The following is a 224,780-nucleotide window of genomic DNA, read 5'->3' as shown; positions in this document are numbered from 1 at the left end:
AGGCGCTGCGCGTTTTCGACGTCAGCGCGAGGATCATGATCGGCGCATCGGCGGCGTTGATCTTGCGGTACGTCGGGTTCGACCTGAGCGTCGCCGGCAAGTCGACCCGCGACGCCGCGATCGCCGCCTGGACGTCGCGCGCCGCGCCGTTGATGTCGCGGTCGAGGTTGAACTGGAGGGTGATCCGCGTCGATCCGGTGCCTGACTGGCTGGTCATCTCCGAAACGTCGGCGATCGTGCCCAGGCGGCGTTCGAGCGGGGTCGCGACCGACGACGCCATCGTCGCCGGCGACGCGCCCGACAGACTGGCGTTGATCGAGATCGTCGGGAAGTCGACCTGGGGCAGCGGCGACACCGGCAGGACGAAATACGCGGCGATTCCCGACAGCGCGATGCCAATCGTCAGCAGGATCGTCGCGATCGGACGCCTGACAAAAGGCGACGACAGGCTCATTCGGCGTAGACGGGGGCGGCGGGGACCTTGGCAGGCCTCGTCGTGATCCGGCTATGCGGTCCGCCCTTGCGCCGTCCGGTCGCGAGCCGGTCGAACGCGAGGTAGATCACCGGCGTCGTGAACAGGGTCAGCATCTGGCTGACGATCAGCCCGCCGAAGATCGCTTGGCCGAGCGGGCGCCGCAGCTCCGACCCTTCGCCCCAGCCGACCATCAGCGGAACGGCGGCGAACAGCGCGGCAAGCGTCGTCATCAGGATCGGGCGGAAGCGCAGCAGCGCCGCCTGGTGGATCGCATCGCGCGAACTCATGCCCCCCTCGCGCTCGGCGGACAGCGCGAAGTCGATCATCATGATCGCGTTCTTCTTGACGATTCCGATCAGCAGCACGATCCCGATGATGCCGATCACGCCGAGGTCGTTCCCGGTGACGATCAGCATCAGCAGCGCGCCGATCCCCGCCGACGGCAATGTCGACAGGATCGTCAGCGGATGAATGTAGCTCTCGTAGAGCACGCCGAGGACGATATAGACCGTCACCACCGCCGCGAGGATCAGCCACAGCTGGTTCGACAGCGACGAGCGGAATGCGTCCGCCGCGCCGAGGAAGGTCAGCGAGACCGATGCCGGCATGTTGATCGCCGTCGCCGCGGTCTGAACCGACTTGACCGCGGTCCCTAGGCTGACGCCCGGCGCAGGATCGAAGCCGATCGTCGACGCCGGGAACTGTGCGACGTGGGTGATCGCCAGCGGTACCTGCCGCGCGCCGATCCGCGCGATCGCGGCGAGCGGGACCGCCTTACCGGTCGACGACTGGAGCTGGAGCCGCCCGATCCCATCAACCCCGGTAAGCTCGCCGGGCATCGCCTCGAGGATGACGCGATACTGGTTCGACTGGGTGAAGATCGTCGAGATGATCCGCTGGCCGAACGCGTTGTACAGCGCGTCGTCGACCGCGCTCGCGGTGATGCCGAGCCGCGCGGCGGTGTCGCGGTCGATGTCGACATATGCCGACAGGCCCTCGCTCTGGACGTCGGACACGACCGCGCCGAGCTTCGGGCTCGTCCGCATCTGCTCGCTGAGCTTCTCCGACCACGTCGCGACGTCGGCGGTGGTCGCTCCGGTCAGGCTGACGCGATACTCGGTCGGCCCGGTCTCGGCGTCGATCGACAGGTCCTGCACCGGCTGGAACCACACCGTCGTCCCCGCGACGTGCGACGCGCGGTCGCGCAGCCGCGCGATGACGGTATCGAGGCTGCCGTCGCGGTCGCCCTTGTCGCGCAGGTTGATCAGCAGCCGCCCGCTGTTCTGCGTCGCGTTGGTCCCGTCGACGCCGAGATACGAACTGAGGCTGAGGACCGCCGGATCGGCGGCGAGCGCGCGCGCGACATTGTTCTGGAGGACGCCCGCGCGGTCGTAGGCGACGCTCTGCGACATCCGCACGACCGCCTGGACCTGCCCGGTATCCTGCACCGGAAACAGCCCCTTGGGGATGACGATGTAGAGGATCACCGTCAGGACCAGCGTGCCGACGAAGATCAGCAGCGTCAGCCCGCTGCGGTTGAGCACCCACGTCAGCGCGCCGTCGTAACGGTGGACGACGCGGTCGAACAACGCCTGCGTCCGCCGGGCGAAACCGCTGTCGCTCGAATGCGACTTGAGCAGCCGCGCCGACATCATCGGCACGAGGGTCAGCGCGACGATCGCCGAGATGACGATCGTCACCGCCAGAGCGACGGCGAACTCGCGGAACAGCCGCCCGACGACGTCGCCCATGAACAGCAGCGGGATCAGGACCGCGATGAGCGAGACGGTCAGCGAGATGATGGTGAAGCCGATCTCGGCGGCACCGCGAACCGCAGCGGCGAACGGCTTCATCCCCTCCTCGATGTGGCGGCTGATGTTCTCGATGACGACGATCGCATCGTCGACGACGAAACCGGTCGCGATCGTCAGCGACATCAGCGTCAGGTTGTTGAGTGAATAGCCGAGCAGGTACATCACCCCGCAGGTGCCGATCAGCGAGATCGGCATCGCGATCGAGGCGATGATCGTCGCCGGGATCGATCCGAGGAAGGCGAAGATCACCAGCACGACGAGCGCGACCGAGAACAGCAGTTCGAACTCGACGTCGCGGACCGACGAGCGGATGCCGGTGGTGCGGTCGGCGAGGGTTCGCACCTCGATGTCGGGTGGCATCCCGGCGCGCAGTTCGGGGAGGATGGCGTTGATCGCGTCGACGGTCTTGATGACGTTCGCGCCGGGCTGGCGGCGGACGTCGAGGATGATCGCCGGTTCGGTGCCGACGAACGCGCCGAGCTTGGAATTCTCGGCCCCGTCGATCACCGTCGCGACGTCGCGCAGCCGGATCGGCGCGCTGTTGCGGTAGGCGACGATCAGGTTGCGATACTCGTCGGCGGTCGACAACTGGTCGTTGGCGTCGATCGTGAACGCCTGTGCATTGCCGTCGAAACTGCCTTTCGCCCCGTTGGCATTGGCGGCGGCGATCGCGGTGCGCAGCGTGTCGAAGGCGATGCCGAACGATGCGAGCAGCTGCGTGTTCGCCTGGATGCGGACGGCGGGGCGCGCGCCGCCCGACAGGCTGACCTGGCCGACGCCCGCAACCTGCGAGATTTTCTGCGCAAGCTCCTGGTCGACAACGTTCTGCACCGCGGTCAGCGGGCGGGTCTTCGACGTCACCGCGAGCGTCAGGACCGGCGCGTCGGCGGGGTTGACCTTGGCATAGACCGGCGGCGCGGGGAGATCGGCGGGCAGCAGCGAGGTCGCCGCGTTGATCGCCGCCTGGACCTCCTGCTCGGCGACATCGAGCGGCAGGCCGAGATTGAACTGGAGCGTCTCGACCGAGGTGCCGCCCGAGCTGACCGACGACAGCCGCTTGAGCCCCTCCATCTGGCCGAACTGGCGTTCGAGCGGAGCGGTGACGGTCGCCGCCATGACTTCGGGCGACGCGCCGGGATAGCCGGTCGTCACCTGGATCGTCGGGAAGTCGACCTGCGGCAGCGCGGCGAGCGGGAGCAGCTTGAAGCCGACCCCGCCCGCCAAGACGATCGCGATCATCAGCAGCGCGGTCGCGACCGGGCGCGATATAAATGGCCGCGACGGGCTGGCGCGCCCGATGTCTTCGGCCGGGACCGCGACCGGCGGGGCTGCGTCAGCCATCGGGCTGGGCGGCGTGACGGTGGCGATGGCCGCCGCTGCTCGCTCCAGCGGCGTCGCCGCCTGCGGCACCCGGTCCGCCACGGCCGTGCGCGCCGGGCAGCATGACCGCGCCGCCGTCCTTGAGCTTGTCGGCACCTTCGGTCACGACGACCGTCCCGGCGGCGATGCCGCTGGTAATGCTGACATTGTCGCCCGACGTCGGGCCGAGCGTCACCGGGGTCAACTTCGCCTTCGATCCGGGACCGACGACAAAGACGAAGTTACCTTGCGGGCCGTTGCGCACCGCGGTCGCCGGGATCGTCACCGCGCCCTTGACCGTGTCGAGAAGCAACCGTGCATTGACGAACTGGTTGGGGAACAGCGCGCCGTCGGTATTGGTGAACCGCGCCTTCGCCCTGACCGTGCCGGTGGTCGTGTCGATCTGGTTGTCGAGCGTCGAGAACATCCCCTGCGCGACGACCGCGCCGCCGTCGCGGTCGAGCGCGGTGACGGGCAGCGAGGCACCGGCGCGGATTCGCGCCTGCACCGCCGGAACACGGTCCTGCGGCAACGTGAACAGCACGTCGATCGGTGAGATCTGGGTGATGACGACGATGCCAGCGGTGTCGCCGGGCGAGACATAATTGCCGACGTCGACCCCACGCAAACCGGCCCGGCCCGACACCGGAGCGTTGACGCTGGTGTAGCCGAGGTTGAGCTGCGCTGCGCCGACCGCGCCCTTGTCGGTGGTGACGGTGCCGGCATATTGGCGAACGAGCGCCGCCTGCGTGTCGACCGTCTGGCTCGCGATCGAATCCTGCTTGAGCAGCGTCTGATACCGGGTGAGGTCGACCTTCGCCGCCGACAGCAAGGCCTGGTCGCGCGCCAGCGTCCCCTTCGCCTGGTCGAGCAGCTGCTGGTACGGGCGCGGATCGACTTGCGCGAGAAGCTGGCCCTTCTTGACCATCTGGCCTTCGCGGAAGTTGACGGTGAATAGCCGCCCGGCAATCTGGGTTCGCATCGTCGCGGTCACCGGCGAGGTGACCGTGCCGAGCGCGTCGATCGTGATCGGGACGTCGGTGGTGATCGCCGTCGCCGTCCCGACAGTCACCATACCGCCGCCGCCGCCGCCACGCCCGCCACGCCGACCGCCGCTCGCGGCGCCCGACCCGGGCGCACCACTCGCGCCTGGCGGTCCGCTCGCCCCGCCCGACTTGGCGTTGCTCGCGAGATACCAGGCGACAAGGCAACCGAAGGCGATTGCGATGAGCACGACGATCGTGCTCAACCACCGCCGCCGTGGGCGTTCGACGATTACTTCCGGCTCGTACGGCCCGGGGTCGGCGTCACTCATCACTGCTCATCCATTGCGCGCCGCAGCAACGCCATACGGCAGCGCGGATGGCAATCCCCCGGAGATGGTTTACGCGCCCAGCCGCGCAGTCATGCGATGAGCTTGTCGATCGTGATCGGGAGTTCGCGAATACGCTGGCCGGTCGCATGATAGACCGCGTTGGCCACCGCCGCATTCGTGCCGACGTTGCCAAGCTCGCCAAGCCCCTTCGCACCCATCGGCACCTGATCGTCGACCTCTGGGACGAGGATGACCTCGACCGAGCGGATGTCGGCGTTCACCGGGATCAGATACTCGGCGATATTGTCGTTGACGTAGCGAGCGCGCTTCTCGTCGATCTCGGTCGCCTCGTGAAGCGCCGACGACACGCCCCAGATCAAGCCGCCCATCAACTGCGAGCGCGCGGTCCGAGGGTTCATGATGCGCCCGCCGGCAAACGCGCCGGTGATGCGCGGAACGCGGATTTCCTTCGTCCGCGAATGAATGTGGACCTCGACGAATTCGGCACCGTACGCATATGCGAGGATCGGTGTCGGCGAGTCGCTGCCGCCCGCCATGTGACCTTCGTACAATTTGGCAACGCCGCCGCTCGTCTTCGGCGGGGCCCATTCGGCGTACTCCTCGACGACGCCGGTGTTCATTTTCTTGAACGCTGCTGCCAGCGCATCGCCCGTCGGCAGGCGGTTGCCGAACTTGGCGATGACCTTGTCGCACGCCGCCTTGACCGCCGACCCGGCGCTCGCGGTTGTCATCGATCCGCCCGCGACCGGTCCGGGGGGCAGGCGCGAGTCGCCCATCTCGACATTCACCTGCGACAGCGGGATGTCGAACGCCTCGGCGACGACCTGACCCATGATCGTCGTCGCGCCGGTACCGACGTCGTGCGCCGCGATCTGGACGCGGGCGTGACCGTCGGGTGACAGACGGACGCGCGCGGTCGCGGGCATCGTGTTCGCCGGATAGCAGGTCGACGCACAGCCATAACCGACGAGCCAGTCACCATTGCGCATCGACCCGACCTTGGGGTTGCGCTTCGACCAGCCGAATGCCTCGCTCGCGGCGTCGAAGCACTCGACGAGGTGGCGCGAGGTAAATCTGTCGCCGCTGACCGGGCTCTTCATCGTGTCGTTGATCTGGCGGAACTCGACGGGGTCGATCCCACATTTCTCCGCCATCTCGTCGATCGCGCATTCGAGCGCGAACATGTACGGCACCTCCGGCGGTGAGCGCATGAACCCCGGGGTCGAGCGATCGGCGCGGACGATGTGCACCTTCGATGTGACGTTCGGGATCGCGTACATCTGCGTCGTCGCCTCGGTCCCGCCGACTTTATAGTCGTCGGTCCGGCTGGTCAGCTCCCACCCATCGTGGCTCAGCGCGGTGAGCTTTCCCGACTTGTCGGCCCCAAGCTTAATCGCGTGGCGGGTTTCGGCGCGGTAGGTCGACACGGTGAACCCCTGGGTTCGCGTCGCGACGAACTTGACCGGGCGGTGGATCGCCCGCGCCACGGCGGCGATGATCCCGGTGCGCGGGGTCATCATCCCCTTCGATCCGAAGGCACCGCCGACGAATGGCGCGATCACGGTTACCTTCGCGGGATCGACATCGAGCTGCTTCGCGACGCCGTTCTTGAGGCCCCAGACGAACTGGCTCGGCTCGTAGATCGTCAGCTCGTCGCCGTGCCAGACCGCGGTCGTGGTGAACAATTCAATCGGGTTGTGGTGCTGGGTCGGCGTCGTATAGCCCGCCTCGATCTTGACCTCGGCGCTGTCCCACGCCTTGTCGAAATCACCGGCCGTCTTGTCCTTCCAGCCCTTGGCGACCTTCGCCGCATCGACCGTCTCGGTGCCGCGGCTTTCGAGGCTCGCCGACGGGTCGCCCGGGGCGTAGTCGACGACGATGCGGTGCGCCGCGTCGCGGGCGACCTCATAGGTCTCGGCGACGACGACGCCGATGATCTGCCCGGCGAATTTGACCTCGGCCGAGCCGAGCGGATCGAAGCCCGTCGTGACGTAGCCGCCCTCGGCGAAGAACCCTGCGTCTTCACGCTTGGGCGCATTCTCGTGGGTGAAGATTTCGACCACCCCGGGCATCGCCTTGGCCGCCTTGAGGTCGAAACCGCGAATCTTGCCGTTCGCGATCGCACTCGTCACGAGATAGGCGAACGCCGGGTTCGACACCGGGAAATCCGATGCGTACTGCGTCGCGCCGGTGACCTTTTCGCGGCCTTCGATGCGCGCATCGGCCTTGCCCATGTTCTTGCCGGGGACCGGCACGGGAGCGGTGTAATCGGCCATCGTCAGAGCTCCATCGCCTGGGTGGTCAGCAGCGCCCGGACGAGCGTCGCCTTGCCGAGCGGCACCTTATAGGCATTGTGTTCATGGGTTTTGGCACCGGCGAACGCAGCGTCGGCAGCCTTGTGCGCAGCCGCTTCGTCGAGCGGCTTGCCTGCGAGCAAAGCCTCGGCTTCGGCGGCGCGCCAAGGGACCGTCGCGACACCGCCGAGCGCGATCCGCGCTGACCGCACCATCGTCCCGTCCATGTCGAGTGCGACTGCGACGCTCGCGAGTGCGAAGGCATAGCTCTCGCGGTCACGGACCTTGATGTACGCCGACCGCCGCGTCCACGGACCAGCAGGGACGACGTAAGCGGTAATCATCTCACCGGGGGCGAGGCTCGTCTCGATGTGCGGGGTCGACCCCGGCAGGCGGTGGAGATCGGCGAAGCGGATCGATCGCGCGCCACCGGCACCAAGCACCTCGACCGTTGCATCGAGCGCGATCAGCGCCTGCGCAAAATCGCCCGGATAGCTCGCGATGCAGTGCTCGCTGGTGCCGAGGACTGCGTGAAGCCGGTTGAACCCGTCGATCGCGGCGCAGCCCGACCCGGGGTTGCGCTTGTTGCACTGCTCATAGCTCGGGTCGCGAAAGTACGAACAGCGCGTCCGCTGGAGCGCGTTACCGCCGAGCCGTGCCATGTTGCGAAGCTGCTGACTCGCTGCCAATCCGAGCGACTGCGCGATCACCGGATAGTCGGTGACCACGGCATGATCCTCGGCGGCGTCGCTCATCCGGACCAGCGCCCCGAGGCGGAGTTCGGTCGCCGAAGCCTCGATATTTCCGTAGCGCGCGGTCGCCAGCGGGGTAATGTCGATGACCGCGTCGGGACGCATTACATCGAGCTTCATCAGGTCGAGAAGCGTCGTGCCGCCGCCCATCAACTGGACAGGGGCGCGGACGTGTGCGTCGGCGGGAACAGTCGCCTGGCGGACCGCTTCGGGGGCGTCGGTGGCCAGTGAATACATGAACGGACGCATCGGCTCAGCCCCTCTTCATCTGCGGAGCGGCCTGCTCGATCGCCGCGACGATATTGGGATAAGCGGCGCAGCGGCACAGGTTGCCCGACATTGCCTCGCGGATCATGTTGGCGTCCTTCGCGTGACCGTCGTGGACGATTGCGACCGCCGACATGATCTGGCCGGGGGTGCAATAGCCGCACTGGAATGCGTCATTGTCGACGAACGCCGTTTGCATCGGATGAAGCGTGCCGTCGGCGGCCGCCAGTCCCTCGATTGTCGTGACGTCGCGACCCTGCGCGGCGACCGCGAGCGTCAGGCACGACAGCGACGCGCGGCCGTCGAGGTGGACGGTGCACGCGCCGCACTGGCCCTGGTCGCAACCCTTCTTCGCGCCGGTCAGCCCGAGCCGCTCGCGCAGCGTGTCGAGCAAAGTCATCCGCGGGTCGACCGTCAGGCGATGATCGCCGCCATTGATCCGCAAGGTGATCGACACCCCGGTTTCGGCTTTTGCCGCCAATGCTTGGTCCATTTTCCGCCCTTCGATTTTAGCGCTCGCCGCGAGCGGCACCGCCGCCGCCAAGATCGTGCCGCTGGCGAGAAACGTACGGCGGTCGAAATCGCCGGTGCCGTTCGTCATGTTTTGATCTCGCGTGCGGGTTGAGCCCGTCAAACCACCGCGCCGCGAGAAGGTTTCAAGCCGCGGGCGCTGTCTCAGCGGCGGTTGCGTGGGTGTCATGAAGCCGGGTCAGATCGATATGGATCGTCCCGTCGTCGCGATTTTCCAGAATGTCGACGAATTCATGCTCATAGCGGATGTCGTCGCGCGAATACATGCGTGCGCCGAAGGTCTGGCTGCTGAGCAGCGTGTCGAGCCCGCTGACAGTGACCATCAGCCGCAGGGTTTGATCGGGGTCGTCGAGGATCGGCTTCAGCGGGCTGGAGTCGTCGATGACGTGGACCAGCGTCCACGCGATCGCCATCATCGCATTGCGATGGTTCATCAGCGGTAGGTCGACGAAGCGGCGGTAGATCTTTCCGTTCGGCAGGATGACTGTCTCAAGCACCTGGAATTGCGCCGTCGCACCGGCGATCGGTCGCGCACGCATTCCGGCGAGGCGGAGCATCGCCACCCGGCGGTCGCCGATCGTCGTGATGACAATCGGGTTGCTGAAGACGAGACTGTCGCGCGGCCGGGCGAAGCGAGCGAAGATCAGCCCGGTGATCGTCGCAGTCAGGAACATCCCGGTGAGAATCTCGACGACCGCGATGGCATGACCGAGATGGGTCGCCGGGGCCATCTCACCATAGCCCACCGTCGCCAGCGTCTCGACCGAAAAGTAAAACCCATCGGCGAGCGAGCCCGGGGCGGCATTGCTGATCGCGCCGGGCAGGCTGGCATAAAGCGCGCCGAAGCCAAGATTGACGAGGAGGAAGAAGCTCGCCGCGACCGCGATGAACGCCGGCCACGTCAGCTCCATCAGCTCGTAGTAAAAGTCGCCCGCGCCCCACGGCGCGCCGTGCCTGATTGCGACGTTCCCCCCAAGGCTGACCCGCTGCTGCCGGACAGGTCTGCGGGGGAGCGGCATGCGCGGATCGGCCGAAGATCGGAACCGGCGCTATGAGCGGCCGGTGTCCTTGACCTCGATGTCGGGGCGATCGTCGCCTTGCGCGGTTTCCTCATGCCAGCGGCCGTCGGCATCCTCGAAGCTGATAACCTCGGTCTCGCCGCTCAGGCCGTGCTCGGTCGCCGCTGCCTTGGCCGCCGCGGTCGCATCCTCGTGGGTGCGATAGGTTTCGGTGAAGACGTCGCCGACCTTGTAGGTCCAGCCGCCGTCGTGCTCGACGACCTCATAGGCGATGCGTGTCATGGTCATGGTCCTTCGTCGGGACGCCCGGGCGTTTGCCGAGAGCGCATGGGGGTATCATCGGCGTTCAGGCGATGTTCGGCAACTGTGCGCGTGGATGTGCGGCGTGCTGGCCGAGGACTTCATAGAGCAGGACGGCGGTCGCGACCGCGACGTTGAGACTGTCGGCCTTGCCCAGCATCGGCAGTTTGACGAGCGCATCGCATTGATTCGCATAGCTTTCCGGCAAACCCGCCTGCTCGTTGCCCATCAGCACGAAGGTCGGGGCAGGGTAGGTGACGCTCCGGTAATCGACCGCCCCGGTCAGCGCCGCCCCGGCGACGAAACCGCCCGGTTTGCTGCGTAACCAGTTGAAAAAGGTGGGTCCATCGGTGATCGTCAGGCTCTGGGTAAAGATCGCCCCCATCGACGCCCGCACCGCCTCGGTGCTGTACGGGTCGCATGATTCGTCGAGCAGGATGACGCCGCCCGCCCCGACGGCATCGCCGGTGCGCAGGATCGTGCCGAGGTTGCCGGGGTCCTTAAGCGACTGACAAACAATCCAGATTTTTGCTGTGGACCGGTCGAGACGGGCGAGTGGGGTCGGGTTCTGCCGGAATACCCCGACCACCGCCTGCGGATTATCCTTGCCAGTCAGCTTGCCGAGGATGTCGGCATTAGTCTCGATCGCCGACCCGCCGCCGCCCTCGGTCGCCGCGACGAGGCGTTCGACGAGCGGATGCCGCGCCGATTCCGCACCGAAAACAAGGACTTCGGGAACGATCCCGGCTTCGAGTGCCTCGGCGACGATCCGCAGTCCCTCGGCGAGGAAACGCCCATCGGCTCGGCGGAATTTCTTCTCGTGGAGCGACCGCAATCGCTTGAGGGTCGGGTTCGAAGGACTCGTCAGATGCTCGACCATGATGGCGCACCCCTACCATCGCGCGACGGAAACGCTAATATGCGCTCTGGAATCGTGGTGAAAGGCGTCGAATGGCAGGCGAAATCGGACATTTCGCGCTGATCCTTGCGCTCATGCTGGCACTGACCCAATCGGTCGTGCCGCTGATCGGCGCATCGCGGAACGACCCGGCGCTGATGGCGGTCGGACGCGCTTCGGCAACGTTGCAGGCATTGTTCGTGCTGGCGTCTTTCGCCGCACTCGCCTTCGCCTTCGTCCGTACCGATTTCTCGCTGCAAGTCGTTGCCGAACATACCCATTCGACCCAGCCGCTAATTTACCGCTTCGCGGGCACGTGGGGGAACCACGAGGGATCGATGCTGCTGTGGGTGCTGATCCTGAGCATCTTCGGCGCAGCGATCGCATTGTTCGGCGACAATCTGCGGACGACCTTCCAGGCGCGCGTTCTCGCGGTCCAGGGTATGATCGGGACCGCGTTCATCGTCTTCCTGTTGTTTACGTCGAACCCATTCGCGCGCCTGTCGCCCGCGCCGCTCGACGGGGCGGAACTCAACCCGCTGCTGCAGGACCCGGGTTTGGTCATTCATCCGCCGCTGCTCTACCTCGGCTATGTCGGCTTTTCGGTTGCCTTCGCCTTCGCCGTCGCCGCGCTGATCGAGGGCCGGGTCGACGCCGCTTGGGCGCGCTGGGTCCGGCCGTGGGTGCTTGCGGCGTGGACCTGCCTGACGTGCGGCATCGCGCTCGGCAGCTTCTGGGCGTATTACGAACTCGGCTGGGGCGGCTGGTGGTTCTGGGATCCGGTCGAGAACGCCTCGCTGATGCCGTGGCTGATGGGCACTGCGCTGCTCCATTCGGCGCTGGTGCTCGAACGCCGCGGGGCGCTGGTCAGCTGGACGATCCTGCTCGGCATCCTGACCTTCTCGCTGTCACTGATCGGCACCTTCCTCGTCCGCTCGGGCATCCTGACGTCGGTCCACTCGTTCGCGGTCGACCCGCGCCGCGGTATCTTCATTCTCGCGATCATCGTCGGCTCGACCGGCGCCGCGCTCGCGCTGTTCGCGTGGCGCGCTCCGGCAATGAAGTCGGGGGCGCTGTTCAGCAGCGTCAGCCGCGAGGCGGGGCTGACGCTCAACAACCTGTTCCTGATGGCAGCGACCGCGGTCGTCTTCCTCGGCACCTTTTACCCTGTCATCATGGAGGCGGTGTCGACCGACAAGATCTCGGTCGGCCCGCCGTATTACGCGCTGACCTTCGTGCCCATCATGGCGCCGCTGCTTGTCCTCGTCGTCTTCGGCCCTATGCTGACATGGAAGCGTGACGCACTTGCTGACGTCGTTCGGCGACTACGCGGGCCGCTGCTTGCGACGGTGATCGCGTTCGTCGTCGCGGTGGCGATATTCGGGCGCACCAATGTGCTCGCGGCGTTCGGCATGGCTCTCGCAGTGTGGCTGGTGATCGGGGCGTGTGCGGTACTGGTGCGCCGCTGGCGGCTGGGCGGCGGCTTCGTTCGTTCGGTGCGGACGACGCCGACCTCGACCTACGGCCTCGTCCTCGCGCATGCTGGCCTCGGCATTCTCGTTGCCGGAATTTCCGCGATGACCGCTTGGCAATCGTCGAAGATCCTCGTCATGCACCCTGGTCAGACGGTGACGATCGGGCGTGAGGCGGTGACGCTCGTGTCGATCCGCGAGGCGACCGGTCCGAACTATGAAACGCTGATCGCCAGCTTCGATTTCGCCCGCAACGGGGTCACCCGCCCGATGACATCGGAGCGGCGATTCTACCCCGTCAGCCGATCGCAGACGACCGAAGCGGGGATCGAGGGGCGTATCCTCGGCAATACCTATGTCGCGGTCGGCGAGCCCGACAAGACTGGCGGCATCGTCGTCCGGCTCTACGATCACCCGCTCGTCGGCTGGATCTGGAGCGGCGCGGTGCTGATGGCGCTCGGCGGCTGTGCCTCGCTCGCCGACCGCCGCTTCCGCCTCGGCGCGGCACGCGCGTCGGCGGGGTATGCCGGACGGCTGGTGGCGGCATGAAGCGGCTGTTGTTCGCGCTGCCGGTTGCGCTGTTCGTCGGGCTGATCGCCTTCTTCGGTTACGGTCTGACGCAGGACCCGTCGCACATCCCGTCGATCTTGATCGACAAGCCGTTGCCCAAGTTCGACCTGCCCGGCCTCGACGCGACCTCGCCGGGGTTCGGCACTGCGGTTTTCGGATCGCCGGTTGCGCGGGGCGAGCCGAAATTGCTCAACGTCTTCGCGTCGTGGTGCGCAGCGTGCCCGCAGGAGCATCCGATGCTTGGTCGGATCGCTGCGGAGGGGGTGCCGCTGTTCGGCCTCGACTGGAAGGACCAGCCCGACGCAGCGAAAGCGTGGCTCGCCCAGCTCGGCAATCCCTACGCCCGCATCGCCAGCGATCCGGGCGCGCGGACGGGAATCGACCTTGGCGTGACTGGCGTCCCCGAGACCTTCGTGGTCGATGGCCGCGGGCGCGTGCGCTACAAGCAGATCGGACCGATCACCGTCGACGACTGGGAAAAGACGCTCAAACCGATGCTTGTGCGGCTGCGAAACGAGGCATGAGGATTGCCGCCGCGCTGGTCGCGCTGCTGATCGCCGCACCAAGCCTCGCCGTAACGCCGTCGGAGCAGCTTAAGGACCCTGTCCTCGAGGCGCGGGCGCGGGCGATCAGCGCTGGCATCCGTTGTGTCGTTTGCCAGAACCAGTCGATCGACGACAGCGACGCGCCGCTCGCGCACGACCTCCGCGTCATCGTCCGCGAACGCCTTGTCGCGGGTGCGACCGACGCGCAGGCGGTGCAATATCTTGTCGACCGCTACGGCAGCTATGTCCTGCTTAAGCCGCCGCTCGAACCCGCGACAATCGCTCTGTGGTTCGCGCCGCTCGCGTTCGTCGTGCTCGGCGGCGCAGGCGTCGTATATTACGTCCGCCGCCGCGCGCCATCCGCGACGGTCGCTCCGCTCAGCGCCGCCGATGCCGCGGCCGCCGACGCCCTTCTCCGCCAAGATCGGATATAGATGACGCTCGTCCTGTGGGTGATTTTTTCCGCCATGGTCGCGCTCGCCGCTGCCGGTCTCGCGATCCCGCTGGTCCGGCGCTACGACGCTCAGGCGCGCGAAACTGACGCCGTCACCGCGGTGCTGCGCGACCAGCTCGACGAGGTCGGCACACAGGCGGCCTCGGGGCAGGTCGCGGCGGGTGAAGCCGACGCGCTGCGGATTGAGATCAAGCGCCGCCTGCTCGTCGAGCACCGCGCGCAGGCTCTCCCGGTGCGGATCATGGCGAACCCTGCAGCGGCACGCGCGGCAGCCGGGCTCGCGGTCGTCGTCGCGCTCGGCGCAACGGCGCTCTATGCGGTGATCGGCCGCCCCGATTTGACCGCTCCAGCCCCACCGCGCGTCATCGCCGGCGAGATCGCGCAGATCGACGCGCCCCAGGCTGGAGCCACTCCAGCGCCCGCGGCGGCACCCGATATCGTTCCGATGATCGCGCAGCTCGAAGCGCGGATGGCGAAGACCCCAACCGATCCCGAGGGTTGGCGGATGCTCGGCTGGGCGTACTTCCAGACCCAGCGCTTCGCCGATGCTGCGACGGCGTACGGGAAGGCGCTCAAGCTCAAGCCGCGCGGCGCCGGATACGCATCGGCGTACGGCGAGGCTCTGGTCAACGCGGCGAACAGCTTCGTCACCCCGGCGGCGGCGGCGGCGTTCACCGATGCTCGCACACTCGATGGTAGCGACGCCCGCGCGCGCTATTTTCTCGCGCTCGCGCGCGATCAGGGTGGTGACCACAAGGGCGCGATCGATGACTGGGTTCTGCTGCTCAACGAAGCGCCGCCCGGCGCGCCATGGGCTCCCGAACTCCGACGCTTCGTCGAAACCGCGGCGAGCGATGCGAAGATCGACTTGACCGGCCGCCTGAAGGGAACAGCGCCCATCGTCGCCGGGGCCGCGAATGCACGCGGTCCGAGCGCGGGCGATGTCGCGACCGTCGGCGCTCTTCCGCCTGCCGCGCAGCAGGCGTTCATCCGCGCCATGGTCGACAACCTTGCGGCGAAGCTCAAGGCCAATCCCAAGGATGCCGACGGCTGGATCCGGTTGATCCGGGCATATACCGTCATGGGCGACAAGGCCGCGGCGAAAACCGCCCTCCGTGACGGATCGGCGGCGCTCGTCGATCAGCCTGCGATGCGGGCGACGCTGACCGACGCCGCGACGGGAATGGGCGTGTCCTGAGGCGGGTCGGCGGCGAGATGCCCGGTCGCGGGCTCGCCGCGTCCGGCGCGCTCGCGGGCTGCCAGACCGAGGATCATGCCGAGCAGGAGGAATGCGAGCGAGAAGCTGTTTTCTTCCGACAGCACGAGCCGGACAACGATAAAAACGAGAATTGAGATCGCTGCGGGGCCGGCAAGGGCGAGTTCGCGATCGGTCGTCCGCAGGAAGACCCCGACGCCCTGATTGATCGCAGCGAACAGCAGCCCGAAAAATGCAACAAGACCGGTGATGCCGAGATCGAGGACGATCGTAAGCACGCCGCTGTCGATCGTCATGTAGCCGCCGGGATTGGTGAAGCCGAGGACGTTGCCGGCGTTGCCCAATCCATAGCCGATCGGGTTGTGCAGCACCCGCGGGACCGCCATCTCGCGCTGGATCCTACGCCCCTCGTTGCTCGCCGATTGGGCACCGCCCCCGAGAATGCGGGTCGTCAGCGAGTGGCTGCTCAGCACGATGCCGAGCAGCAGGACGACTGCGGCCGGTGCGCCGAAGAGCAGCGCGGGCCCAAGCATGCCGCTGTTCCCCCCCCGCCAAATCCGGTACGCCCACATCAGCGGGTAAGCGGCGAAGGTCACCATCGCGCCGACGAGACCCAGCCGTGACTGGGTGATCAGGATAGCGGCCATGATGAAAATCAATGCCAATACCAGCAGCGTCCGGCGCACGATGCCCGGGCTGGTCACGATCGAATGAACGACGAACGGGATCACCAGCGCCAGATATTCCGCCATCACCAGGCTTAGCGGGAACTGCCCATGCACACGATAAAGGCCGTCTGCGGTTCGCGCCTGGGCACCGAGCACAACGCTCATGATCCCCTCGTCAACGCGCATGAAGCTCGGGATATAATGCGCCCAAGGTGGATAGCCGAGGTGCAACTCGATGAAGCCGTCGACCGCAGTGAGCAAGGCGAGGATGACCAGCGTCTTCGACACCCAGCTGGCCCAGCCCTTGCGGCTGAACAACAGGCATCCCAGGAACAGGATGCCAGCAAGCGCGAACTGATTATCGACGAACATCTTCGCCGACATCACGAGAGTACGCGACATCGGTAACGTGACGATCTGCATCACCTCCCAAACCAGGAAGCTTACCCAGAACCACGTCGATGACCGGACCACACGACTGATATATTGGCGGAGGTCACTCGATGTCGCCAAACTATATGCCAGCAGGGCGGTCTGGACCAACAGCGCCATTCGTGTCGGCGTCAGCCACGGCAACCCGGGTAGCGAGACGGCAATATAAATTGGCCAGATGATGCTGAGCACGAAGTAGACCGGGAACACGCTCTCGAGCGCCGCCAACGGGAACGTCCTGCGGTCGGGCAACATCCACAAAGTAGCCAGCAGCATCACCACGATCGGCAGTGCCAGTATGAAGAGCATCTGCGGCGGCAGAATGACGATTGCGACGGCATAGCCAGCCGCGAGCAGAGTTTTGGCCAACAGGACCAGCGCGCGACGTCCGCGGCTCGCGTCGACCGAACAATTCGAATAAGACGCGAGGAAGGTGGGGGTTGTATTAGCCACTGGATCTTTCCGTCGCCGCCGTCATGCAGCGTTCGTGCGCGCTACCTACCGCGTGGACGTCCGACCGCAGCTGTCGATATCGACGTGACAAGCTAAGGACGTTCAAGCGATCAACCCGATATGTGTGATGGCCAGTCCCCGAGTATAGGCGGGGCGGCGGAAGTTGCAGCAGAAATCGCGTACCGACCTGCATCGCTCGATATCCCACGGTCCAAGGCGCAGACCAGACCCGACCAACGTCAAGACGCTGCTTTCGCCACAGGTGTTGCCCGTTCGGAAATAAGATCCGCGATCCGGGGTGCGAGCCAATGCGTCAGGACGGCGGCACCGCGCTGGTTGAGGTGCGCCACGTCGGAATAATATTCGTCGTGGTCCGACAGGAACGACGCATCGATGATCGGGCCGAACTGCTCGTAGAAGGCGCGTTCCTGAATGACATGCGGACCCGTATAATAAGGCAGGAACAGGAATGCGACGCGAATTCCGCGCCGCTTCGCCAGCGCGGCCATGCGCGCGACATATGTGCGTTCATTGCCGAACTCGACGTCGGCGAACCGCTCGCCGAGGATCGGCGGATGGACGCCAGCCTCGTACCGCCGCACTTGATCGACCAACGCAGCCTTCGTCAGCGCTTCCTCGTGATCGGGTTCGGTCGCGAGAACGAAACTCAGCGGCCGCCCCGGGTTCGTACCGGCATAGCGTGCAGGATCGAACTTTGCCGGTAGGTCGAAGACGCCGGGAAATGCCCGGGCGGCGAAGAGCTTGAGCTGCCGATACGGCAGGTACAGCAGGTTTGCCGGATAATCGACATTTGCCAGGAAGGCGGGGTCGACGACATCGGCGGCGGGAGCGACATATTTATAGGCAGGATGGCCGTAACGTCCCGGCTTCTCGATGACCCCGATCACGATCAGCGATGGCGCCTTGGCTTGAGAGCTTCCTGGAGGATGACCCAGTGAAGATCGCGGCCATTTTCCGCGAGCGAGAAATTGACCGTGTTGAGCTTGCGCCCAAGCGTGGCGAGATCGGACTGGAGCAGGCGCGAATCGACCGCGGCACCGGATCGTGAGTGCCCGACGACGACGACGTCGATCGGTGCCGGATCATAGTGAATTCGCTCGTAGATCCAGCGCGCGCGTTTCTGAATCGTGTTCTCGAGCGTGCTAAAGCGCTGGTAGGGGTTGTCGGGGAGCGCCGCGGCGGCGGCTCCGGCGAGTACAACGGTGGCGAGGATTGCGAGTCCGGTCCGGGTCCAGTCGAGACGTCGCACGGCCACGTCTCCCTTAGAAGTTGAAATACAGGAACACGGCGGCTCCGCGCTGGATGAACATGATGCCGGCGAACAGCACGACCCCGGCGAACACGATCCCGGCGGTGTTCGGCCGCCAGCGCCACATCAGCGGCGGATGATTGACGTCGCGCCACTGCCCGAAGTTCACCGCCGGGCGGTACGCCGCCATGATCTGCTGGGTGTTGGGGAAGACGGCGACGATGACGATCGCTGCGACGAGCATCACCGCGAGCACCGGCGGCAGTGCAGACTCGGCCAGGCCGGTACCCCAGCCGTCGAGCCCGAGCATTGCCCGGGAAATCGTCCAGGCGTCGCCGAGCGACGCGGCGCGGAACATGACGTTGGTGAAGCCAAGCGCGAACAGCGTCAGCGCATGATAGAAGATCATGTCCCAGCGACCGACGACAACCGGCGGCAGCTTCGCCTTGCGCCGCGTGCGGTTGGCCTGCTTGCGCCGCTCGCGCCAGATCTCGTTCACGAGAACGTAGATCGCGTGCATCAGGCCGAACATGATGAACGTCCACCCCGCGCCGTGCCACAATCCCGACAGCAGGAAAGTGAACAGTGTCGGCACAGCGACGCAAGCGCCGAACGCGCTCCAACCCGTCAGGCCGCGGGCTAGCGCCCAGCGGTTCATCGGCAGCGCGATCGGCTGGTAGACATAGGCCAGCAGGAAACGCTGCAGCGTCATGTGCCAGCGACGCCAGTAATCGATGATGCTGGCCGCGCGCAGCGGCGAGTGAAAGTTGAGCGGCAGCTTGACCCCGAACATCCGGCCCAGCCCGATCGCCATGTCGGAATAGCCCGAAAAATCGGTGTATAGCTGCAGCATGTAGGTGATCGCGGCGGTCCAGCCGCGGGTAAAGTCCCACGGCTGAGACTGGACGTCGGTGAACAGCGGGTTGGCGTAACTGGCGAGGCTGTCGGCAATGATAGTTTTCTTCGCCAGTCCGATTGCGAAGATGACGAGGCCGATGACGAGATTGCGCGTCAGCAGCCGGGTGAACTGGGACGTCCTCAGCTGCGGAATGATCTCCGAATAATGGACGATCGGCCCGGCGAGAAGCTGCGGGAAGAACGAGGCGAACAGGCCGAATTCGACCGGGCCGGTCCCCTTGACGACGCCGCGCGATGAATCGACGAGGTAGGCAATCTTCTGGAAGGTGAAGAACGAAATCGCCAGCGGCAGGATGATGTGGTGGAGGGTGAAATCCGACCCCGTCACCGCTGCAGCGTTCTCGACGACGAAATTGGCGTATTTGTAATAGCCGAGCAGGCCGAGGTCGACGACCAGGCCAAGCGTCAGCCACACCTTGACCGCGCGCGCCTGTTCGCGCGCTCGCGCTCGCTGGATCACCCCGCCGACGATGTAGTTGAAGACGATCGCAAACAGCAGGATGGGCAGGTCCTGCGGTCGCCACCATGCGTAGAAGATCAGGCTGGCCAGCGATAGCACGATTGCCGCCGCACCGCGGCCGAGCCAGCGTCCCGAGGCGTAGAATGCGATCAGCGCAAACGGCAAAAAGCCGAAAATGAAAACGAAGCTATTGAAGAGCATTCCGTGTCAGCCCACCCTGGCCGGATGCCGCCAGCTACGCTGGTCCGCGGAACCGTCCCCGATTTTGCGTGCGTAGCGGTCGCCTGGAGCGGCGGCAAGCAGCGGCGCCGCGGCGGCGGCGATCCGGTCGCTGGCGATCAGCGCGCCCTTGCGGTTGAGGTGAGAAAAGCTTTGGAAAAGGCTGGGGTCGCGCGACAGGTCGCCATAGTCCTCGACGGGCCCGAAGTGCGTGTAGAAACCCCGGCCCTCGATCACGGTCGAACCGCCGAACTCGGGCAGGAAGACGAACATCACCCGCGTCCCATGCGCCGCTGCCAGCCGCGCGATCGCGCCAAGGTAAACCGGATCGTCGGCGTCGGTAATCGGAGTCAGCAGGGGCGGGATGCGCGACGGTTTCTGGGTCGCGGCGAACGCACGCGCCTCGGCACGCAGATCATCGGCCGAATGGACGACGTCCATGTCGATCAGCTTGCCGTCGGCCATCACCTGACTGGTCGTGAAGTCGGTCGGCAATGACGCATAGCGTGCCGGGTCGAAGCGGGTGCGCAGTCCGAAAGTCTCGGGAAACAGCGACGCCGCGAACAGCCGAAGTTGGCGGAACGGCAGATAGGTAATGTCATAGAGCGAGTTGTGCAGGAAGGGCTGCGGCGGCCACGCGACCGCAGCGGCGGGTGCGATATATTTGAATCCCGGATGACCCCAGCGATGGGGGCTCTCATTGACGAGAATGATGAGCAATTTCGGGTGCTTGATTTTGAACAATTCGTCGGCGACCGCCCATTCGAGGTTTCGTCCATCCTCGATGACCGACATGTTGGCGACGGTCGCCGGCTGTCCGTGCGCCGCCAATTTCGCGGCAATCTGCGGCGCGCTTAGACCGATCTGCGAGCGCGATGAACCGATGATCGCGACGTCGACCGGGCGCGGGTCGAAATGGATGCGTTCGTATGACCACGCAGCGTTGGCGTAGAGGGTGTTTTCGACCTGTTGCCAGCGCTGATACGGGTTGTCGGGCAGTGCGGCCGCCGCGACGGCGGTCAACATCGCCGCTGCGAGGATGCCGAGAAGTTTCGCGGGCCAGTCGATCCGGATCACGGCTTCCTACGACCCATCGACGATACGCATCGGCAGTTCGGGGGCGGCATAATCGGCGAGGTCGAGCCGCCACACCGTCTCCTCGCCGTCTTCGCCGCTCACCTTGGCGAAGCCGAGCTTGCCAAAGTGACCGGCGACCATCTTGTTCTTGACCGACGGGATGTAGCGCCCGGTTAGTGCCAACGCTCCTCCATCGCGCGCGGCGGCGGCGATACGGGCGAGCACCGCCTCCTCCATCCGCCGCCCGAGGACGCGGCAACTCATCAGCCAGGTATCGATCTCCCACGTCGCGCGGTCGACGACGATGACCGAGATCATGCCGTTGTCGCCGAAGCGGTCGGTCAGGCGGACCTGCATCGTCAGCTTGGCGGGATCGGCTTCGAGCGCGGCGACCTGCGCCTCGGTATAGCGCCGGGTCGTCAGGTTAAACTGGTTCGACTTGTTGATGAGCTGCGCGATCCGCGCGCGGTTGACCGCGTCGAACGGGCGGATGTCGGCGACCATATCGAGCGACGCCAGATACCCCACCATGTCGCTGGTCCCTGCGAAGGCTGCGCGCTCGGCGTTGGCGCGATACTGGTCGGCGCGGTCGCGATCCTCCTGTGCGAAGGCGACCGCCTCGAAATAGCCGGCACCGAGCAGGATCCGCGGGTAAAGCGCCGGGTCGGCGGGGACCTCGGGGACCGCGACCAGCGGCAGCTCGCGGCGGACCTGTGCGCGTTCGACCGGGTTGTCGTCGAGAAAAACGAGGCTATCGAGGCCGATGTTGAGCGCCGACGCGATCGCGCGGAGGTTGGTTGCCTTGTCACCCCAGTTGGCGACGAACGAGGCAATATGCGCCTCCTTGAGCGGCATGTCGGGGTGGTCGCGAAACGGGATGCGCGCGACATCGTCGTCGTTCTTCGAGCATACGGCGAGGATGATTCCGCGCTGGCGCAGGCCGAGCGCCATCTGCTGGATCGCAAGGAACGCCTCGCCCTTCGCCGATCCCTGGCCGAGCGCGATGCCGTCGACGCCGTCGTCGCCGATGACGCCGCCCCACAACGTATTGTCGAGATCGAGGACGAGGCACTTGCGCGTCGTGCCGCGGACCGCCGCGATCGTCCGTGCGACGACATCGGCGTAAAGCGGGATCAGGTCGGGGTCGAACGGTAGCTTCGCCGAATGCCACTGCCCAGCGTCGTGCCAGCGGTCGAGCCCGACCCACGTCGCCACTCGGGCGATGTCGACCAGGACGATCCGCTTGTCGCGCGCCCAGTCCGCCAGCCGGGCATTGAGCGCAGCAACCTGTGCCGCGACCGACCCGGGCTCGACCGCATCGAAGCTGCCGAACAGCGGCTCGACCGGCGGCACGATCGTCGCGACCATGACCCCGCCCGCCGCTGATGCGGCAAGGCCGTCGACCATTGCGCCGACCATCGCCGCCGCCGCATCCACCGCCGCGCCGGGGTTTGCCTGCGCCCGGTCCAGCCCAAGCGTCCGGTAGTCGAGCGCGATCAGCGCGAGGTCGAGACCGGCGGTCCGCAGCGCGCTTTGCGGATCGATCGCGTCCTGCATCGCGCTGCCATAATCGCCGCCGACCACCGTGGCGATGACCCGGTGCCGTAGCGCACTCGCAGCAATCGCGGGTTCGATGAGTCCGAGGGTTCCTGAGCCGATCACCCCGAGCCGGACGCGCGCCAATGGACCCGGGGCCGCATCAGTCGCAACGTATGACGCGACAGCGCCTGCGAGCTGGCCGAGCTGGTTGAGATCGAGGCGGCCGAGCGCGAGCGCGTAGAGTTGCTCCTCGTCGCCTGTGCCCTCGGCAATCGCCGCACGGACCGCTTTCAGGCGGACACGAAAGTCCGTCGCGGGTTCGAGCCAGTCGAGATCGGCGAGCATTCACGTGGTTCCCTTGGTCTGTCAGGCGGGCAGTTTTGCCTGGATGACCCGGGCGAGATCCCCGATATTCTTGAGGTCGGCGATTTCCTCGTTGAGGAACTTAATCTTAAACAACCGTTCCAGTGTAATGATGAAGCGAATATGACTTAGGCTGTCCCACTCGTCGACATCATCAGCCGATGTTGCTTCGGTAATATCAAGTTCATCGACGTCGAAAACGTCGACCATCACATCGGCGATCTTTGCGACTATTTCCTCGACGGTCATCGACAACACTCTTGTTCATGGCACGCAAGCTGGTTACCGGGAGGTATGATCTACGCTGCACCGCAATATCAAGGCCGGGCCGGACACGCAACCGGCATGCCGTTGCGATGACGGCGCGTCAAATCTCGATCGGTCTGCTCTGGCACTCCGACCGCTCGGGCAACCTCGGCGTCGGCGCGCTGACCGTCGGCAACATCGCGATCGTCCGCGAGGTCGCCGCCGAACTCGATATCATACCCAATTTCGTCATCATGGGGTTCAACGACAATAATCGCCCGTACATCGAGGAGGCCGACATTCGATTCGCGCCGCTCGGCCTGTCCAGCGCCGCGAGGTTTGCCGGACAGGTAGGGAGCATGGATTGCATCCTCGACATCGGCGGCGGCGATAGCTTCACCGATATCTACCCGTTCAAGCGGTATGCCTGGATCGTCGCGTCCAAGTTGATTGCGATCGGCCGGAGGGTGCCGCTGGTCTTCGCGCCACAGACGATCGGCCCGTTCCTCGGCGAGGCCGCAGCCAAGCGTTCCCTTAACCAGCTGGCGCGCTGGTCGATGCGGCGTGCGCGCGCGGTGGTCGTGCGCGACATGCGATCGGCCGAGACGGTTCGCGCGCTCGTCCCGGGGCTCGACCCAGTATACGCCGTCGATGTCGCCTTCGCCCTGACGTGGACGGCGCCGCTGCCGTCGGTGGGGGCGCCGCGAATCGGGATCAACGTCTCGGGGCTGCTGTGGCACGGCGGCCATACGGGCAAGGGTGAGTTTAAGCTGGGCTACGACTATCGCGCGCTGATGACGGGGCTGATCGAGACGCTTGTCGCGCGCGGTGACGTGACCGTCGAACTCATCTGTCACGTCAACGGGGAGCCGGGTTCGAACGAGGACGATGGTGCCGTCGCCGACGCTCTCGCCGCGCAATATCCCTCCTTGATCCGGGTCCCCGACTTCGCCTCGCCATCGGCGGCGAAGAGCCACATCGCCGGGCTGGACGCACTCGTGGCGGCGCGGATGCATGCGTGCATCGCCGCATTTTCGAGCGGTGTACCGGTGGTTCCGGTGTCGTACAGCCGCAAATTCGAAGGGCTGTTCGGCTCGCTCGGCTACGACCGGCTGGTGCCCTTCACCGGCATGGGAACCGATGCCGCGCTCGCTTTCATCCTTGCCGCACTCGATCAGCGTGCGATATTGGCGACCGAGATAACGGCCGGATTGACCCGGGTCGAAGCGCGGCTCGACGCATATCGCGACGTACTGCGCACGTTGTTTCGCTCGCTTGGTAAGGGCTGAAGTGGATGCCGATCCTCGAAACGACCAATCTGTCGACTGACGTCGTCGCGCTCGACAAGGCGCAATGCATCACGGCAGGTGCGGCGCTACACGAGCGCTACGCCGCCGCCGACCCCTTTCCGCACATTGTCCTCGACGATTTTCTCGATGCCGACGTGCTTCGCCGCCTTGCCGCCGAATGGCCCGAGACCAGTCCCGACCGCACCTATTACGACCGGTCGCAGGAACGGCTGAAGTATGAATGGCAACCGCACGATGTGAAGACGCCGGGCCTGCGTGCGTTTCTTGCCGAGATGAACGCCGAGCCGATGGTCCGATTTATCGAGTCGCTGACCGGCATCAAGAAGCTGATCGCCGACCCCTATTATGTCGGCGCCGGACTCCACGAGACGAAGCGCGGCGGGCATCTCGGTGTCCATGCCGACTTCAACATCCACAAGGGAATGGACCTCCTGCGGCGGGTCAACCTGTTGATTTACCTCAACGACGACTGGCTGCCCGAATGGAATGGCGATCTCGAGCTGTGGTCGACCGACATGAAGGAGCGGCGGCTATCGGTGCCGCCCAAGCTCGGCCGTGCGGTCATTTTCAACACCGACCTCGATAGTTTTCACGGCGTTCCCGACGTCATTGCCTGTCCTCCCGAGCGGTCGCGGCGGTCGATCGCCCTGTATTATTACACGTCGCCCGTCGACGGGCTGGCCAATGTGCCGAAGCGAACGACGGTGTTTCGCCCGCGTCCGGGTACAGCCGACAAACCCGACCGCGAGGTCGCGCGCCGCCACTTCGTCAACGACTGGGTGCCCCCGGCGCTGTTGCGCGCGCTCAAGCGACATTAGCGGACGCCGCCGGAAGGCGTCCTCGCCACGCTAACGGCTCTCCGACCGCCCGCCTTCGATCCCGAGCAGCGCGAGCGGATGGTGCCCGGCCGCATTGTTCGTCCAGCCGGTCACCCGGCGCGCGACCAGCGTCCAGCGGACGGGTGCGAACAACGGGATGAACGGCGTGTGGGCAATCATCGCGACTTCGACCAGCCCCAGCGCTGCCGCCTGTGCCGTGGGGTCGGCGGTCGCCGCGGCACTCTCGACGATCGTGTCGGCAGCCGGGTTGCAGTAGCCTGCAGTCTTCGCGGCGCAGGTGTATGGCAGCAGGAACGCCAGCGGCGAATCGATGCCCGAGCGCTCGACCAGTGCCAGTTCATAATCGCCGCGCGCGATCGCCTGCGCGTGCAGTGTGTCGGGCCGGGTAACGGTTTGCGTCCTGACGCCGATCCGCGCCCAGTCGGCGGCAATTTCGGTCGCGACCATAGTGTGTTCGCGCGCATCGGGCAGGCTGATCGTCACGGTCAGCGGGGCGGTCGCCGAAAAACCCGCCGCCGCGAGCAACTGCCGTGCGAGGTCGAGGCGCGCGGCGGGGGCGCTGATCGCCCAGTCGGGCAACGCGGGCACGCGCTCGCTCGGCAGCGACGGGACGAGGCCGAGGACGGGGGGAAGCGCCACGCCGAACAGGCGACTGCCGAGGTCGTCGCGGTCGATGGCCATCGACAAGGCGCGGCGGACGCGGACGTCGGCGAGCGGCCCGTGCGTCGTATTGGCGAGATAGCCGTAGACCGCCCACGACGGCTCGACGTGAAGCGCATTCGACGCCGCCAGCAGCCGGGCGTCACCGAACCCGGCAAGGCCATGGCCGATAACGAGATCGGTGCGGTCGCGAGCAAAGCGGGCGATCGCCGTGCCCGGGTCCTCGGCTGGAGTCAGTGCGATTCCGGCGAGCGTCACTTTCGGATTCGGCACCGCCGCTGGGTTGCGGGCGAGCATGACCGGCACCTTGTCCGAATCGACAATGCGAAACGGGCCCAATGGCGGTGGCCGAACGCCTGGCCGCGTTACCGCGAACTCGGGTTCGGCAAGCAAGGCGAGTAGGTATGGCATCGCCCCGGCGAGGCGGACCTCGACAACGTTATCCACAGGCGCGCCGACGCCCAATGCGGACACTGGCTTAGCCCCCGACAACACCTCGGCGCCGTTCTCGAAACCGAGCAAAAGCGGCCGCAGTGCGTTGTGGCTTCCGGGCTGGGCGGCGCGGCGAAACGAGGCGACGACGTCGGTCGCGGTCACTGGCTTGCCGTCGGGCCATGCGCGCGGGCGCAGCCGGAAAATAACGCTGAGCCCGTTGTCGGCGATCCGCCAGCTCGATGCGAGACCGGGCACGACCTGACCCGCGCCGTCGAAGCTCGTCAGCCCGACTTGCGTCGCCGCGACGATTGCACGACGTGGCGCGCCGGTATCACTTGTCTCGTGGCCGACTATATCGGCGCGCAATGTCGCGCCGGGATCGCCATCCTTCGCGCCGCAACCGGCGAGAAGCAGTGCGAGGAAAACGATGCGCGGCGACATGGGCCTGCGTTAGCCGCTCGACCGGCGCGGCGCAAAGCCGGGTTTGCTCCAATGGCGGCTTTGCCCACGGCAATCATCGCTTGCTTGCACGCTCCGGCTCCGCGCCGCTAAGCGGGCAAGATGGTCATTCCCCCCGCCGCCGATGTCACCGCGCTGATCGGCAATACCCCGCTGGTCAAGCTGCGCGGACCATCGGCGCGAACCGGTTGCACGATCCTCGGCAAGGCCGAATTCATGAACCCCGGCGGGTCAATCAAGGATCGCGCTGCGCTCTATATCATCCGCGATGCAGAAGCGCGCGGAACGCTCGCGCCGGGCGGAACGATCGTCGAGGGGACCGCCGGCAATACCGGGATCGGGCTTGCGGTCGTCGGCAATGCGCTCGGCTACCGGACGATCATCGTCATGCCCGAGACGCAGAGCGCCGAAAAGCAGGCGACATTGCGCGCACTTGGGGCCGAGCTCGTCCTCGTTCCCGCCGCGCCGTATTCGAGCGCGTGCCATTATGTCCATCAGTCGCGGCGGATCGCCGAGGAGACGCCGGGCGCAGTTTGGGCAAACCAATTCGACAACATCGCCAACCGCTTGGCGCATATCAAGACGACGGCGCCCGAGATTTGGGCGCAAACCGGGGGCGCTGTCGACGGCTTCACCTGCGCGGTCGGCACCGGCGGCACGCTCGCCGGGGTCGCGCTCGGCCTGCGCGCGGTCGCTCCCGACATCGCCATCGCGCTGAGCGATCCCGAAGGCGCGGCGCTGTACGACTGGTTCGCCCACGGCGAATTGCGTTCGGAAGGTAGCTCGGTTGCGGAGGGCATCGGTCAGAGCCGGATCACCGCGAATCTCGAGGGGCTGACCGTCGACGCTCAGTTTCGCATCCCCGATCGCGAGGCCGTGCCGCTGCTCCACGAGCTGCTCGAGCACGAGGGTCTGTGTCTCGGATTGTCGTCGGGAATCAACGTCGCGGGGGCGATCCGGCTCGCCGAACATCTCGGTCCGGGCAAGACGATCGTCACCATCTTGTGCGATTCGGGGCTGCGCTATCTATCGACGATCTACAACCCGGCATGGTGTGCGGCGAAAGGCCTGACGCCGCCGCCGTGGCTCGTCGGCTCGACAAACGCATAAGTCGGGACTACACGTCCTTAACAAGACGACGATGCGGATCGCCCTGCGGTTCGCGTGTCCGGCGTGGCCGGGCAATTGTTTTGCCAGTGAGGGCCAGTGGACAGACATTCACGTACTGCCCGGACGACGCGATCGTGCACCGCGCAGCGGATCAATGCCGGGCTGACGGGACTCGCCGCGATTTTCCTGATCGTGGTGTCCGCGGCTGCGGGCATTCGGTCCTCGCGGCCTGCGTCGCCGGTCGATCCGAAGGCCGAGACGCTTGCCGTTCTTGGAGTCGCGCCGAGCTCGGGAACCGACGCGACTCTGCACAAGAGCGCTGCTCCGACGTCGCCGATTTTGCGGGCGCCGCCAAAGAGCTGACGGCTGACCGGTCCAGCCCGGCAACGGGGCGGCGGAAGATGAACCGCAAGTCGTTGTAGTTAAGAAATCGTATAACTTATTGCACAGACTTATCCACAGGTCTGATCGTCGGTTGACAGCGCCGAACAAAACGGGTCCAAAACAGAAGAGACGAAGAACAAGCTGTATTTTGGACGTCATTTCGGGATGTTTCCCACGATTTCCCATTGCTAGACCACGAAAGCCCATGTAGCGCTTGTCCACAGCAAGCATAGGGGTTTTCGCATTATCCGAACCGCCAGCGTATCGACCCCGGTCGATGGGCCCGGGAAGGTCTTGCCCTGAAGCTTGCAGGCTGTGGGCGGATCAAACGAGTGGTGGACGAATCGTTTCTCGGTAATGCTTTGAACGCAATCGACGCGAAGCAGCGCGTGTCGGTTCCGTCGAGCTTCCGTGACGTCATCGCCGCACGCTCCGAAACGCGAGCCGTCATCCTCGGTCCCGCCGAACGCGCCGATTGCCTCGTCGGCTATGACCAGGGTTATCCGGCCAAGGCACGCGCCGAACTCGAAGCCCGTTTCGCCGGCGATTACAGCGAAGCTCGCGACGACCGCTTTCGCGCAACCTTCGGTTCGGCCGAAAAATTCCCGATCGACGACACCGGGCGGATCATCCTGTCGGCAGCGATGAAGGACGCCGGGGAGATTGACCGGCTCGCCTTGTTCTGGGGCATGGGCGACTATTTCGAGGTCTGGAACCCGCAGCGTTTCATCGCGCGGCCCGGCCTCGACCCGCGCGTCGTTCGGATGGTCCGCCGCTTGCTCGATGCGCGGGGCGAGGCATGAGCCACGTTCCCGTCCTGCTCGACGAAGTCATGGCAGCGCTCGCGCTAACCGAAGGCGATGTCTACGTCGACGCGACTTTCGGGGCGGGCGGATATTCGCGCGCTGCACTCGACTGCGGTGTCGGGCATATCTGGGGGTTCGATCGCGACCGCACCGCGATCGCCGCCAACCCGCTCGAAGATCCGCGCCTCATCCTCATCGAGGGCCGGTTTTCGGCGATGGATACCGAACTTGCGGCGCGCGGCGTCGACGGCGTTGACGCGGTGGCGATGGACATCGGCGTATCGTCGATGATGCTCGACCAGCCCGAGCGCGGCTTTTCGTTCATGGCCGATGGGCCGCTCGATATGCGGATGGGCAGCGACGGGCCGACCGCCGCCGACTTCATCAACACTGCAGGCGAGGCCGAAATCGCCGACGTCCTATTCAAGCTCGGCGACGAGCCCAAGGCGCGCCGAATCGCGCGCGCGATTGTCAACGACCGCCCGTTCGAGCGGACGTCGCAGCTCGCCGGGCTCGTTCGCAGCGTTTGTGGCGCGTCGAAGACCGGCAAGGACCCCGCGACGCGGACGTTTCAGGCACTGCGGATGTACGTCAACGACGAGCTCGGCGAACTCGACGCCGGTCTGCGCGCGGCAGAGCGCCTGCTGCGCCCGGGCGGACGCCTTGCGGTAGTGAGTTTTCACAGCCTCGAGGACCGCGCGGTCAAGCTGTTCCTCCGCAACCGCTCGGGAAGCGCGCCGGCGGGATCGCGGCATCTGCCGATGGCCGACGCCGGTCCGGCCCCGACCTTCATGGCGCCGGCCAAGCCGGTCCGCCCGTCCGACGAAGAGAATAATCGCAACCCCCGGGCGCGGTCCGCGACGCTGCGCGCCGCCGTCCGCACCGCCGCCCCAGCATGGAGAGCCGCATGAAAACCAGCTTCAAATCCGCCGCGATGATCGCCGCCGCGCTCGCCTCGGCGATGGGCTGCTACACCGTCTCGCTCCGCGCCTCGACCGAGCGTGCCGGGATCGACGCCGCGCGCCAGCGGATCGCGCGCGATACCGCCGACATCCGCCTCCTCCAGGCCGAACTCCGCACGCGGGCGCGGCTCCCCGAGCTTCAGCGCTGGAACGAGCAGGTTCTCGCGCTTGCCCCGCCACGTGCTGAGCAGTTGCTCGGCAGTCCGGTCCTGCTCGCAAGCTATGCTGCGCCGCTCCCCTCGCACACGCCCGTTGAGGTGGCTGCGGTCGTCCGCGATGCGCCTGCGCCCGTCGCGCCGATCCGCCGCGTCGCGTTCACGGCGCCGCGCATCGCCAACGACCTCAGCGTCGACGCGCGGCTCGTTGCGGTCGCTGCGAGCCAGACCGCAACCTTCCAGAAAATCGCCCTGCGGTGATTATGGCGGCGCTGCCGCGGCGAACGCTCCCGCTAGCCGGTCAACGGCAAGCGGCGCTCGCCCGCGCGCGGACGCGGCTGATGACGTGCGTCCTGCTGTTTGTTGCGATCGCCGGAATCCTCGGCCTGCGCCTCGCCGACCTTGCGCTGCTCCACGAGCGCGACACCGGCGGGCGTGAAGCTTTTGCGGCACCGATCCCACCACGCGGCGACATCTTCGACCGCAACGGCATCGAGCTCGCGCGGACCTTCGACGCGGTCGCGGTTGCGGTCGCCCCGCGCAAGCTCATCGGTGATCCGCACGCGCTCGCGCAGTCGCTGGCGGCGATCCTGACCGACAAGACCCCGGGGCAAATCTACTTCGAGCTCACCCATCCGGGTGCATTCCGCTATATCGCGCGCCGTGTCCTGCCGGAGCAGGCGAAACGGATCAACGACCTTGGCGAACCCGCGATCACGCTCGAGCGCGAGCCCGAGCGGCTGTATCCCAATGCCGATCTCGCCGCGCATGTCATTGGCTACACCGATATCGACGGTCATGGTAAATACGGGATGGAGCGCGCGCTCGACACCCGCCTGACCGCGCCGGCGACACGCGGCAAGCCGGTCTTCCTCGCGCTCGACAGCCGCGTTCAGCAGGCGCTCGAGAACGAGCTCGGCGCGGCGATGGCCGAGTTCACCGCGCTCGGCGCTGCCGGAATCGTCATGGACGTCCACACCGGCGAGGTCATAGCCCTCGCGTCGCTGCCCGATTTCAACCCCAACGCAGCCGGGCACGCCAGCGACAATGCACGCTTTAACCGGGCGACGCTGGGAGTGTATGAGCTCGGCTCGACCTTCAAGACGATGACGATCGCGATGTCGCTCAACGATGGTTTCATCAAGTCGATGGACCAGAAGTACGATGCGACCGCACCGATCCACATCGGCCGCTTCACAATTCATGACGACCCCGACGGTCACGAACTGCGTCGTTGGGCATCGGTACCGGACATCTTCATCCATTCGTCGAACATCGGCACCGCGCACATGGCGGCGGAATTGGGCGCGACCCGGCAGCGTGCGTATCTCGACGCGCTCGGCTTTTTGTCGCCGGTCAGTGGTGAATTGATGGAGCGCGGGCACACGCTGTACCCGGCATCGAACAACTGGGGCGAGATCGCGACGATGACGGTCGGCTTCGGTCACGGCATCGCGGTGACCCCGCTGCATCTGGCGACGGCGTATGCCACGGTCGTCAACGGCGGCATCTTCCGCCCGGCGACGATGCTGAAGGTCGAACCCGGCCAGGCGGTACCGGGCAAGCGCATCTTCAAGGAAAGCACCTCCGACCAGATGCGGGCGCTGCTGCGGATGGTGGTCCTGTCGGGCACGGGGCGGAAGGCGAACGCCGCCGGTTACCGCGTCGGCGGCAAGACTGGAACCGCCGAAAAGCAACAGGGCGGGCACTACGAAAAGCACGTCAATATCTCGACCTTCGCCGCCGCCTTTCCGATGGATGCGCCGCGCTATGTCGTGATCGCGCTGCTCGACGCGCCGCACGGGACGAAGAAAACCGGGGGGTATTCGACCGCCGGACAGGTTTCGGCGCCGATCATCGAGAAGATCGTGACGCGGATCGGGCCGATGTTGGGGGTCGCGCCCGACATGACGCACGACATCGATGTCAACGGCATGCTCGGGCTGGCTGCCAGCGCGCCGGACAAGGAATAGCATGAACTTAGGCGACCTGGCCGAGGTCGATCAGGCGCATCGCGGGCAGCCGGTGACGGGCTTTGCGCTCGACCATCGCAAGGTCGCGCCGGGGACGGTGTTCGGCGCGTTTCCCGGCAGCACGGTCAACGGCGAGGACTATATCGCCGCCGCCATCGCCAATGGCGCGGTCGCCGTCGTCGCCCGTCGGGGAGCGCGGGTCGACGGGGTTCCGCATCTGTCGGCGGACAAACCGCGGCGGCTGTTCGCGGCGATGGCGGCGAAATTCTTCGCGCCATCTCCTGAGGTTACCGTCGCGGTCACCGGAACCAACGGCAAGACCTCGACGGTCGAGCTGACGCGGCAGTTGTGGCGGCTTGCCGGGCATCATGCCGCGAGCATCGGGACGCTCGGCGTCACCACCGCCGACGATCAGGTCTCGACCGGGCTGACGACCCCCGACGTCGTCACCTTCCTCGCCAATATGGGCGGATTGGCACGCGAGGGGCTGACGCATGTCGCGTTCGAGGCGTCGAGTCATGGGCTGGCGCAGTACCGCACCGAGGGGCTTCGGGTTGCCGCTGCCGCCTTCACCAACCTCAGCCGCGACCACCTCGATTACCACGGTGACATGGAGTCGTATTTCGCCGCGAAGCTCCGGTTGTTCAGCGAAGTCCTTGATCCCGCAGGCGTTCCCGTCGTGTGGTGCGAGGACGACATGACGTGGAGCAGCCGCGTTATCGCCGCCGCGCACAAGCGCGCACAAGTGCCGCACACAGTCGGCCCCGCTGGCGATACCATCCGGCTCGCCGGGCGCACGCCTTCGCGGCTCGGCCAGACGCTCGATCTCGTCGTCGACGGCAAGACTTACCGCGTCGAGCTGCCGCTGATCGGCGCGTATCAGGCGGCGAACGCGCTCGTCGCGGCGGGGCTGGTGATCGCCACCGGCGGCGACGTCGCGGGCACGCTCGCCAATCTTGCGCGGGTCCAGCCGGTGCGCGGACGCCTCGAACGCGCGGTGATCGCGAAGTCGGGCGCACCGGTCTACGTCGACTACGCCCACACCCCCGACGGCCTCCGCGCCGCGATCGAGGCGCTGCGCCCGCATGCCGATGGCCGTCTGCGGCTGGTGTTCGGCGCGGGCGGCGACCGCGATACCGGCAAGCGTCCGCTGATGGGCGCGGTCGCGGTCGACCTCGCCGACGACGTCATCGTCACCGACGACAATCCGCGAACCGAGGACCCGGCGGCGATCCGTGCGGCGATCATGGCTGCGGCCCCGGGAGCGACCGAGATTGGTGACCGTCGCGCCGCGATCGCCGCCGCGATCCGCGCGAGCGGGCCGGGCGACGTGGTGCTAATCGCAGGCAAGGGCCACGAGCAGGGCCAGATCGTCGGCGACCGCGTCCTGCCATTCGACGATGTCGTAGTCGCGCGCGAAGTCGCCGAGCAGATTGCGCACGAGGCTGCGGAGTGACCCCGTTGTGGACCTCCGACGCCATTGCGACCGCGACCGGCGGGCTCGCCTCGGGCGCGTTCGCCGTCGACGGCGTCACCTTCGACTCGCGTGAAGTCGGCCCGCGCGACCTGTTCGTCGCGCTTTCGGGTGAGGCGACCGACGGCCATCGCTTCGTCGATCAGGCGGTCCAGCGCGGTGCGAGCGGCTTCCTCGTCAGCGAGTCGATCGACGCCCCCAACGTCCAGGTCGTCGATACGATGGCCGGCCTCACCGCGCTCGCCGTCTCCGCCCGCGCGCGGACCAGTGCAAAGATCATCGGCGTCACCGGCAGCGTCGGCAAGACCGGGGTCAAGGAGGCGATCCGCCTCGCGCTGACCCGCGCCATGCCCGACCGCGTCCATGCCTCGGTCAAGTCGTACAACAATCACACCGGCGTGCCGCTCAGCCTCGCGCGGATGCCCGCCGACACCCGCGCCGGGGTGTTCGAGATGGGGATGAACCACGCCGGCGAACTCGCCGTGCTGACCCGCCTCGTCCGCCCGGATATCGCCGTCGTCACCGCGATCGCCAGCGCCCACCGCGAATTCTTCGCCAGCGAGGAGGCGATCGCCGATGCCAAAGGCGAGATCTTCGCCGGGCTCGAACCCGGCGGCGTCGCCATCGTCCCGTTCGATTCCCCCCACCGCGACCGGCTGATCGGCCATGCACAGGCCCATGCCGCGCGGATCGTCACCTTCGGGTTGGGGGAGGGGGCCGACGTCCGCGCCACCGCCTTCACGCACCACCCCGATTGCACGACCGCGACCGCGACGATCGGCGAGCATCGCCTGATGTTCCGGATCGGCATGGCCGGGGCGCATTGGCTGTCGAACGCGCTCGCGGTCCTTGCTGCGGTCGACGCGGCGGGGGGCGACCTCGCGCTCGCCGGTCTCGCGCTCGCCGAACTGACCGATTTGCCGGGGCGCGGCGCGCGCTTTGCGGTGCTGCGCGACGAGGGCACGGCGACGGTGATCGACGAAAGCTACAACGCCAACCCAGCGTCGATGGCGGCGGCGCTCGGCGTCCTCGGCGGGGTCAAGCCGGCGGGGCAGGGGCGGCGGATCGCGGTGCTCGGCGAGATGCGCGAACTCGGCGACGGGTCGGACGGCTTCCACGCCGGGCTCGCGGCGGCGGTCGAGGCGGCGGGAGTCGACCGCGCAATCCTCGTCGGCGACGCGATGGCGGCACTCGCCGACGCCCTGCCGCGCCGAATTACGACCACCCGCGCCGCCGACGCGACGGATGCCTTCGCGATCCTCGATAAGGCCCTTGCGGCAAACGACGTGGTGCTGATCAAGGGGTCGAACAGCGTCGGCCTCGGTTCACTCGTCGCGCGTTTGCGAAAGGCGGCGGCATGATCTTCATTCTGGCAAAGATGGCGGGGTTCGAGGGCGTCCTTAACCTGTTCCGCTACATCACCTTCCGCTCGGGCGCGGCGGTGATGACCGCGCTGATCATCGCGCTGTGGATCGGACCGCGCTTCATTCTGTGGCTCAAGGGCAAGCAGGGCAAAGGACAGCCGATCCGCAGTGACGGGCCCGCGTCGCACCTGCTGACCAAGAAAGGCACGCCGACGATGGGCGGGCTGATGATCCTGATCTCGATGACGGTGTCGACCGTATTGTGGATGGACGTCACCGACGGCTTCACCTGGGCGTGCCTGTTCGTCACGCTCGGCTTCGGCGCGATCGGCTTCATGGACGACTATGACAAGGTGGTGAAACGCTCGGCCAAGGGTGTGTCGGGGCGGATCCGGCTGCTTCTCGAATTCGTCATCGCCGGGGCCGCGGTCTGGTACATCGGCACCCGCGACGGCCACACATTGTATCTGCCGTTCCTCAAGGACGCCGGGCTATACCTCGGCTTCGGCTATATCGTCTTCGGCGCGTTCATCGTCGCCGGGTTCGGCAATGCGGTCAATCTGACCGACGGGCTCGACGGGCTGGCGACGATGCCGGTGATCATCGCCGCGCTGACCCTCGGGGTCATCGCCTATGTCGCGGGGAACATCCGCTTTTCCGATTATCTTGGCATCCACCATGTCCCCGGATCGGGCGAGCTCGCGGTGTTCGTCGGGGCGCTGATCGGCGCGTGCCTCGGCTTCCTGTGGTTCAACGCGCCTCCGGCGGCGGTCTTCATGGGCGACACCGGAAGCCTCGCATTGGGCGGCGCACTCGGCACGATCGCGGTCGTGACCAACCACGAGATCGTCTTGCTGCTGATCGGCGGGCTGTTCGTGCTCGAGACCGTCAGCGTCATCGTCCAGGTCGTCAGCTTTAAGACGACCGGCAAGCGCGTCTTCAAGATGGCCCCGCTGCACCACCACTACGAACAGCTCGGCTGGAGCGAGTCGACGGTGGTGATCCGCTTCTGGATCGTGTCGCTGATCCTCGCGCTCGCGGGCCTGTCGACGTTGAAACTGCGGTGATCACCTCCACCCTCTGGGCCGGGAAGACCTTCGGCGTCTTCGGCCTTGCGCGCACTGGCAAGTCGGTCATCGCCGCGCTTACCGCGAGCGGCGCAACCGCGCTCGCGTGGGACGACGGCGAGGCTGCGCGCGCGGCGTTCACCGGCGAACTGACCGACCTCCACTCTGCCGACCTGAGCAAGCTCGACGCGATGATCGTCTCCCCCGGCGTCCCCCACGACGCGCCGCTGTTCCGTCGCGCCGTCGCCGCACGCATCCCGGTCATCGGTGACATCGAGCTCTTCGCGCAGGCGCGCGCCGGACTGCCGGCCCACAAGGTCGTCGCCGTCACCGGGACCAACGGCAAGTCGACCACCGCCGCGCTGATCCACCACACGCTCGTCACGGCCGGCATACCCGCGCGCCTCGGCGGTAACATCGGCGTGCCGATCCTGTCGGAGGAGCCGCTGGCAGAGGACGGCGTCTACGTCCTCGAACTGTCGAGCTTCCAGCTCGACCTGACCTACAGCCTCGTCAGCGAGGTCGCGGTGCTGCTCAACATCACGCCCGACCACCTCGACCGCCACAAGACGATGGCGGCGTACGCGGCGGCGAAGGCGCGGCTGTTCGCGATGCAGATCCCCGCCGACTTCGCGATCGTCGGGCAGGACGACCGCCTGTCGCGCGATATCGGCGACGACGCCGTTGCGCGGGTCATTCCGATTTCGGCCGCCACGCGACTCGGCGAGGGCGTCAGCGTCACCGGCGGGCGGCTGGTCTTCGGCGGGGTCGACGAGGGCGCGCAGGCCGACTGGCCCGCGCTCGCCGGGCCGCATAACGCGCAGAATGCCGCAGCCGCAGTCGGCGCCGCGCTCGTCCTCGGCCTCGACCGTCCGACGATCGCGCGTGGCCTGGCCAGCTACCCCGGCCTGCCGCACCGGATGGAGCGCATCGCCGAAGTAGCGGGGGTCGCGTACGTCAACGACAGCAAGGCGACCAACCCGACGTCCGCCGCGCCGGCGTTGGCGGCGTTCGCGCATGTCCACTGGATCGCGGGCGGCCTCGCCAAGACCGACGAGCTCGACGCCTGCCTGCCGTTCCTCGGCCATGTCCGCGCGGCATATCTGATCGGGCAGGCCTCCCCGGTATTCGCGGACATCCTCGACGGCCGGGTGCCGGTGGTGATGGCGGAGACGCTCGACCGCGCAGTGGCGCTCGCCGCCGCAGCCGCCCGCCCCGGCGACACCGTCCTGCTGTCGCCCGCGTGCGCTTCGTACGACCAGTTCACCGATTATGCGGCGCGCGGTGCCGCCTTCCGCCAACTCGTGGAGGCCCTGTGAAGCATCTGTCGCGCAACGACCGCTCGACCCTCGGCCGCTGGTTCTGGACGATCGACAAGCCGCTGCTGACGCTGGTGCTGCTGTTGATCGGTCTCGGCGTGATCGCGGTCGCCGCCGCCTCGCCCGTCGCCGCGCGCCGCTATTCGGGGGGCAATTTCCACGTCGACGACCTGTTCTACCTCAAGCGTCAGATCATGTGGGTCCTCGCGGGTGTGCCTTTGATGCTCGCTGTCTCGATGCTGCCGATGACGTGGGCGAAGCGTGTCGCGATCGGCGGCACGATCGGCTTCCTGGTCATGCTGTTCGCCGTTCCCTTTGTCGGTAGCGAGGTCAACGGCGCGGTCCGCTGGATCAACCTCCCGGGGTTCCAGCTCCAGCCGTCCGAGTTCCTCAAGCCGCTGTTCATCGTCACCACCGCATGGCTGCTCGCGGCGCGCTTCGACGACCGGACACTGCCGACGATGCAATTGTCGTTCGGGCTGCTCGTCGTCATCTCGGCATTGCTGATCAAGCAGCCCGACTTTGGCCAGACGGCATTGTTCGCCGCGGTCTGGGCGGCGCAGGCGATCCTCGCCGGCATGAGCGTGATGGTCATCGGCGGCCTCGCGTGTTTCGCGGTTGCCGGGATGGGTGTCGCGTATCTGACGTCGACCCATGTCGCCGAACGGATCGACCATTTCGTCAAGGGGACCGGCGACACCTACCAGATCGACCGCGCGCTCGACTGTTTCAAGGCGGGCGGACTGTTCGGCGCGGGACCGGGCGAGGGGCAGATGAAGTTCCGCCTGCCCGAGGCGCAGACCGACTATATCTTCTCGGTGATAGGCGAGGAGTTCGGCGCGATCGCGTGCTTCATGCTCGCGGTGCTGTACCTCGCGATCGTCGTCCGCGTCCTCCTCCAGCTGCTCGACGAGGAGGAGCCGTTCGTCTTCCTCGCCGCCGCCGGCCTCGCGATCCAGTTCGGCCTGCAGGCGGCGATCAACATGGCGGTCAACCTCGCGCTGCTGCCGTCGAAGGGGATGACGTTGCCGTTCGTCAGCCACGGCGGGTCGTCGTTTCTCGCGCTGTCGATCGGCATGGGGCTGCTCCTCGCGCTGACCCGCCGCAATCCATACCTCAAGGCGTCGCCGTACGCGGCGGCGGCGCGGGCGGCATGACCCGCCACTACGTCGTCGCAGCGGGCGGGACCGGCGGCCACATGGTCCCGGCGCACGTCCTTGCGGGCGAGCTGATTGCGCGCGGCCACCGGGTCACGCTGATGACCGACGCGCGGGGTCTGCGCTTTCCCGGGCTGTTCGATGGCGTGGCGACGCGGATCGTCGAGTCGGCGGTGCTCGGCGGAAAGAACCCGCTCGGCTGGGTGCGAATGCTGGCGAAGGTTTGGCGCGGGCGGGGCGAGGCGAAGGCTTTTTTCCTTGCCGAGCACGTCGCCGCGGTCGTCGGCTTCGGCGGCTATCCGTCGCTGCCGCCGTTGCTTGCGGCGATCGGGCTCAAGCGCCCGGCGGTGCTCCACGAACAGAATGCGGTCCTCGGCCGGGTCAACCGGCTGCTTGCGGGGCCGGCGACGCGGATCGCGCTGAGCTTCGAACCGACGCAGCGGCTCGCGCCAAGGTACGGACCGAAGACCGTCTTCACCGGCCTCCCCGTCCGCGCCGACATCGCCGCGATCGGCGCCGCGCCGTATCCCTCCACCGACGGCGTCATCGAAATCTTCGTCACCGGCGGGAGCCAGGGCGCAACGATCCTGTCACGCGTCGTCCCCGCCGCGATCGGGCGGCTGCCGCACGATTTGCGTGCGCGGCTTCGCGTAACGCAGCAGTGCCGGCCCGAGGACATCGCCGCCGTCCGCGCGCTTTACGTCGATCAGGGGACGACCGCAGTGCTCGAAACCTATTTCGCCGATTTCGCCGCGCGGCTGGCGGCAGCGCATCTCGTCATCACCCGGTCGGGCGCATCGACGATGGCCGAACTCGCCGCCGCCGGTCGTCCCGCGATCCTCGTTCCCTTCGCCGCCGCGACCGACGACCATCAGTTTGCCAACGCCGCGACCTTCGTTGCGGCCGGAGCGGGGCCGATGCTGCGCGAGGCCGATTTCACCCCCGACGCCGTCGCCGCGGCGATTGTTTCGCTGCTGACGACTCCGGGGGCGTTGGCAAAGGCGGCACAAGCGGCCAAGAGCGTCGGTCATCCCGACGCCGGCGCAAAGCTCGCCGACCTCGCGACCAGCCTTGGAACACAGACATGACCGGCCCGCACCTATGACCGGAATCGCCCGCGAGATCGGCACGATCCACTTCATCGGCATCGGCGGCATCGGCATGTCGGGGATCGCTGAGGTGATGCACAATCTCGGCTACACCGTGCAGGGGTCCGACGTCGCCGAGGGCTATGTCATCGAGGGGCTGCGCGACCGCGGCATCCACGTGATGATCGGCCACGATGCAGCGAACCTCGGCGATGCCGCGGTCGTCGTCACGTCGACCGCGATCAAGCGCGCCAACCCTGAGGTCGAGGCGGCGATCGAGCGGCGCATCCCGATCGTCCGCCGCGCCGAAATGCTCGCCGAGCTGATGCGGTTGAAGTCGACCGTCGCGATCGCCGGCACCCACGGCAAGACGACGACGACGTCGATGATCGCGGCGCTGCTCGATGCGGGCGGCATGGACCCGACGGTGATCAACGGCGGGATCATCAACACCTACGGCTCTAACGCGCGGCTCGGCGCGGGCGAATGGATGGTCGTCGAGGCCGACGAATCCGACGGCAGTTTCTTGCGCCTCCACGGCACGATCGGCGTCGTCACCAACATCGATCCCGAACATCTCGACCACTACGGCAGCTTCGACCGGGTGCGCGACGCCTTCGTCGAGTTCATCGAACACGTCCCCTTTTATGGCGCGGGCATCCTGTGCCTCGACCATCCCGAGGTCCAGGCGATGCTGCCCAAGGTCCAGGACCGGCGGATCATCACCTACGGCTTTTCGGCGCAGGCAGATGTCCGCGGCGAGAACGTGACTCCGGTGCCGGGGGGCAACAGCTTTACCGCCGTCGTCCGCGACCGCGCGGGCAACGAGCGCCGGATCGAGCCGCTCCATTTGCCGATGCCGGGACGGCACAACGTCCAGAACGCGCTAGCCGCGGTCGCGGTCGCGGTCGAGCTCGGGATCAGCGACGCCGCGATCACGACGGGGTTCGCGCGCTTCGGCGGGGTCAAGCGGCGCTTCACCAAGGTCGGGGAAGTAGGCGGGGTCGCGATCATCGACGACTACGGCCACCACCCGGTCGAAATCCGTGCGGTGCTGTCGGCGGCGCGTGAAGGCGCGCAGGGTCGGGTCATCGCGGTCGTCCAGCCGCACCGCTTCACCCGGCTGCAATCGCTGATGACCGAGTTCCAGACCGCTTTCAACGACGCCGACATGGTCATCGTCGCGCCGGTCTATGCCGCGGGCGAAGCGCCGATCGAGGGGGTCGACGCCGATGCGCTCGCGGTCGGGTTGAAGCGCGCGGGGCACCGGTCGGTCGCGACGACGACGGGGGCGGCCGATCTGGCGGAGCAGCTTGCGGCGATCATTCAGCCGGGCGATATGGTGGTTTGTCTCGGCGCGGGGGACATCACGAAATGGGCGGCGGGGTTGGCCACGGCGATCACGCCTCTGCTTCCCTCCCCCCTCGAGGGGGAGGGACGGGTTGCGTCCTTCGCGCAACCGGGGAGAGAAGGCGGATGAGCGCGCTCGGCACTCACCCTCACCCTGGCGTGCAAAGGCACGCCTGTCCCTCTCCCTCAAGGGGAGAGGGATTTCGTGGGTCGATCGAGCCGCATGGCTCGCTTGCCGACTTCATCTGGTTCCGCACCGGCGGCCCGGCGGAGTGGCTTGTCCGCCCCGCCGACCTCGACGATCTGCGCGGCTATCTCGCTGACCTCCCGGACGACGTGCCGGTGATGGCGGTCGGGGTCGGATCGAACCTCATCGTCCGCGACGGCGGCGTTCACGGAGCGGTCGTCCGCTTGCCGAAGTCGTTCGCCGCCGTGACGATTGACGGCGACACAGTCCGCGCCGGAGCCGCAGCGATGGGGATCACCGTCGCCAGCGCCGCGCGCGACGCTGGCCTCGCGGGACTCGAATTTCTCCGGGGCATCCCCGGCACCGTCGGCGGCGCAGTGCGGATGAATGCCGGGGCTTATGGCCGCGACGTGTCCGACTGCCTGATCGAGGCGACCGTCGTCGCGCGCGACGGCTCGATCGCGACGGTCGCCGCGGCCGACCTCGGCTTCGATTATCGCCACTCCGCGCTCCCCGCCGACAGCATTGTCGTGAGCGCCACGTTCCGCACCACCTCCGGCGACCGCGCGGTGATCGCCGCCGAGATGGACCGCATCGCCGCCGAGCGCGAGGCGTCGCAGCCGCTGCGTTCGCGTACCGGCGGCTCGACCTTCCGCAATCCCGACGGCGACAAGGCGTGGCGGCTGATCGATGCCGCCGGGTGCCGCGGGCTCCGCCACGGCGGTGCGCAGGTCAGCGAGAAGCACACCAATTTCCTGATCAACACCGGCGACGCGACGAGCGCCGATATCGAAGCGCTCGGCGAGGAGGTTCGTACGCGCGTCCTCGCGCACAGCGGCGTCGACCTCCACTGGGAAATCGCCCGGGTCGGCCAATTCGTCGAGCAGCGGCCATGAAGGTCGCGGTCCTGATGGGCGGCTGGTCCGCCGAGCGCGAGGTGTCGCTGACCTCGGGAGGGGGCATCGCCGCCGCGCTCGAACGCCTCGGCCACGAGGTCGTCGGGATCGACATGGGCCGCGACGTCGCCGCGCGGCTGGCCGCTGCGGCTCCCGATGTCGTGTTCAACGCCCTCCACGGCACGCCGGGCGAGGATGGCAGCGTGCAGGGGATGCTCGACCTGATGGGGCTCAAATACACCCATTCGGGGTTGCGGACGTCGGCGATCGCGATCGACAAGGTGTTGACCAAGGCGGTACTCGTGCCGCTGGGCATCCCGATGCCGGGCGGGCGCGTCGTCACCTCGGCGAGCCTCCACGACCGCGACCCGCTGCCGCGCCCATACGTCCTCAAGCCGGTCAACGAAGGGTCGAGCGTCGGCGTCGCGATCGTCACCGACGCCTCGAACTACGGCAACCCGATCGCCCGCGACGTGCCGGGGCCGTGGCAGAGCTTCGACGAACTACTCGCCGAGCCATTCATCGCCGGGCGCGAACTTACGACGGCGGTCCTCGACGGTCCCGACGGCCCATGGGCGCTGGCGGTGACCGAGTTGACCACCGCGCAGGGCTTCTACGACTATGAGGCGAAGTACAGCGAGGGCCGTACCGTCCACCATTGCCCCGCCGATCTGCCCGACGACATCACCGCCGCCGCGCTCGATATCGCCGTCCGCGCCCACGTCGCGCTCGGCTGCCGGGGGGCGTCGCGGTCGGACTTCCGCTGGGATCCGGCGGCGGGCGTCGACGGGCTCTACCTGCTCGAGGTCAACACCCAGCCGGGCATGACCGCGCTCAGCCTCGTCCCCGAACAGGCGCGGTATCGCGGCATCGATTACGACGACCTCGTCGCGCGCATCCTTGCGAGCGCGGCATGACGACGGCGGTGATCAAGCGCCGTGCCCCCGCGCGCCGTCCGGTGGCGAAGAAGCGCGAGCCGGTGCCGATGGTCCGCGTGCCCGTCGCCGCCGGTCGGTTGTGGCGGCACGTCGCGGCGGGTTTCATCGCGCTCGCGCTGGTCGCCTCTGTGGTCGTCGCGATCCTGCTCCACGTCCCCGAGCGCGCGTGGCTGTCGACCGCGCAAGCCGCGAGCCGCGCCGGGTTCGAGGTCCGTCACGTCGAGGTCCACGGCGTCGCCAACGCCCCCCGCCTCGCGGTCGTCACCGCTGCGCTCGAAGGCCCGACCAACTCGATGCTGCTCGTCGATCTGTCCGCGGCACGCGCTCGTCTTCGGGCGCTGTCGTGGGTCGCCGATGCGAGCGTCGCGCGGCGGCTGCCCGATACGCTGATCGTCGATATCGTCGAGCGCCGCCCGGTCGCTCTTTGGCAGTATCACCACAAGCTCGCGGCGGTCGACCGCAGCGGCATCGCGCTGACCGGCGACCACCTCGACCGCTTCGCCACGCTGCCGCTGATCGTCGGCGCGGGGGCGAACGAGCATGTCGACGACCTGCTCGCCCTGCTCGGCGGCCAGCCGCGCCTCGCTGGGACGGTCGACGCCGCGACCTTCGTCGGCCAGCGGCGCTGGGACCTGCGCTTCAAGTCGGGCGAGACGCTCGCGCTCCCCGAGGGCGCGCTCGCACCCGCCGCGCTGGCGAAGTTCGACGCGCTCGACCGCAAGACCGGGATGCTCGGCAAGGGCTATGTCTGGTTCGATCTCCGCCAGCCTGGTCAGATGACGGTGCGCGTCGCGGCACCGGTCAAGCCCGACAAAAAGAAGACGCCGAATAAGCCGGTGACGATTTGAGCACCGCCAAACCGCAGCGCGGCGAACGCACCGTCACCGTCCTCGACGTCGGCACGTCGAAGGTCGCGGCGCTGATCGCTCTGATCGGCGCGAACGGCGCCGACCCGCGCGTCATCGGCGTCGGCCAGCGTGTCTGCCACGGCGTCCGCCGCGGGCTCGTCGCCGACATGGAGAAGACCGAGAGCGCGATCCGCGCCGCGGTCGACCAGGCCGAACGCAACGCCGGGGTCCAGGCCGAGGCGGTCTACGTCAACATGTCGGCGGGCGGGCTGCGCAGTGAGGTCGAGAACGTCGAGATCGATATCGGCGGCCACAAGATCTCCGCCGCCGACATGACGACGCTGCTTGCCGCCGGGCGCGCGCGGATCGACCCCGGCAGCCGCACCGTCCTCCACGCCCAGCCCGCATTGTATTCGATCGACGGGCTGACCGGAGTGCAAAGTCCGGTCGGGTTTCACGCCGACAGGCTCGGCATGGACATCCACATCGTCACCGCCGACACGCCGCCGATCCGCAACCTCGACCTCGCGGTCCGCAGCGCGCATCTCGGGGTGCGGACGATGGTCGCATCCCCCGCCGCATCGAGCCTCGCGGTCCTCGCCGCCGAAGAGCGCGAGCTGGGTGTCGCGCTTGTCGAGATCGGCGCAGGGGTGACCAACATCGCGGTCCACATGATGGGGCAGTTGGTCGGCGTCGCCTCGATCGCGATGGGCGCTGGCGACATCACCAACGACATCGCCTCGGCATTCGCGACGCGGCGCAGCCATGCCGAGCGGCTGAAGACGCTTCACGGCGCGGCGATCACCGCGCAAAAGGACAATCACGACATCATCGAGGTGCCGCCGATCAGCGACGACGACACCGCCGAGCCGCTCCGCGTGCCGAAGTCGCAGATCGTCGCGGTCGTCCGCCACCGGCTCGACCTGTTGTTCGGCGAGGTTGCGCTGCTGCTGCCGCAGATGGGGTTCACCGGCCCCCAGGCGCGGCAGGTCGTGCTCACCGGCGGCGGCGCGGAGATCAAGTCGATCGCCGATTTTGCGCAAGGCGTGCTCGGCAAGAACGTCCGTCTCGGCCGCCCGCGCGGGCTTACGGGGTTGCCCGATGCGCAGTCGGGGTGCGCGTTCGCGACGCTTGCGGGCCTCGCTTTGTTCGCTGCCGAAGACCTGCCCGACATGTGGAATGCCAAGCCGTCGACCGCGTCCGCCGCGAAGGGCGGGAAGCCGTCGGGGCGGCTCCAGCAAATGGTCGATAAATTACGTTCTAGCCTGTGAAGTACTTGGACCAGACTCACCGTCTGTAGTATGACAGTTGGAAGAGGAGACGAGATATGGTGGATTTCAAGCGTCCCGAGCTGACTGAGCTCAAGCCGCGGATTGCTGTCATCGGCGTCGGTGGAGCCGGCGGCAATGCCGTCACCAACATGATCGTCAGCGGCCTCCAGGGGGTCGACTTCGTCGTCGCCAATACCGACGCGCAGAGCCTTGCGGTCAGCGAGGCGGAGACGCGTATCCAGCTCGGGCTCAAGATCACCCAGGGCCTCGGTGCCGGGTCGCGTCCCGAGATCGGTCGCGCCGCTGCCGAGGAAACGATCGAGCAGATCGAAGCGGCGCTCGACGGCTGCCACATGTGCTTCATCACCGCCGGCATGGGCGGCGGCACCGGCACCGGCGCGGCCCCGGTCGTCGCCCGCGCGGCGCGCGAAAAGGGCATCCTGACCGTCGGCGTCGTCACCAAGCCGTTCGCCTTCGAGGGCTTGAAGCGGATGCGCTCGGCCGAGGAAGGCATCGTCGAGCTGCAGAAGCACGTCGACACGCTGATCATCATTCCGAACCAGAATTTGTTCCTCATCGCCAACGCCAACACGACCTTCAAGGACGCGTTCGCGATGGCCGACCAGGTCCTCCACCAGGGCGTCCGCGGCATCACCGACCTGATGATCATGCCCGGCCTGATCAACCTCGACTTCGCCGACATCCGCACCGTCATGTCCGAAATGGGCAAGGCGATGATGGGCACGGGCGAGGCATCGGGCGAGAATCGCGCGATCGAGGCGGCCGAAAAGGCGATTGCCAACCCGTTGCTTGACGAAGTCTCGATGCGCGGCGCGAAGGGCGTCATCATCAACATCACCGGCGGCGACGACCTCCGCCTGATGGAAGTCGACGAGGCGGCAACGCACATCCGTGAGATGGTCGACCCTGAGGCGAACATCATCGTCGGCTCGGCATTCAACCCCGACCTCAACGGCGTCATGCGGGTGTCGGTCGTCGCGACCGGGATCGACGTCGTCGCGCGGACCCCGGCGGTCAGCACGACGCGGACGATGCCCGCGTTCGGCGGCACCGCGTCGGCATTCCCGACTGCCGCCGCGCCGCGCACACCGGCCCCCGAGCCGACCGTCAGTGCGAGTGCTCACGCCGTCACCGAACCCGAACCCGAGCCGCTCGACCTCAGCCTCGATGACGTCGTCGACGAGCCCGCCGAGCCGATGATCCGCTTCACCCCCGCGCCGCCGCAGCCCGCCGCCCCGGTTGTTGCAGCGACCCCGGCCGCGCTGACGCCGATGCGCCCGCAGCCCGAGGTCGAGGAAAAGCCGCTGACCTTGTTCGAGAAGATGATGAACCTCAGCCGCAAGCCCGCCGCGCGCCCGGCCGTCACGACGCTCGCCCCCGATCCCGAGGGTGAGCCCGACCCCCAGCCGGAGGTTGCGATTCCATCGTTCTTCAAGAAGCAGGCGAACAACTAGGGCGGGGTGAGCGCTCGGTAGCCCGACGATCGTGCTCGTCGCTTGCTAGAGCAGCCGTCACGCACCTCACCGTCATCCCCGCGAAGGCGGGGACCCATCACCCCAACCGGTCGTGGTGATGGGTCCCCGCCTTCGCGGGGATGACGATCCAAGAACAGTGATACTTCGCTAAGCCGGAGTGCAGTGAGCTTCCTGCTGGTTCCACTGCGGAATCAGCCTGACCCGGCGTTTCGACCAATAGCTGATGTCCATCGACACCCGGACCGGCGCGCCTTTACGCATGTAGATCGCCTGGTCTCCCGTCCTGCCGTTCCCGGTCAGGCACCGCGACCATCCCGACGCTTCGAGTGCCTGGGTCAGCTTGAACACCGCGTTGTTGTCGCTGTCGTGCCACAAAGTCAGCTGGTCGAAGCCGCCTTCGCCGCTGCTCCCGGCGAGATCGACCGCGGCTTCATACGGACCGGCATCCCCGACCATGACGCCGTGCCGCCGGCAGCGGATATGAACCGTATCGAGATCGACGCAATCGTTGAAGCCCGCTCGCTTCGCGTCGATCATCGGGCCGCTGACCGGCAGGCCGTCGTAGGAGACCGATGGCGGAGGATTGCGCACCGGCTGGTGGCATCCTGCGAAGGCGAGGAACACCGCAACGGTGGCGAAACGCGCCAGCGCGTGGAGTAGGCCGCCGCCTGTCTGGTTGCGGGCAGTCACGGCGAAGAGACGGCGCCCAGTTCTGCTTGCCATATCCACCCTGAAGCTTGCGACGCGAATGCCCGGCGGGAGAGTACCGGCTACGCTTGCCGTTGACGATCCGAACGTCGCCCAGCCAAGTCAGCCGCCCAGCCCGCGCGGGTTTCGCTTGCCGCGATGCACCGGTCTGCGCCATCACGCAGGCAACCGCTTCGGGAGACTAGACATGGCTGGACCGCTCGCCGGGCTCCGCATCATCGAACTCGCCGGGATCGGTCCCGGGCCGTTTGCCGGGATGATGCTCGCCGACCACGGGGCGGAGGTGATCCGCGTCGATCGTCCCGGTGCGCGGATCGATGCGCGTGACCCATTGCTGCGGTCGAGGACGCTCGTCGGGGTCGACCTCAAGTCGCCCGAGGGGATCGCGGTCGTCCGCGATCTCGTCCGCACCGCCGACGGGCTGATCGAGGGATTCCGCCCCGGCGTCACCGAACGCCTCGGGCTTGGCCCCGACGCGCTGCTCGCCGACAACCCGAAGCTGGTCTACGGGCGGATGACCGGCTGGGGCCAGACCGGGCCATATGCGGCGGCGGCCGGGCACGATATCAACTACATCGCGCTGGCGGGGGCGCTCCACGCCTTCGGTCGCGCAGGCGAGAAGCCGACGCCGCCGATCAACATGGTCGGCGACTTTGGCGGCGGCGGGATGATGCTCGCGTTCGGGATGGTCAGTGCGTTGCTCCACGCCGCGAAGACCGGCGCGGGGCAGGTGATCGACGCGGCGATGACCGACGGCGCGGCGGTGTTGATGTCGATGATCTGGGGGTTCCGCGCCAACGGCATGTGGTCCGACGATCGCGGCACCAACCTGCTCGATACCGCCGCGCACTTCTACGACAGCTATGAAACGCGCGACGGCAAGTGGATCGCTATCGGGTCGATCGAGCCGCAATTCTATGTCGAACTTCGCCGCCTAACCGGGCTCGACGCCGATCCGGCGTTCGACGCGCAAATGGACCGCGCGAGCTGGGGGCCGCTCAAGGACAAGCTCACCGCGCTATTCCTGACGCGGACCCGCGACGACTGGTGCGAGATGATGGAGATGACCGACGTCTGCTTCGCGCCGGTGCTCAGCATGGCCGAAGCCCCGGCGCATCCGCACAACGCGGCGCGCGCCACCTTCGTCGAGGCGGGCGGGGTCGTCCAGCCCGCTCCGGCACCGCGCTATTCGATCAGCACGACCGCCGCCCCGGCGATGACGACCGCATTCAGCGGCGGCAACGTGCTGGCGGGACTCGGCTACGACGCCGCCCGGATCGCGGCGCTGACCGCGGCGGGGACGGTTCGTTGAGGTTCGACCGCCGCGCGCTGCTGGCGGGCGGCGCGGCGGCGATGCTCGCGGGCTTCGCCGGCTCCGCGAACGCCGATAGCGCCCCGACCCGGCTCCGCGTCGTCGACGACCGGGTCTTCGTCGACGCCGTGGTCAACGGCCGGCCGACCACCGCCTTGCTCGATTCGGGCGCCGAGATGACCGTGCTCGACCGCGCCTTCGCCGCCCGGCTCGGGATCAGCGGCGGATCGGCGGCGACCGTGCGCGGGACCGGCGCGGCAACGACCGAGGCGCGCCTCGTTCGCGGGGTCGAGGTCATCGTTGCCGGGTTGCGGCTGCGCTCGCCGACCGTCGCGGTGATCGACCTCGCCGACATCGCCCGGCGGGTGCACCTCGACCGGATCGACGTGCTCGTCGGGCGCGATCTATTCGATGCGGCGCGATTGGCGATCGACCTGCGTGCGGGGAGTGTGCGCGCGGGAGCATCGATCGTCCCGGCGGGGGTCCGGCTGCCGCTCGTGCCCCAGCGCGGGGTCGAAACCATCCCGATTTCGATCGAGGGTTCCCCCGCACAAGCCGATTTCGACCTCGGCAACGGCGGTAGCGTCCTGATCGGTGCGGGGTTCGCCAACCGCCACCGGATGCTCGCCGACGGCCAACCGCTCGCGACGATCCCGGGCGGCGGGATCGGCGGGGCAACCCTCCAGACGACGCTGTCACTGCGCACGCTCGATCTCGGCGGCCGCCGGTTCTACGACATTCCCGCCGCGATCGACACCAGCCCGACCGCCGCCGATGCCAATATCGGCGTGAGGCTTCTCAAGCGCTTCGGCATCGTCACCGACTTCGCCGCGCGCAGCGTCTGGCTCGATTTCCGCGGATGAAACCCTACGCTACCGATCCCGCCGCGTCGCGCGGGCGGCGCTTCGCCGAGGCCCCGTCGGCGACCCGCGACGCGTTCCAGCGCGACCGCGACCGCATCGTCCATTGCTCGGCATTCCGGCGGCTGCGCGACAAGACGCAGGTTTTCGTCGCTCCCGACGGCGACCATTTCCGCGTCCGCCTGACGCACAGCCTCGAAGTCGCGCAGATCGCCCGTGCCGTCGCCCGCGCGCTTGGATTGAACGAGGACCTGACCGAAGCCTGCGCGCTCGCCCACGATCTCGGCCACCCGCCGTTCGGCCACTCGGGCGAGGACGCGCTCGAAGCCGCGATGGCCCCGTTCGGCGGTTTCGATCACAATGCCCAGACGGTGCGGATCGTGACGCGGCTCGAGCAGCGCTATCCGGGGTTCGACGGGCTTAACCTGAGCTGGGAGACGATCGAGGGGCTTGCCAAGCACAACGGCCCGGTCGTGGCCCCAACATGGGCGCTGAGCGAGGCCGACACCGGGTTTCCGCTCGATCTCGCGACATGGCCAGGGCTCGAAGCGCAGGTCGCGGCGGCGGCGGACGACATCGCCTATGACAATCACGACCTCGACGACGGGTTGCGCGCCGGACTTTTCACGATCGACGACGTCGTCGCAGTGCCGTTCGTCGCCGACTGCTGGGCGGCGGTGACCGCGCGCTTCCCCGGAGTGGCGGCGCGGCGGCGACTCGTTCCCGAACTCGTCCGCGAGCAGATCGGGCGGATGGTCGACGACCTTCTCGCGACGAGCCGCGCGCGCATTGCCGCCGTCGCGCCCAGCTCGGTCGCCGATGTCCGCGCGGCCGGGCACGCACTGATCGGCTTTTCGGACGGCATGGCGGCCAGCGCTGGGGCGCTCAAACACTTTCTGCGCACGCGGATGTATACCCACCCCGAGGTCGCCCGCCTCCGCGACCCAGCGGTCGAGATCGTCGCCGGGTTGTTCGCCGCGTTCGATGCCGATCCCGACCGGCTGCCGCCGCGCTGGCAGGCGACGCTCCCCGCCGCCGAGCCCGAACGCGCGCGCCACGTCGGCGACTTCATTGCCGGGATGACCGATCGCTATGCGCTCAGGGAGTACGCGCGCGTGATCGGGCCGAGCCCGATGCCGGGTTACTGATCCGCGCCAAGCATCGGTTCGCCGACCATCGCGGGTGCGGCGGGTTCGCCAGCAAGCCAGCGGTAGGCACCCCCGGCGAGGAGCGCGCCGCCGATCGGGGCGAGCCAAAATAGCCAGAGCTGCTGGAGCGCGAGGCCGCCGACGAGCAATGCCGGGCCGGTGCTCCGCGCCGGATTGACGCTCGTGTTGGTCACCGGGATCGAGATCAAATGGATCAGCGTCAGCGCGAGGCCAATCGCGATCGGCGCGAACCCCGACGGCGACCGCGTGTCGGTTGCGCCGAGGATGACGATGAGAAAGCCGAACGTCAGCACGACCTCGATGATCAGCCCCGACATCAGCGTATAATGCCCCGGCGACTGGATGCCGTAGCCGTTGACCGCGAGGCTCGTCGGACCCATCACGAAGTCGGGACCGCCCTGCGCGATCGTCATCAGGACGAACGCGGCGACGATCGCCCCCGCGACCTGCGCGACGATGTACGGCAGGATGTCCTTCGCCGGGAAGCGCTTGCCCGCCCATAGCCCGATCGTGACCGCGGGGTTGAGATGGCAGCCCGAGATGTGGCCGATCGAGTACGCCATCGTCAGGACGGTCAGCCCGAACGCGAGGCTGACACCGGCGAGCCCGATGCCGACGCCGGGGAACGCAGCCGCCAGCACCGCGCTGCCGCACCCGCCGAAGACGAGCCAGAAGGTGCCGTAGCCTTCCGCAAACAGGCGTTTAGGCAATGCGATCATGGTCGTTTCCCCCTTGATGCGTTCTCGGCTGCGTCATCCCTAGCCAAGCCGGAAGCGCGCGCGGCAGCCGCCGTTGACCCAGATGCCGCCGCGGTCCCAGCCCCATGTCTGGCCCTGGACGCAATTGCCGGCGATAACCTCGATCTGCGGGCGGCGGAAGACGTCGGTGGCGCAGCGGCTCGGCTGGAACTGCCACGATTCGCAGACGATCATCCGCCCGCCGTTGCCGGGAATTGGCGCGGTGGGAAAGCCGCCACCGGGACCGGGGCCTCCGGGACGCCCGCCGACGACCGCAAAGATGCCGCGGCAGCCGTTGTTGACCCAGATGCCGCGCGGGGTGAAGCCCCACGTCTGGCCCTGCGTGCACATACCGCCGGTCTGCTGGAGCAGACGGACGCCGCCGCGCGTATCGGCCGGACATTCTTTCGGCTGGAATTGCCACGATTCGCAGGTGATCTGGCGCGCTTGGGGCGGGTAGCCCCCACCGCCGCCGCCGGGATAGCCGCCACCTGGGTAACCGCCGCCACCGGGACCGCCACCACCCGGGTAACCTCCGCCCGGATAGCCGCCGCCGCCGCCGTTCCCGCCGCCAGCGCGATTGACCGAGAAGACCGCGCGGCAGTTGCCGCTGACCCAGATGCTGTTCGCGTCCCAGCCCCATGTCCGCCCCTGGTCGCATGGCGGGTTGGTGACCTGCATCAGCTTGACGAACCCCGCACGGCCGATGTCGATCGGGCAGCGTGCCGGTTCGCGGAACGACGCGCACTCGATCTGCTGCCAGGCGCCGCCCTGCGCGATCGCGGGGGCCGACCAGGAACCTGCCCCGGCGATGATCATCGCGAGCATTAGAACCAGCCTAAACATTACCTAGCCCCCTCCGCGGCGGAATCCCCCTCCACCGACGGTGCGATACTAGCCAAGGCCGATCGTTCCGGCAACGGACTTTTCCCGGCACCGCCCGACCGGATCGAGCGTGACCCGCCGCCGATTCCCCGCTAGTCGTGGCGTTTGCCAACCGAACCCGCCGGAACCGCCTTGACCACCGTTTATCATCGCTATGCTGCTCACGTCGCCGACGCGCTCGCCGACCTCGTCCGCTCGGGCGACCTGCCGCCGGGGCTCGATACGCGCCACGTTACCGTCGAGAGCCCGCGCGATCCGACCCATGGCGACTTGGCGACGAACGCGGCGATGGTGCTGGCAAAGCCCGCGGGGATGAAGCCGCGCGAGATCGCGGTCGGCATCGCGCAATATCTCGTCGGGCTGCCCGACGTCGCGAGCGCCGAAGTCGCCGGGCCAGGCTTCCTCAACATCACCCTCAACCCGGGCGTGTGGCAGGCTGAACTCCGCACGATCCTCGCCGAGGGGGCCGACTATGGCCGCTCGACGATGGGCGGCGGCAAGCCGATCAACGTCGAATATGTCTCGGCGAACCCGACCGGGCCGATGCACATGGGGCATTGCCGGGGCGCGGTCGTCGGCGATGCGCTGGCGAGCCTGCTCGACTATGCCGGGTTCGCGGTGACGCGCGAATATTACATCAACGACGCCGGGGGGCAGGTCGATACCCTCGCCCGCTCGGCGCACCTGCGTTACCTCGAGGCGCTCGGCGGCGTCGTCACGATCCCCGAAGGGTACTACCCCGGCGACTATCTGATCCCGGTCGGGCAGGCGCTCGCCGCCGAGCTCGGCGATCATTATGCGCTGCTCCCCGAGAGCGAGTGGCTCGCGCTCTTCCGCAGCCGCACCGTTGCGATGATGATGGACCTGATCCGCGACGATCTTGCGCTGCTCGGCATCCACCACGACCGCTTCTTCTCCGAAGCCAGCCTTGGAGATGCAGTCGGGGCTGCACTTGCCGATCTCGATGCCAAGGGGCTGATCTACGAGGGCGTCCTCGAAGCGCCGAAGGGGGAAACAGCCGACGACTGGGAGCCGCGCCCGCAGACGCTGTTCCGCAGTTCGCAGTTCGGCGACGACAGTGATCGTGCGCTCAAAAAGTCCGACGGCAGCTGGACATATTTCGCGGGTGACGTCGCGTATCACTATGACAAATTGCGCCGCGGCTTCACCGGGCTCGTCGACATGTTCGGGGCTGACCACGGCGGCTACGTCAAGCGGATGACCGCGGCGGTCGCGGCGTTGTCAGACGGCGCGGTCGCGCTCGACGTCAAGCTCGTCCAGATGGTCCGGCTGTTTCGCGCCGGTGACCCGGTCAAGATGTCGAAGCGGTCGGGGTCGTTCGTCACCCTCGCCGATGTCGTCCACGAGGTCGGCAAGGATGTCGTGCGCTTCATCATGCTGACCAAGAAGTCCGACACCCAGCTCGATTTCGACTTCGCCAAGGTCGTCGAGCAGTCGCGTGAGAACCCGGTGTTCTACGTCCAGTACGCCCACGCCCGGATCTGCTCGCTCCAGCGGCGCGCGGCGGAGGCGGGGATGGTCTTGCCCGATGCCGACCTGACGCGGCTCGACGACGAGGAGCTCGGGCTGGTCAAATTCGCTGCGCAATGGCCGAAAATCGTCGAGGCGGCGGCGGCATCGAACGAGCCACACCGGATCGCGTTTTACCTCAACGACTTGGCGGCAGCTTTCCATTCGCTGTGGAATCGCGGCAACGACGACCCGTCGCGGCGTTTCCTGATCGAGGACGATGTCGCGCTGACGGCGGCGCGGCTTGCACTGGCGAAGGCGGCGGCGCAGGTCATTGCCAACGGGCTTGGGGTGATGGGCGTCGAGCCGGCGCGGGAAATGCACTGATGGCACGCGGCCAGCACGACCCCGACGACGATCTCGACGACGACGCCCCGTGGCTCGCCGAAGGGGTCCGCGAGACGCGCGGGTCGACGATGGTGCCGCGCGGACGGGTGATCGGCGGCGGTCTCGTCGCGATCGCGCTCATCGTCTTGATCGGGCTGGGGATTTATCTGATCTCGGCGCGTAAGCAGGACGGGTCGAGCGGGTTCAAGCGGGCCGAGGATGCACCGCTGATCGCCGCCGATCCCGGGCCGTACAAGCTCACCCCGACCGATCCCGGCGGGGCGTCGGTTGCCGGCATCACCGATTCGATCGCGGCGGCGGGGCGTGGCGATGATCCAGGGAGCGCGATCGATACGACCGCGACGCCCGAGGAGCCACTCGCCCGGCCCGGAACCGCGCCCGAGCCGCCGACCGATCTGCTGCCGCCCGCGGCCGCACCGGTGGCCGCACCGCCTGCCCCCGTTGCCGCTCCACCCGCCAAGGTCGTTGCAGCGCCGGTCAAGGTTGTCCCGGCCCCGATCGTGCCCCCGGCGAAGGTCGTCCCGGCCCCCGTCGTGCCCCCGGTGAAGATCGCCGCGGCTCCGGTTGTCCCCCCGGTTGCCGACAAGCCGAAGCCCAAGCCGGTCAAGCCCGCAGCCGCATTCGACCCGTCGAAACCGGTCGACCTGCTGGCGGAAACCACGCCGCCGAAGCCTGCGAAAGCGTCGGGCGGAAGCGCGTCGCTCCAGCTCGGTGCGTTCTCGTCGGCGGCCAAGGCCGATGCGGCGTGGACGGCCGCGGTCGGGCACGCCCCGGCGCTTGCTGCGTTGAGCAAGCGCGTCGAGCCGATCGACCGTGACGGCAAGACGCTCTACCGGCTTCGAGCCGGTGGCGTCGCGTCGAAGGCGGCGGCTTCCGACCTGTGCGCGAAGGTCAAGGCCGGCGGCGATGCCTGCCTCGTTGCGGAGTAAGCGATGACCCCGTTGTTCCTCGGCATGTCCGGTCCGGTGCTGACCGCCGACGAAATCACGTTGTTCCGGCAGTGCGACCCGGCGGGGTATATCCTGTTCGCGCGCAACTGCGTCGATCCCGACCAGATGCTCGCGCTGACCGATAGTCTGCGCAACCTCGCGCAGCGCGACTTGCCGATCCTGATCGATCAGGAAGGCGGACGCGTCGCGCGGATGAAGCCGCCGGTGTGGGCCGAATTTCCGCCAGCCGCGCGCTTCGGCGCATTGTACGATATCGCCCCGGTCACCGCGATCGAGGCGGCGCGGCTCAACGCGCTGGTGCTTGCACTGACGCTGCGCGATGCCGGGGTGACGGTCGACTGCCTGCCACTGCTCGACGTTCGCGCGCCGGGCGGCCACAACATCATCGGCGACCGCAGCTATGGCAGCGAGCCGATGCGCGTCGCCGCGCTCGGCAAGGCGACGCTCGACGGGCTGCGCGCCGGGGGCGTTATCGGCGTCGTCAAGCACATCCCCGGGCACGGCCGCGCGACGGTCGACAGTCACCTCGGCCTGCCGGTCGTGAGCGCGACCCGCGAGGAGCTCGCGGTCGACTTCGAGCCGTTCCGCACGCTGAACGCCGCGCCGATGGCGATGACCGCGCACATCGTCTACTCGGCGCTCGACCCCGAACATTGCGCAACGCTGTCGGCGAAAGTCATCGCCGAGACGATCCGCCGCGACATCGGCTTCGACGGGCTGCTGATGTCCGACGATCTCGGCATGAAGGCATTGGGCGGCAGCTTCGCCGACAAGACGATCGGGTGCCTCAAGGCGGGATGCGATATCGCTTTGCATTGCTCGGGGGCGTTCGACGAGATGGTCGAGGTCGTCGCCGCTGCTCCGGAAATCAGTCACGAGGCGACGACCCGGCTCGGCGCGGCGATGCTGTGGCCGATTCCGCCGCATGAGTTGTCGATTGCGGATTTGACCAGGCAGCGCGATGCGTTGCTGGCGTATGGCTGACGATTTCGACGCTTCGGTCCGCATCATCCCCGAGACGCTGACGCTCGCGCTCGACGGGTGGGAGGGGCCACTCGACGTCTTGCTTGCGCTCGCCCGCGCGCAGAAGGTCGACCTCAAGGCGATTTCGATCCTCGCGCTGGTCGACCAATATCTCGCGTTCATTGCCGAGGCGCGGACGATCCGGCTCGAGCTTGCCGCCGACTATCTCGTGATGGCGGCCTGGCTCGCGTATCTGAAGTCGTGCCTGCTGCTGCCGCCCGACCCCGAAGCCGATCCCGATCCGCATGAGCTCGCGCTGCGGCTCCAGTTCCGGCTGCAGCGGCTCGATGCGATGCGCGAGGCGGGGGCGCGACTCATGGCGCGCGACCGCGCCGGGCACGACACCTTCCGCCGTGCCGCGCCGGAGGGACTGCGGCTGGTCGCGAGCAATGCGGTCGACTGTACGCTGTTCGAGTTGCTCAGTGCGTACGGCACCATCGTTCGGCGGCGCGAGCGGCCCGGTTATAGCGTCGTCCGCCGCGACGTCCTCGCGCTCGACGAAGCGCTCGAACGGCTGGCGCGGCTGGTCGGGGCGGCGCGCGACTGGACCGATTTGGCCACGTATTTGCCCGCCGCTCCCGACGAGGCGTACCGCCGCTCGGCGCTTGCGAGCACGTTTCTGGCGGCGCTCGAACTGACGCGGCAGGGGCGGACGGATCTGGCGCAGTCCGATGCGTTCGCGCCGGTGCTCGTGCGCGCCAGATGACCGATCCCCAGCTCGTCCGCGAAGTCGAAGCGATCGTCTTCGCCGCCGAGCACCCCGTTACCCTCGCCGAAATCGCGCGCCATGTCTCCGAACCCGGCGATATCGCCGCGGCGCTCGCCGACCTCGCCGCGAGCTACGCGCCGCGCGGGATCGTCCTCGTCGAACGCGGCGGGCGGTGGCTGTTCCAGACCGCGCCCGACCTTGGCCACGTCCTCCGCCGGATCCGCGACGCCCCGCGCAAATTGTCACGTGCGGCGGTCGAGACGCTCGCGATCATCGCGTATCACGAGCCCGCAACCCGCGCCGAGATCGAGGATATCCGCGGCGTCGCGGTGTCGCCGGGGACGGTCGACGTGCTGATGGCGGCGGGGTGGGTCCGTCCTGCAGGCCGCCGCGAGTCGCCGGGACGCCCGCTCCAGTTCGCGACGACGCCCGGGTTTCTCGCCGATTTCGGCCTTTCCGACCGCCGCGACCTGCCTGGGGTGGCCGACCTGCGCGCAGCGGGGCTGCTCGACCGCGTGCCGCCCGGCGCTTCCACTGGCGAAATGGCCGACGCTGGCTTACATAGCGAGCGATAGGGTCGTGTCGCGGCCCGGATCGTGGCCCTGCGGGGGCTAAGGCGGAGTTTCAGATCATGGGTTCGTTCAGCCTCGTCCATTGGCTCATCGTCATCCTCGTCGTCATCCTGTTGTTCGGGCGCGGGCGGATTTCGGATTTGATGGGCGACATGGCCAAGGGCATCAACAGCTTCAAAAAGGGGCTGGCCGACGACGGCACCCCCCCGGCTTACCCGCCGCCGCCGCAGGGCTATGCGCCGCCGCCGGCCTACGCCCCGCCGCACATTGCGCCCCCTGCGCCTGTCGTTCCCCCCGCGCCGGTGCACGACGAGGTTCCGCGGAGCTAGGGCGTCTAGCGGACCGGTCCGATGTTCGGCATCGACTCCTCCGAATTTCTTCTGATTGCGATTGTCGCGCTCGTCGTGATCGGGCCGAAGGATTTGCCGCGCGTGATGCGGATGGTCGGCGGCTGGGTCGGGCGCGGGCGGGCGATGACACGCCACCTCCGCAGCGGCTTCGACACAATGATGCGTGAGGCCGAGCTCGAGGAAATGCAGAAGCAGTGGGCGCAGCAGAACGCCGATATCATGGCGGCGACGACGGTCGCCCCGGTCGCGCCGCATGTTTACGATGCGCCGGTGGTCGCGCCGCCTGCGGCACCGCCCGTGCCGAACATCTATGATATGCCGGTCGTGACGCACGCACCCGCCACCGGGATCGCAATGACCGGCCCGCGCCCGTCGCCCGCCGCGATCCTCGCCCATGCCGACGTCGCCGAACCCGTGATAGCCGCCGAGCCGCTTCCTGCCGTGCATAGCGAACCCGTACCCCCGACGGCAGCGCCATGAGCGAACTCGACGACAGCAAGGCTCCGCTGATGGAGCATCTGGTCGAGCTGCGGAAACGCCTGCTCGTCAGCCTCGTCGCGCTCGTCGTCGCGTTCGGTATCGCGTTCACTCAGTCGAAGGCGATTTTTGCATTTCTCGTCCAGCCGCTCGTCCGTGCCGAAGGGCCTGGAGCGCACACGCAGCTGATCTTCACCAAGCTTTACGAGGCGTTCTTCGTCCAGGTGAAGGTCGCGGCGTTCGCGGCGCTCGTCATCGCCTTCCCGATTATCGCCAACCAGATCTGGGCATTCGTCGCGCCCGGCCTCTACAAGAACGAGAAGCGCGCGTTCCTGCCGTTCCTGATCATGACTCCGGTATTGTTCACCGCCGGGGCAGCGCTCGCTTATTACGTCGTCGCCCCGATCTCGTTTAGATTCTTCCTCAAGTTCAACGATAACGGCGCGACAACCGGCTTCGCCCAGACCGCGCTGCCGGCGATGAACGATTATCTGTCGTTGATCATGCACTTCATGGCTGGGTTTGGCATCGCCTTCCTCCTGCCGGTGCTGCTGATGCTGCTCGAGCGCGCGGGGATCGTGACGCGCACCCAGCTCAAGGCTGGACGGCGCTACGCAATCGTAGGGGCGTTCGTCGTCGCCGCGGTGCTGGCTCCACCCGATGTCGTATCGCAATGCCTGCTCGCTGTGCCGCTGATCGCGCTCTACGAGGCGTCGATCATCGGGATTTGGTTCAGCGAGCGCAAGCGCGCCCGCGACGCTGCTGCACTGCCCGTTATCGTACCGTAGCGCAGCATCTCTGACATTCGTACAGAAAAGGCCCGCAACCGGGGGGATGGTTGCGGGCCTTTCTGAGTATTTGGGTCCGACCGCATTCGGGGGGGATGATGCGGCCGGACCCTTGGGAGGACAGCGGGAGCGGGGGGGCATATACCGCTGTCCAGTCTTCTAAACGGACATGCCCGTTCGGGGTTCCGCGCCCCGCGAAGTTTTTTTGCGGTGCATCAAAACGCGATCTTCGGGGCGATGGAACCAGCCGAAACGACCGCGCGTCTTCCGGTTACGCAACCATTGAAAAGGCCGGACGATGACCGACGATACGACAAAGTTCTGGGACATGATCGACGATCTCCGCGTCGCGATGCTGACGACCGAAACGGCGAACGGCCTCGAAAGCCGCCCGATGAGCGCGTATGTCGACAAGGATGCCGGCGACATCTGGTTCATCACCAAGATCGACAGCAACAAGACCGACGAGATTAAGGACGATGCCAAGGTCAACCTCGCCTTCGCAAATTCGTCGTCGAACAAGTACGTCTCGGTTACCGGCACCGCACGCGTCGTCCGCGACCCGGCGAAGCAGAAGGAATTGTGGAACCCGTTCGCCGAGGCTTGGCTGCCCGAGGGCCCCGAGGCGCCGACGACGGGCCTGATCCACGTCACCCCCGAGCACGCGACGATCTGGGATTCGCCGGGCAAGCTGGCGATGCTCGTCAAGGTCGCCAAGGCGAACTTGACGCAGACGCCGCCGAAGGACGACAAGGTCACGCACGTCACGTTGTAAAGCGTCTTCCATCCCGGCGAAGCTGGCCTTCGCCGGGATGACAGCATCGATTGCGGCGACTACACCGCCGGGATGCACGGCAAACGAATTCTCCTCATCGTCGGCGGCGGCATCGCCGCATTCAAGGCGATCGAACTCGTTCGGGCGCTGCGCCGCGAGGGGGCGTCGGTCAAGCCGGTCCTGACCGCGGGCGGAGCGCATTTCGTGACGCCGCTCAGCCTGTCCGCGCTTGCCGCCAGCCCGGTCCACAGCGATTTGTGGAGCCTCGATGAGGGCGGCGGCATGGGGCACATCGAACTCAGCCGCAGCGCCGACCTCATCGTCGTCTGCCCGGCGACCGCCGATCTGATGGCGAAAATGACCGCGGGGATCGCCGACGATCTCGCGACCACGCTGTTGCTCGCGACCGACACGCCGGTCATCGCCGTCCCTGCGATGAACGTCCGCATGTGGACGCACGCCGCAACGACGGCGAACGTCGCGACGTTGCGGGAACGCGGAGTGACGGTGATCGAGCCCGACGACGGTCCGATGGCGTGCGGCGAGTTCGGCCCGGGGCGACTGCCCGAGGTTTTCGCGATCGTCGCGGCGATCGCGCTTCACTTTGCGCCCAAGCCGTTAACCGGCAGGCACGTCGTCGTCACCGCCGGTCCGACGCATGAGCCGATCGACCCGGTCCGCTATCTCGCCAATCGCTCGTCGGGCAAGCAAGGGTTTGCGATCGCGGGCGCGCTGGCTGCACTCGGCGCGCGGGTGACGCTCGTCGCCGGGCCGGTCGTGCTTGTCACGCCCCCCGGCTGCACGCGGATCGACGTGGAGACCGCGCGGCAGATGGCGGTTGCGGTCGAGGCGGCGCTGCCCGCCGATGCCTCGATCCTCGTCGCCGCGGTCGCCGACTGGGGGGTGATCGCCTCGCCCGACAAGCTCAAGAAGGCGGAGGGGATGCCGCGCTTCGACATGGTCGAGAATCCCGATATCCTCGCCACGCTCGGCCACAGCCCCGACCGCCCGCGGCTCGTCGTCGGTTTCGCTGCTGAGACGAGCGAGACGGTGGCGAATGCCGTCGCCAAGCGCGTCGCCAAGGGGGCCGACTGGATCGTCGCCAACGATGTCTCGGGCGACGTAATGGGCGGCGACGCCAATACCGTCCACCTCGTCACCGCCGACGGCGTCGAGGACTGGCCGACGCTGGCCAAGGCCGAGGTCGCGCGGCGGCTCGCCGATCGCATCGCACAGGAATTCGCATGACCCCCGAGATCGTCATCGACGTCGAGATCATGCGCCACGCCGACGGCCTCGATTTGCCCGCATACGCAACCGAAGGGGCAGCGGGGATGGACGTCGTTGCCGCGCTCGACCGCGACCTGGTCCTTGCGCCGGGCGCGCGTACGGCGGTGCCGACCGGCCTCAAGCTCGCGATTCCCGACGGCTACGAGGTCCAGGTCCGCCCGCGGTCGGGGCTCGCGCTCAAGCACGGCCTGACGGTGGCGAACGCGCCGGGGACGATCGACAGCGACTATCGCGGCGAGTTGAAGGTGCTGCTCGCCAATCACGGCGATGCGGCGGTGACGATCACGCGCGGCATGCGGATCGCGCAGCTCGTCGTCGCGCCGGTCGTGCGGGGGCGCTGGGTCGCCGTCGACACCGTCGCCGAGGACACGGCGCGCGGGAGTGGCGGGTTCGGCTCGACGGGATCGTGAGCCTCACCGACGACCAGCTCGATCGCTACGCCCGCCACATCATCCTCAAGGAAATCGGCGGCAGCGGTCAGGCGAAACTCCTTGCCAGCAGCGTCGCGGTGGTCGGCGCGGGGGGACTCGGCTCGCCGTGCCTAATGTACCTCGCCGCCGCCGGGGTCGGGCGGCTGACGGTGATCGATGACGATACGGTCGCGCTGTCGAACCTCCAGCGGCAGGTCCTCCACGGCACCGCCGACGTGGACCGGGCGAAGACCGACAGTGCGCGCGACGGGCTGGCACGGATCAACCCCGACGCGGTGGTGACGCCGCAGCGCGTCCGGCTCGACGCGGGCAACGCCGCCGCGCTGCTCGGCGGGCACGATGTCGTTGCCGACGGATCGGACAGTTTTGCGACGCGGCTGACCGTCGCCGATGCCTGCCTCACCTTACGGATACCTCTCGTCTCGGCTGCGGTCGGGCCGTTCGACGGGCAGCTTTCGACGTTCCGGGGGTGGGAGGCTGGACTGCCGTGCTACCGCTGCTACGTCGGCAATGCCCCGGGGCGTGAAGACACGAGTTGCGCCGACCAGGGCGTCCTCGGCGCGCTGACCGGCGTGATGGGGGCGATGCAGGCGCTCGAAGTTATTCGCGAGATCACCGGCTTCGGCCCGACATTGGCGGGGCGGCTGTTGCTGTTCGACGCGCTGTCGATGCGGATGCGAACGTTAAATTTGGCGAAGGACCCGGCATGCCCGGCGTGCCACTAGCGATCGTCGTCAGCGAGGCCGGTCCGCGTCTTGCCACCGCGCTGACGCTCGCTGCCGCCGCCGCTGCCTTGGGGCGCGACGTGTCGATGCTGTTCGACGGGGCGAGCGTCGCCGTGCTTGCGCCGCCGGGGCCGTTGCTCGGCACCGCGCTCGAGCTCGGTGTGCGGATGACCGCGTGCCAGACCGGACTTGCCGACGCGGGGATCGACGCCGCGCGGCTGCCGTCAGGGGTGGCGACCGGAGGGATGATCGGCTTCCTCGCGGCGTTGGGCGACGCGCAACTGCTGCTGGTTTGACGCTCGAAGCCGGCGAAGCCTTTCGCAATCCGCTTGCCGCCACCCCAAACCGAGCCTACCCGCATAATACACCTCGATGGCCACAGCTTCGCCCCGCACCGCCGTTCGCCGACCCCCGCCCAAGCCCCCGCGCGGCGGGTTTTCGGCGTTCATGATCGGGCTGCTCAAATGGGGCGGCGCGATCATCCTCCTCGCGGTCATCGGCCTCGGCATTTCGGTCGCGATCGCAATGGGGTCGCTCCCCGGTTTCGACGAGCTCAAGCGGTCGCCGAACGGCCAGTCGGTCGAGATTCGCGGCGCCGACAACAGCGTGCTCGTCAGCCTCGGGCCGAGCTACGGTGAGTGGCTGCCGTTCGCGCGCATTCCCAAGACGATGACCGCGGCGATGATCGCGGTCGAGGACCGGCGCTTTTATTACCACCCCGGGGTCGATCCGATCGGCATGGCGCGGTCGCTGCGCAGCAATGCGACGCGCGGGACGCGGCAGGGGGCGTCGACGATCACCCAGCAGCTCGCGCGCAACGTCTTCCTGACGTCGAACCAGACGTATAGCCGCAAGATCCGCGAGGCGGTCATCGCGCTCGCGATCGAGCGCAAGTTCACCAAGGAAGCGATCCTCGAACTCTACCTCAACCGCGTCTATTTCGGCGGCGGCGCATACGGAATCGACGCCGCAAGCCGCAAGTTCTTCGGCCACCCTGCCGAAACGCTCAGCCTCGAGGAGGCGGCGATCATCGCCGGGCTGGTCAAGGCGCCGAGCCGCTATGCGCCGTCGGCCGACCCCGTCCGAGCGCGCGATCGCGCCAGCGTCGTCATCAAGACGATGGAAGACTCAGGGGCGATCACCCCCGCGCAGGCCGCAGCCGCCGACTTCGCGTCGCTGCGGTTCGCGCCGCAGGAGCGCCAGTCGGGGGTGCGGTATTTCACCGACTGGGTCCTCGCGCAGGTCGAGAATCTGACCGACGAGGCGGTCGAGCCGCTGTCGGTGTCGACGACGCTCGACCCCGCCGGGCAGCGCTATGCCGAAGCCGCGATCGCCGCCGAATCGCCCGCCGGGGCGCAGGGTGCGCTCGTGTCGATGGCGCGCGACGGCGCGGTCAAGGCGATGGTCGGCGGGCGCGATTATGTCGCCTCGAACTACAACCGCGCGGTCGCGGCACGGCGGCAGCCCGGGTCGTCATGGAAGCTGTTCGACTATCTCGCGGCGATTGAGGACGGGGTCGAGCCCGACGACACGATCGTCGACGGTCCTGTCACGATCGACGGCTGGTCGCCGCATAATTTCGGCAACAGTTACGCCGGGACTGTGACGGTCCGCCATGCTTTCGCCGAGTCGATCAACACCGTCGCGGTCAAGCTCGCGCAGCGCGTCGGCTTCGACACCGTCGCCGACGTCGCGCGCCGCTTCGGCATCACCACGCCGATCGACCGCCGCCCGGCGATGGCGCTCGGCGCGTCGGATGTCGAGCTGCTCGAATTGACCACAGCTTACGCCGGTGTCGCCAACCAGGGGGTCGAGACGCGACCGTATGCGATCACCCGGATCGCCACCGCGTCGGGTAAGGTGCTGTACACGCGCGAAGCGCCGAGCCCGCGCGTCCTCGTCGCGCCGTACGTCGCGGCGAAGATGACCGACCTTCTCAAGGCGGCGGTCGAGACCGGGACCGGGCGCAACGCGCAGATCGGGCGGCCGCTCGCGGGCAAGACGGGCACGACGAGCAGCTATAAGGATGGCTGGTTCATCGGCTTCACCAACGAACTCACCACCGGCGTATGGATGGGACGTGACGATGCCAAGCCGGTTGCGAGCCTGCAGGGCGGGCGCGCCCCGGCGCGGGCGTTTGCTGCGTACATGGCGCGCGCGGTCGGCGGCACCCCGCCGGCACCGTTGACCACCGACGTCGCCGCGCCCGACTTGGGTCTCGAACCCGACGACCAGGTCTATGGGCTGGTGCCCGACTCCGCCGCGCCGGGGGTCACGTCGGACAACAGCGGCGAGGTCGACGTCCAGCCGCGCCGCCGCGATCCGGCTCCGGGGGATGAGGACCAGCCGCGCCTCGACGACCGCTGGCTCAACGACACGCTCAACGCGCCCGCACCGCGGCAACAGCGGAGCCCGGATCCGTATTAGTGCTGTCCTACACCCGCCCGCCCGTGCGACGTTCGCGGATCAAGTCGCCACCGGGCGGCGTCGAACGTTCTTTCTCATCGTGAGGGCCGGCCCGTTACACTCTGGGCCGACCTGCGACTGGGAAGCAGGGAAGGTCAAAAAGCACCGTCGTTTGTGTGAACTTATTTTGAACTTAGCAGCGGATTTGCCCATTCCGCCCCGACCGTCGGGTCAGTTTCAGCCGCGATCCGTGCCGGGTTGACGCCGCCGCCGAGCCGCCGCCACGCCCAGATCGCCGCGCCGCGAACGACCGCTGCAGGATCGTCGAGCAGTATCCCCAGCGGGCCGAGCAACGCCGCGTCGCCGCTATTCCCCGCCGCGATGGCGACGTTACGGACGAAGCGGTCGCGCCCGATCCGCTTGACCGGCGACCCGGCGAACACGGCGCGGAAGCCCGCGTCGTCGAGCGCGAGCAGGTCGGCGATCGCCGGTCGGACGAGCTCGGCGCGCGGGGCGAAGGCGATGTCGTGCGCCGCGACCGCGAACTTATTCCACGGACAGACGCTCAGGCAGTCGTCGCAGCCATAGATACGGTTGCCGATCGCAGCCCGGAACTCGACCGGGATCGAGCCCTTGTGCTCGATCGTCAGGTATGAGATGCAGCGCCGCGCATCTAATTGATAAGGTTGGGGAAAAGCGTCGGTCGGGCATGCGCGCTGGCACGCATCGCAGCTGCCGCAACGGTCGCGGCCGGGCGGCGACGGGGTCAAGTCCAGCGTCGTATAGATCGCGCCGAGGAACAGCCACGACCCGTGGTCGCGTGATACGAGGTTGGTGTGCTTGCCCTGCCAACCGAGCCCGGCGGCCTCGGCGAGCGGCTTCTCCATCACCGGCGCGGTGTCGACGAAAACCTTGAGCGGGGCGGGGGCCTCCCGCGCGAGCCAGGCGCCGAGGGCCTTCAGCCGCCGCTTGACGCTGTCGTGATAGTCGCTGCCCATCGCATAGACCGAGATCGCGGCGTGTCCCGGTTCGTCCGCCAGCCGCAGCGGGTCGAGCGCGGGGGCATAGCTCGTGCCGAGCATGATGACCGAGCGGACTTCGGGCCAGAGGGCGGCGGGTGAGGCGCGGCGGTCGACGGTCTCGGCCATCCAGATCATGTCGCCGTGGCGGCCGTCGGCGAGCCAGTCGCGGAGGCGGGCTCCTGCGAGGGGGGCGGCGGCGGCGGGGGCGATGCCGATTGCGGCGAAGCCGTGGGTGAGCGCGGCGGCGGCGAGGCGGGCAGTAAAGTCGCCCTGCTTCCCCTGCCCTTCAGGGGAGGGGCGAGAGCCGTCGCGCTTGCGACGCCCCGGGGGTGGGGCCGTTACGAGCCGAGCGGCGTGCGGTGACTCCCCCACCCCCGGCCCCTCCCCCAAAGGGGAGGGGAGCAGGTCTGCGGGCAGCCCCTTACCAATCCAGCTTGTCATAATGTCCCGGCGGCGGCAGGCCCTCCATCCGCTCGCCGAGCAACGGACGAAACGTCGGGCGCGACTTGATCGCCGAATACCACTGCCGCGCCGCGTCGTGACCGTCCCAGTCGATCCCGCCGAGATAGTCAGCGACCGAGACCTGCGCCGCCGCGGCGATGTCGGCGAGGCCGAACGCCGGACCCGACAGCCAGCGGCGGTGGTCGAGGATGAAGTCGAGATAGTCGAGATGCGCTTCGGCTGCCCTTGCCGCCGCGCGGATGACCTTGGCGTCGGGGGCGGTGCGTTCGAAGACGCGCTTGAACATCCGCTCGCCGAGGAGGGGGACGACGACCTCGGCGTAGAACTTGCCCTCGAACCACGCGACCATCCGGCGCGTTTCGGCACGCTCGGCGGCACCCGATCCGAGCAAAGGCGATCGGTCGACGGTTTCCTCGAGATACTCACCGATCGCCCCCGAATCGGCGAGGACCAGCGCGCCGTCGCGCAGCACCGGGGTCTGCCCGGTGGGATTGAGCTCCATGAAGCCGTCGCGCCGCTCCCACGGCAGCTCGACGACGAGTTCGACCGCGACGCCCTTCTCGGCGCACTGGAAGCGGACCTTGCGCGAGAACGGACACAGCGCGAATTGATGGAGTTGCCACATAACCGTCTTACTAGCGTCGCCCGCGGCCGCGGGTCACGGTCTAAGTTCGATCCAGGCCGGAGCGTGGTCGCTCGACTTGTCGCCGGCCCGCGCATCGCGGTCGACTCCGGCGGCGGTGAGGCGGGGGGCGAGCGCCTCGCTGAGCAGCAGATGGTCGAGCCGCATCCCGGCATCGCGGGGGAAGGCGTTGCGGAAATAGTCCCAGAAGGTGAACATCGGCTCGTCGGGGTGGAGCGTCCGCAGTGCGTCGGTCCAGCCCTGCGCGACGAGCGCGGCGTAGGCGGCGCGCGCCTCGGGCTGGATCAGCGCGTTGCCCTTCAAAGCACCGGGGCGGTAGATGTCGAAGTCGGTCGGGACGACATTATAGTCACCCGCTAGGACCACCGGCAGGCCGCTGGCGAGAAGCCCGGCGGCGTGTGTGGCGAACGCGTCGAACCACGCCAGCTTGTAGTCGAACTTCGGCCCCGGCCACGGATTGCCGTTGGGCAAATAAAGTCCGCCGATCAGCACGCCGTCGACCGCCGCCTCGATGTAGCGGCTCTGGGCAGGATCGGGGTCGCCGGGGAAGCCGCGCCGGGTCACGACGGGGGTGCCGCCGCGCGCAAGAATGGCGACGCCGTTCCAGCTTTTCTGCCCGTGCCACACCGCGCCATAGCCTGCGGCCTCGAGCGCTGCAGCGGGAAAGCGCTCGTCGGGGGCCTTCAGCTCCTGCAGCGCGACCGCGTCGGGCTTGGCGCGGTCGAGCCAGTCGATCAGGTTCGCCAGCCGCCCGTTGATGCCGTTGACGTTGTACGTCGCGATCTTCACCGGCAGGGGCCGGGGACGAGTTCGTAGAGGTGGACGTACGCCACTCGAAGCACCGACGGGTTTGGCGTGTCGGTAATCGGATACCCCGAGCCGAGGGCGAGGTTGACCAGGGGATAGAGCGGCCGCTTGTGTTGCGGCGGGGTCGGGATCTCCCACACCGGCTGGCGGTCGAGATAGAAGGTCGTGACGTCGGGGGCGACGCGGACGCCGTAATTGTGGAAGGCGCTCGTCAGGCTGTCGGCCGGGACCTTGTTCCAATGGAGGCCGCCGGGGCCCTTATCACCGGGCCAGACGTGCCACCCGCTCTGGAAGCCACCGGTGTCGTGGCCGTAATATTCGATCGCGTCGAATTCGACCGACGGCGTCGTGTCGCCGTTGACGATGTGGGTGCCGAGCCAGAATGCCGGCCATGTGCCCGGCCCCGGCGGCAGCTTCATCCGCGCTTCGAAATAGCCGTAGCGAACCCCCGGACCGGCGCCGGTCGCGTCGCCTGCGGCGATCAACCCCGAGTTCCAGTGTCCGGCGGCGTCGCGGCGCGCGGTGATCGTCAGGCCCTCGGCATCGCGTCCAAACGGCCCGCCGACCCCCGGATCGGCAAATGCAGCATCGCCGAAGTCGCCGTTCCACGGGGTATGCGCCGTCCAGCGCGCGCCGTCAGCCAGCGTATGCGGCGCGATTGCCAGCGTCTTGAAGTCCTCCGTAAACACCGGCCGCAATGCACACATCGCGAGCGGCGTCATCGGCGCCTGTGCGCCGCAGGTCGACAGCAGGAGCGCGGCGATCGTCGCGCGGATCATCGGGCGGCCATGAGTTCGCGGCTTAGCTCGACATGGCGGCGGACATAGCCCTCGGCATCGAGCCCGGCGGCGACAAGATGCGCCTGCGCTCGCTGCGCCATCGCCGTCGCGGCGGCTGGATCGGCGGCGACCTCGCGCAATGCCGCGCGCAATGCCGCCGCATCGCCGACTGGGACGTAGCGAACAGCATCGTCGCCGAAGTAGCCGCGCAGTCCGCCGACGTCGGTCGCGACGACCGGCAGTCCGGCGAGCACCGCCTCCTCGACGACGGTGATCCCGCTGGCGTGGTGGTTGGCGGACAGCGGCACGCACATCATCGTCGCGCGCGCCATCGCCGCCGCGAGGTCGGCGTTGGTCTTTAGCTTGCCGATGACGACGTTCGGGGCATCGCGGGCGAGGGTCCGGTCGATCGTGCCTGAGAACACCTCGACTGCAATATCATCGCTCCCCCGCGCCGCCGCAACGAGCGTTGCCCAGTCGCGATGCCGGTCGTTGCCGAGCGCGATGACGCGGATCGGGCGGTTCTCGCGGACGGCGGGTTCGAGCGGGTGCTCGGCGGGGATACCGAAGGGGATCATCTCGGCGCGCTTGCCCGGGAACAGGCCGCGCGCGATTGCGAGGTTATCGTCCGACAGCGTCGTCAATACATCGACCCGCTGGATCAACCGCCGAAACAACGCGCGGCGGAGCGGGTCGAGCCGCGCCCAGCGGTCGTACAGCCAGACCGCTTGGCCGATCAGCTTCGGTCCCGGTGGCAGCACCCACGCGACCCCGAGGAATTGCGATTCGGTGTGCGTCCAGACGACGTCGGCCTGCGCCATCGCCGCACGGTGCCGCCACGCGTGGACGAGGTCGAAGCCGAGGACGACGCGCAGCGCGAGACGGACGAACTGCCCGAAGTAGGTCTCAGGACCCGAGCGCGAGAACGTGACATTGCAGCCCATCTGCACGGCGCGGCCATATCCGTATGGGGTATCGTCGTTGACTCCGACGAGCGACCCTGACGCCCGCGCCGCCCGCCACTGGTCGACGTCCTTGTCGCGCGCCAGATGGACGAAGACGTTAAGCCGCGCGGTCACCGCTGGCGTCTTTCGCCCGCGGCTTCGAACTGCACCGCACCGCGAAGCTGGACCCGGCGATTGGCGCGCATCGGCGACGCCGCCGCTGCGCGCGAGGCCAGCGCGGCACCAGCGAAGATAGCGAACAACGCGGTCGGGTCGGGCCCGGCGGCAACGAGCGACGCGACGAGCAGGAACGACATTGCCGCCCACATCGCGGCGGTGCCGATGCGCGCCCGCTCGTCGTCGAGGCCGGGCTCGTCGTCCCGGCGCGGACGCACGAGCCGCCACAGATACACCGCGAAGGCCACCGTCCCGACGACGCCGGTCGAGCCGAGGATGGCGGTCGCGATGCTCGACGAGCGGAAGCTGCCGGGCCCGATGCCGAGGCCGTCGGACGCGAGGAACACTGTCCACCCCTGCCGCGCCCAAAATGCGCGCTGGAGGCCCGACGATGATCCCTGCTTCTTCGTGACGACGGCGTCGAAGATGTGGACGAAGCTGTCGAGCAGACCGGGGTTGAATGAGGCCAGCAGCACGAGTCCCGCCACAGCGGCGAGGCCGACGACCGTTGCGGCGATCCACTTGCGGCCGCCGCCGCGACCCAATGCCAGCACCAGCCGGACGCCGCCGTATCCCGCAAGCCCGACATAGGCGCTCGACGATGTCGAGGCGATCAGGATGAGCAGCAACGCCAGCGCGATCGGCCCGGTCCGGCGCGGGCTGACTCTCAATGACCAGCACTCGAACATGAAGACGAACCAGACCAGCCCGAAGATGGCGAACGACGACGGCTCGGGCTGGATGCCGCTGATCCGCAGGAAGCCGCCGACCTCTTCGTCGAGCTGGGCGTAATGCGCGTTGCGGAAGAAGGTCAGGATTTCGCCGATGGCCCCGCCCTTGCCGACGACCGACATGATGCCGAACACGACATGCGCCCACGCGGTGTAGACTCCGGCGTCGACCAGCGCGCGCAGGCCGCGCGAGTCGCGACACGCGATATACCCGCCGACCGCGCACAACAGCGTGCCGACCATGTAGACCGCGGTGGTGATGTTCTGCGACGTGGGGGCGAGTTCGACCGTGGCGAACAACGTGCCGTTGCCCTGTCGCATTGGCGCAACTTCGATCACCCCGGCGAACAACCGCGGACCGACGAAAGCCATGACGAACCCGTAAAGCACGAAGACCGCGAGCGGCAGATTCTCGCGCAGCGAGTCACCGGCAAGATCGCTCTGGCCGCTGCCTGGCACGACGATCCGCAGGATGAGGAACAGCAAAGCGATATTGACCGGCGGAACCGACGACCCGCCGAGTGCCGGCAGGATGAATGCCGCCGATCCGCCGAACAACGATGACACGATGACGACGACGAACATCGCAACGACACTGGCGCGCAGGAATAAAGCGATGCCGACGGCGATCAGGATCACGCCGAAGATCGTCGGCACCATCGGAAGTTATCCAGCCAAAGCGGCGCGGATCCCCGCGTCGAAATGTTCGGGAGCGAAGCGGGCGGCGTCGGCAACCGCTGCGGCGGGGTCGAAGTGCGGCAGGAAACGCTCCATAGCCTGAACGCCCTCGATCAGGCTCGCGACCGTCTGCTCCTTGAAGAATAGCCCCGACCGTCCCTCGACGACGCTGTCGCGGGTACCGCCGCGTCCGTAGGCTAGGACCGGCCGGCCTGACGCCATCGCCTCGACCGGCACGATCCCGAAATCCTCCTCGGCGGTGAAGACCAAGGCGCGGCATTGGGCGTAGGCGGCACGGAGCGCAGTGAAGTCGAGCCGGTCGACGATCGTGATGTTCGGCTTGGCCCGGCGGCGCAGCTCCTTCTGGATATTGCCGTCGCCAACCATCAACAGGGGGAGCCCGAGTTCGTTGAACGCGTCGAGCGCGATGTCGGCGCGCTTGTACGGGGTCATCTGGCCGACCCACAGGTAGCGCGGCTCGACATCGTCGCGCGGGCGAAACAGGTCGACCTCGACCGGCGGGTGGACGACGCTCGACTCGCGGTGCCAGACACGGCTGATCCGCTTCTGGATGAAAGTCGAATTGGCGACGAAGGTGTCGACCCGCGCCGCCGAGATGACGTCCCAGTTGCGGACGCCGTGGAACAGCCACGGGATCGCCAGCTTCGACAGCCCCGACGTCGTCGATAGATAGTCGTGGTAGTGGTCCCACAGATACCGCATCGGCGAGTGGCAGTAACACAAGTGCATCGCATCAGGTGGGGCGATAACCCCCTTCGCCGGCCCGGATTCGCTGCTGATGACGAGGTCGTAGCCGCGCAGGTCGAGTTGTTCGAGCGCGAGCGGCATTAGCGGCAGGTACTTCTGGTAATGCTTTGCCGCTCCGGGGAGCCGGTTAATGAACGTCGTCTTCACCGGGCGTCCGCGAATGATCTCCGACATCTTGCCCGGGACATAGACGTGGGTGAAGATATCGGCGTCGGGGAACAGCTTGATCAGCCGCTCGATCACGCGCTCGCCGCCGCGCATCCCGACAAGCCAATAATGCACGATCGCGACGCGCGGCTTGGCCGGCAAAATATTAAGCCCCACGAACTGCCCCAAGCATCACCGGTAATATGTCTTATAGTGTTCGAAATACGCGGTTTGGTCGCTCGCACCGTATTTCGCCTGTCGCCGCATATCGATGTTGGTCAGGACGACGCCGGTCGTCTTGAGCGCCTTGATCGACAACAATCGCATCGCGGCGCGCACCGCATGGTCAGCGGTCGACCGCCAGCGCACTAGGAGCAAAGTCGCGTCGGCGAGCGCGACGATCGAGCGGGTCTCGGCGACGGGCAGCAGCGGCGCGGTGGCGATCACGACATAGCTGAAGCGGATCCGGAGCTGGGTGAACAGGTCCTCGACCCGGGTGCCGAAAACAAGCTGATCGCCGCGGTCGCTCGCGGCGTCCGCGAGGAGCAGGCCGAGCCCGGTCGCTTCGTCGAAGACGATCGCCTCGTCGAGCGAGGCCTTGCCCTCGAGAATGTCGACGATGTCGGTTCGGCGGCTCGAGAGACCGAAGGCGGTGGCGACCCCCTGTTCGCGGACGTCGCAGTCGACGAGGATCGTCGTCTCGCCCGACAGCGCCAGGCTGCGGGCAAAGCATGCCGCGGTCATCGCGATGCTCTCGCCTGGCAGCGACGACGTAACGGCAATAACGTGCGGCACCTCGCCGGCGGCCTGGCGCAGTGTCTCGCGCAGGCTGCGGAACACCTCGGCGAAACCTGACTTGGGGTCGTCGAAGATGAGGTCGACCGGCGACGTCGACCGCGGCATGACGCTCGCCGGCAGCGGGATGCCGCCGAGATACGCCAGCCCGAGCCGCCGCTCGACGTCCTCCGACGTCGTCAGCCCGGTAAACTGGAGTTCGGTCAGGATCGCGACGGCGATGCCGAGGCCCACACCCAGAACGGCGGCGACGATCAGGCTGAGAAGGACCTTCGGGCTGCTCGGCATCAGCGGCGGCTCGGCATTCGATAGCAGCCGCGCATCGGCGTGTTCGGTCCCGTCCTGTGCGACCGATTCCTTGTAGCGGTTAAGATAGCTCTCGTAGACCGCCTGCGATGCCTTGGCGCGGCGGTCGAGGTCGTTGAGTCCAGCGAGCGAACGATTGGTGTCGGCGAGCCCGCCGCGTGCCGTTGCGAGGCTGCCCGTCAACGAATCGAGACGTTGCTGCGAAACACTGACCCGCGCCTCGAGGTTCGAGATGATGCGTCCGATCTCGTTCTTAATCTGCCCCTGGACGTCGGCGAGTTCGCTACGGGTCTTGGCGACATCGGGATATTGCGCGCCGTAGCGATCGGTCAGGGTCGCGAGCCGCCCGCTGACTTCGGCCTCGCGCTCGCGCAACCGCCCGACTACGGTCGAATCAAGCGCCTCGCCGGCGTCGCCGCCGTTCGAACCGCCGCGAAGCTGGGCGCGGGCGGTGTTGAGCCGGGCGCGGTCTTCCACCGCCTGCGCGCGCGCGGTCGTCACCGCGAGATTGTACGACGAAATCTCCTGCTCGGTCAGCGACGAGCCCGATGTGCTGAGCAGGTTGTGCGCGATCCGGTAGCCCTGGACTCGCTCGGCGTCACTTTGTGCCTGACGCTGAAGACTATCGAGCCGCGATGATAGAAGCGTGATCGCCGAGCGGTTCTGGTCGGTCTTCCGGCGAAGCTGACCAGCGATATACTGCCGCGCGAATTCGTTGGCGATGCTGGCGGCGTCGGTCGCCGATGCCGCGTTATAGGTCACGTCGAGCGCAAATGTCTGGTCGGAGCGCGTCACCTTGAGGTTGGACTGGAGCGTGTCGACGATCGCGCGCTGGGTTTCGGCCGGTGACCTGACGCGCGGTGCGGCGCCGCCCAGCCCAACCGCCGTCCGCAGACCTGCAGCGATCCCGGGGGAGGCTTTGGTCTTGGGATTGAATGCGGGGTTGGCGTCGAGTTGCAGCGCCGCGGCGACGCTTTCGGTAAGCGCGCGCGATTTAAGCACTTCGACCTCGGTATCGGCCCGGTCGGCGTTGGGCAGCTCGGATCCGGCCTGTGCCGATGTCGGCGCGATCTGGTCGTCGCGGGTGTTGAGCACGATTTCGGCCGTTGCCGAATAGACGTACGGCTGGTGGGTCACGAACAGCGCTGCAGCAGCGACGACAGCGATGGTGACGCCGAACAGCAGGCCAAGGCGGCGGCGCAATGCGGCAATGAAATGACGGAAGTCGAGGCGGTCGGCGCTCGGCCGGTCCGACCGGCGACGGTCGGATACGGCAACGGCACCCTCGCGCCGTTCCGGGGTACGATAGGGCTCGAGCGCAGTCATCAGCGCTGCACCGTCAATTGGAGCAGCACGTCACTGCCGCGATACGGCCGCGCGCCGGCACCGCGGCTCGTCTGATCGCGGAAGTCGTACTGGACGCCGAGTTGAAGGGTGCGGTTGATCATATAGCGTATACCCGCACCAGCCGAGACCCGCCGGTCGCGGCGATCGGACCCGCGATACGCTTCGCGAAGATAGTCGGCGCGGAGATTGACCAAGAGATTGCGCAGCACTTCATAGTCGGCCTTCGCCCCCGCCCCGTCGGCAACGATTCCGGCGACATTGGCGATCGGACTCGGCTCGATCGACCGGTTGGCCGTTGCCGTAATTGCCAGCAGTGTCGTCGGATTCCACACGATCCGGGCGTCATAGTTCACTCCCTCGATCGTAGGAAATACGGCCGCGCGGTACGATTGCCGAAGATAACCTGCGGTAATCTGTCCGGTGGTAACGCTGGATACACCAAAACGGACCCCAGCGAGCGTTGTAAAACCATTCGAGTCGAGCGGTGCCAGGCCCGGTAAAGTATTTGTATACGATGAATCGTTAAAGCTCGCCGACGTTACTGCACTAATCGCCGGGGTTAGCGGAAAGCTAAGCTCGACGAGCGCAGTTGTAGCGCGGTGGTCGCGGTAGCGTTGCGAAAAAAATTGGTTACCAACCTGTGCATCGTTGTAGCGATAGTCGTCGAGGTCGAGTCGGCCCTTGGCCGTCACTGCGCCGGCCGTCGTCGTCAAAGAAATATGTCCCCCCGCGTCGTAGAAGATGATTGGACGGCTGCCCGCCACGACGTCGCCCGATGAGCCGCGAGTTTCGGCGCGGCGCCCGAACAAGGCATCGAGTTCGACCACCATATTATGGGTCACGTCGACGCGGGCGAGGGCATCGACGCCGTAGCGCTCGTTGTTTTCGCTATGGATGCGGGCAAATCGCTCGATCTCGGCGTCGCCGGTAAAGCGCAGGAAATTCTGGCTCCAGCCCGACTGGACCGTGATTTTCGGACCGATCTGGAGGAACCCGTCGCCGGTCCCCGTCGCCCGATCGAAGACATTGGTGTCGTAGATCGTGCCGACCGTCAGCGATGGGTAGATGCGGAAGCCGCCAGCCGGGATGCCGAGCGCATCGAGTTCAGGCCGCTCGCGCGCAAGGACGATGTTGTCGCGATCGACGCTGACGAATTCGGAGGAGACCGCCGCGGCGATCGGGCAGCACAGCAGAAAGGCTATCGCCCCAACCCGCCTGCCGCCTGCCACCGTGTGCCTCACTCCGCCCCCGTGCCGCGTATCCGCTTGTGACAAAGCCGATCGGCGCCACCCTGTCCACCGCGCCGGTTGGTTAGCGGGCGGCGGACCGCCTTCCCCGGCTTCGGGCAAGCGTCTAGGCTGCTTCGCGTGATTGGCGAAAACCTACCGGCCGAGCCGCCGATTTCTGCCCGTACCGGCAGCGGTGCCGCATGGCTGATCAGCTCACGCTTCGCCACGCGCGGGGTCGACCTCGCGACGCTCGCGATCCTCGCGCGGCTGCTCGATCCTGCGGCATTCGGTCTCGTCGCGATTGCGATGACGCTGCTCCTGATCGTCGAGGCGGTTTTCGAATTGCCGATCCTCCAGGCGCTGGTCCGGATCGAAATTCTTGAAAACGGCCATTTCGACACCGCCTTCACCCTCGGCGTCATTCGCGGCGGCGTCCTCGCGCTGGTGATGGCGCTGTGCGCATGGCCGTTCGCGCTGATCTACGGCGACCACCGCCTTGCGCCGCTGATCTGCGTCCTCGCGTTCGCGCCGGCTATGCGCGGGGTCATCAGTCCGCGCATGGCGATCTTCGCGCGGCAGATTAATTTCCGTCGCGACTTTGTCATCGAAATCGTCGGCAAGGTCGCTGCGTTGATCGCGGCAGCGACGGTCGCCTTCACCACCCACAGCTATTGGGCAATCGTCGCCGGGACCGTCGCGACGCCGACCATAACCGCGGCGGCATCGTTCGGCTTCGCACCGTACCGCCCGCGCCTGTCGCTCAGTCATTGGCCGGCGTTTCGCTCGTTTCTCGGCTGGAGCAGTGCGGCTCAGGTGCTCAGCGCGATCAGCTGGCAATGCGATCGCCTCCTGCTCGGCCATTTCACGACACCCGCCGGTCTCGGCCGCTACGCGCTGGCGAGCGATCTCGCGGCGTTTCCCGAAACCGCGCTCGTCGTCCCGGTCGGGCGGCCGCTGATGGCGGCGTTCGCGCTAATTCGGAACGACGATACCCGGCTGCGCCTCGCGTATCTTAAGGCGTCGAGGACGATCGTGCTGCTCGGGCTGCCGCTGTGCCTCGGGCTCAGTCTGCTCGCCGATCCCGTGGTCAGGCTGCTGCTCGGCGGTAAATGGCTGGCGGCGATCCCATTGTTGCGCTGGCTGGCGCTGGCGTCGGTACCGATGCTCGCGGTGGCGCCGTTCGCTGGTCTCGCGATGGCCGAGGGCCGGACCGAGATCCTGTTCAGGCAGAAAGTCATCGAGGCAGCCTTCAAGATACCGGCAATCGCACTGGCGGCGATGACCTTCGGCGTCGCGGGAGTCATCGCCGTCCGGATCGGCACGAGTGTCATGCTCGCCTTCGTGACGATGGCGCTCGTCCGGCGGATCAGCGGGGTCACCGTCGCGCGCCAGCTTACCGGCGTCGCGCGACCGTTCGCGAGCGGCGGCGCGATGGCGCTGACGCTGGCGTTGGTTACTCCGCGATTGGCGGCGATCCAGTCGCCGGTCCTGCTCGGTGCGGCGCTCGCAGCAACGGTTGCGCTCGGTGCGTTGGTCTATGCCGGGAGCGGGATTGTGCTGTGGCAGCTTGCCGGACGTCCCGATTGCCTCGAAGCGCAGATCATCGGTCGTCTTCGGCGGATGAGTCGGCGCCTTCGCCGCAAGGGACCGCACTTCCAGACGTAGACAGGGATGCAGCGAGCCGGCTGAAGTCCATGTAAAGCAAGCGTTAACGGCCATCGGTGCTTGGTTCAATTGACACGGGCCGCTATCCTCGCGCCCGCAACGGCAGGATAGTCTGGATACGATGTTCACCCGATCGATACTGTTCGCCGCCGTCGCGATGCTGATGCTGGGAGCGGCGGCGAATGTCGCGCCGCCGGTGGCCGCCCCGGTGCCGAGCATTGCCGCATACCACCTCGCGCCCGGGGACAAGTTGCGGATCACGGTCTTCGGCGAGGAACGTCTATCGGGCGAATACAGCCTGACGCCCGCGGGTAACGTCGCCTTCCCGTTGATCGGGCTCGTCCAGGCCGACGGCAAATCGGTCGAGGAGGTGCAGGCGCTGATCACCGCACGCCTCGCCGCGGGGTACGTCAACGACCCGCGGGTCAGCGCCGAGGTTATCACCTTCCGGCCGTATTACATTCTCGGCGAGGTCACTCGTCCCGGGGCGTTCCCCTTTGCAGTCGGGCTGACGCTCGACCAGGCGGTGGCGTCGGCGGGCGGGTTTACCTATCGCGCCAACCATCGGCGCGCCTTCCTGCGTCGCGCCGGTGATGCCAAGGAGCATATGGTCGATCTCCGGGCCGGCACGGTCGCGATCGCGCCCGGCGACACGATCCGGATCGGCGAACGCTACTTCTGATCGCTGCGACGAAAATAGGCGAGCGCGCCCCGGTGGAACGACGCGCTCGCCAGATAGCGCTGCCACGATGAGCTCCGCGTCACGCGCGCGACGGCGTATCGTACGCTGCCCGTCACCACCTTGGCCCAGGTCGCGAGCGGTGCGCGGGCGATCATCGGTCCGGTCGACGCGCCGCTGATTGCCCATGCCTCGCCCATCGAGCCGTAATATTCGCGGATGTATCCGGTTGTCTGGCGCTCGCTGACGACCTGGTGCTCGACCTCGGCGTCGGGCACCCACCAGCCGGTGTGCCCGGCAGCGAGGATCGAGACGAAGACTGCGGTTTCCTCGCCGCCACGCCGCCGTCCGGGCGCAACGCCGAGTTCGGGGTCGTACAAGAACTCCCGCTGCTCGACCGCGCGGACCGCCGCCGACGCACCGAACGGATAGCGTTCGCCTTCGATCGACAGCGGCACCGGGTTGGGTCCGAAGTCGCGCGTCGCGAGCAGATAATGGAGGTCGGCGGCGGCGTCGCGAAACCAGTTCGGCGTCGGTGGCAGCAGTGCCGGGGTGATCCGGCCGGCGAACAGCGCCGCCTCGGGGTGCGCGGTGAATGCGGCATGAAACGCGGCGAGCCAGCCGGGCACGACCCGCGTATCGTCGTCGGTCCAGACGATCAAGCGTCCGCGCGCGTGGCGGACCCCGGCGTTGCGCGCATTCGACAGACCGGCGTTCGGCTCCCAAACGCGCGTTATCGGCAGCCGGTCGGCGAAGCTGGCGATCGTCGCGGGGGTATCGTCGCTGCTGCCGTTGTCCACGACCAGGAGCTCCCACTCGAGATGTGGAGGAATGGTCATCGCCGCCATCGTCGTCAGAACATTTATCAACTCGCGCGATCGGTTCCGCGTGCAGATGATGACCGAACAATCCATCGACGATGCGTCCTCAAGAAAATCAGCCTCGGTTTCGAGTATTATCATTGCGGTTACGCTGTCAAAGCGTGGCTGGTGTCACCAAGTTCGACCGAGCCGAACATTGGTTAATACGATACGACCAGATGTTGTAGATTGAATTGGTGGCCGACCGGACTAAGATAAGGCCGATGAAAGCCGTAAGTGCGACGATGGCAAGTGCCGATCCTGTGCACCGCCGCGACGACCCTCGTGTCGCCGCCGCGCCGTCGATCTTCATTGTCGTCGCGACCAAGGGGCGGCCCGGCCCGACCGCGACATTGTGCCAGTTCCTTGCCCGGCAGACTGTGCCGATCGCCGCAGTCCACATCGTCGGCAGCGAGGCAGCGGACGTCGCGGGTCTCGCCGGCTGCGTCCCCGGCCTTGCGCTCGATATCGTCGTCGCCGGAGCGGCAGGCTGCTCGCTCCAGCGCAACGTCGCGCTCACGTCGCTGTTCGACCGCGCCGATGCGCCCGCCGATGACGACCTGATCGTTTTCTTCGACGACGATTTTCGCCCCGCCGACGACTGGCTCGAACGCGCGCTTGGCGTCATGGCGCGCTCGCCCGATGTCGTCGGACTGTCGGGGACCGTCCTCGGCGACGGCGTGTGCAGCGATGCGCTGAGCGAGCAGGACGCGGTCGACCTGATCGCCGGGCGGCTCCCCCCGGAGGCGCATTGGGCGTCGGGAACCAGCGAGCGCCCGATGGCCGCGCTATACGGCTGTAACATGGCGGTCCGCGCGCGGGCCCTGCGCACCGAACGCTTCGACGAAAACCTGCCCCTTTATTCGTGGCAGGAAGACATGGACCTTGCCGGGCGGATCGTTGCGCAGGGCCGCATCATCTACACGCCCGACTGTCGCGGCGTTCACCTCGGGTCGAAGTCAGGGCGCACCAGCGGGGTCCGCTTCGGCTATTCGCAGGTCGCCAACCCGATCTATCTGTGGCGCAAGGGCAGCGTTGGTCCGTTGCGTGCGCTGCGTTTCGCCGGGCGCGCGCTGCTCGGCAATTCGGTGCGAAGCCTCCGCGAACACCGGCTGTTCGATTATCGCGGCCGATTCTCGGGCAATCTGATCGCGCTTGCCGACCTCGTTCGAGGTCGAATGGACCCGCGCCGGATCCTCGACCTGTGAGTTTCGCGCCTGCCGTTTCACTGATCGTTTCGACGCTCGGTGATGGGGCCGATCTCGCGCGGCTGTTCGATAGCCTCGACGCGCAGACTTTCCGCGATTTCGATGTCGTCATCGTCGACCAGAACGCGCACGACGGCGCCGCCGCCGCAATCGCCGCCATCCCGCGCAGCTTTCCGGTCAACCGCATCCCGACCCCGGGGATGCGCGGCCTGTCGATCGGGCGCAACGTCGGCTGGCGCGCCGCGCACGGCCGCATCCTCCTCTTTCCCGACGATAATTGCTGGTATCCCAAGGACTTCCTTGAGCGTGGCGTCGCGATCATGGCGGCACGGGATGCAGCAATCTTAACCGGGCGCTCGGCCGACGAGGACGGCAAGACGATCCTTGGTGCGTTCGACGACGACGCAGTGCTGATCTCGCGCGCGTCGGTGTGGACGACGAGCATCGAGTGGGTGACTTTCGTCCGCCGCGACGTGCTCGAAGCGATCGGCGGCTACGATGCCGCGATCGGCGTCGGCGCGGCGACACCGTGGCAGGCGTGCGAAGGGCAGGACTTCCTGCTGCGTGCGATGGCGGCGGGCTTCGCCTGTTGGTACGATCCGGCTGTCTACGGCCACGACGTCACATGGGCCGAGCGGACGACTCCCGGGCAGATGCGCCGCAAGGCGCGCGCTTACGGTCGCGGCATGGGCTATGTCCTCGCGCTCCACCGGTTCGGGCTCGCGCAAAAGGCACGCTGGGTCGGACGATCGGCGCTCGGCGCGCTGGTGTACGCCGCGCGCCTCGACCGCGAGAAGGTCGGCTATTACCTCCAGACGATGCTCGGCCGGATCGAGGGCATCCGCGGCTACGCCAAGTCGAAGCCGCACTGATGTCCGGCGGCACGGCTGGCGTCGTCGTCAACGCGCGCTTTCGCGTCGGCCCGCAAACCGGGGTCCAGCGGGTCGCCACCGAACTCTGCCGCGCGATTGTCCCGCCGCTTGCCGAGATCGTGCCCGACCGCGACTGGGGCGGTGCGCGCAACCATCTGTGGGAGCAGCTGGTCCTGCCGCGGCGCCTCCACGGCGCGCCGTTGTGGAGCCCGTGCAATACCGGTCCGGTCGCGGTGGCGGAGCAGGTCGTGACGATCCACGACGCGGCGGTGCTCGATCATCCCGAATGGTTCTCGCCGACCTTCCGGCGCATCTACGGCATCCTGTGGCCGGCGCTGGCGCGGCGCGTCCGGCGGCTGGTGACGGTGTCGCATTATTCGCAGGAGCGGCTCGCGCAGGTCCTCGACGTCCCCCGCGACAGAATTCGCGTCGTTTACAACGGGGTCGGGCCCGCCTTCCGTCCAATTGCGCCCGACCAGGTCGAAGCCGTTGCCACCCGCTACGGCGTCGAGCCGGGCAAATATTTCGCCACTCTCGCGACGGTCGAACCGCGCAAGAATCTCGCATTGGTCCATGCCGGCTGGGCGACGGCGCACGGTCGCCTGCCCGCCGACTACCGGCTGCTCGTGATCGGGGGTGCGGGCAAGTCGACGATCTTCGCTGCGTCCCAGACCGTTTCGAACGCAGCGACGATCCGCGCCGGCTTCGTCCCCGACGATGATCTCCCGGCACTGCTCGGCGGCAGCCTCGGGTTGCTGTATCCGAGCCGCTACGAAGGATTCGGGCTGCCGGTCGTCGAGGCGATGGCGTGCGGCACGCCGGTCGTGACCACCCGGCTGACGAGCCTCGGCGAGGTCGGCGGCGACGCGGCGCTCTATGTCGATCCCGACGATGTCGAGGGCATGGCAGTGCATATCCTCGCTCTGGCATCGAGCCGCGATCTCCGCGCCGATCTCGGCGCGCGCGGCATCGCAAACGCCGCCCGCTTCTCGTGGGACACGGCGGCGGCGGCGATGACCGAAATCTTTCGCGACGATTTTTAAATCGCTCTGCGACGGGCGACCTCGCGCCACCTTCCAATCATGCGCGCCAGCGGGTTAGGATTGCCGATGACCGATACCCTGACCGACCGCCGCAGTGACACGATCGCCGCGCTCGAACTCCTCGACACGCGACTGCGCTGGCTGTCGTCGTGGACGGTGCACAACGCCAATCACATCCGCCCGAAGCGCGATGGTCTCAAAGTCGGGGGCCATCAGGCGAGTTGCGCTTCGATTACCGCGATCATGAGCGCATTGTATTTCCACGCGCTGCGTCCGCAGGACAAGGTCGCGGTCAAGCCGCACGCGGGGCCGGTGCTCCATGCGATCCATTACCTGCTCGGCTCGCAGTCGCGCGACCAGCTCGAGCGTTTCCGCGGACTGGGCGGCGCGCAAAGCTATCCGTCGCGGACGAAGGACAAGATTCCCGTCGACTTCTCGACCGGTTCGGTTGGGCTGGGTGTGGCGGCGACGGCGTTCACCAGCCTGACGCAGGATTATCTGATCGCGCACGGCGCGCTCGACGCCACCGATGCCGGGCGAATGATCGCGTTGATGGGCGATGCCGAGCTTGATGAGGGCAATATCTACGAATGCCTGATCGAGGGGTACAAGCACGACCTGCGCAACTGCTGGTGGGTCGTCGATTATAACCGCCAGTCGCTCGATCACACCACCGCCGACCGCATGTTCCGCCGCTTCGACGACATCTTCGAAACCTGCGGCTGGCGGGTGCTGACGCTCAAATACGGCAAGCGCCAGCGCGAGGCGTTCGATCGCCCCGGCGGCATCAGCCTGCGCGAGTGGATCGACAACTGCGCCAACGTCGACTTTGCCGTCCTGACGTACCAAGGCGGCGCGGCGTGGCGGTCGCGGCTGACCGCCGATATCGGCGCGAAGCCGCACGTCGCCAAATTGCTCGCGAGCTTCGACGACGCGGCGCTCGCCGACCTGATGACCAACCTCGGCGGCCATTGCATCGAGACGCTGATCGACGCCTTCGACAGCGCCGATGACGAGCGCCCGACGCTGTTCATCGCCTATACGATCAAAGGGTTCGGCCTGCCGCTCGCGGGGCACAAGGACAATCATTCGGGGATGATGAACCCGCCGCAGATTGCCGAATTGCGCGCCAGCCTCGGGATCGCCGAAGGCGACGAGTGGGAGCCGTTCGGCGGGCTGGGCGACAACGCCGCCGCCGACCTCAAGGCGTTCATCGGGCGCAGCGCGCTGGCCCGCCGCGCCGGCGAGCCGCGTGCTCCGGCGGTCCCCATGCCCGCGCGGCTGCCGGTTCCCGACGGCGACGAGCTGTCGACCCAGTCGGCGTTCGGGCGCGTCTTGCTCGATCTCGCCAAGTCGGGCGAACCGGCGTCGCAGGCTTTGGCCGACCGCATCGTCACCACCGCCCCCGACGTCACCCAGACGACCAATCTCGGCGGCTTTGTCAACGCGCGCGGGCTGTTCCGGCGGAGCGAGCTCGGCGATGTCTTTCGCGCGGCGAAGATTCCGTCGGCGCAGCGCTGGTCGGGGCACGCCGCCGGGCAGCACATCGAGCTTGGCATTGCGGAGAACAACTTTTTCCTGATGCTGTCGTCGCTCGGGTTGGCCGGGCCGCATTTCGGTACGCGGCTGATTCCGGTGGGGACAGTCTACGACCCGTTCATCGCGCGCGGCCTCGATGCGCTGAATTACGCCTGCTACCAGAATGCTCGGTTCCTGCTCGTCGGCACGCCGTCGGGGCTGACCCTCGCGGCGGAGGGTGGCGCGCATCAGTCGATCAATCCGCCGCTCATCGGGATCGGCCAGCCCGGGCTGACATATTTCGAGCCCGCCTTCGCCGACGAGGTCGCGCTGCTGATGCGCCACGCCTTCGACCACATCCAGGCCGACGACGGCGGCGCGGTTTATCTCCGCCTCAGCACGCGGTCGATCGCGCAGGAGCCGCGTGTCGACGCCGGGTGGGAGGCCGACGCGATCAAGGGCGGTTACTGGCTGCGGCGACCCACCGGCCCGGCGTCGGCTGCAATCGTCTTCTGCGGCGCAGTCGTCCCGGAAGTGCTGGCGGCGTACGACATTCTCGCGGAGGACATTCCCGGGCTCGGCGTGCTCGCGGTCACTTCGCCCGATCTGCTCCATCGCGGTTGGTCGGCACGGCGAGCGGCGCGCTGGACCGGTGCTTCGCCGGTCGAGTCACACGTCGAAACCTTGCTGTCGGCCCTCGCGCCGCATGCAGGTGTGGTGACGGTGCTTGATGGGTCTCCTTCGGCGCTGTCGTGGATCGGCAGTGTGCGGGGCATGTGCGTCAGCCCGCTTGGGGTCGATCGCTTCGGCCAGACCGGCGATCTGCCCGACCTTTATGCAACGTATCGCCTCGACACCGACGCCATCGTCGACGCCGCTGCAGAGCTGTTTTTGGGGTAATGGTGCGCCCGAAGGGAATCGAACCCCCGACCTGCGGTTTAGGAAACCGTCGCTCTATCCGGCTGAGCTACGGGCGCATCACCTGAATGACTAGGTAGGCCGCCCGCCGTCGTCAACGCGTCGATGGTGAAAGGCCGCCCATTCCGCAGCGACGGAATTCGGCCACGAGTCGCCGTGACAAGCGACAGGTCGAGGTCGACGACCGCCCCGCCCGGCTCGGTCCCCATGTCGAGGAGGACGGTCCCCCACGGGTCGACGACGAGCGAATGGCCATACGTCTCGCGGCCATCGGCATGCACCCCGCTCTGCGCCGCCGCGACGATGAAGGCTCCTGTCTCGATTGCTCGAGCTCGGAGCAGGACGTGCCAGTGCGCCTCGCCGGTGGGTCGCGTGAATGCAGCGGGAACCGCGATGATGGCTGCTCCGGCGTGGGCCAGCGCGGTGTAGAGTGCCGGAAAGCGGACGTCGTAACAGACGCTTAGCCCCATTGCGCCCCACGGGGTCGGGGCAACGACGGCGCGCTCTCCCGGGGCATAAGAATTCGACTCACGGTAGCTATCGCCATTGGCGAGATCGACGTCGAACAGGTGCAGCTTGTCGTAGCGTGCGACGATCTCGCCTGTAGGATCGATAAGGAAGCCGCGATTGACGAGCCGGCCACCGCCTCGGTCGGGACGAAGCGCAAGGCTGCCGAGCTCGACCCAAACCTGGTGATCGCGAGCGGCTGCACAGACCGCTGCAAGCACGATGTCGTCAACTTCGTGCCGGACCAAAGGCGCCGAACGTGCCCGGTCGCGATCGAGCAACCCGCTCATTTCAGGGGTAAAAACGATCTCCGCCCCCTGCTTCGCGAGGTCCGCGATGCCATCGGTCAAGGCACGAGCATTCCCGGCCGGGTCGATTCCAGTCCGCGTCTGCAGTACCCCGATCCGGAGCATGGTCACGCCAGCAGCGGATCGAGCTGGCCGCGGCTATCAAGTGCGGCGAGGTCGTCGCTGCCGCCGATCGCGCGACCATCGATGAATATCTGCGGCACCGTAGTCCGCCCTTCGGACCGCCCGAGCATCTCGGTACGCTTGGGACCGCCCATCGTGATGTCGATCTCCTCGACGTCGACGCCCTTGGATTTCAACAGCTTCATCGCGCGCGCGCAAAACGGGCAGAGGAATTTAGTGTAGACTTCGACCTTGGCCACGTACGCTGCTCCTACCGGCGAGGGTGCAATATGCGGTCAGGCGACCTCGCGTACAACCCGCGCCCACGTCAGCACGCGGACGCTTTTTGCCCCGGCGCGCAACAGCATCCGCGTACACGCTTCGGCGGTCGCCCCGGTCGTCAACACATCGTCGACCAGGACGACGTCGCGACCGCGAATTCGATCGGGATGGGCGACCCGGAACGCCGCGCGAACGTTGGCGGCGCGCTTCCGGCGGCCCATGCCACGGCTCGTCATCGTCGCACGGACCCGGCTCAGCGCATCGACTGAAACTTGGGTGCCCGAGCGGCGACCCGCAGACTGCGCCAGCAACGCCGCCTGATTGAAACCGCGCTTCCATAACCGCCAGCGGTGGAGCGGGACTGGCACGAGAAGCGCGCCCGTCCCAAGCCAGTCACCCCCGGCGCGAACCAGTTGCGGAGCCATGACCTTGACGAGGTGCTGGCGGTCGCCGTGCTTGAAGCCGAGGAGGATTTTACGCGCCGGGCCGCCATAGACCATCGCCGCGCGCGCTGCAGCGTAGCGTGGCGGGGCGTCGAGACAGGCACCGCATCGCGCATTCGCGCCGCGATCGACCTCGAACGGCGTCCCGCAACACGCGCACATCGGCGCGGTGATGAATTCGAGTCCTGTCCAGCACGCGGCGCAGAAATTGCCGTCCGATTCGACGATCTCGCGGCACGCGGGGCAGCGAGGCGGGAGCAGCAGATCAAGCCCGGCAACAGCTAGCCGCCGGACATACCGTGCGAGGTCGGTCAGCTAGAGTCCGATCGCCTTGCGCGCGAACTTGCGGACATCACGGAGCGCCTGGATTGCGGCGGGGGGACGATAACGGCTCTTCGTCAGCTTTTGCAGGCGGACGTCGGGGTCGGGCCGCCAAATCTCGGCCGAGCAGCTGACCGCCATGTACATGCCCTTGCGGACACCCTTGATCGCGGTCACCGGATTCACGTCATGAAGCGCGCGATTTGACTGAAGCGACGCGACCATGAAGTTGCCACGTGCCGGATAGATCTTGTCGATCACCGGGGTGTAATCCTCGACGCGGTAGAGGCGATGCTCGCCGCCGATCATATCGGGGTTGTCGTCGATGTAGACGAGGATCGACACCAGCCGCGTGAGATTGTCGACGTGGACGCCGCCGCCGCCATTGACGAGGCCGTAGTTCAGTTTGCCGATGCCGATATCGAGCCGCGGAAACAGGAACGCTTCCTCTTTGGTGACATTCGAATAGCCGATTAGCTCTTCGCGCTTTTCGTAAGGCTCGGGGCGGATCGGCAGCGTCCGTGGGTCCATCAGCAGGTCGCCGCTAACGACGTATTTTTCGATTTCCGAATCGAACAGTTCGAGGAAGGTCGTCACGAACCCGGTCGAATAGACCCACTCGTGCAGCCGCGCGTACGACGGATCCTCCTCCGTCAGGCGGATATACTCGGGGTCGGGATGGGTAAGGTCGCCATGCATCCGGATCTGCGGACCGAAGCGGTCCTCGGCAGGAAAGCCAGCGTTCAATGCATCATAGTCAACGAGCGTATCGGCGGTCGCGACATGCGGGTACGGTGCGGTAATCACCTCGTCGTGGGCTACGGATCGGATCGCCATGAAGGGCCTTTCGCTCGGTCTGTTCGACGATAATACGTCACTGCTTAAGCAAGTGCAAAGCAACAGCGCCATGCCCTGCGGCTTGGCAGCATCCTGCGCGCGGGGCATGGACCATCATGGACCGATCCCAGACGCTTGCCCCCGCTGCTGCCGAGCCATTCGACCGGGCTGCCCGGCGGCAGCAACGCGGGCGGGCCGACGGAACGGCCGACTTCCTTCGCGCAGCGATCGCCGCCGAATTGGTCGACAGGGTGCAGGCGCTCGACCGGAAGTTCGCTCAAGTCCTTGATATCGGGCGCACTGGCATCACCGGCAGCGACCTTACCGTAGCGCTCGAGCCATCGCCGCAGATGGCGATCCAGCCGATATCGGTCGCCGGTGACGAGGATCGCCTGCCATTTGCCGAATCGAGCTTCGACCTTATCGCGTCGGCGGCGGCGCTTCACGGAGTCAACGACCTGCCTGGCGCGCTGATCCAGGCGCGCCGCGCGCTCCGCCCCGATGGGCTTTTCGTCGCCGGATTCTTCGGCGGCACCAGTTTGAGCGAGCTGCGCGCCGACCTTCTCGCCGCCGAGGTCGAGCTGACCGGCCGCGCGGCCGGGCGAATCCTGCCGATGGTCGACACCGACATGGCCGCAGGGCTCCTCCAACGCGCCGGGTTCGCCGATCCGGTCGCAGAGGTCGATATGATCATGGTGCGCTACGACGATATGTTCGCGGTGCTGCGGGATCTGCGGGCAATGGGTGAGGGAAATATCCTGCACGGTCGAGCTCCGCTCCGACGCGATGTCCTCGCCCATGCGGCGCGGCGGTTTGCCGCGCGCGCTCAGGCTGGGCGCATCGCGGTGACGGTGCAGGTCATCTACCTCACCGGGTGGCGACGCTAGATCAGTGCCGCGAGCAGTCCCAGGAGCGGCCGGTCGGCGGGGGGCATGTCGAGCGCGAACAGGTCATTAGGCCGTAGCCACTGCAGCCGCTGGCCGTCGCGTCCGCGCGCGGTGCCAGACCATTTACGGCAGACGAATAGCAGCAGGACGAGGTGGAAGTCGGCATACGCGTGGCTGGCAAACCCGGCTGGGGCGAGACAGCTCGCGGCGGTATCGATGCCCAATTCCTCGGCGAGTTCACGCACGAGCGCGGTTTCGGGGGTTTCGCCGGGTTCGATCTTGCCGCCGGGGAATTCCCATTGTCCGGCGAGATGCTTTCCCGCCGGGCGTTCCGCGACGAGGATCCGGCCGTCGGGGTCGACCAGTGCAGCGGCGACGACGGTCAGGATGGGCAGGCCGAGCGTGATCGGGGGGCCGGGGCAGTCGAGCTCCACTCTAGCCCGCGCGGCCCATCGCGAGGAACTTTGCCCGCCGCCCGCTCCGCAGCGCGGCCGGAGATTGGGTTTCGAGCGCGGTCAGTTCGGCGGAGATTGCGGTGCCGAGGCGCTGGATCGCGGTCGCCGGGTCGCGGTGTGCGCCGCCGCGGGGCTCGTAGATGATGCGGTCGATGACGCCCAACTTCTTGAGGTCGCTCGCGGTGACCTTCATCGCTTCGGCGGCTTCGGCGGCACGGCTCGGGCCAGCGGGAGCGGGGGCACCGTCGGCGGCGCGATTATCGCCGCGCCACAGGATCGAGGCGCAACCCTCGGGCGAGATCACCGCGTAGACCGCATGCTCGAACATGACGATGCGATTTGCCGTCGCGAGCGCGACTGCGCCGCCCGACCCGCCTTCGCCGACGATCGCCGCGACCATCGGCACGTCGAGGTCGAGACACGCCGCGGTCGCGCGCGCGATCGCCTCAGCCTGGCCGCGTTCCTCAGCGTCGATGCCGGGAAAAGCACCGGGCGTATCGACGAGGGTGACGACGGGCAGGCCGAAGCGCGCCGCCATCTCCATCAAGCGCACGGCTTTGCGGTAGCCTTCTGGGCGTCCCATGCCGAAGTTATGCTTGACCCGGCTCGCGGTGTCCGAGCCCTTTTCATGGCCGATGACCATGACCGAGCGGCCCTTGAGCCGCCCGACGCCGCCGACGATCGCCGCGTCTTCGGCGAATTTGCGGTCGCCGCTGAGCGGGGTGAAGTCCTCGATCAGGGCGGCGACGTAGTCCTTGAAGTGGGGGCGTTCGGCGTGGCGGGCGACGATCGTCTTCTGCCACGGCGTCAGGCGCGAATAGATATCGGCAAGCTGGCGTTCGGCGCGCTCGGCGAGCCGATTGGCTTCGGCGCGTGCCTCGGGCGAACCCTCGGCACGCAATTCGGCGACGCGCGCTTCGAGCTCGGCGACCGGCTTTTCAAATTCGAGGAATGCGACCATCGCTGGCGGTTAACGGGAATGGCCGCCGTGTGCAACGCGGGTCGCTGTGCCGTGACCGATCATCGTCGGTTCAATTCGCTGCAAAGTCGACATCTGCGGAGGCCGATTTTGCGGCAAATCGTGCGCGAAGATCAAATACCTCGACGATCGCACGTCCAAGATTTTCGAATGCAGCGCGACTGCTCGGCGTCGCTATTCGGCGGAAGCAGCGCCGTCGAGGTATCCGTCGCCATCGGCGAGCCGCGACGAGCTTTTGATCGGGACCCCCAGGACACGGAGATAGACGCGTTCGGCGGTGCCATACGCATCCCCCGCAATCTCGGCGAGGATCGTGCGGTTGATCACGGTCAGTGCAGCGCGACGGCCGATCAGCGCGCCCTTCGCCTCAAGGGCTTGGATGGCCACGGTAACGCCAGCGCGGCGAACGCCAAGCATCAGCGCGAGCGCTTCGTGCGTCATCGTAACGTCGTTTGCCTCGAGCCGGTCTAGCGACATCAACAACCAGCGCGCCAGCCGAGCCTCGATCGTCTGGGTCGCGTACGCCAGCGCCGAACTCGCGATCTGAAGCATGAAATTCTGCGCGTAGCCCAACAGATGGGACAATAATGAGGGTCGTGACGTCAGGATCGTGCGCAGCGTCGACGCCGGTATGCGCAGCGCCCGGCCAGGCATCTGGCAGAAGATGTGCATCATCTCGAAGTCAACGCCGTGAAGCGTCGCGACGGAGCACATGCCCTCGCGACCGACGATACCGACCTCGGCCTGGGTGCCGCTTTCGGTGGCGGCGACGACCGACAGGATGCCACCGAGCGGAAACCAGCTGAATTTAACGCGGCTTTCGGGTAACGTCAGTTCGTCGCCCTTGGCGAGGTCGATCAGCGTCAACGACGGCAGCAGTGCCGCGAAGTCATCATCAGCCATCGTTCGGAGCAGATTGTTCTGGAGACGGTGAACATTGGTCATCGAGATGTCGAACCCTGACCGGGTCGACGGATACCCGCCGCAAATGCCCCGTGCAATCTAACGCTCATCAACGGCCGCTTGCCGCTCGATGAACTCTAGCACTGCCGACTTTGCGTCGTCGGTGCGGAACCGGACCAAATCGGGGAAGATGATTAACCAAAAACAATTGCACAAGTGTACCTACAGCTCGTGGAAACGCGCGAGACCCGCAGGTGCCAAGCAAATCGATGAAGATTACGGTCGGCCTGACGCGACGATAACTGCCAAAGCCGCTGATCAAACTCGGTGAACCGCTATTGGTAAACCGCGTATCAAGTTGGTCGCCGACCGCGCCGACGCTTTCGCGCGAAGCCATACTTGCGCAACCGCGGCGTGACCCGTGCCGGCTGTCATTTGAGCACCACTCGGCGTCGATCCATTTGAGACGACCATCGCGGCACTTAACTTCGTCGAACGTCATCGCTCTCTCAATACGCGCGTCGCCATCTTACAAGACAAACGCCGGAGTAGGCTAGTCCAGAGACCCAGTCGTTTCTCGACGCTCACTCCGTCTGTAGCGAAAGTACCACACCTCATGGCCAAGTCGCCGGGCCTTTGCCTCGTAACGGGTTTGCGGCCAGTCACCGGGGCGGACCTGCCAGTCCGCCGCAGCTTCGGCCAGCCACTCGAAATCGTCGCGCTGCGCCATCTGCATTAGCGACCAGCGACAATATATCGCGTGGTCGGTACCGATCCGAAGCTCACCGCCCGGCGCTAGCTTCGCCGCGATCAGGTCGAGCGGTCCCGGGTTGACGAACCTCCGTTTGGCATGACGCGCCTTCGGCCAAGGATCGGGGTGAAGCAGGAAGACCCGCGACAGGCTCGCGTCGGGCAGCCGCTCGAGGACATCGAGCGCGTCTCCCATGTGGAGGCGAACGTTGGTCAAGTCGTGCTCACGGATATGCCCGAGCGCGCCGACAACCCCATTGAGGAACGGCTCGCAGCCGATCAGGCCGACGGCCGGATTGGCCACCGCCTGTGCGGCAAGGTGTTCGCCCGAACCGAAGCCGATTTCGAACCACAACGGGCGCTGCGCATCGGGCGCGTCGCCGAACAAGACGGTCGCGTCGAGCGCCCCGGTCTCGGGAACGCTAAGCGCCGGAAGCGTCGTCTCGACGAGATCTGCCTGGCCGAGACGAAGCTTATGCCCCTGTCGCCGCCCGTACAGGCGGCGCAGCGTTGCCGGATCCGCGCTCAGACCGCCGCCTTGAGCTTGTCGACGAGGTCGAGCTTTTCCCAGCTGAAGCCGCCATCGCTGTCGGGGGTACGGCCGAAGTGGCCGTACGACGCGCTGCGCTGGTAGATCGGCTTGTTGAGCCCGAGATGCTCGCGGATGCCGCGCGGGGTCAGGCGGACGAGGGTCGGCAGGACCGCCTCGATCGTCGCCTCGGGGACCGTGCCGGTGCCGTGGGTGTCGACATACAGCGACAGCGGCTCGGACACGCCGATCGCATAGCTGAGCTGGATCGTGACGCGGCGGGCGAGGCCGGCGGCGACGATGTTCTTTGCCATGTAGCGGGTGATGTACGCCGCCGAGCGGTCGACCTTGGTCGGGTCCTTGCCGCTGAACGCGCCGCCGCCGTGGGGCGATGCGCCACCGTAGGTGTCGACGATGATCTTGCGCCCGGTCACGCCCGCGTCGCCGTCGGGTCCGCCGATTTCGAAGCGCCCGGTCGGGTTGACGTAGATCGCGGTGTCGTCGGTGATGAAGCCGTCGGGGAGGATTTCGTGGAAGACGCCGACGACATAGTCGCGGAGCGTCGCATACTTCCCGGCGTCGCCGCCGGTCTCGCCGTCGCTCTCCCACGGCAGGCAATAATCGACCGCGTGCTGGGTCGAGACGACGAGCGCGGTCGCGCGGACCGGGACTTCGTTCTCATAGGCCAGCGTGACCTGGCTCTTGGCGTCGGGCTCGAGGAACGGGGCCTTGCCCGAATGACGGTCGGCGGCCATCCGCTCGAGGATCTTGTGCGAATAATACAGCGTTGCCGGCATCAGGTCGGGCGTCTCGTCGGTCGCGTAGCCGAACATGATACCCTGGTCGCCGGCACCCTCGTCCTTGTTGCCGCTCGCATCGACGCCCTGCGCGATATGCGCCGACTGGGGGTGAAGGTGGTTTTCGAAGACGAGGTTCTGCCAGTGGAAGCCCGACTGTTCATAGCCGATGCGCTTGACGGTCGCGCGAACCGCGGCCTGGATTTCCTCCTGCGCGCCGTCGGCCCAGTTGCCATGGGTGTCGATCATGCCGAGACCGCGAACTTCGCCCGCGAGCACGACGCGGTTGGTGGTGGTCAGCGTCTCGCAGGCGACGCGGGCATAGGGGTCCTTCGACAGGAAAAGGTCGACGACGGCGTCGCTGATCTGGTCGGCAACCTTGTCAGGGTGACCTTCGGATACGGATTCGCTGGTAAAGATAAACGAGCTGCGCGCCATCGGGGAGCCTTTGTGTATTCAGTCCGGGCGACCGATAATCAGCGTGACGCCCCCGCGCAAGCGTATAAAGCTATCCTTATATCCGACGCCGTGCCGGTCGACCCGCCGTCATCGCACCCGCAACGAGCGCCAACCCGAAGACTAAACTTGTCCAATGCGCGAAGCGTCCGAACAGCGTCGGCGGCAACGGCGGCGGGACGCGGAGCGACAGGGTCGCGGCTTGGTGCGGGCCGATACTGGCGACAATGCGGCCGTACGCGTCGATCATCGCGCTGATCCCGGTCGGCGTGACGCGCGCGATCGGCAGCCCCTCCTCGATCGCGCGGAGGCGCGCCTGCGCGAGATGTTGCGGCGGGCCCCACGCGCCGAACCATGCGTCGTTCGAGATGTTGACGATCCATGCCGGGCGATGGGCTTCGTCGACGACCGCGGCGGGGAAGATGACCTCGTAGCAGATCTGGATGCCTGCCGCCGGGAAGCCGGGCAGGTCGAGCGTGCGCGGTCCGGGACCGGCGAGAAAGTCGATGTCACCCGGCGTCAGGCGCGCGAGGCCGAGGCGCGTCATCAGCGGACGCGCCGGGACATATTCACCGAGCGGCACGAGGTGGCTCTTGTCATAGCGCCCGAGGAGCGTAGCGTTCGCGTCGAGGACGTACAGGCTATTGGTCGCTTCGGCGGGGGTACTATCGGCGTTGCGGATCAAGGCGATGCCGCCGAACAGCAGCAGGTCGCCGGGGCTGAGGATGCTCGCGAGATGCGCGCGGGCGGCTGGATCTTCGTCGACGAGGTCCGACACCGCCGACTCTGACCAGATCGTGATCGACTGCCGATGCGGCTCGGGGCCAAGCGCCACCCGGCTGAGCGCGAGGTATTTTTCGACGTGCGCGGCGGAATCGTCGTATTTCTCGTCCTGCCCGATGTTCGGCTGGATGAGGTGGACGAGCGGACCGTTGGCGGGGAAGGGCGCGGGCAAGGCGAAGCGGGTCAGCAGCGCGATACCGCAGATCGCGGCAAAGCTCGCGACCGCACCGAATGGTTTTTGCGAGGCAACAAATGCTGCGGCGAGGATCATCAATCCCGAGAGGCCCAGCGCACCGATCCATGCCGCCCCGAGCGCTACGCCCCCTGCCGGCAGCCACGCCGCGCCTAGCGGGTTCCACGCGAACCCCGATAGCACATGGCCGCGCAGCCATTCGCACAGCATCCACGCAACGGCGAACATCAGCACGCGGCTGACGCCCGGGCGTGGCCACGCCCGGGCGAGCGCACTCGCAAGCGCGGGATAGATCGCGAGGAACATCGACAGCAGGACGACGGTGACGACACCCATGAACGCGGGCATCGCCGCCTGGTAGGTGAAGGCGGTCGCGATCCAATAGAGCCCGACGGTGAAATGCCCGACACCGAACAGCCAGCCTGCGCCCGCGGCGCTCCGGACCGAGGGGGCTCGATCGAGGGTCCAAAACAGCACCGCGACGCCGATCAGCGTCAGCGGCCACCAGTCGAGCGGGGCGAACCCCAGCGCCGACACAGCACCAGCGGCGATCGGCAGCAGGAGGCGGAGGGCGCGCGGCATCGCGACGCCTCTAGCTGAGCCCCGGCGCGGGGGCTACCCGCGCCAGCGAAACTTCGCGCTGTCCTACGATACCCGAAACGGGATAGTTACGGTGCCGATGACGATCGATTCTCGACCCGGCGCACTTCGCCCTACCCGCCGCTCCGGCGCGGGGACCCGTGCGACTGCACGGGGGGTGCGTTTCGGTTCGACGTGGCGTCAACTTCGTCAACTTCCAAACCCTACAGCCCGGAAAGGCTAGCCTCATGGCCGACTCGCCCGACCCCGCCACCGCCGTCCGCACGATGCTCGACCAGTGGCTGACGCTGTCTGCAGCCGTCGCTGAAAAGACGCTGGCACCCGGCATCGGCACGCCTGCGCCCGTCGACGTCGCGACACGTGCGGATATCGAAGCGCTCGGCGAACGCCTCGGCCGGATCGAGGCGCTGCTCGTCGCGCTCGCCGGGGCGACGCTAAATCGTCCCGCCGGTGGAGCCGAAGCTGCGCCGCCTGCGTTCGTCCCCGCAGCCCAATAAGGAGAATATCATGGCCGACCTTTCGAAGATCACGGAGCATATGAACATCATCGGTGCCGACGGCGTCCATGTCGGGACGGTCGATCACGTCGACGGCGACCGGATCAAGCTGACCAAGGACAGCACGCCTCACAATCACCATCACTGGATTTCGGGCGGCCTCGTCGCCGACATCGAGGGCAACGACGTCCGCCTGTCGGCGAACGGCGATGTCGCTGTGACGTTCGAAGAGGAAAAGTAGCTGGAACCGGCCCCGACTCCCCGCGAGCCGGGGCCGCTCCACGGCTGGATCGTCGTCGACAAACCGCTCGGGCTGAGCTCGGCGCAGGGGGTCGCGGCGGTCAAGCGGATCCTCCGTCAGGCGGGGTATCCCAAGGTCAAGATCGGCCACGGCGGGACGCTCGACCCGCTCGCGACCGGCGTCCTGCCGATCGCGCTGGGTGAGGCGACCAAGCTCGCCGGGCGAATGCTCGACGCAACCAAGGGCTATGCCTTCACCGTCGCGTGGGGCGCAGCCACCGCGACCGACGACCGGGAGGGTGAGATCGTCGCGACCTCAGGAGTTCGTCCTGATAAACCCGCGATAGCCGCCGCGCTTCCCGCCTTTCGCGGGCCGATCGTCCAGACACCGCCCGCCTATTCCGCGCTCAAGGTCGACGGCGAGCGGGCCTACAAACTGGCGCGGGCAGGGGAGACCGTCGTCCTCGCCGAGCGTAACCTGACGATCCACGCCTTCGACCTCCTCGAAGCGCGCGACGACGACGCCGACTTCGCGGTCACATGCTCGAAGGGCACCTACGTCCGTAGCCTCGCCCGTGACCTCGCGATCGCACTCGGAACTGTCGGACACGTCGCGGCGCTCCGCCGGACCCGCGCCGGACCGTTCACCCTCGACGCGGCGATTTCGCTGGACAAATTAGCCGATTTGCTAGAGGCGGGCGATGAACAGGCAATACTGCCGCTGACGGCGGGGCTGGACGACATCCCGGCTCTATCCGTTACGCCCGAAGACGCAGCCCTCCTTCGACAAGGTCGGACGCTCCCCGGGCACCCCGCATCCCACGGGCTGTATCTGGCGACCGACGGACCTGTTCCGGTCGCCCTGGTGGAGGTTTCCTCCATCGCGGTACGGGTCGTGCGCGGGTTCAACCTGACTTGAAGGAGACCCACGATGTCGATCACAATCGAGCGCAAGACTGCGCTGATCGCCGAACACGCCCGCACCACCGGTGACACCGGCTCACCCGAAGTCCAGGTCGCGATCCTGACCGAGCGCATCGCCAACCTGACCGAGCATTTCAAGACCCACGGCAAGGATAACCATTCGCGCCGCGGCCTGCTGATGCTGGTCAACAACCGGCGCTCGCTGCTCGACTATCTCAAGAGCCGCGACACCGCCCGCTACACCGACCTGATCGGCAAGCTTGGGCTTCGCAAGTAATTCGGGACAGGCTCCTTCGGGAGCCTGTTCTTTTTCCGGCCGCCGCAATGACGCGGCACGCCGGCGTAGGCCGCGCACGGCAAAGGGCCGGGCGCATATGAAAGACTGAGACTATGTTCACGATCCACAAGCAGGAAGTCATGTGGGGCGGCCGCAAGCTGACCCTCGAGACCGGGCACATCGCCCGCCAGGCCGACGGCGCGGTTCTCGCGACGTACGGCGACACCGTCGTCCTTTGCGCCGTCACTGCGGCGAAGTCGGTCAAGGAAGGCCAGGACTTCTTCCCGCTCACCGTCCACTACCAGGAGAAGTTCTCCGCCGCCGGCCGCATTCCCGGCGGCTTCTTCAAGCGCGAGCGCGGTGCCACCGAGCACGAGACGCTGACGTCGCGCCTGATCGACCGCCCGATCCGCCCGCTGTTTCCCGAGGGCTTCTACAATGAAGTCCTGATCATCGCGCAGGTCCTGTCGTACGACGGTGAGAACGAGGCCGACATCGTCGCGCTCGTCGCCGCCTCCGCCGCTCTGACGCTGTCGGGCGTTCCGTTCATGGGTCCGCTCGCCGCCGCGCGCGTCGCCTATGTCGACGGCCAGTATGTCCTCAACCCGACCAAGACCCAGATCAAGGAAGGCAGCCTCGAGCTGATCGCCGCGGGCACCCGCGACGCCATTCTCATGGTCGAATCCGAAGCCAAGGAGCTGTCGGAAGAAGTCATGCTCGGCGCGGTGATGTTCGCGCACAACGAGTCGAAGCCGGTGATCGAGGCGATCATCAAGCTTGCCGAAGCCGGTGCCAAGGATCCTTGGGAACTCAAGGGCGCAGGCGACCAGAGCTCGATGATCGACCAGATCAAGGGTGTCGCCGGGGCCGCGATCTCCGACGCGTACAAGATCATCGCCAAGGCCGACCGCCAGTCGGCGCTCGGTGTCGCCAAGGCGAAGGTTAAGGACCTGTTTGCCGGCTCGGCTCCGGCCGAGGCGTTGAAGGCATCGAAGCTTGTCAAGAAGATCGAGGCCGGCATCGTCCGCACCCAGATACTCAAGGACGGCATCCGCATCGACGGCCGCGACACCAAGACAGTCCGTCCGATCGAAGCGATGGTCGGCTTCCTGCCGCGCACCCACGGCTCGGCGCTGTTCACCCGCGGCGAGACCCAGGCGATCGTGTCGACGACGCTCGGCACCTCCGACGCCGAGCAGATGATCGATGGCCTCGACGGGCTGCGTTACGAGCGCTTCATGCTCCACTACAACTTCCCGCCGTACTCGGTTGGTGAAGTCGGGCGCTTCGGTGCTCCCAGCCGCCGCGACATCGGTCACGGCAAGCTGGCGTGGCGCGCGATCAACCCGCTGCTGCCGGCCAAGGAAGACTTCCCGTATACGATCCGCGTCCTGTCGGACATCACCGAGTCGAACGGCTCGTCGTCGATGGCGACCGTCTGCGGCGCGTCGCTCGCACTGATGGACGCGGGCGTTCCCCTCGTTCGCCCTGTGGCGGGTATTGCGATGGGCCTGATCCTCGAAGGCAAGGACTTCGCTGTTTTGAGTGACATCCTCGGTGACGAGGATCATCTCGGCGACATGGACTTCAAGGTCGCGGGCACCAGCGAGGGCGTCACCGCGCTCCAGATGGACATCAAGGTCGCCGGTATCACCGAGGAGATCATGAAGGTCGCGCTCGGCCAGGCAAAGGCCGGCCGCGAGCACATCCTCGGCGAGATGGCGAAGGCGCTCGACACGACCCGGACCGAGATGTCGGCGCACGCGCCGCGCATCGAAAGCTTCCAGATCGACAAGTCGAAGATCCGCGACGTCATCGGCACCGGCGGCAAGATCATCCGCGAGATCGTCGCCACGACCGGTGCCAAGGTCAACATCGAGGATGACGGCACGGTCAAGATCGCGTCGTCCGATCCGGCACAGATCGAGGCCGCCAAGGCGTGGATCATGGGCATCACCCAGGAAGCCGAAGTCGGCAAGATCTACACCGGCAAGGTTGTCTCGATGGTCGACTTCGGCGCGTTCGTGAACTTCATGGGATCGAAGGACGGCCTCGTCCACATCTCCGAGATCAAGAACGAGCGCGTTGCCAAGGTCAGCGAAGTCCTCACCGAGGGCCAGCCGGTCAAGGTCAAGGTGCTCGGCATCGACGACCGCGGCAAGGTTCGCCTGTCGATGCGCCTCGTCGACCAGGACACCGGCGAGGAGATCGCCGACACCCGTCCGCCGCGTGAGGACGGTCCCGACCGTGCCCCGCGCAGCGACCGCGGCCCGCGCCGTGACGGTGGCGATCGCGGCGGCAACCGCGGCGGTGGTGGTGGCGATCGCGGCCCGCGTCGCGATGGCGGCTCGAGCGACCGTGGCCCGCGCCCCGAGCGTGCAGCCGAGCCCGAGGGCGAGCCGACGTTCGCGCCGAGCTTCATCACCGGCGACCGCGACTAACCGGCGGGGGTGGGCGTCGCCCGCTAGTTCGGTTACGTACATGGGGGACCGCTCGCAATCGGGTGGTCCCCTTTGTCTTGGGGTGGGGGCTCCTACATAGTCGTAAGGAGCCCAAAGGCGTGAGAGTGGATCGATGCTGCTGAACGGCCTCAATGCGGTGATGATGGGTGGACGGCATGTCCTGCCATTGGTCGAGGGCGGCAAGGGTGTCGCCGCAACCAATCATCTGTCGTCGGGCGCGTGGGCGCTCGCGGGCGGGGTCGGCACGATCAGCGCGGTCAACGCCGACAGCTACGACGCGACCGGTCGGATCATCCCGCAGGTCTATGCCGCGCTCAGCCGCCGCGACCGCCATGAGGAACTTGTCGGTTACGCGATCGAGGGGGCGGTCCAGCAGGTCCAGCGCGCCTATGAAATGGCGTCGACCGAGCTCCAGCGCGGGCTTGGCGCGATCAATATCAATGTCTTGTGGGAAATGGGTGGGGCGCAGCGCGTCCTCCACGGCGTCCTCGAACGCACCCGCGGCCTCGTCAATGGCGTCACTTGCGGCGCGGGCATGCCGTATAAATTGTCCGAGATCGCGGCGTCCTACGGCGTCCATTATTACCCGATCATCAGCAGCGCGCGGGCGTTCCGGGCACTGTGGAAGCGCGCCTACTCGAAGGCGGCCGAGTGGCTCGGCGCGGTGGTCTACGAGGATCCGTGGCTTGCCGGCGGCCATAACGGCCTGTCGAACGCCGAAGACCCGCGCCAGCCGCAGGACCCGCTCCCGCGCGTTCGCGACCTGCGCGCGGTCATGCGCGAGAGCGGCATTCCGGACAGCGTGCCGATCGTCATGGCGGGCGGCGTTTGGGCGTTGCGCGAGTGGACCGACTGGATCGGCAACCCTGAACTCGGGCAGATCGTTTTCCAGTTCGGCACGCGGCCGCTGTTGACCAAGGAAAGTCCGATCCCGCAGGGGTGGAAGGACCGGCTGATGACGCTCAAGGAGGGTGACATTCTCCTCCACAAATTCTCGCCGACAGGCTTTTATTCGAGCGCGGTTCGCAACCCGTATCTCCGTGCGCTCGAGGCACGGTCGGCGCGGCAGATCGCCTTCAGCACAACCGCGACTGGCGACCATCAGTTTCTCCTCGACGTCGGCGTCGGGCGTAAGAAATACTGGGTAACCCGCGACGACCTGCTCCGCGCGCGCGAATGGGCGGCGCTGGGTAATTCGGAGGCGCTCAAGACCCCCGACAATACGCTCGTCTTCGTCACGCCCGAGGATAAGGGCATTATCCGCCAGGACCAGAGCGACTGCATGGGCTGCCTCAGCCAGTGTGGCTTCAGTGCATGGGCCGACACCGAGGATAATTCGACCGGCCGCCTCGCCGATCCGCGCTCGTTCTGCATCCAGAAGACGCTTCAGGACATCGCCCACGGCGGCGACACCGAGCAGAACCTGATGTTCGGCGGTCACAGCGCTTTCCGTTTCGCCAAGGACCCGTTTTATTCCAACGGCTTCGTTCCGACCGTCAAGCAGCTCGTCGACCGGATCATGACCGGCGACTAAGGGGGCGCGACGAGGAGCGGCGGTGCAGTTGAACACCGATGGCGGACGTTCGCCCGTTCAAAGGTCACGCGAAGTTCACGCTTTTCGACACTGAAATTGATGTTCTTGACCCTCGCCATCGTGCCTTGAACTCAACTGCACGCGCGGCGACGCGCCGAGCGCAATGCCAATCTCCGACAACTGACGATGAGAAAGAGCGCGCATAGCCGCCCGCTGGCGACGCGGCGGGCACGCTACGCTCGTTGGTCGCCTGTAGGACAGCGTTAAATCTGCCGGGGTGTAACGTTGGTAAGCGTCAGCTGATCTACGCGGCGATGGCGAGGGGCTTGGGTTTCCGCCAGTTCCAAGGCATGAGCGGATCAAGGTCGAGTTGGCTGCGGCCTCGGGCGAGTTGGTCGAGGACGTCGGCGAGCCAAGCTTCGGGATCGATGCCGTTGAGCCGGGCGGTCTCGAGGGCGGTGTAGATGATGGCAGCGCGTTCGCCGCCTTTGTCAGAGCCGAGGAACAGGAAGTTCTTGCGGGTGACGGCGATGCCGCGGAGCGCTCGCTCTGCGACGTTGTTGTCGATGGCGAGGCGGCCGTCGGTGGTGAACCGGGCGAACGCGTCCCAGCGTCCAAGGGCGTATTGCAGCGCCTTCGCCAGATCGTTCTTGCCTGACAGGCGTCGGCGCTCGGTCTCCATCCAGACCCTCAGATCGGCGAGCAGCGGCACCGTGCGCTCGGCGCGGATGGCATGGCGACGCTCGGGCGGCAGGCCATCGATGTCGCGCTCGATGTCGTAGAGCGCGCCGATACGGCGCAGCCCCTCGAACGCGATCGGCGACTGCGTCTTCTGGTGGACGTCGTAGAGCTTGCGCCGGGCATGTGCCCAGCACGCGGCATGGACGATCCGCTGAGCTCGTTGTCCCGGCGGCACCTTCGACCGGGTCAGCGCCTCGTAGCCGGCATATCCGTCGGCGTGGATGGTGCCGGCAAAGTCGCTCAGATGTCCGGCGGTTCGCTCGCCCTTGCGGTCCTGGCTGTACCGGTAGAGCGCTGCCGGCCGCCGGTCACCCGCCCATGGTCGTTCGTCGACAACATAGGTCCAGATGCGCCCGGTCTTGGTGCGGCGGTTGCCCGGTGCGAGGACGCCGATCGGCGTGTCGTCGGTAAAGATTACCGGTGCGGCCATGACGTGCTTGCCGATCGCCTCGGCGACCGGTGCCAGCCACCATGCGGCGCGACCGACCCAGTCGCACAGCGTCGCCCGGTCGATATCGACACCGCCGCGCGCGATGATCCCGGCCTGACGGTAGAGCGGCAAGCCGTCGATGTATTTACCGACGACGACGTTGGCGATCAGCGCCGGACCCGGGCGGCCCTTCTCGATCGGCAGGTCGGGCGCTGGCGCCTGGATGATGGTCTCGCAACGTCGGCAGCTCAGGCGCGGCCGGATATGGCGGATGACCTTAAGCTGGGCCGGGATGCGTTCGAGGACCTCGGTGACGTCCTCGCCGAGCTTCGACAGGCTGGTGCCGCCGCAGCATGGGCAGGCGTCGCCCGGATTATGCAGGATATCCTCGCGCGGCAGGTGCGGCGGCAATGGGCGACGCACTGGATGGCGGCGGGTCGGCTCATCCGACGCTGATACCGCGCCCAGCGCGATCCGCTCGGCTTCGCCCTCTTCGAGGTCTTCGAGCAGCAGCTCGAGCTGGGTGATCTCGGCGTTGAGCTTCTCCGAGGATCGCCCGAAGCTCATCCGGCGCAGGACGGCGAGCTGGGCGTTCAGCTGTTCGATGAGGAGCTTGGCGCCGGTCAGCTCGGCCCGCGCGACGGCCAGCTCGGCCTTCAACCGGGCGACCTCGTCGGGGTCGGATACGGCGCTCGTCACGGGCCGATATTACACCGTCGTCGCTGCCGCTGCGACGAGGATCGGCCTCGGTAATCCTGTCCGAGTCACTATGCCGCGTCGGCGTCAGGCAGCCACTTCAGGCCGCCAGCTTCGCTCGACATTGCGCCAGTCGATGCCCTCAAGCAGCATCGACAGCTCGGCCGCCGACAGTCGGACCGAGCCGTCCTTCGCCGCCGGCCAGAGGAAGCGGCCGCGCTCGAGGCGCTTGGCGAACAGGCACATGCCCTGGCCGTCCCACCAGATCGCCTTCACCAGATCGCCGCGCTTGCCGCGGAAGACGAACAGCGCGCCGTCGTGCGGATCGCGGGCAAGCACCGTCTGAACCTGCGCCGCCAGCCCGTCGAAGCCGCGCCGCATATCGGTCCGTCCGCACGCCAGATAGACCCGCGTCCCCGCCGGCAACGCGATCACCGGCGGGCGAGCGCGTCGAGCACCCGCGCCAGCGCACCCGGATCGACATCGCCGCCGAGGCGCAGCTTGGTGCCGCTGGGCAACTCGACCTCGATCGTGCCGGACAGCGGGCGATCAGGGACCGGCAACGCCGGCGGCGATCTTACGTCCGGAGCGGGCAACGCCACCGCTGCTGACTCGGCAACGACCTCGCACCGGATGAACCCGTCGGTGGCCGCGGTCAGCAGCTGCTTGCGCCACGTGTACAGCAAGCCGGTCGAGATTCCGTAGCGACGCGCGACCTGGGTCGGCACCGCCCCGGGCGCGCAGCTCTCCTGGACGATCGCCATCTTCTGTTGCGGATGCCAGCTGCGCCGCCGTTCCGGGCGCGGCGGGAGAGCCAGCCCCTCGCTGAGAGACGTCTTAAGGGTCTCGTACGACGTCTCATCATCCGCCACGCCAGTCTCCGCCACCACAGCAGCGAAGACTCCCGCGGCAGCGCAATCAGGACAAGGCGGGGATCAGCTGACGCTTACTAACGTTGCCATGGATACGCCCGAACGCAGGAGGACCGTCTGCCTGGCGGTCCCGCTCGTCGCGGCAACGAAAGATTCTGGAGACCTCCAATGAAATTCTTCATTACCGCTCTGCTGCTTGCCACCGCGGCCGGCTCCACCGCCACCGCTCAAACCGCAGCGACCAACACCACGATCTCGGCCGCCGACATAAAAACGATCGGCAAGTGCAAGGCGATGAAGCACGACGCGATGGCACGCAGCGCGATGTGCGCGAAGATGGTGCAGCTTTACCCGAACCAGTTCGCCAACACCGCCGGTACCAACGGCTGACGCGTACCCGCCGATCTGGTGGCCGGATCGGCGGGAACCGCGCAGCATACGCTGGCGGGGGCCCAACCGCTTCGCCCGCCAATACCGTTCCAAATGTCGGCACGATCGATGGCCAATCGCTACAGTATGAGATTACTGACGAGATAAAGCCGACGATGGAGTAACGTGTTAACTAGATCACAATGCTGAATAAGAAAAAGAAAACAATATTTATCAATAACATGTCTTAACTACCCTGTACGCTTGCGTACAGAAAAAAGCGTGAGTATCCGATGAGCGACGTCACATCGGGGGTGAGACATGATCAAGGTACTGCCGCTAACCATCGTATTCTATTTTGTGGCCATGTTAGCGCCTGCAGATGCGAAGACCGTTACCGCGACATATGACACGTTCGACTCGGTTATAAGTACCGTTCAGGGTGGCGACACTATCAATTTGGTCGGTGACTTCCAATTGATGAGGACCCAGAATTATTCATTCTCGTCCCCGGTCATTATCAATGCATCGGCCGCAACCTTTCACCGGACATGGACCCTGCGCGATGTAAATAACCTGTCGATCCAGGGTGGAACCTTCGATTTTCATCCGGTCGATGCGCTCTATGCAGCAGCCCTGGAGGTGTACGACAGCAATAACATCAGCGTCGACCGGACCTTGTTTACCGATGACGGCGGTCACGACGGTGCGCTTTTTTCGTCGTCGACGAACATCAGCGTGACCAACAGCAAGTTCAACAGCCTGTCGCACTCGATCGGCCTGAAGAACGTTGATGGGGCGAACTTGTACAACAACCTGACGATCGGCACGACGGTAGATGGTTTCGACATTGCTGGCAGCCAGAATGTCGTCGCCAGTCATAACAGTTGCATCGACGGCGCGCCGCAGACAGGTGCGCATCCCGACTGTATTCAGATCTACGGGATCGTCGACGGCGCGCTGAGCAGCAATATAACGCTCAGCGACAATCTCGCTTTTGGCGCGACGCAAGGCTTTACCAAGTTCGTGACCGGCGGAGCGGGGACGAATATCTCGATGATCCGTAATCTCGTCGAGACGACATATTCACAGGGCATCGCGTGTTACGATTGCTTCGCCAGCAATATCAGCGACAATCTATTGGTAACGCTCGCTGCGTCGCCCCACTTCGTCAATCTGAATATCATTGGCGGGGCGAATAATACGGTGGGCGGTAATGTGTTCGAAGATATCGGACGCGTCGCCCTTTACCGCCCGGTACTCGGTTCGATCTGGCACGATGCCGGCGTCATCCCTTGGGGTGCCGGGGCGCTCGAGGCGGGCATTGGCCTTGTGCCCGAACCATCGGTCTGGGCGAGCTTGATCGCTGGTTTCGCCGCAGTCGGATGGGCCTTGCGCGCGAGCCGCCGTCGGCTGGTGCTGGCCTGAACGCTCTTGGGGCGGCCGCCTCTGGCCGCCCCATCACGTGAGAGCGCGCACTCGAGCAAGCTGCTCACCGATGAAATCGTCGGACTAAATTTCAGTTCGCGATCAGTGGCCCTCCAGCTCTTTTCCCGTCAGCCGAACGACATGGACGACGTTCGTCGTTCCCGGGGTCGAGAAGGGTACCCCCGCAATCAGCACCAACAGATCGCCGCCAGCCGCAAGCTGCGTCCGCAGCGCCATGCGCTTCGACTTGTCGACCATCTCCTCGAAGCCGGCGACGTCGCGGGTGACGACGGCATGGACGCCCCAGACCAGCCCCATGCGCCGCGCGGTCGCGCGCGCCGGAGTCAGGCACAGGATCGGCACGCCGGCACGTTCGCGCGCGGCGCGGCGTGCTGTCGAGCCTGAGATGGTGAAGCACGCCATGGCCTTCGCCCCGGTCGTCTTGACGATCGCCGCGGCCGCCGCGCTCATCGCGTCCGCCGTGGTGTGGGCGGTCGCGGTTTCGGTGAAGTGGACCCGCGCATAATATTGCGGGTCGGCCTCGGTCGTCCGCGCGATCGCGTCCATCATCGTCACCGCCTCGACCGGCCACGCCCCGGCGGCGCTTTCGGCCGACAGCATCACCGCGTCGGCGCCGTCGTAGATCGCGGTGGCGACGTCGGAGACTTCGGCGCGGGTCGGCGACGGCGAGACGATCATCGATTCGAGCATCTGGGTTGCGACGACGACCGGCTTGCCCATCGCCCGCGCCATCGCGACGATCCGCTTCTGCGCCGGGGGGACCTGCTCGGGGGGCAGTTCGACGCCCAAGTCGCCGCGCGCGACCATCACCGCGTCGGCGAGTTCGAGGATCTCGGCGAGGCGATCGAGCGCGGCGGGCTTCTCGATCTTGGCGAGCAGCGCCGCCTTGCCGCCGATCAGGGCGCGCGCCTCGGCGACGTCCTCGGGGCGCTGGACAAACGACAATGCGACCCAGTCGACATTATGGTCGAGCGCGAAGGCGAGGTCGGCACGGTCCTTCACCGTCAGTGCGGGCAGGGGCACGACGACGTCGGGGACGTTGACGCCCTTGTTGTTCGACAGCGTCCCGCCGGTGACGACGACACAGGTGATCCGGCCGGGCACGACCTCGGTGCAGCGGAGAACGACCTTGCCGTCGTCGACGAGCAGCCGCGCGCCGGGGCTGAGCGCGGCGAACAATTCCTTGTGGGGGAGTTCGACACGGGTGACGTCGCCGGGGGTGGCGTCGAGGTCGAGGACAAAGGTCCCGCCGCGCTCGATCGTGACCTTGTTACCGGCAAAGCTGCCGATCCGCAGCTTCGGCCCCTGCAGGTCGGCGAGGATCGTCAGCGGGCGGCCGATCTCGCTTTCGAGCGCGCGGATGTTGGCGATCAGCGCGCCGCGTGCTTCGGGGGTGCCGTGGCTCATGTTGATGCGGAAGGCATCGGCACCGGCGACGGTCAGCGCGCGGATCATGTCGAGCGACGCCGACGCCGGGCCGAGTGTCGCAAGAATTTTTACCCTACGGGCGCGGGGGGTGAACACTGTGGCCGTCTCCTTGCAACGACGGGGCGGGCCAAGCCCGCCTTGCGCTGTGCCGTGCGCCTAGCCTTATAGAAGCGTAGGCTCAACCGGAGACGCGACATGGACGATGCTACCCGCGACGCGATCGAGGCCGCCGCCTTCCGCCGCCTCACCGCGCTGCTGCGTCATCGGACCGATGTCCAGAACGTCGATCTGATGGGAATCGGCGGGTTCTGCCGCAACTGCCTGTCGGACTGGATCGCCGAGGCGGCAGCCGAACGCGACGTCGTGCTGACGAAGGATATGGCGCGCGAGATAGTCTACGGAATGCCGTATGCCGCATACAAGACGCGCTACCAGACCGACGCGACCCCCGAACAGCTCGACCGGATGCGGTCGAGCGTGGCGCGCAATCACCGCGAGGACGCCCTCGACGAGGCGCTCGACGAAAGCTTCCCCGCGAGCGATCCGCCGAGCGGCAGCCAGCCATAGCTGCGCGCCGTGGCGCGGGAGTCAGACGCGCTGGGCGAACATCATGCGGTGGCCCTCGGGCGTCGCCACCACCATCTCGCGCCAGCCCCATGGCTTGCTCGCAGGTGCGGCGCGGATGATCGCCCCGCGCGCGCTGAACTCGGCATAAAGCGCGTCGACGTCATCGGTCGCGAAGAAGCCGAAATAGCTGTGGTCGCCGAGATCGGCTGGCGAGAGCGCTTCGGGGCATCGGCCCATCATCAGCCGGACTTCGCCCCGAACCACGGTGCACCAGTCGGCCCCGTTCACCCAGTCCACCGTAAACCCGAGGACGTCGATCAAGTACGCGGCCGACGCGGGGAGATCGTGGACGGCAAGCACATAGGCGTGCGGGCGTAAGGTGACGTCGTTCATCGTGCTGCTCCTCAGCCGATCGAGTGGGCGCGACTCACTCGAACGAATATGCGTCCGCTGTCAGCCGCTGCGAAATCCACCATGTCGTCTGCCAAGGGTCGACGATTCCGCCTTGCCGGTCACCGTAAGGCCGATCGTCGGCCTCCATGATCGACGTCGCGCCATGAGCGACCGCCTTGGCCATCGCGGCGTCGGCGTCCTCGACGAACAGATAGATTTGCGCCGCGCCTGCCGGAAAGCCAGGTTGAGCCTCGCTGACCATGATCGTCGCGGCGTGCTCGCTCTCGCCGAAGCTCACCTGGCCGTTGGCGACGACACCGTCGGGGCGGATGCTGCTGCCGACATGGACGCCGTCGAGGGCAGCGACGAGGAAATCGATATACGCGGCGGCATCCACGACGACGAGATACGGGGCGACGGTGGCGAAACCTGCAGGGATGAACATCGCGACCTCCTTGCGCCGGGCGGGCCGGACTTCTAGCGTGCGCCATCAAGTCATCACGGAGCAATAATGTCGACGGAGAATGTTTCCGCCGAGCAGCTACGGCTGCTCATCGAGCGCATCGAGCGCCTCGAAGAGGATAAGAAGGGTGTCGCCGACGACATCAAGGATGTTTACGCCGAAGCCAAGGGCACCGGTTTCGACACCAAGACGATGCGCTCGATCATCCGGCTGCGCGCGATGGAAAAGGCTGCGCGGCAGGAGCAGGAAGCGCTGCTCGAAACGTACAAGGTCGCGCTCGGTCTGGCCGACTAAGCGACACGCGGGGAGGAGCGAAGCGATGCCGACGACGCTGACGATCAACGGGGCGACCGCCGCCCACGACGTTTCACCGGCGACATTGCTCGTCGACCTGCTCCGCGACGGGCTCGGGCTGACCGGCACGCATATCGGCTGTGACACCAGTCAGTGCGGCGCGTGCAACGTGCTCGTTGACGGGTGCGCAACCAAGGCGTGCACCGTCCTCGCGGTCCAGCTCGACGGCGCCAGCGTGACGACGATCGAGGGTCTCGCGTTCGGGGAAACGCTCCACCCGATGCAAGCCGCATTCAAGGAGCACCACGGGCTCCAGTGCGGTTTCTGCACCCCTGGGATGGTCATGGCGGGGCTCGAGATGGTCCGGCGCCACGGCCACGATCTCGACGAGGCGACGGTCAGCCACGAGCTCGAGGGCAATCTGTGCCGCTGCACCGGCTACCGCAACATCGTCACCGCGATCGCTGCGGGTGCGAAGGCGATGGCGGTTTCCGGGGAGACGACCCATGCGTGAGTTCGTCTACGAACGCCCGACGACCCTCGATGCCGCGGTCGCCGCCTTCGCCGGTGGCGGCGAGGCGGCATTGATCGCGGGCGGGCACACGTTGCTCCCGGCGATGAACTCTCGGCTCCGCCAACCTGACACCCTCGTCGACCTCGCGGGCGTTCCCGGGCTGTCCGGGATTACCCGTGACGGCGACATGCTGTGGATCGGCGCGATGACCACCCACGCCACTGTCGCCGCCGACCCGACCGTCATGGCGGCGATCCCCGGCCTCTCCGCGCTCGCGCTGTTGATCGGCGACCCGCAGGTCCGCAATCGCGGGACGATCGGCGGCGTGCTGGCGAACAACGATCCCTCCGCAGACTATCCCGCCGCATTGCTCGCGCTCGGCGGCACCGTCGAGACCAACCTCGGCAGCCACCACGCCGACGACTATTTCCAGGGCATGTTCGCCACCGCGCTGAGCGACGGCGATATCATTACCCGCGTCGGCTTCAAGATCCCGACGGCGAGCGCCTATGCCAAGTTTCGCCACCCCGCCTCGCGCTACGCGGTCGTCGGGGTGTATGTCGCGAAGACCGCCGACGGCGTCCGCGTCGCGGTGACCGGAGCCGGGCCCGGCGTCGTTCGCTGGCCCGAAGCCGAAGAAGCGCTGACCGCGAGCTTCACCCCCGAAGCGGCGAAGGGGCTCGTGCTGGGCGGCGACCTGAACACCGACATCCACGCCAGCGCTGAATATCGCGGCCATCTCTCAGGAACGATGCTGGCGCGGGCCGTCGCTGCGGCGGCTTAGTTGCGCGAGTGCCGGACGCGGGGGTAGAGACGGGAATACCCACCGCAACAGGGGCGCATTTTGGCCGGCCATAGCAAGTTCAAGAACATCATGTACCGCAAGGGCGCGCAGGACGCGAAGCGGTCGAAGATCTTCTCCAAGCTCGCGCGCGAGATCACCGTCGCGGCGAAGTCGGGGCTGCCCGACATCAACATGAACCCGCGGCTGCGCGGCGCGGTGATCGCCGCGCGGCAGGAATCGATGCCGAAGGACAATATCGAGCGCGCGATCAAGAAGGCCGCCGAGCCGGGCGGCGACGATTACGAGGAGCTGCGGTACGAAGGCTTCGGCCCCGGCGGCGTCGCCTTGATCGTCGAGGCGCTGACCGACAACCGAAACCGCACCGCGACCCACGTCCGCACGATCTTCGCCAAGAACGGCGGCAACATGGGTGCGACCGGGTCGGTCAGCCACGGTTTCGAACGCGTCGGGCTGATCGGCTACGACCTCAAGGCGGGCGACGCAGAGGCGGTGTTCGAAGCTGCGCTCGACGCCGGTGCCGACGACGTCGTCTCGTCGGACGAGGGCCATGAGGTCTTCACCTCGATGGATTCGCTCCATGAAGTCGCCAAGGCGCTCGAGGCGAAGCTGGGCACCCCGACTTCGACCAAGCTGCATTGGCGGGCGAAGGAGGCAGTGACGGTCGACGAGGGCACCGCGACGACGCTGATGCACCTGATCGATGCACTAGACGACGATGACGACGTCCAGACGGTGTACGGCAATTACGACGTGCCCGACGACGTGATGGCGAAGCTGCAGGCATGATGCCCGGCACGAGGCGGTGATCGTCATCGGTCTCGACCCCGGACTGCAGGCGACCGGCTGGGGGATCATCGAGGCCGACGGCAACCGCTTGCGCCACATCGCCAACGGCACCGTTCGCAGCCGCGCCGCCGACCCGCTCGCCGACCGGCTGGTCCAATTATACGATGCACTAGAGGCGGTTATCGCCGAACATTGCCCGGCGACGGCTGCGGTCGAGGAGACTTTCGTCAACACCAACCCGCAGTCGACGCTCAAGCTCGGGCAGGCGCGGGGCGTGGTGATGCTCGTCGCGGCAAAGGCGGGCCTGCCGGTTGCCGAATACGCCGCACGCTTCGTCAAGAAGGCGATCGTCGGGACCGGCGCGGCGGACAAGGGGCAAATCCAGGCGATGATCGCGCGGCTGCTGCCCGGCTGCGGCACGCTCGGGCCCGACGCGGCGGACGCGCTCGCCGTGGCGATCACCCACGCGCACATGGCCCGCACGACAGGCGCGCACTCTGCCGCGCGTGTGATGGCATGAGCGAGCGGGCATGATCGCAAAACTGACCGGGTTGCTCGACAGCGCGGCGGCCGACAGCGCAGTGATCGACGTCAACGGCGTCGGCTATCTCGTCTTCGCCAGCGCGAAAACTCTCGGCGCGCTCGGCCCGGCGGGAGCGGCGGCGGTCCTCCATATCGAGACGCAGGTGCGCGAGGACGCGATCCATCTGTTCGGCTTCGTCTCGGCCGACGAGCGCGACTGGTTCCGGTTGCTGCTGTCTGTGCAGGGCGTCGGCGGGCGCGTCGCGCTGGCGATCCTGTCGGTGCTTGCGCCGCCCGAGCTTCACCATGCGGTCGCTGCGAAAGACACGGCATCGATCGCCCGCGCCAATGGCGTCGGCCCGAAGCTCGCTGCGCGGATCGTTCTCGAGCTCAAGGACAAGGCGGGGAGCGTTGCGCTGTCGCCCGGCATCGTTGCTCCGCTCGCCAAGCCCGGCACCGCAGTATCCGACGCGTTATCGGCACTCGCCAACCTCGGCTTTCGCCCGATGGACGCGAGCCGCGCGGTTGCGGAAGCAGTGGCGGAGGTCGGCGACGCGGCAGCGGTAGGCGAACTGGTTCGCGTGGCGTTGCGGAAAAGCGCGCGCTAGGCAGGGAGCCGCGACGCCACTGGCGCGTATCAACCGGGACGACACACGGGAGCGATCACCGATGGCCGGACTGAACGACCCGCTGACAGCGAATCGCGCGATCGAAGATCGGATCGCGGCGCAATGCGGGATCGTCCGCCGGGCGCAATGGGGGGCGAGGGCGCCCTCCGGGCGCAATGGGGGGCGAGGGCGCCCTCCGGGCAGATGACCCCCGACTGGGGCTATAATTCGATCGTCGTCCATTATTCCGGACACGAAGCCTATACGATGACCGAGATCCAGGCGCTCGACATCGACCATCGGCACTGGGAGGATTTTGCCTATCATTACGCCATTGGCAAGGATGGGCGGATCTACGAAGGACGCGAACTGGTGTTCAAGGGTGAGCACGTCAAGCTGCAGAATACCGGCAAGATCGGCATCGTCTGCCTCGGCGATTTCGACGCGAGCTGGCGTAACTGGGTCGCCGGGCGTGCCTATGGCGGTGAGGCGGTCGAGGCGCCGATGATCGCCAGCCTGACCCGGCTGAGCCGCGTCCTGATCAACAGCTTCCCAATCACGACCTATGGCGGTCACCGCGAATACGGCGAGACCGATGCCTGCCCGGGGAGCAACCTGCTGCCCAAGGTCGTCGCCCTGCGCGCGGCGTTCAAGCTCGCCGCACCGGCCTATCGGAAACTTTGATGCGCAGGCTGACCCTTGGGCTCATCACGCTGGCCGTGGTGATGGCGGTGCTGCGGCTCGGTACCGGCATCGTGTACGAAAGCGGCGCCCCGATCGCGGCCCTGGTGATCAAGACGCGACCGGGCCTCTTGGTCGAGCGGGCGGAGAGTCCGGCGTATCCGCTCGCTGCCGACATCGTCCTCGATCGTGAGGAGCCGCAACTGGCGTATGCGCCGCTCTACCTCGCGCTGATGCGTGCGGCGTGGGGCGTGGTCGCCGTCAGTCTTGTGGCGGCGGCGTGGACGGCGCGGCGGCGACCGGCCTGACGGCATAGGCGGGCAGGGCGACCGCCTCGCGCGCCAGCGAATAAGCATCGCGCCATTCGGCGAAACGCGGCCATGCCCCGCCGACGGGGTCGAGCCCCTGCCGGCGCAGTGCCAGCATCGCGCGCGGCAGATGGAACCACTGGCTGGCGACGACGACACGCGTACCGGGCTTGACCAGACCGACGACATCCTCGGCAGTCGCCCATGTCGTTCGCCCGAGTGAGTCGCGGATGATGCATTCTGATGGAACCCCGTGGCCGACCAGCTATGCCGCCATTGCCGTCGCCTCGTCGCGACCGTTGCGGCCGACACCGCCGCTGACGAGCAGCCGCGGGGCCAAGCCAGCGCGCCAGACGTCGAGCGCCGCTGCGAGCCGCGCGGCGAGCCGGGGCGACGGCCGGCCGTCGGCACCGACCTCGTTGCCGAGGACGACGATCATGTCGGCGGCGCGGGGGCGGGCGGCGAGGCCGACGATGGCGATCGCGCCGACATAAGCCAGCCCGATCCCGAGTCCGAACAGCGCGATGCGGGTGAGCGTGATCACTGAATACCGGTCATCACCACGGTCGTAGCGCTGGCGGCGCGGACTTGCCACCGATGGCGTGGCGCGCGCGCGCCCGTTGACGTAGGACGAACGCGTGACCGCCGTTCCCCTTACCCCTCTCCGCCGCCCCGAAGACGTCGACGCGGCGCTGCGGCCGCAGACGCTCGACGATTTCGTCGGGCAGGCGGCGGCGCGCGAGAACCTCGGGGTGTTCATCGCCGCGGCGAAGGGGCGGGGGGAGGCGCTCGACCATGTGCTGTTTCATGGGCCCCCGGGGCTCGGCAAAACGACGCTCGCGCAGATCGTCGCGCGCGAGTTGGGCGTCGGGTTTCGGGCGACGTCGGGGCCGGTGATCGCCAAGGCGGGTGACCTTGCCGCGCTGCTGACCAACCTCGAAGCCAATGACGTGCTGTTCATCGACGAGATCCATCGCCTGTCGCCGGCGGTCGAGGAGATCCTGTATCCGGCGATGGAGGACCGCGCGCTCGACCTGATGATCGGTGAAGGGCCGTCGGCGCGCAGCGTGCGGATCGACCTGCCGCCATTCACGCTTGTCGGGGCGACGACGCGTGCGGGGCTGGTGACGACGCCGCTAAGGGACCGGTTCGGCATCCCGTTGCGGCTGCAGTTCTATTCGGTCGACGAACTCGAAAGCGTCGTCACCCGCGCCGGTCGGCTGCTGGCGATGGACCTGACGCCGGAAGGCGCGCGCGAGATCGCGGGGCGGTCGCGCGGGACGCCACGGATTGCCGGGCGGCTGTTGCGGCGGGTGCGCGACTTCGCCGGGGCGAATACGGTCGATCGGGCGGCAGCTGATCGCGCGCTGAACCGGCTTGAGGTCGATACCCTCGGGTTGGACGCGATGGACCGGCGCTACCTGATGATGATCGCCGACATTTATCGCGGCGGTCCGGTCGGGGTCGAGACGCTCGCCGCGGGGCTGTCGGAGCCGCGCGATACTGTCGAGGAGGTGGTCGAGCCGTATCTGATCCAGACCGGGCTGGTGGCGCGGACGGCGCGCGGGAGGATGCTCAACCCGGCGGCGTGGAAACATCTCGGGGTCAAGCCGCCCGCGACGGCGGTGCAACTGCCGCTGCTCGACGACGACCTCTAGCCTCAGCCCGGTGGCAACTGGGTCAGCGGCGTCTCGGGCAACTTTTCCGGCGGAGCGCCGACCTCGGCCTCGGTCAGCACCGGCGCGTTGACGGCATCGGCATGACCCTGCGCGAGTTCATCGGCGGTGAGCGGCGTCAGGTTCGGGTCGATCGTCGCGGGCATGGCGGGGGCTCCTTCAAGCTTACCCGACAACGCTGGCCGCGACGACCGGCTCCGTCAGATTCCCGCGTACCATTCGTAGCCGCGATCTTCCCAATAGCCGCCCTTGCCGAGCTCCATCTTGGCGAAGCTGTCGACCGCTTCGATCCGCATGACGTACTTCGCCTGCTTGTAGCCGAGCTGACGTTCGATCCGCATCCGACACGGCGCGCCATGGGCGACGTCGAGGGGCTGCCCCCGCATGGTGTGAGCGATAATCGTCTGCGGGTGGAAGGCGTCGACGAGATCGACGCTCTCGTAATAGCGCCCGGTCGACTGCGCGCCGCCCTTGGAGATCTCCCCGCCATAGGTGTCGGCGCAGTGGAAGACGATATACTTCGCCGTCGGCAGCAGCCCTGCCGCCTTGAGCAGCGGCCCGAGCTGCGGCCCGGTCCACTGACCGATCGTGCTCCATCCCTCCACGCAGTCGTGGCGAGTGATCTGGGTTCGTGCCGGCAGCGCGCGCAGGTCGGCGAGCGACAGCGCCATCGGCTTCCGGACCAGCCCGTCGATCTTGAGCCGCCAGTTGGCAAACCCTTCGTCGACGTGGCGGCGATAGTCGTCGTCCTTTGGGTTGGTCGAGCCGTTGGGCTTGAACACCGGCGAAATGTCGGCGACGCTGAACTCCTGCGCGAGCGCGTGGCGGCCGATCAGCCGCTGCCAGCCGTAGGTCGCGCTTTCGGCCTTGGCGACGAAATCGTTCGCCCCGACCGAGTTCGAAAGCTTGTCGCAGCCCGACAGCAGCAGGCCGCCGGCGCCGACCCCGATCAGCGACCGGCGTGTGAGGATGGTCATGAGCGGCGCGCCCCGTTCTTGCGATTTTGGCCAGTGTCGTACCAGCCCGTGATCATCGAGCGCAGCTGGTTGATCGGCCCGGCGAGAATGACCATCGCGACATGCACCACGATGAAGGCGATCGTCAGGTCCATCACGATGAAGTGGATCGACCGCGCCGATGATCGCCCGCCGAACAGCTGCGGCAGGAACCCGTGCGCCGCGGCGTCGAACCCCGGCGACATCGACAGGCCCGTCAGGACCATGACCGGTAGGATGACGAACGCTGTCGCTGAGTAAGCGACGCGCTGGAGGATGTGATATTCCTTGTCGTCCTCGCCACGCGGGAACTTGAGCTTCGCGTGCTGGACGATGTCGTGCCAGATATTGATCGGCGCGATCTGCTTGAGCCGGGGCCAGATGTCATCCTGCAGGTGCCGCGTGACAAGCCCGTAGATCAGGTAGGTCAGGCCGTTGAGGATGAACAACCACGCGAAGAAGAAATGCCAGCGGCGGGCGGTGGCGAGGTCGCGATTGGTCGGGAAGGTCGCCCATTCGGGAAAGCCCTGTGCGATGGGCTCGCCGTCGGCTCCCTTGGCGAGGCCAAGGACGCCGGTTGTCTCGACCGTGACCGGACCGACGCGGGTCATGCCGATCGGCGTGCCGTCAGCCTTGCTGCTCGCGCCGATCTCGAACCAGCGGCGCGAGTCGTCGTTGTTGGCGCCATACTGGCCCCAGTAGAGCGCCGGATGGGCGTTGAAGATGTTGAGTCCGCTCGCGATCAGGAAGCCGATGCACAGCACGTTGATCCAGTGGCACACACGCGTGACGACGCGGTGGCGGTAATAGACCCGTCCCAGCGGCGGCGCGACAACGGTGTCGGCAAGCGGCTGGCTGGGCGGCGTTTCGGCAACGGAGGCCATGCGTGCGTCCTTCGGGTCGCGGGCGTAATGGAGTGTCGCGGGCGGCGCGCCGGTTGTAAAGCGCGCCGCCCCCGGCCTGATGTCAGTGCGGCTTCGACGCCATCGCGTCCTTCTTCATCATCGCGTCGTGCTTCTTCATTTCGGCCTTGGTCATCTTCTTGCCCGCCATGTGGTCGGTGGCCATCGCATCGGTCGCCATTGCGTCGTGGGGAGCCATCTTGTCGGTCGCCATCGCATCGTGCGCGGCGGGCTTGTCGGACTTCATCGCGTCTTGCGCCATCGCGGCGGTCGTGCCGAATGCCGAGACGGCGGCGGCGAGCATAAGGGTCTTGATCAAGGTCATCGTCTTCTCTCTCAGATGGGCCGCCCGCCCCATGGCGACCGGCGGTGGGTAAAGCAGGGTCTGCCGCGGACTGCGGCGGAAAACGGTCAGCCGCGAACCGCGGCGAGGATCGGGCCGCCGCTGGTCTGGACGAGCACCGCGGTCAACAAGCCGGGCGCGGCGGCGGGAAGCTTGAGCGTTGCTGCCGCCCCGTCCCATTTGCCGAGCTTGACGAGCTGGCGGACGACGTTGCGGTGGCCGATCGTCCGGCCGGTATTCTCGCCGGCGCGGATCGCGACCGCGATCGTCCGCGGATCGTAGCGGACGAGCCAGACGTCGGCACCTCCGACGGGGACGCTGCCCGACCCGACTGCGACGCTATCGGCGGCAAGGATCAACGCCGGGCCGGCGCGGCGGCGGACGCCTTTGAGCGCGCCCTCGATCTGGCCGTGCTGCGCGCCGACGACATCGCTGGTCCCATCGACGATGACCTGCGGCGTCCAGACCTGGTCGTGGTGCAAACCGCGGGCGTAATCCCACTGGCGTGAGGTCTGCGCCGCGCTGGCGAACGTGTCCTTCCAGCCGAGCTGATCCCAATACGTCACCGCAAAAGTCAGCGCGAGGACGTCGGGGCGGTCGGCGACGGCGTTCAGGTTGGTGATCGCGGGCGGGCACGACGAGCAGCCCTGCGACTGGTAGAGCTCAACGACGGTCGGGTGCGACGCGTCTATCGGCTGGGCGGCCAGGGGAGCCGAAATCAGCGCGGCGGCGAGCAAGGCGGAACGGAGCATCTTCACTGTCCTCGTGGGTGTTCGAGGACTTGTTCGGCAGGACGCGAGTGGTGGTTACAGCTAATTCGTCATCCCGGCAGAGGCCGGGATGACGAATTTTCGTCTGATCGGCTCAGTGCTTCGTCAGGCGATAAAGCTCAGCAGGTCGGCGTTGAGACGGTCCTTCGCGGTCATGTGCAGGCCGTGCGGCTCGTCGTCATATTCGATCAGCTTCGATCCCGCGATCATCCGGGCGGCGACGCGCCCCGAGCTGTCGATCGGCACGGTCTGGTCGGCGGTGCCGTGGATGATCAGCGTCGGCATCGTGAACGCCGCCATGTCGGCGCGGAAATCGGTCCCCGCGAAAGCCTTGGCGCATTCGATCGTCGCGCGTTGTGAGCCCATCATCGCGATCTGCTGGGTCCACTGCAGATGCTCGGCCGAAACGCGCTTGCGCAGCAGCGAATTGCCATAGAATTGCTGGCCGAAGCTGCCGAAGAACGCCGCGCGATCCTCCTTCATGCCCTTGAGCATGTCGTCGAACACCGACTGCTCGACCCCGGTCGGATTGTCATCGGTCTTGAGCAGATACGGCGTCACCGCGCTGACGAGCACCGCCTTCGCGACCTTGGCTCCGCCGTGGCGGCCGAGGTAACGCGCGACTTCGCCGCCGCCCATCGAGAAGCCGACGAGGGTGATGTCGCTCAGGTCGAGGTGGTCAATCAGCTGCGCCAGATCGTCGCTCATCGTGTCATAGTCGTAGCCGTTCCACGGCTGGCTCGACCGGCCGAAGCCGCGACGGTCATAGGCGACGACGCGATAACCGTGCTCGGCGAGGAATGTCGCCTGCTCGGACCACATGTCGGCGTCGAGTGGCCACCCGTGGACCAGGACGATGACGCGCCCGCTGCCCCAGTCATTGAAGTAGATTTCGGTGCCGTCGCTCGTTGTGAATGTCGTCATCGGTCGCTCCTCGGTTACGACCCATCAACCGCTGCGATCCGGGGAAGTTCAGCGGTGACATCGAAGCTTCATGGACCTGCGCGCTTGCACCAGCGCCGCCGACACCATAGCGGCAGAACCGCAAAACGGGATCGATCGATGCTCCAGCTTTATTCGGCCGGCGAAAAACGGGTGACGTGCGACGGCGACCTGACAACGGCGCTATTGCCGCCGGGAACCGTCTGGCTCGACCTGAACGATCCGTCGAAGGCCGAGGAAGCGTTCGTCGAGCGCGTCCTCGGCATCGCCGTCCCGACCCGCGACGAGATGGTCGAGATCGAGCCGTCGAGCCGTCTTTACCAGGACGGCGATACGGTCGTCGTTATCGCCAGCCTCCTCGCCGGGGCTGCCGAGGCAACCCCGATTACAACAGCGGTGTCGTTCGTTCTTACACCGACGCACCTCGTGACGATCCGCTACGCCGCGCCGAAGGCGTTCGAGCTATTCAGCGCGCATGTCGAACGCTCGCCGACGTTATGCACCGACGCGACGATGACCTTGATCCATCTGCTCGATGCGATCGTCGACCGGATGGCCGATGTGCTCGAGGGCGTCGGGGCGGAGATGGACAATATTTCGAAATCGACCTTCCGCCGTGGCGGGTCGCGGACCCAGCGGATGACCAACGCCGCGCTCCAGGTCTTGCTGACGCGGATCGGTCATGTCCACGATATCGTCTCGAAGTCGCGGGTCAGCGGCGTCAGCCTCGCCCGTCTGATCAGCTTCCTCGGTAGCACGCTCGATCCGAAAGGGACGAAGGAGCATCTCGACGGGCTGGCGAAGGACGTGTCGTCGCTAACCGACCATGCGAGCTACCTAAGCGGCAACATCACCTTCCTGCTCGACGCCGCGCTCGGGCTGATCAACATCGAGCAGAACGCGATCATCAAGATCTTCTCGGTCGCGGCAGTCATCTTCATGCCGCCGACGCTGGTCGCGAGCATCTACGGCATGAACTTCAAGAACATGCCCGAGCTCAATTTCCACTACGGCTACCCGATGGCGCTCGGGATCATGGTCTGCTCGGCGGTGCTGCCGTACCAGTTCTTCAAGAGCCGGGGGTGGCTCTAGCGCGGGTCGAGCGCGCAGCCGTATGCGGGGGTGTACGTCGCGGTGTGCTTCGCCATTAGCGGCACCCACGCGGTGATCCGCTTCGCCGCCGGATCGTCCTTCATCTTGACGATCTCCATGCCGGGTTCGAAGTCGGTCGCGCATGATTTCATGTCGCGGTTGCCGACGTAGCGACACGAGCAGACGACGTGCGCGACATAACCGCTGGCGAGATCGGCGCGGCGGCCCCACGAGCTTTGCTCGAGCCATAGCCAGCCGAGACCGCCGACGACGGCGATCGTCCCCAGCATGATCAGCCACCAATATCTTGCCTTCACCGGCACGCCCCCACTACCATCGTCGGCCAACCGGAGAATGCTGACGCGATGCGGGCCGTGCGATCAAGTCTGATTCTGCTGGTGAGCCTGTGGGCGGGGCCGTCGATCGGCAAAACGGCGACGGAAACTGCGGTCGACCAGCTGTTTTCCGGCAAGGCGATCGGCGAGACCCGCGCGGTCGTCGTCCTCCAGGACGGCAAGCCGGTAATCGAGCGCTATGCCCCCGGCTATGGCCCGGACAACCGTTTCATTTCGTGGTCGATGGCCAAGTCGGTGACGTCGACCCTGCTCGGCACGCTCGTCGCGGCCGGCAAGCTCGACCTCAACGCCCCCGCGCCGGTGCCGGCATGGCACCGAGACCCCGCCGACCCGCGCGGCAAGATCAAGCTGATCGACCTCGTCTATATGTCGTCGGGCCTCGCGCACTCGGAAACCGGGCCGCCGGTCGAGGGTGCCGACACCAACCGCGCCTTGTTCAGCGACGAGAGCAACGACGCCGCTGCCGCCGCCGAGGCTGCGCCGCTCAAGTACGCGCCGGGTAGCCGCTTCGAATATTCAACGCTGACGACGGTGATCCTCGACGACATCATCGTCCGGACGATCGCCCCTGGCGCGACGACCCCTGCGGCGAGGCGCGCGGCGATGCAGGCGTTTCTCCACGACGCGCTGATCATGCCGTCGGGGATGGCGAGCCTCGTCTGCGAATATGATGCCGCGGGGACGATGCTCGGCGGCTCGTTCTGCCATGCGACGGCGCGCGACTGGGCGAAGTTCGGCCAGATGTACCTCGACAATGGCGTCGTCGGGGGGAAGCGGGTCGTTGCCGCACCGTGGGTCGCCTTCGTGCGCAAGCAGTCGCCGACCAACCCGGCGTACGGCGGACAATTCTGGCTCAACCACCCGGGGAACGCCGAGGGCCACCCGGCACTCTTCCCCGACCAGGGCCCCGCCGACCTCTATTCGGCGATCGGCCACCTCGGGCAGTACGTCATGGTCGCGCCGTCGAAGCACCTCGTCGTCGTCCGCCTCGGCAAGACCCCCGACGGTGAGCGCAGCGGCCTGCTCCCGGCGCTGGCCGCGCTGGTCAACAGCTTCCCCGACGCAAAGTGACTGACCAGCAGTCTTCCGGCGGCAGCGACCATCGCATTGTCGACGTCAAGCTCGACGAACGGACCATCCTGTGGCGCAATGCCGACATCGAGCAGGAGCGCCGCGTCGCGATTTTCGACCTGCTCGAAGGCAATTTCTTCAAGCCGGTGACGGCGGACGACGACGGCTATGCCGGGCCGTACAAGGTCGTGATGGGGGTCGAAGAGGGGCGGCTGACCGTCGCCGTCGCGACCACCGGCGACGCGCCACTGGAGGCGTTCGTCATCCCGCTATCGCCGTTCCGCCGCACCGTCCGCGACTATTTCGCGATCTGCGACAGTTACTTCAAGGCAATCCGCAACGCCACGCCGAGCCAGATCGAAACGATCGACATGGCCCGCCGCGGCATCCACAACGACGCGGCCGAAATGGTCATCGAACGCCTGGCGGCCCGTGTCGAAGTCGACTTCGACACCGCCCGCCGCCTGTTCACGCTGATCTGCGTGCTGCATATCAGGCAGTGATCCACCCCTCCGTCATCCCCGCAAAGGCGGGGACCCATCACCACAACCCGCTGGGTGATGGGTCCCCGCCTTCGCGGGGATGAGGAACTAACGACAGGTTTCACTGATGTCCGTCATGTCCGACCGCTGGATCCGTGAGCAGGCGCTCTCGACCGGGATGATCGAGCCGTTCGTCGACCGGCAGCAGCGCGAAGGGGTGATCTCGTACGGGCTGAGCAGCTACGGCTATGACGCGCGGGTGTCGGACGAGTTCAAGATCTTCACCAATGTCGATTCGGTCACCGTCGACCCGAAGGACTTCCACCCGGCGAGCTTTGTCGACCGCAAGACCGACTGCTGCATCATCCCGCCGAACAGCTTCGCGCTGGCGCGGACGGTCGAGTATTTCCGGGTGCCGCGCGACGTCCTGGTGATCTGCCTTGGCAAGTCGACGTATGCGCGGTGCGGGATCATCGTCAACGTGACGCCATTGGAGCCCGGCTGGGAAGGGCATGTCACGCTCGAATTCTCGAACACGACGCCGTTGCCGGCGAAGGTCTATGCCAACGAGGGCGCGTGCCAGTTCCTGTTCCTGATGGGCAACGAGCCGTGCGAAGTCAGCTATGCCGACCGCGCGGGCAAGTATCAGGGGCAGCGCGGGGTGACTTTGCCGAAGCTCTAACGAACCAGGGGTTCGTCGCCGTCACTCCGCGTCAGAAGCGCGTCGCGAACTGGAGACCGCCGCCGCCGCTGTCGCCGTACGCGGTCAGGCGGGTGTGGTCGCTCAGGCGGCGGGTGAACAGATACGCCGAGCCCTCGCCGATCGCCGCTCCGGCAACCGCGTCGTACCAGTGATGGTCGCGGGTGTGGACGCGGGCGAAGCCGACCGTCGCCGCGAACAGTTCGAACGGCAGCCCGACCTGCCAGCCGTACCGCGCGTGGAGATAGCCCGCTCCGGCGAAGGCGATCGAGGTATGTGCCGACGGGAACGAGTGTTCGCCGCCGTTGGGACGGCGCTCGTTGACGGAATATTTGAGTGCTTCGGTCGCTCCCAAGGTCAAAGCGCCGGTCTCGGCCAGTTCGATTAGCCCGGTATTATCGTGCTCATAAAGCGAGATGCCGCCGGCGGCGAGCGGGATGCCGATCTCGCCGACGTTGGCGAGACCATGCCAGAACTTGTCGCTGGCGACGGCAGGCGTCGCGGCAAGTACGGAAATGAAAGCGAGGATGGCGAAGCGCGACATATCTGATCCCGGGATCGGCAGGTGAAGTTGCTGGCCTAACCGTCCGCAACAACGCGGTCGAGCAGGGTCAGCCACGCTGCGGCGGAATGACCGATACGGTGTTGCATCAACAGCGCACTGCTCGCGCTGGGATCGGGGACTGTCCCGGCGACGGCCTGTACTGTAGCGGACAAAGCTGCGGCGGTTGGCGCAGCAACACGGCCGAAGCTCGGGTGGCACAGGATTTCGGGCACGGCAGCTGAGCAGGGCGTCGTCACGACGGGCACGCCGGCGGCGAGCGCTTCGATGAGCACCGCCGGATAGCCTTCGTAGCGCGACGTACACAGCAGGGCATCGGCGCGAGCGAGGTACGGCGCGACACTGGGAACATGGCCCGCGAAGGTGACGCGATCGGCGACCCCGAGCGCGGCAGCACGAGCTTCGAGGCGGCCACGCTCACGCCCGTCGCCGAGCAGGTCGAGCCGCCATTCCGGGCCGAGCGCGGCGAGAGTTTCGAAGGCGAGGCCGAAATCCTTCTGCGGCATCAACCGCCCGGCGGCGACGAGCGTGCGGGTCGCTGATGATGCCAGCGTTCGCGGCGGTGCCCCCGTCCAGTCGTCGGACAAATTGGGCTCAGCGACCGTCGCGACGCGGCGTCCGAGCACCGCCTCGGCCTCGGCAGCGAGCGCGGGCGACATCGCGACGAGCGCCGCATAATGCCGCGTCGCGCGGGCGAACCAAGCATTGAGCAGGCGCTGCCCGGGGGGGCCGCGCTCGGCGACGCGGATCGGGTTGCTGATCTTGGCGACGACCGGCAATCGCATCCCCGCCAGCCGCATCGCGATGAACGTCGGGACATGCCAGTTGCCCGGAGAGACGACGACGTCGGGGGCGAGGCGTGCGACCATGCTTGCGGCGGCGTGGCCGAAGCGCAGCCGGTCGGGGATGTCCCGAGTCAACGCGCGGCGAAACTCGACCACCGCCAGCCCGTCGGCGAGCGCCCGCGCGACCCCGGCCTCAGTCCCAGCAACGATCGTAATGCGCCGCCCGGCCTCCGCCCAGCGCTGTGCGAGACGGATCGCGATGCGTTCGCTGCCGCCGCCGGAGAAATCGTGGAGGACGAGCGCGATATGCGCCGCGCGTCCGTCGATGCTGGTCAACCGGTAATTCCTCCGCGTCGCTTGACTAGCGGGCGCCCGGTCACAAATCTATAACCACCGCCAAACGATCATCCTTGGGAGTCTTCATGCGTTCGATCCTGTTGCTCGGTGCCGCCCTGCTGGTCGTTGCCGCCGCGCCCGCGAAGCCGACGTACGGCGACTATGGCTTCGACGCCGCCGGCATGGACCGCAGCGTGACTCCGGGCAACGACTGGGGGCGCTTCGCCAACGGCAAGTACCTCGACGATCTCGTCATCCCCGACGACCGCTCGAATTACGGCATGTTCACCAAGCTGCGCGATCTGAGCCAGGAGCGGACGCGCGGGCTGGTCGAGGCTGCCGCCGCGACGAATGCCCCCGCCGGGACCGAAGGCCGCAAGATCGGCGATTATTATGCGAGCTTCATGGATGCGGCGACGATCGAGAAGAAGGGACTAGTTCCGCTCCAGCCGCGTCTGGATGCGATCGCGGCGATCGGCGACCGGGCGAAGCTGGCGGCGACGCTGGGCGACTTCAACCGCGAGGGGATCGACGCGCCGGTCAACCTGCGGCTGCGGCAGGACCTCAAGAACCCCGACATCTACAGCGTCTACATCGGCCAAGGCGGGCTCGGCATGCCCGATCGCGACTATTACCTCGACACCAAGAACCCGAAGTTCGCCGAGGTGCGGACGAAGTATCAGGCGTATGTCACGCAACTGCTGTCGCTTGCCGGGGTGCCCGATGCCGCCGCCAAGGCAAAGATGGTCTATGACCTCGAAGCGAAGCTGGCGGCGGTCCAGTGGAGCCGGGTCGAGCGTCGTCAGGTCGATAAGACGTACAACCCCGTCGCCACCGCCGAGCTGGCGGCGAAGGACCCCGGCCTGGACTGGACGTCGTTCCTCGCCGCTGCCGGGGTCGCGAGCCAGCCTCAAATCATCGTCACCAACCCGAGTGCGATTGCGGGCACGGCGAAGCTCGTTGCCGACGAACCGCTCGATGGGTGGCAGGCGTATCTGACCTTCCACACGCTCGATCGCTGGGCGCCGCTGCTGCCAGCGAAATTCGTCGATGCTAAATTCGCCTTCTCGGGAACTGTGCTTTCGGGTCAGCCGGTCAATCAAGAGCGGTGGAAGCGCGGAGTCGACGCGACGAGCGATGCGCTCGGCGAGGCGGTCGGCAAGCTGTACGTCGCCAAGTATTTCGCGCCCGACGCGAAGGCCAAGGCCGATGCACTGGTCAAGAACATCATCGCGGCGATGGACGCCCGGCTCGCCAATCTGACGTGGATGGACCCCGCGACCAAGGTCCAGGCCCGCGCCAAGCTCGCGGTGTTCACCCCGAAGATCGGCTACCCGTCGAAGTGGCGTGACTATTCGAACCTCGAGGTTCTTCGCGGCGACGCGCTCGGCAACGCCCAGCGCGCGGCGCGGTTCGAATTCCAGCGCGATCTCGATAAGCTCGGCAAGACGATCGACCGCAGCGAGTGGGGCATGACCCCGATGACGGTCAACGCTTATGCCAACCCGACGTGGAACGAGGTCGTTTTCCCGGCGGCGATCCTCCAGCCGCCGTTCTTCGATCCCAACGCCGATCCGGCGGTCAATTATGGCGGCATCGGCGCGGTGATCGGCCACGAGATCAGCCACCATTTCGACGACCAAGGGCGGAAGTACGACAAGCGCGGGACGCTTGCCGACTGGTGGACGGCGCAGGACATCGCGCGCTTCAAGGTGCTGACCGACAAGGTCGTCGCGCAATATGCCGCGTATCAGCCGCTCCCGGGGCTGCACATCAACGGCGAACTGACGCTCGGCGAGAACATGGCCGACCTTGCCGGGATCAACGTCGCCTATGACGCGTACCACAAGTCGTTGAACGGCAAGCCCGCGCCGGTGATCGACGGGATGACCGGTGACCAGCGCTTCTTCCTCGGCTTCGCGCAGATCTGGCGGCAGAAGTATCGCGACGCCGCGCTGCTCCAGCAGACGACGACCGACCCGCACACTGCGGGCTTCCTTCGCCCGAACGTCGCGCGAAATCTCGACGCATGGTATGCGGCGTTCGGCGCCAAGCCGGGCGAGACGCTGTATCTGTCGCCGGAGGAGCGCATCAAGGTCTGGTGAGGGATCATCAGGAGCGAGCGCGTACCCCGGCGTCGTCCCGGGAGTATCACATGCGTCGCATCGGCCTCGTCCTGCTCCTCGTCGCTGGTTGCGCGCCGCAGCCGCGCCCGCACGGTCCGCCGCCGGGGGGACCGCACGGGCCGGGTGGTCCGGAGCGGCGCGGGGTCTTCATCAGCCCGATGGGCGAGCCGTTTCGCGGCCCCGGCGGACGCGAGGCACTGATCGGGCGCTGGTTCGACGGGGCCGATACCGATCACGACGGCAAGGTCACCCTCGCCGAATTTCAAGCCGACGCCGCGCGCTTCTTCAAGACGCTCGACACCGACGGCGACGGCGAGATCGATCCGGCCGAGCTCAACCATTATGAGACCGTGGTCGCGCCGGAAATCCGGGTCGGCGATGCCGGTGGCGGCGGGCGCTCGGGTGGTAGTGGCAAACGCCAGGGGGGCGGTGGCGGCGGACATCATGGCGGTGGCGGTGGCGGCGGTGGCCGGGGTGGACACGGTGGCGATAGCGGAGGCGGAACCAGCAACGACGACAGCGCCACGCCGCATCAGGCGCTCGGCGTCCAGGGTGCCGCGCGGTACAGCTTCTTCGACCTCCCCGAGCCCGTCGCGTCCGCCGACGCCGACTTCAACCGCAGCATCACCGAGCGCGAATTCCGCGCCGCCGCTGCCCAACGCTTCGCCCTGCTCGATACTGAGGGTGACGGCGAGCTGACCCGGCGCGAACTCGCCCGCCGCTAGCCGACCACGTCCGCCATCGAGTACCGCCCCGGCGGCTTGCCCGCGAGCCACGCTGCCGCCGCGACCGCGCCGTGCGCGAAGATATCACGGCTCTCGGCGCGGTGGACCAGCTCGATCCGCTCGCCGTCGCCCGCGAACAGCACCATGTGGTCGCCCGCCGCCGACCCGCCGCGCATCGCCGCAAAGCCGATCGATCCCTTGGCTCGCGCCGCTCCGACGCCGTCACGCAATGCGGTGCGAACGGCATCGAGGGTCGTGTCCCGCCCGCGTGCCGCTGCCGCGCCGAGCGCGAGCGCAGTCCCCGATGGCGCGTCGCGCTTGTCGCGGTGATGCAGGTCGAGGATTTCGATGTCCCAGTCGGCCAGCCGCGCCGCCGCGGCTTCGACCAGCCCGCAGAGGACGGTGACCCCGATGCTGGTGTTCGCGGTCTGGAGAACCGCGATATCGCGCGCCGCCCGAGCGGCTGCGGCCTCATGCCGCGCCGCGAGCCCGGTGGTGCCGATGACGATTGCCGTGCGCGTCGACCATGCCGCGTCGAGATTCGCCTCAAGCGCGTCGGGGCTGGTGAAATCGACCATGACGTCGCAAACATGCGCCAACGCCGACGGATTGCTGCAAATCGTCAGCCCGCCGCCGAGCTTCGCGCCGACCGAACGGTGGCCCGCGCGTTCGACTGCGCCGCCGAGAACCATGTTCGGCTCGGCGGCAATCGCGGCGATGATCGCCTGACCCATCCGCCCACCTGCACCAAGAACGCCAACCCGTATCATATCCGACTGTCCCACCACGTAAGTCCACCCTATGCTAAAGTGTGTCCCGATTCGAGCGACCTAGCGAAATCAACAGAGTGCGCGAAAGCACCGGCGACTCAATCGATCACGAGGCGACGGGTGATATCGGCGATGATGCCAGCATGGCCGACGAGCCCGGCCGGCTCGAAACATTGCGGCGCTACAATCTCCGCGACATCGCGCCGGAGTCGCCATTCGACCGGATTACTTCGCTCGTCCGGGTAGTGCTCGACGTGCCGATGGCGGCGATCTCGCTCGTCGACGAGCATCGCCAGTGGTTCAAGTCACGCGACGGCTTCGATGCCAGCGAGACGACGCGCGAGATTTCATTCTGTACGCACACGATCGCGGCGCGCGGGCCGATGATCGTCACCGACGCGCGGATCGACCCGCGGTTCAACGCCAATCCTCTGGTCGTCGGGCCGCCCAACGTCGTCAGTTATGTCGGTGCGCCGCTCGTCAGCCGCGACGGGTATCAGATCGGTTCGCTGTGCGCGCTCGACCGCGTCCCGCGCGATTATTCGGCCGCCGAGGTCGGCCTTCTCGCCAAGTTCAGCGCGCTGGTGGTCGACACCTTCGAACTGCGTCAGATCGCGACGCGCGACTTCCTGACCGGCGCGCTCAGCCGCCGGGCGTTCCTCGACACGGCGGCGCACGCGATCATGCGTCACGCCCGCGATGGGCAGGAATGCGCGCTGCTGCTGTTCGACCTCGATCACTTCAAGGCGATCAACGATCGTCACGGTCATGCGGCGGGCGACGTCGTCCTCGAGGCGATTTCGGCGTGCTGCCAGACACTGTTGCGCGCGCCCGATGTCTTCGGCCGCGTCGGCGGTGAGGAATTCGCTGTCCTGCTGCCCGGCGCCGGGCCTGCCGCAGGAATTGCGATCGCCGAACGCTTTCGTGTCGCGATCGCAAACGTGACGGTGGCGTTCGATCCCGATCTGCGCGTCACCGCGAGCTTTGGCGTGGCGTCGCTGACCCACGCCATCGTGACCGCCGACGAATGGCTCGCGGGCGCCGACATCGCGCTGTTCGCCGCTAAGGACAGCGGCCGAAACCGCTGCCTAGAGGCGACGGCAACCCCCGAAGCCGTGTGACCGTCGTTCGCAACATCGTCGTCCTGACCGGCGCAGGCATCTCGGCCGAAAGCGGCGTTCCGACCTTTCGCGGCCCCGATGGGCTGTGGGAAGGGCACCGCATCGAGGATGTCGCGACACCGCAGGCGTTTCGCCGCGATCCGGTCCTCGTTCAGCGCTTCTACGATGCCCGCCGCGCGGCGCTCGCGCATGTCGAGCCAAACCCCGCGCATCTCGCGCTTGCCCGGCTCGATCGGGAGTGGCGCGGCGGCCTGCTCATCGTGACGCAAAACGTCGATGATCTTCACGAACGCGCCGGGGCGGTGCGTCTCGTTCACATGCACGGCGAGCTGAAGTCAGCGCTGTGCGGCCGATGCGGCGCGATGCAGCCGTGGGGCGACGACTTGACCGGCGCGGCGCCGTGCGGCTGCGGCGGCACGCTCCGCCCTGACATCGTCTGGTTCGGCGAGATGCCGTACCATATGGACCGGATCGACGCCGCGATCGCCGCGTGCGACCTGTTCGTCTCGATCGGCACCAGCGGCGCGGTCTATCCTGCTGCGGGCTTCGTCGACGCGGCGCGGCACGCGGGAGCCCGCACGCTCGAACTCAACCTCGATCCCTCCGCGGGAACCGCGCTGTTTGACGAGGCGCGCCACGGCGCAGCCGGACGGCTCGTTCCGGAGTGGATCGACGAGGTCCTCACCGGCTGAGCGATCGTTACGGACATGCGGTTGCCAATCCGGTACACCCGCTTGCTATCTCTTCGCGCATACGCGACAACTCGCCACACTAAGACAAGACGGGCGGCATTGATCGCTCGCGTTCCTTGGGGGGAATATCAATGGACTTCGTACTTGTTGCGATCCTGTGCGGGCTTGCTGCGGTCGCCTATGGCGTTGTCACCTCGCGGCAGGTGCTCGGGGCGTCTCCCGGAAATGCGCGGATGCAGGAGATCGCGCGCGCGATCCAGGAGGGCGCGGGGGCGTATCTGAAGCGCCAGTACCAGGCGATCGCGATCGTCGGGGTGATCGTCGCGGTCCTCGTCGCGGTGTTCCTCGGGCTGGTCCCCGCCGTCGCGTTCGTCGTCGGCGCGCTGTTGTCCGGGGCGACCGGGTTCATCGGCATGAACATCTCGGTCCGCGCCAACGTCCGGACCGCCGAAGCGGCGCGCAACTCGCTCCAGGCCGGGCTGACGATGGCGTTCCGTTCAGGCGCGGTGACGGGGATGCTCGTCGCGGGCTTGGCGCTGCTCGCGATCGCCGGATATTTCTACTCGCTCGTAAACTTCGGCCACATGGACCCGACCAGCCGCCCGGTGATCAACGCGCTCGTCGCATTGAGCTTCGGCGCGTCGCTGATCTCGATCTTCGCGCGGTTGGGGGGCGGCATCTTCACCAAGGCCGCCGACGTCGGCGCCGACATGGTCGGCAAGAACGAGCTCGGCTTTGACGAGGATGACGACCGCAACCCAGGCGTCATCGCCGATAACGTCGGCGATAACGTCGGCGACTGCGCCGGCATGGCCGCCGACCTGTTCGAGACCTATGTCGTTACCCTCGGCGCGACGATGGTGCTCGTCGCATTGCTCGTCGCCGGGACCGACGCCGCGAAGCTGATGACGCTGCCGCTGCTCGCGGGCGGCGTGTGCATCATCACGTCGGTGATCGGGACCTTCTTCGTCAAGCTCGGCAAGTCGGGCTCGATCATGGGCGCGCTGTACAAGGGCTTCATCGTCACCGCCCTGCTGTCGATCCCGGCCTTGTGGTTCGCGACCAAGGCGATCTTCCCTGACATGAACGCGGTAATCTCGGTCAAGCCGGCGCAGGCAGCCGCCGCCGCCGCCGTCGCCGCGCCGACCGACTTCACCGCGATGCACCTGTTCTTCTGCATGCTCGTCGGGCTGGCGGTGACCGGGCTGATCGTCTGGATCACCGAATATTACACCGGCACCGGCTACCGCCCGGTCCAGTCGATCGCCAAGGCGAGTGATTCCGGCCACGGCACCAACGTCATCCAGGGCCTCGCGGTCAGCATGGAGTCGACGGCATTGCCGACGTTGGTGATCGTCGTCGGCATCATCGCCAGCTTCCAGCTCGCCGGGCTGATCGGGATCGCCTTCGCCGCGACCGCCATGCTCGCGCTCGCCGGGATGGTCGTCGCGCTCGATGCTTACGGCCCGGTCACCGACAACGCCGGCGGCATCGCCGAGATGGCGGGGCTCGAACATGAAGTCCGCCAGCGGACCGACGCACTCGACGCGGTCGGCAACACGACCAAGGCAGTGACCAAGGGCTATGCGATCGGCTCGGCCGGGCTGGCCGCGCTCGTGCTGTTCGCGACGTACACCGAGGACCTGCGCCAGTTCTTCGCGGCCACGACGGTCGATTTCACGCTGTCGAACCCGTATGTCGTCGTCGGCCTGCTCCTCGGCGCACTGCTGCCGTATCTGTTCGGCGGCATGGCGATGACCGCGGTCGGACGGACCGCGAGCGCCGTCGCGCAAGATATCCGCGCCCAGTTCCGCGAATCGCCCGGCATCGCCGACCGCAGCGTCCGGCCCGATTACGCCCGGACCGTCGGCCTCGTCACCGCGGGCGCGATCCGCGAGATGATCGTCCCGTCGCTGCTCCCGGTGCTCGCGCCGGTCGTTGTCTATTTTGCGGTCACGGCGGTATCGACGCAGGGCAACGGCTTTGCGGCCCTGGGTGCGCTGCTGATGGGGGTCATCGTCTCCGGGCTGTTCGTCGCGATCTCGATGACGAGCGGCGGCGGCGCGTGGGATAATGCCAAGAAGGTGATCGAGCAGGGCGCATACGGCGGCAAGGGCTCGCCTGCGCACCAGGCGGCGGTGACCGGCGACACTGTCGGCGACCCGTACAAGGACACCGCCGGGCCGGCGGTCAACCCGATGATCAAGATCACCAATATCGTCGCGCTGCTGCTCCTCGCGGCGTTGGCGGGCCACGGCTAACCGCTTTCGCGAGGACGGCGCTTAGGATAGTCCCGTCGGCACCAGCGACGGAGCGCCCGTGACCGAATACACCCTCGACGCCGAACAGCTTGCCGCGCAGACGTGGTTCCAAAGCCTCCGCGACCAGCTCTGCGCCGCCTTCGAAACCCTCGAGGACGAAGGCGACGGCGACGCCCCCGCTGGGCGCTTCAAGCGAACCGCATGGGACCGCCCAGACTCGACCGGAGCGCCCGGCGGCGGCGGTGTCATGTCGGTGATGAAGGGCCGGGTGTTCGAGAAGGTCGGGGTCAACACCTCGACGGTGTTCGGCGAGTTCGCGCCCGAATTCGCCAAGTCCATCAACGGCGCCGATGCCGACCCGCGCTTTTTCGCCACCGGGATCAGCCTCGTCGCACACATGGCGAACCCGCACGTCCCCGCGGTCCACATGAACACGCGCTTCCTCGTCACGACCAAGCGCTGGTTCGGCGGGGGAGCCGACCTCAATCCTGCACTCCCGGTCGCCGCCGACACCGCCAATTTCAAGACGGCGTTCAAGGCAGCGTGCGACCGCCACGGCAGCGATTACTACAGCCGTTTCGACCGCTGGTGCGACGAGTATTTCTTCGTACCCCACCGCAACCGCCATCGCGGCGTCGGGGGCATCTTCTACGACCATCTCGAAGGTGATTTTGCCGCGAATTTCGCCTTCACCCAGGACGTCGGGCGGACACTGCTCGGTGTGTACCCGGAAATCGTCCGGCGGCACATGCACGACTCCTTCACCGACGCCGAGCGCATCGTCCAGCTGCGCTACCGCGGCCTGTATGCCGAATTCAACCTCGTCTACGACCGCGGCACGACCTTCGGGCTGAAGACCGGCGGCAACGTCGAAGCGATCCTGATGAGCCTGCCGCCGCTGGCGCGATGGGATTAATCGACTGCTGATCCTCCCCTAAGGCGGGGAGGATCTAAGATTAGCGCCGCAACCGCAGGTAGATCAGCGCTATGCCGACCGCGTTGAACACCGTGAACAGCGCGCCGACGACTCCGCCGATTACGCTCGAGATTACCGCTCCCGCGGCGCCCGCACCGAGCCCGTTCAGCGCCGTCGCCACGCCGCCGCCGATGATCGCGGCGATTGCCGACAGCGCGAGGAACCATGCCGCCCACATGATTGTGAAGGCGATGATCCGCCAGCCGTTGCCCTCGGTAAGCTCCCAGCTTCGCCGGACCGCAGCGATCGGGGCCACGACGCCGTCGATGACGAGCGGCATCGCCAGCGTCAGCCGACCCGCCATGTACAGGCCGGGAACGATGAACAGCAGCAGCCCCGCGCCGATCGGCACTGCCGCGAGCAGCAGCGCGACGACAAGCAGCGGCCATAGCCGCAAGGCGACGAGCAGCGCCTCACCGACCGACCGGTCGATCCCGCTCGCCTTGTCGATCGCTAACCTAACGATCGCCGCCTGCGCTACGATCGCGATCAGCGATGGCAACACAAGCGCGCTGAAAACGAGGTTGGGCGTCAGCTCGGCGGGAGTTTTCGGCAGCGCCGGGCCAAACAGCTCGATCGCGACGCCGGGCAGCAGGACGAACGCCGCCGCGATCGGCAGGTATAGTCGCATTCCCGTGGTGGCTGCGGCGAAGGTCTCCCGCCACAATCCGGTAATCGAGATCTGATAATTCATGCGCGGACGCCAATGCGGCGCAAGCGCAGATCCAACACTGTCATCGGCACGCTCAAGCAGCGCGCGCGACGCCCTTTTCGGTCACCATCGTCTCGAGTTCGCCCGACTGGAACATCTCCATCATGATGTCGGAGCCGCCGACGAACTCGCCCTTGACGTACAACTGCGGCACCGTCGGCCAGTCGCTATACGCCTTGATGCCCGAGCGGACCTCGGGGTCGGCGAGGACGTCGACGGTCTCGTAATCGACGCCGAGGCGCTCGAGGATCTGGATCGCGGTCGACGAGAAGCCGCACTGCGGGAACAGCGGCGTCCCCTTCATGAACAGCACGACGTCGGTGCCGCCGACGAGCGCACCGATCTTCGCATTGATATCGGTCATGGCGTGGTCTCCTGAACGGGAAGCGCTGTGGTCAACTGGAGGGCGTGCAACTCGCCGCCCATCCGGCCGCCGAGGGCGTTGTAGACGAGCTGGTGCTGGCGGACGCGCGGGATGCCGGCGAACGCACCGGAGACGACGCGCGCGCTATAATGGTCGCCGTCGCCGGCAAGATCGGTGATCGTCACCTGCGCGTCGGGCAGCGCGGCAACGATCGCAGCCTCGATGTCGGCGGCTGCCATACCCATCAGGCAACGCCCATGATCTGGTGGCGGGCTTCGGCCTGCGTTGCCGCCATCGCCGCGCGAACATCGTCATCGGTGACGCCGAGAGCGCGGACCTTCAAGTCGGTGACGATCTTGTCGAACACGCCTTCATGGCCGCTCTTCTCGAACTCGGCGTGGACAACGGCGCGGGCGTAGTCTTCGCTGGCTTCGGGTGTCATCCCAAGCTTGCCCGCCGCCCACATCCCGAGCAGCTTGTTGGCGCGCGCAGTGATGCGGAACTCGACGTCGGCGTCGTGGGTGAATTTGGCCTCGAAGCCCGCTTCGCGCTCGTCGAATGTCGTCATGGCGATCCTTGGAACGATGTCATCCTGTGTATAGGGTCGCGCAGGCCAAGGTTCAATCGTGGGGGAACGGCGATGGCGAAGCTGCGGGTAGCGTTGCTCCTTGGGCTGACCGTCGCCGCGTGCGGCCGCAAGGGCGATACTGGCGCGCCGACACCGCAAACCTTGGTCGCCCCAGCTGGCTTGGAACAGGCCCAGCCGCCGAACGAGCCCCGGCAGCCAGCGGCCCGTCGCGACGGTACCGCCTTTATCGCGTACAGCTATAATCTCGGTTTCGAGCTCCCCGCACGTCGGATCGATGGTGTGCAGCGGGCGCACCGGAACGCGTGCGAGGCACTGGGTCCGTCGCGGTGCCAGTTGATCAACGCGTCACGCAGCGGCGGTGACGGCGATGCCGCCGAGGCGCATCTCGACCTGCGCATCGTCCCGAACGAGGTGAAATCGTTCGAGGCGCGACTCGCTGCGACGACTGGCGATGCTGGCGGGACGATGCTCGCCAACACGGTCACGGGCGAAGATATTACGCGCGAGCTGATCGACGCCGACGCCGCGCTCAAGGCGAAGCGGACCCTGCGCGACAGGCTGCAGACGTTGCTCGAACACCGCGAGGGACGGCTGTCGGACCTGCTAGCGGTGGAGAAAGCGCTCAGCGAGACCCAGCAGCAGCTCGACACCGCGACCGCCGAATTGAGCGAGCTCCAGCAGCGCGTCAGTTTCTCGAAGCTCAGCATCGATTATCGCTCGACGCAGCCGCTCGGCTCGACCGCGCGTCCGCTGGCGACTGCGGTGTCTGAGGCCGGGCAGACGATTTCGACGAGTCTCGCGCTGCTGTTGACGGTCGTGGTGGCCGTCGTGCCATGGCTCGTGCCCGCAGGGCTGCTGCTTTGGCTGGCCGGCAAACTTCGCGCTCGGCGCGATGCGCGGCGAAAAGGATCGCTCATTCCGCCGCCGTGACCGCGCCCGCGTCATTGTCAGCGCCCCCCCGCCGCGCTATATCGCTTATTCAGCCCCGGCCGCGCGCGACCCCGCCCGCGCCGGGGCGCTTTCTTTCCACGGATGCGGGCAGCGGCGCGCGTGTCCGGAAGACGACCGAGGAGGACGACGCCCATGTCCCGCCGCCGCCAGATCTACGAAGGCAAGGCCAAGATCCTGTATGAGGGTCCCGAGCCAGGTACGATCATCCAATATTTCAAGGACGATGCGACCGCGTTCAACGCCCAGAAGAAGGGCACGATTAGCGGCAAGGGCGTCCTCAACAACCGCATCTCCGAGCATCTGTTTACGATGCTCGCGACGATCGGCATCCCGACGCACTTCATCCGCCGGTTGAACATGCGCGAGCAGCTCGTCCGCCAGGTCGAGATCGTGCCGATCGAGGTTGTCGTCCGCAACGTTGTCGCCGGGAGCCTCGCCAAGCGCTTTGGGCTCGAGGAAGGCACAGCATTGCCGCGGACGATCCTCGAATATTATTACAAGGACGACGCGCTCGGCGATCCGCTGATCACCGACGAGCACATCTCGGCGTTCGGCTGGGCGAGCCAGGACGAGATGCACGACATTGCCGACATGGCGATCCGCATCAACGACTTCATGGCGGGGCTGTTCGCCGGCGTCGGCATCCGGCTGGTCGACTTCAAGCTCGAATTCGGCCGGCTGTTCGACAACGAATTCAGCCGCATCATTCTCGCGGACGAGATCAGTCCCGACGGCTGCCGCCTGTGGGACATGAAGACCAACGACAAGATGGACAAGGACCGCTTCCGCCTCGATCTTGGCGGCGAAGTCGAGGCGTACACCGAGGTCGCGCGGCGGCTCGGCCTGCTCCCCGACGGCGCGGTGTCGACCGTCCTCGACCTCGACGAACACCGCAAGGCGCGGGGCAAGTAACCCGGCGCCACGTCAGTGGCTCCGCGTTGCGGGGCGCTGGCGGACGACGGCGATAAGGATGATCAGTGCGACGAGCAGCAGCCCGCTCGCCGCGTAGCGGTCGAGGTTGAGCCCGCCCTTCGCGATCGGCTTGTCGAGGAAGTCGCCGACGACCGCGCCGAGCGGACGGGTCAGAACGAATGCCGCCCAGAACAAGCCGGTGCGCGAGATCGATGTCCAGAAGTACGCCGCTGCGATCACCGCGAGCATTCCGCCGAAGATGAGCGCTGCGCCGGTATAGCCGAACCCGGCTGTATCGGCGGTCCAGTCTCCGAGCGCGGTGCCGAGCGTCTGCGAGAACATGATCGTCACCCAGTAGAAGACTTCAGCGCGCGGGGTGGCGACGCTCGCGACCGCGATCGTCCCGGTCGTGCGGTACCAGATGAACAGCGACGCGAGCAGCAACGCCAGCAACAGGCTCGATCCGCCCGCATAGCCGATCCCGAGCGAGCGGTCGGCGAAATCGGCGAGCGTCGTCCCGACCGTCGTCGTCGCGATGATCGTCGCCCAGTACAGCCACGGATGAAATCGCGTCGCGCGAATCTGCAACGCGACCGCGACCGCGAAGATCGCCGCAAAGATGCCCGTCGAGACGAGATAGCCGAGGTTCGCCGACATCGAGAGCGAATCGCCGCCGGTCTCCCCGAGTGTCGTGGCGATGATCTTGCACAGCCAGAAGATCAGCGTGACCTCGGGCACCTTGCTGCGTTCCGCCGCCATCGTTCGGTCGTGCATTCTCGCCTCCTGTCCCGGTCCCAAACCGCGAATCGGGTCTTACTTGCCCGATAGCGCGTCCGCGACTAGACCGCAGCCCATGAAAGCTCGTGTCATCGTTACCCTGAAGTCCGGCGTCCTCGATCCGCAGGGACGCGCGATCGGCAACGCCCTGAGCGGCCTTGGTTTTGCCGGGGTCGGCGAAGTTCGGCAGGGCAAGCTGATCGAACTCGACCTCGCCGACGGCACGACGTCCGCCGATGTCGAGGCAATGTGCAAGGCGCTGCTCGCCAACCCGGTGATCGAGAATTATCGGATCGAGCTCGCGTGATGGCGTCGTCGCCGAGGGTTGCCCGATGAAGACCGCCGTCATCGTCTTTCCCGGATCGAACTGTGACCGCGACCTCGCCGTCGCGCTCCACGAGATAACCGGCACCGCCCCGGCGATGGTCTGGCACCGCGACACTGAACTCCCCGACGGTCTCGACTTGATCGCAATGCCCGGCGGGTTCAGCTACGGCGACTATCTTCGCTCGGGCGCGATGGCGGCGCGGTCGCCGATCATGGCGGCGGTTGTCGCAGCAGCGAACGACGGGCGCGCGATCCTCGGTGTGTGCAACGGCTTCCAGGTCCTGACCGAGACCGGACTGCTGCCGGGCGCGTTGATGCGTAACGCCGGCCTCGACTTCGTCTGCCGCGACGTCGCGCTGTCGGTAGCGAACAGCCAGACCGCGTTCAGCGCGCGCTACGACTCGGGCGAGACAATCCGCATCCCCGTCGCGCACCACGACGGCAATTACGCCGCCGACGATGCGACGCTCGACCGGCTCGAAGGTGAGGGCCGCGTCGTGTTCCGCTACGCCGAACCGGTCAACGGTAGCGCGCGCGACATCGCCGGGATCGTCAACGATGCCGGCAATGTGCTTGGCATGATGCCCCACCCCGAACGGCTGATCGACGCCGCGCAAGGCGGCACCGACGGGCGGCGGCTGTTCGAGGGACTGATGGCGGCGCTTGCCTAGGAATGTTGCGCGGCGTGGCGATCGTCCGCCCCGCGCGCGTCAGACCTTCGTCGTGAACGGCGTGAAGTCGGTGCCGCGGTCGAACACGTCAATCCCCTCGGCCGCCTTGAAGGCGGCGACGATGCGGTAGGTGACCGGGGTCAAGATCACCTCCCAGCCGACCTTGAGCAGATAGTTGGTGATCAGCACCTCGATCACGAGGCTCGTTTCCCACACGCCGAGGAAGGCGAGCGGGTAGAAGATGAGGCTGTCGACGCCTTGCCCGGCAACGGTCGAGCCGATCGTCCGCGTCCACAGCCAGCGCCCGCCGGTCCACACCTTCATCCGCGACAGCACAGCGGCGTTGACGATCTCGCCCGCCCAGAAGGCGATAATCGAGGCGAGGAAGATCCGGGGCACCTGCCCAAATACGGTCGCGAGCGCCGCTTGCCCGCTCCAGTCAGTTGCTGGGGGCAGCGCGACGACGACCCAGCTCATGCCCGCGGCGAACAACGACGCGCCGAACCCGGCCCAGACGCAGCGCCGGGCTCGGGCGAAGCCGTAGACCTCGGCGAGGATGTCGCCGAGCACATAGCTGAGCGGAAAGAACAGGATGCCCGCGCCGAAATGGACGACGCCGAAGACCGGCAGCGTGACCATCGCCGGCTTGCCCGCGCCGATCAGGTTAGAGCAGATCAAGATGACGACGAACGCGGCCATCGCGAAGTCGTAGTAACGGAGTTGCCGGCCCGCGATCACCCCGGCGTCAACTGCGACGATGCCAGGCGGTTCAGCGACTTGCCCGTTCAGTGACATAGCAAATCCTTGCGAACGGCTAGGGCGCGCGCGCTGCAACATGTATCGTCCACAGAGAGCAAAGCGACAGGCGCGGGTTGGCGAGAAGCGTTCATGGCCATCGATCTTACGCAAAGCTGCTGTGAATAGAACAGAGGTTTGTTACGTATCCGCCGATATTGCGGTGCAGCAAAACTCGTGCATAATCGGGAAATGCGTCCCGGCTAGTCGGGTAGCATGACAACGGGGGACCGAATGACCAAGTTCGCACTTGCCCTGGCTGTCTTGGCAGCACTTGCCCCGGCAGCGGCATTCGCCGTGCAGGCCGATTCCGTACTGCCGGCTCCGCCGGCGCCTCCGGCACAAACGGCTGCCCCGACTCGGCCTGTGGATATGGCGAACGACCCGCGGATGCTTGCGGCAATCCGTCACGCCAACGCTCGCGCCGACGAGAAATGTGGGGGGATCGGCGTCTCCGACCTCCAGACCAAGATGGCGGCCCGCAACTGCCGTCGTCATATGGTCGATGCCGCCAAGCTCGACGCCGAGTTCGAGATCAACCCGCACTGACGGGTGCGCCACGCCCCTACCGGCGGCGCAATCGTTTCGCCACTATGCCTTTCGTCAAGGGAACGCCGAGCGCTGCGGGCTATTAAGTCTTCCGACCCCGGGAGACATGACATGGCGACGATGAGCAAGCACGCGACGACGAAAGATTCGTCGGCGAAGGTGCACACGGATCCGCTGGCCGGCGCCCATGATGCTGGCGTCGCATTTGCCGACGCCGGCCTTGTGCCGGGCGAAGGCGGCGAACTTCACCAGTCTGCCGCCGCCGATGGCGAAGTGATGACGACGAACAACGGCATCGCGATTTCCGACGACTTCAATTCGCTCAAGGCCGGACCACGCGGCGGCACGATGCTCGAGGATTTCGTCCTCCGCGAGAAAATCTTCCATTTCGACCATGAGCGTATCCCCGAGCGCGTCGTCCACGCCCGTGGGCTTGCGGCGCACGGCGTCTTCACGCTCAGCGACAGCCTCGGTGACTTTACCAGTGCTCCAGTGCTCTCGGAGACAGGCGTGGAAATCCCCGTATTTGTCCGCTTCTCGACTGTCGCCGGCAACCGCGGCTCGGCCGACCTCGCGCGCGACGTCCGCGGCTTTGCGGTGAAGTTCTATACCCAGCAGGGCAATTGGGACCTCGTCGGCAACAATATCCCGGTGTTCTTCATTCAAGACGCAATCAAGTTCCCCGACCTGATTCACGCGGTCAAGGAGGAGCCGGATCGCGGCTTCCCACAGGCGGCATCGGCGCACGACACCTTCTGGGACTTCATCGCCTGCTCGCCCGAGGCTATGAATATGGTGATGTGGCAGATGTCCGACCGGACGATGCCGCGGTCGGTGCGTATGATGGAAGGCTTCGGCATCCACACCTTCCGTCTCGTCGACGCTGCGGGCAAGTCGACCTTCGTCAAGTGGCACTGGCGGCCGACGCTCGGCTCACAGTCGGTGGTGTGGGACGAAGCGGTCAAGATCAACGGCGCCGATGCCGATTTCCATCGCCGCGACCTGTATAACGCGATCGAGGCTGGCGACTTCCCGGCGTGGGACCTCGCGGTCCAGTTGTTCACCGAGGAGGACGCCGCCGGCTTCGACTTCGATCACCTCGATTCGTCGAAGCTGATCCCGGAGGAGGTTGTCCCGCTTCGCGTGATCGGGCGGATGGTGCTCAATCGCAACCCGACCAACGTCTTTTCGGAGACCGAGCAGGTCGCGTTCTGCACCCAGAACGTCGTTCCCGGCATCGACTTCTCGAACGATCCCCTGCTGCAGGGGCGCAACTTCTCGTATCTCGACACGCAGTTGAAGCGCCTCGGGTCGCCGAACTTCACCCAGCTGCCGATCAATGCGCCGAAATGTCCGTTCGCCAATATGCAGCGCGACGGTCACATGCAGACCTCGCTCCAGCCCGAGCGCGTGACCTATACGCCGAGCTTGCTCGCGCCCAAGGGCCCACGCGAGGTTCCGACCGGGACGCAGGCGTTCCGCGAACAGATCGATGCGCCCAAGGTTCGCGCCCGTTCGGCGACGTTCAACGACCACTACAGCCAGGCGCGGCAGTTCTTCGACAGCCAGACGGGTCCCGAGCAGGACCATATCGTCGCCGCATTGATCTTCGAACTCAGCAAGGTCGAGGCGGATGTCGTCCGTGCCGCGATGCTCGGCCATCTCGTCAACATCCTCCCAGAACTCGGCGAGCGCGTTGCTGCCGGGCTTGGACATGACGAGCCGATCGTCGCGATTCCGCAGGCGATGCCGACGCGGACCGACCTTCCGAAGTCGCCCGCGTTGAGCATCCTTGCCAATGCCAAGGCAACTTTCGAGGGTCGCAAGATCGGCGTCCTCGTGACCGACGGGGCCGACGCCAAGCTGATAACCGCGATCGTTGATGCGGCGACGGCGGCGAAAGCGAAGGTCGAGATCGTGGCCCCCAGGGTCGGCGGTGCGACGCTGAGCGACGGCACCAAGCTGGCCGCCAAGCACCAACTTGCCGGTGGCCCGTCCGTCCTGTTCGACGCAGTCGCGCTTGCGGTGTCGGATGACGGCGTCACAGCATTGCTCGGCGAAGCAGCGGCGGTGGCATGGGTCCACACTGCGTTCTCGCACCTCAAGGTCATCGGCCACAGTGCCGAGGCGCAGCCGCTGCTCGACATGGCAGGCGTTATGCCCGACGCGGGGATCGTTGCGATGATCGCGGGCGATGCCAAGGGCTTCGTCGCGACTGCGTCGAAGGGCCGGATCTGGTCGCGCGACGAGAATGTCCGGACGGTGTTCTAGCGTTCACGAAATGTTCTAATTCTGCTATGGGGGAGCGATGCCCGAGTCGCTCCCCCTTCGCTGGCTCTACCTTGACCTCAACAGCTATTTCGCGAGCGTCGAGCAACAGCTCGACCCGACGTTGCGCGGGCGTCCGATCGCCGTTGCCCCCGTTCATACCGACTCCACCAGCGCGATCGCCGCGAGCTACGAGGCGAAGGCGTTCGGCATCAAGACCGGCACGCCGATCTGGGAGGCCAAGGCGAAGTGTCGCGACTTGGTCGTCGTTCCCGCGCGCCACGAAGAATATGTCCGCTTCCACCACCGCATCGTCGCTGAGGTCGAGCGCCACGTCCCCGTCACCGCGGTCTGCTCGATCGACGAGGTCGCCTGCCGCCTATGCGATAACGAGAACGGCCGCGCGGAGGTCGGCGATCTCGCCCGCCGGATCAAGGCGGGGATCGCCGCCAACGTCGGCACCGAGCTCAAATCGTCGATCGGCATCGCGCCAAACCGCCTGCTGGCGAAGATGGCGGCCGACATGGAGAAGCCCGATGGGCTAACCGTCCTCGATGCCGAATGTCTCGACGCGCGGCTCCGTGCGCTCAGGCCCAACGACATTCCGGGCGTCGGCAAGAACATGGAGAAGCGCCTTGCGGCGGCGGGCGTCGTGACGATGGCGCGCATCCTCGACCTCGACGCGCGCGAGGCGCGGTCGGTGTGGGGCAATGTCTGGGGCGAGCGGCTCCACTGGCTGCTCAAAGGCGTCGATCTTCCCGAGCGCGAGACCCAGCGCCGGACTATCGGCCACAGCCACGTCCTCGGCCCGGATAAGCGCCACCCCGACCGCGCGCGTCTTGTTGCGCGGCGCCTGCTGATGAAGGCGGCGACGCGGCTGCGGCGGATGGAATGCCGGACGGGCTTCGTCGTGCTGACCGTGAAGGGCGAAAAGGGCGAGGCCGTCGGCGGCGACGGATCGCGCACGCCGGGGCTTCGCTGGTCGCACGGCCAAAAGCTCGTCGCAGCGCACGACAGCTTCACCCTGCTGGCGGTACTCGACTCCCTATGGCTGCGGATGCGTGCCGAGCTTGCCGAGCAGCGCTACCGCCAAGTCTCGGTGACCTTCCTCGAATTGACTACTGCTGCCGAGACCCAGCTTGCGCTGTTCGACGCGGGCCCGGCGGTGACCCCCGAAACCGAAGCCCGCCGCCTCGCGCTCAGCGCCGCGATCGACCGCATGAACACCCGCTTCGGCCGCGACGCGGTGACGGTCGGGCACGACAGCGCGGGGGCATCGCGGAGTTCGGGGCCAAAGATCGCCTTCACGCGGATTCCCGAGCTGGCGGAGTTCCGCGAGTAGGACGCGCAACAATTCGGGGAAGCGCGGCCACTGCCGGCCCGTCGAACAAATGCTCCGGGACAAACGCTCGCATTGACCAATCAAGGCGGTCAGTTAGCGTGGGGTCGATGAGCAGTGTCGAAGTCGTAGGCCTCGCGAAATCCTTCGAGGCGATGCCCGCCCTCCTTCCGGTCGATCTGGCGATCGCGGACGGCGAATTCGTCGTCATCATCGGTCCGTCGGGGTGCGGTAAGTCGACCCTGCTTCGCCTGATCGCCGGGCTCGAGCGGCCCGATGCCGGCCGCGTCGAGATCGCCGGGCGCGACGTGACCAGTCTCGCGCCGGCCGAGCGCGGGCTCGCCATGGTCTTCCAGTCGTACGCGCTCTACCCGCATTTGACGGCGGGGGAGAATATCGCCTTCCCGCTGCAGATGGCGCGTCGTCCCGCTGCCGAAATTGCTGCGCGCGTTGCCGCCGTCGCCGATGTGCTTGAACTTGGGCCGTTGCTTGGGCGGCGGCCGCGTGCGCTGTCGGGCGGGCAGCGCCAGCGCGTCTCGATCGGCCGGGCGATCGTCCGCGACCCCGGCGTCCTCCTCCTCGACGAACCGCTGTCGAACCTCGACGCCGGCCTGCGGGTGCGAATGCGCCATGAGTTCGCGCGGCTCCACCAGCGGCTCGGGACGACGATGATCTACGTCACCCACGATCAGGTCGAGGCGATGACGCTCGCGAACCGCATCGTCGTCATGGCGCACGGACGCGTCGAGCAGGTGGGCGCGCCGCTCGACCTTTATCATGCGCCGGCGACGATCGGCGTCGCGGCGGCGATCGGCTCGCCGGCGATGAACCTGCTGCCGGGAACGATCACCGCGATCGACGCCAGCGGCGCGCGAGTGGTGCTGGATGGTGGCGTCGCATGCGACGTCGCCGCGCTGGTGCCTGCCAACGCCATTGGAGCGTCCGTCACGCTCGGCGTTCGCCCCGAGCATTTGCGGGCCGACCCCGCCGGTGGCTTCGGCGGCGCGGTCGAGCTGTTCGAGCGGCTCGGGCCGTTGTCGTTCGCGCATCTTGCTTCGCCGCTCGCGAACGGGACCGCGCTTGTTGCGCAGCTGCCGAGCGATCGCCACGTGACGCTCGGCGAGCGGATCTACTTTTGCGTCGACCCCGCTGACGCGCGTCTATTTGCCGAGGACGGTCGCGCTTTCGCGCGGATCAGCCCTTGATGCCGCCGCCGAGGACGCCGCTGAAATACGACCGCTGGAGCGCGGCGAAGAGGATCAGCACCGGCAGCGTCGTCACCACGGCCCCCGCCATCATCAGTTCGACGTCCTGCCCGTGTTCGCGGCTGATCGCGGCGAGTGCGACGGGGAGCGTGTAGAGCCGCTGGTCGGTGATCGCGATCAGCGGCCACAGGAAGTCGCTCCAGCTCGCGAGGAAGGTGAACAGCGCGAGCGTCACCACCACCGGGCGCAGCAGCGGCGCGACGATCCGGGTGAGGATGCGCCATTCGCTCGCGCCGTCGAGCCGCGCCGCGTCGAGCATCTCGTCGGGGATCGCGAGCGCCGCCTGGCGGATGAACAGCACGCCGTAGATCCCCGCCAGCCCGGGGACGAGAACGCCGGCATAGGTGTTGATTAGCCCGGCCGCCTTGAGCATCAGGAACAGCGGCAGCAGCGTGACCTGCGCCGGGATCACCGCGAGCGCGAGCATCGCCTGGAGCAGCCGCGCCCGGCCGGTAAAACGCAGCTTGGCGAAGGCATAGCCGGCGGGGAGCGTCAGCCCAAGCCCGAGGACCGTCGCGAGCGTCGCCAGCAGCGTGCTGTTCACGATCGCCGGGACGATCCGGTAGCTCGTCGCACCGCCCGACGCATCGATGTGCGGGAACAGCAGCTCGCGGTAGTTCGCCAGCGTCGGATGCACCGGCCACAACGGCGGCGGGAAGGCGGCGGCTGCGCCCTTCGGCATTAGCGAGACGCCGACCATCCAGATCAGCGGGGCGACGGTCGCAAGCGCCAGCACGGCGAGCACGATCGTCCGAACTGCGCCGCCGGTCCTCACAGCCATTCCATTCGCCGCGCGAGGCGCGCCTGCACCGCGGTCAGCCCGAGGATCGCGACGAACAGGATCACCGCGACCGCCGACGCCGTGCCGAGGTTCCACCACGTAAAGCCCTCGTCGAACATGAAATACAGGATCGTCGTCGTGCTTTGCGCCGGGCCGCCGTGGGTCATAACGTATGGCTCGGCGAACACCTGCAGGAAATTGGCGACGCTGAGCACGCTGGCGAGGATCAAAGCCGGGCCGATCGCGGGCAGCGTGACGTGGCGGAAGCGCGCGACGGGCCCGGCGCCGTCGAGCCGCGCCGCCTCGCGCAGGTCGGTCGACACCGTCGCCAGCGCCGCGGTGAAGACGAGCATGTTGTAGCCGAACGCCTTCCACACGATGAAGATAAGCGTCGCCGGGATGCTCGTCTTCGGGTCGCCGAGCCAGTCGACCGGCGCGATCCCGACGACGCCGAGCGCGGCGTTGAGCAGCCCCGACCGCGTGTCGAGGACGTAGCGCCAGACCAATGCAGTGGCGACGAGCGTCGTCACGTACGGCGCGAACAGCAGCAGCCGCCAGACCGGCTTCCACCCGACCGTCGCCGAATCGAGCAGCAACGCGGTCGCGAGCGATGTCCCGATCGCCGCAGGCACGCCGATGCCGGCGAAGACGAGCGTATTCGATACCGCCTGCCAGAACCGCGGCTCATGTGCGAGCGCGAGGTAATTGCCGCCGCCGACCAGCCGCAGGTTGGCGAGGTCGGCGAGCGCGTAGATGTCGAAGTCGGTCAGGCTGAGCAGCAGCCCGGCGACGGTCGGCACGACGAGAAACGCCAGTGTGGCAAAAAGCACCGGAAGGGTAAAAGCCAGCCCGGCGCGTGCTTCGCTCGACCTGCGCCGCGTCATGTGATCCGCCCCCGGTCGAGCAGCCAGCGCCGCTTTGCGAGGATCCGGTCGACCCGCGCGTCCATCTCGGCGGCGGCGGCGTCGACGCCAAACCTGCCGCGCACCATCGCTTCGGCGACCTGCTGGACCTCGCTGGTGATCCGCGCCCATTCGGGTACCGCCGGCGGCGCCACACTGTCGGCAATCTGCGTTGCGAACAGCCGGGTCACGGGATCGGGCGGCAACATTGTCCACGCCCGCGACCGCGTCGGGAGGTCGCCGGTGATTCCAAATATCTGCCGCTGGAGGTCGGCGCCGGTAAGGAAGGCGACGAGCCGCCACGCCGCGGCGGGGTCACGCGCGGTCCGGCTGACCGCGAGGCAGGTGCCGCGCGCCATCGCCGCCCCCGCGCCGCGCGGCCCCGGCGTCGCCGCTGCGCCCCATGTGCCCGGCACGATGCGGTGTTCGGGGCGGCGGGCATCGCCGATGAACACCGCGTCCGACGGCAGGATCGCGAACCAGCCGCGCCGCAGCCCGATATAGGTGTCGCCCGCCTCGGCCCCGGTGGCGCGCGGCGACAGCTTGAGGTCGAACACTCGCTTGTAGAAGGCGAGCGCGGCGCGGAAGCCGGGGCTGCGGAAATTACCGCGTCCGGCGCGGTCGCGGAGAAACGGCTCGCCGGTTTGCGCGGCATAAGCGAACAGCGGCTCGGGCCAGTCGAGCAGATGCAGCGTCGCAAAGCGGTCGGGATGGCGGCGGACGATCGCCTGCGCCATCCGCGTCCACTCGGCCCAGTCGAGCGGCGGCGCCGGGTAGCCAACCTCGGCGATGAGGTCGCGGCGATAGAATTGCACCCAGCTGTCGGCGGTCCACGGCACCGCACACGCGCGCCCGGCGATCATCACCGCCGCATTCGCACCGGGCAGATGGCCGGTCAGCAGCGCCGGTGGCGGGGCTGTAAGCGCGCCGAGCAGGTTGAGCTCGGGCAGCCAGCCGGTGTTGAGCATCATGACGTCGGGCAGCGAGCCGCCGGCGAAACCGGTCAGCAATTTCTCGTGCGCGCCCGTCCACGGCACCGCCTGGAGATCGACGTCGATCCCGGTCGTGCGGGTGAACGGCGGCAGCAGGATCGGCGCGTTCTCGCCGGTCGTTCCCATCGCCCACCACGTCACGCGGTTGCTGTCCCGCGGCGCGCAAGCCGACAGTGCCGCGCTGCCCGCGAGCGTCAGCGCGCACCTGCGTGTGATCATGCCGTCGCTCGCCGCTTCACCCGTCACATTTCCCTGTCCTTCGGAAACGCTAGGCTCTCGTCTGTTGCTGACCAAGCAGTCAAGGCACGGCGCGCCGATCGGTCGCTGCGTGTCCTATTCGCATCAGTCGTCGCGGAAACACTCGTCAACAGAGGCTGAGCGCAGGCGTGCGACATTAGTGAATGTTGACTGCAACCACGAGGTCGATTGCAGCAAACCGATAAAGCAACGGGATGATAATCTTGGTACGTCACTATCTATTGGCCGGGGTAACCCTCGCCCTGCCGTTCACGACGATGGCGCAAACCGCGCCGGTGCTCGTAGCGACGCCAGTCGCCGAACCCGCCCCGGTAGCCGACGCGGCCCCGGCCGAGCCACAGGCCGCCGACATCGTCGTCACTGGCTCACGCATCGCACGTTCGCAGTTCGCCGCGCCGAACCCGATCACCTCGTTCAACGCCGCCGCGATCGAACAGTCGGGCAACGTCAACATCACAAACTTCCTCGAACGCATCCCGGCGTTGACAGGCTCGCGCGACTTCACCCAGACCTCGGGCGGCAATGCGGTCTACAGCAATCCGTTCGGTGCGGCCGGGCTGAACGAGCTCAACCTGCGCAACCTCGGGGTCAGCCGGACCCTCGTCCTCGTCAACGGACGGCGGCACGTCGCCGGCGAGCAGAACAGCGCCGCGGTCGACGTCAACAGCATCCCGACCGACCTGATCGACCGCGTCGACGTGCTGACCGGCGGCGCGTCGGCGGTCTATGGCGCCGACGGCGTCTCGGGCGTCGTCAACTTCATCCTCAAGCGCGACTTCGACGGAATCGCGGCGCGCAGCCAGTTCGGCATTTCGGACAAGGGCGACGCGGGCAACCGCTTCGCCTCGGTCGCGGTCGGGCACAACTTCGCCGGCGGGCGCGGCAACCTGACGCTCGCGTACGAATATAACGCCGACGACCGGCTCGAGAACGACCAGCGCAAATATCTGACCGGGGCCAACCGTGTCTATCTGATCCCGAACGACGCCGCGGCGACCGACCCGAAGGCGTTTCACAACATCCTCGTCGGCGACCTGCGCTATCCGGGCGAATCCCCGATCGGCGCGGTCGACGTCAACAACGACGGCATCGCCGACTTCAACGGCCTCGGCCAGCCGTACCGCCACGGCACCCCTGCCGCTTATTACTCGACCGGCGGCGACGACACGCCGGTTGCAGGCTTTTACTCGGGCGATCTCGCGCCGCGGATCGTTCGCAACGACGTCAACCTGCTCGGTCATTACGACGTCTCCGACGCGCTCAAACTGTCGGTCGAGGGCAAGTTCGCGCAGACGCGAGCGACGACGTCGGATTATTATATCGGCACCTACGGAACGTCGATCGGCCTCGACAATCCGTTCGTACCGACCGCAATCCGCGACGCGGCACTCGCCGCCGGGCAGAACCAGGTCAGCGTCACGCGCGACAATATCGACTACGGCCGCCACGGCGAGAGCGACCTGCGGCGGACCTACCGCGGCGTCCTCGACGCCTCGGGCCGGCTAAGCGAGCACGCGACGTATGATACCTATGTCGAATATGGCCGGACCGACATCGCCATCACAAAGCTCAACGACGACTTTGCCGTGCCCTACGCCCAGGCGCTCGACGTCGTCACCGGCGCGAACGGCGCCCCGGTCTGCCGCTCGAACCTGACCGGCGGCAATCCCGGCTGCGTGCCCGTCAGCCTGTTCGGCCCCGGCCCGATCAGCCGCCAGGCGCTCGGCTTCTTCCAGATCGACGACACCAGTTTTGCGCGCATCACCCAGTCGGTGGCGAACGCCTCGGTCAGCGGCGATTTCGGTGCGTTCTTCGCGCTGCCCGGCGGCCCGGTCCAATTCTCGTTCGGCGGCGAATACCGGCGCGAGACGAGCAGCTTCCGCCCGAGCGACAACCTCCAGGCGAACCGCTTCGTCGCCTTTACCGAGCCGACCCTCGTCGTGCCATCGGGAGGCAAGTTCGACGTCAAGGAGGCCTTTGGCGAATTGAACGCGCCGATCCTGTCGGGCCGCCGCTTCGCCGACACGCTGTCGGTCGGCGCCGCGTATCGCTTCTCGAGCTACTCGACGATCGGCGACACGCACACGTGGCAGATCAACGGCGTCTATGCGCCGATCCGCGACATCAGCTTTCGCGGGTCGTACGGCAAGGCGGTCCGCGCGCCGAACATCGGCGAGCTGTTCCAGCCGGTCACCGGCGACTCGTTCTTCTTCACCGACCCATGCTCTCCGGCCGAGATCGGCAACGGTACCTCGTTCCGCGCCGCTAACTGTGCCGCCGTGCTGCGCGCAGTTGGCGCGACCGTGTCGCCGGCGCTCCAGACTCCCAACAACATCGTCGGCGTCCGCTCGGGCAACGCCAGCCTTCGCGCCGAGGCGGCGACAACCTGGACCGCCGGTGTCGTCCTGCGGCCGCGCTTTATCCCCGGGCTGACGGCGTCGGTCGACTATTACGACATCACGCTGAAGGACGCGATCAACACCCCGGACCCTTCGTCACTCGCGACCCTCTGCGTCGACCAGCCGTCGATCGACAACCAGTTCTGCCGGGCGATCAGTCGCGCGCAGGGCAACGGAATCATCAACGGCTACACCGTCCAGCCGCAGAACGTCGCGCAGTTCCGCACCGCCGGCGCCGACCTCAATGTCGACTATGTCTTGCGGACCGCGTCGGTCGGAACCTTCGACCTGCGCTTCATCGGCGGATACCTTCGGCGCCTCGACTTCATCGGCACGCCGGGCGCGGCGCCGACCGACAGGCTCGACACGCCGGGTGCGCCGAAGTGGAACTTCAACTTCTCGCCGAGCTGGACGCATGGCCCGGTCACGCTGACGTATAATCTGCGCTGGATCGACGGGACGCGCGCGGTCGACAAGCTGACGACCGACAACGACCCGCTCTACGCGCCGCCGGGACAGCTGCGCTACCGCGAGGCGTGGCAGCACGACGTCCAGGTCGGCTATGATCTGCCGAGCGGTGTCTCGTTCTACCTCGGGGCGCTCAATCTGACGGATCAGCAGCCCGATCCGGGCAATTCGATCAACCAGCCGGTCTCGGCGGTCGGCCGGTTTCTCTACGTCGGTGCCAAGGTGCGACTGGGAAAATAATAGGGCGACAGCCGGCACGGGGGTGACCGGCGCGCAGTGCGCCGGGCTAGCGTCGAGCGCGCGCTAGCGATAACCGACCCCGATGTCCCGGCCTATCCTCCCGTATCTCCAGGCAGCCGCGGGCATCGGCGCTCTGTGCGCGCTCGACGCGTCGATCAAGCACCTGACGTTCGACTACCCGATATTCTTCGTCACCTTCGGCCGCTATGTCACCGGCGCGGCGATCGCGACGTTAGTCTGGTGGCGTCAGAGTGCGCCGCGCTTCACGACCGGGATGATGCGTGCCCATGTCGTGCGCGGCATCCTGATCGCGTTGACGGCGACGCTGTTCTTCTTCGCGATCCACACTCTGCCGCTGGCGGAGGCGATCACGCTCTCGTTCACTGCGCCGCTGATGATCCCGCCAATGGCGCATGTGCTGCTCGGCGAGCGGATGAAGGGGCCGGTCCTCGGCGCGGGGCTGCTCGGCTTTGTCGGCGTCGCCATCACGGTCCAGGGAGCACCCTCGTTCGCCGGCGACCGGCTGCCGGCGCTGGCCGCCGTCCTCGCCGCTTCCGTCACCTATGCCCTGTCTGCGATCGCGATGCGCGCCCGCGCCGCCGCCGACGGGTCGACGCGGCTGACGCTGAGCGGCACCGTCATCCCGATGATCCTGCTCAGCCCGTTCGCGGTCGGTCACGCCGTTCCCGCCGTCGCGAGCTGGCCGTGGTTCGTTGCAGCGGGAGTGTTTGGCAACGTCGGTATCCAGCTGCTGGCGCGTGCCTATGCCAGGGTCGAAGTCCAGGTCCTCGGCATCCTCGAATTCACCGCGCTGCCATGGGCGGCGCTGCTCGGCTGGCTGTTGTTCGGCGAAGCGGTGCGGCTGCAGGTCTGGGCCGGTGCCGCGATTATTCTCGGGGCGTGCCTGTGGGCGGCACGCGCCGACCGACGCGTGGCCGAGACGGCACCGCTCGCGCCATAACCGATGCGCGACCGTGGCCGGCTGAATCTCCGTTTGGTCTTGGAGTTTTATGACGGCAAAATCGGCTCGCCGTTGCCAGAACGCTGCTAATTGTCAGTCGTCCGCTAGCCGACTTTGATCGCGCTGAGACCGAAACCCGGTCTTTATCTTTAGCCACGGCGACTCGCGCTTTTAACTTCATGCTTTGTAAAGACCTAGGGTGCAAGCAAGGCTTATGGTCGCTCGTTCCAGCCCCGGGTTCGAGCCCGATGACGTTCGTATCGAACTCATCTCGGCGTTGTACCTCGTGTTGTGGCCGACGATCATCATCACCTTCGTGTTCGTCTCCGTGGCGGCGTTTTCATTTTCGCAATCGGACGCCTCGAGCAGGGGTTGGCTGATGGCTATCGCGGTCTCCGGAGCAGCCGCCGCGATCTATAAATTGCTTCTCTTACTTCGTTTTAAATCGCGATCGCAGCCAGCCCTGACCGTTGCACAAGCACGGTGGTGGGAGCGCAGGCACGCTTATTGCGGCTGGGTCTTCTCCGTGGCGGTCGGCAGCTTGACCGCATTGAACTTTAGCAATCCTTCACCTCTGCCGCAGCTGCTCGCGACCGCCTTGTTGTTCGGACACAGTTCCGGCATCGTCGTGCGCGGATTGGTGCGGCCACGGACCTGCACGATTTCACTTGTTTTGACGGTTGCTCCGGTGGTCGTGGCGGCGGCGATGCGGGGCGATCTCGGGCATTACCTGCTCGCTGTGACCTGCACCCTCTTCATGCTCGGCGGCCTCGAGAGTGTATGGAGTGGCTATAATGGTCTGCGGCGCCAGATCGATGAGCGTAACGACCTGGCGAGCGTCGCTCGACACGATCCTTTGACCGGGCTCGCGAACCGCCTGGGGTTACGGGAGGGGTTCGACCGGTTAATGCGTGCGAGCGACGAGGACACAAAGCTTGCCGTCCATTGCCTAGATCTCAACCGGTTCAAACCCGTCAATGACCGCTATGGCCACCCGGCGGGCGATGAGCTGCTGCGGCAGATCGCGGGTCGGATCCGTCGGTCGATCGGTCCCGGTAACGTGGCGGCTCGAACGGGTGGCGACGAGTTCGTTGTCGTTCAGAACCGCGTTCGAAATCACAACGACGCCGAGGTCTTCGCCGACGCGCTAAACCGAGCCATCTCGGCACCATATAGCGCGAAGGGTCACGTCATCTCGGTCGGCGTCAGCATCGGCTCGGCCGTCGCGGGTGTCGCCGACATCTCGTTGGCCGGTCTGATATCCGAAGCGGACGATGCCCTTTTGATCGCAAAACGGGACGCCTGCCGCGTGTTCGCCGCCGTCGAAGCCCGGTAGAGCCCGACTTCGCGACCGCCCTGGCTGCAGGTCGGCTGTTGTCCCGCGTCGTACCCAATTTGGCAGCGGCACGTTCTGACCGGGGAAGTGAAAGAGATCAAAGTCGCCATTGATAACAGGCGTCAGGTCGGTAGGCCGAGGCGGCTCATTCCATATGGTCAGGGGCGTAGCCCGGCGTCGGGATGATCGGCAGGACCATGGCAAGCGCGGCGATCGCGATCAGCCAGCTTCCCGCAACCTTGAGCGCGATCCCGCGCCGCGTCGAGACGAGCCACACGGCGGGAACGACGAGGACAAGCACAGGTGTCGCCTTTGCGAGATCGAGCGTCGTGCCAAGAAGCGCGATCGTCGCGCCCGCCCAGATCCCGGCGTTCGCGCCGAGCACCAGCGCGCCGCGCGATCCGATGGGACGACGCAGGTGAATCGAGGAGGCGGTAACGATGACGCTCGACCAGCAGCCGAAGAAGACATATTCGACCCAGTGCGGCGCGAGCGGAGCTTGTGCGACGGCGAATGCCGCAATCAGCGCGGCGACGATCGCGGGCAGACGGCTCCCGCGCGGCGCATAAGCCAGCGCAAAGGCGAGTGCTGCGAACAGCAGCGCCGGAGGCAGGACGCCGCCCCTCATTTCGCGAGCGCGGTCCACAGGAACCAGACGCCGGCGAGCATGACCAGGCCGCCCATGCTCCGCGTGACGATCGCGCCGCCGGGGCGGTCGTTGATCAGGCCGAGACTGATGCCGACGACGTGGAGCATACCGGTGGCGAGGACGAAGCCCGCGCTATACCCGACCGGATCGGCCGCCGACGGCAGTTCCTTGCCGTGGGCATAGCCGTGGAAGATCGCGAAGATCGCGACGATCAGCGACGCCAGCCAAACCGGGGCGCGAACCGCACCAGCGATCATCGCGCCGAGCACGAGGACCGACAGCGCGATGCCGATCTCGACCGGCGGCATTGGCACCCCGGCGATGCCCATGACCCCGCCGATCGCCATCACCGTCGGGAAGATCACCGGCAGGACGACGATCAGCGGACGGCCGAGAAATGCGCCCCACAGCCCGACCGAAACCATCGCCAGCAGGTGATCGAAGCCGCTCAGCGGATGGAGGAAGCCCGACTGGAAGCCGCCTGCCAGCCCAGTGCCGGTGTGCGCCGCCGCCGGTGCGGCGAACAGCATCGCGGTTGCAATCAGCAGCGGGAGGATCGCGGACCGATGCGTCCGCCCGCGCCATTGACCGTAACTCCGCGCGGCGGCATCGCGGTCGCCAGCCTGTCCGGGATCAGCCGATATCATGCGCAAGCTCGCTTTCCTTCTTGCCGCCCTCGGGTCGGCAGCCACCCTCGACGCGCACGATTTCTGGGTCCAGCCGCAAATCTTCGCCGCCGAAGTCAACGCCATTGTCCCGGTGACGATCGAAGTCGGCCACGGCCCGTTCCGCCAGCGCTGGTCGGCGGCGCTCGACCGCATCACCAAATTCGCCGCGGTCGGCCCCGCCGGGACGGTCGATCGCCGCGCCGACCTCAAGCGCCCCGACGGCGGACCCAGCGACGCCGACATGCGCTTCGCCGCTCCGGGCACCTACGTCATCGTCCTCGAGACGACCCGCGCCGAAAGCGTCCTGCCGGGCATCCGCTTCACCGACTATATTACCGCTGAGGGCATCGCTCCGGCGGTCGACCTGCGCGCGCGGAACAAGACGACCGATACGCCGGGGCGCGAACTGTACAGCCGCCGGGCAAAGGCGCTGGTCCGCGTCGGAACGTCGACCGCGCCGCAGCCGCAGGTGACACGGCCGGTCGGCATGACGCTCGAGATCGTCCCGATCCGCGATCCCTACGCGCTGGGCAGCGACATGACGCTGCCGGTGCAGATCCTGTACGACGGTCATCCGCTCGCCGGCGCGTTTGTCAAGCTCAACAACCTCGATTTCGATGCCCGCCCGGTCGAGACACACAAAACCGACGCGAAGGGACAAGCGACTTTCACGATCCCGTTCCGCGGATTGTGGCAGATGAACGTTGTCTGGACCAAGCCGATCGCGGGCAATCCCAAGGCCGACTTCGACACGGTATTCTCGAGCCTGACCTTCGGCTACCCGCGCCCAGGTGCAACCCCCGGGCGCGGGTAATATCGGCTCAGATCGGAACGGGCTTCGTCGTCAAGCTGAGCGGCGACAGGTCACTACACGGCACCGGGTCGGTCGCCTTGGTGTTGGGATCGGCGCGGTAACGTGTGCCGAAACACGTGCCGAGCATATCTTCGGTCTTTGTCACCGGGGTGACGGGGGTCGTCGAACCGCTGTTGCCGCCGTTATTGCCGCAGCCCGCTAGGGCCACGGCAGCGACGGCAAGGGCGACGATCGGGCGTACGAAGCGCGTCATGTCGATCTCCCTCGATTTACGGCTGGGTCTGCGGACGCGGCGAGCCGCGCAGCGGCGCATTGAGATACGGGAAGGCGTTCTGAATGTTCGCGGCGTTGCTCGGGGCACCGTCGGTGTACGCCGCCATACCAGTCGGCGCATCCGCCGGAGCGCAAAGTCCGAGGTCGGTCGCTTTCCCCGCTACTGGGATCGGATAGCACAGCCGCCCCATCGCAACGCGGAGGACGATGTCGACGACGTCGTCGCCTGGGCGGCGCCCGTTCGGGAAGCCCGCGAGATCGTTGCCGACGACACCGAAGGTGCTCTGCGAAGCCTGCGCGGTCGGCGCGATCGCGGTGTTCAACCGCAGCATTTCAGACGCGGTGACGGTCTTGAGCTGGTTGACCCCCGCGAAGCCGGTGAGGAAGGTCGCGACCAGATCCTTGCGGGGGAAGTTGGTCGGAGCGATCGATCCCGAGCCACCGATGACGCCACGAACCGGCGCGCGGAACAACGCGTCGAGGATCGCGGGGAAGGTCGGGTTGGTGACGTAATCGGCCAGCGCGGCGTCGCCCTTCGGCTCGGCGGCGTTGAACAAGTCCTTGTCCTTGATCCCGATGACGAGCTCATTGACCAACGGCATGCCAAGGCGCGACACTTGGACATAGGCTCCGCCGGTGAGCGTCGCCTGGTTGAAGGTCGGCGCGGTGCGGAGCAGGCGTGCCTGCGGCAGGCTCGTCGTCGACCAGACGCCGATGACGCCGTTGCCCGAGCCCACGAGGCACGACTTAGGGATTTCCATCGCGATCGACGTGACGTTCTTCTTGCCGATCAACTCCTGGTTGTCCTGGCTCTGGGTGATGCCGCCGGGGAAGGGCGTGCCGTTGCCATAAACCGGATCATTGTCACCCTCGACCGGGACGAAGTTAACGAGGTCGAACACCGGCCCGAGGTTGACCGCAAAATATTCGGCGCGGCTGCCGACGAAGACCTTGGCGGGAGTCGCGCAGCCGGGGATCGTCGCGCCGTAGATGAACTGGTTGGCATAGTTGGCATAGCCGCCGGGGAAGCTCTTGTTCCCGGCGTTGTCGAACGGCTTGTAGAATGCCGAAGTCCCGACCGGGGTGATCGCAGCGCGGGTGCCGAGGCGGCGGTCACCGCTGACCTGGGTGATCGTGTACGTCTCGACCTCGCCGAGGTTGCCATCGGCCGGCTTTGACTGCCCCCCGATCTCGCGCAGCGGAATCGACAGGGTCTTGCCGCCGACGTTGAGCTGGATGCCGGTGTCGGCGGTCAGCGCGTTGCTGAACTTGAATTGGTAGGTCAAATGCTCGACCGCGTCGCCGACGTTGTCGATGTGGATCTCGTAGATCGCGTCGGGATCCATCGTGTAATAGTTCGGGCCATCCCCCGGGTTCTCGCCGGGCTGGAAATTGGCGATGATCGTGACGTAATCCTGCCGACCTGGCTCATAGCTGGTGAAGGCGTAGACGTCGGTGTTGTCGACCTTCGGCATCTTGGTAATGTTGGGCGCTTCGCGGTGGCTCGAGGCCATGGCGGGCACTGCCCCGGCGGCGAACAACGCCGCAAACGCGGTTCCGGCGATCAAACGGTTTCGGATTTTCACGCGTCATTCTCCCTGCAGGCTCCGACGGTCTCCGCCGCGCGCGAGTTAATTACGGGTTCAGTTCGCGCGAGATGCAGTGCGGCCTAAATAAAGCTGCTCTTGTCGCCCAACACCGGCGCTATTGTCCGGGGATGTAACCTTAAGATAGTAGCTGCTGCCAAGTCCAAGTGCCTGAGCCGATCGCCACCGCGACAGTCCTCGGGCCTGCGGGCACCATGAGCAGACGCGGCCCGACCATTGCCGTGCTTCGGCACGATGCACTGCTGCTGCGGATCTGATCGACGACGACGCGGCGGATAGGAGCGATGGCTGGTGTCGGATCGCTCGACCAGCCGCCGTCCCAGACCATCAGCGCCGTGACATTGGTCTGCGCCGCCAGGGACGCGCCCACCTCGCGATCGGCTCCCAAAGCGGCGGCGATGATGCCCGCGAGCGTGCAGTTTTCGGCTGATGTCTCGGTGTCGACGACCGGCATCGGAATATCGGCCGTGATCGCCGTTAGCAGAGGCGCAGGTGGAGCCACGCGAATCACCGCCAATGCCGAAGGGACTGCGCGGATGGCGATGGATGCCGGTGTGGCGGCGGGCGCTGCGTGGATCGTCGAAGTCAGTAATATCGCCAGAAGCCCGGCATGAAACGCGGCGACGGCCCCGATCGCAAGCGAGTGTCGCGGCACCGTCATGCGGCCGGCCAAATTAGGAGCGGAGCGCTGCTTGTCATCTTGAACAGAAACGGGCGAGCCGTCTGGACGGTTGCGCGACGAGGGAGCGCGGTCGGCACAACCCAAGTCCCGCGTCCCGGCCAGGCGGTGAGTCACAGGGCAGCCTTTCGGCGTGCCGCCCGTTCGTGGCATCATCGAAACCGGTCGTCATCTATCTTTTGCCAGACCGCGCGACACTTACTCCATCACTGGGAGATATCGTGGATCTGTTATCCAGCGTTGGCGCACTCGGCCTGCCGCTTCCGGCGACACCGCAGCTGACCGATATCGCCGCAGCTGTCGCGGTCATTGTGGTCGGCGTCGGCGTCGGCTGGCTTGCCGCGCGGACCGGGGCGCATCCGCTTACCCGGCTGTTGCAACGGGCGACCGGCCGCCCAGGGGTCGAAGACTTCGGTGACCGGGTCCGCCGTCTGTTGCGCAGTGGTATCGCGGCGCTGGTGATGATAATCGGCGGCGCCGCGGTGCCCGATGGCGGCTATGCAGCCTTGCTGATGGCGGCGGCGACCGGGATCACGCTTGCGGTCTTTGCCTATCAGGTTGCGCGCGTTGCAGGGTTGCGTAGCGGATCCGCGGCGGGCGTGTCGGCGGTAGTCTTGATCGCGGGTGCCGCGTCGATGCTCGGCGGGCTGCATTCGCTGACGGCAAGCCTTGATGGCTTCGCCTTCAAGGTCGGAACCCATCGGCTGTCACTGCTCGGGCTCGTCAACTTTGCATTGGTGGCGATCGTCCTGTTCGTCCTCGCGCGTTTCCTCAACCGGATCGTCAGTCATTCGATTGGCCGGTTGAACGGGTTCGACGCGGGTCAGCGCGTGCTGTTGCAAAAGCTGTCGGGCATCGTTGTCGTCGTCTCGGCGGTCTTGCTCGGCGTCGACCTGCTCGGCATTGATCTGACGGCATTGACGGTATTTTCCGGTGCGCTCGGGCTCGCAGTCGGATTCGGATTGCAAAAGACGCTCGGCAATCTGATCGCGGGAGTCATCCTGCTCATGGACCGCTCGATCAAGCCGGGCGACGTCATCGTCGTCGGCAACACCTTCGGCAGCGTCAACAAGATCGGCGTGCGCGCGGTCTCGGTCGTCACCCGTGATGGCAAGGAACATCTGATTCCGAATGAGCAACTGATGACCGAGCCGGTCGAGAATTGGTCGTACACCAGCCCGAACATTCGTATCCATGTTCCGGTCGGCGTCGGCTACAAGAGCGACCTCGCCCTCGCCCAACGGCTGATGATCGAAGCTGCGGTCGCTTCCGAGCGCGTCCTCGCCACGCCGCGCCCGACAGTATGGCTGACGGCGTTCGGTGAAAGCTCGGTTGATCACGAAATCCTGGCGTGGATCAGTGATCCCGAAGCCGGAGTCGGCAATGTCCGCTCAGCCATACTGAATAGGTTGTGGGTATCGTTTCAGGAAAACGGGATCGAAATTCCGTTCGCCCAGCGCGATATCAACATCCGCAGTCTGCCGACCCCGTCAAAGGAGTGAAGAGGTAAGCCTCAACCCCTGCGGCAATCTCAGTAAAAATCAGCGACCTGCGGCGCCGGGGCCCGGCATGCCGCCGAACGGCCACGGTGGCACGCTGCGACCTGACGGCGCCAAGCGGCCATGGCATCGGCGTACGCCTCCTGCTGGCGCACATAGCGCCGGTCGTAGCGATTAACCGCGCGGTCGTGCGCGATCAGCGCGGCCATGTACGCATCACGATCGGCTGCATATCGCGCACCGCGCTGCGCCTGATGCATATCCGCCCGCTCGGCGGTGTAGGCATTCGAACCGCGGTTGAGCTGCTCGGTCGACGGTCCGCTCATCGGGGCGGAGGCCATGTCCTGCGGCGGCGACTGCGGTGCCATCTGCGCCTGTGCCAAGGCTGGCCCGGTCAGGGTGAACAGGGCCGAGGCTGCGATCAAAATTCTCATCGGGTTGCTGGTCGGGCTCACGAAACACATCCTTCGAGCGAGATATTCGCTTCGCAGGCACAACCGTCGCTGTTGTGGCAAGTTCCTCCGGCAGACCGCTGACGAGGTCGGCGATACCAACCTCAGACCCGCGCCAAACGCCCTGTTTGCCGGTGCGGGGCAAGGCGCCGCATTATCGTCGTTCTCTCCTGCTTTCACAGAGCTGTCATGATTTTCGGCCAGACACAATTACCGGATCGGGAGCATGGAATGAACGACAGACGGTCCGCCAGCTTGCGGCATTCGACGCGCAAGGCCACGCTGTGCGGGCTTCTCCTCATCATCGCGCGGGCGATCCTTGGCGGTGCCGGCGTGGCAGCGACGACTGCTGCGTACGCTGCGCCACTCCTGTTGATCTCGATCGACGGTCTACGCCCGGGCGACGTATTGCAAGCCGACGCGCGGGGGCTGCACGTCCCGAACCTGCGGCGCTTCGTCGACCACGGCGCCTATGCGGCCGGCGTGGTCGGGGTCCTGCCGACGCTGACATATCCCAGCCACACCACCTTGATCACCGGCGTCGCGCCGCTGCGCCACGGTATCGTCAACAACCTGACCTTCGATCCGACCAACATAAATCAGGTCGGCTGGTACTGGTATTCGGCCGACATCCGGGTGCCGACCCTGTGGGACGCGGCGCATGCGGCGGGACGGGTTACGGCGAATGTCCATTGGCCGGTCAGCGTCGGCGCGGCCATCGACTATAACCTGCCGCAAATCTGGCGGACCGGCCATGCCGACGACCGCAAGCTGATGCGCGTCGTCGCGACGCCGGGCCTCGTCGTCGACCTCGAACGCCGCCTCGGGCCGTATACGCAGGGCATCGACGAAAGCGTCGAGGGCGACGTCGACCGGACGCGGTTCGCGCTGGCGCTGCTCGGCGAGCATCATCCCGGTTTCATGACTGTCTATCTCACCGGGCTCGACCATATCCAGCATCTGTTCGGCCCCGATACGCCGCCGGCGCATGCGGCCCTTGAGCGGATCGACGGGCTGGTCGGGGAACTGATGGCGGCGGCCCCCGGCGCCGACGTCGCCGTTGTGTCCGACCATGGCTTCACCGCGATCGATACCGACATCAACCTGTTTGGGGCGTTCATCCGCGCCGGTCTGATCACGCTCGACGGAACCAAGGTCAAGTCGTGGGAGGCGGTGCCATGGTTTGCCGGGGGCAGTGCGGCGATCGTCATGGCCCGACGCGACGATCCGGTCTTGCGCGCGAAGGTGGCTGGACTGCTGGCGGACCTGCGCGCCAACCCGGCGACACATATCGCAGCGGTGCTCGATCACGCCGAATTGGTCCGACGCGGAGCCGGTGACGCCGCCGACTGGATGGTCGAATTTGCGCCCGGCACCGAGATGGGCCGTGATCCCGCGGCAGCGCTCGTCGCACCGTCGACCTTGAAGGGGATGCACGGCTACGACCCCATGGTGCCGGCGATGCGCTCTACGTTTCTGCTGATGGGGCCCGACGTAAAGCTACGCGGCGATCTCGGCGTGATCGACATGCGGCAGATCGCACCGACGCTCGCGGCGCTGATGCACGCACCGTTTCCCGGGGCCGATCTACCTGCCCTGGTCGAAAAAAGCGGTCGTTAGCGCGGCGCCGTATCCGCAAATAGCCGAACGCGGCGGGCAATTAGTGAAGCTTGAGTTTCGGCCGGATGATCTGGTTGACGTGGCCGACGACGATCAGCGACAGTCCCTTGAGCCAGCCGTGGATCGCGATCAGGTGCATCCGGTAGAGCGAGACGTAGACGAAGCGCGCGAGCCGCCCCTCGACTGCCATCTTGCCGCCGACGAGATTGCCCATCAGGCTGCCAACCGTGGCATAGCGCGCGAGGCTGACGAGGCTGCCGTGGTCCTGGTAATTGAATGACTTGAGCGGCTTGCCCGCGATCATCGCGCGGATATTGTGGAAGGCGATGTCGGCCATCTGGTGCGCTGTCTGTGCGCGCGGCGGCACCGGGCGGGTCGCGCCCGACGGCATATAATAGGCGCAGTCGCCGATCGCGAAGATGCGGTCGTCGCTCGTCTGGAGCGTTGGGCCGACGACGAGCTGGTTGTTGCGGGTCGTCTCGAGCCCGCCGATCCCCTGCATGAACTCAGCGCCCTTGACCCCGGCGGCCCAGACCATGAGGTCGGCGGCGATGAACTCGCCGGTCTTGGTCCGGATGCCCTCGGCAGTCGCCTCGACGACCTGCTCGGCGGTACAAACGCGAACGCCGATCGCCTCGAGTTCGCCCTGCGCCGCCGCCGCGAGCTTTTCGGGGAGCGCCGGCAGGATGCGCGGGCCGGCTTCAACGAGCGTGGTCTTTAGGCGCTTCGAGTCGAACACCTCAAGGCCATACATTGCGAGGCTGTCGGCCGACATATGGAGCTCGGCGGCAAGCTCGACCCCGGTTGCGCCGCCGCCGACGATCGCGACGCTGACGCACGCATCCGACGCGGGGTCGGTCTGAATCGACCGCGACACGCGCAGGCACTGATTCAACAGCTTGCGCCGGAAACGGTCGGCCTCGGTGCGTTCGTCGAGGAAGATGCAATGCTCGCGCACCCCGGGCGTGCCGAAGTCGTTCGACACCGACCCGACCGCGAGGACGAGATAGTCGTAGCGGATGCGGTGGCGGCCAATAATCTCGCGCCCGTCCTCGACAATCGGCGCGACGACGATCTGTCGCGCAACGCGATCGATCGCTTCGAGCGCGCCGTCGAAGTAGCGATAGCCCCAGCGGTGGGCGTGACCACGATAGCCGACCTCGTCGAGGTTGGCGTCCAATGACCCCGCGGCGACCTCGTGGAGCAACGGCTTCCAGATGTGCGTCTGCGCCTTGTCGACGAGGATGATGTCGTACTCGACCTTGCCGAGCGTCCGCCCGAGCCGCGCCACGAGCTCGAGCCCGCCGGCGCCCCCGCCGACGACGACGATCTGCGTCTTTTTCGCCCTGGTCATTAGTCCGCCCGGAGTCATCTCCATCCGCATATTCCCAAACCGCCCGCGCGCCATCGTAGCAGCGCCCGCGGGTTTGGCATCGAGGCGCGATCGCTGCAATCGTCGATCGGGCAGAGGAGCGAATACTTCATCGATCGGTGGAAGTCTGTTACGGGGTCGTCCGCTACGAGGGGGACATCGAGCGATGGCAACGACGACTTTCGACATGGTGCGACCGCGCGCGCGGCCACGCTTCTACGTCGGGATGGCGGCGGTCTTCGTCCTCATCGCCTTCGGCGGGTTCATCCCGACCTATTGGGCGAAGGTGGCGACCGGGACCTTCCACGGCGCACCGATCTACCACCTCCACGGCTTCGTCCTGTTCAGCTGGACGCTCTATTATTTCGCCCAGACCGCGCTCGTCGCGACGGGGAGAACCTACGATCACCGCAACTGGGGACTCCTTGGCATCGCGCTGGCGACGGCGATCGGCTTCACCGTCATCCTCGCCGAGATCACGACGATGCGCGCCGCGGACGCCGCCGGTTACGGCGATGCGGCCCGGCGCTTCGAGGCGGTATCGTTCGTTGGGGTCATCATTTTCGCCGCCCTATTTACCGCATCGATCGTCAACATCCGCCGCACCGAGTGGCACAAGCGGCTGATGATCCTCGCTGTCATCCCGATGATGCACGCCGCGATGGCCCGCGTCTTCCTCACCGTCCTCGCCCCGCCGCACGCCAGCGACGGACCGCCGCCGCCGTTGTTCGTCACCATTCCGCCTGGCCTGACGGTCGACCTACTGCTCGTCGTCGCGATGGTCTACGACTGGCGGACCCGCGGCCGCGTCCACCCGGCCTATCTTGTCGGCGTGCCGTTCGTCGTCGCGTCGCAGCTCCTGACTCCCGCCATCGGCGCCAGCACGGTGTGGATGACCACCGCGCGCGCGCTCGAAGGGCTGATGGGCTAGTAGAAGAAGCGCTCCTCGACGATCTTACCGTCCTCAATCGTATAGAGCGCGACCTCGTCGCTGTGCCGCCGTTCGCCGCTTTCCTTAACGGTGATGTCCATCGTCCAGCGGATCGCGATCTGGTTGCCGTTGACGAAGGGACCGAACGTCTCGGTGCCGTGAACTTCGTGCGCGCCGTACCACCATGCGCTCTTGCCCATGACGGCGTCCTTGCCCTCAACCCGCGCCATCGGACCGTCCATCGCCTCGATCGAGACGACGTCGTCGGCCCAGTACTTCTCGCCGATGTGGAAGTCCCCGGCCTTGGTCATTGCGACCATGTCGGCAGCGATTTCGCGAATGTTCATTTCTGTCTCTCCCCTGCGAGTCGAACCAGAACATAGCAGGAACTTCGTGACAGGGGAATGACAGGCTGCGTGGCCTTCGCTATGTCCTCGGCATGACCGAAATCACCCCCGCGATCGTCGCCGACCACGGCCTCACCCCGGCCGAATATGCCGAGGTCGTCACCAGCCTCGGTCGCGCGCCGAACCTGCTCGAGCTCGGCATCTTCTCGGTGATGTGGTCCGAGCATTGTTCGTACAAGTCGTCGAGGATGCACCTCAAAAAGCTGCCGACAACGGCGCCCTGGGTGATCTGCGGGCCCGGCGAGAATGCCGGCGTCATCGACATCGGCGACGGCGACGCGGCGATCTTCAAGATGGAGAGCCACAACCACCCGAGCTTCATCGAGCCGTATCAGGGCGCCGCGACCGGGGTCGGCGGCATCCTGCGCGACGTCTTCACGATGGGCGCGCGGCCGATCGTCAACCTCAACGCGCTCCGCTTCGGCGAGGTCGACGCACCACGGATGAAGCACCTCATCAAGGGCGTCGTCGCCGGCATCGGCGGCTACGGCAACTGCGTCGGCGTGCCGACCGTCGGCGGCGAGACCAACTTCCACGCGGCGTACAACGGCAACATCCTCGTCAACGCGATGACCGTCGGCGCCGCGCGGCAGGACAAGATTTTCTACTCGGCCGCCGCCGGGATCGGGAATCCGGTCGTCTATGTCGGGTCGAAGACCGGGCGCGACGGCATCCACGGCGCGACGATGGCGTCGGCGCAGTTTACCGAGGGCGACGAGGACAAGCGCCCGACGGTCCAGGTCGGCGACCCGTTCACCGAGAAGCTGCTGATCGAGGCGTGTCTCGAACTCATGGCGTCGGACGCGATCGTCGCGATCCAGGACATGGGCGCGGCGGGGCTGACGTCGTCGAGCGTCGAGATGGCGTCGAAGGGCGGGGTCGGGCTGCTCCTCGACATGGACGCGGTGCCGGTGCGCGAGACCGGCATGACGCCGTACGAGATGATGCTCAGCGAATCGCAGGAGCGGATGCTGATGGTGTTGAAGCCCGGGCGCGAGGCGTTCGCCGAGGCGATCTTCGCCAAGTGGGAGCTCGACTTCGCGGTGATCGGCCATGTCACCGATACCGAACACCTCGTGTTGCGCTTCAAGGGCGAGGAGGTGGCGAACATCCCGCTCGGCCCGCTCGCCGACAAGGCCCCGCTCTACGACCGGCCGCATGTCGCGACCCCGAAGCGCGAACCGCTGACCGACGTCCCCGAGTCGACCGACCTCGCCGCCGACCTGCTCACGCTGATGGCGTGTCCCGACATCGCGTCGAAGCGGTGGATTTGGGAGCAGTACGATCACATGGTCGGGGCGGACACGCTCCAGCGCCCTGGCGGCGATGCGGCGGTGGTTCGGGTTCATGGCACGCGTAAGGCGCTGGCGATGACGACCGACTGCACTCCGCGCTATTGCTTCGCTGACCCCTACGAAGGCGGCAAGCAGGCGGTCGCCGAGACGTGGCGCAACCTGATCGCGGTCGGGGCGAAGCCGCTCGCGATCACCGACTGCATGAACTTCGGCAACCCGCAGCGCCCCGAGATCATGGGGCAGTTCGTCGGCTGCATCGAGGGCATGGCCGAGGCGTGCCGCGCGCTCGACTATCCGGTCGTGAGCGGCAACGTGTCACTGTACAACGAGACCGACGGAACGGGCATCCTGCCGACTCCGGCGATCGGCGGGGTCGGGCTGATCGAGGATTACTCGCGGGCAATGACGATGGGGTTTAAGGCGGAGGGCGAGGCGATCTGGCTTGTCGGGGCAGGGGCGGGGCATCTCGGACAGTCGCTGTGGCTCCGCGAATTGCACGGACGCGAGGACGGCCCGCCGCCGCCGGTCGACCTCGGCGCCGAACGTGCCGCGGGCGAGTTCGTCAGGATATTGATCGAGCATGGCACCGCGACCGCAGTCCACGACGTGTCCGACGGCGGGCTCGCGGTTGCGCTCGCCGAGATGGCGCTTGCGGGAAAGCTTGGCGCGACGATCACGACGCCGCTCACCGCCGCGATGGCGTTCGGCGAAGACCAAGGGCGCTATCTCGTGACGATCGACGTCGGAACCGATTTTGGCGACGTCCCGGTGCCGATGATTCGGGTCGGCACTACGGGCGGTGATGCCCTCGCGTTCGGCGGTGACTCTATTCGCCTCACCACCATCCGCGCCGCGCATGAAGGCGCGTTCCCCGCAATGATGGCGCAGGCGACATGACCTACGTCCTCCTCGTCTTTGCCGGCGCGCTGCTGTGCAATTGCATCCCGCATCTCGCGGCGGGATTGCGCGGGGAGCCGTTTCCGACGCCATTCGCGACGCCGCCGGGCAAGGGGCTGTCGCCGCCGGTGATCAATTTCATCTGGGGAACTGCGAACCTGCTGATCGGCATTTCGATGCTGCCGCGCCTTGCCGACGCCGACCCTCAACTCGGACGGCTGGCGTTGCTCGTCGGGTTCCTCGCGATCGGCATCTATACGTCGCTGCATTTCGGCAGGGTTCGCGGCCGCCGTAATGACGAGGAGCGCCCATGAGCGAAGACGAACGCAACGCTTCGCCGCGCACCATCCTCGTCGGGCGGGGATTCAACCTTGTCGAACACGCCTTGCTCCTGATCATCGCGCTGATGACGATCGGCGCGGCGGCGGGCGAGGTCTGGCGCGTCGTCCAGGTCGAGGAGATCACGCTGGCCGACATCCTGCTGATGTTCCTTTACACCGAGGTCATCGGCATGATCGGCGTGTTCTACACCGGCAAGGGCAACGCCTTTGTCTATCCGATTTTCATCGCCATCACGGCGCTTGCCCGGCTGATCGTGCTGCAGGGCAAGAACATGGCGCCCGAGAATATCGTTTTCGAAGCGAGCGCGATCCTGCTCCTCGCCATCGCGGCGGCGATCATCACGCGCACGGGAAGGCACCAATGACCTTATCGCTCTACACCGCGACAGTACCGGCGTTCCGCCAGATCGTCGACTCGCTCGCCGCCTTCGTCGCCAAGGGCGAGGCGTTTGCCGAGACGAACGGCATCGACCCGGCAACGCTGGTGAACGCGAAACTCGCCCCCGACATGCTTGGCTTCGCGTATCAGGTGAAGTCGGTCACGGTGCATTCGGTCGGCGCGATCGCGGGGGTCCGGGCCGGCAAGTTTGCTCCCGATATGACCCCGCCGCCCACGGATTTCGCGGCGCTGCACGCGTTGCTCGCCGAAACGTCGGCGACGCTGGCAGCGATCGACCCGGCGGAAATCGACGGCTTCGTCGGCGGCGACATGGCGTTCGTCTTCCGTGAACACCGGATGCCGTACTTCGCCGAGGACTTCCTGTTGTCGTTCAGCCTGCCGAACTTCTATTTCCACGCGACGACGGCGTACGACATCCTGCGCTGGAAGGGCGTGCCGCTCGGCAAGCGCGACTATATCGGACGCCCGCGCATCAGGGTTTGAGTCTTAGGGCACAACCGGGCGGCGATACGGCACGAAGTTGCCGAGCTTGGCGCGCGCGATCGTTGCCCTCGAATTCTCGTTGACCACCCCAACTGGCTCGTCGCGGCACAGCCGGGGTTCGGCGAAGTCGAGCCTGAGGCTGACGCTGTCGTGGATGAAACTGGCCCCCGACGACGGGCGGTTGAGGTACGATACGCCACCGGTCTTCATCTCGTAGACGATGCCGCCGTCGACGATGTGGACCTTATCGATGTCGAGCCGGTCGATGCAGTCGACCGGTGTCCCCGCGATACGATCACCAATCAAGGTCGCGAGTCGGTCGGCGGGCAGGGCGCTCGCGTCGCCGGCCAGAATCGCGGCGGCAACGGCGAGGGCCGTTCGCATCATCCTAGGTCCTGCGCCGCTTTGAGCACTGCCGCGGCGTGGCCCGGCACCTTGACCTTCCGCCAGACGGCGGCGATCTTGCCGTCGCGGCCGATCAGGAAGGTCGCGCGGTCGATCCCCATATATTTCTTGCCGTACATGCTCTTCTCGACCCATGCGCCATAGGCTTCGACGACCGATCCATCGGGATCGGCCGCGAGTTCGACGTCGAGGTCGTGCTTCTTGCGGAACTTGGCGTGGGCGGCGACCGAGTCCTTCGACACGCCGATGACGACGGTATCGGCGGCGGCGAAGTCGGCCTTCAGGCCCGTAAAGGCGATTGCCTCGGTGGTGCACCCCGGCGTGTCGTCTTTCGGATAGAAATACAGGACGACCTTTTTGCCCGCGAGCTTCGCGAGTGAAGCGTTTGTGCCGGTATCGGTCGGCAGGTCGAACGCTGGCGCAGTGTCGCCGATATCCATCGTCAGTCTCCCCGAAGGTTGAATATATCGCTCCATGCCGCACGAACCGCCGCCTTGGCGAGTCCGAGTGCGGCCTCGGCGGCGGGAAAATCGGTCGCACCTGCCGCCCCGGCGAGCAACGCCTCGACCGGCTGCGGGAAACGCTTCGGCAGCGCCCCCGTCACGACGAGACGGAGGAGGGCGAGGACGCGGGTCAGCGTATCGTGTGCTGCAATCAGATCGTCCGGAACTCGCCCTGCCGCCACCAGTGCGACGAGCGCGGCGCGCAGATCGGGGGTCACGGCGATGCGATCCCGAAGCTGGAGGAAGTGAACGATAAACTCTAGATCGACGAGCCCGCCCGCACCGAGCTTGACGTCCCAAGTCCCACCGCCGGGCTTCGCTGCGCTGATGTCGCGGCGCATCGACAGCACGTCGCGGCGGAGCGTCGTCGGGTCGCGCGGGCGGTCGAGGATCGCGGCGATCACAGTTTCGACGTCGGCAAAATCGGCCGCCGCTCCTGCGACGATCCGCGCGCGGCACAACGCCATGTGCTCCCACGTCTCGGCCTCGGTCGACTGATAGCGCGCGAAGCTGGCGACGGTGACTGCGAGCAGCCCCTTCGCGCCCGATGGACGCAGCCGCGTATCGACCTCATACAACGCCCCGGCGGCGGTCGGAACCGACAGCGCCGCCGTCAGCCGTGCGGCGACGCGCTGGAACCAGACCGTCGCCGCCAACGGCTTCGCGCCGGTCGATTCGGGGGCATGGTCGCCGGTGAACAGGTAGACGAGGTCGAGGTCCGACGCGTGCGTCAGCGCCCGCCCGCCGTAGCGCCCGAGTCCGAGAACAACGAGGCGGCAGCCGGGAACTGTGCCATGGCTCTCCGCGAACTCGGTGACGACGGCATCAGCGAGCGTCACGACGGCGGCATCGGCGACGTCGCTGAGGTCGGCGCCGATACCGAGCGGGTCGCGTCGCTCGATCAATTGCGCGCCGAGCTGGAAACGGCGGTCGGCGGTCCACAGCCGTGTCCGGTCGAGTCGCTGCTCGAACGTGCCCGCGCCGACAGCGGCGGTTAGCTCGGCGCTCAGCGCCGCAATACCCGGCAGCGGGGCAAAACTGTCGCGCGCAAGTAAGGCATCGAACAACGCGGGACGGCGGGCGAGGGAATCGGCCAGCACCGGGGCGATGCCGAGAACCCGTCCGAGCAGGGGGAGAAGCTTTGGGTTCGCCGCCATCAGCGCAAAGAACTGCACCCCGGCGGGAAGATCGGCGACGAAGGTATCGAGTCGCGACGCCGCATGCGCCGGGTCGGCGGCCATCGCCAGCGCCTTGAGCAGTTCGGGCAGCAGCGCCTCGAACGCGCGCTTCGCATCGTCTGATCGCAGCGCGCGATACCGCCCGCTCCGCCATTTCGCGATCAACGGCACGAAGGCCGGGGCGACCTTGTTGCGCTTGCACCAGCCGCTCGGGTCGGCGGGAATTTGCGGGGTGTAAATGTCGGCGTCGGCGATCAGCCGGTCGTAGCGCCGCGCGACCTGCGCGGTCACCATCCGCAGCTGTCGCATCAATTCCTGCGGCCCAGCGAAGCTGCTCAGCCGCGCCCACGCCTGCCGCTGCCCGAGCGTCGCCGGGATGCTGTGTGTCTGCTCGTCGCCGATCATCTGGAGCCGGTGTTCGAGCGTCCGCAGCCAGCGATACGCATCGCCGAGCGTCGCGTTGTCATCGGCATCGATCCGGCCGGCGGCGGTGAGCGCACCCAGCGCATCGAGCGTCGCTGGGGCTTGTAGCGCTACGTCACGACCGCCCCAGACGAGTTGGTGGATCTGGGTGAAGAACTCGATCTCGCGGATGCCGCCGCGCCCGCGCTTAAGGTCGAAGCGCGGGCCGACCGCCTGTCCGCTTTCGAAATGGTCGCGGATGCGGAGCGACACGGCCTTGATGTCGCGGATAGCGGTATAATCAAGGCTCCGCCGCCACACGAAGGGCCGGATCGCGGCGAGGAAGCGCTGGCCGAGCGCGATGTCGCCGGCACACGCCCGCGCGCGGATGAACGCTGTCCGCTCCCACGTCTCGGCATCGGACTGGTAATAATTCTCGGCGGCAGCGACGGGCATTGCGATCGGCGTGATCTCCGACGACGGGCGCAGCCGCAGGTCGACGCGGAAGACATAGCCGTCGGCGGTGCGGTCCTGCATGATCGCGACGATCCGCCGGGCGATGCGGACCGCGGCTTCGGCGGGGTCCTCGCGCGGGCGGAGCGGGACCGAGTCGTAGAGCAGGATCAGGTCGACGTCGGACGAATAATTGAGCTCGTGGCTGCCGAGCTTGCCGAGCGCGATGGCGACAAATCCGGCGTTCGGTGCCCCGCGCTCGGCGAGTGCCGCGGCAATGGCGGCATTGAGCGCAAGATCGGCGAAGTTCGACAACGCCTCGGTGACGCGTTCGAGCGGCCATTCGCCCGAAAGGTCGGCAAGTGCAGTAATCAACGCGACATCGGCCTTGGCGGATCGCAACCCGATTTCGACCGGCACCGTGTCGTCTAGCACCATTGCTGCTGCCAACGCCGCATCGAAGCCATGAGTCTCGATCTCAGTCAGCGTCGCGGCGCGTCTTCGCAGCAAGCCCTTTAGATACGGCGAATTCGCTTCGGCGATCGTAACAGCGGCGGTGAGCGCGGACGGCGTCATCGTGCGATTGTGGCGGTTTCCGCGCGGCGCGTCACCCAGCCGGTCCAAATTCACTTAGTCCCGACATGAGCCTATGATAGATTGTCGCAGAGACATCCGATGGGGGTAAGGACATGGCGACTGTCAACCAAGGGCCGACGAGTGGCCTGACCCCGCACCTCGTAATACTCGACAACCGCGCCGCCGAGGCGATCGACTTCTATAAGGCGGCGTTCGGCGCGGAGGAGCGGGTCCGAATGCTTGCCGACGATGGTGTCCGGTTGATGCACGCCCATCTCGAGATCAACGGCGCGTCGCTGATGCTCAACGACGATTTTCCCGAGTACAAAGGTTCCGGGGCGACCCCCGAAGGACCGCCGGCGGGAACGGTCCTCCATCTCCAGGTCGACGACGCCGACGCATGGTTCGACCGCGCAGTCGCTGCGGGTGCGACGGTTAGGATGCCGCTGCAGGATATGTTCTGGGGCGATCGCTACGGCCATGTCAGCGATCCGTTCGGCCATGTCTGGTCGATCGCGACCCCGACCAAGGGCTAGTTGCCGTATATATCGACGGCTTCGTCATCGCTGTGCCCAGCACAAACGACGCCTTCGGCAATCTTGCGCCGTACAGTCGCCGCAATTTTCATCGAGCACGGCGCTACCCGCGTGTTGGAAAATTGGGCGACGACAACCGACCTCATCGGGCGGTGTAGGCGACCGCCGATGAGACGGTCGCCTTTGCCTGCATCGAATGGCATGACAACACTTGCGTGACGCAGCGATGGACAAGATGCGCGGCGATCGGCGTATGATGGGCGTGCCGCCGTCCTGGACGGCAAGCGTATGACCTCGGCGTCCTCGAACCGATCGTCGATCTTCGCTAACTACCCCCGCGCGAGGCTGTCGACCTGGCCCATGATCTGGTTGAGCGGCGATACGCCTTCAGTCGGCGCGTCGAGACGGCGCGACGGCAGCAGACCCTCATTGAGGATGATCTCAAGCGCGGCACGTCCACGGGCGACGCGGCTCTTGATCGTGCCGACCGCGCAGTTGCAGATCGATGCCGCTTCCTCATAGGCAAAGCCGCCCGCACCGACTAGGATCAGCGCCTCACGCTGCGCCTGCGGGAGCTGAAGGAGCCCGCGCTGGAGGTCGGACAAATCGATCTGGCGGTCCTGACCGGCCGGCATTGCGAGGAGCCGATCAGCAGTGAAATCGTCCCACTCCCCCTTGAAGCGGGCACGCCGCATCTGGCTGAGAAATAGATTGCGCAGGATGATGAAAGTCCACGCGCGCATATTGGTGCCCGCCTGAAAGCGGTCGCGCGCCGCCCACGCCTTGAGCAAAGTCTCCTGCACAAGATCATCGGCGAGATCGCGGCTGCCCGACAGCGAGCGGCCGAAGGCGCGTAAGTGCGGGATGACCTGCGCGAGCTGGGTTTTGAAGTCGCCGTCCGACAGCGCCTCGGGACGAACGTAGACCGCCTTTTCTTCACCCTCGCCAAGCTTCGCCAGCAGGTCGGCGAACAACGGCGGAAGTTCGGCATCGGCGGCGTCGGCGAAGGCTGTGCGCAAATACGATCCGATATCTCGTACCGCATCGGAATGCACCACAGGCGCGGCGGCCTTCGTGCGCGTAGCGTTGCGCGCCTTACCGGCAACATAGGTCATAAAACGTCTCCGGATCGCGCGCGATTTCGTCTCGCCGTCAGCGATAAATGAGCAACAGCGCGATAAATGCAATAACCACCACCGCCAGCGAAATGAACATCACGTTGCGGTTGGCGACCGTCTTCGATCCGGCGCGCGACTCGGTCGTGGTCTGGACGATCGGCTCTTCGGGCTTCTGGCTGGGTTCCATCACGAGCCTCTCTTACGACGTGAAGCTGGCGGTGGAATTAAAGAACAGCGCCTGCGCGATCGCCGCCTTGACCGTCGACCGCTGGAACGGCTTGGTGATGAGGAAGGTCGGCTCGGGGCGCTCGCCGGTCAGCAGGCGCTCGGGGAAGGCGGTGATGAAGATCACCGGCACGCTGAATTCGGCGAGGATATCCTTGACCGCGTCGATCCCCGAGCTGGCGTCGGCGAGCTGGATGTCGGCGAGGACGAGGCCGGGCTTGACCGACTTCGCCAGCGCGACGGCTTCGTCGCGGGTGACGGCGACGCCGGTGACGTCGTGGCCAAGATCGTGGACGATCGATTCGAGGTCCATCGCGATGATCGGCTCATCTTCGATGATGAGGACGCGCGTTGCGGTCTGGCGGTCGATTTCGGCAAGCGCCTCCGCGACGAGGCTCGCGACATCCGCAGGCGTCGCGTCGATCAGATACGCGGCGTCGTCGTTGGTGAAGCCTTCCATCGCGGTGAGCAGCAGAGCCTGGCGCGACAGCGGCGTGATCGCGGCGAGCCTGTCCTGAGCGACCCGCTCGAAGGCTGCGGCAGTGGTCGGCTCGGGGGCAACATCGACATTCGCCGTCGACCAGATCGCGTGGAACGTCTTGTAAAGGCCCAGCCGGGCATCGACGTCCCGCGGAAAATCGGCCGGTGCGCTGACAATCGCCTCAAGCGCCGCGCGGACAAAAGCGTCGCCGTGGCTCTGGCTTCCGGTCAAGGCACGGGCGTAACGGCGGAGATACGGCAGGTGTGGCGCAATTTCCGAAGCTAGCGACATCGAGGGTCCCTTATTAAAACAGTATGTTCCGCACGGTTGGAACGTGCCTTAGACGCTTGCACGGCTAACGAACAGATGGACCGCTTTTTTGTTTCCGGTTTGTAACGATAGTCGATACACGATCCGCAGTTCGTTAGGGATCTGCTCACAGTGACGTCCGCAGTGCCAGACCCCCAACCCCTCGTCCCACATGACCGTCCGCATCCGGCAACAGAGCGTGCTGAGGCAATCGGATCACGTCTGCGGCAAATTTTTGACGAAGCTGCCGCCGAACCGATGCCACAGGCGTTCGAGGATTTGTTGCGCAGACTTGGCTAGGTTTTGGATGATCGGAGCATGACGGGATCGGCGACGAGAGTGCTGGTGCGCCAGCTCCACGAATGGCCGCTGTCGGTGAAGGTCATCGTTGCGTTGACTGCGGCATTGCTGCCGCTGGGGGCGCTCGCGACCTTCGTCACCCTTTCGGCGTATCGTGCCTTGCTGTTCCATTCAGGACAAGTGTCGGCCAGCCGTTGGGTCGGCCTCGCCTTGCCGTTGACGATGTGGCTCGCGGCGCTGTTGATCGGCTGGCTCGTTGCTGACCGGCTGCTCGTCAAGCCGTTGACGCGGATGCGCGCGGCGGTCGAACGCTATACCGCCGGTGAGACGACAATCCGGATCGGCTCGACCGATTATCTCAGTGCCGAGATGACCGCGCTCGCGGCCGCATTCGACCGGCTGGCAAACGACAGCGCGCGTCACGACGCCGCGATGCTCAGCGCGCTCGACGAGCAGAAGCGGTTGACCCGCGAGGTCCATCACCGCGTCAAGAACAACCTCCAGATCGTCGCCAGCCTGTTATCGCTGCAGGCGCGCGAAACGACGAGCAGCGAGGTCGGCCGCGCTTACTCGGCGATTCAGGCACGGGTCGGCGCGCTCGCGCTCGTTCACCGTTGGATGTACGATGGCGAGGCAGCGCACGGGGTCGACCTGCGCGCGCTGGCGACCGACCTGTCGGCCGCGCTCGAACAGAATATCGCCGTGACCGAGGGTATTACTCCGCGAATCAAGGTCGACGTCGACCGCATCGTCGTCGCGCAGGACACCGCGGTTCCGGTCGCGTTCCTGATTACCGAACTCATCGCGCTGGCCGCGCGGCTGAGCCTGCCCAAGGCGGCGGAAGCGGTGATCCAGGCGCGGTCGATCGCCGACGGCTTCGCAACTCTGTCGATCAAGTCCGCGATTTTCTGCGACGATGCTCTCGTCGACCGCGCGACCCCCGCGGTCCGGATCATCACCGGCATGGCGCGTCAGATGCGTGCTCCGCTAAGCCACGATCCGGGCGACTGCAGCTATAATATCGAATTCGCCGTGCCGCCGGCCCCTAACTCGGGCGTCGCTTAAAAGAACGCCTTCGCGGCGACACCAATGGCGATCCCCACTGCCACCAGCGGCACGCCCAGCCACCGGCCCGGCATCAAGCGTGCGCGGACCGCGATCTCGGGGACATCCAATTCGGGAAGCTGCGGCCCTGCGGGAGCGGCGCCCTCGATCGGCACGCGTGCAACGAGCTGACGGAACACCCGTGGCAGTTGCGACAGTGCGCGCATCCCGAGGACGAGCGCATCGGCCCCGCGCGATAGCGGACCAAGCTCGCCCTTCATCCACTCGCGGACGAAGGGTTCGGCGACCTCCCACATATTGACGTCGGGATCGAGCGTCAGCGCGACGCCCTCGACCATCACCATCGTCTTCTGGAGCAGCAGGAGGTGCGGCTGGACTGCCATGTCGAAGCTGCGGGTGATCGCGAACAGCCCGTCGAGCAGGTTGGCGATCGAGATGTCGCGCGCCGCCAACCCGCGGATCGGCTCGCCGACGGCCCGCAGCGCCGTGGCGAATTCACCGATGTCGTGGTGCGGCGGAACATAGCCCGCCTCGAAATGGATTTCGGCGACGCGGCGATAATTGCCGGTCAGCAGCCCGTACAGGATTTCGGCGAGATAGACCCGCGCGCGCCGGTCGAGCCGCCCCATGATGCCGAAGTCGATCACCCCGATCCGCGCCGGGTGCCCGTCAACGCCCGGTAGAATGAACAGATTGCCCTGATGCATGTCGGCATGGAAAAAACCGTCGGCGATCGCCTGTCGCAGAAAACTCCGCACCATCGTCCCCGCGAGCGCGCGGCGGTCGACGTCGAGCGCGTCGACGGCGGAACGGTTCGACAGCTTGACGCCGTCGATCCAGTCGATCGTCAGCACCCGCCGCGTGGTTCGCGCCCAGTCGATCCCCGGCACGACAAAATCGGGTTCTGCCGCCATCGCCGCCTTGAGCTCCGACGCCGACGCCGCCTCGCGCCGCAGGTCGAGCTCGGCCAAGGTCCACGCCTTAAAGCTCGCGATGATCGCGCGAGGGCGCAGCCGGCCGAACTCGCCGCCCTGGCGCTCGAGCCGCGCCGCCGCCCATTCATACGTGTCGATCGCGCGTGCGACCTCGGTCTCGATGTCGGGGCGGAGAATCTTGACCGCGACGTCGCGCCCATCGGTCGTCACCGCGCGATGGACTTGCGCGATCGACGCCGCGCCGACCGACACCGGATCGATCGAGGTAAACAGGGTCGACCAAGGCGCGCCGAAGTCGGCGTCGAGGGTCTTCTCGACCCGTGCAAACGCGACCGGGGGCAAGGCGTCTTGGAGCCGCGCGAGGTCGGCGGCCGCCGCCATGCCAATGAAATCGGGGCGCGTCGCTAGCGCCTGGCCTAGTTTGATCGCCGCCGGTCCAAGCGCGGCAAATGCGCCGGCGTAGTCGGGCACCTTGGGCGCACCAGTACCGATTCGCGCGATCCGCGCGACCCGCCGTAACATTGGCGGCGCAAGCGGGCTGACCTCGATCTCGCGCAACGCCCCGTGGCTCGCCAGAATTCGTCCCCAGCGCAGCAACCGGCCTGCGTGGACGACGGTCGAGGTCACGCCTTCCAGCCGCTATGGATTGCCACTAGCCCGCCGAGAATCGGTCGTGTCGCGACGCGGGTGAACCCGGCGGCGGCGATCATTGCGGCGAACTCGGTCATCGGCGGGAAGCGGCGGATGCTTTCGACGAGGTAGCGGTACGCCTCCTCGTCCTTGGCGACGTACTTGCCGATCTGCGGCACGACGCGGTGCGAATAGGCGTCATAGACCGCGCCGAATCCCGGCCACTCGGTCGTCGAGAATTCGAGGCAGAAAAAGCGCCCGCCGTATTTCAGGACGCGATGCGCCGACCGCAGCGCGGCGGGGATGTCGGTGACGTTCCGGATGCCGAACGCGATCGTGTACGCGTCGAAGCTAGCATCGGCGAAGCTTAGCGTCTCGGCATTCTCCTCACCCCACGAAAGGCCGTCGATGCTCCGCTTCGCCGCGCGCTCGCGCCCGACGTCGAGCATCGCCGGGTTTATGTCGGCGACGGTGACGCTCGCGCCCTTAGCCGCCAGCCGGAAGGCGATGTCGCCGGTGCCGCCCGCCATGTCGAGGATTGCCTCACCCGCGCGCGGCTTGACCATGCGGACGAATTCGTCCTTCCAGCCGCGATGGAGGCCGCCCGACATCAGGTCGTTCATGATGTCGTAGCGCTTCGCCACGCGCTCGAAGACGCTGGTGACGCGCCGCGTCTTTTCGCTCGGGGTGACGTCCTCGAAGCCGTAGCTGACCATATCGTTCATGGCCGCGTTCGTAGCCGAGGGTTGGCACCGCGGCAAACGCGCCATATGCCGCGTCGATGCCCGAACTCCCCGAAGTCGAAACCGTCGTTCGCGGCCTGCGCCCGGTCCTCGTCGGCCAGCGGCTCGCCCGCGTCGAGCTTCACCGCGACGGTCTGCGCCGCCTGTTCCCCGAGGGGCTGGTGCAGCGCCTGACCGGCGCGGTCATCACCGGCATCGAGCGCCGCGCCAAATACGGGCTGATCGCGACCGACCGCGACGACACGCTGATCTTCCACCTCGGCATGTCGGGGCGGATGCGGCTCGACCCGGCGGAGATCGGCAAGCACGACCATGCCGTCTTCACCACCGGCGACGGGCATAGGGTGGCGTTCAACGATGCGCGGCGCTTCGGCTCGCTCGACCTCGTGCCGACCGCCGAGGTCGCGGTGTACCCGGCGTTCGTCGCGCTCGGGCCTGAGCCGCTCGGTCCGGGCCTGACGTCTGCCTATCTCAAGGCCGCGTTCGCCGGGCGAATTGCGCCGATCAAGCCGCTCCTCCTCGACCAGCGCATCATCGCCGGGCTCGGCAACATCTATGCGTGCGAGGCGCTGTATATCGCGGGCATCGACCCGGCGCGGCCCGCCGGCAGCGTGTCGGCGGCAAAGCTCAAGGCACTCGTTCCCGCGATCCACACGACGCTCAACGCGGCGATCGCGGCGGGGGGATCGAGCCTGCGCGACCATGTCCAGGTCGACGGCACGCTCGGCTATTTCCAAAAGTCGTTCTGCGTCTATGGCCGCGAGGGAGAGGCTTGCCCGGACGGCCGCGGCATCGTCGAGCGGATCGTCCAGGGCGGGCGATCGACCTTCTTCTGCCGCCATCGCCAGCGTTAGCTTGACCTTCGCGGCGCACGCCTATAACAGGCGCGCTCTCCCGGCGGGGCCGCAATGCGCCTGCCGACCAGGATTTTGAAGGCAAGACCATGGCGAATACCCCCCAGGCCGAAAAGCGCATCCGCCGCAACGATCGCCGCGCCGAGATTAACAAGGCGCGCGTCAGCCGCATCCGTACCTTCGTCAAGAAGGTTGAGTCGGCGATCGACGGCGGCACCGCCGAATCGGCCAAGGCCGCCCTGCTTGCAGCGCAGCCCGAACTGATGCGCGGCGTCGCCAAGGGCGTCATGCACAAGAACACCGTTGCGCGGAAAATCTCGCGGCTGGCAAAGCGCGTCAAGGCGCTTGGCTGATCCCGTAGCGGCGGGGAAATCCGCCGCTGTCATGTGACATCACAGCCGCCCGAGTCGGGCGGCTTTGTTGTGTTTTCCGACAGTGACTTGTCCGTATTCGTACGACTCGCCTGTCATGCGGGTGTCATCGCCCTGTCATTCAAATACAGTCGTTTGGCCGCTTTGCAGCCTTTTTGGCGTGTTTCCGTGTCAACGGATTTATTAGCGAAAACGAGAATTTTCGACCCTTGATCGTGGTCGGCGGGGGTGGTTAGTAGCCCCTATCGGCAGTGACGCCGGACGGGGACTGTCCCAAAATCAGGGTTGCGATTCGGGTCGCCGAGAATGTGTTGAAACACATTTCCGGCGGGGGGCGAAGGCATGTCCGCAACACACGCAACCCGGTCGCCAAATGGTGCCGGTGGGGAGGATGAGCGGAGCTTCATGGCGACGAATTGGACCTATTCGGCAGCATTGGACGACCATATGCCCAAGCCCGCTGGTGTCGAACTGGACCGCGCGTGGGACATGATTCGCGCCGCCTTGCGCCATGAATGCGGTGCCCGGTCGTTCGACAATTGGCTCAGTCCGCTGACACTCGCCGGGGTCGACGACGACGCAGTCCGACTCGCCGTGCCGACTCACTTCCTTGCCGACTGGATCAGCAACCACTTCCTTGATCGGCTGCGGACGCTGTGGGCTATGCAGATGCCGGCGATCCGCCACGTCGTTTTGACCGTGGTGCCGTCGATGAAGCTCGTCGAGCCGCAGGTTGCAGCGGTTGCTGAAGCAGCAGCACCGCTCGCTGCCCCCGCGTGCATCGGTCTCCCGCTTGAGCCGCGCTACAGCTTCGACAGCTTCGTCGTCGGCAAGTCGAACGAACTCGCGTACAACGCCGCGAAGACGCTGGCCGACGGCGGCCCGATCAGCTTCAACCCGTTGTTCCTCCACGGCACGACCGGGCTCGGCAAGACCCATTTAATGCACGCGATCGGCGGCGAGCTGCGCGCCCGCGATCCGAACGCCAAGGTCGCATATCTATCGGCCGAGAAGTTCATGGTCGACTTCCTCGCCGCGCTCCGCGCCAAGGACACGATCAGCTTCAAGCAGCGGCTGCGCTCGGTCGACCTGCTGATGATCGACGACGTTCAGTTCATCGCCGGCAAAGAATCGACGCAGGAAGAATTCTTCCACACGATGAACGAGATCATCAGCGCGGGTAAGCGGCTGGTGATCACGTCGGACCGCAGCCCGCAGAACCTCGAGGGCATTCAGGACCGCATCCTCAGCCGGATGGCGTGGGGCCTTGTCGCGGATATCAATGCCGCCGATTACGAGCTGCGCCTGAACATCCTCCACGCCAAGGTCGCCGGGCTCAAGGACCAGCTCGGTCCGACGCTGACGGTGCCCGACGAGGTGATCGACTTCCTCGCGCGCAAAATCACGTCGAACGTCCGCGAGCTCGAAGGCGCACTCAACCGGACGATCGCCTACGCGCGCCTCGTGGGCAAGCCGGTGACGATCGACTTTACCCGTGAGACGCTCGCCGACCTGTTGCGGTCGCACGAGAAGAAGGTGACGATCGAGGAGATCCAGCGCCGGGTCGCCGACTATTATCACGTCAAGATGACCGACCTGCTGTCCGCCCGCCGTGCCCGCGAGATCGCGCGCCCGCGGCAGGTCGCGATGTACCTCGCCAAGCGGCTGACGCCGCGTTCGCTGCCCGAGATCGGGCGGCGCTTCGGTAACCGCGACCACACGACGGTCATGCACGCGGTCAAGCGGATCGACGAGCTGCGCGCCGCCGACCGCGAACTCGACGCCGATGTCACCCAGCTCAGCCGGATGCTCGACGGCTGATCCTGCAGGTCAGGACCTCAGGGGCTGGCACCCGGCGCATGAGCCGGGCATAGACAGCGCGAACCTCTGGGGAGAGAAAATATGCAACTCGATGGATGCGCTGCGGTCGTTACCGGCGGCGCGAGCGGACTTGGCGAAGCGACGGCACGCGCGCTCGCCGCGGCGGGGGTCAAGGTTGCGATCTTCGACCGCGACGCCGCAAAAGGCGAGGCGGTTGCGGTCGAACTCGGCGGCGTCTTCTGCAAGGTCGATGTGACGAGCGACGCTGACGTCGACGCCGGCTTCGCCCGCGCCCGCGCGGCGCACGGGCAGGAGCGCATCCTGATCAATTGCGCCGGGACCGGCAACGCCGCCAAGACCGCGAGCCGGAGCCGCGAGACCGGTGAGATCAAGCACTTCCCGCTCGACGCCTTCAACATGATCATCCAGATCAATTTGATCGGCACCTTCCGCTGCATCGCCAAGGCGGCTGCGGGAATGCTGACGCTCGAGCCGATGGGCGACGGCGAGCGCGGCTGCATCGTCAACACCGCGAGCGTCGCGGCCGAGGACGGCCAGATGGGGCAGGCGGCGTATAGCGCCTCGAAGGGTGGGGTCGTCGGCATGACGCTGCCGATCGCGCGCGACCTGATGAGCGAAGGGATTCGCGTCAACACGATCCTGCCGGGCATCTTCAACACGCCGCTGATGCAGGGCGCCCCCGACAAGGTGAAGGACGCGCTCGCAGCGTCGGTGCCGTTCCCCAAGCGGCTCGGCCACGCCTCTGAATATGCGAGCCTCGCGCTCGAAATGTGCCGCAACTCATACTTCAACGGCGAGGACGTCCGCCTCGACGGCGCGATCCGCATGGCGCCGCGATGAAATGCGCGCTGGTCGCCGCCGCGCTGCTGATCGGCGGCCCGGCGCTGGCACAGTTGCCGCCTGCCGAGCTCGGCCAGCGCTTCGTTCCCGCGCCGTGGTGGATGCGCGAACCGGTCGTCGCGTCGCTCGGCGAAGTCCGGACCGAGGTGCCGGCAAATCGCGCCAGCTTCAGCGCCCAGTTCAGCGCGGTCGAGCACGACGTGACGGCGGCGAGCAATGCCGCGGCGAAGCGTGTCCGTGAACTCGACCAGAGCCTCCGGGCGCTCGGTGCCGAGCGCGTTCATTTGACGACCACCTTCCGCACTCGCCCGCTCTACGATCAGTACCGCGAGAAGGACGGGAAGCTCGTCGACAACGAGCGTGCCGACAAGATCGACCGCTACGAGGTGACTGCGGTCCTGTCGGTCGCGGTGCGCGACATGGCGGTGCTCGAACGCGCTTACCGTACCGTCGTCGCGGCGAAGCCGACCTCGATTGCGCAAGTCTATTTCTCGCTGGAGCCTGATAACGCGACCAAGACGTGGCTGCAGGGCGAGGCGGCGAAGGACGCGCTGCACCGCGCGCGGCTGTCGGTCGAGGCGAGCGGCGGGCGGCTGGGTGCACCCAAGATCGTCGATCCGAGCGGCGGCGTCTGCCAGACGCAGGTGTTTGCCGGCTGGCCGAGCTACGTTGGCGGATCGCAGCCGACCGATGTCGAGCGGCCGAATGACATCAGAGTATCGGGGCGGATGATGATGGCGGCACCCGCGCCGCCTCCACCCCCGCCGCCCGCGCCGTCGCTCGATCAGGCGGCCGAGGCCGTCCAGATAACGCTGCAACCGCCGATGGAGCGGCTTCAGGCAACGGCGTGTGTCGTCTACGCGCTGCTGCCTTGACGCTGCACGGCGCTTGACCCGACGGGCGTGCCGGGCGACCTTGACGCCCTTCGACAGGAGGACCAGCGATGGCGCACAAGTTCGAGGTCTACAAGGATAAGGCGGGCGAGTTCCGCGTCCGCTTCAAATATAACAGCGAGGTCATGTTCTCGACCGAGGGCTATTCATCGAAGGCGTCGGCGATGAATGCAATCGAGTCGATCAAGAGGAACGGGCCGACCGCGCCGACCGAGGACGTCAGCTAGGAGGCACGTCGCGGCAAAGCCGCGCCGTCGGACGGGTTCGGGCGCAAGGAGCCGCCCGACCCGCCGGCCGCGCTAGGGCGAGTCAAGATTTAGCCGGCAAACGGAAGGTCGTTTCCCGTCTAGATCTCGCTGCCTTACCCATCGATCGCAATCGCGAGATCGATGTCGCGCTGCGTCAGCCCGCCCGCGTCGTGAGTCGTCAGCCGCACCTCGACCTTGTTGTAGACGTTAGACCATTCGGGGTGGTGATCGGCCTTTTCGGCGAGCAGGGCGACGCGCGTCATGAACGCGAAGGCGTGGGTGAAGTCGGCGAATTTGTACGCGCGGACGATATGATCGCCGTCGCGGTTCCAGCCCGGCAAGCCGACCAGCGCGAGCGCGATTTCGGCGTCGATCAGTCTGGGGATCATGTCGGGTTCCTTGGCGAACGGCGTTGCCTCGCCTATGCCGACCACCATGCGCCAAGGTCAAACCCCGCCGAGCCTCGCCGATATCGATGCGCTGGCGCAGGCCGCGATCGAGCGGCTGCCCGACCAGTTTCGCGACTGGCTCGGCCCGATGCTGCTGCGGATCGAGGATTTCCCCGACGCCGACGTTATCCGCGAAATGGGGCTCGAGACCGAGTTCGACATCCTCGGCCTCTATCAGGGCCGCCATGTCGGGATGAAGGGCGACGAGCCGACCGGTGCGCTTCCGGACATCATCTTTCTCTATCGCCGCCCTTTGCTCGACGAATGGTGCGAATCGGGCGAGGCGCTCGATGCCCTGGTGACGCACGTTCTGGTCCACGAGGTCGGCCACCACTTCGGCTTGAGCGACGACGACATGGAGCGGATCGAGGCCGATCTCGACTGACGTTTGCGCGGCCGGCCGTTCCCGTTCGGCATATAAGGATATCTTTATACTTGCTCCGGCGGCAGGTCCCCGGTAGGGCCACGCCAACCCTTTCGGAGCATACAGCATGGCCACCCAGCCGATCGACGCCTTACACGACTATGTTATCGCCGACATCGCCCTCGCCGGCTTCGGCCGCCGCGAGATCGACATCGCCGAGACCGAAATGCCCGGCCTGATGTCGCTGCGCGAAGAGTTCGGCACGACCAAGCCGCTGACCGGCGCGCGCATCACCGGGTCGCTCCACATGACGATTCAGACCGCGGTGCTGATCGAGACGCTGACCGCGCTTGGTGCCGAAGTCCGCTGGGCGACGTGCAATATCTATTCGACGCAGGACCATGCCGCCGCCGCGATCGCCGCGTCGGGCGTGCCGGTGTTCGCGATCAAGGGCGAGAGCCTCGCCGATTATTGGGACTATGTCGGCCGCATCTTCGACTGGGGCGATGCCACCTGCAACATGATCCTCGACGACGGCGGCGACGCCACGATGTTCGCGCTGTGGGGCGCGAAGCTCGAAGCGGGCGCGACGATGCCCGAGCCCGAGAACGAGGAAGAGATCGAGATGCAGCGCGCGCTCAAGGCGTACATCGCCGCGCGTCCCGGCTATCTCACCGAGACCGTCAAGACCATCAAGGGCGTGTCGGAGGAAACAACCACCGGCGTCCATCGCCTGTACGCAATCGCCAAGAAGGGCGAACTGCCGTTCCCCGCGATCAACGTCAACGATAGCGTGACCAAGTCGAAGTTCGACAACCTGTATGGCTGCAAGGAGTCGCTGGTCGACGCGATCCGCCGCGGCACCGACGTTATGCTCGCGGGCAAGGTCGCGACCGTCGCCGGCTTCGGCGATGTCGGCAAGGGGTCGGCCCAGTCGCTCCGTAACGGCGGCGCGCGCGTCCTCGTTACCGAAGTCGACCCGATCTGCGCATTGCAGGCGGCGATGGAGGGCTTCGAGGTCGTGACGATGGAGGAGGCGGTCACCCGCTCCGACATCTTCGTCACCGCAACCGGGAACGCCGATGTAATCACCGCCGAGCACATGGCGGGCATGAAGAACATGGCGATCGTCTGCAACATCGGCCACTTCGACAGCGAGATCCAGATTGCGGCGCTGTCGAACTACAAGTGGACCGAGGTGAAGCCGCAGGTCGACCTCGTTGAGTTTCCCGACGGCAAGCAGATCATCATTCTGTCGAAGGGTCGCCTGGTCAATCTCGGCAACGCGACCGGCCACCCGAGCTTCGTCATGTCGGCGAGCTTCACCAACCAGACGCTGGCGCAAATCGAACTCTATACCCGCCCCGAGCAGTATAAGAACGATGTCTACGTCCTGCCCAAGCACCTCGACGAAAAGGTCGCCGCGCTCCACCTAGACAAGCTTGGCGTCAAGCTGACCAAGCTGACGTCGAAGCAGGCGGGCTATATCGGCGTTCCGGTCGAGGGGCCGTTCAAGCCGGATCACTACCGCTACTAAGCTTTGTCGCCGCCGCGCGTCCGGTCTAGGATCGATCGCGTGGCGGCCATTTTCTCCCCCAACAAGACGAGCGCTCGGATGCTCGTCGACTATGCCCACAAGCGTTGGCATGCGACCGCTGACGCCGATCGGCTCGCGATGATCTGCGACCTGTTCATCAAGGCACGCAGCTACGGCTTGCTTAACAAGGTCGCGTTCGTTGTCGCCCTGATGTTCGGCCTCGCGGTGTTGATCTGGCCATCGGTGGCGGTGATTACCGGCGACATTGGCTACAGCCGCGAATTCTTTAAATCGGCGATCGTGCAAACGACGATCACCGGCGTCGCCGCGCTCGCCTACGGGATCTACAGCCATTACAAGCGCCAGCAGCTCGCGGTCGAAAACCTGATGCGCTACGTCTTGTTTTCGGGCGACCCGGTGCCGACGATGTTCGAGCGGGTCTCGCGGCAGTTGATGCGCGTCGATGCCGGGTTTAATTTCGGCGAAGAGGCGACAAAGAAGCCAACCCACGCCGCCGAAGAGTGATTGGCCCGCTCGATCCGGCCGCGCTCGAAGCCCTCGCCTCACGCCTCGCCACAATCCTCCACCCTGGCGACGTCGTCGCCCTGTCGGGCGACCTTGGGGCGGGCAAGACAACGTTCGCGCGGGGGGTGCTGCGCGGGCTTGGCTGGAGCGGGGAGGTGCCGTCGCCGTCGTTCACCTTCGTCCAGACTTACGACACCGTCCCGCCGGTCTGGCACGTCGATCTCTACCGGCTCGACTCGGCGGAGGAGGCCGAGGCGCTCGGGCTCGACGACGTCTGGGACACCGCGGCGGTGCTGGTCGAATGGCCCGAGCGGCTCGGCAGTCGCCTGCCCGAAGCGCTTCACTTGCGGCTCGACGGGGCGGGTAACACGACGCGGACCTTGACAGCGACCGTCCCGAAGTCATGGGAGGGGCGATGGCCTCCCCCTCCCAATCGCCAGCGATGATCCCGCCTCTCGCCGCCCCCGCATTCCTTGCGGCGAACGGCTGGGCGGGCGCTGAAATCCGCCCGCTTGCCGGCGATGCCTCGTTCCGCCGCTACTTCCGCATCATCGACGGCGACCGCACGGCGGTGCTGATGGACGCGCCGCCTGCAACCGAAGACAGCCGGCCGTTTCTCGATGTCGGCGGGCATCTCGCCGCGATGGGCTTTTCGGCGCCGCAGCCGATCGGGGTCGATCTCGACGCCGGGCTCGTCCTGCTCGAGGACTTCGGCGACGACCGGTTGACCCCGGTACTCGCCGCCGCGCCCGAGCGCGAAGCGGCAACCTATGCGCAGGCAATCGACCTGCTCGCCGCGCTTCACGTCCAGCCCGCGCCGCCGCTGCCGCCGTACGACGAGTCGGTTATGCTGCGCGAAGCGCGGCTTTTCCCGGAGTGGTATCTGCCCGCGGTCGGGCTTGCCGAGGCCACCGGCTACGACAACGCGTGGCGCGCGACGTGGCCTGGGGTCGTCGCGGCGACGGCCGCGGCTCCGGTGCTCACGCTGCGCGATTATCACGCCGACAATCTGATGCTGCTCGACCGGCCCGGGCTGCTCGGGCTCGGCCTGCTCGACTTCCAGGATGCGCTCGCCGGTCACCCCGCCTACGACCTCGTCTCGCTGCTTCAGGATGCGCGCCGCGACGTGCCGCGCGACCTCGAGGAAGGGATGATCGCGCGCTATGTCGCCGCGAGAGGGATCGACGATGTCGCCGCCTTCCGCGCCGCGTATGAGATCCTCGGAGCGCAGCGGAACACCAAGATCCTCGGCATCTTCACTCGCCTGCGCGACCGTGACGGCCGTCAGGGATATGTCGAGCGGCATCCGCGGATGTGGGGGCTGCTCGACCGTAACTTCGCCCATCCCGCGCTCGCGCCGGTGCGCGACTGGTTCGACGCCAACGTGCCGGCGGCGGCGCGTGCGGAGGCATGGGCATGAGCCGGTTCAGCACCCCGCTCGCGCTGCGGCCCGCAGTCGATGTCATCGTGCCGACGACGGCGATGGTGCTCGCGGCCGGGCTCGGCAAGCGGATGCGGCCGCTGACCGCGACGCGGCCGAAGCCGCTCGTCGAGGTCGCGGGCCGGTCGCTGCTTGACCGTGCGCTCGACCATCTCACCGCTGCCGGCGTCGCGCGCGCGGTGGTCAACGTCCACTATTTCGCCGAGCAGGTCGAAGCGCACCTCGCCAGCCGCGCCGCGCCCGACGTCGTCATTTCCGACGAGCGTGGCAGCCTGCTCGAAACCGGGGGCGGTGTGACCAAGGCGCTGCCGCTGATCGACTGCGACCCGTTCTACGTCATCAACAGCGACAATCTCTGGGTCGACGGCTCGATCGACACGCTGAAGCTGCTCGCGCAGCGATGGGACAGCGAGACGATGGACGCGCTGCTATTGCTCGTGCCGCTGGCGCGCGCGAGCGGTTACGAGGGGCGCGGCGATTTCTACATGAACCCGATGGGGCGGCTGCGGCGGCGCGTCGAGCATCGCGTGGCGCCCTACGTCTTCTCGGGCGTCCAGCTGCTGTCGAAGCGGCTGTTCGAGGGTGAGCCGATCGAGGCGTTTTCGCTCAACCGGGTGTACGACAAGGCGCTGGCGAACGGCCGCCTGTTCGGCGCGGTCCACGGCGGGATGTGGTTCCACGTCGGCACCCCGGCGTCGGTCGGCGAGACCGAAGTGATCCTTGCCGACAGTTAACGTCTTCACGATTCCGCCGCACGTCGCGTTCGTCGATGCGCTCGCGGCGGGACTGCTCGAACGGACAGCAGGCGATCCGATGGCGCTGGCGCGGGCGCAGGTGCTGCTGCCCAACCGTCGTGCGGTCCGGGCGCTGGGCGATGCCTTCGTGCGCTTGTCCGGGGGCGGGCTGCTGCTACCGCGCATGACGCCGATCGGCGATGTCGATGCCGACGAGGCGCTCGGGCATTTCGACGGCGACCTTGCCGCCGACGCCGACCTGCCCCCGGCGATCGATCCGACCAAGCGACGGCTCCTCCTCGCGCAACTCGTCCGGCGATGGCGCGACGGCACGAGCCCGATCACCGCGATCGAGGCGCTGCGGCTCGCCGACCAGCTCGCGGCGGCGTTCGATGCGCTGGCGTTCGAGGAGATCGACCCCGCCGCGCTGACCGGTTTCGCCCCCGACGACATGGCGCACCATTGGGAGGCGACGCTCGCCTTCTTCCGCGTCGTCCTCGACCTGTGGCCGCCGCTGCTCGCAAGCCACGGCGAGATCGACCCGGCGACGCGCAACCGTGCCCTGCTCGACGCGCTCGCCGCGCGGTGGAAGGCGGCCCCGCCGGGGCTCGTCGTCGCTGCGGGGATGGCCGGGGTCGCACCGCCGGTGGCGCGGCTGCTGCGGGTGATCGCGCGGCTGCCGCAGGGGATCGTCGTCCTCCCCGGGCTCGACACCGCGATGAGCGACGACGCGTGGGGGGCGATCCGCTGCCACCTGACCGATAGCGACGCCGACGGTGCCGCCGACCCGGCGCGCAACAGTGAGGAACATCCGCAATTTGCGCTCAAGATGCTGCTCCACCACCTCGACATCGCGCGCGGCGAGGTCGACGACTGGGGCCACGCCACCGCGCTCGACGGGCCTGCCGGGCGCGCGGTCGAGGTCGCCCGAGCGATGGCTCCGGCGGCGTTCACAGGCGACTGGCGGCACACGTCGGTCGACGCGGCGCTGTTCGAGAATGTTCGCGCGGTGATCGCGGCGACCCCCGCAGAGGAGGCTCAGGTGATCGCGCTCGCGCTGCGCCGGACGCTCGACACGCCGGGCAAGACCGCTGCGCTCGTTACCCCCGACCGCGGTCTCGCCCGTCGGGTCGCGGCGCATGTCGCGCGCTGGGGGATCGAGGTCGACGATTCGGCGGGGACGCCGTTGCGGGTGACGCCGCCGGGGGCGCTGCTGCTTGCGCTCGTCGAGGCGGCGGCGCGGGGGTTCACGCCCGTAGCGTTGCTCGCGGTGTTGAAGCATCCGCTGGTCCGGCGCGGCGACGCCCGGCTCGGCTGGCTCGACGCGGTGCGGCGGCTCGACCTCGCGTTGCGCGGCGTCCGGCCGGCACCGGGACTCGACGGGACCGGAGCGCAGGTCGATGCCGAGGACGCGCGGCTGTCGCCGTGGTGGGCCGAGGTCGCGGCGCTGCTCGATCCGCTCGAACGGCTGTTCGCGACGCCGCTCGTCGGTTTTGCCGAGCTTGTCGCGACGCTGCGCGAGGCGGCGCAGGCGTTGTGCGACGACGACCTGTGGGCGCGGCCCGAGGGGCGGGCGCTCGCCCGGCTGGTCGAGGCGCTCGAAACCCACGGCCACCACCTCAATCCGTTCGAGCCGCTCGACGCCCCGGCGCTGATCGCGGCGTTCCTGCTCGAGACCGCGGTGCGCCAGCCGTTCGGCAAGCATCCGCGGTTGGCGATCTATGGGACGCTCGAGGCGCGGCTCCAGCGCGCCGACCTGATGATCCTCGGGGGGATGAATGAAGGCATCTGGCCCGTGCGCCCGGTCCCCGATCCGTGGCTCGCGCCCAAGCTGCGGAGCCACCTGACGCTGCCGTCGCTCGAACGCCGGATCGGGCTCGCCGCGCACGATTTCGTCTCGGCGCTCGGCGGTCCCGAGGTGCTGTTGACGCGTGCTCGGCGCGACGAGGCCGCACCAGCGGTGCCATCACGCTTCTGGCTGCGGCTCCATGCGCTCGCCGGGGCGGCGATTCGCCCCGACGACGAACTGCTCGGTCTCGCCCGCGCGCTCGATGCGGCGCCACCGGTCTCGGCGACACGCCCGGCACCGGCCCCGCCCGCAGCGCTGCGTCCGCGGCGGATCTCGGTGACCGCTGCCGAGCGGCTCAAGGCCGATCCGTACAGTTATTACGCCCAGACGATGCTGCGGCTGAGGGCGCTCGACGCGCTCGACGCCGACGCCAGCGCCGCCGATCGCGGGACCGCGGTCCATTCAATCCTCGAGGAGTGGGTCAAGCGCGGCGCCGCCGACCCCGCGACGCTGCCGCGCTTCACCGAGGCCGAGTTGCTCAAATGGTCGGGGCATCCACTGATGCGTGCGCTTTGGGCGCCGCGCGTGCGGCGGGCGATGGACTGGGTCGCGACAACAATGGCGGCGTGGGAGGCGGAGGGCTGGAGTCCCGCCGCCGCCGAGGCCGATGGCTCGATCGATCTAGCGAATGGGGTCACGCTGCGCGGCAAGGCCGACCGGGTCGACCGCAGCGACACCGGCGCGCTGGCGATCGTCGACTACAAGACCGGGGTCGTGCCGAGCCACGCGCAGGTCGCGGGCGGCTTCGCGCTGCAGATGGGGCTGCTTGGCTGGCTTGCCGAGGAGGGGCGGCTCGCGGGCGTCGACAAGGGGCCGGTCGGGGCGATGCGCTACTGGAAGCTCGGCGGCGGGACCGACCCGGGCAAGGCGAGCGACCCGCTCAAATTCCGCAGCGAGGTGACGATGGCGGTCGACCATATTGCCGCGACCAAGGCGCATTTCCACAAATTGTGCGACGACATGCTGCTCGGGGAAGGGGCGTTCACCGCCAAGCTCCACCCCGAATATGCCAAGGGCAACGACTACGACCAGCTCGCCCGCGTCCTCGAATGGCTCGGGCGGCCGAAGATGGCGGACGTCGCATGAGGGGGCTGCAGCACCTCCTCCCCGTCCAGGCCGATGGCGCGTCGCCGGCGGGAAGCGCGTGGATGTCGGCGTCGGCGGGAACCGGCAAGACGCAGGTGCTGACCGCGCGCGTGCTGCGGCTGCTGCTTGGCGGGTCGCCGCCCGAGCGCATCCTCGCGCTGACCTTCACCAAGGCCGGCGCGGCGGAGATGCAGACGCGCATCTTCGACCGGTTGAGCTCATGGGTCGCGGCGGGGGACAACGAGCTCAAGTCCGACCTTGCCGCGATCCGCGCCGATACCGACCCCGAGACGTGTGCGCGGGCGCGCCAATTGTTCGCGCGCGTGCTCGACGCGAAGGGCGGGCTGCAGGTCCAGACGATCCACGGCTTCGCCCAGTCGCTGCTCGCGAGCTTTCCGCTCGAGGCGGGGATCGCCCCGGGGTTCGCGGCGCTCGACGATCGCTCGGCGCTGGCATTGCGCGGACAGGTCCTCGCCGAGTCGATCGAGCAGGCCGACGACGACGAGTTTCTCGCCGACGTCGCGGCAATGGCGATCGCCAGCGGTGAGGCGCGGCTGGCGACGATCGCGGCGACGCTGATCGCGCATCACGATGCGATTGCGGCGCTGGGCAACCCGCAGGGTTTCGAGCCGAAGCTGCGCCGCGCCTTCGGGCTGCCGGGGGAGGGGAGCCCGGCGGAGGTGCTAGCTAATGGGTTCAGCAAAACTCTGCGAATTGGACTGCTGCGGCTTGCGCATGTGTATCAAGAGCATGGGGGTCAGACCTCGCTCGAGTCAGCTGATACTATGCTGTGGTGGCTCGACACCTCGGTATCAGCACAAGTCGAGCATTTTGATCGACTGCGATCAGTTTTCCACAAGGCTGACGGTGAACGTCGGAAGGTCCTCGTTCCGGGCGGCAAAAAGGCCGATCCTCGCGATATCGAATTGGCCAATTACCTATGCGCGCAAATTACGGTGCTCGCTGAGACTCAGCGGCTGTTGTCTGCGGTCGCCAACGCCGCGCGCCACCTGCGCGTCGGCGCGCGGCTCGGCGGGGCGTATGCGCTCCACAAGCACCGCGCCGGGGTGATCGACTACGACGACATGATCGCGCGCGCGGCGGCGCTGCTTAAGGGCGACGGCGCGAGCGCGTGGGTCCGCTACAAGCTCGACCGGCGGATCGACCACCTGCTCGTCGACGAGGCGCAGGACACCAACGAGGCGCAGTGGGACATCGTCGAGGCGTTGACCGACGAATTCTTCGACGGGGAGGGCGCGCGGGACGTGCAGCGGACGCTGTTCGTCGTCGGCGACTTCAAGCAGGCGATCTTCAGCTTCCAGGGGTCGGACCCGAAGATATTCGAGGGGCGGCAGGGGCATTTCAAGGCGAAGGCCGAGGACGCCGGGCTCGGTTGGAGCGACCTGCCGATGACGCTTTCGTTCCGCTCGACGCCAGCGGTGCTCGAGGTCGTCAACGCGGTGATCGACGACCTCGGCCCCGAGGCGCTCGGCATGAACGAAGGGGTGCTTCCCCACGCCGCGCACCGCGCCGACGCGATCGGCAGCGTGACGCTTTGGCCGCCGCTGGTCCCCGAGGCCGACGAGGAAGTCGTCGATGATGACGCGCCGTGGCTTCCCGCCGCGCAGGTGCTGATGGCGCACAAGCTCGCGCGCCAGATCGCGGCTTGGCTCAATCCCGCGACCGCGCTCGACCTGCCGGCGCGCGGGCGTGCGTGCCGCCCCGAGGACATTCTCGTGCTGGTTCGCAGCCGCGGTGAGTTCGTCGGCGCGCTCGTCGCCGCGCTCCACGACTTCGGGGTGCCGGTCGCGGGGGTCGACCGGCTCCGGCTGACCGCGCCGCTGGCGGTGCAGGATTTGCTCGCGGTGATCCGCTTCGCGCTCCAGCCCGACGACGACCTGACGTGCGCCGCGCTGCTGACCTCGCCGTTCGTCGGGATGAGCCAGGACGATTTGTTCACGCTCGCGCATCCGCGCCGGGGGACCTTGTGGTCGGCGGTCCGCGATGCTGGCGGCGCGGCGAGTGAGTTTCTGTCGGCGGCGCTCGGCCTCGCCGATTTCGCGCCGCCGTACGAGTTCCTCGAGACGATCCTGTCGGGGCCGTTGCAGGGGCGCAGGCGGCTGCTCGGTCGTCTGGGGGCGGAGGCGCGCGACCAGATCGCGGCACTGCTCGGCCAGGCGCTCGCGTTCGAGACGGCGAACGCGCCATCGCTGCAGGGCTTCCTCAGCTGGATCGAGGCCGACGATATCGACCTCAAGCGCGATCCCGACGCCCCCGTCGACGCGGTGCGGATCATGACTGTCCACGGTGCGAAGGGGTTGCAGGCCCCGGTCGTCGTCCTCGCCGACGCGACCAAGGAACTTCCGCGCGACCGCGACGGCCATGTCATGCTCGCGCTCGACGGCTCGGAGCCGGTGCCGGTGTTCCACGGCGGCAAGGCGGGCAAGGTCGGGATCATCGCCGCCGAGGCCGACGCGCGCGCTGCTGCCTCGACCGCCGAGCATTGGCGGCTGCTCTACGTCGCGCTGACCCGGGCCGAGGACCTGCTGTTCATCGGCGGCGCTCTCGCCAAGCCGCGAGGCGACAAGCCCTCCGAAGTGCCGCCTGACAGCTGGTACGCGGCGGTCGACCGCGCGATGACCGCGAACATGCCGCTCGCCGAGGATGCCGACCCGATCTGGGGCTCGGCGCGGGTCCATCGCGCGGGGACGACGGTGACCCCCGAACCGCGCGCCGTGCATGTTCCGGCGAAGATCGTGCTTCCTGATTGGGCGACGTCGCCCGCCGCTCCTGAGGCGCGCCCGCCGCGTCCGCTCAGCCCATCGGCGATCGCCGCCGACGATGTCGCCCAGCCGCCTCCCGGACCGGCGGCGAAGGCGGCGGCGCGACGCGGGCAGCTGCTGCACACCTTGTTCGAGCGGCTGCCGGGGGTTGCGGCGGAGGCTCGCACCGGGGTCGCGGCGGCATGGCTCGCGCGTGCCGCTCCCGATCTGCCCGCCGCCAAGCGCGACGGCATCGCCGCGTGCGCGCTCGATATCATCGCTGCTCCTCGATTTGCAGCGCTGTTTGGCCCCGATGCGCTTGCCGAAGCGCCGATCGCGGCGACGGTCGGCGACATCGTTATCGCCGGCACTGTCGACCGGCTGCTCGTCGGGCCGGACAGCGTTCAGGTGATCGACTTTAAGACCGGGGCGCGGGTTCCCGGCGATGCCGCGTCGGTCGTGCCGTACCACCTCCGCCAGATGGCGGCCTATGCGGCGGCATTGGCGCGGATATTTCCTGACAAGGCGCTCGAGGCGGCGCTGCTTTATACCCACGACGCAACGTTGATCGAACTGCCCGCGGCGCTGCTCGCGGCTCACGCGCCTGGTTGATCACCCCCAAGAAACGCTTGGGCGGCATGCGAGTTGAACGCGGAGCGATCGGCGCTTACCTTCGATCCCGTTATCAGGAGCAGATCATGGCCACCAAGCACGTTACCGACGCCTCGTTCCACAGCGACGTCATCACCTCGGGCCGCCCGGTCCTCGTCGATTTCTGGGCCGAGTGGTGTGGTCCGTGCCGCCAGATCGGTCCCGCGCTCGAGGAGATCAACGACGAACTCGCCGGCGTCGACATCGTCAAGCTCAACATCGACGAGAACCCCGATGCCCCCACCCGCTACGGCGTCCGCGGCATCCCGACGATGATCCTCTTCAAGGACGGCAACGCGGTCGCGACCAAGGTCGGTGCCGCGCCGAAGTCGCACCTCAAAAGCTGGCTCGAGGGTGAGCTCGGCGACGACGCGACGAAGGCGGCTTAAGCCGGACGCAACACCTGTCCCAGCCGCGGGAAATGCACCGCGACGGTCCGGGCATCGGGATCGTCGCGGCGGATCACGATTTCGCGGTCGGATAGCCTGAGCAACTTACCCTCGACCTTGTCGGCCCCCGGGTCCTCGGTTGCTACGGTCACCGGCTGACCCGCGCGGAACCCCGACGCAGCGTCGACCGCCTCGCTCAGGTCGGGGGTCGCGCCGTGCGCCATCGCGAGTGCATCCTGCGCGTCGGACATATGCGGGTTGCCGTGACCGATTGCCTTGACCCGCGCTTCCCACGCGTTAACGTTTGCATAGGGGTCGAGGATCGGCGCGGCGGGGTTGAAGCGGCGCTGGAACCACGCCAGCATGTAAAGCGCGAAGTCGGCGTAGCCCGGCGCGTCGCCACCGATGAAATCGCGACCTGCGAGGCTGTCGTCGAGCCGCGCGATGCCCGCCGTGAACTGTGCCCGACTATGCGGGGCGCGCGCTTTGACGAGGTCGCGCGACAGGCCGAACAGCGCCGCGCGGTCGGCCCAGAAGGCGTCGGGAATCTTGTGGGCGATCGGGGCCATCGCTGCGCCGACCGCGGCGAAGAACATCGGGCCGCCCGCCGTCGCAGCGATAAAGTCGCCAGCACGGCCGAGCGGTTCGGGATACAACGTCGGCCCCGGCAGCGCCTCGATCGCCTGTGCCGCGATCCACGTGTCGCAATAGATATCGGCGTCGATCTGGAGAACGGGGGTCTTGCGATACCCGCCGGTCAGCGGTGTTAGCAGCGGCTTCGGCGCGATGTTGGGGATGATCACCGACCAGTAATCGGCATTCTTGAGCCCGAGCGCGAGCCGCAGAACCTCGCTGAACGGCGACGTCTCGTAATGATGCAGGACGATCGTCACGCGCGCTCTCCCCTTTGGCAGGCCCCGTCTTAGCTGCGGTAGTCGCCGTTGATGCTGATGTAGCCGTGGGTCAGGTCGCACGTCCACACCCGGGCGCGGCCCTGCCCAAGGTGGAGGTCGACGCCGATCTCGATCTCGGTCCCGCTCAGATGGCGCGCGACCGGGGCCTCGTCATAACCGTCGACGACCGCGCCGCGTGTCGCCACCAGCGTCGGGCCGAAGCTGATGTCGAGCCGGTCGCGGTCGGCGGCCTCGCCTGCCTTGCCGACCGCCATGACGACGCGCCCCCAGTTGGCGTCGCCACCGGCGATCGCGGTCTTGACCAGCGGCGAGTTGGCGATGCTCATTGCGACGACCTTCGCGGCGCGGTCGTCCTCGGCGCCTTCGACGGTGACGGTGACGAACTTGGTCGCGCCTTCACCGTCGCGGACGACGAGTTGCGCGAGCTGGCGGCAGACGTCGGTCAGCGCGGCGGCGAAGCCATCGGCTCCCGGATCGTCGACGGCGGAGATCGGCGCATTGCCCGCCGCGCCGGTGGCGAAGGCGAGGACGGTGTCCGACGTCGAGGTGTCGCTGTCGACGGTGATCGCGTTGAAAGTCTGCTCGGTAGCCGCGCTCAACATCGTCTGGAGCAGCGGTGCGGCGACGCTCGCGTCGGTGAAGATGAAGCCGAGCATCGTCGCCATGTCGGGGGCGATCATCCCCGATCCCTTGACGATGCCGCAGACGGTGACTCGCGTCGCGCCGATGAACGCGGTCGCGGTTGCGCCCTTGGCGAAGGTGTCGGTCGTGCCGATCGCGTGGGTCGCGTCCTCGAAGCTCGCGGACCCCAGTGCCGCGTACGCCGCCGCAACCCCGGCGGTCGCCTTGTCGGCGGGGAGGGGCACGCCGATGACTCCGGTCGACGCGGCGAAGACCTCGCCCGAGGTGCAGCCGACCAGCGCGGCCGCGCGGTCGACCTGCGCTTGGCTGGCTTCGCGCCCCGACCGGCCGGTGAAGGCGTTGGAATTGCCGGCGTTTACCACCAGCGCGCGAGCGCTGCCCCCGGTCAACGCCGCGCGGCACCAGTCGACCTCGGGTGACGGGCACTTCGACTTCGTCGTCACCCCCGCGACCGTGGTGCCGGGAGCGAACTCGACCAGCGTGATGTCGGCGCGCGTCCACGCCTTGTACCCCGCCGTCGCGGTGCCGATGCGGACACCTGCGACCGGCGGCATCGCGGGGAAGGGGCGGGCGAGGGGGGAGATCGTTGACATGGCCTGCCCGCTTTGCTGACCTGCGAGCGGGGAGACAAGTGCGATGTTGCTTTTGGCGGGCGCGGCAGCTGTGGCGACGGCGATGATGCCGGTTCCCGTCAAGAAATGGGTCGTCGATATCGATCAGGTTGCTAGGGCTGCGTCGCGGGAGGGGTCCGCGGCGCGAGTCGAGGTGACGATCGATAGCACCGGGCAGCCCGTCCACTGCGAGGTTACGCTGCCGGACAAGGCGGCAGGCTTCAATCGGGCTGCATGCCACGTGCTTATGCGCGGTCCGCGTCTCACCCCAGGTCGCGATGCCGACGGGAATCCAATCGCCGCCGTGTTGCGCTATGACTTCACCAGCACTCCCCTCCGTAATCCGCTCGTGCGTCCCTCGAAGATTAAGGCGGCGCATGACACCGAGGCGAAGCGCGGTCGTGACGCTGGCCAACGAACCGTCGATTTCGCCGTTCCCGTCAGCCGCCTACCCGAACCGGGGAGAATGTTTACCGCCGACCTTGTCCTCCTGATCGATGACACCGGCCGTGTTTCGACCTGTGATGTGGCAACGTCGAGTGGAGCCGTTGAGCTCGATCGGCTCGCGTGCATGCAGCTGCGGGCGACCGCGTTCAACCCCGGGCGCGACGGGCAGGGGCAACCGCTTCGCGCCGTGCGCGAAGTCAGCGTCGGCTTTCTGGCGTCCAGACCGTCGGACTGACCAGAAAGCACCGGCTCCGGGCGATGGTGAATTTGGACTCCGTAAATCGCCGCTTCAGTCACGCGCGCATAGACCGGCACGTCGGAACTGCCCGGTCGGGCCGGGGTTTAACAGGTTCGATTTGTGAGGAGAGATCATCATGAACAAGTTTCTGGCAATCGCGCTTGCCGCTGGCGTGACGCTCGCGGCTGGGACGGCTGCGCAGGCCCGCGACGGCTGCGGTCCCGGCGCATTCCGCGGCCCATACGGCCACTGCCGCCCGATGCGCGGGCCGGTCGTCGTCGCACCCGGCCTGGTTATCGGCAATTACTACCATGGCCGCGGCTATTGGGATGGACAGCGATACTGGCATAATCGCGATCGCTGGCGCGGTGGCTGGCGGTACCGCTAAGCCACAGAGAATTCGAATTAGCCGGGTGGCCGCAGCGTTATTGACCCGCTGCGGCCACTTTGCTGTCTGTCGCCCTGGGGAGAATGTCATGCCGTTAACGATGATCGTGGGTGCTTTGCTCGGGGCCATGCCGGTCCCGCAATTCACGCCGAAGATGCTCGACGTCTCGCAGGCGTCGGTGCTCGCGGCCACCACCGCACCGATGGTGACGTGGGTCGACATGTTCATCGATACGTCGGGACGGGTCAGCCGCTGCACGGTTGCGGTGTCGAGCGGGTCGTCGTTGGTCGACAAGGTTGCGTGCGAGCGGGCCGGCCGGGTTGCCCGATTTACGCCCGCCCGCGACGAGGCCGGCCAGCTGATCGCCGCGCGGGTTCGACAGAGCTTCGCTGTCAATCGCGCCCTGCCGGTTTCCGATGTCGACTTCGCGATGACAGTCGATCGCGCGCCGCCGGGAGCCGTCACCGACCTGCGCATCGTCGCCGACCCGACGGGCAAGGTTCAAACCTGCGCGGTCGCCGCGTCGAGCGGGGTGTTGCAACTCGACCGGCTTGCATGCGGGGCGGTGAGCGACCTCGTGCGGCCCGTGGTGCGCGATGCGTCGGGCAGCCCGGTCCGGGCGGTATCGCTCCTCAGCGTCGGCTTCGCCACGGGCCCGGTAACCGTAAAATAGCCAAGGTGTGCGCCGGCCGCCTGAATTGACTAAGCGGGTGCCGCTCCCTATGTCCCGCCGGTCCCGGTAGAGCGCGCCAGCGCCCCGGATTACGGTTAGGGTTCCCATGTTTGCAGGCATCGCGAAGCGCATCTTCGGCTCGTCGAACGAGCGCTACGTTCGCTCGCTCGCGCCGCTGGTTGCCAAGATCAACAGCCACGAGCCGAGCATCTCGGCGATGTCCGACGCCGCGCTCCAGGCGCAGACCGCGGCGTTCCGCGCGCGGCTGACGGCGGGCGAGACACTCGACGACGTTCTTCCCGAAGCCTTCGCCACCGTCCGCGAAGCCGCCAAGCGCGCGCTCGGCCAGCGCCATTACGATGTCCAGATGATCGGCGGCATCGTCCTCCACCGCGGCGAGATCGCCGAGATGCGGACCGGCGAGGGCAAGACGCTCGTCGCTACGCTCGCGGTCTATCTCAATGCCTTGGAAGGCAAGGGCGTCCACGTCGTCACCGTCAACGACTATCTCGCGTCGCGCGACGCCGAGTGGATGGGCCGCGTCTACGGCTTTCTCGGCATGAGCATCGGCGTCATCGTCCCCAACCTCGACGATGCGACCCGCCGCGAGGCGTATGCCGCCGACATCACCTACGGCACGAACAACGAATTCGGCTTCGACTATCTGCGCGACAACATGAAGTACGCGCGCGAGGCTATGGTCCAGCGGCCGTTCAACTTCGCGGTCACCGACGAGGTCGATTCGGTGCTGATCGACGAGGCGCGGACCCCGCTGATCATCTCCGGCCCGACCGACGACAAGTCCGAGCTGTACATGCAGGTCGATGCCGTGGTGAAGCTGTTCAAGACCGAAGACGTCGAGATCGACGAGAAGCAGAAGCAGGTCATTCTCACCGAGAATGGCACCGAGATCGCCGAGCGCGCGCTTGAAGCCGCCGGGCTGCTCGAGGGCGAGAACCTGTACGATTACGAGAACACCCAGGTCGTCCACCACCTCAACCAGGCGCTCCGCGCCAACATGATCTACCGGCGCGACACCGACTACATAGTCCGCGACGGCAAGGTCATCATCATCGACGAATTCACCGGGCGGATGATGGACGGGCGGCGCTGGGCGGAGGGGCTGCATCAGGCGGTCGAGGCCAAGGAAGGCGTCGACATCATGCCCGAGAACCAGACGCTCGCGTCGATCACCTTCCAGAATTACTTCCGGCTCTACCCCAAGCTTGGCGGCATGACGGGCACGGCGGCAACCGAAGCGGCCGAGTTCTTCGACATCTATAAGCTGAACGTCGTCGAGATCCCGACCAACCTGCCGGTCCAACGCAAGGACGTCGACGACGAATTCTACAAGAACGCCGAGGAGAAGTTTAAGGCGATCGTCAAGACGATCCGCGAAGCCAAGGAACGCGGCCAGCCGATCCTCGTCGGCACCGTCTCGATCGAGAAGAGCGAATTGCTCAGCGAATTCCTCAAGAAGGAACAGGTCGAGCACGTCGTCCTCAACGCGCGCTACCACGAGCAGGAAGCGCACATCGTAGAGCAGGCCGGGCGCATCGGCGCGGTGACGATCGCGACCAACATGGCTGGGCGCGGCACCGACATCCAGCTCGGCGGGAATTACGAGGCGCGATACATTCGCGAACTCGACGGCGTCGAAGGTGACGAGCGCGTCGCCGCGATGGCGCGGATCAAGGCCGAGGTGCTCGCCGAGCGCGAGGCGGTGCGCCAGGTCGGCGGGCTGTTCGTCCTCGGGACCGAACGCCACGAGAGCCGCCGCATCGACAACCAGCTACGCGGACGTTCGGGGCGGCAGGGCGACCCCGGCCTCAGCCGCTTTTATCTCAGCCTCGATGACGATTTGCTCCGCATCTTCGGTCAGCAGAACATGCTCGCCCGGATGATGAACAACGGTCTTGAGGAGGGTGAGGCGATCATCCACCCGTGGATCTCGAAGGCGATCGAGACCGCGCAGAAGAAGGTCGAGGCGCGGAACTACGATCAGCGCAAGAATGTCGTCCAGTACGACGACGTGATGAACGACCAGCGCAAGGTGGTCTACGACCAGCGCGCGGACATCATGGATTCCGAGGCGGTCGGCGACGTCGTCCTCGACATGCGCCACGAAACGGTCAACGCGCTCGTCGGCCTCCATTGCCCGCCGAACACCTATCCAGAACAATGGGACGTCACCGCGCTCGATGAGGCGGTTCGTTCGACGCTCGGACTCGATGTCGATGTCACCGAGTGGGTCAAGGAAGACGCCGTCGACCAGGAGATGTTCGTCGACCGGCTGATCACGGCGTCGGACAAGGCGATGGGCGACAAGTCCGCTGCCGTCCCGCACGACTCGTGGATCCAGATCGAGAAGAACTTCCTCCTCCAGGCGCTCGATCATCACTGGAAGGAGCATCTGGCGACGCTCGACGCGCTGCGGCAGGTCATCCACCTCCGCGCCTATGCGCAAAAGACCCCGCTCAACGAGTATAAGTCGGAGGCGTTCGCGCTGTTCGAGCGGATGCTGACGACGGTCCGCGAGGACGTTACCCGCATGCTCGCCAACGCGCGCTTCGAGATGGAGCCCGAGGCGTATGCGCCGCCGCAGCCGAGCTTCGTCACCACCCACGTCGACCCGCTGACCGGGTTCAGCGACGCCTTCGGGCCAATGGGCAACCTGCCGTCGGCGCAGCTCGACATCGCTCGCAGCGCCGCGGCGGCATTCAGCGATATCGACGAGACAACGCGCGCCGATTGGATGGCAACGACCTCGCGCAACGCGCCGTGCCCGTGCGGGTCGGGCAAGAAGTTTAAGCACTGCCACGGCACGATCTAGGCCAAATATCGGGGGGCATATGACGCGCGCGACGACGATCGTATCGGCCATAGCAGCGTCATTGCTGCTGGCGGCGTGCTTCCTCATCCCCGGCAAGTTCGCTTCGACGCTCGACGTCAAGCGCGATGGCGCGTTCACCTTCGCCTATAAGGGCGAGATCGTTCTCGTCACGCCCGCGTCACTCAGGCAGCCGACGCCGCCCGATACTGTGCTGCCGACGTGCTTTGGACCGGTGCCGGGCGCTCCCTCCGTGCCGCCGCAGCAGCCGGGGCAGGGGCCCAATGTGGCGATGCGCACCTTCCGCTCGGGGCAGCGACCGTGCACCCCCGAGGAGACCGCCAAGCGCACCGCCGATGCTGTGGCGACTCGCCAGCGCGAAGGCGAGCAGATGGCGAAGATCATCGGTATGGACCCGAGCAACGATTCGGCGATGCGCGATTATGCGGTGCAGCTTAGCAAACAGGCCGGATGGCGATCGGTGACGTATCGCGGGAATGGCGTGTTCGAAGTCGACTTTGAACAGTCGGGGCGACTCGACCGCGATTTCGTCTTCCCGCTGCTCCCGAAGTCGAGCGTGATCGTGCCCTTTGTCGTTATCCGCAAGCGCAGCGACGGCGGCGTGCTGGTCAGCGCACCGGGCTACCGCAGCGCTCCGGCCGAAGCATTTATGAAGGGCATAAGGGCCGAAACCGGAACCGCGACCAAGCCGCTCGCGCCGCCAGCCAACGGTCCGCAGGGTAGCTTTATAATCACGAGCGACATCGTGCCTTTGACCAACAACACCGAAGACGGACCTAGCCGCAACGGTAGTCGCACCCGCCTGACCTGGTCGGTTACGCCGGGCAGCGACAAGATTCCCGAGACACTGATCCCGCTCGGACATTAGGCGCGCGGCCTACGCCGGGGAGGGTTTACAGTCGAGCGGTCGATCGTGCGCGGACTCTAAAAACCGTTGACCTGCAGCGGTCGTAGCGCCTATAGGCCGCCTTCGCTCGCGGGCCGGTGTCAGGTGCAATTCCTCGATTCTGACTTGTCCGGGCATAGGAACGACAGGCTGAGCTGTGCGCGGAGGGTCCTGGCAACAGGGCCGACCGCGCTTATGCCGTGAGGGCGGTTCAGGCCTGGAGTAGGAATGGCAGCGATGCCGTTACCGAACAGCAGGAAGACCACGAAGACGATGCCGACGATTAACCAGTTGATCCGCAAGGGGCGTACCCCTCAGCGCGTCCGCGAGACCGCGCCTGCGATGGAAGAATGCCCGCAGAAGCGCGGCGTTTGCACCCGCGTTTACACGACGACTCCGAAGAAGCCGAACTCGGCGCTTCGCAAGGTCGCCAAGATTCGCCTCACCAATGGCTTCGAAGTCATCGGCTACATCCCCGGCGAACGGCACAATCTGCAGGAGCACTCGGTGGTCCTGATTCGCGGCGGCCGCGTCAAGGATCTTCCCGGCGTGCGCTACCACGTCCTGCGCGGTGTCCTCGACACCCAGGGCGTCAAGGATCGCAAGCAGAGCCGGTCGAAGTACGGCGCGAAGCGCCCGAAGTAAGGATAGATAGATGGCCCGTCGTCGTCGCCCAGAGAAGCGCGAAATTCTCCCCGATCCCCGTTTCGGTGATCTCATCCTTTCCAAGTTCATGAACCTCGTGATGTACGAGGGGAAGAAGTCGACCGCCGAGTCGATCGTCTACAACGCCCTCGACACCGTCGAGGCGAAGACCCGGCGCGAGCCGATTGGCGTGTTCCACGACGCGCTGGCGAACGTGAAGCCGGGCATCGAGGTCCGCAGCCGCCGCGTCGGCGGTGCGACCTACCAGGTGCCGGTCGAGGTTCGTCCCGAGCGCTCGCAGGCGCTGGCGATCCGCTGGCTGATCTCGGCGGCGCGCAACCGCTCCGAGCACACGATGGCTGCCCGCCTTTCGGGTGAACTGGTCGACGCCGCCAACAATCGCGGCACCGCGGTCAAGAAGCGCGAAGATTCGCACCGGATGGCCGAAGCCAACCGCGCCTTCTCGCACTACCGTTGGTAGTCGGACCCGTCTGGAGTATTTGAGATGGCCCGTACCACGCCCCTGAACATGTACCGTAACATCGGTATCATGGCGCACATCGACGCCGGTAAGACGACGACGACCGAGCGTATCCTGTATTACACCGGCAAGTCCTACAAGATCGGCGAAGTGCACGAAGGCACGGCGACGATGGACTGGATGGAGCAGGAGCAGGAGCGCGGGATCACCATCACGTCCGCCGCAACGACGTGCTTCTGGAACGACCACCGCATCAACATCATCGACACGCCCGGCCACGTCGACTTCACCATCGAAGTCGAGCGTTCGCTGCGCGTCCTTGACGGTGCGGTTGCGTGCTTCGATGGCGTTGCCGGGGTCGAGCCGCAGTCGGAGACCGTCTGGCGGCAGGCCGACAAGTACAAAGTTCCGCGGATGTGCTTTGTCAACAAGCTCGACCGCACCGGCGCGAACTTCGACCGCTGCGTCGCAATGATCAAGGACCGCCTCGGTGCGCGTCCGGCGGTGCTGTATCTCCCGATCGGCCTCGAAGGTGACTTCGTCGGCCTCGTCGACCTCGTCGAGAACCGCGCGATCGTCTGGCTCGAAGAGAGCCTCGGCGCGAAGTTTGAATACAAGGAGATTCCGGAGAATCTCAAGGAAGCCGCTGCGATCGCTCGCTCGGAACTGATCGAGATGGCGGTCGAGCAGGACGACGCCCTTATGGAGTCGTATCTCGAAGGCACCGAGCCGACGACGGCGGAACTCAAGGCATTGATTCGCAAGGGCACGCTGGCGTTCGCCTTCGTTCCTGTGCTGTGCGGCTCGGCGTTCAAGAACAAGGGCGTCCAGCCTCTGCTCGACGCCGTCGTCGACTACATGCCGTCGCCGCTCGACATTCCGCCGATGCACGGCATCAACATGAAGGACGAGGACGAGATCCGCGAAGCTTCGGATGACGCCGCGTTCAGCGCGCTCGCCTTCAAGATCATGACCGACACCTTCGTCGGCACGCTCACCTTCGCCCGCATCTATTCGGGCAAGCTCGAGGCGGCGTCGATGGTGCTCAACTCGGTCAAGGACAAGAAGGAAAAGATTGGGCGCATGCTCCTGATGCATGCCAACAACCGCGAGGACATCAAGGAAGCCTATGCCGGCGACATCGTCGCGCTGGTCGGCCTCAAGGACGTCACCACGGGTGACACGCTGTGCGCGCCGTTGAAGCCGATCATCCTCGAGCGGATGGAATTCCCCGAGCCGGTCATCGAGGTTGCAGTCGAGCCGAAGACCAAGGCCGACCAGGAGAAGATGGGCATCGCGCTCAACCGTCTCGCGCAGGAAGATCCGTCGTTCCGCGTGTCTTCGGACAACGAAAGCGGCCAGACGATCATTAAGGGGATGGGTGAGCTCCATCTCGAAATTCTCGTCGACCGCATGCGCCGCGAGTTCAAGGTCGAGGCCAATGTCGGCGCGCCGCAGGTGGCGTACCGCGAATCACTCGCCCGCAAGGTTGACGTCGATTACACCCACAAGAAGCAGTCGGGCGGCTCGGGTCAGTTCGGCCGGATCAAGTTTTCGGTTGAGCCCGGCGAGCGCGGTTCGGGCGTTATCTTCCTCGACGAGGTCAAGGGCGGAAACATTCCAAAGGAGTATATTCCTTCGGTCGAGAAGGGCATTCGTGAAATTGCATCAACGGGTTCGCTGATCGGCTTCCCGATCATCGACTTCACCGCGCGGCTTTATGATGGTGCCTACCATGACGTCGACTCGTCGGCGCTCGCGTTCGAGATCACCGGTCGCGGCGGTATGCGCGAAGCCGCCGTCAAGGCCGGCATCAAGCTTCTCGAGCCGGTGATGAAGGTAGAGGTCGTTACCCCGGAGGACTTCATGGGTGACGTCATCGGCGACCTGAACAGCCGTCGCGGCCAGATTCAGGGCACCGACAGCCGCGGTAATGCGCAGGTCATCGAGGCGCAGGTGCCGCTGGCGAACATGTTCGGATACGTCAACCAGCTCCGCTCGATGAGCCAGGGCCGGGCGCAGTATTCGATGCAGTTCAGCCATTACGAAGAAGTGCCGTCGAACGTCGCCGAGGAAATCAAGGCGAAGATGGCCTAAAGCCAGCCGGCGAGATTCTGGCTGCTTTACATTTTCGGACGCAGAAACTAGACGCCGCGCCTTGCCGGGCGCGGCAGCAATTCGACAAGGATGAGGGATCATGGGTAAGGCGAAATTCGAGCGGAACAAGCCGCACTGCAACATCGGCACCATCGGTCACGTCGACCATGGCAAGACGTCGCTGACCGCCGCGATCACGAAGATCCTCGCCGAGACCGGCGGGGCGACCTTCACCTCGTACGCCGACATCGACAAGGCTCCCGAGGAGCGCGAGCGCGGCATTACCATCTCGACCGCGCACGTCGAGTATGAGACTGCCAACCGCCACTACGCGCACGTCGATTGCCCCGGCCATGCCGACTATGTGAAGAACATGATCACCGGCGCGGCGCAGATGGACGGCGCGATCCTCGTCGTCTCGGCGACCGACGGTCCGATGCCGCAGACCCGCGAGCACATCCTGCTCGCGAAGCAGGTCGGCGTTCCGGCGATGGTCGTCTTCATGAACAAGGTCGACCTCGTCGACGACGCGGAAATTCTCGAGCTCGTCGAGATGGAAATCCGTGAACTTCTGTCGAAGTACGACTTCCCGGGTGACGACATTCCGATCACCCAGGGTTCGGCTGTCTGCGCACTCGACGGCAAGCGTCCCGAAATCGGCCACGACGCCGTCGTCGCGCTGATGAAGACCGTCGACGAATACATCCCGCAGCCCGAGCGTCCGCTCGACCGTCCGTTCCTGATGCCGATCGAAGACGTCTTCTCGATCTCGGGTCGCGGTACGGTCGTCACCGGCCGCGTCGAGAGCGGCATCGTCAAGGTCGGCGAGGAAGTCGAGATCGTCGGCATCAAGGACACGCGCAAGTCGGTGTGCACCGGCGTCGAGATGTTCCGCAAGCTTCTCGACCAGGGCCAGGCCGGCGACAACATCGGCGCGCTGCTTCGCGGCGTCGGCCGTGACGACGTCGAGCGCGGCCAGGTTCTCTGCAAGCCCGGCTCGATTAAGCCGCACAGCGAGTTCAAGGCGACCGTGTATGTGCTGTCGAAGGACGAGGGTGGCCGTCACACGCCGTTCTTCGCCAACTATCGTCCGCAGTTCTACTTCCGCACGACCGACGTCACCGGCACCGTCGAGCTGCCCGAGGGCACCGAGATGGTCATGCCCGGCGACAACGTCGAGCTGGCCGTCAAGCTGATCGCGCCGATCGCCATGGATCCGGGTCTTCGCTTCGCAATTCGCGAAGGCGGACGCACCGTTGGTTCGGGCGTGGTTGCAACGATCACGAAGTAAGCGTATAGGGCCGTTCTCCCGATGATTCGGTGAGAGCGGCCCGGTTCGCCCGGGCCTTATTTTTTGTACGAACGCTGATTGCCAGAAACGAAAAGAACCGATGGAAACGCAGAACATCCGCATTCGCCTGAAGGCCTTCGATCACCGCGTGCTCGACATGGCCACAAGCGAGATCGCCGACACAGCGAGGCGGACGGGTGCGGCCATTCGCGGCCCGATCCCGCTGCCGACACGGTTCGAGCGTTTCACCGTCAACCGTTCGCCGCACGTCGACAAGAAGTCGCGTGAGCAGTTCGAAGTCCGCACGTACAAGCGCCTGCTCGACATCGTCGATCCGACGCCGCAGACGGTCGATGCCCTGATGAAACTCGACCTCGCCGCGGGTGTTGATGTGGAGATCAAGCTCCAGAGCTAGATCTGACTGAACATACGCGGAGCGAACTTTAATTAGTCATGCCCCCACGGGGGCCTCTGAGGGAAAGGAATTGATCATGCGCAGTGGCGTGATCGCGAAGAAAATGGGGATGACCCGCCTGTTCAAGGACGATGGTCGCCACGTCCCGATAACGGTGCTGAGCCTCGAAGACTGCCAGGTCGTGTCGCAGCGCACGACCGAGCGCGACGGTTACGTCGCGGTCCAGCTCGGTGCCGGCGCCAAGAAGGTCAAGAACACCACCAAGCCCGAGCGCGGCCACTTCGCCGCTGCCGAGGTCGAACCCAAGGCGCGTGTCGCTGAGTTTCGCGTGTCGGAAGACGCGCTGCTCGAAGCCGGCGCGTCGCTCTCGGCGGACCATTTCGTCGCTGGCCAGCTCGTCGACATCACCGGCGACACCGTCGGTAAGGGTTTCCAGGGCGGCATGAAGCGCTGGAACTTCGGCGGGCTCCGCGCAACCCACGGCGTCTCGGTCTCGCACCGTTCGCTCGGGTCGACCGGCCAGCGCCAGGACCCCGGTAAGGTGTTCAAGAACAAGAAGATGGCGGGCCACATGGGCGACCGCCAGCGCACCCAGCAGAACCTCGAGATCGTCTCCACCGACGTCGAGCGCGGCCTGATCTTCGTCAAGGGCTCGGTTCCCGGGCACAAGGGCGGTTGGCTGCTGGTCAAGGACGCCGTCAAGGGCCCGCGCCCCGACGCCGCGCCGTATCCGGCTTCGCTCAAGAGCGCTGCCAACGATGCTGCTCCGCAGGTCGACCTTGTCGACGCCCCCGAAACCGAAACGCAGGAGGGCTGAGCCATGAAGCTCGATGTACGCACCCTCGATGCCGCGGCCAGCGGTGATATCGAACTCGACGAGACTGTCTTCGGCAAGGAAGCCCGCGTCGACATCCTCCACCGCGTCGTGACGTGGCAGCTCGAAAAGCGCCGTGCGACGGCCCGGGGCGCTCGAGAGCGTTCGGATGTCTCGCGCACCGGCAAGAAGCTCGGCAACCAGAAGGGCGGCGGTGTCGCCCGCCACGGTAACCGCGGCGCGCCGCAGTTCACCGGCGGTGGTAAGGCGCACGGCCCGCGGGTCCGCGACTTCGATCCCGGCCTCAACAAGAAAATCCGTCGCCTCGGCCTCGGCATCGCGCTGTCGGTTAAGCAGGCCGAAGGCAAGCTGATGATCGTCGAGGACTTCGCGCTCGGTGAGGCCAAGACCAAGACGCTGCTCGCGCGGCTCGCCGGTCTCGGCGTGACTAACGGCCTGTTCGTCGATGGCGGCGCGGTCGATCAGCACTTCGGGATGGCATGCGCCAACCTCGAGAAGATCGACATCATGCCCGCAGTCGGCGCCAACGTGTACGACATCCTCAACCACGACATGCTGGTGCTGACCCGCGCCGCGGTCGCTGCCCTGGAGGCACGCGTCAATGGCTAAGCTGCAACCCGCCACGATCGACCTCAAGCATTACGATATCGTCGTGAAGCCGGTCATCACCGAGAAGTCGACGCTGGTCAGCGAGTTCAACCAGGTGGTTTTCAAGGTCGCCAAGGATTCGTCGAAGCCCGAGATCAAGGCTGCGGTCGAGGCGCTGTTCGGCGTCCGCGTCCTGTCGGTCAACACGTTGATCCAGAAGGGCAAGAACAAGCGCTTCAAGGGCAAGCCCTACACGCGCTCGGATGAGAAGAAAGCGATCGTGACGCTCGCCGAAGGCGACCGCATCGACGTGACCACGGGAATCTGAGATGGCTCTCAAGCATTATAATCCGACGTCGCCGGGCCGCCGCGGCCTGATCCTCGTCGACCGCTCGGCGCTCCACAAGGGGCGTCCGGTTAAGGCGCTGACCGAGGGCCTCCGCAAGTCGGGCGGCCGCAACAACATGGGCCACGCCACCGCGCGCGGCATCGCCGGCGGTCACAAGCAGCTGTACCGCATCGTCGACTTCAAGCGTCGCGAGTGGGACGTTGCCGCGACCGTCGAACGGATTGAGTACGATCCCAACCGCTCGGCGTTCATCGCGCTGATCAAGTACCCTGATGGCAAGCAGAACTATATCCTCGCGCCGCAGCGCCTTGCCGTTGGCGACAGCGTTACCGCCGGCAAGAAGGTCGACGTCAAGCCGGGCAACGCGATGGAAATTGGCCAGATGCCCGTCGGCACGATCGTCCACAACGTCGAGCTCAAGCCCGGCAAGGGCGGCCAGATGGCGCGCGCTGCAGGGACCTTCGTCCAGGTCGTCGGTCGCGACCGCGGCATGGTCATCATCCGCTTGAACTCGGGGGAGCAGCGCTACACTCACGCCAATTGCATGGCGACGGTCGGCGCGGTGTCGAACCCCGACAATTCGAACACTAACCACGCCAAGGCCGGTCGGACCCGCTGGCTCGGCCATCGTCCGCTGACGCGCGGCGTCGCCAAGAACCCGGTCGACCATCCGCACGGCGGTGGTGAAGGCCGGACCTCGGGCGGCCGTCACCCGGTTACGCCGTGGGGCAAGCCGACCAAGGGTGCGAAGACCCGGTCGAACAAGTCGACCGACAAGATGATCATTCGTTCGCGTCACGCGAAGAAGAAGAGGTAGGCATGAGCCGCTCCGTCTGGAAAGGTCCGTTCGTCGACCTCCACGTCCTGAAGAAGGCCGAAACCGCGCAAGCCGGTGGCGGTGGTCGGGGTCCGATCAAGACTTGGTCGCGCCGCTCGACGATCCTGCCGCAATTCGTCGGCTTGGTCTTCAGCGTCTATAACGGCCGCAAGTTCATCCCGGTCTCGGTCAACGAGGACATGGTGGGCATGAAGCTCGGCGAGTTCGCGCCGACGCGCACGTTCACCGGCCATGCCGCCGACAAGAAGGCCAAGCGCTGATGGGCAAGCCCTCCGCACCCCGCAAGGTCGGCGACAAGGAAGCGCTGGCGATCGCGACGACCGTTCGCGGCTCGCCGTACAAGCTCAACCTCGTTGCTGGTCTCATCCGCGGCCGCAAGGCATCGGAAGCGCTCAACATCCTGCAGTTCTCGACCAAGGGCATGGCGCCCGACGTCCGCAAGGTGCTCGCCTCGGCGATCGCCAATGCCGAGAACAATCACAATCTCGATGTCGATGCGCTGATCGTCAAGGAAGCCAGCGTCGGCAAGGCGATCGTGATGAAGCGCTTCACGCCGCGTGCGCGCGGTCGCGCCTCGGCGATCGTCAAGCCGTTCAGCCGCATCCGGATCGTTGTCCGCGAACTCGGCGAGGCCGATTATGCGGCCGCGCGTGAGGCGAAGGCCGGCAAGACCAATGCGACGGAGCAGGCATAATGGGTCATAAGACAAACCCGATCGGGCTCCGGCTCCAGATCAACCGGACGTGGGACAGCCGCTGGTTCGCCGAAGGCGAAGACTATGGTCGCCTGCTGATCGAAGACATCAAGATCCGTAACTTCATCATGAAGTCGCAGCCGCAGGCCGCGATCTCGAAGGTCGTGATCGAGCGCCCGGCCAAGCTGTGCCGCGTATCGATCTACGCCGCCCGCCCCGGTGTCATCATCGGCAAGAAGGGTGCGGACATCGAGAAGCTGCGCCAGCAGATCGCGACGATGACCAAGTCGGACGTGTCGCTCAACATCGTCGAAATCCGCAAGCCCGAAGTCGACAGCCGTCTGGTTGCACAGGGCGTTGCCGATCAGCTCGAGCGTCGTATCGCTTTCCGCCGCGCGATGAAGCGTGCGGTTCAGTCGGCGCTGCGTCTCGGCGCCGAGGGCATTCGCATCACCTGCTCGGGCCGTCTCGGCGGGGCGGAGATCGCGCGCGTCGAATGGTATCGCGAAGGCCGGGTGCCGTTGCACACGCTTCGTGCCAACGTCGATTATGCCGAAGCGCAGGCGCACACCGCTTACGGTGTATGCGGCGTCAAGGTGTGGATCTTCAAGGGCGAGATTCTCGGCCACGATCCGATGTCGCAGGACCGTCTGATGATGGAAGCGCAGACCTCGGGCGTCCGTCCCGCGCGTGAAGGTCGCTAGTCATGTTGCAGCCTAAGAAAACCAAGTTTCGCAAGCAGTTCAAGGGTCGCATTCACGGCGACGCCAAGGGCGGCACTGCGCTCAACTTCGGCGCGTTCGGCCTGAAGGCGATGGAGCCCGACCGGCTCACCGCCCGCCAGATCGAAGCTGCGCGTCGCGCGATCAGCCGTCACATCAAGCGTGCCGGCCGGTTGTGGATCCGCATCTTCCCCGACGTGCCGGTCACGTCGAAGCCCGCCGAAGTCCGCATGGGTAAGGGTAAGGGCGCTCCGGAATTCTGGGCCGCCAAGGTCAAGCCAGGCCGCATCCTGTTCGAGCTCGACGGCGTGCCGCACGACGTCGCCAAGGGTGCCTTTGAGCGCGCGGCGGCCAAGCTGCCGATCAAGGTCAAGACCGTCGTCCGCCTCGGCGAGCCGATCGGCGAAGTGACGAAGTGAGCACAGCCATGAAGACCAAAGACCTTCGCCCGCAGACCGACGACCAGATCGCGACGACGCTGGGTGAGATGAAGCGCGAGCAATTCAACCTGCGGTTCCAGGCGGCCACTGGCCAGATGGAAAAGCCGGCGCGGGTTCGCGAAGTCCGCCGCACGATCGCCAAGATCAAGACGCTCCAGGGCCAGCGCGCCACGGCAGCGACGAAGGAAGTCTGATGCCGAAGCGTATTCTCCAGGGCAAGGTCGTGTCCGACAAGGGCGACAAGACCGTCATCGTGCTCATCGAGCGCAAGATCACTCACCCGGTCTACGGAAAGATCATGCGCCGTTCGAAGAAGTATCATGCCCACGACGAGGGCAACGTCATCAAGGAAGGCGACGAGGTCCGCATCCAGGAATGCGCCCCGATGTCCAAGCTGAAGACGTTCAAGGTCATGGAGAAGGTCGGCTGATGTCGAACTTCCGTAACAAGAAAGAAGGATCGAACGAATGATCCAGATGCAGACGAACCTCGACGTCGCCGACAATAGCGGTGCCAAGCGGGTGATGTGCATCAAGGTGCTCGGTGGCTCGAAGCGTCGGTTCGCCGGCGTGGGTGACGTCATCGTCGTCTCGATCAAGGAAGCCGCGCCGAAGGGCAAGGTCAAGAAGGGCGACGTCCATCGCGCCGTCGTCGTTCGCACGGCGAAGGATATCCGGCGCTCGGACGGCTCGGTGATCCGCTTCGACGGCAATGCCGCGGTCCTGATCAACAAGAACGAGGAGCCGATCGGCACCCGTATCTTCGGGCCGGTGGTGCGCGAGCTGCGCGCATCGGGCCACATGAAGATCATCAGCCTTGCGCCGGAGGTGCTGTAATGAGCGCCGCCAAGATCAAGAAGGGCGACAAGGTCGTTGTCCTGTCCGGCAAGGACAAGGGCAAGCACGGCGAAGTCACGAAGGCCATGCCGAAAGAAGGCAAGGTCATCGTCGGCGGCATCAACATGATGACGCGCCACAAGAAGGCGAGCCAGGCCAACCCGCAGGGCGGTCTCGAGCGCATCGAAGCGCCGATGTTCGTGTCGAAGGTTGCGATCGAGGACCCGAAGACGGGCAAGCCGACGCGCGTCGGCTTCAAGATACTGGAAGATGGTCGCAAGGTGCGTATCGCCAAGCGGTCGGGAGAGACGATCGATGGCTGACGCGGCAAACCTGACCCGGATGCAGCAGCTGTACGTGGATAAGATCCGCGGCCAGATGAGCGAGCAGTTCGGCTATAAGAACCTCATGCAGGTTCCCAAGATCGACAAGATCGTCATCAACATGGGTGTCGGCGACGCCACCCAGGACAAGAAGCTGGTCGACGCCGCCGCCGCCGAAATGGCGCTGATCGCTGGCCAGAAGCCGGTGATCTGCAAGGCGAAGAAGTCGGTCGCGGTGTTCAAGCTGCGCGAGGGTATGCCGATCGGCTGCAAGGTGACCCTGCGCCGTGAGAAGATGTACGAGTTCCTCGACCGCCTCGTCACGATCGCGCTCCCGCGCGTCCGCGACTTTCGCGGGCTGAACCCGAAGTCGTTCGACGGTCGCGGCAACTATGCGATGGGTCTCAAGGAGCAGATCGTGTTCCCCGAGATCAACTATGACCGGATCGGCAAGGTCCGCGGCATGGACGTCATCATCACCACGACCGCCAAGTCGGACGACGAGGCACGGGCGTTGTTGTTTGCTTTCGGCCTGCCGTTCACCGGCATGGTCGACGCGAAGAAGGCAGCTTAAGCATGGCCAAGAAGAGTTCGGTGAACAAGAACGAGCACCGCAAGGCGCTGGTCAAGAAGTACGCCCCCAAGTTCGCGGCCCTGAAGGCGATCGCCGCCGACGAGACCAAGGACGAAGGCGAGCGCCTGATGGCCCGCCTCAAGATGTCCGAGCTGCCGCGCAACGCGACCCCGGGTCGTGTCCGCAATCGCTGTGCACTGACCGGGCGTAGCCGCGCGGTCTATCGCAAGTTCAAACTGTCGCGGATCATGCTGCGGGAACTGGGCAACAAGGGCCTGATTCCCGGCCTGACCAAGTCGAGCTGGTAACGCTATGTCGATGACCGATCCGCTGGGTGACATGCTCACCCGCATCCGCAACGGGCAGCAGGCGCGCAAGGATTCCGTCCTGACGCCGGCGTCGAAGCTGCGTGCCCGCGTTCTCGACGTGCTCCAGCGCGAGGGCTATATCCGCGGCTATAGCGATGCCGCCGATACCGGCCCCGCCGCTGCGCTCCGCATCGACCTTAAGTACTTCGAAGGCCAGCCGGCGATTCAGCACGTCGCGCGCGTCTCGAAGCCGGGTCGCCGGGTCTATTCGGGAGCGCAGGATCTGCCGCGCGTCCGCAATGGCCTCGGCATCGTCATCGTCTCGACGCCGAAGGGTGTTCTGTCCGACGCGGAAGCGCGCGAGCAGAATGTCGGCGGCGAAGTCCTCTGTCAGGTATTCTAACGATGTCACGGATTGGCAAGAAGGCGGTCCCGGTTCCGGCCGGCGTCACCGCGACGATCGACGGCGCCATTCTCAGCGTCAAGGGTCCCAAGGGCCTGCTGACGCTGTCGATGGTTCCCGATATCGCTTACGCTGTCGAGGCGGATGCGATCAGCGTCCAGCCGGCGAACGACAGCAAGCAGGCGCGTGCCTATTGGGGCATGCAGCGGACGTTGGTGTCGAACCTTGTCGTCGGCGTCTCGGCGGGCTTTACCAAGGTGCTTGAGATCACCGGCGTCGGCTACCGTGCCAGCGTCCAGGGGTCGAACCTAAAGCTTCAGCTCGGCTATAGCCACGACGTCGACTATCCGATCCCCGAGGGCATCGCGATCAAGACGCCCGACCAGACGACGGTCGAGATCACCGGCGCCGACAAGCAGAAGGTCGGCCAGGTTGCCGCCGAGATCCGCCGCTGGCGCAAGCCGGAACCCTATAAGGGCAAGGGCATCAAGTATCGCGGCGAGTATATCTTCCGCAAGGAAGGGAAGAAGAAGTAATGAGCAAGGGTCTCTCCCTCTTCGAAAAGCGGCGTCGCCGCGTCCGCACCGCGCTACGCGCCAAGGGCGGCGAGCGCCCGCGCTTGTCGATCCACCGCTCGTCGCAGCACATTTATGCGCAGGTCATCGACGACGCGCAGGGGATCACGATCGCCTCGGCTTCGACGCTCGAGAAGAACGTTCGCGACGTCACTGGTGCGACGACGACTGCCGCTGCCGACGTCGGCAAGCGTCTCGCCGAGCGCAGCAAGGCGGCGGGCGTCACCACCGTCGTGTTCGATCGCGGCGGTTTCCTTTTCCACGGCCGCGTCCGTGCGCTTGCCGAAGGCGCCCGCGAAGCCGGACTGGAGTTTTAAGACATGGGCATGGAACCTCGTAGCGGTCCCGGCGGCGGTGGCCCCGGTGGTGGACGCGGCGGACCCGGCGGCAATCGCAGCGGTCCCGGCGGCAACAACCGTGGCGGCCCTGGCGGCAATCGCGGCAACAACGACCGCAACAACCGGGGCGGCCGTGGCGGCCCGACGGGTGACGGCGGCGAAGAGCTGATCGAGAAGCTCGTTCACATCAACCGCGTCTCGAAGACGGTCAAGGGCGGTAAGCGCTTCGGCTTCGCCGCGCTCGTCGTCGTCGGCGACGGCAAGGGTCGCGTCGGCTTCGGTCATGGCAAGGCGCGCGAAGTCCCCGAGGCGATCGCCAAGGGCACCGCTGCCGCGAAGAAGGCGATGATCCGCGTTCCGTTGCGCGACGGCCGCACGCTGCATCACGATGCCTATGGCCACTTCGGCGCAGGCAAGGTCTATGTCCGCTCGGCGGCGCAGGGAACGGGCATCATCGCCGGCGGCCCGATGCGTGCGGTGTTCGAGGCGCTCGGCGTCGCGGACGTCGTGACCAAGTCGGTCGGCACGAACAACCCGTACAACATGATCCGCGCGACGTTCGCATCGCTGACCGACCAGACCAGCCCCAAGGCGGTCGCCCAGCGTCGCGGCAAGAAGATCGCCGACCTGATGGCGCGTCGCGGCGACGTCTCGGGCCGGGTGGCTGAGGCCGATGCCGAAGCCACGGTCGCTTAAGGAAGAATGACGATGGCGACTGTCAAGATTACCCAAGTCGGATCGCATATCCGCCGCCAGCCCGATCAGCAGGCGACGCTGATCGGCCTCGGCCTCAACAAGATGCACCGCAGCCGTGAACTCGAGGATACGCCCTCGGTCCGCGGGATGATCAAGAAGGTGGCGCATCTCATCAAGGTCGAAGGCGAATAGCCATCGATCTTGTCATCCCCGCTTTCGCGGGGATGACGGGATCAATCCATCAACGCGCGACTAAAGCGAAAGCGAGTGCACCATGAAACTGAACGATCTTCGAGATAATGATGGCGCGCGCAAGAAGCGCGTTCGTGTTGGCCGAGGTATCGGCTCGGGCGTCGGCAAGACCGCCGGTCGCGGACAAAAGGGCCAGAAGTCGCGCTCGGGTGTCGCGATCAAGGGCTTCGAGGGCGGCCAGATGCCGCTCCACATGCGTATCCCGAAGCGCGGCTTCAACAACATCTTCCGCAAGTACATGGCTGAGATCAACCTCGGCACGCTGCAGAAGGCGGTCGACGACGGCAAGATCGTTGCCGGTGCAACACTCAACGGCGCAGCGCTCGTCGAAGCCGGCGTTATCAGCCATGCCCGCGAAGGCATCCGCCTGCTCGGCAAGGGCGTGTTGACTGCAGCGCTTCATCTCCACGTCGCCGGCGGCAGCGCTGCCGCCAAGGCTGCGGTTGAAGCGGCGGGTGGTAGCGTCACGCTGCCGGTGGTCAAGGAAGCGATCGACGCCGATGCGGCGAAGGCGGCCCGTGCCACCGCCCGCGCTGCGAAGGCGAAGGCCTGAACTGACGTGGCATCCCGGCGAGGGCCGGGACCCTTGAACTCCACCGTTTGAGTTCATGGGGCCCGGCCTTCGCCGGGATGACAGTTTATAGTTGGTGACGCGCCTGCCACTCCCTATCTAGGCAGCGCATAGGGTTGGCCCCGGGGGGTCGCCGACAGTTGGGATTACCGATGGCGTCATCCGCGCAACAGCAGCAACTCGCCGCCAGTCTCAGCCTGGCGAATTTCTCGAAGGCGACCGAGCTCAAGAAGCGGCTGTGGTTCACCCTCGGCGCGCTGATCGTGTTCCGGCTGGTGTCGTTCGTGCCGCTGCCTGGGATCGATCCCGAGGCGCTCAACTCGCTGTTCGCCAAGACACAGGGCGGCGTCCTCGATTTCTTCAACATGTTTTCGGGCGGTGCGCTCCAGCGCATGTCGTTGATCGCGCTCGGCGTGACCCCGTACATCACTGCCTCGATCATCATTCAGCTGATGACCAGCCTCGTGCCGTCGCTGATGACCCTCAAGAAAGAGGGTGAGTCGGGCCGTAAGAAGCTCAATCAATATACCCGCTACGGCACCGTGCTGCTGACCGCGGTGCAGGGCTATGGCATCGCCGTCGGGCTCGAGGGCTGGGGCGCCGGGCAGGGCATCGCTGCGGTCATCGACCCCGGCTGGTTCTTCCGCATTTCGACCGTCATCACGCTGATCGGCGGGACAATGTTCTTGATGTGGCTCGGCGAGCAGATCACCAGCCGCGGTATCGGTAACGGCATTTCGCTGATCATCATGGCGGGCATCGTCAGCCATTTGCCGGTGTCGGTCGGCCAGTTGTTCGAGCAGACACGGACCGGGGCGATCTCGCTCGGCTTCGTCCTGATGGTCGCGGTCCTCGGCCTCGCAACGATCGCGTTCATCTGCGTAATGGAGCGCGCCCAGCGCAAGATCCTGATCCAATATCCGAAGCGACAGGTCGGGTCGCGCCAGTATCAGGGCGACAGCTCGTTCCTGCCGCTCAAGATCAACACGAGCGGCGTCATCCCGCCGATCTTCGCGTCGTCGCTGCTGCTGATGCCGCTGACCGTTGCGCAGTTCCTCGGCAAGGGCGGCAACGGTCCCGATTGGCTACTGACGGTGACGACCCAGCTCCAGCGCGGTGCGCCGGTCTACATGGCGCTGTACGCGGCGGGGATCATCTTCTTCAGCTTCTTTTACACGGCGGTCGTGTTCAACCCCGAGGAAACCGCCGAAAACCTCAAGAAGTACGGCGGCTTCATCCCGGGGATCCGGCCGGGCGTGCGGACGAGCGAATATCTTGATTACGTCCTGACCCGGATCACCGTGATCGGCGCGGCGTATCTAACGGTTATCTGCCTGCTGCCGGAGTTTCTGACGTCGAAGGTCGGGATCGCGGCAAGCTTCGGCGGGACGTCGCTGCTGATTATCGTCAATGTGACGATGGATACGGTTGCGCAGATTCAAAGTCATCTGCTAGCCCATCAGTACGAAGGACTGATCAAGAAGTCCAAGCTGAGGGGAAATCGCCGTTGATCGACCGACACGCCGTGGGGCAGCCCGCGTGAATATCATCCTGCTCGGGCCGCCGGGTGCTGGTAAGGGCACGCAAGCGAGCCGCCTCGAACGCGAACACCACATGGTCCAGCTGTCGACCGGTGACATGCTGCGCGCGGCCGTCGCCGCCGGAACCACGGTGGGGCTCAAGGCGAAGGCGGTGATGGCGGCGGGCGAGCTCGTGTCAGACGACATCGTCAACGGCATCCTGTCCGATCGGCTCGACGCTGCCGATGCGCGCGCCGGCTTTACACTCGACGGCTATCCGCGCACTCAGGTCCAGGCCGAGGCGCTTGACGCGATGCTCACCGCCAAGGGGCTCAAGCTCGATCATGTCATCGAGCTCGAGGTCCAGGAAGACGCGCTGGTCGACCGCATCACCGGGCGCTTCACTTGCGCGGTCTGCGGCGAAGGCTATCATGACCGATACAAGCTGCCGAAGGTCGCAGATACCTGCGACGTCTGCGGCAGCCACGACTTCAAGCGCCGCCCCGACGACAATGCCGAGACGGTGCGGACGCGCATGGCCGAATATCGCGCCAAGACCGCACCGATCCTGCCGTATTACGAAGCGCGCGGACTCGTCGCGCGGGTCGACGGCATGGCCGACATGGCGCATGTCGAGGCAGCAATCGAAGCGGTTCTCGGAACAAAATAGCGGGTTGCGGGTCTCTGGCGCGCCGTTGCGCTTGACTCTTGGGGATTCGCTGCCTAGCTACCCCACTTCCGTTTCACCGGAAGTCAGGCCGGAACGCCCGTTGGCGCTCCGGTCGTTTGCTTTGATGGTCGCTTTGGCGGTCGTTGTTTTGAAGGTTGCTTCGGCGGCTGGTGCTTTGAGATGGGGCTGCGCCCAGCGGTCCTGTGGAGCTTGGGAGAAATATCTGTGGCACGTATTGCGGGCGTCAACATCCCGACCAACAAGCGCGTCGAGATCGCGCTCACCTATATCCACGGTATTGGCCGGACCAAGGCGCTCGGCATCGTCGAGAAGCTAGAGATGCCGCGTGATCGCCGTGTCCAGGACTTGACCGACGCCGAAGTCCTCCAGATCCGCGAGATGATCGACAAGGAAATCACCGTCGAGGGCGACCTGCGCCGCCAGACCGCGATGAACATCAAGCGGTTGATGGACCTGGCCTGCTATCGCGGCCTGCGCCATCGTCGCGGCCTCCCCGTGCGCGGCCAGCGCACCCACACCAACGCGCGCACCCGCAAGGGCAAGCCGAAGCCGATCGCCGGCAAGAAGAAGTAGGGTCGTCCCCGCTTCTTTCGTCCGTCCTTTCGCTTCGTAATATCAGGATAATCCGATGGCCCGCGAACCAGCCCGCATCAAGCGCCGTGAGCGCAAGAACATTACCTCCGGCGTCGCGCATGTGAACGCCAGCTTCAACAACACGATGATCACCATCACCGACGCGCAGGGCAATGCCATTGCATGGTCGTCGGCCGGCACGATGGGCTTCAAGGGAAGCCGCAAGTCGACTCCCTACGCTGCCCAGATGGCTGCCGAAGACGCCGGCAAGAAGGCCGCCGAGCACGGCGTCCGCACTCTTGAAGTCGAAGTCCGTGGCCCGGGTTCGGGTCGCGAGTCGGCGCTGCGTGCGCTCCAGGCGGTCGGCTTCAACATCACCGCGATCCGCGACGTGACCCCGATCCCGCACAACGGCGTCCGTCCGCCGAAGCGCCGCCGCGTCTGACGCGGCCGCCGCCGGAGACGTATCCGGCGGGTATACCATTGATGGAGGCGGCGTGACGACGCGCCTCCCAGCCCCCGAGGTGAAGCCGTGGCCGTGATCGCAAAGAACTGGACCGAACTCAAGAAGCCGAACACGCTCGAGACCCGCCCGAGCTCGGACCATCGCCGCAAGGGCACGTTCGTTGCCGAGCCGCTCGAGCGTGGCTTTGGCCTGACGCTCGGTAACGCGCTGCGTCGCGTTCTGCTGTCGTCGCTTCAGGGCGCGGCGGTGACCGCGATCAAGATGGACGGCGTGCTCCACGAGTTCTCTTCGCTCGCCGGCGTTCGCGAAGACGTGACCGACATCGTCCTCAATATCAAGCAGATCGCGATCCGCATGCAGGGCGATCAGCCCAAGCGGATCAATCTGACGGCGACCGGACCCGGCGCAGTCACCGCCGGTCAGATCACCGTGTCGGGCGACATGGAAGTGATGAACCCCGAGCTGATGATCTGCACCCTCGACGAGGGCGCGACGCTCAACATGGAGCTCACCGTCGAAGCAGGTAAGGGCTATGTACCGGCATCGATGAATCGTCCGGCCGACGCGCCGATCGGCCTCGTCCCCGTCGACGCGCTGTATTCGCCGGTCCGCCAGGTGTCGTACAAGGTCGAGAACACCCGCGTCGGGCAGGAGCTCGACTACGACAAGCTGACGATGTCGGTCGAGACCGACGGCACGCTGACCCCCGACGATGCCCTCGCTTATGCCGCGAAGATCCTACAGGACCAGCTCGCTCTGTTCGTCAACTTCGAGGAGCCCGCGCACGGTCACCCGGTCGCGACGAGCGGCGGGACGGCAATGCCGCTCGGCCCGGTCGAGATCGACGACACGGCCGCGCTCAACCGCTACCTGCTCAAGAAGGTCGACGAGCTCGAACTGTCGGTGCGTTCGGCGAACTGCCTCAAGAACGACAACATCATCTACATCGGCGACCTCGTCCAGAAGTCCGAGAGCGAGATGCTGCGGACCCCGAACTTCGGCCGCAAGTCGTTGAACGAGATCAAGGAAGTCCTGTCGGCGATGGGCCTGCGGCTCGGCATGGAAATCCCCGGCTGGCCGCCCGAGAACATCGAAGAGATGGCGAAGAAGCTCGAGCAGGAATATTGAGCTAAAGACCGTCATCCCCGCCTTCGCGGGGATGATGGTCTTACATTTGGGCCCGAGCATCCGCCCGGGCCTGGTCCGGAGTACCTGATACGGCTCCCGAACGAACAGGAAGACAGACATGCGTCACGGTAATGCCCATCGCAAACTCGGTCGGACGACCAGCCACCGCCTCGCCATGTTCCGCAACATGGCCGCGTCGTTGATCAAGCACGAGCAGATCAAGACCACGCTGCCCAAGGCACGCGAAATCCGCCCGTACGTCGAAAAGCTGGTCACGCTGGCGAAGTCCGGCGGCCTGTCGAACCGCCGCCTCGCGCACGCCCGGCTTCAGGACGACGACCAGCTTATCAAGCTGTTCGACACGATCGCGACGCGCTATGCCGACCGGCCCGGCGGTTACATCCGCATCGTCAAGGCGGGCATTCGCCGCTCCGACGCGACGCCGATGGCGATCGTCGAGTTTGTCGACCGCGACGTCGGTGCCAAGGGCCTCGACAGCGGTCCGGCCGAAAACAACATGGAAGCAATGGAAGAATAGAGCGATGGCCGAGCGCGCGCCGTTCCGGCCGCGCGAGGCGTATCGCACGTGGCGGACCATCTCGACGCGGTGGATGGACAACGATGCCTACGGGCACGTCAACAACACCGTCTATTACAGCTGGTTCGACACGGTGGTGAATGGCTACCTCGTCGATGCCGGGGTGCTCGATATCGCCACGAGTCCAACGATCTGCGTCGTCGTCGAGACCGGCTGCCGCTACGCGCAGTCGGTCACGTTCCCGCAGGGCGTCGAGGCGGGCATCCGCGTCGTCCATACCGGTCTGTCGAGCGTCCGCTACGAGGTCGGTCTGTTCATCGCCGGCACCAGGACAGCGGCCGCCGAAGGCTATTTCGTCCATGTCCACGTCGATCGCGAAAGCCGGCGACCGCTCGCGTTCACGCCCCAGTGGCGTTCCGCTCTTATTGCAATTAGCGTCTGATGGTTCATCGCACGTACAATTGAGCCGTGCTAAAAATTCGTATCGACTGGGAGAATGACGATGCGAGTTGGTTTGCGCGCCTTGACTGGAGCCGTGTTGGGGCTTGCGCTTTTTTCGGGTGACATCGCGACGCTATCGCTGATGCCGTCGGCGGCATCGGCGCAGCGTCACGGCGGCGGCGGCGGTGGTGGTTTCCACGGCGGCGGTGGCGGCGGCTTTCATGGCGGCGGCGGTGGCTTCCACGGTGGCGGCTTTGGCGGCTACCGCGGCGGCTATGGCGGGTATCGCGGCGGCTACGGCGGCTATGGCTATCGCGGCTACGGCGGCTTCGGCTACGGCGGCTATTACGGCGGCTACGGCTTCGATGATTTCCTGCTCGGCGCGGCGCTGGTCGGCGGCACGGCGGCAATCATCGCGTCGAACGACCGACCGGTGTACGACACCTATCCGGTCTATGATGCGCCGCCGCCGGTGTACGATCAGGGCTATGCCCCCCCGGGCGCGTATGCCTCTCCGGGCTACGCCCCGCAGGCCGCTTACGCGCCGCCGCCGCCCCCCCCGGAGCAGCAACAGCAGCAGTATGCGTCGAGCGATCCGGTCGCCCAATGCTCGGGTGCAGCTGTCGCCCAGGTGGCCTCGAACGGCGATAACGGCCGGGTCTTGTCGGTCGACCAGGTCGTGCCGCACGAGAACGGCGCGCGGGTTATGGGTACGCTCGAAGTTACCAAGCGCAACCAGACCAGCGAGCGCGCGCGTTTCACCTGCACCGCCGATTACGGTCATGTGACGAGCTTCAAATTCGGCTAGCTGTCCTACACCCGCTGTTCTCGCGTAAGATCGAGCCGTCGAGTCGCCATCCTGGTGGCCCGGCGGTTCTTTCTCATTGTTAGCCTGCCTATGTGTTGTCAGCCGACTTCGAGCCTGACGTGGGGATCGAAAAAACACCGTCGTTTGTGTGAACTTATTTTGAACTTAGTGTCGGACGCCAGCGCGCAGTCCCCAAAACTGGACACGCCGCCGGGGGCGGTGTACCCGCCCCCATGACCGATCACGCGCCCGCCATCACGCCACCCGAATCGATCCTGATCCTCGACTTCGGCAGCCAGGTCACCCAGCTCATCGCCCGCCGCGTCCGCGAGGCCGGCGTCTATTGCGAGATCGTCCCCTTCCAGCTCGGCGCCGAGGCGATCATGCGGATGCAGCCACGCGGCATCATCCTGTCGGGCGGTCCCGCTTCGGTCGCCGATCTCGGCGGTCCGCGCGCACCGCAGGCGGCGTTCGACGCCAAGGTGCCGGTGCTCGGCATCTGCTACGGGGACCAGACGATGTGCGCGCAATTGGGCGGTGCGATTTCGCCCGCAAATGACCGCGAATTCGGCCGTGCCTTCATCGACATCACCGGCGACTGTGCCCTGTTCGACGGCCTCTGGGCGAGCGGCGAACGCCATCAAGTGTGGATGAGCCACGGCGACCGGATCGACGCGATCCCTGACGGCTTCCGCGTTGTCGCCCGCTCCGACGCCGCGCCTTTCGCGGCGATCGCCGACGACGACCGCCGCTATTACGGCGTCCTGTTTCACCCTGAGGTCGTCCACACCCCCGATGGCGGCAAGCTGCTCGCCAATTTCGCGCGTAAGGTCGCGGGCGTCGAGGCGACGTGGAGCATGGCCGGCTTCCGCGCCGCCAAGGTCGCCGCGATCCGTGAACAGGTCGGTGACGGCAAGGTCATCTGCGGCCTGTCGGGCGGCGTCGATTCGTCGGTCGCCGCGGTCCTGATCCACGAAGCGATCGGTGATCAGCTCACCTGCGTCTTCGTCGACCACGGCCTGCTCCGCGCAGGCGAGGCCGAGCAGGTCGTCGGCCTGTTCCGCGAGCACTACAAAATCCCGCTGGTCCACGTCGACGCCGCCGACCTGTTCCTGTCGGGGCTCGCCGGGGTCACCGACCCCGAGGCCAAGCGCAAGTTCATCGGCAAGACCTTCATCGAGGTGTTCGACGCCGAGGCGAAGAAGATCGGCGGGGCCAAGTTCCTCGCGCAGGGCACGCTCTACCCCGACGTGATCGAGAGCGTCAGCTACGCCGGCGGCCCATCGGTGACGATCAAGAGCCACCATAATGTCGGCGGCCTGCCCGAACGTATGAACATGGCGTTGGTCGAACCCTTACGCGAACTGTTCAAGGACGAGGTCCGCGTCCTCGGTCGCGAACTCGGCCTGACCGAGGCGTTCGTCGCCCGCCACCCGTTCCCCGGGCCGGGCCTCGCGATCCGCATCCCGGGCGAGGTCACCGCCGCGAAGTGCGACATCCTCCGCGCCGCCGACACGATCTACCTCGACGAAATTCGCGCCGCCGGGCTTTACGATGCGATCTGGCAGGCATTTGCGGTGCTGCTGCCGGTACGGACCGTTGGCGTCATGGGCGACGGGCGGACGTACGACTTCGTCTGCGCGTTGCGCGCGGTGACCTCGGTCGACGGCATGACCGCCGACGTCTACCCGTTCGACGCCGCGTTCCTGAGCAACGTCGCCACACGCATCGTCAACGAGGTCGCGGGAATCAACCGCGTCGTCTACGATTACACCTCGAAGCCACCCGGCACGATCGAGTGGGAATGAGGTAACGGCGGCGTCTGCCGCCGCAAGCGACGGGTGCGAACGATCCGGCGCGAACGGCTACTCCAGCGAGGTGTTCCATGACCGATCCCACCGAAGCCGGCCTCAGCGGCGTGCCGCGCAAGCGCAAGGTCGCGGCGCAATCGACCTCGCTCGGCAACCATAAGCTCCATCCGTCGACGATGATGATGGGCTATGGCTTCGACCCGGCGCTGTCCGAAGGCTCGCTCAAGCCGCCGATCTTCCTTACCTCGACCTACGTCTTCGAGACCGCCGCCGAGGGCAAGCGCTTCTTCGAGGGCATTACCGGCGTCCGCCCCGGCGGGTCCGAGGGTCTGGTCTATTCGCGCTTCAACGGCCCCAACCAGGAAATCCTCGAGGACCGGCTGGCGTTATGGGAGGAGGCTGAGGACGCATTGGTCTTCTCGAGCGGCATGTCGGCGATCGCGACGACCTTCCTCGCGATGGTCAAGCCAGGCGACGTCATCGTCCATTCGGCCCCACTATATGCCGCGACCGAGACGCTGATCGCGCGCATCCTGGGGCGGCTCGGCGTGACCTTCCTCGACTTCCCCGCGGGCGCGACGCAGCCCGAGATCGAGGCCAAGCTCGCCGAGGCGAAGGCCCGCGGCCGGATCGCGGCGATCTACCTCGAAAGCCCGGCGAACCCGACCAACGCCTTGGTCGACGTCGAAGCGGTTCGTGACGCACGCGCGGCAGTGCTCAGCGACGTCGAAGCGGGTGAACTGCCGCCGATCATCATCGACAACACCTTCCTCGGGCCGCTGTGGGCGCAGCCGCTCAAGCAGGGTGCCGACCTCGTGATCTACTCGCTGACCAAGTACGTCGGCGGGCACAGCGATCTCGTCGCGGGCGGGGTCCTCGGCACAAAGGCGGCGATCCTGCCGGTGCGGATGACGCGCAACACGATCGGCACGATCACCGATCCGCACACCGCATGGATGCTGCTGCGCAGCCTCGAAACGCTCGAACTGCGCATGACCCGCGCGGGGGAAAACGCCCGCGTCGTCTGCGAATTGCTGCGCGATCACCCCAAAGTCGAGCGCGTCGGCTATCTCGGCTTCCTCGAGCCGGGCAGCCGCCAGCACGACATCTACACCCGCCACTGCCTCGGCGCGGGATCGACCTTCTCGGTCATCGTCAAGGGCGGCGAGGCGGAGGCGTTCCGGCTCCTCGACAACCTCAAGCTGGTCAAGCTCGCGGTCAGCCTCGGCGGCACCGAAAGCCTCGCGTCGCATCCGGCGGCGATGACGCATCTGTCGGTCGCCCCGGCGCGCAAGGCTGAGCTTGGGATCACCGACAATCTCGTTCGCGTCTCGATCGGCGTCGAGCATCCCGACGACCTGATCGCCGACTTCACCCAGGCGCTCGCCGCGATGTAAACTTGGCGCCGCGCGCTTTGCCGTTGACCAGCGACAGTCTCACAGCATACTGTATACAGTAAGACTTGGGGATATCGCGATGGGTTTGATGTTGCGCGCGACGTGCAGTTGCATCGCCTTGTTGTCGAGCGTCGCGGGTACGGCGGCCGAGGCGCCGCGAACTGACTGGCCGATGGCGCAACAGAACCTCGCCGGTCAGCGCTATTCGACGCTCGACGAGATCACCCCGGCGAACGTCGCTCGCCTCCAGCCCGCGTGGACGTATCACATGCGCCCCGCCGCTGATGCTCAGGCGCGGCTGCAGCTCTCCGAAGCAACCCCGCTGGTGATCGGCACATCACTCTACCTCGCCACCCCGTACGGCCGGATTGTCGCGCTCGACTCGACGACGGGAGCCGAGAAATGGACCTACGTCATCCCCGGCGACGACCGGGCCTCGCTGCGCGGCGTCGCCTACTGGCCGGGGGCGGACGGCGCTCCGGCAGCGATCGTCTTCGGAACGCGCGGCGGCAAGCTCATCTCGATCAGCGCCGCCGACGGCACGCCGAGCCCCGGCTTCGGCACCGGCGGCATCGTCGACCTCAAGACGCCCGACGTCATGACCACCGGGATGGACAAGAGCTATATCCTGCCGTCGCCGCCGATCGTGTGGAAGAACCTCGTCATCACGGGCGCGGGGCCGGGCGAAGGGCCAGGCGGGCTCAACGGCGGCGTCGGCCCGGCGGGGGACACGCGG

The 224,780-nt window shown here is 66.7% G+C and carries 236 protein-coding genes, 1 tRNA gene and 2 pseudogenes (2 of these 239 only partly in view); 153 read left to right on the top strand and 86 right to left on the bottom strand.

Annotated elements, in window-relative coordinates:
• The 9 genes from KZX46_RS20810 to KZX46_RS20770 form a co-directional block, all read right to left on the bottom strand.
• Positions 1-454 carry the beginning of an efflux RND transporter permease subunit gene (locus tag KZX46_RS20810; protein WP_219775537.1) on the bottom strand. It extends 2,801 nt beyond the left edge of the window, so 454 of the gene's 3,255 nt are visible here — the first part of the coding sequence; its start codon is at positions 452-454; the stop codon falls past the left edge of the window.
• On the bottom strand, positions 451-3,630 hold the full coding sequence (locus tag KZX46_RS20805; RefSeq protein WP_219777129.1) for an efflux RND transporter permease subunit: 3,180 nt from the start codon (positions 3,628-3,630) through the stop codon (positions 451-453). Before KZX46_RS20805 ends, KZX46_RS20810 begins: the two co-directional genes overlap by 4 nt.
• Positions 3,623-4,963 carry an MdtA/MuxA family multidrug efflux RND transporter periplasmic adaptor subunit gene (locus KZX46_RS20800; RefSeq protein WP_219775536.1) on the bottom strand — a complete coding sequence of 447 codons (1,341 nt, stop codon included), beginning with the start codon at positions 4,961-4,963 and terminating at the stop codon, positions 3,623-3,625. Before KZX46_RS20800 ends, KZX46_RS20805 begins: the two co-directional genes overlap by 8 nt.
• Positions 4,964-5,052: 89 nt before the next feature.
• On the bottom strand, positions 5,053-7,260 hold the full coding sequence (locus tag KZX46_RS20795; protein WP_219775535.1) for a xanthine dehydrogenase family protein molybdopterin-binding subunit: 2,208 nt from the start codon (positions 7,258-7,260) through the stop codon (positions 5,053-5,055).
• A 2-nt stretch (positions 7,261-7,262) separates the two neighbouring features.
• Positions 7,263-8,279 carry a xanthine dehydrogenase family protein subunit M gene (locus KZX46_RS20790; RefSeq protein ID WP_219775534.1) on the bottom strand — a complete coding sequence of 339 codons (1,017 nt, stop codon included), beginning with the start codon at positions 8,277-8,279 and terminating at the stop codon, positions 7,263-7,265.
• Positions 8,280-8,283: 4 nt separating this feature from the next.
• The gene (locus KZX46_RS20785) at positions 8,284-8,898 is read right to left on the bottom strand and encodes a (2Fe-2S)-binding protein (RefSeq protein WP_226896078.1); all 615 of its coding nucleotides are present in this window, start codon (positions 8,896-8,898) and stop codon (positions 8,284-8,286) included.
• 55 nt (positions 8,899-8,953) lie between these two features.
• A complete protein-coding gene (locus KZX46_RS20780; protein WP_219775533.1) occupies positions 8,954-9,847 on the bottom strand; it encodes an ion channel in 894 nt (297 codons plus the stop codon).
• A gap of 30 nt (positions 9,848-9,877) precedes the next feature.
• Positions 9,878-10,135 (bottom strand): DUF2188 domain-containing protein, encoded by a 258-nt coding sequence (locus KZX46_RS20775; RefSeq protein ID WP_219775532.1) that lies wholly within the window; start codon positions 10,133-10,135, stop codon positions 9,878-9,880.
• Between the two features lie 58 nt (positions 10,136-10,193).
• A complete protein-coding gene (locus tag KZX46_RS20770) occupies positions 10,194-11,027 on the bottom strand; it encodes an RNA methyltransferase (protein WP_219775531.1) in 834 nt (277 codons plus the stop codon).
• 71 nt (positions 11,028-11,098) lie between these two features.
• Between KZX46_RS20770 and KZX46_RS20765 the strand changes: the two genes are divergently transcribed.
• The 4 genes from KZX46_RS20765 to ccmI are packed head-to-tail and all read left to right on the top strand — an operon-like array spanning position 11,099 to position 15,284.
• Positions 11,099-13,066: a heme lyase CcmF/NrfE family subunit gene (locus KZX46_RS20765; protein ID WP_219775530.1), complete on the top strand. Its 1,968-nt coding sequence runs from the start codon at positions 11,099-11,101 to the stop codon at positions 13,064-13,066.
• Positions 13,063-13,611, top strand: coding sequence for a DsbE family thiol:disulfide interchange protein (locus KZX46_RS20760; protein WP_216708361.1), 549 nt, complete (start codon positions 13,063-13,065; stop codon positions 13,609-13,611). The genes KZX46_RS20765 and KZX46_RS20760 overlap by 4 nt, the downstream gene beginning before the upstream one ends.
• Complete coding sequence (locus tag KZX46_RS20755) at positions 13,608-14,066, top strand: cytochrome c-type biogenesis protein (protein WP_219775529.1); 459 nt, start codon at positions 13,608-13,610, stop codon at positions 14,064-14,066. Before KZX46_RS20760 ends, KZX46_RS20755 begins: the two co-directional genes overlap by 4 nt.
• Positions 14,067-15,284: a c-type cytochrome biogenesis protein CcmI gene (gene ccmI, locus KZX46_RS20750; protein ID WP_219775528.1), complete on the top strand. Its 1,218-nt coding sequence runs from the start codon at positions 14,067-14,069 to the stop codon at positions 15,282-15,284. It abuts the gene before it with no gap.
• On the opposite strand, the gene KZX46_RS20745 is transcribed toward ccmI, so the two are convergent.
• The 7 genes from KZX46_RS20745 to KZX46_RS20715 form a co-directional block, all read right to left on the bottom strand.
• Positions 15,227-16,855, bottom strand: coding sequence for an O-antigen ligase (locus KZX46_RS20745; protein WP_219775527.1), 1,629 nt, complete (start codon positions 16,853-16,855; stop codon positions 15,227-15,229). The genes ccmI and KZX46_RS20745 overlap by 58 nt on opposite strands.
• A 239-nt stretch (positions 16,856-17,094) precedes the next feature.
• Positions 17,095-17,763 carry a hypothetical protein gene (locus KZX46_RS20740; RefSeq protein ID WP_219775526.1) on the bottom strand — a complete coding sequence of 223 codons (669 nt, stop codon included), beginning with the start codon at positions 17,761-17,763 and terminating at the stop codon, positions 17,095-17,097.
• Between the two features lie 2 nt (positions 17,764-17,765).
• The gene (locus KZX46_RS20735; protein WP_219775525.1) at positions 17,766-18,125 is read right to left on the bottom strand and encodes a hypothetical protein; all 360 of its coding nucleotides are present in this window, start codon (positions 18,123-18,125) and stop codon (positions 17,766-17,768) included.
• A gap of 13 nt (positions 18,126-18,138) precedes the next feature.
• Entirely contained in the window at positions 18,139-19,704 is a 1,566-nt protein-coding gene (locus KZX46_RS20730) for an MBOAT family protein (protein WP_219775524.1), read from the bottom strand.
• A 6-nt stretch (positions 19,705-19,710) separates the two neighbouring features.
• The gene (locus tag KZX46_RS20725) at positions 19,711-20,799 is read right to left on the bottom strand and encodes a hypothetical protein (RefSeq protein WP_219775523.1); all 1,089 of its coding nucleotides are present in this window, start codon (positions 20,797-20,799) and stop codon (positions 19,711-19,713) included.
• A gap of 6 nt (positions 20,800-20,805) precedes the next feature.
• Positions 20,806-22,683: an HAD family hydrolase gene (locus KZX46_RS20720; protein ID WP_219775522.1), complete on the bottom strand. Its 1,878-nt coding sequence runs from the start codon at positions 22,681-22,683 to the stop codon at positions 20,806-20,808.
• A 21-nt stretch (positions 22,684-22,704) separates the two neighbouring features.
• Entirely contained in the window at positions 22,705-22,950 is a 246-nt protein-coding gene (locus KZX46_RS20715; RefSeq protein WP_226896077.1) for a phosphopantetheine-binding protein, read from the bottom strand.
• A gap of 107 nt (positions 22,951-23,057) precedes the next feature.
• Between KZX46_RS20715 and KZX46_RS20710 the strand changes: the two genes are divergently transcribed.
• Both KZX46_RS20710 and KZX46_RS20705 read left to right on the top strand, forming a co-directional pair.
• The gene (locus KZX46_RS20710; protein WP_219775521.1) at positions 23,058-24,236 is read left to right on the top strand and encodes a polysaccharide pyruvyl transferase family protein; all 1,179 of its coding nucleotides are present in this window, start codon (positions 23,058-23,060) and stop codon (positions 24,234-24,236) included.
• A 5-nt stretch (positions 24,237-24,241) separates the two neighbouring features.
• Positions 24,242-25,075 carry a 2OG-Fe(II) oxygenase gene (locus KZX46_RS20705; RefSeq protein WP_219775520.1) on the top strand — a complete coding sequence of 278 codons (834 nt, stop codon included), beginning with the start codon at positions 24,242-24,244 and terminating at the stop codon, positions 25,073-25,075.
• Between the two features lie 30 nt (positions 25,076-25,105).
• Here the strand turns inward: KZX46_RS20705 and KZX46_RS20700 are convergent, their stop codons facing one another.
• The gene (locus KZX46_RS20700; RefSeq protein ID WP_219775519.1) at positions 25,106-26,632 is read right to left on the bottom strand and encodes an ABC transporter substrate-binding protein; all 1,527 of its coding nucleotides are present in this window, start codon (positions 26,630-26,632) and stop codon (positions 25,106-25,108) included.
• A gap of 120 nt (positions 26,633-26,752) precedes the next feature.
• On the opposite strand from KZX46_RS20700, the gene KZX46_RS20695 reads away from it, so the two are divergent.
• The 17 genes from KZX46_RS20695 to ftsZ all read left to right on the top strand — a co-directional run bounded on the left by KZX46_RS20695 (position 26,753) and on the right by ftsZ (position 46,474).
• Complete coding sequence (locus KZX46_RS20695) at positions 26,753-27,760, top strand: cysteine synthase A (protein WP_219775518.1); 1,008 nt, start codon at positions 26,753-26,755, stop codon at positions 27,758-27,760.
• A 719-nt stretch (positions 27,761-28,479) separates the two neighbouring features.
• Positions 28,480-28,947: a division/cell wall cluster transcriptional repressor MraZ gene (locus KZX46_RS20690; RefSeq protein WP_219775517.1), complete on the top strand. Its 468-nt coding sequence runs from the start codon at positions 28,480-28,482 to the stop codon at positions 28,945-28,947.
• Complete coding sequence (gene rsmH / locus KZX46_RS20685; RefSeq protein WP_219775516.1) at positions 28,944-29,861, top strand: 16S rRNA (cytosine(1402)-N(4))-methyltransferase RsmH; 918 nt, start codon at positions 28,944-28,946, stop codon at positions 29,859-29,861. Before KZX46_RS20690 ends, rsmH begins: the two co-directional genes overlap by 4 nt.
• On the top strand, positions 29,858-30,328 hold the full coding sequence (locus KZX46_RS20680; protein ID WP_216708375.1) for a hypothetical protein: 471 nt from the start codon (positions 29,858-29,860) through the stop codon (positions 30,326-30,328). The genes rsmH and KZX46_RS20680 overlap by 4 nt, the downstream gene beginning before the upstream one ends.
• A gap of 2 nt (positions 30,329-30,330) precedes the next feature.
• Positions 30,331-32,040, top strand: coding sequence for a penicillin-binding protein 2 (locus tag KZX46_RS20675; protein WP_216708857.1), 1,710 nt, complete (start codon positions 30,331-30,333; stop codon positions 32,038-32,040).
• A gap of 1 nt (position 32,041) precedes the next feature.
• A complete protein-coding gene (locus KZX46_RS20670) occupies positions 32,042-33,496 on the top strand; it encodes a UDP-N-acetylmuramoyl-L-alanyl-D-glutamate--2,6-diaminopimelate ligase (RefSeq protein ID WP_219775515.1) in 1,455 nt (484 codons plus the stop codon).
• Positions 33,493-34,875 (top strand): UDP-N-acetylmuramoyl-tripeptide--D-alanyl-D-alanine ligase, encoded by a 1,383-nt coding sequence (gene murF / locus KZX46_RS20665; protein ID WP_219775514.1) that lies wholly within the window; start codon positions 33,493-33,495, stop codon positions 34,873-34,875. Before KZX46_RS20670 ends, murF begins: the two co-directional genes overlap by 4 nt.
• Positions 34,872-35,945 carry a phospho-N-acetylmuramoyl-pentapeptide-transferase gene (gene mraY / locus KZX46_RS20660; protein WP_219775513.1) on the top strand — a complete coding sequence of 358 codons (1,074 nt, stop codon included), beginning with the start codon at positions 34,872-34,874 and terminating at the stop codon, positions 35,943-35,945. The genes murF and mraY overlap by 4 nt, the downstream gene beginning before the upstream one ends.
• Entirely contained in the window at positions 35,942-37,264 is a 1,323-nt protein-coding gene (gene murD, locus KZX46_RS20655) for a UDP-N-acetylmuramoyl-L-alanine--D-glutamate ligase (protein ID WP_219775512.1), read from the top strand. Before mraY ends, murD begins: the two co-directional genes overlap by 4 nt.
• Positions 37,261-38,421: an FtsW/RodA/SpoVE family cell cycle protein gene (locus tag KZX46_RS20650; RefSeq protein WP_219775511.1), complete on the top strand. Its 1,161-nt coding sequence runs from the start codon at positions 37,261-37,263 to the stop codon at positions 38,419-38,421. The genes murD and KZX46_RS20650 overlap by 4 nt, the downstream gene beginning before the upstream one ends.
• Positions 38,418-39,509 carry a glycosyltransferase gene (locus KZX46_RS20645; protein ID WP_219775510.1) on the top strand — a complete coding sequence of 364 codons (1,092 nt, stop codon included), beginning with the start codon at positions 38,418-38,420 and terminating at the stop codon, positions 39,507-39,509. Before KZX46_RS20650 ends, KZX46_RS20645 begins: the two co-directional genes overlap by 4 nt.
• A 13-nt stretch (positions 39,510-39,522) precedes the next feature.
• Entirely contained in the window at positions 39,523-40,989 is a 1,467-nt protein-coding gene (gene murC, locus KZX46_RS20640; protein WP_219775509.1) for a UDP-N-acetylmuramate--L-alanine ligase, read from the top strand.
• Complete coding sequence (gene murB / locus KZX46_RS20635) at positions 40,986-41,942, top strand: UDP-N-acetylmuramate dehydrogenase (RefSeq protein WP_219775508.1); 957 nt, start codon at positions 40,986-40,988, stop codon at positions 41,940-41,942. Before murC ends, murB begins: the two co-directional genes overlap by 4 nt.
• Positions 41,939-42,859, top strand: a complete 921-nt coding sequence (locus KZX46_RS20630; protein WP_219775507.1) for a D-alanine--D-alanine ligase — start codon at positions 41,939-41,941, stop codon at positions 42,857-42,859. The genes murB and KZX46_RS20630 overlap by 4 nt, the downstream gene beginning before the upstream one ends.
• Complete coding sequence (locus KZX46_RS20625; RefSeq protein ID WP_219775506.1) at positions 42,856-43,728, top strand: cell division protein FtsQ/DivIB; 873 nt, start codon at positions 42,856-42,858, stop codon at positions 43,726-43,728. The genes KZX46_RS20630 and KZX46_RS20625 overlap by 4 nt, the downstream gene beginning before the upstream one ends.
• Positions 43,725-44,999, top strand: coding sequence for a cell division protein FtsA (ftsA, locus tag KZX46_RS20620; RefSeq protein ID WP_216708386.1), 1,275 nt, complete (start codon positions 43,725-43,727; stop codon positions 44,997-44,999). The genes KZX46_RS20625 and ftsA overlap by 4 nt, the downstream gene beginning before the upstream one ends.
• Positions 45,000-45,055: 56 nt before the next feature.
• The gene (ftsZ, locus tag KZX46_RS20615) at positions 45,056-46,474 is read left to right on the top strand and encodes a cell division protein FtsZ (protein ID WP_216708387.1); all 1,419 of its coding nucleotides are present in this window, start codon (positions 45,056-45,058) and stop codon (positions 46,472-46,474) included.
• 168 nt (positions 46,475-46,642) lie between these two features.
• On the opposite strand, the gene KZX46_RS20610 is transcribed toward ftsZ, so the two are convergent.
• On the bottom strand, positions 46,643-47,218 hold the full coding sequence (locus tag KZX46_RS20610; RefSeq protein WP_226896076.1) for a hypothetical protein: 576 nt from the start codon (positions 47,216-47,218) through the stop codon (positions 46,643-46,645).
• Between the two features lie 172 nt (positions 47,219-47,390).
• On the opposite strand from KZX46_RS20610, the gene KZX46_RS20605 reads away from it, so the two are divergent.
• Genes KZX46_RS20605 through KZX46_RS20595 form a run of 3 tightly spaced genes read left to right on the top strand, consistent with a single transcriptional unit; the run spans position 47,391 to position 50,523 of the window.
• Positions 47,391-48,515, top strand: coding sequence for a CaiB/BaiF CoA-transferase family protein (locus KZX46_RS20605; protein ID WP_219775505.1), 1,125 nt, complete (start codon positions 47,391-47,393; stop codon positions 48,513-48,515).
• Positions 48,512-49,378 (top strand): retropepsin-like aspartic protease, encoded by an 867-nt coding sequence (locus KZX46_RS20600; protein ID WP_219775504.1) that lies wholly within the window; start codon positions 48,512-48,514, stop codon positions 49,376-49,378. The genes KZX46_RS20605 and KZX46_RS20600 overlap by 4 nt, the downstream gene beginning before the upstream one ends.
• Positions 49,375-50,523, top strand: a complete 1,149-nt coding sequence (locus KZX46_RS20595) for a deoxyguanosinetriphosphate triphosphohydrolase (RefSeq protein WP_219775503.1) — start codon at positions 49,375-49,377, stop codon at positions 50,521-50,523. The genes KZX46_RS20600 and KZX46_RS20595 overlap by 4 nt, the downstream gene beginning before the upstream one ends.
• Here KZX46_RS20595 and aqpZ read toward each other — a convergent pair.
• Together aqpZ and KZX46_RS20585 are read right to left on the bottom strand one after the other, a co-directional pair.
• Positions 50,517-51,263, bottom strand: a complete 747-nt coding sequence (gene aqpZ / locus KZX46_RS20590; RefSeq protein WP_219775502.1) for an aquaporin Z — start codon at positions 51,261-51,263, stop codon at positions 50,517-50,519. The two genes, KZX46_RS20595 and aqpZ, sit on opposite strands and share 7 nt — an antisense overlap.
• 39 nt (positions 51,264-51,302) lie before the next feature.
• Complete coding sequence (locus KZX46_RS20585; protein ID WP_219775501.1) at positions 51,303-52,127, bottom strand: DUF3011 domain-containing protein; 825 nt, start codon at positions 52,125-52,127, stop codon at positions 51,303-51,305.
• 171 nt (positions 52,128-52,298) lie between these two features.
• On the opposite strand from KZX46_RS20585, the gene argS reads away from it, so the two are divergent.
• From argS to KZX46_RS20515, 14 genes are all read left to right on the top strand, one after another.
• Positions 52,299-54,023 (top strand): arginine--tRNA ligase, encoded by a 1,725-nt coding sequence (gene argS / locus KZX46_RS20580; RefSeq protein WP_219775500.1) that lies wholly within the window; start codon positions 52,299-52,301, stop codon positions 54,021-54,023.
• Positions 54,023-54,973 (top strand): SPOR domain-containing protein, encoded by a 951-nt coding sequence (locus KZX46_RS20575; protein WP_219775499.1) that lies wholly within the window; start codon positions 54,023-54,025, stop codon positions 54,971-54,973. Before argS ends, KZX46_RS20575 begins: the two co-directional genes overlap by 1 nt.
• Before the next feature lie 3 nt (positions 54,974-54,976).
• Positions 54,977-55,978, top strand: coding sequence for a beta-N-acetylhexosaminidase (gene nagZ, locus KZX46_RS20570; RefSeq protein ID WP_219775498.1), 1,002 nt, complete (start codon positions 54,977-54,979; stop codon positions 55,976-55,978).
• Positions 55,971-56,723: a ScpA family protein gene (locus tag KZX46_RS20565; RefSeq protein WP_219775497.1), complete on the top strand. Its 753-nt coding sequence runs from the start codon at positions 55,971-55,973 to the stop codon at positions 56,721-56,723. The genes nagZ and KZX46_RS20565 overlap by 8 nt, the downstream gene beginning before the upstream one ends.
• Positions 56,720-57,301 carry an SMC-Scp complex subunit ScpB gene (gene scpB / locus KZX46_RS20560; RefSeq protein ID WP_219775496.1) on the top strand — a complete coding sequence of 194 codons (582 nt, stop codon included), beginning with the start codon at positions 56,720-56,722 and terminating at the stop codon, positions 57,299-57,301. Before KZX46_RS20565 ends, scpB begins: the two co-directional genes overlap by 4 nt.
• 56 nt (positions 57,302-57,357) lie before the next feature.
• Positions 57,358-57,627 (top strand): twin-arginine translocase TatA/TatE family subunit, encoded by a 270-nt coding sequence (locus tag KZX46_RS20555; RefSeq protein ID WP_216708398.1) that lies wholly within the window; start codon positions 57,358-57,360, stop codon positions 57,625-57,627.
• A 21-nt stretch (positions 57,628-57,648) separates the two neighbouring features.
• Positions 57,649-58,128: a Sec-independent protein translocase protein TatB gene (gene tatB / locus KZX46_RS20550; RefSeq protein ID WP_219775495.1), complete on the top strand. Its 480-nt coding sequence runs from the start codon at positions 57,649-57,651 to the stop codon at positions 58,126-58,128.
• The gene (tatC, locus tag KZX46_RS20545) at positions 58,125-58,913 is read left to right on the top strand and encodes a twin-arginine translocase subunit TatC (RefSeq protein WP_219775494.1); all 789 of its coding nucleotides are present in this window, start codon (positions 58,125-58,127) and stop codon (positions 58,911-58,913) included. The genes tatB and tatC overlap by 4 nt, the downstream gene beginning before the upstream one ends.
• 298 nt (positions 58,914-59,211) lie before the next feature.
• Positions 59,212-59,688, top strand: coding sequence for a pyridoxamine 5'-phosphate oxidase family protein (locus KZX46_RS20540; RefSeq protein ID WP_219775493.1), 477 nt, complete (start codon positions 59,212-59,214; stop codon positions 59,686-59,688).
• A 72-nt stretch (positions 59,689-59,760) separates the two neighbouring features.
• Complete coding sequence (gene coaBC, locus KZX46_RS20535) at positions 59,761-60,936, top strand: bifunctional phosphopantothenoylcysteine decarboxylase/phosphopantothenate--cysteine ligase CoaBC (RefSeq protein ID WP_219775492.1); 1,176 nt, start codon at positions 59,761-59,763, stop codon at positions 60,934-60,936.
• Positions 60,933-61,388: a dUTP diphosphatase gene (dut, locus tag KZX46_RS20530; protein ID WP_219775491.1), complete on the top strand. Its 456-nt coding sequence runs from the start codon at positions 60,933-60,935 to the stop codon at positions 61,386-61,388. The genes coaBC and dut overlap by 4 nt, the downstream gene beginning before the upstream one ends.
• Positions 61,385-62,134, top strand: a complete 750-nt coding sequence (locus KZX46_RS20525; protein WP_219775490.1) for a molybdopterin-synthase adenylyltransferase MoeB — start codon at positions 61,385-61,387, stop codon at positions 62,132-62,134. The genes dut and KZX46_RS20525 overlap by 4 nt, the downstream gene beginning before the upstream one ends.
• Positions 62,116-62,430, top strand: coding sequence for a DsrE family protein (locus KZX46_RS20520; RefSeq protein ID WP_219775489.1), 315 nt, complete (start codon positions 62,116-62,118; stop codon positions 62,428-62,430). Before KZX46_RS20525 ends, KZX46_RS20520 begins: the two co-directional genes overlap by 19 nt.
• A 76-nt stretch (positions 62,431-62,506) precedes the next feature.
• Complete coding sequence (locus KZX46_RS20515; RefSeq protein ID WP_370647497.1) at positions 62,507-64,561, top strand: transglycosylase domain-containing protein; 2,055 nt, start codon at positions 62,507-62,509, stop codon at positions 64,559-64,561.
• A 161-nt stretch (positions 64,562-64,722) separates the two neighbouring features.
• On the opposite strand, the gene queG is transcribed toward KZX46_RS20515, so the two are convergent.
• The 9 genes from queG to KZX46_RS20470 form a co-directional block, all read right to left on the bottom strand.
• Positions 64,723-66,003, bottom strand: coding sequence for a tRNA epoxyqueuosine(34) reductase QueG (gene queG / locus KZX46_RS20510; RefSeq protein ID WP_219775488.1), 1,281 nt, complete (start codon positions 66,001-66,003; stop codon positions 64,723-64,725).
• Positions 65,984-66,649 carry a glutathione S-transferase family protein gene (locus KZX46_RS20505; protein WP_219775487.1) on the bottom strand — a complete coding sequence of 222 codons (666 nt, stop codon included), beginning with the start codon at positions 66,647-66,649 and terminating at the stop codon, positions 65,984-65,986. The genes queG and KZX46_RS20505 overlap by 20 nt, the downstream gene beginning before the upstream one ends.
• Before the next feature lie 33 nt (positions 66,650-66,682).
• Positions 66,683-67,456, bottom strand: a complete 774-nt coding sequence (locus KZX46_RS20500; RefSeq protein WP_219775486.1) for an exodeoxyribonuclease III — start codon at positions 67,454-67,456, stop codon at positions 66,683-66,685.
• The gene (locus KZX46_RS20495; RefSeq protein ID WP_219775485.1) at positions 67,453-68,253 is read right to left on the bottom strand and encodes a glycoside hydrolase family 16 protein; all 801 of its coding nucleotides are present in this window, start codon (positions 68,251-68,253) and stop codon (positions 67,453-67,455) included. The genes KZX46_RS20500 and KZX46_RS20495 overlap by 4 nt, the downstream gene beginning before the upstream one ends.
• Positions 68,250-69,332, bottom strand: coding sequence for a glycosyltransferase (locus KZX46_RS20490; protein WP_219775484.1), 1,083 nt, complete (start codon positions 69,330-69,332; stop codon positions 68,250-68,252). The genes KZX46_RS20495 and KZX46_RS20490 overlap by 4 nt, the downstream gene beginning before the upstream one ends.
• A complete protein-coding gene (locus KZX46_RS20485; RefSeq protein ID WP_219775483.1) occupies positions 69,329-70,765 on the bottom strand; it encodes a hypothetical protein in 1,437 nt (478 codons plus the stop codon). The genes KZX46_RS20490 and KZX46_RS20485 overlap by 4 nt, the downstream gene beginning before the upstream one ends.
• A 6-nt stretch (positions 70,766-70,771) precedes the next feature.
• Positions 70,772-71,812: a glycosyltransferase gene (locus KZX46_RS20480; RefSeq protein WP_219777124.1), complete on the bottom strand. Its 1,041-nt coding sequence runs from the start codon at positions 71,810-71,812 to the stop codon at positions 70,772-70,774.
• Between the two features lie 78 nt (positions 71,813-71,890).
• Positions 71,891-74,125: a Wzz/FepE/Etk N-terminal domain-containing protein gene (locus KZX46_RS20475; protein WP_219775482.1), complete on the bottom strand. Its 2,235-nt coding sequence runs from the start codon at positions 74,123-74,125 to the stop codon at positions 71,891-71,893.
• Entirely contained in the window at positions 74,125-75,375 is a 1,251-nt protein-coding gene (locus KZX46_RS20470) for an outer membrane beta-barrel protein (protein ID WP_219775481.1), read from the bottom strand. Before KZX46_RS20470 ends, KZX46_RS20475 begins: the two co-directional genes overlap by 1 nt.
• A 138-nt stretch (positions 75,376-75,513) precedes the next feature.
• Here KZX46_RS20470 and KZX46_RS20465 point away from each other — a divergent pair, with 138 nt between their 5' ends.
• Together KZX46_RS20465 and KZX46_RS20460 are read left to right on the top strand one after the other, a co-directional pair.
• Entirely contained in the window at positions 75,514-77,040 is a 1,527-nt protein-coding gene (locus KZX46_RS20465) for a lipopolysaccharide biosynthesis protein (RefSeq protein WP_219775480.1), read from the top strand.
• A 121-nt stretch (positions 77,041-77,161) separates the two neighbouring features.
• Positions 77,162-77,722, top strand: a complete 561-nt coding sequence (locus tag KZX46_RS20460; RefSeq protein ID WP_219775479.1) for a polysaccharide biosynthesis/export family protein — start codon at positions 77,162-77,164, stop codon at positions 77,720-77,722.
• Here KZX46_RS20460 and KZX46_RS20455 read toward each other — a convergent pair.
• Positions 77,713-78,633 carry a glycosyltransferase family 2 protein gene (locus KZX46_RS20455; protein ID WP_226896308.1) on the bottom strand — a complete coding sequence of 307 codons (921 nt, stop codon included), beginning with the start codon at positions 78,631-78,633 and terminating at the stop codon, positions 77,713-77,715. The genes KZX46_RS20460 and KZX46_RS20455 overlap by 10 nt on opposite strands.
• Positions 78,634-78,803: 170 nt before the next feature.
• Between KZX46_RS20455 and KZX46_RS20450 the strand changes: the two genes are divergently transcribed.
• The 4 genes from KZX46_RS20450 (at position 78,804) to KZX46_RS20435 (ending at position 84,120) form a co-directional block, all read left to right on the top strand.
• On the top strand, positions 78,804-79,787 hold the full coding sequence (locus KZX46_RS20450; protein ID WP_219775477.1) for a glycosyltransferase family 2 protein: 984 nt from the start codon (positions 78,804-78,806) through the stop codon (positions 79,785-79,787).
• A complete protein-coding gene (locus KZX46_RS20445) occupies positions 79,784-80,659 on the top strand; it encodes a glycosyltransferase family 2 protein (RefSeq protein ID WP_219775476.1) in 876 nt (291 codons plus the stop codon). Before KZX46_RS20450 ends, KZX46_RS20445 begins: the two co-directional genes overlap by 4 nt.
• The gene (locus tag KZX46_RS20440; RefSeq protein WP_219775475.1) at positions 80,659-81,702 is read left to right on the top strand and encodes a glycosyltransferase family 1 protein; all 1,044 of its coding nucleotides are present in this window, start codon (positions 80,659-80,661) and stop codon (positions 81,700-81,702) included. The genes KZX46_RS20445 and KZX46_RS20440 overlap by 1 nt, the downstream gene beginning before the upstream one ends.
• 66 nt (positions 81,703-81,768) lie before the next feature.
• Positions 81,769-84,120 (top strand): transketolase, encoded by a 2,352-nt coding sequence (locus KZX46_RS20435; protein WP_219775474.1) that lies wholly within the window; start codon positions 81,769-81,771, stop codon positions 84,118-84,120.
• Here the strand turns inward: KZX46_RS20435 and KZX46_RS20430 are convergent.
• The 5 genes and pseudogenes from KZX46_RS20430 to KZX46_RS20410 form a co-directional block, all read right to left on the bottom strand.
• Positions 84,121-84,197 (bottom strand) — tRNA-Arg (locus KZX46_RS20430).
• A 54-nt stretch (positions 84,198-84,251) separates the two neighbouring features.
• Positions 84,252-85,058: pseudogene (locus tag KZX46_RS20425) on the bottom strand (carbon-nitrogen hydrolase family protein); the annotation flags it as partial.
• Between the two features lie 2 nt (positions 85,059-85,060).
• Complete coding sequence (grxC, locus tag KZX46_RS20420; protein WP_219775473.1) at positions 85,061-85,315, bottom strand: glutaredoxin 3; 255 nt, start codon at positions 85,313-85,315, stop codon at positions 85,061-85,063.
• 36 nt (positions 85,316-85,351) lie between these two features.
• Positions 85,352-86,041: a ComF family protein gene (locus KZX46_RS20415; RefSeq protein WP_370647560.1), complete on the bottom strand. Its 690-nt coding sequence runs from the start codon at positions 86,039-86,041 to the stop codon at positions 85,352-85,354.
• 54 nt (positions 86,042-86,095) lie between these two features.
• A complete protein-coding gene (locus KZX46_RS20410; protein ID WP_219775472.1) occupies positions 86,096-86,938 on the bottom strand; it encodes a 2OG-Fe(II) oxygenase in 843 nt (280 codons plus the stop codon).
• Between the two features lie 116 nt (positions 86,939-87,054).
• Between KZX46_RS20410 and KZX46_RS20405 the strand changes: the two genes are divergently transcribed.
• Positions 87,055-87,825, top strand: coding sequence for a class I SAM-dependent methyltransferase (locus KZX46_RS20405; RefSeq protein WP_219775471.1), 771 nt, complete (start codon positions 87,055-87,057; stop codon positions 87,823-87,825).
• Here the strand turns inward: KZX46_RS20405 and KZX46_RS20400 are convergent.
• From KZX46_RS20400 to lnt, 6 genes are all read right to left on the bottom strand, one after another.
• Positions 87,822-88,232, bottom strand: a complete 411-nt coding sequence (locus tag KZX46_RS20400; protein WP_219777121.1) for a (deoxy)nucleoside triphosphate pyrophosphohydrolase — start codon at positions 88,230-88,232, stop codon at positions 87,822-87,824. The genes KZX46_RS20405 and KZX46_RS20400 overlap by 4 nt on opposite strands.
• Before the next feature lie 28 nt (positions 88,233-88,260).
• Positions 88,261-89,241, bottom strand: a complete 981-nt coding sequence (locus KZX46_RS20395; RefSeq protein WP_219775470.1) for an acetyl-CoA carboxylase carboxyltransferase subunit alpha — start codon at positions 89,239-89,241, stop codon at positions 88,261-88,263.
• 192 nt (positions 89,242-89,433) lie between these two features.
• Positions 89,434-90,204: a Crp/Fnr family transcriptional regulator gene (locus tag KZX46_RS20390; RefSeq protein ID WP_216708425.1), complete on the bottom strand. Its 771-nt coding sequence runs from the start codon at positions 90,202-90,204 to the stop codon at positions 89,434-89,436.
• Between the two features lie 511 nt (positions 90,205-90,715).
• Entirely contained in the window at positions 90,716-91,441 is a 726-nt protein-coding gene (trmB, locus tag KZX46_RS20385) for a tRNA (guanosine(46)-N7)-methyltransferase TrmB (RefSeq protein ID WP_219777120.1), read from the bottom strand.
• On the bottom strand, positions 91,438-92,676 hold the full coding sequence (metK, locus tag KZX46_RS20380) for a methionine adenosyltransferase (protein WP_219775469.1): 1,239 nt from the start codon (positions 92,674-92,676) through the stop codon (positions 91,438-91,440). Before metK ends, trmB begins: the two co-directional genes overlap by 4 nt.
• A gap of 76 nt (positions 92,677-92,752) precedes the next feature.
• The gene (gene lnt / locus KZX46_RS20375; RefSeq protein WP_219775468.1) at positions 92,753-94,252 is read right to left on the bottom strand and encodes an apolipoprotein N-acyltransferase; all 1,500 of its coding nucleotides are present in this window, start codon (positions 94,250-94,252) and stop codon (positions 92,753-92,755) included.
• A 245-nt stretch (positions 94,253-94,497) separates the two neighbouring features.
• On the opposite strand from lnt, the gene KZX46_RS20370 reads away from it, so the two are divergent.
• The 6 genes from KZX46_RS20370 to KZX46_RS20345 all read left to right on the top strand — a co-directional run bounded on the left by KZX46_RS20370 (position 94,498) and on the right by KZX46_RS20345 (position 100,204).
• On the top strand, positions 94,498-94,767 hold the full coding sequence (locus KZX46_RS20370; protein ID WP_219775467.1) for a hypothetical protein: 270 nt from the start codon (positions 94,498-94,500) through the stop codon (positions 94,765-94,767).
• Between the two features lie 10 nt (positions 94,768-94,777).
• Positions 94,778-95,008, top strand: a complete 231-nt coding sequence (locus tag KZX46_RS20365; RefSeq protein ID WP_219775466.1) for a DUF2171 domain-containing protein — start codon at positions 94,778-94,780, stop codon at positions 95,006-95,008.
• Complete coding sequence (truB, locus tag KZX46_RS20360) at positions 95,009-95,926, top strand: tRNA pseudouridine(55) synthase TruB (RefSeq protein WP_219777119.1); 918 nt, start codon at positions 95,009-95,011, stop codon at positions 95,924-95,926.
• A gap of 12 nt (positions 95,927-95,938) precedes the next feature.
• Positions 95,939-96,208: a 30S ribosomal protein S15 gene (rpsO, locus tag KZX46_RS20355; protein ID WP_216708430.1), complete on the top strand. Its 270-nt coding sequence runs from the start codon at positions 95,939-95,941 to the stop codon at positions 96,206-96,208.
• A gap of 113 nt (positions 96,209-96,321) precedes the next feature.
• A complete protein-coding gene (gene pnp / locus KZX46_RS20350; protein ID WP_219775465.1) occupies positions 96,322-98,649 on the top strand; it encodes a polyribonucleotide nucleotidyltransferase in 2,328 nt (775 codons plus the stop codon).
• A gap of 133 nt (positions 98,650-98,782) precedes the next feature.
• Positions 98,783-100,204, top strand: a complete 1,422-nt coding sequence (locus KZX46_RS20345; protein WP_370647496.1) for an NAD(P)H-dependent flavin oxidoreductase — start codon at positions 98,783-98,785, stop codon at positions 100,202-100,204.
• A gap of 304 nt (positions 100,205-100,508) precedes the next feature.
• On the opposite strand, the gene KZX46_RS20340 is transcribed toward KZX46_RS20345, so the two are convergent.
• The 3 genes from KZX46_RS20340 to KZX46_RS20330 form a co-directional block, all read right to left on the bottom strand.
• Entirely contained in the window at positions 100,509-102,074 is a 1,566-nt protein-coding gene (locus tag KZX46_RS20340) for an IS66 family transposase (protein ID WP_219775464.1), read from the bottom strand.
• A gap of 84 nt (positions 102,075-102,158) precedes the next feature.
• Positions 102,159-102,506, bottom strand: a complete 348-nt coding sequence (gene tnpB / locus KZX46_RS20335; protein WP_219775463.1) for an IS66 family insertion sequence element accessory protein TnpB — start codon at positions 102,504-102,506, stop codon at positions 102,159-102,161.
• On the bottom strand, positions 102,503-102,943 hold the full coding sequence (locus KZX46_RS20330) for a transposase (protein WP_219775462.1): 441 nt from the start codon (positions 102,941-102,943) through the stop codon (positions 102,503-102,505). The genes tnpB and KZX46_RS20330 overlap by 4 nt, the downstream gene beginning before the upstream one ends.
• Positions 102,944-103,111: 168 nt before the next feature.
• Between KZX46_RS20330 and KZX46_RS20325 the strand changes: the two genes are divergently transcribed.
• Entirely contained in the window at positions 103,112-103,333 is a 222-nt protein-coding gene (locus KZX46_RS20325) for a hypothetical protein (RefSeq protein WP_219775461.1), read from the top strand.
• A gap of 300 nt (positions 103,334-103,633) precedes the next feature.
• Positions 103,634-104,740 (top strand): right-handed parallel beta-helix repeat-containing protein, encoded by a 1,107-nt coding sequence (locus KZX46_RS20320; protein ID WP_219775460.1) that lies wholly within the window; start codon positions 103,634-103,636, stop codon positions 104,738-104,740.
• Between the two features lie 102 nt (positions 104,741-104,842).
• Here the strand turns inward: KZX46_RS20320 and pyk are convergent, their stop codons facing one another.
• Positions 104,843-106,285 carry a pyruvate kinase gene (pyk, locus tag KZX46_RS20315; protein ID WP_219775459.1) on the bottom strand — a complete coding sequence of 481 codons (1,443 nt, stop codon included), beginning with the start codon at positions 106,283-106,285 and terminating at the stop codon, positions 104,843-104,845.
• A 99-nt stretch (positions 106,286-106,384) separates the two neighbouring features.
• Between pyk and KZX46_RS20310 the strand changes: the two genes are divergently transcribed.
• Positions 106,385-106,756 carry a DUF1244 domain-containing protein gene (locus KZX46_RS20310; protein ID WP_219775458.1) on the top strand — a complete coding sequence of 124 codons (372 nt, stop codon included), beginning with the start codon at positions 106,385-106,387 and terminating at the stop codon, positions 106,754-106,756.
• Positions 106,757-106,777: 21 nt separating this feature from the next.
• Here the strand turns inward: KZX46_RS20310 and KZX46_RS20305 are convergent, their stop codons facing one another.
• Both KZX46_RS20305 and KZX46_RS20300 read right to left on the bottom strand, forming a co-directional pair.
• The gene (locus KZX46_RS20305; protein WP_219775457.1) at positions 106,778-107,149 is read right to left on the bottom strand and encodes a VOC family protein; all 372 of its coding nucleotides are present in this window, start codon (positions 107,147-107,149) and stop codon (positions 106,778-106,780) included.
• A 34-nt stretch (positions 107,150-107,183) separates the two neighbouring features.
• The gene (locus tag KZX46_RS20300; RefSeq protein WP_219775456.1) at positions 107,184-107,594 is read right to left on the bottom strand and encodes a glyoxalase/bleomycin resistance/extradiol dioxygenase family protein; all 411 of its coding nucleotides are present in this window, start codon (positions 107,592-107,594) and stop codon (positions 107,184-107,186) included.
• A gap of 66 nt (positions 107,595-107,660) precedes the next feature.
• Between KZX46_RS20300 and KZX46_RS20295 the strand changes: the two genes are divergently transcribed.
• The 8 genes from KZX46_RS20295 to KZX46_RS20260 all read left to right on the top strand — a co-directional run bounded on the left by KZX46_RS20295 (position 107,661) and on the right by KZX46_RS20260 (position 112,130).
• Positions 107,661-107,906, top strand: coding sequence for a DUF2312 domain-containing protein (locus KZX46_RS20295; protein ID WP_216708438.1), 246 nt, complete (start codon positions 107,661-107,663; stop codon positions 107,904-107,906).
• Between the two features lie 25 nt (positions 107,907-107,931).
• Positions 107,932-108,420, top strand: a complete 489-nt coding sequence (locus KZX46_RS20290) for a (2Fe-2S)-binding protein (protein WP_219775455.1) — start codon at positions 107,932-107,934, stop codon at positions 108,418-108,420.
• Positions 108,413-109,204: a xanthine dehydrogenase family protein subunit M gene (locus tag KZX46_RS20285; protein WP_219775454.1), complete on the top strand. Its 792-nt coding sequence runs from the start codon at positions 108,413-108,415 to the stop codon at positions 109,202-109,204. The genes KZX46_RS20290 and KZX46_RS20285 overlap by 8 nt, the downstream gene beginning before the upstream one ends.
• A gap of 60 nt (positions 109,205-109,264) precedes the next feature.
• Complete coding sequence (locus tag KZX46_RS20280) at positions 109,265-110,011, top strand: YebC/PmpR family DNA-binding transcriptional regulator (RefSeq protein ID WP_219775453.1); 747 nt, start codon at positions 109,265-109,267, stop codon at positions 110,009-110,011.
• Between the two features lie 16 nt (positions 110,012-110,027).
• Positions 110,028-110,531, top strand: coding sequence for a crossover junction endodeoxyribonuclease RuvC (ruvC, locus tag KZX46_RS20275; RefSeq protein ID WP_219775452.1), 504 nt, complete (start codon positions 110,028-110,030; stop codon positions 110,529-110,531).
• A 10-nt stretch (positions 110,532-110,541) separates the two neighbouring features.
• A complete protein-coding gene (gene ruvA, locus KZX46_RS20270) occupies positions 110,542-111,141 on the top strand; it encodes a Holliday junction branch migration protein RuvA (protein ID WP_219775451.1) in 600 nt (199 codons plus the stop codon).
• Between the two features lie 204 nt (positions 111,142-111,345).
• A complete protein-coding gene (locus KZX46_RS20265) occupies positions 111,346-111,825 on the top strand; it encodes a peptidoglycan recognition family protein (RefSeq protein ID WP_219775450.1) in 480 nt (159 codons plus the stop codon).
• On the top strand, positions 111,825-112,130 hold the full coding sequence (locus KZX46_RS20260; RefSeq protein WP_219775449.1) for a hypothetical protein: 306 nt from the start codon (positions 111,825-111,827) through the stop codon (positions 112,128-112,130). Before KZX46_RS20265 ends, KZX46_RS20260 begins: the two co-directional genes overlap by 1 nt.
• On the opposite strand, the pseudogene KZX46_RS23085 reads toward KZX46_RS20260, so the two are convergent.
• Positions 112,084-112,569 (bottom strand): annotated as a pseudogene (locus KZX46_RS23085) (YdcF family protein). The gene KZX46_RS20260 and the pseudogene KZX46_RS23085 sit on opposite strands and share 47 nt — an antisense overlap.
• A gap of 199 nt (positions 112,570-112,768) precedes the next feature.
• On the opposite strand from KZX46_RS23085, the gene ruvB reads away from it, so the two are divergent.
• A complete protein-coding gene (gene ruvB / locus KZX46_RS20245) occupies positions 112,769-113,788 on the top strand; it encodes a Holliday junction branch migration DNA helicase RuvB (RefSeq protein WP_219775447.1) in 1,020 nt (339 codons plus the stop codon).
• A gap of 2 nt (positions 113,789-113,790) precedes the next feature.
• Here ruvB and KZX46_RS20240 read toward each other — a convergent pair whose 3' ends face one another.
• From KZX46_RS20240 to KZX46_RS20215, 6 genes are all read right to left on the bottom strand, one after another.
• Positions 113,791-113,952: a hypothetical protein gene (locus KZX46_RS20240; protein ID WP_216708448.1), complete on the bottom strand. Its 162-nt coding sequence runs from the start codon at positions 113,950-113,952 to the stop codon at positions 113,791-113,793.
• 54 nt (positions 113,953-114,006) lie between these two features.
• Positions 114,007-114,783: a molybdopterin-dependent oxidoreductase gene (locus tag KZX46_RS20235; protein ID WP_219775446.1), complete on the bottom strand. Its 777-nt coding sequence runs from the start codon at positions 114,781-114,783 to the stop codon at positions 114,007-114,009.
• Positions 114,780-115,685, bottom strand: a complete 906-nt coding sequence (locus tag KZX46_RS20230) for a cytochrome b/b6 domain-containing protein (RefSeq protein ID WP_219775445.1) — start codon at positions 115,683-115,685, stop codon at positions 114,780-114,782. Before KZX46_RS20230 ends, KZX46_RS20235 begins: the two co-directional genes overlap by 4 nt.
• An 82-nt stretch (positions 115,686-115,767) precedes the next feature.
• On the bottom strand, positions 115,768-116,028 hold the full coding sequence (locus KZX46_RS20225) for a hypothetical protein (protein ID WP_219775444.1): 261 nt from the start codon (positions 116,026-116,028) through the stop codon (positions 115,768-115,770).
• An 86-nt stretch (positions 116,029-116,114) separates the two neighbouring features.
• On the bottom strand, positions 116,115-116,798 hold the full coding sequence (locus tag KZX46_RS20220) for a thioredoxin family protein (protein WP_219775443.1): 684 nt from the start codon (positions 116,796-116,798) through the stop codon (positions 116,115-116,117).
• Between the two features lie 123 nt (positions 116,799-116,921).
• Positions 116,922-117,740 (bottom strand): alpha/beta fold hydrolase, encoded by an 819-nt coding sequence (locus KZX46_RS20215; RefSeq protein WP_219775442.1) that lies wholly within the window; start codon positions 117,738-117,740, stop codon positions 116,922-116,924.
• A gap of 138 nt (positions 117,741-117,878) precedes the next feature.
• Between KZX46_RS20215 and KZX46_RS20210 the strand changes: the two genes are divergently transcribed.
• Positions 117,879-118,850 carry a magnesium transporter CorA family protein gene (locus KZX46_RS20210; RefSeq protein ID WP_219775441.1) on the top strand — a complete coding sequence of 324 codons (972 nt, stop codon included), beginning with the start codon at positions 117,879-117,881 and terminating at the stop codon, positions 118,848-118,850.
• Here the strand turns inward: KZX46_RS20210 and KZX46_RS20205 are convergent.
• Positions 118,847-119,167 carry a hypothetical protein gene (locus tag KZX46_RS20205; RefSeq protein WP_219775440.1) on the bottom strand — a complete coding sequence of 107 codons (321 nt, stop codon included), beginning with the start codon at positions 119,165-119,167 and terminating at the stop codon, positions 118,847-118,849. The two genes, KZX46_RS20210 and KZX46_RS20205, sit on opposite strands and share 4 nt — an antisense overlap.
• A gap of 57 nt (positions 119,168-119,224) precedes the next feature.
• Here KZX46_RS20205 and KZX46_RS20200 point away from each other — a divergent pair, with 57 nt between their 5' ends.
• The 3 genes from KZX46_RS20200 to dcd all read left to right on the top strand — a co-directional run bounded on the left by KZX46_RS20200 (position 119,225) and on the right by dcd (position 121,441).
• On the top strand, positions 119,225-120,277 hold the full coding sequence (locus KZX46_RS20200) for a serine hydrolase (protein ID WP_219775439.1): 1,053 nt from the start codon (positions 119,225-119,227) through the stop codon (positions 120,275-120,277).
• On the top strand, positions 120,274-120,780 hold the full coding sequence (locus tag KZX46_RS20195; protein WP_219775438.1) for a UPF0262 family protein: 507 nt from the start codon (positions 120,274-120,276) through the stop codon (positions 120,778-120,780). Before KZX46_RS20200 ends, KZX46_RS20195 begins: the two co-directional genes overlap by 4 nt.
• A gap of 106 nt (positions 120,781-120,886) precedes the next feature.
• Entirely contained in the window at positions 120,887-121,441 is a 555-nt protein-coding gene (gene dcd / locus KZX46_RS20190; RefSeq protein WP_216708457.1) for a dCTP deaminase, read from the top strand.
• Between the two features lie 31 nt (positions 121,442-121,472).
• On the opposite strand, the gene KZX46_RS20185 is transcribed toward dcd, so the two are convergent.
• Positions 121,473-122,003 (bottom strand): phosphatase PAP2 family protein, encoded by a 531-nt coding sequence (locus tag KZX46_RS20185; RefSeq protein WP_219775437.1) that lies wholly within the window; start codon positions 122,001-122,003, stop codon positions 121,473-121,475.
• A 35-nt stretch (positions 122,004-122,038) separates the two neighbouring features.
• The gene (locus KZX46_RS20180; RefSeq protein ID WP_219775436.1) at positions 122,039-123,142 is read right to left on the bottom strand and encodes a glycosyltransferase; all 1,104 of its coding nucleotides are present in this window, start codon (positions 123,140-123,142) and stop codon (positions 122,039-122,041) included.
• Between the two features lie 86 nt (positions 123,143-123,228).
• Between KZX46_RS20180 and KZX46_RS20175 the strand changes: the two genes are divergently transcribed.
• Positions 123,229-125,247: a M13 family metallopeptidase gene (locus tag KZX46_RS20175; protein WP_219775435.1), complete on the top strand. Its 2,019-nt coding sequence runs from the start codon at positions 123,229-123,231 to the stop codon at positions 125,245-125,247.
• Positions 125,248-125,297: 50 nt separating this feature from the next.
• Positions 125,298-125,993 (top strand): EF-hand domain-containing protein, encoded by a 696-nt coding sequence (locus KZX46_RS23280; RefSeq protein WP_219775434.1) that lies wholly within the window; start codon positions 125,298-125,300, stop codon positions 125,991-125,993.
• Here KZX46_RS23280 and dapB read toward each other — a convergent pair.
• A complete protein-coding gene (gene dapB, locus KZX46_RS20165) occupies positions 125,990-126,763 on the bottom strand; it encodes a 4-hydroxy-tetrahydrodipicolinate reductase (protein WP_219775433.1) in 774 nt (257 codons plus the stop codon). The genes KZX46_RS23280 and dapB overlap by 4 nt on opposite strands.
• 143 nt (positions 126,764-126,906) lie before the next feature.
• On the opposite strand from dapB, the gene KZX46_RS20160 reads away from it, so the two are divergent.
• The 4 genes from KZX46_RS20160 (at position 126,907) to hemF (ending at position 131,753) form a co-directional block, all read left to right on the top strand.
• A complete protein-coding gene (locus tag KZX46_RS20160; RefSeq protein ID WP_216708868.1) occupies positions 126,907-127,884 on the top strand; it encodes a sensor domain-containing diguanylate cyclase in 978 nt (325 codons plus the stop codon).
• Positions 127,881-128,576 carry an NAD-dependent deacylase gene (locus KZX46_RS20155; RefSeq protein WP_219775432.1) on the top strand — a complete coding sequence of 232 codons (696 nt, stop codon included), beginning with the start codon at positions 127,881-127,883 and terminating at the stop codon, positions 128,574-128,576. The genes KZX46_RS20160 and KZX46_RS20155 overlap by 4 nt, the downstream gene beginning before the upstream one ends.
• Before the next feature lie 131 nt (positions 128,577-128,707).
• Positions 128,708-130,837, top strand: a complete 2,130-nt coding sequence (locus KZX46_RS20150; RefSeq protein WP_219775431.1) for a sodium-translocating pyrophosphatase — start codon at positions 128,708-128,710, stop codon at positions 130,835-130,837.
• A 58-nt stretch (positions 130,838-130,895) separates the two neighbouring features.
• Positions 130,896-131,753 (top strand): oxygen-dependent coproporphyrinogen oxidase, encoded by an 858-nt coding sequence (gene hemF, locus KZX46_RS20145; protein ID WP_219775430.1) that lies wholly within the window; start codon positions 130,896-130,898, stop codon positions 131,751-131,753.
• A 40-nt stretch (positions 131,754-131,793) separates the two neighbouring features.
• On the opposite strand, the gene KZX46_RS20140 is transcribed toward hemF, so the two are convergent.
• From KZX46_RS20140 to KZX46_RS20125, 4 genes are read right to left on the bottom strand one after another with little or no spacing between them, the layout of a single operon-like run.
• Positions 131,794-132,507 (bottom strand): glycerophosphoryl diester phosphodiesterase membrane domain-containing protein, encoded by a 714-nt coding sequence (locus KZX46_RS20140; protein ID WP_219775429.1) that lies wholly within the window; start codon positions 132,505-132,507, stop codon positions 131,794-131,796.
• A 52-nt stretch (positions 132,508-132,559) separates the two neighbouring features.
• Positions 132,560-132,889, bottom strand: coding sequence for a Grx4 family monothiol glutaredoxin (gene grxD / locus KZX46_RS20135; protein WP_216708467.1), 330 nt, complete (start codon positions 132,887-132,889; stop codon positions 132,560-132,562).
• Positions 132,886-133,134 (bottom strand): BolA/IbaG family iron-sulfur metabolism protein, encoded by a 249-nt coding sequence (locus KZX46_RS20130; protein ID WP_219775428.1) that lies wholly within the window; start codon positions 133,132-133,134, stop codon positions 132,886-132,888. The genes grxD and KZX46_RS20130 overlap by 4 nt, the downstream gene beginning before the upstream one ends.
• Positions 133,134-133,457: a DUF1476 domain-containing protein gene (locus tag KZX46_RS20125; protein ID WP_219775427.1), complete on the bottom strand. Its 324-nt coding sequence runs from the start codon at positions 133,455-133,457 to the stop codon at positions 133,134-133,136. Before KZX46_RS20125 ends, KZX46_RS20130 begins: the two co-directional genes overlap by 1 nt.
• A 72-nt stretch (positions 133,458-133,529) precedes the next feature.
• Between KZX46_RS20125 and KZX46_RS20120 the strand changes: the two genes are divergently transcribed.
• Both KZX46_RS20120 and purC read left to right on the top strand, forming a co-directional pair.
• A complete protein-coding gene (locus KZX46_RS20120; protein WP_219775426.1) occupies positions 133,530-134,408 on the top strand; it encodes a DUF4349 domain-containing protein in 879 nt (292 codons plus the stop codon).
• A gap of 153 nt (positions 134,409-134,561) precedes the next feature.
• Positions 134,562-135,341, top strand: coding sequence for a phosphoribosylaminoimidazolesuccinocarboxamide synthase (gene purC / locus KZX46_RS20115; protein WP_216708471.1), 780 nt, complete (start codon positions 134,562-134,564; stop codon positions 135,339-135,341).
• A gap of 12 nt (positions 135,342-135,353) precedes the next feature.
• On the opposite strand, the gene KZX46_RS20110 is transcribed toward purC, so the two are convergent.
• Entirely contained in the window at positions 135,354-136,115 is a 762-nt protein-coding gene (locus KZX46_RS20110) for a hypothetical protein (RefSeq protein WP_219775425.1), read from the bottom strand.
• Between the two features lie 79 nt (positions 136,116-136,194).
• Here KZX46_RS20110 and purS point away from each other — a divergent pair, with 79 nt between their 5' ends.
• Positions 136,195-136,425, top strand: a complete 231-nt coding sequence (gene purS / locus KZX46_RS20105) for a phosphoribosylformylglycinamidine synthase subunit PurS (RefSeq protein ID WP_216708473.1) — start codon at positions 136,195-136,197, stop codon at positions 136,423-136,425.
• A 25-nt stretch (positions 136,426-136,450) separates the two neighbouring features.
• Positions 136,451-137,116 carry a phosphoribosylformylglycinamidine synthase subunit PurQ gene (gene purQ, locus KZX46_RS20100; RefSeq protein ID WP_216708474.1) on the top strand — a complete coding sequence of 222 codons (666 nt, stop codon included), beginning with the start codon at positions 136,451-136,453 and terminating at the stop codon, positions 137,114-137,116.
• A 39-nt stretch (positions 137,117-137,155) separates the two neighbouring features.
• Here the strand turns inward: purQ and KZX46_RS20095 are convergent, their stop codons facing one another.
• Positions 137,156-137,911 carry a queuosine precursor transporter gene (locus KZX46_RS20095; RefSeq protein ID WP_219775424.1) on the bottom strand — a complete coding sequence of 252 codons (756 nt, stop codon included), beginning with the start codon at positions 137,909-137,911 and terminating at the stop codon, positions 137,156-137,158.
• Between the two features lie 234 nt (positions 137,912-138,145).
• Here KZX46_RS20095 and KZX46_RS20090 point away from each other — a divergent pair, with 234 nt between their 5' ends.
• The 4 genes from KZX46_RS20090 to KZX46_RS20075 all read left to right on the top strand — a co-directional run bounded on the left by KZX46_RS20090 (position 138,146) and on the right by KZX46_RS20075 (position 143,272).
• The gene (locus KZX46_RS20090) at positions 138,146-138,460 is read left to right on the top strand and encodes a hypothetical protein (RefSeq protein WP_219775423.1); all 315 of its coding nucleotides are present in this window, start codon (positions 138,146-138,148) and stop codon (positions 138,458-138,460) included.
• A gap of 120 nt (positions 138,461-138,580) precedes the next feature.
• The gene (locus KZX46_RS20085) at positions 138,581-140,731 is read left to right on the top strand and encodes a catalase (protein ID WP_219777117.1); all 2,151 of its coding nucleotides are present in this window, start codon (positions 138,581-138,583) and stop codon (positions 140,729-140,731) included.
• Between the two features lie 37 nt (positions 140,732-140,768).
• The gene (locus tag KZX46_RS20080) at positions 140,769-142,070 is read left to right on the top strand and encodes a type VI secretion protein ImpB (RefSeq protein ID WP_219775422.1); all 1,302 of its coding nucleotides are present in this window, start codon (positions 140,769-140,771) and stop codon (positions 142,068-142,070) included.
• Positions 142,071-142,177: 107 nt separating this feature from the next.
• Positions 142,178-143,272 carry an ABC transporter ATP-binding protein gene (locus tag KZX46_RS20075; RefSeq protein ID WP_219775421.1) on the top strand — a complete coding sequence of 365 codons (1,095 nt, stop codon included), beginning with the start codon at positions 142,178-142,180 and terminating at the stop codon, positions 143,270-143,272.
• On the opposite strand, the gene KZX46_RS20070 is transcribed toward KZX46_RS20075, so the two are convergent.
• From KZX46_RS20070 to KZX46_RS20060, 3 genes are read right to left on the bottom strand one after another with little or no spacing between them, the layout of a single operon-like run.
• A complete protein-coding gene (locus KZX46_RS20070) occupies positions 143,262-144,113 on the bottom strand; it encodes a carbohydrate ABC transporter permease (protein WP_219775420.1) in 852 nt (283 codons plus the stop codon). The genes KZX46_RS20075 and KZX46_RS20070 overlap by 11 nt on opposite strands.
• Positions 144,104-144,997 (bottom strand): carbohydrate ABC transporter permease, encoded by an 894-nt coding sequence (locus KZX46_RS20065; RefSeq protein ID WP_219775419.1) that lies wholly within the window; start codon positions 144,995-144,997, stop codon positions 144,104-144,106. The genes KZX46_RS20070 and KZX46_RS20065 overlap by 10 nt, the downstream gene beginning before the upstream one ends.
• Positions 144,994-146,226, bottom strand: coding sequence for an extracellular solute-binding protein (locus KZX46_RS20060; RefSeq protein WP_219775418.1), 1,233 nt, complete (start codon positions 146,224-146,226; stop codon positions 144,994-144,996). The genes KZX46_RS20065 and KZX46_RS20060 overlap by 4 nt, the downstream gene beginning before the upstream one ends.
• A 242-nt stretch (positions 146,227-146,468) precedes the next feature.
• On the opposite strand from KZX46_RS20060, the gene KZX46_RS20055 reads away from it, so the two are divergent.
• From KZX46_RS20055 to KZX46_RS20045, 3 genes are all read left to right on the top strand, one after another.
• The gene (locus KZX46_RS20055) at positions 146,469-149,372 is read left to right on the top strand and encodes a TonB-dependent receptor domain-containing protein (protein WP_226896074.1); all 2,904 of its coding nucleotides are present in this window, start codon (positions 146,469-146,471) and stop codon (positions 149,370-149,372) included.
• Positions 149,373-149,454: 82 nt separating this feature from the next.
• Positions 149,455-150,333 carry a DMT family transporter gene (locus tag KZX46_RS20050; protein ID WP_219775417.1) on the top strand — a complete coding sequence of 293 codons (879 nt, stop codon included), beginning with the start codon at positions 149,455-149,457 and terminating at the stop codon, positions 150,331-150,333.
• Positions 150,334-150,547: 214 nt separating this feature from the next.
• Entirely contained in the window at positions 150,548-151,669 is a 1,122-nt protein-coding gene (locus tag KZX46_RS20045; protein WP_216708484.1) for a GGDEF domain-containing protein, read from the top strand.
• 145 nt (positions 151,670-151,814) lie between these two features.
• Here KZX46_RS20045 and KZX46_RS20040 read toward each other — a convergent pair whose 3' ends face one another.
• Both KZX46_RS20040 and KZX46_RS20035 read right to left on the bottom strand, forming a co-directional pair.
• Positions 151,815-152,297, bottom strand: coding sequence for a hypothetical protein (locus KZX46_RS20040; protein WP_216708485.1), 483 nt, complete (start codon positions 152,295-152,297; stop codon positions 151,815-151,817).
• A complete protein-coding gene (locus KZX46_RS20035; RefSeq protein WP_226896073.1) occupies positions 152,294-152,965 on the bottom strand; it encodes a HupE/UreJ family protein in 672 nt (223 codons plus the stop codon). Before KZX46_RS20035 ends, KZX46_RS20040 begins: the two co-directional genes overlap by 4 nt.
• Between KZX46_RS20035 and KZX46_RS20030 the strand changes: the two genes are divergently transcribed.
• Entirely contained in the window at positions 152,964-153,800 is an 837-nt protein-coding gene (locus KZX46_RS20030) for a DUF4198 domain-containing protein (RefSeq protein ID WP_219775416.1), read from the top strand. The genes KZX46_RS20035 and KZX46_RS20030 overlap by 2 nt on opposite strands.
• A gap of 7 nt (positions 153,801-153,807) precedes the next feature.
• Here KZX46_RS20030 and KZX46_RS20025 read toward each other — a convergent pair whose 3' ends face one another.
• The 3 genes from KZX46_RS20025 to KZX46_RS20015 all read right to left on the bottom strand — a co-directional run bounded on the left by KZX46_RS20025 (position 153,808) and on the right by KZX46_RS20015 (position 156,341).
• The gene (locus KZX46_RS20025; protein ID WP_219775415.1) at positions 153,808-154,053 is read right to left on the bottom strand and encodes a hypothetical protein; all 246 of its coding nucleotides are present in this window, start codon (positions 154,051-154,053) and stop codon (positions 153,808-153,810) included.
• Between the two features lie 16 nt (positions 154,054-154,069).
• Positions 154,070-155,659 (bottom strand): DUF4331 domain-containing protein, encoded by a 1,590-nt coding sequence (locus KZX46_RS20020; RefSeq protein ID WP_226896072.1) that lies wholly within the window; start codon positions 155,657-155,659, stop codon positions 154,070-154,072.
• Positions 155,660-155,798: 139 nt separating this feature from the next.
• Positions 155,799-156,341: a hypothetical protein gene (locus tag KZX46_RS20015; protein ID WP_219775414.1), complete on the bottom strand. Its 543-nt coding sequence runs from the start codon at positions 156,339-156,341 to the stop codon at positions 155,799-155,801.
• A gap of 239 nt (positions 156,342-156,580) precedes the next feature.
• Here KZX46_RS20015 and KZX46_RS20010 point away from each other — a divergent pair, with 239 nt between their 5' ends.
• Positions 156,581-157,861 carry a mechanosensitive ion channel family protein gene (locus tag KZX46_RS20010; RefSeq protein WP_226896071.1) on the top strand — a complete coding sequence of 427 codons (1,281 nt, stop codon included), beginning with the start codon at positions 156,581-156,583 and terminating at the stop codon, positions 157,859-157,861.
• A 29-nt stretch (positions 157,862-157,890) separates the two neighbouring features.
• Here the strand turns inward: KZX46_RS20010 and KZX46_RS20005 are convergent, their stop codons facing one another.
• Positions 157,891-158,313, bottom strand: a complete 423-nt coding sequence (locus KZX46_RS20005) for a hypothetical protein (RefSeq protein ID WP_219775413.1) — start codon at positions 158,311-158,313, stop codon at positions 157,891-157,893.
• 228 nt (positions 158,314-158,541) lie between these two features.
• On the opposite strand from KZX46_RS20005, the gene KZX46_RS20000 reads away from it, so the two are divergent.
• Complete coding sequence (locus KZX46_RS20000) at positions 158,542-159,930, top strand: alkaline phosphatase family protein (RefSeq protein ID WP_370647494.1); 1,389 nt, start codon at positions 158,542-158,544, stop codon at positions 159,928-159,930.
• 40 nt (positions 159,931-159,970) lie between these two features.
• On the opposite strand, the gene KZX46_RS19995 is transcribed toward KZX46_RS20000, so the two are convergent.
• Entirely contained in the window at positions 159,971-161,284 is a 1,314-nt protein-coding gene (locus KZX46_RS19995; RefSeq protein ID WP_219775412.1) for an NAD(P)/FAD-dependent oxidoreductase, read from the bottom strand.
• Between the two features lie 184 nt (positions 161,285-161,468).
• Here KZX46_RS19995 and KZX46_RS19990 point away from each other — a divergent pair, with 184 nt between their 5' ends.
• Positions 161,469-162,233 carry a hypothetical protein gene (locus KZX46_RS19990; RefSeq protein WP_219775411.1) on the top strand — a complete coding sequence of 255 codons (765 nt, stop codon included), beginning with the start codon at positions 161,469-161,471 and terminating at the stop codon, positions 162,231-162,233.
• Here KZX46_RS19990 and KZX46_RS19985 read toward each other — a convergent pair.
• Positions 162,230-162,580, bottom strand: coding sequence for a nuclear transport factor 2 family protein (locus KZX46_RS19985; protein ID WP_219775410.1), 351 nt, complete (start codon positions 162,578-162,580; stop codon positions 162,230-162,232). The genes KZX46_RS19990 and KZX46_RS19985 overlap by 4 nt on opposite strands.
• A 92-nt stretch (positions 162,581-162,672) precedes the next feature.
• Between KZX46_RS19985 and purL the strand changes: the two genes are divergently transcribed.
• The 4 genes from purL to KZX46_RS19965 are packed head-to-tail and all read left to right on the top strand — an operon-like array spanning position 162,673 to position 166,056.
• Entirely contained in the window at positions 162,673-164,832 is a 2,160-nt protein-coding gene (gene purL, locus KZX46_RS19980) for a phosphoribosylformylglycinamidine synthase subunit PurL (RefSeq protein WP_219775409.1), read from the top strand.
• Positions 164,829-165,146, top strand: coding sequence for a hypothetical protein (locus KZX46_RS19975; RefSeq protein WP_219775408.1), 318 nt, complete (start codon positions 164,829-164,831; stop codon positions 165,144-165,146). The genes purL and KZX46_RS19975 overlap by 4 nt, the downstream gene beginning before the upstream one ends.
• Positions 165,143-165,538 carry a phosphate-starvation-inducible protein PsiE gene (locus tag KZX46_RS19970; RefSeq protein WP_219775407.1) on the top strand — a complete coding sequence of 132 codons (396 nt, stop codon included), beginning with the start codon at positions 165,143-165,145 and terminating at the stop codon, positions 165,536-165,538. Before KZX46_RS19975 ends, KZX46_RS19970 begins: the two co-directional genes overlap by 4 nt.
• The gene (locus tag KZX46_RS19965; RefSeq protein WP_219775406.1) at positions 165,535-166,056 is read left to right on the top strand and encodes a DUF1993 family protein; all 522 of its coding nucleotides are present in this window, start codon (positions 165,535-165,537) and stop codon (positions 166,054-166,056) included. The genes KZX46_RS19970 and KZX46_RS19965 overlap by 4 nt, the downstream gene beginning before the upstream one ends.
• 3 nt (positions 166,057-166,059) lie before the next feature.
• Here KZX46_RS19965 and KZX46_RS19960 read toward each other — a convergent pair whose 3' ends face one another.
• From KZX46_RS19960 to KZX46_RS19950, 3 genes are read right to left on the bottom strand one after another with little or no spacing between them, the layout of a single operon-like run.
• Positions 166,060-166,443: a hypothetical protein gene (locus tag KZX46_RS19960; protein WP_219775405.1), complete on the bottom strand. Its 384-nt coding sequence runs from the start codon at positions 166,441-166,443 to the stop codon at positions 166,060-166,062.
• A complete protein-coding gene (locus KZX46_RS19955) occupies positions 166,440-166,901 on the bottom strand; it encodes a peroxiredoxin (protein WP_219775404.1) in 462 nt (153 codons plus the stop codon). The genes KZX46_RS19960 and KZX46_RS19955 overlap by 4 nt, the downstream gene beginning before the upstream one ends.
• 2 nt (positions 166,902-166,903) lie before the next feature.
• Positions 166,904-169,573 carry a bifunctional [glutamine synthetase] adenylyltransferase/[glutamine synthetase]-adenylyl-L-tyrosine phosphorylase gene (locus tag KZX46_RS19950; protein WP_219775403.1) on the bottom strand — a complete coding sequence of 890 codons (2,670 nt, stop codon included), beginning with the start codon at positions 169,571-169,573 and terminating at the stop codon, positions 166,904-166,906.
• Positions 169,574-169,686: 113 nt separating this feature from the next.
• Between KZX46_RS19950 and KZX46_RS19945 the strand changes: the two genes are divergently transcribed.
• Entirely contained in the window at positions 169,687-170,109 is a 423-nt protein-coding gene (locus tag KZX46_RS19945) for a VOC family protein (protein ID WP_219775402.1), read from the top strand.
• Between the two features lie 329 nt (positions 170,110-170,438).
• Here KZX46_RS19945 and KZX46_RS19940 read toward each other — a convergent pair whose 3' ends face one another.
• The 3 genes from KZX46_RS19940 to KZX46_RS19930 are packed head-to-tail and all read right to left on the bottom strand — an operon-like array spanning position 170,439 to position 172,224.
• Positions 170,439-171,224: a sigma-70 family RNA polymerase sigma factor gene (locus KZX46_RS19940; RefSeq protein WP_226896070.1), complete on the bottom strand. Its 786-nt coding sequence runs from the start codon at positions 171,222-171,224 to the stop codon at positions 170,439-170,441.
• Positions 171,225-171,261: 37 nt separating this feature from the next.
• Positions 171,262-171,414 (bottom strand): hypothetical protein, encoded by a 153-nt coding sequence (locus KZX46_RS19935; protein ID WP_216708499.1) that lies wholly within the window; start codon positions 171,412-171,414, stop codon positions 171,262-171,264.
• Between the two features lie 12 nt (positions 171,415-171,426).
• Positions 171,427-172,224 carry a response regulator gene (locus KZX46_RS19930; protein WP_216708500.1) on the bottom strand — a complete coding sequence of 266 codons (798 nt, stop codon included), beginning with the start codon at positions 172,222-172,224 and terminating at the stop codon, positions 171,427-171,429.
• Between the two features lie 150 nt (positions 172,225-172,374).
• On the opposite strand from KZX46_RS19930, the gene KZX46_RS23535 reads away from it, so the two are divergent.
• Together KZX46_RS23535 and KZX46_RS19920 are read left to right on the top strand one after the other, a co-directional pair.
• The gene (locus tag KZX46_RS23535; protein WP_216708501.1) at positions 172,375-172,542 is read left to right on the top strand and encodes a NepR family anti-sigma factor; all 168 of its coding nucleotides are present in this window, start codon (positions 172,375-172,377) and stop codon (positions 172,540-172,542) included.
• Between the two features lie 18 nt (positions 172,543-172,560).
• On the top strand, positions 172,561-173,607 hold the full coding sequence (locus tag KZX46_RS19920) for a sensor histidine kinase (protein ID WP_219775400.1): 1,047 nt from the start codon (positions 172,561-172,563) through the stop codon (positions 173,605-173,607).
• Here KZX46_RS19920 and ubiB read toward each other — a convergent pair.
• On the bottom strand, positions 173,604-175,169 hold the full coding sequence (ubiB, locus tag KZX46_RS19915; RefSeq protein WP_219775399.1) for a 2-polyprenylphenol 6-hydroxylase: 1,566 nt from the start codon (positions 175,167-175,169) through the stop codon (positions 173,604-173,606). The two genes, KZX46_RS19920 and ubiB, sit on opposite strands and share 4 nt — an antisense overlap.
• The gene (locus tag KZX46_RS19910) at positions 175,166-175,897 is read right to left on the bottom strand and encodes a class I SAM-dependent methyltransferase (RefSeq protein WP_219775398.1); all 732 of its coding nucleotides are present in this window, start codon (positions 175,895-175,897) and stop codon (positions 175,166-175,168) included. The genes ubiB and KZX46_RS19910 overlap by 4 nt, the downstream gene beginning before the upstream one ends.
• 56 nt (positions 175,898-175,953) lie before the next feature.
• Between KZX46_RS19910 and mutM the strand changes: the two genes are divergently transcribed.
• From mutM to KZX46_RS19880, 6 genes are all read left to right on the top strand, one after another.
• A complete protein-coding gene (gene mutM / locus KZX46_RS19905) occupies positions 175,954-176,769 on the top strand; it encodes a bifunctional DNA-formamidopyrimidine glycosylase/DNA-(apurinic or apyrimidinic site) lyase (RefSeq protein WP_219775397.1) in 816 nt (271 codons plus the stop codon).
• A gap of 89 nt (positions 176,770-176,858) precedes the next feature.
• Positions 176,859-177,122, top strand: coding sequence for a 30S ribosomal protein S20 (rpsT, locus tag KZX46_RS19900; protein ID WP_219775396.1), 264 nt, complete (start codon positions 176,859-176,861; stop codon positions 177,120-177,122).
• A 465-nt stretch (positions 177,123-177,587) separates the two neighbouring features.
• Positions 177,588-178,961, top strand: coding sequence for a chromosomal replication initiator protein DnaA (gene dnaA / locus KZX46_RS19895; protein WP_216708877.1), 1,374 nt, complete (start codon positions 177,588-177,590; stop codon positions 178,959-178,961).
• An 81-nt stretch (positions 178,962-179,042) separates the two neighbouring features.
• A complete protein-coding gene (locus KZX46_RS19890; RefSeq protein ID WP_219775395.1) occupies positions 179,043-179,822 on the top strand; it encodes an SDR family NAD(P)-dependent oxidoreductase in 780 nt (259 codons plus the stop codon).
• Positions 179,819-180,697: an SIMPL domain-containing protein gene (locus tag KZX46_RS19885; RefSeq protein WP_219775394.1), complete on the top strand. Its 879-nt coding sequence runs from the start codon at positions 179,819-179,821 to the stop codon at positions 180,695-180,697. Before KZX46_RS19890 ends, KZX46_RS19885 begins: the two co-directional genes overlap by 4 nt.
• A 68-nt stretch (positions 180,698-180,765) precedes the next feature.
• Positions 180,766-180,942: a YegP family protein gene (locus KZX46_RS19880; RefSeq protein ID WP_219775393.1), complete on the top strand. Its 177-nt coding sequence runs from the start codon at positions 180,766-180,768 to the stop codon at positions 180,940-180,942.
• A gap of 134 nt (positions 180,943-181,076) precedes the next feature.
• Here the strand turns inward: KZX46_RS19880 and KZX46_RS19875 are convergent, their stop codons facing one another.
• On the bottom strand, positions 181,077-181,352 hold the full coding sequence (locus KZX46_RS19875) for a 4a-hydroxytetrahydrobiopterin dehydratase (RefSeq protein ID WP_219775392.1): 276 nt from the start codon (positions 181,350-181,352) through the stop codon (positions 181,077-181,079).
• Between the two features lie 46 nt (positions 181,353-181,398).
• Between KZX46_RS19875 and KZX46_RS19870 the strand changes: the two genes are divergently transcribed.
• From KZX46_RS19870 to trxA, 9 genes are all read left to right on the top strand, one after another.
• The gene (locus KZX46_RS19870) at positions 181,399-181,797 is read left to right on the top strand and encodes a metallopeptidase family protein (protein ID WP_219775391.1); all 399 of its coding nucleotides are present in this window, start codon (positions 181,399-181,401) and stop codon (positions 181,795-181,797) included.
• 106 nt (positions 181,798-181,903) lie between these two features.
• Complete coding sequence (ahcY, locus tag KZX46_RS19865) at positions 181,904-183,313, top strand: adenosylhomocysteinase (RefSeq protein ID WP_219775390.1); 1,410 nt, start codon at positions 181,904-181,906, stop codon at positions 183,311-183,313.
• 39 nt (positions 183,314-183,352) lie between these two features.
• Positions 183,353-183,838 (top strand): hypothetical protein, encoded by a 486-nt coding sequence (locus KZX46_RS19860; protein WP_219775389.1) that lies wholly within the window; start codon positions 183,353-183,355, stop codon positions 183,836-183,838.
• Positions 183,835-184,284, top strand: a complete 450-nt coding sequence (gene tsaE / locus KZX46_RS19855; protein WP_226896069.1) for a tRNA (adenosine(37)-N6)-threonylcarbamoyltransferase complex ATPase subunit type 1 TsaE — start codon at positions 183,835-183,837, stop codon at positions 184,282-184,284. Before KZX46_RS19860 ends, tsaE begins: the two co-directional genes overlap by 4 nt.
• On the top strand, positions 184,281-185,258 hold the full coding sequence (locus tag KZX46_RS19850; RefSeq protein ID WP_219777111.1) for an aminoglycoside phosphotransferase family protein: 978 nt from the start codon (positions 184,281-184,283) through the stop codon (positions 185,256-185,258). The genes tsaE and KZX46_RS19850 overlap by 4 nt, the downstream gene beginning before the upstream one ends.
• Positions 185,255-186,013 carry a nucleotidyltransferase family protein gene (locus tag KZX46_RS19845; protein WP_219775388.1) on the top strand — a complete coding sequence of 253 codons (759 nt, stop codon included), beginning with the start codon at positions 185,255-185,257 and terminating at the stop codon, positions 186,011-186,013. The genes KZX46_RS19850 and KZX46_RS19845 overlap by 4 nt, the downstream gene beginning before the upstream one ends.
• Complete coding sequence (addB, locus tag KZX46_RS19840) at positions 186,000-188,948, top strand: double-strand break repair protein AddB (RefSeq protein ID WP_219775387.1); 2,949 nt, start codon at positions 186,000-186,002, stop codon at positions 188,946-188,948. Before KZX46_RS19845 ends, addB begins: the two co-directional genes overlap by 14 nt.
• A complete protein-coding gene (gene addA, locus KZX46_RS19835) occupies positions 188,945-192,322 on the top strand; it encodes a double-strand break repair helicase AddA (protein ID WP_219775386.1) in 3,378 nt (1,125 codons plus the stop codon). The genes addB and addA overlap by 4 nt, the downstream gene beginning before the upstream one ends.
• A gap of 86 nt (positions 192,323-192,408) precedes the next feature.
• Positions 192,409-192,750, top strand: a complete 342-nt coding sequence (trxA, locus tag KZX46_RS19830; protein ID WP_219775385.1) for a thioredoxin — start codon at positions 192,409-192,411, stop codon at positions 192,748-192,750.
• Here trxA and KZX46_RS19825 read toward each other — a convergent pair.
• Positions 192,747-193,643: a glutathione S-transferase family protein gene (locus KZX46_RS19825; protein ID WP_219775384.1), complete on the bottom strand. Its 897-nt coding sequence runs from the start codon at positions 193,641-193,643 to the stop codon at positions 192,747-192,749. The two genes, trxA and KZX46_RS19825, sit on opposite strands and share 4 nt — an antisense overlap.
• Before the next feature lie 29 nt (positions 193,644-193,672).
• On the bottom strand, positions 193,673-194,899 hold the full coding sequence (gene argJ, locus KZX46_RS19820; protein ID WP_219775383.1) for a bifunctional glutamate N-acetyltransferase/amino-acid acetyltransferase ArgJ: 1,227 nt from the start codon (positions 194,897-194,899) through the stop codon (positions 193,673-193,675).
• Between the two features lie 43 nt (positions 194,900-194,942).
• On the opposite strand from argJ, the gene KZX46_RS19815 reads away from it, so the two are divergent.
• The 41 genes from KZX46_RS19815 to KZX46_RS19615 form a co-directional block, all read left to right on the top strand.
• A complete protein-coding gene (locus KZX46_RS19815; RefSeq protein ID WP_219775382.1) occupies positions 194,943-195,599 on the top strand; it encodes an energy transducer TonB in 657 nt (218 codons plus the stop codon).
• A 139-nt stretch (positions 195,600-195,738) separates the two neighbouring features.
• Entirely contained in the window at positions 195,739-195,990 is a 252-nt protein-coding gene (locus KZX46_RS19810) for a GCG_CRPN prefix-to-repeats domain-containing protein (protein WP_216708521.1), read from the top strand.
• 88 nt (positions 195,991-196,078) lie between these two features.
• The gene (locus KZX46_RS19805) at positions 196,079-196,663 is read left to right on the top strand and encodes an energy transducer TonB (RefSeq protein WP_216708522.1); all 585 of its coding nucleotides are present in this window, start codon (positions 196,079-196,081) and stop codon (positions 196,661-196,663) included.
• Between the two features lie 106 nt (positions 196,664-196,769).
• Positions 196,770-199,496, top strand: a complete 2,727-nt coding sequence (gene secA, locus KZX46_RS19800; RefSeq protein WP_219775381.1) for a preprotein translocase subunit SecA — start codon at positions 196,770-196,772, stop codon at positions 199,494-199,496.
• A 19-nt stretch (positions 199,497-199,515) separates the two neighbouring features.
• Complete coding sequence (locus KZX46_RS19795) at positions 199,516-200,382, top strand: hypothetical protein (RefSeq protein WP_219775380.1); 867 nt, start codon at positions 199,516-199,518, stop codon at positions 200,380-200,382.
• Between the two features lie 291 nt (positions 200,383-200,673).
• The gene (rpsL, locus tag KZX46_RS19790; protein ID WP_174277159.1) at positions 200,674-201,045 is read left to right on the top strand and encodes a 30S ribosomal protein S12; all 372 of its coding nucleotides are present in this window, start codon (positions 200,674-200,676) and stop codon (positions 201,043-201,045) included.
• 10 nt (positions 201,046-201,055) lie between these two features.
• Positions 201,056-201,526, top strand: a complete 471-nt coding sequence (gene rpsG / locus KZX46_RS19785) for a 30S ribosomal protein S7 (RefSeq protein ID WP_216708525.1) — start codon at positions 201,056-201,058, stop codon at positions 201,524-201,526.
• A gap of 24 nt (positions 201,527-201,550) precedes the next feature.
• A complete protein-coding gene (gene fusA, locus KZX46_RS19780) occupies positions 201,551-203,623 on the top strand; it encodes an elongation factor G (protein WP_219775379.1) in 2,073 nt (690 codons plus the stop codon).
• 100 nt (positions 203,624-203,723) lie between these two features.
• Positions 203,724-204,914: an elongation factor Tu gene (gene tuf / locus KZX46_RS19775; protein WP_216708527.1), complete on the top strand. Its 1,191-nt coding sequence runs from the start codon at positions 203,724-203,726 to the stop codon at positions 204,912-204,914.
• Between the two features lie 100 nt (positions 204,915-205,014).
• On the top strand, positions 205,015-205,329 hold the full coding sequence (gene rpsJ, locus KZX46_RS19770; RefSeq protein WP_219775378.1) for a 30S ribosomal protein S10: 315 nt from the start codon (positions 205,015-205,017) through the stop codon (positions 205,327-205,329).
• A 76-nt stretch (positions 205,330-205,405) separates the two neighbouring features.
• Entirely contained in the window at positions 205,406-206,146 is a 741-nt protein-coding gene (rplC, locus tag KZX46_RS19765; RefSeq protein WP_219775377.1) for a 50S ribosomal protein L3, read from the top strand.
• A 3-nt stretch (positions 206,147-206,149) separates the two neighbouring features.
• Positions 206,150-206,773, top strand: coding sequence for a 50S ribosomal protein L4 (gene rplD, locus KZX46_RS19760; protein ID WP_216708530.1), 624 nt, complete (start codon positions 206,150-206,152; stop codon positions 206,771-206,773).
• The gene (locus KZX46_RS19755; RefSeq protein ID WP_219775376.1) at positions 206,766-207,080 is read left to right on the top strand and encodes a 50S ribosomal protein L23; all 315 of its coding nucleotides are present in this window, start codon (positions 206,766-206,768) and stop codon (positions 207,078-207,080) included. Before rplD ends, KZX46_RS19755 begins: the two co-directional genes overlap by 8 nt.
• A 1-nt stretch (position 207,081) precedes the next feature.
• Complete coding sequence (rplB, locus tag KZX46_RS19750) at positions 207,082-207,918, top strand: 50S ribosomal protein L2 (protein WP_216708532.1); 837 nt, start codon at positions 207,082-207,084, stop codon at positions 207,916-207,918.
• 2 nt (positions 207,919-207,920) lie between these two features.
• Positions 207,921-208,199, top strand: a complete 279-nt coding sequence (rpsS, locus tag KZX46_RS19745; protein WP_144237801.1) for a 30S ribosomal protein S19 — start codon at positions 207,921-207,923, stop codon at positions 208,197-208,199.
• Positions 208,199-208,633 carry a 50S ribosomal protein L22 gene (rplV, locus tag KZX46_RS19740; RefSeq protein ID WP_219775375.1) on the top strand — a complete coding sequence of 145 codons (435 nt, stop codon included), beginning with the start codon at positions 208,199-208,201 and terminating at the stop codon, positions 208,631-208,633. Before rpsS ends, rplV begins: the two co-directional genes overlap by 1 nt.
• A complete protein-coding gene (gene rpsC, locus KZX46_RS19735; protein WP_216708534.1) occupies positions 208,633-209,337 on the top strand; it encodes a 30S ribosomal protein S3 in 705 nt (234 codons plus the stop codon). Before rplV ends, rpsC begins: the two co-directional genes overlap by 1 nt.
• 2 nt (positions 209,338-209,339) lie before the next feature.
• Entirely contained in the window at positions 209,340-209,774 is a 435-nt protein-coding gene (rplP, locus tag KZX46_RS19730) for a 50S ribosomal protein L16 (RefSeq protein ID WP_216708535.1), read from the top strand.
• Between the two features lie 8 nt (positions 209,775-209,782).
• Positions 209,783-209,989, top strand: a complete 207-nt coding sequence (gene rpmC, locus KZX46_RS19725; protein WP_219775374.1) for a 50S ribosomal protein L29 — start codon at positions 209,783-209,785, stop codon at positions 209,987-209,989.
• Positions 209,989-210,225, top strand: coding sequence for a 30S ribosomal protein S17 (gene rpsQ, locus KZX46_RS19720; RefSeq protein ID WP_216708537.1), 237 nt, complete (start codon positions 209,989-209,991; stop codon positions 210,223-210,225). Before rpmC ends, rpsQ begins: the two co-directional genes overlap by 1 nt.
• 37 nt (positions 210,226-210,262) lie before the next feature.
• Positions 210,263-210,631: a 50S ribosomal protein L14 gene (rplN, locus tag KZX46_RS19715; RefSeq protein ID WP_216708538.1), complete on the top strand. Its 369-nt coding sequence runs from the start codon at positions 210,263-210,265 to the stop codon at positions 210,629-210,631.
• Positions 210,631-210,954 (top strand): 50S ribosomal protein L24, encoded by a 324-nt coding sequence (gene rplX / locus KZX46_RS19710; RefSeq protein ID WP_216708539.1) that lies wholly within the window; start codon positions 210,631-210,633, stop codon positions 210,952-210,954. Before rplN ends, rplX begins: the two co-directional genes overlap by 1 nt.
• Positions 210,947-211,528 (top strand): 50S ribosomal protein L5, encoded by a 582-nt coding sequence (rplE, locus tag KZX46_RS19705; protein ID WP_219775373.1) that lies wholly within the window; start codon positions 210,947-210,949, stop codon positions 211,526-211,528. The genes rplX and rplE overlap by 8 nt, the downstream gene beginning before the upstream one ends.
• A 2-nt stretch (positions 211,529-211,530) precedes the next feature.
• The gene (gene rpsN / locus KZX46_RS19700; protein WP_216708541.1) at positions 211,531-211,836 is read left to right on the top strand and encodes a 30S ribosomal protein S14; all 306 of its coding nucleotides are present in this window, start codon (positions 211,531-211,533) and stop codon (positions 211,834-211,836) included.
• A 4-nt stretch (positions 211,837-211,840) separates the two neighbouring features.
• Positions 211,841-212,239, top strand: coding sequence for a 30S ribosomal protein S8 (rpsH, locus tag KZX46_RS19695; RefSeq protein WP_216708542.1), 399 nt, complete (start codon positions 211,841-211,843; stop codon positions 212,237-212,239).
• 2 nt (positions 212,240-212,241) lie between these two features.
• Positions 212,242-212,775: a 50S ribosomal protein L6 gene (gene rplF, locus KZX46_RS19690; protein ID WP_216708543.1), complete on the top strand. Its 534-nt coding sequence runs from the start codon at positions 212,242-212,244 to the stop codon at positions 212,773-212,775.
• A complete protein-coding gene (rplR, locus tag KZX46_RS19685) occupies positions 212,775-213,131 on the top strand; it encodes a 50S ribosomal protein L18 (protein ID WP_219775372.1) in 357 nt (118 codons plus the stop codon). The genes rplF and rplR overlap by 1 nt, the downstream gene beginning before the upstream one ends.
• Positions 213,132-213,140: 9 nt before the next feature.
• Positions 213,141-213,848, top strand: coding sequence for a 30S ribosomal protein S5 (gene rpsE, locus KZX46_RS19680; RefSeq protein ID WP_216708545.1), 708 nt, complete (start codon positions 213,141-213,143; stop codon positions 213,846-213,848).
• 12 nt (positions 213,849-213,860) lie between these two features.
• Positions 213,861-214,040, top strand: coding sequence for a 50S ribosomal protein L30 (gene rpmD / locus KZX46_RS19675; protein WP_216708546.1), 180 nt, complete (start codon positions 213,861-213,863; stop codon positions 214,038-214,040).
• Positions 214,041-214,122: 82 nt separating this feature from the next.
• Positions 214,123-214,653 carry a 50S ribosomal protein L15 gene (gene rplO / locus KZX46_RS19670; protein WP_219775371.1) on the top strand — a complete coding sequence of 177 codons (531 nt, stop codon included), beginning with the start codon at positions 214,123-214,125 and terminating at the stop codon, positions 214,651-214,653.
• Positions 214,654-214,823: 170 nt separating this feature from the next.
• Positions 214,824-216,182: a preprotein translocase subunit SecY gene (gene secY / locus KZX46_RS19665; protein ID WP_219775370.1), complete on the top strand. Its 1,359-nt coding sequence runs from the start codon at positions 214,824-214,826 to the stop codon at positions 216,180-216,182.
• A 28-nt stretch (positions 216,183-216,210) separates the two neighbouring features.
• Entirely contained in the window at positions 216,211-216,861 is a 651-nt protein-coding gene (locus KZX46_RS19660) for an adenylate kinase (RefSeq protein ID WP_219775369.1), read from the top strand.
• A 225-nt stretch (positions 216,862-217,086) separates the two neighbouring features.
• Entirely contained in the window at positions 217,087-217,455 is a 369-nt protein-coding gene (gene rpsM / locus KZX46_RS19655) for a 30S ribosomal protein S13 (protein ID WP_174276970.1), read from the top strand.
• A 55-nt stretch (positions 217,456-217,510) separates the two neighbouring features.
• Positions 217,511-217,900, top strand: a complete 390-nt coding sequence (gene rpsK / locus KZX46_RS19650) for a 30S ribosomal protein S11 (protein ID WP_144237783.1) — start codon at positions 217,511-217,513, stop codon at positions 217,898-217,900.
• 87 nt (positions 217,901-217,987) lie between these two features.
• Entirely contained in the window at positions 217,988-219,049 is a 1,062-nt protein-coding gene (locus KZX46_RS19645) for a DNA-directed RNA polymerase subunit alpha (protein WP_216708550.1), read from the top strand.
• 118 nt (positions 219,050-219,167) lie between these two features.
• Complete coding sequence (gene rplQ / locus KZX46_RS19640; RefSeq protein WP_219775368.1) at positions 219,168-219,587, top strand: 50S ribosomal protein L17; 420 nt, start codon at positions 219,168-219,170, stop codon at positions 219,585-219,587.
• Positions 219,588-219,591: 4 nt separating this feature from the next.
• Positions 219,592-220,029, top strand: coding sequence for a thioesterase family protein (locus KZX46_RS19635; protein WP_219775367.1), 438 nt, complete (start codon positions 219,592-219,594; stop codon positions 220,027-220,029).
• A 60-nt stretch (positions 220,030-220,089) separates the two neighbouring features.
• The gene (locus KZX46_RS23340; RefSeq protein ID WP_219775366.1) at positions 220,090-220,836 is read left to right on the top strand and encodes a hypothetical protein; all 747 of its coding nucleotides are present in this window, start codon (positions 220,090-220,092) and stop codon (positions 220,834-220,836) included.
• Positions 220,837-221,069: 233 nt separating this feature from the next.
• The gene (gene guaA, locus KZX46_RS19625) at positions 221,070-222,644 is read left to right on the top strand and encodes a glutamine-hydrolyzing GMP synthase (RefSeq protein ID WP_219775365.1); all 1,575 of its coding nucleotides are present in this window, start codon (positions 221,070-221,072) and stop codon (positions 222,642-222,644) included.
• 77 nt (positions 222,645-222,721) lie between these two features.
• Positions 222,722-224,044 carry a cystathionine gamma-synthase family protein gene (locus KZX46_RS19620; RefSeq protein ID WP_219775364.1) on the top strand — a complete coding sequence of 441 codons (1,323 nt, stop codon included), beginning with the start codon at positions 222,722-222,724 and terminating at the stop codon, positions 224,042-224,044.
• A 79-nt stretch (positions 224,045-224,123) separates the two neighbouring features.
• Positions 224,124-224,780, top strand: the 5' portion of a protein-coding gene (locus KZX46_RS19615) for a PQQ-binding-like beta-propeller repeat protein (RefSeq protein WP_219775363.1). 1,248 nt of this gene lie beyond the right edge of the window; only the first 657 of its 1,905 coding nucleotides appear in the window; it begins with the start codon at positions 224,124-224,126; its stop codon lies off the right edge, out of view.

It is taken from the genome of Polymorphobacter sp. PAMC 29334, from assembly GCF_019431245.1.
GTDB lineage: Bacteria > Pseudomonadota > Alphaproteobacteria > Sphingomonadales > Sphingomonadaceae > Polymorphobacter_B > Polymorphobacter_B megasporae.
Note: the sequence above shows the minus strand (reverse complement) of the source record. Positions and strands in the feature narration are given on the sequence as shown.

Coding starts and splice junctions, on each gene's coding strand:
- KZX46_RS20595 (WP_219775503.1), top strand. CDS start 49,375: ATGAAACCCTACGCTACCGATCCCGCCGCGTCGCGCGGGCGGCGCTTC.
- KZX46_RS20790 (WP_219775534.1), bottom strand. CDS start 8,279: ATGCGTCCGTTCATGTATTCACTGGCCACCGACGCCCCCGAAGCGGTC.
- KZX46_RS19810 (WP_216708521.1), top strand. CDS start 195,739: ATGAACAAGTTTCTGGCAATCGCGCTTGCCGCTGGCGTGACGCTCGCG.
- rpsG (WP_216708525.1), top strand. CDS start 201,056: ATGGCCCGTCGTCGTCGCCCAGAGAAGCGCGAAATTCTCCCCGATCCC.
- KZX46_RS19890 (WP_219775395.1), top strand. CDS start 179,043: ATGCAACTCGATGGATGCGCTGCGGTCGTTACCGGCGGCGCGAGCGGA.
- KZX46_RS20075 (WP_219775421.1), top strand. CDS start 142,178: ATGAGCAGTGTCGAAGTCGTAGGCCTCGCGAAATCCTTCGAGGCGATG.
- ftsZ (WP_216708387.1), top strand. CDS start 45,056: ATGGTGGATTTCAAGCGTCCCGAGCTGACTGAGCTCAAGCCGCGGATT.
- grxD (WP_216708467.1), bottom strand. CDS start 132,889: ATGACCGATATCAATGCGAAGATCGGTGCGCTCGTCGGCGGCACCGAC.
- rpsS (WP_144237801.1), top strand. CDS start 207,921: ATGAGCCGCTCCGTCTGGAAAGGTCCGTTCGTCGACCTCCACGTCCTG.
- KZX46_RS20555 (WP_216708398.1), top strand. CDS start 57,358: ATGGGTTCGTTCAGCCTCGTCCATTGGCTCATCGTCATCCTCGTCGTC.
- KZX46_RS20770 (WP_219775531.1), bottom strand. CDS start 11,027: ATGGTCGAGCATCTGACGAGTCCTTCGAACCCGACCCTCAAGCGATTG.
- KZX46_RS19955 (WP_219775404.1), bottom strand. CDS start 166,901: ATGGATATCGGCGACACTGCGCCAGCGTTCGACCTGCCGACCGATACC.
- KZX46_RS20050 (WP_219775417.1), top strand. CDS start 149,455: ATGTCCCGGCCTATCCTCCCGTATCTCCAGGCAGCCGCGGGCATCGGC.
- coaBC (WP_219775492.1), top strand. CDS start 59,761: ATGCACGGCAAACGAATTCTCCTCATCGTCGGCGGCGGCATCGCCGCA.
- KZX46_RS20230 (WP_219775445.1), bottom strand. CDS start 115,685: ATGGCCTCCGTTGCCGAAACGCCGCCCAGCCAGCCGCTTGCCGACACC.
- rpsQ (WP_216708537.1), top strand. CDS start 209,989: ATGCCGAAGCGTATTCTCCAGGGCAAGGTCGTGTCCGACAAGGGCGAC.
- rpmD (WP_216708546.1), top strand. CDS start 213,861: ATGGCGACTGTCAAGATTACCCAAGTCGGATCGCATATCCGCCGCCAG.
- nagZ (WP_219775498.1), top strand. CDS start 54,977: ATGACCCCGTTGTTCCTCGGCATGTCCGGTCCGGTGCTGACCGCCGAC.
- KZX46_RS19755 (WP_219775376.1), top strand. CDS start 206,766: ATGGCTAAGCTGCAACCCGCCACGATCGACCTCAAGCATTACGATATC.
- dcd (WP_216708457.1), top strand. CDS start 120,887: ATGTCCGTCATGTCCGACCGCTGGATCCGTGAGCAGGCGCTCTCGACC.
- KZX46_RS20085 (WP_219777117.1), top strand. CDS start 138,581: ATGAGCAAGCACGCGACGACGAAAGATTCGTCGGCGAAGGTGCACACG.
- KZX46_RS20025 (WP_219775415.1), bottom strand. CDS start 154,053: ATGACGCGCTTCGTACGCCCGATCGTCGCCCTTGCCGTCGCTGCCGTG.
- KZX46_RS23280 (WP_219775434.1), top strand. CDS start 125,298: ATGCGTCGCATCGGCCTCGTCCTGCTCCTCGTCGCTGGTTGCGCGCCG.
- rsmH (WP_219775516.1), top strand. CDS start 28,944: ATGAGCCACGTTCCCGTCCTGCTCGACGAAGTCATGGCAGCGCTCGCG.
- rpsC (WP_216708534.1), top strand. CDS start 208,633: ATGGGTCATAAGACAAACCCGATCGGGCTCCGGCTCCAGATCAACCGG.
- KZX46_RS20795 (WP_219775535.1), bottom strand. CDS start 7,260: ATGGCCGATTACACCGCTCCCGTGCCGGTCCCCGGCAAGAACATGGGC.
- KZX46_RS20410 (WP_219775472.1), bottom strand. CDS start 86,938: ATGGCGATCCGATCCGTAGCCCACGACGAGGTGATTACCGCACCGTAC.
- KZX46_RS20310 (WP_219775458.1), top strand. CDS start 106,385: ATGGACGATGCTACCCGCGACGCGATCGAGGCCGCCGCCTTCCGCCGC.
- rplQ (WP_219775368.1), top strand. CDS start 219,168: ATGCGTCACGGTAATGCCCATCGCAAACTCGGTCGGACGACCAGCCAC.
- KZX46_RS20715 (WP_226896077.1), bottom strand. CDS start 22,950: ATGACCGTCGAGGAAATAGTCGCAAAGATCGCCGATGTGATGGTCGAC.
- KZX46_RS19875 (WP_219775392.1), bottom strand. CDS start 181,352: ATGATCCCCAGACTGATCGACGCCGAAATCGCGCTCGCGCTGGTCGGC.
- trxA (WP_219775385.1), top strand. CDS start 192,409: ATGGCCACCAAGCACGTTACCGACGCCTCGTTCCACAGCGACGTCATC.
- KZX46_RS20435 (WP_219775474.1), top strand. CDS start 81,769: ATGACCGATACCCTGACCGACCGCCGCAGTGACACGATCGCCGCGCTC.
- KZX46_RS20140 (WP_219775429.1), bottom strand. CDS start 132,507: ATGAATTATCAGATCTCGATTACCGGATTGTGGCGGGAGACCTTCGCC.
- purC (WP_216708471.1), top strand. CDS start 134,562: ATGTCCCGCCGCCGCCAGATCTACGAAGGCAAGGCCAAGATCCTGTAT.
- KZX46_RS20710 (WP_219775521.1), top strand. CDS start 23,058: ATGACGGCGCGTCAAATCTCGATCGGTCTGCTCTGGCACTCCGACCGC.
- KZX46_RS19935 (WP_216708499.1), bottom strand. CDS start 171,414: ATGGAACCCAGCCAGAAGCCCGAAGAGCCGATCGTCCAGACCACGACC.
- KZX46_RS20120 (WP_219775426.1), top strand. CDS start 133,530: ATGGCGAAGCTGCGGGTAGCGTTGCTCCTTGGGCTGACCGTCGCCGCG.
- KZX46_RS20370 (WP_219775467.1), top strand. CDS start 94,498: ATGGCCGACTCGCCCGACCCCGCCACCGCCGTCCGCACGATGCTCGAC.
- KZX46_RS20215 (WP_219775442.1), bottom strand. CDS start 117,740: ATGACGACATTCACAACGAGCGACGGCACCGAAATCTACTTCAATGAC.
- rplD (WP_216708530.1), top strand. CDS start 206,150: ATGAAGCTCGATGTACGCACCCTCGATGCCGCGGCCAGCGGTGATATC.
- KZX46_RS20300 (WP_219775456.1), bottom strand. CDS start 107,594: ATGTTCATCCCTGCAGGTTTCGCCACCGTCGCCCCGTATCTCGTCGTC.
- metK (WP_219775469.1), bottom strand. CDS start 92,676: ATGGCGCGCAGCTCGTTTATCTTTACCAGCGAATCCGTATCCGAAGGT.
- KZX46_RS19990 (WP_219775411.1), top strand. CDS start 161,469: ATGGCAACGACGACTTTCGACATGGTGCGACCGCGCGCGCGGCCACGC.
- guaA (WP_219775365.1), top strand. CDS start 221,070: ATGACCGATCACGCGCCCGCCATCACGCCACCCGAATCGATCCTGATC.
- KZX46_RS20125 (WP_219775427.1), bottom strand. CDS start 133,457: ATGACGACATTCGACGAGCGCGAAGCGGGCTTCGAGGCCAAATTCACC.
- KZX46_RS20780 (WP_219775533.1), bottom strand. CDS start 9,847: ATGCCGCTCCCCCGCAGACCTGTCCGGCAGCAGCGGGTCAGCCTTGGG.
- KZX46_RS20070 (WP_219775420.1), bottom strand. CDS start 144,113: ATGGCTGTGAGGACCGGCGGCGCAGTTCGGACGATCGTGCTCGCCGTG.
- KZX46_RS20800 (WP_219775536.1), bottom strand. CDS start 4,963: ATGAGTGACGCCGACCCCGGGCCGTACGAGCCGGAAGTAATCGTCGAA.
- KZX46_RS20670 (WP_219775515.1), top strand. CDS start 32,042: ATGAACTTAGGCGACCTGGCCGAGGTCGATCAGGCGCATCGCGGGCAG.
- KZX46_RS20030 (WP_219775416.1), top strand. CDS start 152,964: ATGCGCAAGCTCGCTTTCCTTCTTGCCGCCCTCGGGTCGGCAGCCACC.
- rplN (WP_216708538.1), top strand. CDS start 210,263: ATGATCCAGATGCAGACGAACCTCGACGTCGCCGACAATAGCGGTGCC.
- KZX46_RS20405 (WP_219775471.1), top strand. CDS start 87,055: ATGGACCGATCCCAGACGCTTGCCCCCGCTGCTGCCGAGCCATTCGAC.
- KZX46_RS20760 (WP_216708361.1), top strand. CDS start 13,063: ATGAAGCGGCTGTTGTTCGCGCTGCCGGTTGCGCTGTTCGTCGGGCTG.
- ccmI (WP_219775528.1), top strand. CDS start 14,067: ATGACGCTCGTCCTGTGGGTGATTTTTTCCGCCATGGTCGCGCTCGCC.
- rplC (WP_219775377.1), top strand. CDS start 205,406: ATGCGCAGTGGCGTGATCGCGAAGAAAATGGGGATGACCCGCCTGTTC.
- KZX46_RS20265 (WP_219775450.1), top strand. CDS start 111,346: ATGACCCCCGACTGGGGCTATAATTCGATCGTCGTCCATTATTCCGGA.
- rpmC (WP_219775374.1), top strand. CDS start 209,783: ATGAAGACCAAAGACCTTCGCCCGCAGACCGACGACCAGATCGCGACG.
- KZX46_RS19620 (WP_219775364.1), top strand. CDS start 222,722: ATGACCGATCCCACCGAAGCCGGCCTCAGCGGCGTGCCGCGCAAGCGC.
- KZX46_RS20150 (WP_219775431.1), top strand. CDS start 128,708: ATGGACTTCGTACTTGTTGCGATCCTGTGCGGGCTTGCTGCGGTCGCC.
- KZX46_RS20460 (WP_219775479.1), top strand. CDS start 77,162: ATGTTCACCCGATCGATACTGTTCGCCGCCGTCGCGATGCTGATGCTG.
- KZX46_RS20505 (WP_219775487.1), bottom strand. CDS start 66,649: ATGTGGCAACTCCATCAATTCGCGCTGTGTCCGTTCTCGCGCAAGGTC.
- KZX46_RS20320 (WP_219775460.1), top strand. CDS start 103,634: ATGATCAAGGTACTGCCGCTAACCATCGTATTCTATTTTGTGGCCATG.
- KZX46_RS20695 (WP_219775518.1), top strand. CDS start 26,753: ATGGTCATTCCCCCCGCCGCCGATGTCACCGCGCTGATCGGCAATACC.
- KZX46_RS20390 (WP_216708425.1), bottom strand. CDS start 90,204: ATGACCAATGTTCACCGTCTCCAGAACAATCTGCTCCGAACGATGGCT.
- KZX46_RS20090 (WP_219775423.1), top strand. CDS start 138,146: ATGACCAAGTTCGCACTTGCCCTGGCTGTCTTGGCAGCACTTGCCCCG.
- KZX46_RS20475 (WP_219775482.1), bottom strand. CDS start 74,125: ATGACTGCGCTCGAGCCCTATCGTACCCCGGAACGGCGCGAGGGTGCC.
- aqpZ (WP_219775502.1), bottom strand. CDS start 51,263: ATGATCGCATTGCCTAAACGCCTGTTTGCGGAAGGCTACGGCACCTTC.
- KZX46_RS20000 (WP_370647494.1), top strand. CDS start 158,542: ATGAACGACAGACGGTCCGCCAGCTTGCGGCATTCGACGCGCAAGGCC.
- KZX46_RS20220 (WP_219775443.1), bottom strand. CDS start 116,798: ATGCTCCGTTCCGCCTTGCTCGCCGCCGCGCTGATTTCGGCTCCCCTG.
- KZX46_RS19850 (WP_219777111.1), top strand. CDS start 184,281: ATGATCCCGCCTCTCGCCGCCCCCGCATTCCTTGCGGCGAACGGCTGG.
- KZX46_RS20440 (WP_219775475.1), top strand. CDS start 80,659: ATGTCCGGCGGCACGGCTGGCGTCGTCGTCAACGCGCGCTTTCGCGTC.
- KZX46_RS19795 (WP_219775380.1), top strand. CDS start 199,516: ATGACGCGCGCGACGACGATCGTATCGGCCATAGCAGCGTCATTGCTG.
- KZX46_RS20060 (WP_219775418.1), bottom strand. CDS start 146,226: ATGATCACACGCAGGTGCGCGCTGACGCTCGCGGGCAGCGCGGCACTG.
- KZX46_RS19995 (WP_219775412.1), bottom strand. CDS start 161,284: ATGACCAGGGCGAAAAAGACGCAGATCGTCGTCGTCGGCGGGGGCGCC.
- KZX46_RS20285 (WP_219775454.1), top strand. CDS start 108,413: ATGCGTGAGTTCGTCTACGAACGCCCGACGACCCTCGATGCCGCGGTC.
- KZX46_RS20720 (WP_219775522.1), bottom strand. CDS start 22,683: ATGCTCGCCGATCTCGACTGGCTCGAACCCGCGACGGACTTTCGTGTC.
- KZX46_RS20495 (WP_219775485.1), bottom strand. CDS start 68,253: ATGATCCGCGCGACGATCGCCGCGCTCCTGCTGTCGACCTGCGGCGCA.
- KZX46_RS20680 (WP_216708375.1), top strand. CDS start 29,858: ATGAAAACCAGCTTCAAATCCGCCGCGATGATCGCCGCCGCGCTCGCC.
- KZX46_RS20295 (WP_216708438.1), top strand. CDS start 107,661: ATGTCGACGGAGAATGTTTCCGCCGAGCAGCTACGGCTGCTCATCGAG.
- KZX46_RS20035 (WP_226896073.1), bottom strand. CDS start 152,965: ATGATATCGGCTGATCCCGGACAGGCTGGCGACCGCGATGCCGCCGCG.
- KZX46_RS20240 (WP_216708448.1), bottom strand. CDS start 113,952: ATGCCCGCGACGATCGACCCGAACCTGACGCCGCTCACCGCCGATGAA.
- purL (WP_219775409.1), top strand. CDS start 162,673: ATGACCGAAATCACCCCCGCGATCGTCGCCGACCACGGCCTCACCCCG.
- KZX46_RS20175 (WP_219775435.1), top strand. CDS start 123,229: ATGCGTTCGATCCTGTTGCTCGGTGCCGCCCTGCTGGTCGTTGCCGCC.
- rpsN (WP_216708541.1), top strand. CDS start 211,531: ATGGCCAAGAAGAGTTCGGTGAACAAGAACGAGCACCGCAAGGCGCTG.
- tuf (WP_216708527.1), top strand. CDS start 203,724: ATGGGTAAGGCGAAATTCGAGCGGAACAAGCCGCACTGCAACATCGGC.
- KZX46_RS20130 (WP_219775428.1), bottom strand. CDS start 133,134: ATGGGTATGGCAGCCGCCGACATCGAGGCTGCGATCGTTGCCGCGCTG.
- KZX46_RS19920 (WP_219775400.1), top strand. CDS start 172,561: ATGACGGGATCGGCGACGAGAGTGCTGGTGCGCCAGCTCCACGAATGG.
- KZX46_RS20605 (WP_219775505.1), top strand. CDS start 47,391: ATGGCTGGACCGCTCGCCGGGCTCCGCATCATCGAACTCGCCGGGATC.
- rpsK (WP_144237783.1), top strand. CDS start 217,511: ATGGCCCGCGAACCAGCCCGCATCAAGCGCCGTGAGCGCAAGAACATT.
- KZX46_RS23340 (WP_219775366.1), top strand. CDS start 220,090: ATGCGAGTTGGTTTGCGCGCCTTGACTGGAGCCGTGTTGGGGCTTGCG.
- rpsH (WP_216708542.1), top strand. CDS start 211,841: ATGTCGATGACCGATCCGCTGGGTGACATGCTCACCCGCATCCGCAAC.
- mraY (WP_219775513.1), top strand. CDS start 34,872: ATGATCTTCATTCTGGCAAAGATGGCGGGGTTCGAGGGCGTCCTTAAC.
- rpsE (WP_216708545.1), top strand. CDS start 213,141: ATGGAACCTCGTAGCGGTCCCGGCGGCGGTGGCCCCGGTGGTGGACGC.
- KZX46_RS19880 (WP_219775393.1), top strand. CDS start 180,766: ATGGCGCACAAGTTCGAGGTCTACAAGGATAAGGCGGGCGAGTTCCGC.
- KZX46_RS19975 (WP_219775408.1), top strand. CDS start 164,829: ATGACCTACGTCCTCCTCGTCTTTGCCGGCGCGCTGCTGTGCAATTGC.
- argJ (WP_219775383.1), bottom strand. CDS start 194,899: ATGTCAACGATCTCCCCCCTCGCCCGCCCCTTCCCCGCGATGCCGCCG.
- KZX46_RS20290 (WP_219775455.1), top strand. CDS start 107,932: ATGCCGACGACGCTGACGATCAACGGGGCGACCGCCGCCCACGACGTT.
- KZX46_RS20730 (WP_219775524.1), bottom strand. CDS start 19,704: ATGCTCTTCAATAGCTTCGTTTTCATTTTCGGCTTTTTGCCGTTTGCG.
- purQ (WP_216708474.1), top strand. CDS start 136,451: ATGAAGACCGCCGTCATCGTCTTTCCCGGATCGAACTGTGACCGCGAC.
- rplV (WP_219775375.1), top strand. CDS start 208,199: ATGGGCAAGCCCTCCGCACCCCGCAAGGTCGGCGACAAGGAAGCGCTG.
- tatC (WP_219775494.1), top strand. CDS start 58,125: ATGAGCGAACTCGACGACAGCAAGGCTCCGCTGATGGAGCATCTGGTC.
- KZX46_RS19985 (WP_219775410.1), bottom strand. CDS start 162,580: ATGAACATTCGCGAAATCGCTGCCGACATGGTCGCAATGACCAAGGCC.
- addA (WP_219775386.1), top strand. CDS start 188,945: ATGAGGGGGCTGCAGCACCTCCTCCCCGTCCAGGCCGATGGCGCGTCG.
- KZX46_RS20040 (WP_216708485.1), bottom strand. CDS start 152,297: ATGAGGGGCGGCGTCCTGCCTCCGGCGCTGCTGTTCGCAGCACTCGCC.
- rpsJ (WP_219775378.1), top strand. CDS start 205,015: ATGGAAACGCAGAACATCCGCATTCGCCTGAAGGCCTTCGATCACCGC.
- dut (WP_219775491.1), top strand. CDS start 60,933: ATGACCCCCGAGATCGTCATCGACGTCGAGATCATGCGCCACGCCGAC.
- KZX46_RS19960 (WP_219775405.1), bottom strand. CDS start 166,443: ATGATGCGAACGGCCCTCGCCGTTGCCGCCGCGATTCTGGCCGGCGAC.
- KZX46_RS20785 (WP_226896078.1), bottom strand. CDS start 8,898: ATGACGAACGGCACCGGCGATTTCGACCGCCGTACGTTTCTCGCCAGC.
- dnaA (WP_216708877.1), top strand. CDS start 177,588: ATGCCCAAGCCCGCTGGTGTCGAACTGGACCGCGCGTGGGACATGATT.
- KZX46_RS20110 (WP_219775425.1), bottom strand. CDS start 136,115: ATGCACGACCGAACGATGGCGGCGGAACGCAGCAAGGTGCCCGAGGTC.
- KZX46_RS19635 (WP_219775367.1), top strand. CDS start 219,592: ATGGCCGAGCGCGCGCCGTTCCGGCCGCGCGAGGCGTATCGCACGTGG.
- KZX46_RS20345 (WP_370647496.1), top strand. CDS start 98,783: ATGCTGCTGAACGGCCTCAATGCGGTGATGATGGGTGGACGGCATGTC.
- KZX46_RS19805 (WP_216708522.1), top strand. CDS start 196,079: ATGCCGTTAACGATGATCGTGGGTGCTTTGCTCGGGGCCATGCCGGTC.
- murB (WP_219775508.1), top strand. CDS start 40,986: ATGAGCGCGCTCGGCACTCACCCTCACCCTGGCGTGCAAAGGCACGCC.
- KZX46_RS20065 (WP_219775419.1), bottom strand. CDS start 144,997: ATGACGCGGCGCAGGTCGAGCGAAGCACGCGCCGGGCTGGCTTTTACC.
- KZX46_RS19950 (WP_219775403.1), bottom strand. CDS start 169,573: ATGACGCCGTCCGCGCTCACCGCCGCTGTTACGATCGCCGAAGCGAAT.
- secA (WP_219775381.1), top strand. CDS start 196,770: ATGTTTGCAGGCATCGCGAAGCGCATCTTCGGCTCGTCGAACGAGCGC.
- lnt (WP_219775468.1), bottom strand. CDS start 94,252: ATGCCGCGCGCCCTCCGCCTCCTGCTGCCGATCGCCGCTGGTGCTGTG.
- KZX46_RS20625 (WP_219775506.1), top strand. CDS start 42,856: ATGACGACGGCGGTGATCAAGCGCCGTGCCCCCGCGCGCCGTCCGGTG.
- KZX46_RS20610 (WP_226896076.1), bottom strand. CDS start 47,218: ATGGCAAGCAGAACTGGGCGCCGTCTCTTCGCCGTGACTGCCCGCAAC.
- KZX46_RS20765 (WP_219775530.1), top strand. CDS start 11,099: ATGGCAGGCGAAATCGGACATTTCGCGCTGATCCTTGCGCTCATGCTG.
- KZX46_RS20160 (WP_216708868.1), top strand. CDS start 126,907: ATGGCCGACGAGCCCGGCCGGCTCGAAACATTGCGGCGCTACAATCTC.
- KZX46_RS20520 (WP_219775489.1), top strand. CDS start 62,116: ATGCCCGGCGTGCCACTAGCGATCGTCGTCAGCGAGGCCGGTCCGCGT.
- pnp (WP_219775465.1), top strand. CDS start 96,322: ATGTTCACGATCCACAAGCAGGAAGTCATGTGGGGCGGCCGCAAGCTG.
- KZX46_RS20705 (WP_219775520.1), top strand. CDS start 24,242: ATGCCGATCCTCGAAACGACCAATCTGTCGACTGACGTCGTCGCGCTC.
- KZX46_RS20015 (WP_219775414.1), bottom strand. CDS start 156,341: ATGACGGTGCCGCGACACTCGCTTGCGATCGGGGCCGTCGCCGCGTTT.
- tatB (WP_219775495.1), top strand. CDS start 57,649: ATGTTCGGCATCGACTCCTCCGAATTTCTTCTGATTGCGATTGTCGCG.
- KZX46_RS20305 (WP_219775457.1), bottom strand. CDS start 107,149: ATGAACGACGTCACCTTACGCCCGCACGCCTATGTGCTTGCCGTCCAC.
- rplB (WP_216708532.1), top strand. CDS start 207,082: ATGGCTCTCAAGCATTATAATCCGACGTCGCCGGGCCGCCGCGGCCTG.
- KZX46_RS19870 (WP_219775391.1), top strand. CDS start 181,399: ATGCGCCAAGGTCAAACCCCGCCGAGCCTCGCCGATATCGATGCGCTG.
- murC (WP_219775509.1), top strand. CDS start 39,523: ATGACCGGAATCGCCCGCGAGATCGGCACGATCCACTTCATCGGCATC.
- KZX46_RS20450 (WP_219775477.1), top strand. CDS start 78,804: ATGAAAGCCGTAAGTGCGACGATGGCAAGTGCCGATCCTGTGCACCGC.
- rpsL (WP_174277159.1), top strand. CDS start 200,674: ATGCCGACGATTAACCAGTTGATCCGCAAGGGGCGTACCCCTCAGCGC.
- KZX46_RS20515 (WP_370647497.1), top strand. CDS start 62,507: ATGGCCACAGCTTCGCCCCGCACCGCCGTTCGCCGACCCCCGCCCAAG.
- KZX46_RS20235 (WP_219775446.1), bottom strand. CDS start 114,783: ATGACCATCCTCACACGCCGGTCGCTGATCGGGGTCGGCGCCGGCGGC.
- KZX46_RS20480 (WP_219777124.1), bottom strand. CDS start 71,812: ATGCGCGGCGGCGAGCGCGTGATCGAGCGGCTGATCAAGCTGTTCCCC.
- scpB (WP_219775496.1), top strand. CDS start 56,720: ATGACCGATCCCCAGCTCGTCCGCGAAGTCGAAGCGATCGTCTTCGCC.
- KZX46_RS20575 (WP_219775499.1), top strand. CDS start 54,023: ATGGCACGCGGCCAGCACGACCCCGACGACGATCTCGACGACGACGCC.
- rpsO (WP_216708430.1), top strand. CDS start 95,939: ATGTCGATCACAATCGAGCGCAAGACTGCGCTGATCGCCGAACACGCC.
- rplE (WP_219775373.1), top strand. CDS start 210,947: ATGGCTGACGCGGCAAACCTGACCCGGATGCAGCAGCTGTACGTGGAT.
- secY (WP_219775370.1), top strand. CDS start 214,824: ATGGCGTCATCCGCGCAACAGCAGCAACTCGCCGCCAGTCTCAGCCTG.
- KZX46_RS20775 (WP_219775532.1), bottom strand. CDS start 10,135: ATGACCATGACACGCATCGCCTATGAGGTCGTCGAGCACGACGGCGGC.
- rplO (WP_219775371.1), top strand. CDS start 214,123: ATGAAACTGAACGATCTTCGAGATAATGATGGCGCGCGCAAGAAGCGC.
- KZX46_RS20645 (WP_219775510.1), top strand. CDS start 38,418: ATGACCCGCCACTACGTCGTCGCAGCGGGCGGGACCGGCGGCCACATG.
- rplR (WP_219775372.1), top strand. CDS start 212,775: ATGAGCAAGGGTCTCTCCCTCTTCGAAAAGCGGCGTCGCCGCGTCCGC.
- KZX46_RS19965 (WP_219775406.1), top strand. CDS start 165,535: ATGACCTTATCGCTCTACACCGCGACAGTACCGGCGTTCCGCCAGATC.
- KZX46_RS20485 (WP_219775483.1), bottom strand. CDS start 70,765: ATGGTGCCGACGATCTTCGGCGTGATCCTGATCGCCGTCGGCATCGCT.
- KZX46_RS20805 (WP_219777129.1), bottom strand. CDS start 3,630: ATGGCTGACGCAGCCCCGCCGGTCGCGGTCCCGGCCGAAGACATCGGG.
- KZX46_RS20565 (WP_219775497.1), top strand. CDS start 55,971: ATGGCTGACGATTTCGACGCTTCGGTCCGCATCATCCCCGAGACGCTG.
- KZX46_RS20210 (WP_219775441.1), top strand. CDS start 117,879: ATGCTCCAGCTTTATTCGGCCGGCGAAAAACGGGTGACGTGCGACGGC.
- KZX46_RS20585 (WP_219775501.1), bottom strand. CDS start 52,127: ATGTTTAGGCTGGTTCTAATGCTCGCGATGATCATCGCCGGGGCAGGT.
- KZX46_RS19930 (WP_216708500.1), bottom strand. CDS start 172,224: ATGTCGCTAGCTTCGGAAATTGCGCCACACCTGCCGTATCTCCGCCGT.
- ahcY (WP_219775390.1), top strand. CDS start 181,904: ATGGCCACCCAGCCGATCGACGCCTTACACGACTATGTTATCGCCGAC.
- ruvA (WP_219775451.1), top strand. CDS start 110,542: ATGATCGCAAAACTGACCGGGTTGCTCGACAGCGCGGCGGCCGACAGC.
- KZX46_RS19885 (WP_219775394.1), top strand. CDS start 179,819: ATGAAATGCGCGCTGGTCGCCGCCGCGCTGCTGATCGGCGGCCCGGCG.
- KZX46_RS19910 (WP_219775398.1), bottom strand. CDS start 175,897: ATGAACGATATGGTCAGCTACGGCTTCGAGGACGTCACCCCGAGCGAA.
- KZX46_RS19845 (WP_219775388.1), top strand. CDS start 185,255: ATGAGCCGGTTCAGCACCCCGCTCGCGCTGCGGCCCGCAGTCGATGTC.
- rplF (WP_216708543.1), top strand. CDS start 212,242: ATGTCACGGATTGGCAAGAAGGCGGTCCCGGTTCCGGCCGGCGTCACC.
- KZX46_RS20395 (WP_219775470.1), bottom strand. CDS start 89,241: ATGGTCGCATTCCTCGAATTTGAAAAGCCGGTCGCCGAGCTCGAAGCG.
- mutM (WP_219775397.1), top strand. CDS start 175,954: ATGCCCGAACTCCCCGAAGTCGAAACCGTCGTTCGCGGCCTGCGCCCG.
- KZX46_RS20185 (WP_219775437.1), bottom strand. CDS start 122,003: ATGTCGCGCTTCGCCATCCTCGCTTTCATTTCCGTACTTGCCGCGACG.
- KZX46_RS19945 (WP_219775402.1), top strand. CDS start 169,687: ATGGCGACTGTCAACCAAGGGCCGACGAGTGGCCTGACCCCGCACCTC.
- KZX46_RS19970 (WP_219775407.1), top strand. CDS start 165,143: ATGAGCGAAGACGAACGCAACGCTTCGCCGCGCACCATCCTCGTCGGG.
- KZX46_RS19940 (WP_226896070.1), bottom strand. CDS start 171,224: ATGACCTATGTTGCCGGTAAGGCGCGCAACGCTACGCGCACGAAGGCC.
- purS (WP_216708473.1), top strand. CDS start 136,195: ATGAAAGCTCGTGTCATCGTTACCCTGAAGTCCGGCGTCCTCGATCCG.
- fusA (WP_219775379.1), top strand. CDS start 201,551: ATGGCCCGTACCACGCCCCTGAACATGTACCGTAACATCGGTATCATG.
- rplP (WP_216708535.1), top strand. CDS start 209,340: ATGTTGCAGCCTAAGAAAACCAAGTTTCGCAAGCAGTTCAAGGGTCGC.
- KZX46_RS20455 (WP_226896308.1), bottom strand. CDS start 78,633: ATGGATTGTTCGGTCATCATCTGCACGCGGAACCGATCGCGCGAGTTG.
- KZX46_RS20755 (WP_219775529.1), top strand. CDS start 13,608: ATGAGGATTGCCGCCGCGCTGGTCGCGCTGCTGATCGCCGCACCAAGC.
- rpsT (WP_219775396.1), top strand. CDS start 176,859: ATGGCGAATACCCCCCAGGCCGAAAAGCGCATCCGCCGCAACGATCGC.
- KZX46_RS20365 (WP_219775466.1), top strand. CDS start 94,778: ATGGCCGACCTTTCGAAGATCACGGAGCATATGAACATCATCGGTGCC.
- rplX (WP_216708539.1), top strand. CDS start 210,631: ATGAGCGCCGCCAAGATCAAGAAGGGCGACAAGGTCGTTGTCCTGTCC.
- KZX46_RS20700 (WP_219775519.1), bottom strand. CDS start 26,632: ATGTCGCCGCGCATCGTTTTCCTCGCACTGCTTCTCGCCGGTTGCGGC.
- KZX46_RS20260 (WP_219775449.1), top strand. CDS start 111,825: ATGCGCAGGCTGACCCTTGGGCTCATCACGCTGGCCGTGGTGATGGCG.
- KZX46_RS20325 (WP_219775461.1), top strand. CDS start 103,112: ATGAAATTCTTCATTACCGCTCTGCTGCTTGCCACCGCGGCCGGCTCC.
- KZX46_RS20095 (WP_219775424.1), bottom strand. CDS start 137,911: ATGTCACTGAACGGGCAAGTCGCTGAACCGCCTGGCATCGTCGCAGTT.
- queG (WP_219775488.1), bottom strand. CDS start 66,003: ATGACAAGCTGGATTGGTAAGGGGCTGCCCGCAGACCTGCTCCCCTCC.
- KZX46_RS20225 (WP_219775444.1), bottom strand. CDS start 116,028: ATGACCTTGATCAAGACCCTTATGCTCGCCGCCGCCGTCTCGGCATTC.
- KZX46_RS20080 (WP_219775422.1), top strand. CDS start 140,769: ATGCCCGAGTCGCTCCCCCTTCGCTGGCTCTACCTTGACCTCAACAGC.
- KZX46_RS20540 (WP_219775493.1), top strand. CDS start 59,212: ATGACCGACGATACGACAAAGTTCTGGGACATGATCGACGATCTCCGC.
- KZX46_RS20630 (WP_219775507.1), top strand. CDS start 41,939: ATGAAGGTCGCGGTCCTGATGGGCGGCTGGTCCGCCGAGCGCGAGGTG.
- dapB (WP_219775433.1), bottom strand. CDS start 126,763: ATGATACGGGTTGGCGTTCTTGGTGCAGGTGGGCGGATGGGTCAGGCG.
- KZX46_RS20675 (WP_216708857.1), top strand. CDS start 30,331: ATGGCGGCGCTGCCGCGGCGAACGCTCCCGCTAGCCGGTCAACGGCAA.
- KZX46_RS20045 (WP_216708484.1), top strand. CDS start 150,548: ATGGTCGCTCGTTCCAGCCCCGGGTTCGAGCCCGATGACGTTCGTATC.
- KZX46_RS19815 (WP_219775382.1), top strand. CDS start 194,943: ATGTTGCTTTTGGCGGGCGCGGCAGCTGTGGCGACGGCGATGATGCCG.